The sequence below is a fragment of the Ancylomarina sp. 16SWW S1-10-2 genome (assembly GCF_009669305.1).
GTDB lineage: Bacteria > Bacteroidota > Bacteroidia > Bacteroidales > Marinifilaceae > Ancylomarina.
On record NZ_SADB01000001.1, the window covers coordinates 173,014 to 403,699 of the forward strand.

A 230,686-nucleotide genomic window follows, 5' to 3' on the forward strand; every position below is an offset into this window, starting at 1 on the left:
GTTTTAATTTACGTACAGCCATTTTCTAATTAAATATTGCTATAAAAATCTATGTTATCTCCTTCAACTAAAGTTATAATCGCTTTCTTAAAAGAAACAGTTCTTCCTTCAATTGCACCAGCTTTAGTAAAACGGCTTTTAGTCTTACCTTGATAATTCATGGTATTGACTGCCGCAACTTTAACATTGTACATTTTCTCAACTGCTTTTCTAATATCGATCTTTGTCGCTCTGCGATCAACAACGAAACCTACGCGATTTAATTTTTCGCTTAGGTCAGTCATTTTCTCGGTAACGAGGGGCTTTAATAAAATTTCCATTTTTTTAAACTTAGTTTAGTTTAAACATTTCATCGAGCCCTTTAACCGAACTCTCAACGAATAACAAAGTTGAAGCTTTCATAATATCATAAGTTGCTAAGTCAGAAACTCGCACAACTTTAATATTCTTCAAATTACGAGACGACAAATATATGTTTTTATTCTCTTCGTTTAAAACCAAAAGCACTTTTTTATCAGATACTTTTAGATTATTTTGAAGATCAACAAACAATTTTGTCTTTACTGCTTCAAAATTGAAATCTTCAACAACAACTAATCCGTTGTTTTTAGCTTTAACTGACAAGGCAGATTTACGAGCTAATTGTTTAAGTTTTTTGTTCAATTTGAAACTGTAGTTTCTTGGACGTGGTCCGAAACAACGTCCACCACCACGAAATAAAGGAGACTTAATACTACCCGCACGAGCCGTACCAGTACCTTTTTGCTTTTTAATCTTTGCAGTTGATCCAGAAATGTCAGCTCTCTCTTTTGACTTGTGAGTTCCTTGACGTTGGTTTGCTAAAAATTGTTTTACATCTAAGTAAATAGCGTGCTCGTTTGGTTCGATGCCGAAAACTGAATCATTCAATTCAACTTTTCTGCCTGTATCTTCTCCAGCTGTGTTTAAAATAGTTAATTCCATTACTTTTCAATAATTACGTATGAACCTTTAGACCCTGGAAGAGATCCTTTAACTAATAATAAGTTGTTCTCAGGAATTACCTTAAGAACCTGAAGGTTTTGAACCTTCACAGTATCCCCACCAGTACGTCCGGCCATTCTCATGCCCTTAAATACGCGAGCTGGGTAAGATGCAGCACCAATAGAACCCGGTGCGCGTAAACGGTTATGTTGACCGTGAGTTGCGCAACCTACACCACTAAATCCATGACGTTTCACAACACCTTGGAAACCTTTACCTTTTGATACACCTGCTACGTCTACATAAACAGTATCAGCAAAAATATCAACAGTTACAGCCTCACCTAAAGCATACTCTTTGTCAAAATCCGAAAATTCAACAAGTTTCTTCTTAGGAGTTGTGTTTGCCTTTTTAAAGTGCCCATCTAGCGCCTTAGTTGTTCGCTTTTCTTTCTTTTCATCAAAAGCCAACTGAAGTGCTGCGTAACCGTCAGACTCTACAGTCTTAACTTGTGTTACGACACATGGACCTGCCTCAATGACAGTGCATGGAATACATTTTCCCTCGGCACTGTAAACGGAAGTCATTCCGATTTTTTTTCCAATTAATCCTGGCATTTCTCTTTTTGTTTTAAAATAAAACTAACAATACTGTTTATCAAACCTTAATTTCAACTTCTACGCCACTTGGCAACTCAAGTTTCATCAAAGCATCAATTGTATTTGCAGTTGAACTGTAAATGTCAATTAAACGCTTAAATGAAGAAAGCTGAAATTGTTCTCTTGATTTCTTGTTCACAAAAGTTGAACGAAGAACAGTAAATATTCTCTTGTGAGTAGGAAGTGGAATTGGTCCACTTACTATCGCACCTGTAGCCTTAACTGTTTTTACAATCTTATCAGCTGACTTGTCAACCAAGTTGTGATCGTAAGATTTCAGTTTAATTCTTATTTTCTGGCTCATATTATTAAATCTATTACGATATTAATTACAATAATTCTACTTTACCCTTAGCGGCTTCTACTACAGTCTTAGCAATTCCCTTAGGTACCTCTTCAAAATGTGAAAATTCCATAGTAGAATTTGCACGACCAGAAGATAGAGTTCTCAATACAGTTACATAACCAAACTGTTCAGACAATGGCACTTTAGCAACTACTACGCGAGCACCATGCTTAGATTCCATTCCTTCAACTTGACCACGACGTTTATTCAAATCACCAATGATATCACCCATATATTCTTCTGGAGTAACCACTTCAACTTTCATGATAGGCTCAAGAATAACTGGTCCTGCTTTACCACAAGCTTCTTTGAAACCTTGTTTCGCTGCCAATTCAAATGATAATTGATCCGAGTCAACTGGGTGAAAAGAACCATCAAACAATACAACTTTTAATGAATCAACAGTATAACCTGCTAATACACCATTAACCATTGCATCTTTGAAACCTTTTTGTACTGAAGGAATAAATTCCTTAGGAATACGTCCACCTTTAATTTGATCAACAAATTGTAATCCTTCTCCTTCGAAATCTGCATCAACTGGAGATAAACGGAATGAGATGTCACCAAATTTACCACGTCCACCAGACTGCTTTTTGAATACCTGACGGTGCTCAACTTCGCGAGTAATAGCTTCCTTATATGCAACCTGAGGTGCACCTTGATTACACTCAACCTTGAATTCACGTCTCAAACGGTCAACAATGATATCTAGGTGAAGTTCACCCATACCAGAGATAACTGTTTGTCCTGAGTCTTCGTCAGTTTTAACAACGAAAGTTGGATCTTCTTCAGCTAATTTAGCTAGAGCCATACCCATCTTATCCATGTCTTTCTGAGTCAATGGTTCAACAGCAATACCAATTACTGGTGCTGGGAAATCCATAGATTCTAATTCGATCTGTGTTTCTTTTTGACAAAGTGTATCACCAGTACGAATATCTTTAAAACCTACACAAGCACAAATATCACCTGCCTCAACAGTATCGATAGCATTTTGCTTGTTTGAATGCATTTGATACAAACGTGAGATACGCTCTTTGTTACCTGTTCTTACGTTATAAACATATGAACCTGCATCAATAGAACCTGAATATACACGTGTAAATGCTAAACGACCAACAAATGGATCAGTAGCAATTTTAAATGCAAGTGCTGCTAAAGGCTCATCAATAGATGGTTGTCTAGAAACAACTTCGTCAGTTCCAGGAACTTTACCTTCAATAGCATCAATATCAAGAGGAGATGGCAAGTAAATAACCATAGCATCTAATAACCTCTGAACACCTTTATTTTTAAATGCAGATCCACATAACATAGGCACAATATCCATCTTAATGGTAGCCTTACGAATCACTGCATACATTTCATCTTCTGTAATAGAATCTGGATCTTCAAAGAAACGCTCCATCAAGGCCTCGTCTTGTTCAGCTACTGCCTCTACAAGATTAGCTCTCCACTCGTTAGCTTCTTCTACTAAATCAGCAGGAATTTCTTCCATTCTATAGTTTGTTCCATTCTCATCATCAAACCAGATACAAGCTTGCATTTTAATCAAATCGACTACACCACAAAACTTTTCTTCTGTTCCAATTGGAATTTGAAGAGGTACAGGATTAGCACCAAGCTTTTCCTTAACCTCACGTACAGCTTTGAAAAAGTCAGCACCAGAACGGTCCATCTTGTTCACAAAACCCATACGAGGAACTTTATATTTATTAGCTTGTCTCCAAACTGTCTCAGACTGAGCCTCAACTCCACCTACTGCACAAAAACATGCAACAGCACCATCAAGAACACGTAAAGAACGCTCTACCTCAACAGTAAAATCAACGTGACCTGGGGTATCAATAATATTGATATGGAATTTCTCATTATTATAATCCCAATAACAAGTTGTAGCAGCAGAAGTAATGGTAATACCACGCTCTTGCTCTTGCTCCATCCAGTCCATGGTAGCAGCACCATCATGCACCTCACCAATTTTGTGAGAAACACCAGTATAATACAAAATACGTTCTGTAGTTGTAGTTTTACCAGCATCAATGTGAGCCATAATACCAACATTTCTGGTATATCTTAAATCTCTTTTTGCCATGATCTTAGTTATTAAAATCTGAAATGTGCAAATGCACGGTTGGCTTCAGCCATTCTATGAGTATCTTCTTTCTTCTTGTAAGCTCCACCTTCTTCGTTGAATCCAGCGATAATCTCAGCTGACAACTTATCGGCCATAGACTTACCTGATCTCTTACGAGCGAAAAGAATCATATTCTTAATCGAAATAGCAACTTTTCTTTCTGGACGAATTTCCATTGGAACCTGAAAAGTAGCACCACCTACACGGCGAGACTTCACTTCGACTCCTGGAGTTATATTTTCCAATGATTTCTTCCAAACTTCTAAAGGAGATTTTCCTGTTTTTTCAGTTTTTTCCTTAACAATTTCTAGAGCAGCATAAAAAATCTTGTATGAAAGATTTTTCTTACCGTCAACCATTAAGTCATTTACGAATCGTGTTACCAACACATCATTAAATTTTGGATCCGGTAACAAGATTCTCTTTTTTGGTCTTGACTTTCTCATTTTTCTTAGTTTACGAGTTATTCGTTGTAGCTGCCTTTTTCAGTCTTCAAAAATCTCACGATCATTTACTCAACCTAATAGAAAACAACACATAAACATTAACTCACAGTTTTAAAAACTAGAATTAATTACTTTTTTGCTTTTGGTCTCTTAGTACCATACTTAGAACGACGCTGCATACGACCTTCTACACCTGAAGCATCAAGAGCTCCACGAACAAGGTGATATCTTACACCTGGAAGATCTTTTACACGACCACCACGAATCAATACGATTGAATGTTCTTGTAAGTTGTGTCCTTCTCCTGGAATGTAAGCATTCACTTCTTTTCCGTTTGTCAATCTAACACGAGCTACTTTACGCATAGCCGAGTTAGGTTTCTTTGGTGTAGTAGTGTAAACACGAACACAAACACCTCTTCTTTGAGGGCAAGAATCTAAGGCAGGAGCCTTACTTTTCTCTACAAGTTTGGTGCGTCCTTTTCTAACTAACTGTTGAATTGTAGGCATATTAACAATTACTTTGTGATTAAATATATTTTAACAAATTGCTTGCAAAGGTATTAATTATTTTCAAATAACAATAAGTACTTCAAGTTACTTTCAACAAAACACCCTTTAAATCAGCGAACAAAGATAGTAAATTGTTTTCACATATCCTCATTTCACCCACAGTAAAGAACACTTAGATCAAATCTTGAGAAAACAATCATAAATACATGAAATACAATTTCCAAGAATCCTCTCTCACAATTAAACTTGAATCCGGTTTAATATTTGAAAAAACACAACAAAATAGACGTATCAACTATAAATTTTAAAACAATATTGAATATTCAACTTAATAAATGTGAAAAATAGAATACGCTATCCATTGACTTGGCAATTCGCTTATAACTATCACTCTAAATTAAACTGACAACAATTCCCCTACTACTAAAATAAAATAGAATAAAAACAAATAAGCGTTTCAACATTAGACTGACATCAATAATTTCAAGATAAAAAGAATACTACTCCGTTTTGCTTTCAAAACACAAACTAATCATCTCACCATCAGCACTTGGAATTAAAAGAAAAGTTCGCTAAATTAGAACACCCAATAGTTCAGAAAAGCAGATTTACCCTAGTTTGCTGATCGAAATATATTTTAACCCAAATAAAAATTTCGAGTATGAAAGTTTATCAATCTAATGAAATTAAGAACATCGCTCTGATTGGCAGTGCCGGCTCGGGCAAAACGACCTTAGCTGAAGCAATGCTATTTGAAGGCGGTGTTATTAGTCGACGCGGAAACGTGGAAGACAATAACACCGTTTCTGATTATAATCCGGTAGAGCATGAATATGGTAACTCCGTTTTCTCAACCGTTTTACATACAGAATGGTTAGGAAAAAAAATCAATTTTATTGACACGCCTGGAGCCGATGATTTTGCGGGTGGTGTCATTTCTGCTTTAAATGTTGTTGATACTGGTTTGTTGCTAATAAATGCACATCAGGGTATTGAGGTTGGAACAGAGATTCTTGGCCGTAGAGCCACTAAAAGGAATAAACCCATGATCTTTGTTGTGAACCAGCTTGATCACGAGAAAGCAAATTTCGAACAATGTATCGAATCTGCTAAAGTGAGTTTTGGAAACAAAGTCACTATCGTACAATACCCTATAAATGCAGGATTAAATTTCGATGCTGTTGTAGATGTATTGAAAATGAAAATGTATAAATGGGGTCCTGATGGAGGAGAACCACAAATACTTGATATCCCAAATTCGGAAACTGATAAAGCCAATGAGTTACATAACAAACTTGTTGAAGCTGCAGCAGAAAATGATGAAGCTTTAATGGAACTTTATTTTGACAAGGGAACTCTATCGGAAGATGAAATGAGAGATGGCATAAAAAAAGGAATGATTGCCTGCGATCTTTATCCTATCTTCTGTGTTTCAGCTAAAAAAGACATGGGTACAAGACGATTAATGGAATTTATTGGCAACATTGTACCTTTCGTTACTGAGATGCCTGCTATTCCGACCATAAGTGGTCGTGAAGCAAAATGTGATGCCGATGCTCCTACTTCTTTATTTGTATTTAAAACATCTATTGAACCTCATATTGGTGAAGTGAATTACTTTAAGGTAATTTCTGGCAAAATTAAAGAAGGAGATGATTTAATAAATATTAATAATGGCACTAAAGAGCGCCTTTCACAACTTTATGTTGTTGCAGGCCGTAATCGTGAGAAAGTTTCAGAACTTGTTGCTGGTGATATTGGTGCTACTGTAAAACTAAAAAACACAAAAAATAATCACACTTTAAATTGTAAGGATTGTGATTTTATATACAAGGAGATTGATTTTCCTGAACCAAAATACAGAACTGCCGTTAATGCACTTAACGAATCAGATGATGAACATTTAGGTGAACTTCTTCATCGTATACACGAAGAGGATCCAACAATATTAATTGAATACTCGAAAGAACTTAAACAAATACTCCTTCACAGTCAAGGTGAGTTCCATTTAAACATTCTTAAGTGGAGATTAAAACATAATGATAAAATGGAAATTGAGTTTAAATCTCCTAAAATTCAATACCGCGAAACAATTACAAAACAGGCTGCTGCCGACTACCGTCATAAAAAACAATCAGGTGGTTCAGGTCAGTTTGGTGAAGTATATCTAATTATAGAACCCTATTACGATGGCATGCCAGATCCAACTTCATTCAAAGTTAATGGCAAGGAATTTAAGGTTAACCTTAGAGGAACAGAAACAGTCGATCTTGAATGGGGTGGAAAATTGGTTTTCTGTAATTGTATTGTAGGTGGCGTTATCGACGCTCGTTTTCTTCCTGCCATTATGAAAGGAGTTATGGAAAAAATGGATGAAGGCCCACTCACAGGATCTTACGCTCGCGACATTCGAGTAACAGTTTACGATGGTAAGATGCACGCCGTTGATTCAAATGAAATTTCATTTAGACTTGCAGGTCGCCATGCTTTTAGTGAAGCTTTTAAGAATGCGGCTCCTAAAATACTAGAACCCATCTATGATATTGAAATCTTAGTTCCCGAGGATAGAATGGGTGATGTGATGAGTGATCTTCAAACTCGCCGTGCAATGATTATGGGTATGGAAGCTGAAAAAGGATTTCAAAAAATCCTAGCAAAAGTACCTCTTAAGGAAATGGATCGTTATTCAACATCACTAAGTTCTCTTACAGGTGGACGAGCTCAATTCTCAATGAAGTTTGCTGAGTACGATAAGGTACCAAACGAAATTCAAAAGGAATTACTAGCTTCTTACGAGGGAGAAATGGTAGAAGCATAGGTAAACATCTTAACGAAGAAAAGCCGATAAATTCGAATGAGTCTATCGGCTTTCTTTATATTATAGCGAGTCTATTATTTATTATGCAACAAGGTTAACGATCCTCTTTCAGTATAATGTTTACCTTCTTCTTCTCGACCTTCCGCTTCTATCACATAAAAATAAGTTCCTGGAGAAGCAAGTTTCCCATTTATCTTTCCATTCCAACTTTTAGAACTTTTTGTACCATCAACTTCATTACCTGGAGATACATCTGATTCATGAAATTCAGAAACTAAACGTCCCCAACGGTTAAAAATCTTAACCGAATATGATTTTACAGAATATAACTTTACATGAAATTCATCATTAACACCATCTCCATTTGGTGTAAATACATTGGGAACTTCAAAAAGAGACTCCCCTACTTTAATTTCAGTGGAGGTGAAAATATCAACACAATTCATAGAATCGTCATTGTTTATAGCTATCAATTTTACAAAATAACTTCCTGGATGGAGATAAGTATAAATCTCGTTCTCACCTGTCATAACATCAGCAAGTAGACTATCCCTTGTTGATATAGGATCATCAAGTCTATCTTTATCTTGATAAAAAAACCATTGGAAACTTGTAGCATTAGGATCGTCAGTATCAAACGTCACTTCTAAAGGTGCTTCTCCCGAAGAAGGATCAAAAGTAAAAGTGGCATCAACGACGTATGTATTAGAAATAACTTGATTTGAAGTATATTCAAAACCACATTCATCAATTACTGTTATTTCATACTCAGAATCTCCTTCGAATGAATCATCATCTATAAAACTCTTTTCAGAACCATCGTAATCAGGAACAGTAACATATTGCAACTCTACTCCACCTCGTTTAAATGAGAATATAGCAGTTGTTATAAGATCGAGTAGATCTGAAGATGGATAATTATTGTATTGGTAAGTTGTAGCAATATAAGACGACGTAAAATGTACCCCCACGCAATCCATTAAAGTTTTAGTCAAACTTGGCTGAATCATACTTTTTAGGTGATTAATAACCCAAGCTTGATAAACTTGAGATGTCTCTCCTCCTTTTTCAAGAATTACCCTATAAAAGCCATCAGATAAATCACTTAAAATTGACTCTTGACCATTATTAATAGGAAAAGTTCCACCATAAGTATTAGTTCCACTATCCCATTTCGTCCACGTAAAGTCCCAACCAGAAGTTCCATCTGGAGAAACAGCTTTTAATTCACCTGCACCAACACCAGCTTCATCACAAAAAACAAAAATATCATCTTGCTTCCCCACGGAGTAGGCAGTTGTTGAACTATAACTCGATAAAGGAGCAGTTATTTGAGCTTGAAGCGTTGATTGGCATAAAATTAAGGCTAGTAAAATTCCAGAAAATAATCGAAATTTATTTGAAATAGCTAAAACCATTAGTCTCATATGTTTCTATTTTTAGAATACTTGATTTACAATATTAAATAAATAATGTCGTATTTATGATATCTAAACACAGATTTATGAAATTACGAATGATATTTACAAAAATATGTATGAGACTAAGTGTGCATTTTTATACTTTTGGGCTAGTATTTTGAAATTGAAAAAACAGAGAATAAGCATATGGATTATTTAAACGACCTAAACCCGGTACAACGCGAAGCTGTAGAAAAAACAGAAGGCCCATCTCTAATAATTGCTGGAGCTGGATCGGGGAAAACCCGTGTTTTGACCTATCGTATTGCTCACTTATTAAATAAAGGCGTACGTCCATATACCATATTGGCTCTTACATTTACCAATAAGGCAGCTCGCGAAATGAAAGAACGTATCAGTCGTATTGTTGGTTCGGAACAAGCTCAATCTCTTTGGATGGGAACATTCCATTCTACTTTTGCGAAAATTTTACGTTACGAAGCAGAACATTTAGGTTTCGATTCCAATTTTACGATTTATGATACTCAAGATTCAAGGAACTTACTTCGTAGTATTATAAAAGAAATGAAGTTGGATGATAAGGTCTATAAAGCCAAAGATGTACTTAATCGGATTTCGTCTGCCAAAAATAATCTCGTAACAGCAAATGCTTATTCTCAAAACTCTGCTGCACAAGAAATTGATGCATCGAACCGAAGACCATTAACTTCAGAAATTTACAAGCGCTATAACCATCGTTGTCGTCAAGCCAATGCCATGGATTTTGATGATTTACTTTTACAAACTAATATCCTTTTCAAGAACTCACCCGAAATTTTAACAAAATACCAAAACAAGTTTAAATATATATTGGTCGATGAGTACCAAGATACAAACTATTCGCAATATTTAATCGTTAAGAAACTAGCCGAACAGCATAAAAATGTTAGTGTTGTAGGTGACGATGCACAAAGTATATATTCTTTTCGTGGAGCTAAAATTGAGAACATCCTCAACTTTAGAAACGATTACCCAAACTACCAACTATTCAAACTTGAACAAAATTACCGTTCTACACAGATTATTGTAAATGCTGCTAACTCTGTTATTAAGAATAATAAGGGACAGATAAAAAAAGAATCCTTTTCGAATAAAGAAGGTGGCGAAAATATAAAAGTCATTAAAGCAATGACTGATCATGAAGAAGGCTATATTATAGCTAACGATATTTTTGAAACAAAGATGCGAAAACGTCTAAAGTTTGAAGATTTCGCAATTCTTTACAGGACCAATGCACAATCACGAATTTTTGAAGAATCTCTAAGAAAACTAAACTTACCTTATAAAATATATGGCGGTCTGTCTTTTTATCAACGTAAAGAAGTAAAAGACTTGCTTTCTTATTTTAGGATGGCAGTTAACCCAAACGACGAAGAGGCTATAAAACGTACCATTAATTATCCAAAAAGAGGTATTGGTGCAACTACAATTAATAAACTACAAGATGCAGCTACAAGCACAGGACAAAGTATGTGGAATATTATCTGTGGCTTAAATGAACGTCCATATGGCTTAAATACGGGAACAATAACTAAGGTTTTAAAATTTGCTACATTGGTAAACGGATTTGCCATGAAAATTGAACACGAATCAGCTTTTGATTTGGCAAGTCGAGTTTCAAAAGAGACAGGTATTATCAAAGAACTTTATAACGATAGATCACCAGAAGGCGTTTCTCGTCATGAAAATATTCAAGAACTTTTAACCGCTATTCAAGATTTCACACAAATTGCACTTGAAGAAGGACGAGAAAACAAACTGGCAAACTACTTAGAAGATGTCGCTTTATTAACTGATCATGATAATGAGAAAGACGAAGACAGAGATAAAGTGTCTATGATGACTATACATTCATCTAAGGGTCTTGAATTTCCATATCTCTATGTGGTAGGTATGGAGGAAGATTTATTTCCATCAAAATTATCAATAGCATCACCTCAAGAATTAGAAGAAGAACGTCGATTATTTTATGTTGCAATAACCAGAGCTCAAGAGAAAGTTAGCTTATCTTTTGCAAAATCACGATACAAATGGGGCGACATAAGCTATCCTCGACCTAGTCGTTTTTTAAAAGAAATGGATCCTAAATATATCGATTTCACTTATGAACAAGAACCTGAATTTGGTAACTTGGGATCGAGAACAACTGAAAGTGATAGTAGTCATGAACAAATAATGTCTAACTCACGTTTCCAACAAAAGAAAAAACCAAGTTTACGTCCCAAACTATCACAAACAAACACTAGGTTAAAAGCAATAAATAATCAGGAAGCAAACAAAAATTTTGAAGCTTCAGATGCTAGCAAAATACAAGCAGGAATGCAAATTGAACATCAACGATTTGGGAAAGGTAAAGTTTTGCATTTAGAAGGAGAAGCACCCAATATTAAGGCGACTGTATTTTTCCAAAACGTAGGGCAAAAGCAATTGTTATTAAAATTTGCCAAGTTAAAAATCGTATAAATTCAATTAAACAAAACCTAATTATAAAAGCTAATTGAGTATCCATTTGCATTAAAAGAAGAAATACTGTACATTTGCCTTGAGTTATAGATCATTCTGTGAATAAACTCGACAAATTAGATACACTTTTATTATCGACAATAACTTCAATTTAAGATAATAAAAAGCTCAAGTATCAACTGATTTATCTTCGTTTTTTTTAGTATTATTGTATTCTTCAAAACACGTCTTAAAAATCAATACTATTTAAGGGCAAATAAAAAATTAAAAACTTATTTAAGTTACATCGATAAGTTTTCCCACAAAATAAGTGATAACTGTAAACAACACATTTCAGTTAAAACACAACAAAAAATAAATGGATTACAATTCAAATAGGGTGAAATTATTACTCCCTGAATATGGCAGAAACGTTCAAATGATGGTGGATTTTGCCATGAAAATAGAGGACAGAGACGAAAGAAATAAAGCTGCCAAAACTATTATTTCTATCATGGGTAATATGTACCCTCACCTTAGAGACGTTAGTGATTTTAGACATAAACTTTGGGATCATTTAGCTATCATGACAGATTTTCATTTCGATATTGATTCTCCATATGAATTACCTACGAAAGAAAAATTAGCTGAAAAACCTGAAGTTCTTCCATACAACTCTCATAGAATTAGATTTCGCCACTATGGTAAAATTATTGAATCTATGGTTCAAAAAGCAATTGAGCTTGAGGATGAAAAAGAACAATCAGCTTTGATTTCGATGATTGCCAATCATATGAAAAAATCATATTCCAATTGGAATAAAGATGGTGTTGCTGATCAAAAAATATTCAAGGATATTGTAGACATATCTGGAGGAAAATTAACTATTCCTCAAAATTTGAGACTTAGAGAAATTCACAACAAAGACTTTCAGCCAAAAAATAAGAAAAAGACATTTCATAAAAGTGAGAATAGAAAATTCGTTAAGAAGAAATAATCTTATTGATTTTCTCAACATATTTAAACCGGATAATTTCCGGTTTTTTTTGTGCCTAATTGAGATACACATATTTTCTAAATTTACTCTTTATCAACTTTAGTTTTAAAGGTCCTTTTCATTATCTTTAAGCTAAAATTTAAGATAATTACAGTCGAGTAAGTGGTTTTTATAGCTATAAACTGATTATCAAACATTACACTAAGCATTCTATCATAACACACCTAATGATCAAATAAATGAGCACATTCGAAATAACTGGTGGCACAAGACTAAAAGGTGAATTACATCCTCAAGGAGCAAAAAATGAAGCTTTACAAGTTTTATGTGCAACTCTCCTAACTAGCGAAAAAGTTAGAATTCATAATATTCCAAACATCCTTGATGTTAATCGTTTGATAGAATTACTAACATCATTAGGCGTAAATGTAACTCAAGAAACAAAAAACACATACTGTTTCGAAGCTAAAGAAATAGATCTAGAGTATCTAAACTCTGATGAGTTTGCAAAAAAAGGCTCATCGCTCCGCGGCTCAATAATGATTATTGGTCCTTTGCTAGCTCGTTTCGGAAAAGCTTATATTCCCAAACCAGGCGGTGATAAGATTGGACGTAGAAGATTAGACACTCACTTTATTGGTCTTCAAAAATTAGGCGCAGATTTAAAATACAAGCAAGGAGACAAATTTTACAAATTGGAAACACCTCGTCTTAAAGGCACCTATATGTTGCTTGATGAAGCATCGGTTACAGGTACAGCTAACATTATAATGGCGTCTGTACTTGCAGAGGGTAAAACAACAATTTATAATGCTGCTTGCGAACCCTACATTCAACAACTATGTAGAATGTTAAATTCGATGGGAGCCAAAATAACAGGAATAGGCTCTAATTTAATCTACGTAGAAGGTGTTAAAGCTCTTTCGGGTTGCGAGCATCGAGTTCTGCCTGACATGATTGAAATCGGTAGTTTTATTGGATTGGCAGCAATGACAAAATCTGAGATCACAATTAAGAATGTAGCTTACAAAGAATTAGGTGTTATTCCTGATACATTCAAAAAACTAGGTATTAAACTCGAGATTATTGGCGACGATATTTATATTCCCCAGCAAGAGAATTATGCGATTGAAAATTTCATGGATGGTTCAATATTAACCATTGCTGATGCGCCATGGCCTGGATTAACCCCAGATCTTTTAAGCATTATCCTTGTGGTTGCAACCCAAGCCAAAGGAAGTGTTCTTATACATCAAAAGATGTTTGAATCTCGTTTATTCTTTACCGACAAATTGATTGACATGGGTGCACAAATTATATTATGTGATCCACATAGAGCAACAGTTATTGGTCTTAATCAGGAAACACAACTTAGAGCTACTAAAATGGTTTCACCAGACATTAGAGCAGGTGTTTCACTTTTAATTGCAGCACTTTCAGCAGAAGGAACTAGTACTATTCAAAATATTGATCAAATTGACAGAGGTTATGAAAATGTAGACCTTCGCTTAAATGCAATTGGCGCAAAAATCAGAAGAATTGACAATTAACTATTTATTAACAGTCTAAATAATAGCAAAGAACTAGTTTTACTCTCGTAATAAACTAGACAATTATACTGTTCATAAAATTAAAAAAATCAGCATTATGAAAAAATTAAATCTTAGTATACTAATTACACTTCTTGTTTTATCTTTTTCAGCTTTTGCTGGAGAAAAAGGGACGAATGTAAAAGAAGGTTTAAATATTGGAAATAAAATTCCAGGCATCTCAGCTAAAACTCCAAATGATAAGACAATTAATCTGAGTGATCTCAAGGGCAAGCTAGTTCTAGTCGATTTTTGGGCATCATGGTGTGGACCATGTCGTAATGAAAACCCTTTTGTCGTTTCAGTTTACAACAAATTTAAAGATCAAAATTTCAAAAATGGTAAGGGTTTTACAGTTTTTAGCTTTTCTTTAGACAACAAAGAAAATAATTGGAAAAATGCCATCAAAAAAGATGAATTAATTTGGGAAAATCACGCCAGTGAATTAAAAGGATGGTACTCTCCTACTGCCATTAAATTTGGCATTAATTCAATTCCTTCAAACTTCTTAATAGATGAGAATGGAATTATTTTAGCTAAAAATTTAAGAGGTCAAAAATTAGAATTGATATTACAGCAGTATTTAAAGAAATAGTTTTTATACTCAATTAAATATTTCAAGAGTTGTTTTTTTTAAAACAACTCTTTTTTTGTTCTCAGATTTCACTAATCGTTGAAAACAATCTAATTGTACAAATCGTGTCATGAAAAATTGCCATTATATTCTTCAAAAATCTGTAAACTTAACAGACAAATTTTACCTTTGTGCCAATTTGTCGGGAAACAGAGTATTGGCAAACAATTTGTGAGTAGCAAGCCTGTATTTTTAAAGCAAGAAAAATTCTTTTTGCTGACAAAACAATAAGTAAAATAAGTCCAAAGCAAATTGGCATTTTATTAGAAAAATCGCAAAATGACAAAAAATAAAACCAAGTTAGACAAGGAAGATTTAGAAGTAAAGGATACGACTATACCGACACCTGAAACTGAAGAAAAAGTCACTGAAAAGGAAGAGAAGACTGAAACCCAAGAGTCTGAAGAAGAAAAAGAAGTTAACGAGATTGACGAACTTACAACTAAGCTTCAAGAAGTTACAGACAAGTACATGAGACTATCTGCAGAGTTCGATAACTATCGTAAACGTACTTTGAAAGAAAAAATGGAGCTAATAAAATCGGCAGGCGAAAAGATTTTAGTTAATGTTCTACCTGTAATGGATAACTTCGAACGTGCTTTAAAATCGGTTGATGAATCTACTGATATTGATGGTGTAAAAGAAGGTATTCACCTAATACATACAAACTTCAAAGATTTTATGGCTCAACAAGGCGTGAAAGAAATTGAAGCTATAAATCTTGATTTTAATACAGATTTACACGAAGCTATTACCAAAATTCCAGCACCTAGCAAAAAGATGAAAGGAAAAGTAGTTGATTGCGTTGAGAAAGGATATTTCCTAAATGATAAAGTAATTCGATTTTCGAAAGTAGTCGTTGGAGAATAATATTAAACAAACAAATCTGAAATAAGATGTCGAAAAGAGATTACTACGAAGTACTTGGCGTATCGAAAAATGCTACAGGACCAGAACTAAAAAAAGCATATCGTAAAAAAGCAATACAATTCCACCCAGATAAAAACCCTGATAATAAAGAAGCTGAAGAGAAATTTAAAGAAGCAGCTGAAGCCTATGAAGTGTTAAGTAATGATCAAAAACGTCAACGTTACGATCAATACGGACATGCTGGAATGAGTGGTGCAGCTGGCGGCGGAGGATACGGCGGTGGCGGTATGAACATGGACGATATTTTCTCTCACTTTGGTGATATTTTTGGCGGCGGAGGCGGCGGTGGTTCTTTCTTTGGCGGTTTCGGCGGAGGCGGTGGACGTAGTTCACAACGCGTAAATCGAGGAAGCAACCTTAGAGTTAAGGTCAAATTGACGCTTAAGGAAATTGCAAATGGTGTAGAAAAGAAAATTAAAGTTAAGAAATACGTTGAGTGTAATGACTGTAAAGGTTCAGGTGCTGAAAACGGATCTTCTCACGAGACATGTACACAATGTCATGGTACAGGTCAGGTGACTCGTATTCAGAACACCATTCTAGGTCAAATGCAAACTAGTGCCGTTTGTCCTTCATGTAATGGAGAAGGAAAAATCATTACTAACAAATGTAAATCATGTGCAGGTGAAGGTATTGTGAAAGATGAAGAAGTCATCACAATAAATATACCTGCAGGTGTTGCTGAAGGTATGCAACTATCTGTAAGCGGACGTGGTAACGCAGCTCGCCGTGGTGGTGTAAATGGTGATTTATTAATCCTAGTTCAAGAAGAAGAACATCCAGATCTTGTTCGTGACGAGAACGATTTATTATATAACTTATTTATTAGCATACCAGATTCTGTTCTAGGAACTGCTGTTGAGATTCCAACTATCGAAAATAAGGTAAAAGTAAAAATCGACGGAGGTACTCAACCTGGAAAAATTCTTCGTCTTCGCGGAAAAGGTTTACCTGATGTTAATGGGTATGGACGTGGAGACCTATTAGTTAAGATCAACATATGGGTTCCAAATAAAGTAAGCAAGGATGAACAGAAAATACTTGAAAAACTTCAAGCATCTGAGTCTTTCAAACCAAATCCAAGTTCACAAGAAAAAAGCTTTTTCAAAAAAGTAAGAAACTTCTTTGACTAGTTCAAATATTATAATTCAAATCCCTTAGATTAATCTAAGGGATTTTTTTTGTCCTTATTTTTTATGACATCATCGCACTATTTCACATTTTTATCGATTTTATATTAAACATCTGTAACTTTTAAGTATTTTGTAGACTAATAAATAAATTCAAGATTCTAAGTAAGTTATCTCAAAATATAAAACCCCTCTAATAATATTTAAATATGGCGTTTTTCGAAGCTAAGAACATAGTAAAACAGTATGCTGGACACACGGCGTTAAAGGATGTGAGCATATCTGTTCCTGAAGGAAGTATATTTGGATTACTTGGCCCTAATGGTGCTGGTAAAACGACTCTAATACGTATTATTAACCAAATTACAGGTCCTGATTCAGGAGAAATTTTCTTTAATGGAGAGCCATTAAAACCAGAACACGTTCACCAAATTGGTTACCTACCTGAAGAGCGTGGTCTTTATAAAAAAATGAAGGTTGGAGAACAATCTATCTACTTGGCTCAACTAAAAGGGATGAGCAAAAAAGACGCCACAGCCAAACTTCAAATGTGGTTCAAGAAATTTGAAATTCTAGAATGGTGGGACAAGAAAGTTGAAGAACTTTCGAAAGGAATGGCCCAAAAAATACAGTTTGTTACAACCATCCTTCACGAACCTAAGCTTTTAATTTTCGATGAGCCTTTTAGTGGCTTTGACCCAATTAATGCCAATCTATTAAAAAGTGAAATTCTGAAACTTCGTGATAACGGTTCCACTATTATTTTCTCAACTCACAATATGGGTTCTGTAGAAGAAATTTGCGATCATATTGCTCTAATCCACAAATCAGAAAAAATACTTGATGGCTCTTTTGAAGATATCAAAAAAGAATATCGTACTAATACTTATAATATTTCATTTACAGGTGAATTAGAAAAAATCAAAGCAAATTTACCTAAGGATGTTGAAATACTAGAACACAAATCGGGTAAAGAGTTTGAATCCTTAAAATTGAAATTAAACAACGGAATAAGTTCAAATCAATTATTAAGTCAACTCTTACCTCATGTCGAGATTATTGCATTCAACGAAATTATTCCTAGCATGAATGATATTTTTATTCGTGTCGTTAATGAAAAAAATCTCAGTATTGATATGGAATAAGAACATTTCCATCACAGTAAAAAAATTAAATTTCATTCCGGAATTTTCGGACTTATAGATAAATAAAATGAACAAAATATTAATCATTATTCAACGAGAATATTTATCACGAGTTAAAAAGAAATCTTTCTTACTACTTACTTTTCTAACTCCAATCCTAATCGCAGGTGTTTATGCTTTTATGATTTGGATGATGATGAAAGATGATACTGAAAAAAGAACCATCGGTGTTATCAATGAATCTGAACTCGTAACCCCAGTACAATCCAAAGATTTTACGACATTTGAATACCTTGAAAACACGAGTTTTGAGGACGCGAAAAAGATGCTCGACAACAAATACTATGCACTCTTAAAAATTCCTAAGGATGTTTTAGAATCACAATCGGCAGAGCTGTTTTCGTTAAAACAAGTGACCATAGAAGTTAAATCAGAAGTCGGATCACAAATTCGCGATTACATAGAAACAATTAAGCGTTCGAAGATTATTGCGGAAGCAAATATGCCAGATCTTGAACAAAAACTAGCTGCTACAAAAACACCAATTTCTGTAAAAACCATTAAGTTTGGAGATGATGGTGAGATAAAACAAAGCTCCACTGAAATTGCAATGGGGCTTGGATTTGCTATGGGCTTCATTATCTATATGTTTATTTTGATGTATGGCGTACAAGTCATGCGTGGAGTAATCGAAGAAAAAAGTAATCGAATAATAGAGGTAATCATCTCATCGGTAAAACCTTTCCAATTAATGATGGGTAAAATAGTTGGTGTTGCTATGGTTGGCTTAACTCAATTCTTAATGTGGATTATTCTATCAGGAGCAATTATCATGATTGGTAGTGCTATTTTCTTACCAGGACTTGATGCTTCAAGCATACAACAAGCTTCATCAATAAGTCAGTTGCCAAGTGCAGGACAATCAATGGATCAGGCTCAATTAAATATGATGCAAGAAGTATTGGGGACTTTTGACTTAAATTATATATTAAGTATTCTTGGTGGATTTATCTTCTTTTTCTTAGCTGGTTATTTATTGTATTCAGCTCTATTTGCAGCAGTAGGTTCTGCTGTAGATAACGAAACTGAGACACAACAATTTATGATACCCATCACGATACCTCTCATGATTGCTTTGTATATGGCTATGGCAGTTATAAAAAATCCTGAAGGCAGTTTGGCATTTTGGGGATCAATTATACCATTCACATCACCTATTATCATGTTAGTGAGAATTCCATTTGGAGTACCACTTTGGGAGTTATTATTATCAATGGGATTACTAGTTGGATCATTCATATTTATGACTTGGATAGCTGCTAAAATATACCGAACTGGTATTTTAATGTATGGTAAAAAGGTTTCTTACAAAGAAATATGGAAATGGTTACGCTATAATAGATAAGTTTAAAAGATCAAATTGAATATAATAAATGCCTCGTTTTAACGAGGCATTTTTTTATTCTAGCTAGTGATAAAGATAATTCAATGAGAATAATGATAAGGTCTGCTAATTTATTTAAAGTTATTACTTTTGTTGTATGATTAATTACGACGAACCCTTATTTCGCCCTCCTAGCGAGGCTTACTCTCTAATACTACAAGTTAGTTTAGGCTGTGCTTGGAACAAGTGTGCTTTTTGTGAAATGTACAGTGGTAAACAATTTAGAATTCGCCCTGAAGAAACGGTCTTTGAAGAAATTGATAGCATGTCACGTCATTCAGATCAAATTAAAAAAGTCTTTTTAGCTGATGGTAATGCTATGGTACTTCCCTTCGATAAGCTTACTAAAATCCTGGATAAGCTGAACACCACTTTCCCTAAATTAAACAGAATTTCAGCCTATGCCCTACCAAGAAACATCGAAGCTAAAAGTGATGAAGAACTTCGGAGTCTTGCTAATAAAGGTTTGAAATTGTTATATGTAGGTATTGAATCTGGTGATGATGAATTACTGGAACGAATCAATAAAGGAGAAACTTACAAAAGTACGAGTATCGCTTTACAGAGAGCTAGAAAGGCTGGAATTAAACTTTCGGTGATGATTATAAATGGTTTGGGAGGACAACATTATTCTCAGCAGCATGCACTAAATTCAGCTAAAGTTGTAAATGAAATTCAACCCGAATTTTTATCTACTTTAGTTTTAAGCTACCCGCTTGGTGAGGATCATTTTAAACAAAAATTTAATGGTGAATTTCTTCCATTAAACACTATTGAACTTATAGCTGAGATGAAAATATTTATCGAAACGCTAGAACTTGAAAACACAGTCTTTCGTAGCGATCATGCCTCTAATTATTTAATTTTAAAAGGTAATCTCTGTCGAGATAAAGATAAGCTCTTAAATCGCATTAATGCTGTTTTAGACGATCCTATCAATGCGAGACTTAGACCTGAATGGATGCGAGGACTTTGATATGAGAAAACAAGACAAAAAAAGCGATCAACTTAAGAGTTGATCGCTTTTTCTATATCTAATTCGTAAATTCAATATTATTTACTGAATTCCTTTACAATTTCTAAAAATACATACACCACTGGTGATACAATAAAAATAGCATCAAATCGATCAAGTATTCCGCCATGTCCTGGTAACATAGAACCCGAATCTTTCACTTTAATACTGCGTTTAAATAGAGATTCAACTAAGTCACCTAAACCACCAACTACGGCAACAATAAGACCTACAGAAATCCATAAAATCAAACTTAATTCTTGACTAAAATAGGCACAACCCCAAGCAGTTAATAGCGTTGCAATACCTCCACCAATACTTCCTTCCCAAGATTTTTTAGGAGAAATACGTTCGAATAATCTATGTTTACCAAAATTAACACCTACCAAGTAAGCACCGGTATCATTTACCCAAATTAAAATGAAAATACCCATCACAATATCTGGACTAAAATGGTTAATTCCATTTAGAAATACCAAATAAATCAGTAAAGCAAAAGGCAAAGCCACATAAACAACGCCCATTATCGTATATGCAATATTGGCAAATGGATTATCCTTTTTACGATATAGTTCGATAATAAATGTTAAGAAAACAAGAAGTAATAAGAGTTGATATAGAATGATTTTACCACAATAACAGTGCAATATAGCAGCTGCAAATAATACGACAACGGCAATCATACCCGTTACAAACTGAGGTGAAGCATTTGCCTTTTTAATTAAGCCATAAAATTCATAGGTCGCCAAAAGAGCTATACCCAAAAAAGTAGCTATGAAACCTATTGGGTGTAAATTAATACCCGCTAATAAAATAATAACAAATAATACTGCTGTAAGTGCTCTTTTAATAAAATCGCTCACTATAAATTCAATTAGTATAACTTAAAAAAAACAATCCGTAAAATTAAACAAAAATAGCTAAGTTATCTATTTTCATTGACAACTTAGCTTTAATAAATATCTAACTTTAAGAACTAAACAAGCTCCGCGTTACTTTCTTCTTCCGTTTTATCGTCATTAGGAGCTTCAACAGAGAGAGTCTTAACGTTTTCAAATTTGTCTACAACAAAATTTCTCTTTCCTAAAATAACTTCCAAATCTTCACTAAAGATCACTTCACGCTCCAATAACAATTGGCTTACTTTTTCATGACCTTCCTTATTATCAGTAAGAATTTTCTTTGCTCTTGCATAGGCTTCATCAATCAATACTTTAACCTCTTGATCAATAAGCTCTGCAGTTTTCTCACTGTAAGGCTTAGAAAAACCATAATCCGATTGTCCTGATGAATCGTAATAACTTACGTTTCCAACTTTTTCGCTCATTCCAAAAATAGAAACCATAGCCATTGCCTGCTTAGTTACTTTCTCTAGGTCGTTTTGAGCTCCAGTCGAAATTTTACCAAAAACCAATTCCTCCGCAGCACGTCCACCAAGAGCTGAACACATTTCGTCGAGTAATTGTTCTTTAGTGGTAATACTTCTCTCCTCAGGTAAATACCAAGCCGCACCAAGCGCTTTTCCACGAGGAACTATAGTAACCTTCACCAATGGATGAGCATATTCTAACAACCAAGATATAGTTGCATGACCTGCTTCGTGATAAGCAATCGTCTTTTTCTCATTTACAGAGATAATCTTATTTTTTTTCTCCAAACCACCAATAATACGATCAACTGCATCAAGAAAATCTTGTTTCTGAACAACATTTTTCTTTTTACGAGCAGCGATTAAAGCTGATTCGTTACAAACATTAGCAATATCAGCTCCAGAAAAACCTGGCGTTTGCTTAGCTAAGTAGTCGCTTTTTACAGAATCATCGAGTTTTAAAGGACGAAGATGTACATTAAAAATTTCTTCACGCTCATTTAAGTCTGGTAACTCAACATGAATCTGACGATCGAAACGTCCCGCACGCATTAATGCTCTATCTAAAATATCAGCACGGTTAGTTGCTGCAAGGATAATAACTCCCGAGTTTGTATCGAACCCATCCATCTCAGTTAATAACTGATTCAAAGTATTCTCTCGCTCATCGTTAGATCCCATATTAGGATTCTTACCTCTAGCACGACCGATAGCATCAATCTCATCAATAAAGATGATACATGGTGATTTTTCTTTGGCTTGCTTAAATAAGTCACGAACACGACTTGCTCCAACACCAACAAACATCTCAACAAAATCAGATCCTGACATGCTAAAGAAAGGCACTTGAGCTTCTCCAGCCACAGCTTTTGCCAAAAGAGTTTTACCTGTTCCCGGAGGGCCTACAAGCAGAGCACCTTTCGGTATTTTTCCACCTAATTGTGTATATTTATCAGGGTGCTTAAGAAATTCTACAATTTCTTCGACCTCTTGTTTCGCTTCAGACAAACCAGCAACATCCTTAAAGTTTGTTTTAATATCTGATTCTTTATCGAAAACCTTCGCTTTGGATTTACCAACATTGAAAATGTTTCCACCACCGGCACCACCACCAGATCCTTTGCTCATTCGCTTAAATACGAAAAACCATATTGCAAGAATAATTAGGATAGGAAAAAGAAAGCCAATAATGTCACCAAAGTAATCCTTATGATCGACATACTTCACTGCTACTCGATCTGCCTCAGGTAAAGTTTCCTGAGCCTTCTCTAAATTTTTCTCAAAATTTTCAATTGAACCAATTGTAAAGAAATAGTGAGGTCCCGCTTTAGATGGCGAATCGAATGAATTAGAAAATAAATCTGGATATTTATCCAAACTAGCATCCTTGATAAAAACATTTACATTACCAAGATTACGTACTATTTCAATTTTGTCAACATCATGGTTACGCAACATCTCAACTTTTACCTTATGCCAACTAGTCTCTTTAGGATTTTGTTGATAAGTAAAGTATTGTATGGCTAAAAAGGATACAGCTATGATACCATAAATCCAATAAGCATTGAATTTTGGCACTTTCATCATATTAGAAGGCCCTTTTCCTTTCTTATCGTTAGGAGGTGTATTAGGCATTTTTTTTTCTGTCATTATATAATTTTTGTATTATTCTATTTGTACTAGTTAAAGAGCATCTGGAATACGAGTAATTTTGGCATCTGCCCATAGTTGTTCTAATTGATAAAAATCACGATATTCTTTTTGAAAAATATGAACAACCACATCTGCATAATCTAACAGAAGCCATTGCGCATTCTGATGGCCTTCCTTATGCCACACTTTTTCATTTAATTTTTCAAATGTTTCATTTTGAACATTATCAGCTAAAGCAGATACATGAGTACTCGAAGTTCCGTTACAGATAACGAAATATTTACATACAGCACCACTTACTTCTTTTAAATCAACGCTCACAATATCTATTGCTTTTAAATCTTTCAAAGCTTGAATAATTGTATCAACTAATTTTTCAGGTAAATGTTCTATTTTTTTTGTCATATATACAGTTTAGTCTTACAAAGATAATTTTTTTTTAAATCTATAATAATAAAGCAATCTTTAGATTTGAGTCAAATGAATAAAAAAAGGAGTTTCAAGTCTTAAAAATTAAAATCTTAGGCTTAATTTTGCTTCTATATCCAATTTAAATCCGATTATGCCAATTATATTTCATCCCAATCGAGTTATTCGAGTCAATCAACTTAATTCTACCAATTCGTACGCATTACAATTACTAAAAGACAACAATCCGTCAGGTGGAACTGTCATTATGGCGTTAAATCAGACAGAAGGCCGAGGACAGCAAGCAAATACTTGGGAAAGTAAAGGAGGCAAAAACCTTACCATTAGTCTTATCCTTCGTCCCGATTTTATTTTAGCTCAAGATCAATTTCAAATCTCCATGCTTATTTCTCTTGGTGTTTCTGATTATCTTAGAACTCATACTAAGAATATTAGCATAAAATGGCCTAATGATATCTATGTTGGGGCTAATAAAATTGCAGGTATTTTAATTGAACAAGCTATAATGGGAGATCGCGTGTCGCACTCGGTATGTGGTATTGGTTTAAATATTAATCAGGATAAATTTATTTCTAATGCTCCAAATCCCATTTCATTAAATAATATAACAAATGAAATTTACGATTTAGAAGAAGAACTAACCAAACTTTTAGCTTCTATAGAAAATCGTTATCTCCAAGTTAAAAATGGTAAATCACAACAATTAGAAAAAGATTATTTAAAGTCTCTGTATTGGATGAATGAAGAACGTACCTTCTTAGATGAAGATGGTGAGTTTACCGGTAAAATAATAGGTATATCCGAATTTGGTCAATTACAAATTGAGGATGAAGATAAACATATTAAAACCTTTAATTTTAAAGAGGTGAGCTTTATTCGCTAGCTCACCTCTTTCCTCCTATTATATCTATTTTACGATCGTAATTAGTTAAAATTAAGACCGTTTACAAATCATCTGGTAAGCGTTAAATTTTAAGGGTAAATTTCACATTAAAATTCCTTCCTGGATTGTAAAAACCAAGCATTTTCAAGCTTGATAAATGATCAACATATTTCTCATTAAAAAGATTATCAACACTAAGTAATAAATTGGATTCAAGTTTGGCAATTTTAAAATTACTACCAGCCTGAATAGCGACTAAATCGTAAGCTGCAGTTTTAGTTTCAAATTGCGAAGGATGCTTTTGTTCGAAAGCATGTTTCCAACTTAAGTTAACAAAAGGAGACTTGAAAAATCGATTCCCTTTTGCTGAAAAGCGAATTGAATTCTTGAACTTATGTTGTGGAATATAGGGTAAACGTCCTCCTTGGTCTTTCTTTCCAATTACCATGGCATAATTTGCTTGATACTTAATAAAAGAGTTTAGAGCTAAATCCAAAGCCAACTCTCCACCATACAATTTCGCATCTTGCTGACTGTACCTGTAAATAAAACCACTATCATCAGGAGCAATTTCATTGGTTGGAGATAAGTATATATAATCATAAACTCTGTTATAAAAAAGAGAAAAATCGAGAGTATGAATATTACTATGATAATGAACCCCTAAGTCGGACTCTAAACTTCTTTGAGGATCGAGATTTGTATCTCCCACTTCGTAGCGATCTCCGTGTAATCCATTTTGCGATAATTCTGCTAAATTTGGAGCTCGAAAACCAGTCGCTATATTGCTTCGAAAAAGTAATTTATCGTTAAGGTGATATGTGATTCCCAAGGAAGCATTCATATTGTCGAAATTCCGATTAATATGAATTGTTTCTTCTTCATGATCCTCATCTTCCTCATGTTCTTCCTCTTCAGCTTCTGCATGAGAATGTCCACCCGCTTCCTGTTCTGGTACATACAAAGATCTATGATCGTAACGTAAACCCAACTGAAGACCAATACGATTTATATCTTTCTTAAAAAGACTAAAAACAGAAAAATCGTCGATTTTTGCATCTGGAATAATTCTATTGGGTGCTTCGTGATTGGTATTTGACTGATGCATTCCTTGAATCCCCACAAGAAATTCGTTCGTGTCAGAACTTGGAAAATACAATTTACTGTCATAAGTAAAGGTATTCAAATCCATATCTACCAATCTAAAATTGTCCGAATCAGGATCTCCATTCAGTCTTCTTTGATTAGCTTGATAAGCAGCATTCAATTCTAGCTTGTAGTTACCTAAAAACAAGCGATTTCTGGAGGACAATATATGTTGTGTTAAATCCTGATACCAATAATTATTTGTTCTCTTATCGGTGTCTACTAAGCTAACAGACTCTCCGGTGGTCATACCCAATTTTGGACGCAAATAATCGTAATAAATTTTAAAACTACCGATGTTTTTTACTAAACCGAAGCCTAATTGTAGTCCCTTGGAATTAAAACGACTATTGGGTACATAATCTCTACCCCCATCTTTGTAATCTTTGTGAGATTGTTGGTTTGCTCTTAGCATCCAAAACCAGTTTTTACGCGATTCTTTCACCCCAACATTAGATACGATTCCCTGACTAGCACTATAGAAATGACTAGAAATATCAGCCTCGAGCGTATTGCTTGGAGCCGGTTTTTCGTGAAGAATATTAATAACTCCACCCATGGCATCCGAACCATAAAGAAGAGATGCTGGACCTTTAATTACCTCGATGTGATCGGCTCCCTGATCGTTTACTAAAAAAGGATGATCTGTTGAAAATTGAAAGTTCTCCATACGAACACCATTATTCAGAAAAAGAATATTATTTAAAGATAAACCTCTAATAACAGGTGTACTAACACCCGGACTTCTTGAGATTACATCGACTCCAGGTATATTTGCTAATTTCTCACCTAAAGATGTATTTGATAACAATTTTAACTCTTCATTGGAAAGTACCGATATCTTAACGGTATTTTCGTGTTGTGCTGAAGGAAACCCTCCAGAAACAACAACATCTTGCGTCGTTACGGAAGTGAACGGCAAACTAATGTCCAATTTGGTATTTTCCTTTACAATAGAAATAGTATTAATAGAACTTTCATAACCAATAAATGAAAACTGAACAGTGATTTTACTATTAGGTAAATTCGCAAGTTGGTAAGAACCATTAGCATCACTAACAGTTCCTTTTTGAAGTTCTGGAATAAATATACTAACTCCAGGAAGTCCCACTCCATCAGCAGAATCGGTTACTCTACCAGTAAGAGTATTGTTTTTTATTTCGCCTATGGCATAGGAGAATTGGGGCAATAGTAATAATATTGCCAAGATATATCGTATCATGAAATATCGGGTTATATGAATTTATATAAGAAAGTTTAAAACACATAGGAAAAGTTGATAAGTATTTTTAAACTCATCAACATTATTCTTTATCTGATATTTATCAATCAGCTTATTTATTTAACTTACTTATATATGGAGGAGCTCTTAAGCTATAGGAGAATTTTAATTCTTCACGCGATTTTTGAATTGATTCGATAATTGGAATTTCGAATTTAAAAACCGATATGGGTGGAATACACGTTATACTTGCTGGTGTAAAAAAGAAATAATCAAATTCCTGAATCTCACAAATATTCTCTAAATCAGCAGTATCATGAGAACATAAGTATCCATGATGTACGTGATTGGGTGACATCAGATGTTCTGCTTTGACTAAAATAGGCAGAATAAAGGCTATCGATAATAGCCAAGCAAGAATTCTATGTTTCTTATTTAGAATCATTAAACGCAAAGCTATCTAAAAAAGATTAATCCACAAAAAAAGCTATTGAATATATCAACAGCTTTATAGTTTTTTATCATTTAGTTATTCAATATTTTGTAGATTTTGATAAGGAATCTGAGTCATACCTTCAGCAAGCTGATTAATACCTTTTTCTAATTTCTTTTTCAACATCATCTTCATCATGGCATTCAATTCTGCATGCACAGTCAGTCGAACTTTAGTTTCATAAGGTCCTGCTTCAATCAACTGAATCCAAAAATAAAATTCGAAAGGACTACGACCATATCCTGTTAACTTTAATGATTTATTTTCTTCTTTATCAACAAATTGTAAACCAGCCTCTCCAAATCCTTTTATAACAAAAGAACAATTATCTTCAGTAGCTTCCCAATGCTCAATTTTATCCTTAAAATTCATCTTTTTATTCGTTTGCTCCTCGATTTTAGCTTGTACTTCAGGATTTTCCGAAGCCAATTCAAAAACTTTAGCAATTTTTCTAAAATCAGATAAAAAGGAATAAATACTATTCACATAACTTGGAATAATTTTGATATCACTTACAATCTTTGTTGTCGACATATTCTTCACTTTTTTTAGAATACAAAAGAGGATGCCTAAACTTAAGACACTCTCTTTATATATTTTTATTGGCTATTTCTAGCTTCTATTACTTTCTCCAGTTTGCTGGATCTTTTCTCCACTCTTTCAACTGAGCAACATCTTCTTCTTTCACGTAACCAATTTCCTGTGCACAGTCAATCATCGTGTTATAGTCACTCAATGTTTCTAATTCACATTTGGCATCAGTAAAATTATCTTCTGCCTTTTGAAAACCATAAGTAAAAATTGCAAACATACCCATTACGTCACAATCTGCTTCGCGAAGAGCTTGAACAGCTTTTAAACTAGATCCACCTGTTGAAATTAAATCTTCGATGACAACAACTTTCTGTCCAGCTTTTAAGTCACCTTCTATCAAATTAGTCATTCCGTGAGCTTTCGCAGAAGAACGAATATAGACCATTGGCAAATTTAATTCATCAGCAACCAAGGCACCTAAAGCAATAGCTCCAGTTGCAACACCTGCTATAACTTCAACATCAGGATATTTAGCTAAAACAGCCTTTGCAAAAGCTTTTTTAATATCAATTCTAACTTTTGGATACGATAAAGTTTTACGGTTATCACAGTAAATTGGTGATTTCCATCCCGAAGCCCAAGTAAATGGGTTTGTTGGTTCTAGCTTAATTGCTTTAATTTGCAAAAGGTATTCAGCGATTTGTTTTGCAGTACTTTGCATAGGATTATTGGATTTAATGGTTCAATAAATATGAATTGATTAACAAAACGAGCGTAACACTCAAGCTTATACCACAGTAGCACAAACTTTTACACTACAAATTCCTTAATCTGAAATCATTCGCAAATGTATAAAGTATTTTTTAAAAATCGCACAATTTTCTTAGGTGATAAATCTGAAAGTATGAATTGTAAATGCTTGGTTTATCTATGGTCTAAGGGAGAAAATTTAGAGGCTATCGTTTCTGATTTTGATCAGGATGAAAATAAAGATGCATTATTTTTTGCCGCTGAAGATGTCGAAGCGCTTTTCTCAGAGTTTAAAAAACAATTTAAATATATCGAAGCAGCTGGTGGATTAGTTTTTAACGAGAAAGACGAGATCTTAGCTATTCACCGTTTAGGGAAATGGGATTTGCCTAAAGGAAAAGTTGAGAAAGATGAAACCGTAGATGAAGCCGCTCTACGTGAAGTTGAAGAAGAATGTGGTGTGAGCAATCTACAGTTATCTGATGAACTAAAATCGACTTACCACACCTATTGGATGAATAACAAATGGATACTAAAACGCGGCTATTGGTTTAAAATGTACTATTCAGGAAATGAGCAATTAGTCCCTCAAACCGAAGAAGATATTGAAAAAGTTTGTTGGATTCCAAGTAAGCAACTTGAAACATTTAAAGCAAACACCTATGCTTCAATACTCGAGGTAATTAAAGCGATAGATTAAACCATCTCGTAAATAGTATTTCTATTTTTTATGAGAATAGTGCTTGCGAAGTAAATCTCTTTTAATCTTAATGAATAATTTCTCGACCCCATCATGAGGCCCTCTAGCTGGATACTGATATACCTTACCTTCTGGATTGATAATAATATAAGTTGGAAATACTTTAATCCTATAATCCTTTAAAATAGAATTATCTTTATCAAGCAAAACAACAGGCCAGTTCGTTTCAGATTGTTTCATGTTGTTCTTAAAACGAACAGGATCGACATCACTGGCGAAACTCAAAAATTCAATCTCCTTTCCAAAGTTCTCATTCAATTTTTCAAGTGATTTAAGATCATTTTTCCAAACAGAGTTCGATGTATTGCAGAAATTCAGATACAAGTATTTCCCCTTATAATTATCCAATACAAAATCTCCAACTTTAAAATCAGGAGCCTTAGTATTCTTAAGTAAATGAGAAAGTTTTGATATGTAATTACTCGTTAGTCTGACAACCTTATATTCTTGGGAATTCTGATTAATTTGTTTAATAATAGCTATTGCTTTTCTTCTTGTTAGGGACGCATTTTCGGCTCCATCAAAAACAGATTTTGCTAATAATATATCTCTAAATGTCTTATCCTGATAAGCAGTATAAGTTTTCATTACCTTATTTAGTTCCTGATAAACATCTTTAGATTCAAGAGCCTTAATAAATTTAGACTTCTCTCTGTGATTAAAACCAGAAGCTAGGGCATTATTATAAACTTTAGTGACCAAAGTGGTATAAGCCGTATTATTCAGCTCTAAAGTTTGATTAGAAAAATATTTTTCTTCCAAGGATAAATATGCTTCAGGTCTTGATAAATAATCGAGGAAACCCAAACGATATTTTAAATAAACCTTAAAATATGCATTCTTCACTTGTGCATATTCGGTCGTCATTTGCTTAGTAAAACTAACGCCTACCGATGATGAGCGTAAGTTATAAATTTGTTCAAAATTTTGATTGATAAAGTTATCAAACTGATTATCGAATTGACGAATTAAACTATTTAAGCCATTCTTATCCGTATTTCTAAATCCTAATAAAATGTCTTGAGGTTCAAAAAAAGGATCCATTTTTTGAGCTGGTAAAAGATCTCTTTTAGGAGGTAAACTCAGCTGATATGCTTTATTAGCCTCTACATAAAAGTAGCCTCTAAACACACCTAATGGTAAAAATACCATCTGCGTTTCATCAATATCAAATTCCACAGAAAATCGACCTTCATTATCAAGCTGTATAATCGCAAGTTGCTTTTCTGTTTTAGAGAAAGCATCATCATAACACAAAACTTGTATTTGCGTATTCGCATAAGCTGCATGTTGACCAAACAACTTTACTTTTTCTGCAAATGATGTTTGCACTCCAAAAGTCAATATCAATAAAATAAATAATGATCGCATATTCTTATTCTCTGATTCGAAAAATAAAGGCTATTCAAATCAGAATATCTGATAAAAATAGCCATTTTATTAATTACAACTTATAAGCATCAGGATCTTGAACCGCTGGAACAAACTGAGATGCATCTCCACCATGGCGCATAATATCACGAACAATAGTCGATGTAATCATAGTATGCTCTGGGGTCGTTAATAGAAAAATTGATTCTATATCGTACACCATTTTCTTATTTGTTTGTGCAATAGCACGTTCAAACTCGAAATCAGCAGCCGTACGTAAGCCCCTTAAGATAAACAGGGCATTTTTCGTTTTACAATACTCAACCGTCAAACCGCCATAAACATCAACCTCAATTCGTGGATCGTTGTTAAAACATTCTTTTATCCACTGAATACGTTTTTCAACAGGAAAGAATTGTTTCTTCTCTGAATTATAACCTATGGCAATAATGATTTTATCGAACAAAGGTAAAGCTCTCTCAACAATTGACTGATGTCCTACTGTAAAAGGATCAAACGATCCAGGAAATACGGCTATTCTTTCCATCTTCTTTTTTATAATTATTTGAAACCCCATTCTTATGTGGATTTCTTTTAAAATTTAAACTTCGCCTAAATTACAAAATAATATGACTTACTTGATTTTAATTTTCTTGTAAGAACTTACAAATAGAATATTCCCCATATCGTCGAATCCCGTAAACATATCCAATTTATCTCTATCAATATCTTCTCTATTAAATCCGAGAATTGTTAAGTCTGCATCCATCGATTTATTCATAATTTCCTTTTTCTTATCCGTATGATCAATTCCAATTAATTCGATATTACTAGACGAAATTGGCAACTGTCCCGAACGAATAAGGCTTAATAATTTATCCTGTTCCTCCTCTAAATCTTTTTCAGGATACATCGCAAAGATCTTAATCAAACCCTTCTTCCAATCGGGATGCCCTTGAATGATATAAGCCAAAAGAATCATCAAATTTGCATTTTCATAATCTGATGAACCTATCCAAATATGAATTTCTTTGTGATAACCAAAACCTTTGTATGACGTATTTAGAATACAAACATCGAATTGAGTAGATTCAATTAAATTGTAATTATCTATCACATAATTCAATTGATCAGGTTCAATACGTGAATATTCAAAAAGAATTGAATTATATCCGTGTCCTGATATCCCCGAAAGCTGCATTACCTGTGCGATTGCAGAAGTCATCGATGGACTTATAATCGTATCTAAGAACACTCTATTCCGACTCCCTGAGGCCAAATTAATCAGGCGTTTCATGACACTTTTAGACTCTTCGTTAGTTTTTTCATTTAAAAACCCTTCCAAGTAATGTATGTAAGTTCCAAAACCATATTTGTAAGAAATCCATCGTAATAAATCGAAAGCAGAACGACGCTTAAAAGTATCTTTAGATATACAAATTGCAAAAGGTCTCCAACTCACTTCACGATCAACTTTTTCGGCACGTTGAGCAAAAATTTGCAAGTATCTACTCAATTGGAAAACAACACCACGAAACAATTTAGCTAATCCTCTATTCTCCTTGTTACTCACATTTATTCCGTAATAAATCATGCCCATTATCAATAAGGATACAATTGCATACGCCATATTCATTTGAAACATGATCCAGAATGAAAGTAAGGCTCCCATGAGAGATAAATACCAACGAGAACGAAAGGTTGGGCGATAAGATGGATCTGCAGCAAAATGTTCAAGGAATGAAATCAGACAAATGGCACCATAGGTTACCATAAAAAACATGGAAATAATTTGAGCAACAAAATTAACATCACCTATCATGATAAACACAAAAGCAATAAGAATAGATATGACTGAAGCATTAAGCGGTTCTGTCGTTTTTCTATTCTCCTTTTTCAACCATTTATTAAAACCTCGCTGAGGAAAAACATCATCCATACCAATGGCTTGCAAAGTACGTGGCGCAACCATTATTGAACCCAATGCTGATGATAAAGAAGCTGCCGCCAAACCAATTGGAATAATTGGACCCCAAATTGCAATATTACTCATAATAAGTTGGTTGCTATCTAAATCTTCGGGACTAGCCGAAACGGTAAATTTATAAGCAGCCAAAAGGTAAACAACCAAACCAGCAACCGTTGCCCAAATGGTTCCTCTTGGAATCGATCGTTTGGGATTTTTCAGTTCTCCCGATAAGCCTAAACCAGCTGCAAGGCCCGTAAAAGCAGGAAATATAATAGTGAAAACGTAGAAAAAACTTTTGGGATTTTCAACCGTAGCATCCAAAACAATATCTTGTGGTGCATCTGCGGGGGAACCAATAAAAAACATGAAAAGTGAAACAGCTAAAGTTCCAACAACTATATATAGGATCTTCATTCCCATATTTGCACCTCTCCATAAAAATAAACCAGACAAAATGCACATTGCTGGAATTGTAATAGCACGTTTATCGTAGATTAACCAACCAAAATCATTAGCTACCCACTGAATTACAGGATCGAATGCTTCGGCAAATGCAATAATATAAAAGGCAACTGAAATAGCTTGAGAGAGATAAAGAGTGATCCCAATTGCCGCACCAATATTCAAGCCGAAAGATCGAGATATTATATAATATGCTCCACCTCCAAGTACCTTTTGGTTAGTCGCAATCTCTGCAACAGCCATAGCAGTTGGTATGGTAATCATATGTCCTAGAATAATAATTCCGATAACACCTATAAAACCTACATTACCAACAGCCCAACCAAAACGAAGGAATAAAATTGCACCTAGAATAGTAGAAATTGCAGTCATAAAAACTGGCAATGTTCCAAAAGTTGCAGTTGATTTAGTGAATTTATTGGGCATATAATAAATAATTAAATTTGAGATAGTAAATATAAAATTAAATCAGCTATCAGTTCTTATAACCACACGAACCTCTTACATTTTAAATGGTTCAATAGCTCTATTATATATTCCCTGTACAAAAGCAATGGCTAAACCATAATTACTAACAGGAATTCCAGCTTCGATAGCTGGTAATAGTCGATTATGAATTTGCTTCTTTGTAATCATACAACCACCACATTGAATCACCATAGCATAATCATGTATAGGACGTTGAATCGCATCGAGCCCTGAAACAACATCGAAATCTAATTCACAATTGCAATATTTTTTTAACCAAGCAGGTAATTTAAATCGTCCAATATCTTCGCAAGAAACGTGATGAGAGCATGATTCTAGAATTAGAATACGATCTCCACTTTTTAAATCATCAATTTTTGGTGTTCCTTTTAAGTAATTTTCGAAATCGCCTTTTTGTCGAGCCAAAACAGTACTAAAACTTGTAAGGGGAATGTCTTTTGGAACGAGCTGACCTGCTAAATCGAATATCTGACTGTCGGTAATGGCAAGTTTAGGTTTTACATTCGTTGTTCTAAAAAACTCAGTTACCTGATCTTCCTGAAGAACAATATTCACACAATGATTATCCAACACATCACGAATTAACTGCACTTGAGGTAAAATCATACGACCAGATGGAGCTTCCGAATCAATCGGACAAATTAACATCACTACATCATTGGGTTGAATTAAATCACCAATAATAGTTTTAAATACTTTAGAAGATTCTGGTGCCGTTTTCTTAATTAAATCAATAATCTCATCGAAATTATCGGTTTTTACAGTTGAAAAATTAACAACTGAAGTTTTATGCGTTTTCTCTAATTTTGATTTAAGAGCCTTATCTATTCTCGTCTCATCCGCTTTATTGTGGATAATGAAGAAAGGTGTTTTATAATAATTGAATTTCTCTATTAAATCTTCTTCAAAAGTTCCAAAGACATTATCAGCAATCACCAAAATAGCTAAATCGATGGTCGAAATAGAATGTAATGTTTTTTGGATTCTCTTTTTCCCCAAATCACCAGTATCATCAATACCTGCAGTATCAATTAGAATAACAGGTGCATAATCTAAAATTTCAAAGGATTTTTTAACAGGATCGGTTGTTGTTCCTGCAATATCCGATACGATTGCAATTTGCTGATCAGCCAACGTATTTATGATGGAAGATTTACCGCAATTTCTACGCCCATAAATTCCTATATGCGTTTTATGATCTTTTGTTTTCATATTTACTTTTTATTGGCACCAGCATACAGCACAATATCTTTCTTGGTAATTTCTTTAGCACCCAAAATAATTAATCGCTCAATTATATTCCTAAGCTCCCGGATATTTCCCGTATAATCCAGTTTTAAAAGTTCAGCAATAGCATCATCAGCAATTGTTTTTGGAGGTAAGCCCATATCTGAACAAATCATCTTGATAAAATGCTGTACCAATAAAGGAATATCTTCAATTCTATCGTTCAAAGCGGGAACCTTAATCAAAATAACGCTTAATCGATGATATAAATCTTCACGAAACTTATTCAATGCAATCTCATCCGAAAGATTTTTATTCGTCGCAGCAATTACCCTTACATCAACAGTTATCTCTTTATCACCACCAACACGAGTAATCGTATTTTCTTGCAAAGCACGCAAAACTTTGGCTTGAGCAGATAGACTCATGTCACCAATTTCATCTAAAAATAGAGTTCCACCATCAGACAATTCGAACTTCCCTTTTCGCTGCTTATACGCCGAAGTAAAAGAACCTTTCTCGTGCCCAAACAATTCACTTTCTATAAGTTCCGAAGGAATAGCCGCACAGTTAACCTCTATAAATGGTTTTTTAGCTCTATTACTTTTTTCGTGAATTCGATGTGCAACAAGCTCTTTACCCGTTCCGTTAGAGCCCGTAATCAAAACACGAGCATCAGTTGGAGCAACTTTTTCAATCATATCGTTTAACTCCATAATGGCTTTCGATTCACCAATCATGTCGTACTTCTTACTCACCTTTCGTTTCAGAACTTTCGTTTCAGTTATAAGAACAGCCTTTTCAAGAGCATTTTTAATGGTGATTAGAATTCGATTTAAATCAAGCGGTTTTTCAATAAAATCGAAAGCTCCTTTTTTAATAGCTTCAACGGCAGTATCAATATTACCGTGTCCCGAAATGATGATAACAGGTACATCAAAAGCTATTTCCTGTAGCTTCTCAAGAACCTCGATTCCATCCATTTCTGGCATTTTTATATCACAAAGAATCACATCAAACTCATTGGCTTCAACCATTTTAATAGCTTCCATTCCATTCTCGGCAAGACTCACTTGATATTTTTCGTACGAAAGGATATCTTTCAAAGTATTGCGAATACTTTTTTCGTCATCGACGATTAAAATTTTTGACATGCTATAATATTAAGATAATGACTTAAATATATTTAACTAAATTCTACGATATCAACTTCTCTGATTCATCTAAAACTTTAAGATAATCGAAAAGAGCACCTTCTTTTAAGGCATAAGCAGACTGAAACAAAACAGACAACTCACTTTCTTTAACTAGAAAGTTAATAAAAACACTGGCGACAACCATAAGATGTACACGAGTAGCATCCATACCTTCCATCTGCATTCTTTCCTCAAGTGTCGACTCTAAGAAACGTTTATGCAAGGTATTAAAATCCTCTAGTTTTATATTGAAATAGGTTTGATCAGTGTACAATTCATTTTCCTCTTCAGCCATAATAACCTGACGTAAAGTAGAAAACGAACCAGATGAACCTATTAATGTTTTTACAGAATAGGTCTTCAATACTTCAATTAAATCACTCAATTTATCTTTCAGGAAAGCTTCAATTGCCTTAATCTCATCCAATTTAATTGGATCAGAAGGATGAAAATGTTCCAACAAACGAATCATACCTATCGGATATGATTTCTTCCAAAAAATCTTGTCCGCATTAGCAATGATTATCTCATTACTACCTCCACCAATATCAAGAATTGCAACGATCTCATCATTCAAGCCAACCGCTTCTCGCGTTCCATAATAAATTAATTCAGCCTCTCTATTTCCAGAAATAACTTCGATTTCGATATCAAAATCTTGATGTATTTGCTTCACAAAATCCTGTCCATTCTCAGCTGTTCTAATAGCAGAGGTCGCAAAACCAATAGTCTTGACAGTTTGGTAAGAATTAATAATTTGCTTCATCTCAACAAATGCTAAATGAGCACGTTTTTGAGCCTCATCAGTAATATAGTTTTGATTTATTCCTCCCTCTCCTAACTTAACTGGATATTTGGAACGATGTAGTATATTAATTTGCTTACTAGCCGTAATTTCAGCCACAAGCAAATTGAATGTATTGGTACCCAAATCGATAATTGAGATACGCATAAGTAGATTAAATTTTAGTTTTAAAATAGCCTTTACAAGATACCTAAAATAGTGAATTTTAAATGTACAACAAGCTAAAATACCGAAGAAATGTTGACATCTTTAATCTTAACACAGAATAAAAAGAGGCATCAGAAAAAATTAAAAATTTATGTTTTAATAATTTATTCAAAGGCGTAAGAGAGCGAAAATACGTTTGAATACAAAGAAATGGATTGATCACCAATATCGGTAAGAGCATAATCGAGACGAAAATTTTTATAATGAATACCTAAGCCCATGTTAGGTTGAAAAACCAGTGATTCCTCTTGTTTAAAATCTGTTTCTCTTTGGATATTCCCCACGCCCATCCTTAAATAGATTAGGTTCTGATATTGAAATTCCAAACCCATATGTGGATCTATACTAACAGGATCTCCTTCGATTAAGGTATGACGCTCACCATCGAAAGTAAAATCAGCATCTAGCTCTGCCAAAACAGAAACCTTATCGGTTAATCTGATATCTCTACTCACTCCTAAAATTAATCGAGGCAATGTAATTTCGGTAGAATTTTCAGGAATCTCATTTCCAGTATCTTTAAAGACTTGCTCTAAATCATCCGTTTTAAAAACCCAAGCATTAAACGTTGAGCTAGCATCGCGCAATAAAGCTCCCATCTGCCAATTACCTGTTTTATATTTTAAGGCCGCATCGATTCCAAATCCATAAGCCGATGCAAAATCACCAGTATGACGATAAATCAACTTTACATTTCCACCAATAGATAAACCTTTAATTTTTGTTTTTTTGGCATAAGAAATCAACAAAGCATAATCTGCAGCTGAGAATGTCGTTACTAAATCGTATCGAATATTTCCATCCTTATCAATCAGTTCTAACGTATTGGGAATATCATCCACACCATATCGAATAACACTAAAAGCCAAAGCACTTTTTTCGTCCAACTTTATACCAAAACCAACATAATCGTATGCAGCCATACCTGCAAAATATTCAGCATGCATAGCTGACAAGTCATACTTTCTACTTAAATCGGCCAAACTAGCAGGATTCCAATAGGCAGATTCAACTCCCTCTTGAGAAGCCACAGCCACATTACCCATTGCAAAAGCTCTTGCTCCTATACCAACAGATAAAAACTCGTTGCTGTATTTAGGTGCTGAAGTTTGCCCTAAAAGACTATAGCTTGAAATAATAAAAAATAGAAAGATTAGGTATTTTTGCATCATATAGATTTTGGACGAAGCGTAAAAATACAATGCTTTTTTTAGTTCAATGACATTCTCTATGAAACTTTTCAAAGCTTTCCGATTTTTAAACTAATTTTGCAAGGTTCACTTTAAAGAACAAATTTTATTGATCAAAAAAATAATACACAAAATGACAATCACAAAACACATTCCCAACACCATAACTTGTCTAAATATATTATCAGGCTGTATTGCCAGTTTATTAGCTATTGAAGGTTATTTATTTGGAGCTTCCTTAGTCATACTTCTTGCTGCAGTATTCGATTTTATGGATGGCATGTTTGCTCGTTTATTGGGAGCTTATTCTGAAATGGGGAAAGAGTTAGATTCATTAGCCGACATGCTTAGTTTTGGATTTGCACCAGCTTGCATTGCTTTCTCTTACATGAAACTAGCAGTATTAGGAGATACTGCTTTCACACCAGAAACATTGTCATATTCACAATTAGCAATAGTACTATCTGCCTTTCTTATTTCAATTTTCTCAGGACTTCGATTAGCTAAATTCAATGTAGATACACGCCAAACCACATCATTTATGGGTATTCCTACTCCTGCAAATGCAATGTTTTGGGCATCACTACCTATAGTACTTCATTTTGGTGACTATCCAATGATAGAAAATCTTCTTGCTAACCAGTGGCTTATTTTAGGAGCAATAATTATAACCTCACTACTTTTGGTTTCTGAAATTCCTATGTTTGCTCTAAAAGTTAAGAATCTTAAATGGCAAGAAAATAAAATCCGATATTTATTTCTAATCACTTTAGCCATATTAGCAATTCTTCTTAAATGGTTGGTTATTCCACTAATTCTATTTGTATATATTTTCTTCTCATTAATAAATAATATGACAAAAAAAGAATCTAAATAAAATATTTCATAGCTCTCATTTTAATTAATGAGAGCTTTTTTATGTTCTAATTTTTGTAAAGCATAAGCACACCAACATACATCTCTTTAATGTAAGAGACATTCATCTTCCAAAAACAATATTGAGTGAAAGCCTAAGACTCCTTGCTTCAATAAAATTTAAAATCATCTTGACTTTCAAATCTTTAATGAAGTTCCAAATATCTATTTACCTCTTATTTCAACGAACTACTCACTAATAACTGAGGTTTTAAACAAATCGTGATCTTTTCTAATTTTCTTTATGGATAAAACTTTAATCGTTTCTTCTCCTGTTAGCAAGTTAATCTTACGAACGGCACGCTTACTCGATTTAAGATGCTTAGGATAGTGACAACTTTTATACTTTTTACCACTATTACAATAACACTTCTCGTTTCTCTCGATTTTAACGTAGTAAAAATCTTCTTTATCAAAACTGAAAATTTTTAGGATTGGATCTAATAAGTTCATAAGCAAGATTTAGTGAATTAAACTCCCCTTTAAATTAACATTAATATTTAAGAAATCAAATAAGAAAAAAAAGGAATCTATATAGCATTAAACAGAACCTAACACCACTCATTTATTTATTCTGGAGCACATTTAACGCCTAATTCATCTAAATACTAATTTCCCAAATCATGTTTTATAAAAGAATAATAGAATGAGTTAATTTAGAATTTTCTTTAAAGAATTAAAAGTGTAATTTTGCAGACGTATTTTCAGCCTAAGAAAACATTTAAATCCAGCCGAAATTAAGACTATGAACGAATTAAATAATTTAATGCCCATTAATGAGTGGTTTAAAAGATTAGACAGCCGCCCAATAATAATTAGTGGGTCGTCGAGTTCTGAATCAGAAGAACAAGTCTTAAATACAGCTCGTCAATTAAAAGAGATTGACCAGGTCAAGATTTTTAGATCTAGTATTTGGAAGCCACGTACCAATGTAAATAGTTTTGACGGTCGTGGGGATGATACGCTTCACTGGTTAAATCAGGTTAAGTTAGAGACTAATCTACTAACCATGGTTGAGGTTGCTTCTCCTAAGCACGTAGAAATGTGCCTTCGTCATAACGTTGATATTCTTTGGATAGGATCTGAAACAACATCAAACCCATTTTCTATACAAGAACTGGCAAGTGCATTACAAGGTATGAATATACCTGTAATGATAAAAAACCCTCTTAATCCTGATATTAACCTTTGGATTGGAGCATTGGAACAAATCAATAAAGCGGGTATTTCTAAATTAGCTGCTATTCACTGCGGATTCTTTCCTTTTGAACAAACAAGCTTACGGAACATACCTAAATGGGAAATTGCAATTGAATTAAAATCAAGATTTCACAATCTACCTATGATTTGTAATCCATCTCATATTGCTGGAGACAAAGAGCATATTCAACAAATGTCTCAAAAAGCTCTAGACTTAAATATGGACGGTTTGATGATAGAAAGCAATTCCATTCCGAATGCAGACTTAAGTCAAACTGAACAACAAATTAGTCCTTCAGAATTAAACACGATATTAAACAACTTAGTTTGTCGATTAAGTATTAAAAATAATGAAGACTACAACCCGCTAGGTCAATTTCGAAATCAACTTGATTCGATAGATGCTCAGTTTATTGAACTTTTAGCACAGCGAATGAATGTAGTAAGCGAAATTGGAGAGTATAAATCGAAACAAAATTTGAATATTCTTCAGCTTAAACGATGGGAGAAAGTGCGAGAGCAAGGAACTGAATTAGGAAAATCATTAGGCTTGTCTGAAAAATTCCTTACTCAATTACTTAGAATGATTCACAAAGAATCTATCCTTATTCAAAACGACGTTATGAATAACAAAAAATAAATTCTCAAATAATGAGAATTTAAAAAGCCAGTAGATGAAAATCTACTGGCTTTTTCTTTACTAAATATTTTATAGAGACTAACTCTTTTGCTTAATCTTCAATTTTTGACCTACTCTTAAACTATGAGAATTTTTTATATTATTAATTCTCATGATATCGTAGTTCGAAACCCCTGGGTATTTTTTAGCAATAGTCCAGAAATTATCATTCTTTCTAACCGTGTAATAAACATACTCTCCACTATCTTCTGATGTTGATTGCTTAACATCACTAGTAGTCGTCTTAGCAACATATGACTTACCAAGAGTCGCTTGTTTTTGTCTCTTAGACATACTATTAAAAGACTTATAGTACGAATACTTCGACTTAGGAACGTATATGGCTAAATTCTGACCAACACGAATCATATTACGGTGAATATTATTCCAGTAACGTAAATTTGAAGTTCTAACATGAAACCAAGAAGCAATTAGACCAACCGCATCACCAGACTTCACTTTATAATAAACCTTAGATTGTCCTTTGGGAACAACATGTGCGTATTTTTGGTATCTATCACGTGGATTAACAACCTTATCTTTCAGGTTAAAATAATAGTCTTTCTTGTATGATATAATTGAATCCTGATTATCAATAAAAGCCAATGCAGATTCAAAAGGAATTTTCAAAGCATATGGTTTATTATAAGCGGGAATAATATCAGCACGAAACTGAGGATTCAACTCACGCAATTTTTCTTTAGAAACATTGGCAAATTTTGCAATCTGATCGAAATGTAACTGCTCCTTTACCATTATAGTATCACAAACCTCTGGAAATTGATTTGGACGTGGATACAAGCCGTGTTCTGCATGAAAGTTAAATGAATATAGTGCTGCAATAAAAGCTGGCACATAACCTCTAGTTTCCTTTGGTAATCGGTAATAAATATCCCAATAATTTTTCTTGCCTCCACTTCGGCGAATAGCCTTATTTACATTTCCAGGACCACAATTATATGCAGCAATAACCAATGGCCAATTACCATACATTTTATATAAGTCCTTAAGAAATTTTGCCGCAGCATAACTCGATTTTATAGGATCACGACGATCATCTACAAAGGAGTTTACCTCCAACTTATACATTTTTCCTGTAGAATACATAAACTGCCACAAACCGGAAGCACCAGCTCTCGACAATGCTTTAGGATTAAGTGCCGATTCAATAATAGGAAGGTACTTTAACTCTTGAGGCAAACCTTCTTTATCGAGAATTTCCTCAAAAATCGGAAAATAATATTCCGACATCCCCAGCATAATCTCTACTTGGTCTCTTCTACGCTGTGTATAAAGTTCGATGTAATTCTTTACAATTTTATTATACGATAAATCGAACATAGATGGTATCGACTGTAAACGCTTAATATAAACTGAATCTGCTATATTCTCCTTTACGTACTTCGTCTCTGGACCAACATATTCTGTTGTTTTAATCGAATTTTCAGCATACCATGCATTAACCAATTTATCCAAATCACTTTTGAATTCTGGTTGAATACTATCATTCAAATCCCAACGAACATCAACTGGATTAATCTTAAGAAAAGCTAAGGAATCTTTCTCAACTGCAGGAATCATTTCTTCTTCCTCAATAATAGGATTATCAACTTCACTAGACAGCGCGAATTCCTCTTGCGATTTATCTACTACATTCGAAATATCAGTAGCTTTTTTACTCGTAGAACAAGCCATGCTAGTAATAAGAGCTAGGGAATAAAGGGAATATTTAAATTTCATATTTGTTTCATTTCTTCATTTCTATCTCTTCATGAAATAGAATTCATATTAATACTAGTGCAACTTGCACTCTCCACTTTTGATTATACGCATTCAAGCAAATTTTATTGCTCCACAAATCTTAAAAAATGTATAATCACCAACTACTTTAAGATATCAAATAACATTTCTGTCAACCAACTCTTACTATTCACTTTGATATAATTTTCCTTTTCTACGCCAACTAATCCACGTTCCTCAGCTTCTTGATTCAAGCTAAAAAAAATACCAGCCTCTTTAGCAATTTGTTGTTTTTGTACAAGCGTTAAGAATTCAGATTGAAACTTGGGATAACTTGCTGTATTTTTAAAATCAAGATTCAAGGAATCCTTCTTATCTACTAAAAATTTAAAGTATCCCACAAGCTTATCAACGTGATTGGCATTCTCAACAAGATCTTCTTTTTTAATGTCAACAATTTTCAAGCCTGAAGATGAATTGATATGTATCGTGTATTTTTCATCATCAAAATGAATTGTTGCAAAGGTAAAACTTTGATCTAGAATATCAGAAAACAATAGGAACTCTTGCTGCTCTTGCTTATCTATTGTATCACCAACAATATGATGCAAAACAATTAACTTATCCTGAGAAAAAACCGATAAGTTAAAGAATACAATAAGAATTAGACTGATAAATGATTTCATGACAAAATCCTTTCGTTAAATTTCTAAAACATTAAAAGTTTAATCGACAAGAGAGTCCAAGCATATTACCCGATACTGGATTATAATTCATCTTGGGTTGAATAGTCATCGTTAAATCATCATTAATATTGAAATTAGTTAAATGAGCATCAACCGTTGCATCAATAATATTAATGACATAAACTCCAAATAGAATAATATAACTTAAATCTCTATCATGCCTATAGGAATCTTTCTTATTTTTAAATGTCGTTTTAAACCAATCATCATAATCCGAAGTCGTTGTAGAAAAATCTGTGTCTGGACTAAGTTTCTGAAAACGTTTAGATGTCGGCTCTTCAATACCATCACCTTCAGCTTGGTTTTTGAATTCTAAATATTTTGTAAAATCAAAATAAGCATTCTTATAGTCATTATATTGACCTGTATTCCAACTAATAGCATAAACAGAAGCACCAATACCTGCATACAAGATAGGTACCTTCCAATATTTCTTATTATAAATTTGCCCCAATCCTGGAAGTAAAGCAGAATAAAGAGTAGCCTTATGAGGAGAATGTTCTTCTACTTCTATAGCTTTATAAGTAGTATCTGATTCAATTTTCTGCGCCTGTACATTTTGTCCAGAAATTATCACAACAAAGCACACTATTACAAGAAAAAGAAGTGTTTTTGACTTATTCAAAACGTATTTTTTTTGAGGTTTTATGATTTCATCTGATCAAGAACAGCTAGAATACGTTCTAAATCATCATCGGATTTAAAAGGAATAATAATCTTTCCTTTTCCTTTATCGTTACGTTTCAAATCAATCTTAGAATCAAAATATTTTGATAAATGATCTTTCAAACTCTCATATTCTTCAGCCAAACGACCAGTACTAGTCTTTTCTTTAATAGGTTTTCCACTATTAGCTTCGCGAACCATTTCTTCAATCTTTCTTACAGAAAGATCTTGAGTCGCAGCCATTTTAAAGATAGACAATTGATACTCTCTATTATTTACATTCACCAACGCACGAGCATGTCCCATAAGGATTTGCTTTTCACGAATTCCCTTCTGAATTTCAGCTGGCAGTTTAAGTAAACGTAGATAATTTGAAATAGTTGATCGTTTCTTTCCAACACGATCGCTCAAACTTTCCTGAGTTAAATCACATTCGTCAATTAATCGTTGATATGAAATAGCAACTTCCATGGAATCAAGATCTTCACGCTGAACATTTTCAACCAAAGCCATCTCGAGCATTTTGTCATCTTCAGCAAGACGAACATATGCAGGTATTTTTGTTAAACCAGCAATTTTAGCCGCTCTTAAACGACGTTCTCCTGCAATAAGTTGAAATGAATTGTTATTCAATTTGCGAACAGTGATAGGCTGAACGATACCAATTTCTTTAATCGATTGAGCTAATTCATTTAAAGACTCTTCGTTAAATTTAGTTCGAGGTTGAAAAGGATTAACCTCAATCTTCGATAGCTCAATTTCGTTACTTAATTCATTATCCTTGTGAGAAGGACGAGTCTGAAATTCATCTCGATCGTCAATCAAAGCTCCTAAACCTCTACCTAATGCACTCTTTTTTGCCATAACATATCATTATAAAATATGAATTCCAATAGTTTATTATGCTAATCGAATTGCATTTCCTTATTTCTCAATTTCATTATCTTGATGCTCTTCTTCCGCTTCTGTATTATTAACAACTAGCTCTCGAGCTAAGTTTAAATAATTAACAGCTCCTTTAGATTCTGCATCATATAAAATAGCAGGCTTTCCGTAACTTGGTGCCTCTCCTAGTTTTGTATTTCGCTGGATAATCGTTTCGAAAACCATATCCTGAAAATGTTTTTTCACTTCGCTAACCACTTGATTAGATAAGCGTAAACGGCTATCATACATGGTTAATAAGAAACCTTCAATTTCCAAATCAGGATTTAATCTACTTTGAATAATCTTAATTGTATTTAAAAGCTTACCTAAACCTTCTAGTGCAAAATATTCACACTGCACCGGTATTAAAATAGAATCTGCTGCGGTTAAAGCATTAACTGTAATCAATCCTAAAGAAGGTGAACAATCAATTAAGATATAATCATAATCATCGCGAACAGCGTTCAAAACATTCAGAAGAATCTTTTCACGATTAGCTAAATTCAGCATTTCAATTTCTGCACCTACCAAATCAATATGTGAAGGAAGAAGATCTAAACCTTCCATTTCAGTTTTAAGAATTGCATCTTTAGGATCAATGCCATCAACGATACATTCGTACAAACTATTTTCAATTACACGAACATCAAAACCATAGCCTGATGTTGCATTAGCTTGAGGATCGGCATCTACAATAAGAACACGATGTTCTAACACAGCAAGACTAGAAGCTAGATTGATGGCTGTTGTTGTTTTTCCAACACCACCTTTTTGATTTGCAAGAGCGATTATTTTAGCCATAAACAATTTCTATTTTAATCGGATAAAACGAATAAAACCCGTTCCCCTTTTGTAGATACAACACTTACCTTAGATAGACGAAAAACAATAACTTGACCAATCATAATCTCTTATAATCTAGTTCTATTTAGTCATGTTTTCGTTAGTTTCAAAGATAGCATTTTAAACGACATTTAAAATTTAGACAGCCTCAGACTTATTAATAATAAGTGCAAAGTTATAAACAATTTTAAATAGAATTAAGCTTCTGCATAAAGTTTAAGACTCTCAGCGAGTAACTGCTCCTTGTCAATAGGAACTACAACGGGTATTTCACAAACAATACCACCTGCAAGGTTCGATATGGCAGCAATATCTGCTGAATTCATTCCTGCTGTTAAACAAAGTGTTGCTACAGAAATAACCGTATCTCCAGCTCCTGATACATCAGCAATTTTTCTAACGACTGCAGGAATATGCTCAAAAGCAGTCTCGTTACTGATAAATACACCTAATTCCGAAAGCGTAATCATCAACTTATCAACACCCATCTCTCTCTGAAATTGTTTTGCAGCTCGAAACAAACCATCAATATCTCCTTTTTCAAGAGTCAAGTTGGAACCTTCAACAAATTCTTTAAAATTTGGTTTGAACAAAGTAACATTTTTATAGTCTGAATAATGACGCTTTTTAGGGTCAACTAAAATAGGAATATTCATTTGTTTAGCCTTATCCGTAACAGTCTCAATCAATTCCCTTGTGATTAATCCTTTATCGTAATCTTCAAAAACAATGGCATGAATATCTTGGTTATCCATTAAATTGACAACATGTTTAATAAAAGAAATTTCAGTTTCATCAGCTAACTCATGCGTATCTTCTTCATCGATACGAATAACGTGCTGATTATTACTAATAAATCTGGTTTTAACAGTTGTTCTTCTATTAGAACAAGTGACAATACCCGACTGATCTTGCTGAATTTCAGACAGAAGTTTGATAAAATCCTTACCTCTATCATCGTCACCAATTACAGAACACAATATGGGATTTGCACCTAAAGACTTAATATTCAAAGCCACATTGGCAGCACCACCCAATCTATTTTCACGACTTGAACATGAAAAAATTGGCACTGGAGCCTCTGGAGATATACGATCGACCTTACCCCATGCGTAAGCATCAACCATAACGTCACCTATAATAAGAATGTTGTAATCGGAGAAGGACTCGAAAATACGATTCAATTCAGATTTATTCACAAGCAATATTTTTATTTGTTTTTCCCAACAAAGATAAACAAATTCAAATCTTTAAAAATAGATGAGTGCAGCTTTAAATATTTTTAATAGATCAGAAAAGTTACAGATCTAAAATTAACAGCTATTCAATTTCTTTCTTCGAATTAGCATTCACAAACAAAATATGACCAAGATTATCGTAACCTTTAAATGTTTCGGCACCTTCATGCTTAATTATATCACCTCTAAAACCGATCAAAGTTAGCCCTGCATTCTCCGATTTTTCATTAATCATATCCTTAGGTGCAACATTTTCTTGCTCAATCAAAACTTGAACATTAGTTCTTCTAATTGGCATTCGACCAGAGGCAATCATTTCATCAAGACTTGCTCTAACCTCCTCTGCTTGGAAAGCCTTGCAGATATTAAAAATTTTAATATCTGATTTTTTCCAATCGGGATGTCCAGCAATAATAAAGCTTAATAAAATCATCAAATTGGCATTATCGGCATCGCTTGGTTTAATCCAAATATGAATATCAAAATTTGTATTAAAACGACGATTTGATGAAGCTAAAACACAGAAATCAAAATCACCAGCATTAGCGAGGGCATAATTTTCGAGAATTTCGTCCAGGGTTTCAATTCTATCTTTATCAAACTCGAATATGACCATATTATTCTCCATGCCAGCAACCCCAGGCAATTGAATAGCCTGCGCAATAGCCGAAGTGTACGAAGGAGATATGATTGTATCAACAAAAACATGATTTTCTAGATTTTCTGACCGTCTTACCAATAGGTCAAGTTCCTGCTTAGCTTGTTCGTGCGTAGCTTTAGAATAGTAACCTTCGATACGATGTAAATATGTTCCAAAACCATACTTATAGGCAATCCAATTCAATAATTTAAAAGCCGTATCCCGCTCAAAAGAATCTTTAGAGATACAAATGGCACTGGGTCTCCATTCTTGCACACGCTTTTTCCCTGCTTTTTGCAAAAAAACCTGTACGTTTCGATTTAACTGATACAATGAGTTCAAAAATATGGACGCCAAACCATGTCTATCCTTATGATATGAATTGATGTATAAATAAGTTAAAATCATTAAAGCAATAGCCAATAAAGCATATGGAGTACTAATCTTAAACATGACTATAACGGAAACTATAAATCCTAAAATAGACAAATACCATTTCGATTTAAATGATGGTCTATAACTTGGCGATGATCCAAAATGATTCAGAAAAGAAATTAAACAAAGTGCCCCATAAGTCACCATAAAAAACATAGATATAATACCAGCTACAGCATTAATATCACCCAGGAAAACAAAGAACATGGCAATGATGCATGTTACCAAGGAAGCATTTATAGGTTCGCCATCTTTTTCGCGTCCTTTAGCTAACCACCTATTTAGTGCTAATGATGGTAAGGACTTATCAACCGAAAGAGCCTGCAATGTTCTTGGTGCAACCATAACCGACCCAAGTGCTGATGAAATGGTTGAAGCTGCTAAACCTAAGGGAATAAAAATAGCACCTCCAAGTGCAATTTGGCTCATGATTAGCTGATGGTCTAATAAATCTTGCACACTGGCGTATTGAGCCAGTTTGTAGATAACCAAAACATAAATAATCATACCAATAAAAGTGGCTGCTGTAGTTCCCCAAGGAATAGATTTAGCGGGATTTTTAAGATCACCCGAAAGTCCAACCCCTGCGGTTATTCCAGTAAATGCAGGAAAAACAATGGCAAAAACCACAAAAAATTGATCTGTATTTCGAAACTCAGCATTAAACAAAGAAAAATTGGAAACTGAAGCATGCGCCGTATCGCCAAGGAAAAATAGAACAAGAGAAACAAAAAGAATAGCTACAACAAAGTAAAGCACCTTAACACCAAGATTAGCTCCTTTTTTTAAAATCAGAAAAGATAAAATCAACATAGCTGGAACAGAAATAACCTGTCTAGGCAAGGTCAAATCGTAAGTTGACAACACCCAATTAAAAACGGGCTCAAAAGCTTCGGTGAAAGCAATAACATAAAAAGCAACGGAAATAGCCTGAGAAAAGAATAAAGCCATACCAATAGTCGCTCCAATATTTAAACCAAATGAGCGCGATATAATAAAATATTCTCCACCACCTTCTACCCGTTTGTTAGTTGCTAGTTCGGAAATAGCAAAAGCTGTAGGGATAGTCACTAAATGTCCTAGTATAATAATTAGAATAACACCCCAAAAACCTAAACTCCCAACAGCATAACCAAATCTCAGGAATAAAACAGCTCCTAAAATAGTAGATATGGCTGTAAAAAAAACAGGTGCTGTTCCAAATTTCCGTTTTGTTACGCCTTCTTGCATAGAACCTTAGTATTGATTTTGAACTTCAGACTTAATAAATTTAAACTTAATAATTTAGTCAACCGAATCTTTCAAGATAAATTTTCATGATCAAAACTTATATTTTATATGATTAAAGACTCAATCTGTTCACTAATTTTGAGTGTTAATACAGGAAATTATTACTATTTTCGGCTTTAATTACTATATCAAGATTTTTAACAATATAGCCTTATTAGATATGAATGGCAGATATAGATTAATCGACATTAACCTGTTAACTAACAAATAAACTATCTTTAAAAGACGTAAAAACTAAAAACAATGAAGAAACTACTGTTCGTACTTCCACTTTTACTTTTGTTTGCATGTAATCAAGAACCTACTGTTAAAATTAAAGGACGCATCCAAAAAGGTGATGGCATTACACTTTACCTTGACAAACTTCATACTGCGAGTGCAGAGACAATTGATTCGGTTAAGCTTGACAAGGATGGTGATTTTCGTTTTAAAACAAAATCAACAGAACCAGGTTTCTACCTTTTACGTTTATCGAACGGTAAATTAATTACACTTCTTGCAAATCCGGATGAAAAAATTGAAGTCAACTCGATTTCGACACATATGAGTCGTGCTTACACCGTATCGGGTTCAACAGGTTCGGCATTAGTCAAAGATCTTAACGATAAGCTTAAGGAAACAAAAGATAGTATTGCAGTTATCAGAAAACAATTGGAAGAAAAAAAATCGGACATAAATTACTCTAGCATATCTCAAAACTTAATAGCTAAATATGTTGAGCTGATACAAGATCAAAGAGAATTCTCGACAAACTTCATTATGAAAAATGCCACTTCACTTTCAAGTTACTTGGCTCTTTATCAAAAAATCGATAAGAACACGTACGCTTTAAATGAGAACAGTGACATTAAGTTTGCAAAAGTTGTTGCTTCATCAATGAGAGCGCTTTACCCCGAGCATGAGTACACTAAAGCGGTATTAGCCAACCTTAAGGAGATGGAACAAAATCTAACAAATTTTAAACTTCAGAAATTAATTAAAGAACAAGGATCTAACTACCCTAACTTAAACCTAAAAAACACTGAAGGGAAGGAAGTTAACCTAAACTCATTTAATGGGAAAGTTATCATCTTAAGTTTTTGGGCTTCACAAAATCCAGCTTCAAGAAAACTAAACAGGACCTTGAAAAAAATCTATGCAAAATACAAAAATAAGGGTTTAGTTATTTATCACGTTTCTGTTGATACAAATGAAAAACTTTGGAAACAAGCTATTAAGCAAGATGACTTGAACTGGACTAACGTTTGTGAGCCTACAAATGGAAGCTCTATTGCTTTAAGCACCTATAATGTAAAACAAATTCCTGCAAATTATATTATTAGCAAAGAAGGAAAATTCGTTGGAAAAAACCTTTATGGATTAGCTCTTGAAGAAAAAGTTGCTGATTACATCAAATAAAAATATTATTTAGAGTCTAGATATTACAATAATCTAGACTCTAAACTTAATCTAAAAACACATATGACAACTAGAAAAAAAATATATTTTGCATCTGACGTTCACTTAGGAGCTCCAGCTTTAAACAACAACCTTCAGCGCGAAAAGTTGTTTGTAAAATGGCTCGATCAAGTGAAGGATGATGCCAAGGCCATTTATTTAATGGGGGATATTTTCGATTTCTGGTTCGAATATAAAAGAGTTGTACCGCGAGGTTTCACCAGATTTTTTGGAAAACTTGCTGAGATATGTGATTCAGGAATTGAGGTTCATTTCTTTACTGGTAATCACGACATTTGGGTTTTCGATTACCTCCCAAAAGAACTTGGTGTTATCGTTCATCACGACCTAGTAAAAACAGAAATAGAAGGTAAAAAATTCTTTTTAGCTCATGGTGATGGTCTTGGGCCTTACGACAAGGGCTATAAGATGCTGAAAAAGATATTTACCAATAAGTTTTTGCAGTGGTGCTTTGCCCGATTACACCCTAACTTTGCAATTGGGATAGCCTATAAATGGTCTTCGCACAGTCGTTTGAGCGATGGAAAAGTTGAAGCTGATCAATTTAGGGGAACCGATAAAGAATGGCTAGTTCTTTTTGCCAATGATGTACTTAAAGAGGAATATTTCGACTACTTTATTTTTGGACATCGCCATTGGCCTTCGAATATAGAGCTTGACAAAGGTGCTCGTTACATTAATACCGGTGATTGGATTTCTCATTTCACCTATGCGGTTTTTGATGGTGAAAAAATGGAACTCTTGAACTTTGAAAAACCAGAAGCTTAATGTTATTTCATCATCACTCCTCGCTTCAATTTCTATAAAAAATACGCTTTTATGGTCTATTTATATATTGCAATCGGATTTCTACTTGGAATGCTCATTGCTTGGCTCATTTTAAGAAAAAAATTAAATACAGTCGCAGCATCGCATCGCGAAGAACTTTTAAAAAAAGAGAATGCTTTTATTCTCGAAAAGGGTGAGCTGAATCAAACTAAAATGAGATTTGAAGAAAGAGCTAACAACCTTCAATCTGAAAAGCATGAACTCCAAACGGAGCTAGCAACAGAAAGAGACAAAAATGAAAAACTGAACCGTTCAGTTTCCATTTCGACAACGGAGCGTATAAATTTGGAAGAGAAACTGAATACTCAGAAAAAAGAACTTGAAGAACTACAAAAACGATTTACCACTGATTTTGAAAACATTGCCAATAAAATTCTGAAGGAAAATTCAAAAGAATTCACATCTTCGAACCAGAAGAATATGGATGCCATTTTAAGCCCCATAAAGGAGAAATTGATTTCATTTGAGAAGAAGGTTGAAGAAACTTACGATAAAGAATTACGAGATAAGATTAGTTTGCGCGAAGAAGTGAGAAAACTTTACGACCTAAATACAAAGATATCTGACGAAGCCAATAACCTAACCAAGGCCCTTAAAGGTGATGTTAAAAAACAAGGCAATTGGGGCGAAGTGGTTCTTGAGAGAATCCTTGAAAGATCGGGTTTAACCAAAGGGCAGGAATACGATAGAGAAGTTGCCATGAAGAATGACGACGGACAAGCGATTCGTCCTGATGTAATTATTCGTCTACCCGAAGAAAAACATATTATTGTAGATTCTAAGGTTTCATTGGTTGCCTACGAAAGATTTGTAAATGCCAACAATGACAAAGAACGAGAAATCTTCCAAAAAGAGCATATCGCCTCATTCAAAGCACATATAAAAGGCTTAGCCGATAAGCATTATCAAAGTTCAGCATCGTTAAATACACCTGATTTTGTATTGATGTTTGTACCTATTGAATCATCATTTGCACTTGCGGTACAAGCCGATCAGGAACTTTTCGGATACGCTTGGGATAACAAAATTGTGGTTGTGAGTCCTTCTACTCTATTGGCTACACTTCGGACTATTTCATCTATTTGGAAACAAGAAAATCAGAACAAAAATGTAATGGAAATTGCTCGCCAAGGTGGTGCGCTTTACGATAAGTTTGTTGGTTTTGTAGAAGATTTAATCGATTTAGGAAAACAAATGGACAAGTCTAATGAAACTTATCAAAAGTCGATGAAAAAACTAACTTCAGGCTCTGGAAATCTTGTTGGTCGTGCTGAAAAAATTAGAACACTTGGTGCTAAAGTAAAAAAGAAACTACCACAAGCTTTACTCGATAGAAATAGCGATGAGAAAGCTGTAGAATAAAATCTACTTCTCGCAATATATGTATTTGGCTCATTATAAAACTATAATGGGCCATTTTACATCTAACTAGGCATTAACACATATTAATTGATCGACAAAGCCCTTTTTCGAGGCTTCAACACATGTTAATGAGCCTCTTTTTGCTTAGGGAAGCAATTAACAAACATTAATTGCTCGACTAAACTCTTTTTGGAGGCTTCAACACATGTTATTTACTCCACCAAGCCATTAGTGAAGCCTTTAACGGATGTTAACGACCTTCCTTATTTTGAGCCCTTTTCATCAAAATAGCTATAAACAATGACTTATAGAGGTCTTTACACAAAATTATTGTTAACAAGTTGAATTAAATAGAAAAGGTTGTTTCGATTGAAACAGCCTTTGTTATATGTGTCCTTTTATGAACTCTAACTTTTGTTAGCCCGTTCATAATTTTTTCTTTGTAAGAGAATGCCTATATAATTCAAAATTGCAACTATTGATGAAGGTATAATGATGAGATATAGGTTTATATCAAATTTAATCAAGAATAATTTATCAAGAATTAGTATTAACAATAAGGCAACTATCGAAATAATAAAATACCAAAAATTTAATTTCGCATTCATTCTGTTGTTATTAATCGTTTAGAATATAAATTCAAAATCTATATTTTTAAAAGTTATCTATCAAACAACTCATTACTACACATGAAAATTTAGATTTACAAACCATATACTTTAACCCCATTCAGTTTTATCATTTGAGTATTTTCTTTCCAATTTAGATTCCAATTTTTCGGATGGCTATCAAAATTAACCTCAGAACTTGAATATTTTTCTGGTATCAAGCTCAGCAGATTATCTTCTACCAAAACATTGTAAATAAAGGCTTGATCACACCACAAAAATTCATCAACAAAATCGGGTTTAATTCCAAAATTCACAAATTGAGAATTACTCGCTACACTGGGATAAATTAAACATTTAGTATCTTCAGAACTCAATAATATTTTACTAAATGCAATACATGTTTTATAAAAACATTCGTCACCCAAAGACACTTTTTTTTCAAAGAATGATGCAATCCATTCTTCAAATTCCATATCTTTTACACTTCTATATTTATGATTCGACAGAATTCTCTCAAAAGTTTCTGCCTTTTTAATCTTTTCAATACCTGCAAATTGCGATGGAATAATAACATTAGAGTTATTTGGCTTAAAAATACCTATCAACAGACGATCTCCATCTACAAGATTCATTTCTCTTACTGTTGCTTCTATAGAATTTGATGCATAAAAGAAATTTTCTCCCTTGTTAGAACAACGATTATATGTGTAATGTTCTGGTTTGATTTCAGACCAATCGGGATACCAAATAGATTTAGTCTTTTCTAATTCGTCATCTTTAACACCATTAATTTTCCTTGCCCTAAAAAAAGCTTTCGATGAAAAATCTCTAAATAATGGTCTTGTATGTCCAAGTATGCTTTGACTAAATATCTCTATCAAATCCTCTATGTCTATATTCTTATAATCTATCTCAAGTAATGGTTTCATTATATTGGTTACAACTAAATTTAAATATCAAAACTTATATCTTCTCCGTCAACTTCTTAACAAAGCGATATTTATTGAAAAATTCTTTGGCAATAACACGGAAAATGGTGTAAGCTGGTATCGCTAGCATCATACCTAAAATACCCGCCATAGAACCTGCTAATAGAATAACCAAGAAGATTTCAAGTGGGTGTGCGTTCACACTATTTGAGTAAATAAGTGGTTGAAAAAGGATATTATCAATCATCTGAACGATTAAGAACACAAGAGCTGTATAACCTAATAAAGGAACAACTTCGACATAAAAATCAGCACCTAGGTTTGTTGCAATACCAATAATTAAACCAAATAGGGTTCCAATAATTGGTCCGATATAAGGAATTACATTAATTAAGCCTGCAAATAAACCGATGACAACGGCATGACTGAATCCCATACCTACAATCGTTAAACCTACAGTTACCATTGTACCCACAAGAATTACTTCGAAGAAGAGGCCTACAAAGTAACGCATCAATAAATTCTTTATTGAATCGAGAACATGACGAACACCTTCTTCACTCTTTGTAGGAACAAATAAAACCAATGAATCAACAAAAAGACTACTATCCTTTAGAAAGAAAAATGTAATAAAAGAGATTGAAAATAGGCCAATAAATAAGCCTCCCAGAGTTCCTGCAAGAGAACCAAAGATGGATGAAATATCAGAAAATTGAAGAATAGAAGAAAGGTTATTGGTAATTAAAGCCTGGACTTTAAAATCATCGCCCTCAGCAGAATATTTCGATACGAAAGCTTCAATAGCTCTAATAGGCTCGTCTAAACTTCGTACGGCAGATTGCACGTCGATATCCGACAATTGCTTTGCTTCCTCTGCAACCATTGGAATAAAAGTTCGAAAAAACACAACCATTATAAACCAAAGTAAAGCCAAAGTTAAACCAGCCGAAGCACCTGAAGGAATTTTACGACCCTTAATCTTCATTTTATTAAGAAACCCAACCACTGGACGTCCTATAAAAGAAAGGACAACAGCAATTCCGATATAAGCAAAAATGGCACTGAAATACCAAAATAATATAGCTAAAAGAAGTAAACTCGCAGCAGCTAAATAATATTTTCCTTTCTCGTTCATAAGTCGGACATTCATTTTACAGTAATAATCATTGTATATAAATACAAAGAAGCGAATTTTTACACGTTTTATTTGATTAAAATTAACAAAAATATTTGGCAATCGATTATCTAGAACAAATTAGGGGCTATCAATTTTCATCGATAGCCCCTAAAGAAACTCATTACAATTCAATTTATTCTTTAAGTCAGAATATTGAATTTATATTTTTATAAAATCCTTAACCTTTTGCTTCATCAAAGCAATATCAAGAACATCCATCACATCTTCTACATAATGGAATTTTAAACCTTTCAAATAAATTGGCTTAATCTCATCAATATCTCTTTCGTTCTCGTGACAAAGAATAATTTCTTTAATTCCAGCTCGTTTAGCAGCCAAAATTTTCTCACGCACGCCACCTACAGGCAATACTTTACCACGTAAGGTAATTTCACCCGTCATAGCTAAGTTTTTCCTCACTTTACGTTGCGTAAAAGCTGAAGCAATAGACGTAATCATAGTCACACCTGCCGATGGGCCATCCTTTGGAATAGCACCTTCTGGAACATGAACATGAAGATTCCACTTATCGAAAGCCTCTTGATCGATATCTAACTTCGCAGCATGAGCTCTAAGATATTCTTGAGCCAATAGAGCTGATTCTTTCATCACATCACCAAGATTACCAGTAAGGGTTAATTTACCTTTACCTGGACTTAAACTCGACTCTACATAAAGAATCTCACCACCTACCGATGTCCAAGCTAAACCAGTTACAACACCTGCAAACTCGTTACCCTGATATTTATCGCGATTGAAAAGTTCTGCACCTAAATATTCTTTTAAATCTTCAACTTTTATTGCTTTTTCGTAAGTATCTTCCATAGCTACTTTCTTAGCAACACCACGCATTAGCTTGGCAAGTTTCTGATCTAAACCACGAACACCCGATTCACGTGTATAGTTCTCAATAATATGAACAATCACATCATTCGAAATAGTCACATCCTTCTTAGTCAATCCATGATTTTTTAATTGCTTAGGGATTAAGTGACGTTTTCCAATCTCAGTTTTCTCCTCAGTAATATAACCACTCACATCGATCATCTCCATACGGTCGCGAAGAGGCGCTTCAATGGCACCCACGTTATTCGCTGTGGCGATAAACATGACTTTAGACAAATCGAAATCTACATCAAGGTAATTATCGTGGAAAGAACTATTTTGCTCTGGATCTAAAACCTCTAATAAAGCAGATGATGGATCGCCTCTATGATCAGAACCAACCTTATCAATCTCATCCAAAATAAAAACTGGATTCGACGATTTAGCTTTCTTTATTCCCTGAATAATTCGACCTGGCATTGCACCAATATATGTTTTTCTATGTCCGCGAATTTCTGCTTCATCGTGCAAACCACCCAACGACATTCTTATGTATTTTCTATCAAGAGCTTTTGCTATTGACTTACCCAACGATGTTTTACCAACCCCTGGAGGGCCGTATAAACACAAGATTGGCGATTTTAAATCACCTTTTAGCTTCAATACAGCTAAGTGCTCAATAATACGATCTTTCACTTTTTCCAAACCAAAATGATCAGAATCTAAAACGGATTGAGCATTCTTCAAATCGAAATTATCCTTGGTAAATTCATTCCAAGGCAAATCAGTCATCTCCTGTAAATAATTCAGTTGAACTGAATATTCAGCAGCTTGAGGATTTAATCGCTGTAATTTTTTCAATTCTTTTTCGAAAACTTCAGCAACATCATCACTCCAAAGTTTTTCAAGAGCCTTACCTTCTAGCTCCATCACATCCTCTTCACCCGGATTTCCTCCTAGTTCATCTTGAATGGTTTTCATTTGCTGATGCAACAAATATTCACGTTGTTGCTGATCCATATCAGTCTTCACCTTAGATTGAATATCATCCTTCAATTCTAAGATTTGTACTTCTGCCGATAAAACTTTTAAAAGTTTCATAGCTCTACCTTGCAAAGTATCTATCTCAAGAAGTCCCTGTTTCTTACTCAATTTCATTTCTGAATTACTAGAAATAAAGTTGATTAAGAATGATGAACCCTCAATATTTTTAATGGCAAATGTTGCTTCATTAGGAAGCTGAGGAGTCAATTTAATCACCTTAATAGCGATATCTTTAATTGATCCAACAAGCGCTTTAAATTCATTATCCTCTTTTTCAGGACGAATATCTTTAAGGGTTTTTATTTTTGCAACATGATAAGGTTCTGTAGAGATCATTTCTTCAATCTCAAAACGCTTTTTACCTTGCAAAATAACCGTAGTGGTTCCGTCAGGCATTTCCAAAATCTTAATGATTTGGGCAACCGTACCAATTTTGTTCATATCATCAACTTCAGGCTCTTCAACCTCATAGTCGATTTGTGAAACAGCTCCTAAAAGACCTTTATTCGCATAAACTTCACGTACAAGTTTCAATGATTTTTCTCGTCCAACAGTGATTGGAATAACCACACCTGGGAAAAGCACTGTATTTCGAAGAGGTAAAATTGGCAAACTGTCAGGCACTACGAACTCATCGATGGCACTTTCATCTTCATCCGCTATAATTGGAATAAAATCAGAGTCCTCATCCATCGCATTCGTTAAACCCATGCTTCCTATATTGATTTCTATCTTACTACTCATATTAATCTTATTTCTGTCAATTAATGTAAGAACACCATCCCATTACTCAAATTATGACATAATGACGCAATCTTACTTTATTTATATACTTCACAATTAGTAGGCAATACCTATGCCAAGAAATAAATGACTAGAAAGATTTACGGTATTTTGCAGTTAGCTCAAAAACATGATCTATAATATTCTGCTCTACCTCATCGAATTCTAAGCCTCTACGTTGCATAACAAGTTGAGCCACTTCGTGCACAGCCTTAAGTCGATATTCGACAAAACCATGATTACCTCCCATTGAAAAAGATGGAATAAAATTACGTGGAAACCCAGCTCCATATACATTGGCGCTAACACCAATTACAGTTCCGGTATTCAACATGGTGTTAATACCACATTTAGAATGATCGCCCATAATTGTACCACAAAACTGAAGCCCAGTCTTGGCAAATCGATTTGATTTATAATCCCAAAGTTTCACCTCAGAATAGTTGTTTTTAAGGTTTGAATTATTGGTATCGGCACCAATATTACACCATTCTCCAATCACTGCATTCCCCAAAAATCCATCGTGAGCTTTATTGGCAAAACCAAAGAAAACAACATTACTCAACTCGCCACCAGACTTACAATGAGGACCTAGAGTTGTTGCGCCATATACTTTTGCTCCCAACTTAAGTACCGAATGCTCACACATAGCCAATGGGCCACGAACTAAAGCACCTTCCATAATTTCGGCATCTTTACCAATATAAATTGGACCTTCATTCGCATTTAAAGTTGCAAACTCAACTTTTGCTCCCTCTTCAAGAAAAATATTTTCCTCTCCAAGAACATTTACTGTTTTACTAATTGGCTGTGATTTTCGTCCTGCTGTTAGCAATTCAAAATCACCGCGAAGCGCCTTATCGTTTAATTGAAAAATATCATAGCTCTTTTCGATTCGTAACAAATCCCCTTCAAAAACGATTTTCTCAGAATAATCTGGCAAAGAAACATCAAAGCCATCTAACTTATCTTGATTAACAAATGCTGCTATTAAAATACCATCGTGAACTAAAATTTGCCCTACCGATAATGAGTTTATTGCTTCAACAAGCCCTTTATTTGGAAGAACACAACTATTTATTAAGATATTATCGGAAGCAACCTTCTTCAAATATTTTGTTGAAAGGTAATCTTGGGTCATATAGGAAATATCCTGATTTAGATACTTATTCCACTTCTCCGAAATCTTCAAAATTCCCAATCTTATTTCAGAAATAGGTCTTGTAAAAGTTAATGGCAAAAAATTCTGCCAGCTCTCATTATCAAAAAGAATATAGTTCATAGCTTGTTTTATTTTCATTTAGATCATCAAAAATAAAAAAAGCTCCGATAAATCGGAGCTTTTTGTATTCTAAAAGACACTTTAAGATTATTTCTTAAGGTGATTTTTGTATTTATTCTTAAACTTATCGATACGTCCTGCAGTATCAATTAGAGTCATTTTACCAGTATAGAAAGGGTGAGATGTGTTAGAGATCTCAAGTTTCAATAGTGGATACTCTACGTTTTCAATCTCAATAGTCTCCTTTGTTTTAGCAGTTGACTTAGTGATAAAAACAGTATCATTCGACATGTCTTTAAAAGCTACCAAACGGTAGTTTTCCGGATGTATTCCTTGTTTCATCTTATTCTCTTTAAAATTTCTTATAATCTTCTTCCAATGAGCTGCAAAGGTAAATATTGTAATTTATTTTGCAAAGAAATCACCAAAGAATATAACTTTTATTGCATTTATTCTTTAGATCTCTTAGTTCCTCTGTTTTCCAGAGGGATAATAGGTGTTCTTTTAAAGGGTGCATTCCTATCAAAAAGATATCTATAAGTATAATGCGTTTTCTCTCGAACCCCACCAGCAGACTCATAAATAGATATCATTTTAGGGTTAAAGTCACCTACCCAAGACAATTCTACTTCGGTATATTGTTTCTTCGCTTTAATTGCTTTATCCATCTTCAAGAAAATAGCTGATTCAATTCCGAATCGCTGATATCTTGGCAAAACACCCATAACAGTAATACGAGTTCGAGTAATCGTTTTACGCTTAAGCAGATATAAGAACTTCAACTTATTCCAAAAATCAAGTTTTCCATTCATCTTTCTTAAAATCTGATTGATATCGGGCATTGCCACAAAGAAACCAATAGGTTTTCCATCATGATATGCAAACCAAATAAAATCTTCCTCAAGAATACCTTTACCTTCTCGAACCATTTTACGGATATCTTCAATATCAATGGGAGTAAAATTGTCATGAAACCTCCATGCCTCATTATACACCTCAATAATATCACTAATATATTTCTCGGATTTGGAGAATTTAAAATGTTCAAATTCAAAACCAGGTTTCTTTGAAATCCAATCTGCAATTTTTTGAAATCGTTCAGGAAAAGGTTTTGTTCTATCTACGTGATAACTATACTGCTCAAAGAAAACTTTAAAACCATAGGACTCAAAAAAGGCTTGATAATAAGCTTTATTGTATGGCATACCATATCCTTGAGGTTTAAAACCATCGACTAATAAACCCCAAAAATTATCATTTTCTCCAAAATTGATAGGGCCATCCATCGCTTCCATTCCTCTTTCTTTCAACCACGCTTTAGTCGTATCAAAAAGCAGAAAGGCGGCCTCTTTATTATCTATACATTCAAAGAAGCCACATCCACCAGTCGGCTGATCAAAACTATAAGCCTTACTGGTATTTATAAAAGCTGCAATACGTCCAATCACTTGACCTGAATCGTCGGTTAAAATCCAACGAATAGCCTCACCGTGCTTGAAAAATGAATTCTCCTTAGGATCAAAAATCCCATTAATCTCACCATCCAAAGGACAAGCAAAATTAGGATCGTTCTTATATAGCCTGCGAGCAAAATCTAAAAATAATTGCTTTTGACTGTTACTTACAACTTCTATTATATTCATTTGATAATTTAATCGTTACGCTTTATAAAATGATAATATGAATATCTTTTAGTTACGACTAGAGATCTTAGACAAAAGTCTAAGAATTTCAAGATATAACCAAATTAAAGTCACCATAATACCAAAAGCACCATACCATTCCATATATTTTGGAGCACCTTTCTGAGCGCCTTTTTCTATGAAATCGAAATCTAATACTAAGTTTAAAGATGCAATAGCAACAACAAATAAACTAATACCAATACTAAGTAAGCTATTTCCAAAGGCAAATCCCATATTCATACCAAACATGCCTAAAATCCATGTTGCAACATAAAATATACAAATTCCACCAGTAGCAGCAATAATTCCAGTTCTAAACTTCTTAGTCACTTTTATCATTCCTGATTTATAGAGAAATAGCATCATAAATAAAATGGCGAATGTTAGACCAACAGCTTGCATTACAATTCCAGGATAAATGGCATTAAAACTTGCTGACAAACCACCTAGAAATAAACCTTCACAAACGGCATAAATAGGAGCTGTGAATGGAGACCAAACAGGTTTAAAAATGGTAACTAAGGCTAAAACAAAACCTGCAATACCACCACCAATCATCCAAGGCATAATTGCAGCAGATAAACCTGCAGTTTGTCCTGATTCAAAATACATGCCCCATGTGTAGCTCGCTGATGCAACTACCAATAGCAACATCATTGCAATCTTGTTTACGGTTCCACTTACGGTCATCACATCCTGATAGGTGCCATAACTAGCTTTTGCGAAAATTTTATCTGTAAACGCCGGGTTTGAACTCTTTGTTAAACTCATAATATCTAATTTTATCTTTACCTAGCACAAATTATTTAAATTTCGCGCTACTGATTACACAATTTGATTAGTCGAAAAATTGACCTTTTAAAGGTTAATAACTCTCTATTTATTGAAAATCAAATTTAAGGATTATTTCACAATTCGTTTATCAGAATTAGATATTTAATATTAATTCACATCTGGAAATTCAGCATGCAATTCTTCAAAAACCTCAAGCCACTTATCATCAGTTCTTTTCAGTTCTGCTACGTTTGAGAAAACAAGATCTTTCAAACTGCTTTTTCTACGAGCTATCTTACCCAAAACTCTTGGCATCTGTTTAATTAAATAAAAATGAGTTAGATGAGAAGGCATGCTATTCAAGAAGTTTTCAAAACTAACATCTCCTCTCTCCTTATCGATTAAAGCCAATCGACCAATTACCATTGTTGCACAAAGCTGCTCCTTTGCTTCTTCTGATTTAATCCAAGAAATCAATGTCGTATCAAGTTCTGGCAAGGCAACAAATAAATTCATACACATCTGTTCAAGCAATTCATTACTTTCAGCTTCCTCAATCCATCTCTTCACTTGTTGTTTACTTGTGTCCTCAGGTTTTTCCAACAAACTGGCAACAATTCGACTTTCACGAAATCCTTTTGCCCATAACTTTTGAGCAAGCAAATGGTTTTTCTCATATTGTTTTGCGATCTCCTTCAAATTAACAATTGAAACGCCCAGTGCATTTTTATAATTCAATCCATATTTATTCATTTCAGAATACGCTTCCCCATTTCTTATATTGAGAATTTTTTTAAATAATTTCTGAAATTGTTTTTCTATATTCTCGTTGTCAATAAAAAACTCCATAATTGTCTATTTAGTCTAAATTTTCAGCAAAAAGAACCTTTTTCTTTGCACTACAAAGGAAAACAAATATTTATCTGAAAAAAAAAATAAGCCTAACTAATTGCAAGGCAACAACAACAAGACATAGCTAAAATATTTTATTATCTTTTTTACAATTTGGTTTGGAAGTTAACTTTAGTTTTTCATATCTTTGCATCGCAAAAGAGAACAAATGGTGGTTGTAGCTCAGTTGGTTAGAGCGCTGGTTTGTGGTTCCAGAGGTCGTCGGTTCGAAACCGATCATCCACCCCAATGTAAAACGCAGAACTTTTATAAAGTTTCTGCGTTTTTTTTATGTCTTTATTTCAAAGCAATACGTCTAGTTTTAAATAATTGAACTATCGTAAACTATAAAAATAATCCCCGTAAAAGAACTTACGAGGATTTAGGGTGCGTCACAATAGAACTAAAACAATAAGATTAGTTCTTCCATTATATTTTCAAAGCTCCAGCTATCTTTTTTTCAATATATTTTGAATTCATTATTCGAATGATGCCCATATAATCTAACTTAAACTCGATTAAGTCTCCAACTTTATATTTCTTTTTGTTTTCATCAAGGTCAACAACTATCATATCTGAACTTGCGCCGATGATTTTTAAACTTTTATCAACAAATTCAAGATGATCAGTTTCTACGTCAAGCAAACCTAAATCAATTATTGCTCGGTATGACGTTTCACCGATGTCTGTTTCGTTAAATTCGAAACACTCTCCCTCTACATTTGTTCCCATCTCACCCATTGGAACAACAGATTTTTCAATTAATTCTATTATTTCAGAATACAAACTAAATACATTAGAGTGCATCTTCTTAAATTTTGTGTTGTTATAAACATCTGTACCAAGAAATAAGGTTTCGCCTACTCGAAAATGATTAATTCCTTTGGGTAATAGATTTTGAAATATCAAAGGTATCGTTACTGAAGATCCTCCAGAAACGTAAGGAATATGTTTGTCAAATTTAGCTTCAATTAACTGTTCATATAAACTTAACTGAATGAGTTTATCATGATTAGGAAGCACACCATACAAGCAAGAAAGGTTTGTGCCAATACCTACAACTTTAATATTTCCCAATTTAAAAACGCTTTCATAAAAAGCAATAAAGTCCTCACCTAGAATACCTTCTCGAAGTTCACCAAGCTCAATCATTATTATGATTTTATGCGTTTTATTTTGCTTTTCAGCTTCTTTCGATAACAGTTTAATCGTTTCGAACTCGGTATTCATACTAATATCTGCATATTTAACAATACTTGTTATTGAACGTTTCGCAGGTGGTTTAATATAAATGGTTTCAATTTTGGGATTAATTGATTTAATTTCCTTCAAATTGGACACGCGAGAGTCACAGACTTGCTTGAAATCAAATTTTAGCAATTCAGTTAAAAATATTTTATTGCCACTCAGCATTTTTGAGACAATAGACCATTCAATATTATTCTTTTTAAAGAGCTTATCAAGGTAATCAAAGTTGGATTTTAGTTTCTTAATATCTAATGTTACAAATGCCATGTTTATATTTTTTTAATCGTAGTTCGTTTAATTAATTCAGATAAATGAGCTAACACTTCATAGTTCAGTTCATCACTTATATCGCTAAAAGCACTTACTTTTATTTCTAAACTGTCTTGTTTCCCTATTATCACAACCTCATCACCAAGTTTTACATTGGGTATATGCGTAACATCAGCAATAAGCATATTCATATTTACCACCCCAATAACACAGCAAAGATGTCCTCCTATAAGTACTCTACCTTTATTACTTAACGAGCGGCTGTAGCCTGATGAATAGCCAATTGGAATAAGAGCAGTTTTCATATCTGTTTGTGCCAAATATGAAATTCCATAACCAATAAATTGACCCGTTTTAACTTCTTTAATCGACATGATGCGACTCTCCCAACCCAAAATTCGATTCAGGGGATTAATTTTATTTTTTCGGTTATTTATATACTGAATAAAAACTTCGCTACTAGACCAAAAACCATAAAGCATAATACCTATTCTAACCATATCCATTCGTGCTTTTGGGTAAATAAATGAGGCTGCAGAATTTGCGACATGTCTAATTTTAGGACTTAAACCATTTGTTTCCATAACAGTTGACATCCTTTGGTAACTCTTTAATTGTTTTAATATTCGTGAATGATTTGATATACTTTCCGCACCTGCCAAGTGAGTACAAAATCCAACTAAATTTAGATATTGCTCATTTTCTTTAATTATCGCAATGGCCTTAATTAGATCCTCTTCGGTGAGACCAGAACGGTTCATTCCCGTTTCTGCTTCGATGTGAATATTTACTTTTTTGTTTAGTTGTTTAGCGCACTCAATTGCTAAAACTAATCGTTCTATATTAAAAATATATAATTCAATTCCTTTATCAATCGCATCAGTTATGTCCGTATCCGAAATCCACCCCATTATCATTATGGTTCTCCTTTCAGAAAGACAATTATAAACCCTAACAGCCTCATGATAACTAAAAACCGAATAATGATTTATTCCATACTTTTCAAAAAGAGGGACAATATGTTCTATACCATGTCCATAAGCATTTGCTTTAACTACGGCAGATATTATGACATTATTGCCCATTTTCTTTTTCAGAAAAGTCACGTTATTTTTTACAGATTCTTCGTTTAAAGTTACTAGAGAACTTTCAGTCATATAATTTATTCGTTTTTTTATAAATACTATAAAACATATTTATTCCACTTTCAATTATTTCATCAGGGAAATCGTATTTAGAATTGTGAAGTGGCGGTTGTGATGTGCCTGAGCCTAATCCAAATAAACATGTTTTGTATTGTTGAGAATAATACCCAAAATCTTCGGACCATTTGAATGGGTGCTCAATGGTTTCTATTTCCAAATTATTTTGTTTTGCCGACTCTTCAACATAGCCCAAACATTCATCGTCATTTACACTTGCAGGAAATTCTTCGGAATAAGAAATTCTGCAATCTAGATTTTCATCTTTCGAAATTTCATTGATTATTTTCTCGGAATGAGCAGTTAACACCTCCATATCTTCGTTTTCGAAGGAGCGCAAAGTGATTCTTATTTCGGCATAACCTGGTGATGTACCAAAAGATATTTCACCCAATTGAATATGAATGATGGTTAATAATGCCAAATCTTTAAATAGACGTTTGTTTTCTTTTAATTGATGGAGCTGGTTAATAATCTTAGAAATAGCATTTGCCGGACTGATTCCATTTTCAGGTTCGGCCGCATGAGCTATTTTACCCAAAAGCCTAATGGTCATTCCTTTTGAAGCTGCAGCAAAACTCCCGCTCTTTATAACGATACTATGTTTTTTTATACCAGGAATATTATGAAGTGCAAAAATATAATCTGGCTTCATATTTTTAAATGCAGAATCGTTCACAACGTCTAAAGCACCTTGTTCAACTTCTTCAGCTGGTTGAAATAGAAAGACTATTTTACCGTATTTGGTCGTTTCACTTGCTAATTTTTGAGCGAAACCTGCTAAAATGGCCATATGACCATCGTGACCACAAACATGCGATACATTTTTATTGATAGAAGCATAGGAAAGTGAAGATTCCTCCAATATAGGCAAAGCATCCAATTCTGCTCTAAAGACTATCGTTTTTCCAGGTTCTGTGCCTTTAAAAATAAAGGCTTTGCCTGTTTTACCCAGATTTATAATTTCATCTGGGTACAGGGACTTCATAAAGTTTTCAATTCTCTCTGAGGTTTTATATTCATCATTTGAAACTTCAGGATGTTGATGAATTTCATGCCTCAACGCAATAATTTTTGTTATCATTTAGCTACTTTTTTAGATATTAAAGTTATTAACCTATATACTTAATACTTTGAGCTAATGGGGTCTTAATTACTTGTGGGCTTTACTAAACGCATTTCAATGTACTTACTACTAAATCCTACTTTTTCATATAAAAATCTAGCCGGATTTTCAGGTTCTACATGCAATGCAACATTACCTTCCGCCAATTCAATAGCCTTTTGCATTAAGACTTTTCCTATTCCTTTACCTCTATGATCTTTATGTGTGGCAATGTAAACAAGAATGTTTTCAGGAATATAATCTTTCATTCCTGTTTGGTTAACGACTACCACACCTGATATTTCATTCTCCAAATATGACACCAAAACAAAGCCTCCAAAAGAAGGTGTTTCTTTTAATGCGTAACTAATGGCTTTTTCAATATCAGACTTTGGGTCTCCATATTCTTGTAAATTATCAAATAAAAAGCCAACTAGATTTTCTTTTTCTCTTAAATTCGGTTTGTTTGTTGTACTAAACACTTTGGTTTGAATCATAAAATTATTATACGTTAATAAATATTACTATAGTCTACCTCAATATTTTTCGAGATATCTAAGTATTTTGTTAGCTGTATTGTTTATTCTTGGTTCGGTACTATCCTAAAACCATTTCTTCCTTTTGAAATAGATTAATGGGAGGATAAAACTTAAAATTACAAACAAAATAATAGCTGGATAGCCTAAAACCCAATTTAGTTCTGGCATATATTTAAAATTCATCCCATAAATTCCAACAATTAAAGTAGGTAACGAAATACAAACTGTTATGATGGTAAGAATTTTAAAAATATTATTTTGTTCCAATTCTATCTTGCTATTGATATTTCCACTCAAATCATCTAATCTATTGAAATTATATTGTAAATAATCTGCAATTACTGTTAGGTCGTCTATTTCCTCGTTAATTTTATTGAATGAATTGTCGTTATAGTTATCGCTCTTTTTTAACAACAGAAGAATTCTTTGGAACTCTGAAAGTGATTCCCGAATTAGGAGATTATTAAATTTTAACTCTGTTATGTAATCCAGATCACTCTCACTAAACTGTTTGGATTTGAGCGTCTTTTGAAAAAGATCTTTTATTTTTTTTGAAATTAACTCAACAATATCGGCGTAATAATCTGATATGACTCCAATTTGAAAAAGAAATAATTGATGATAAGTTTCAATATTAGTATTCTTAAAATTATAAATAATTTGTGTTAATTGATTTAAATTCTCTTCTAGATCGGGTGAAAGAAATGTAAATACGATATCGTTTTTAATCAGAATATAGATATCCTTTTCTTCAAAATCATTATCAGAAGAAAAGCTTGGAATTGTAAAATTCAAAGATAGTTGGCTATATGATTCAATATAATGTGAACTTATTTCTATATCCTCTTTTTTGCTAAAGGAAGTTAAGTCAAGATCAAATTTCTTGGCAATTAGGTCCAAATCGGTATTAATGAAACCCATAAACCGAATACTAAAAATCTGATTGGGTAGATATTCAATCTCATCAATAGATTTATATTTTTTTACTTCATTATTTTTATAATAGATTTCAATCATAGTAGCTTATTTACAGTCAAGAATTGACAGTATAAATAGTTTCTAATTACAGGATATTTTTCTGTTCAAATAGGCTAAACAAATTTGGATTACAAACCCTAAATTTATTTTCACACATCACTAAGATTAAGGTTTACATTCTTTTTTAACCGCATTAAATAAGTTGTAAGATGTCTTAGAATCATTAAAATTAAATTCTTCATAATTTGATCTTCCCAATTCCTCATTCCGGGAATTACAACTTGACGAACAAGTTTTAAATAAGGTGAGTTTTTAAAAACATCTATTATTTATGAAAACATTGCCGTAATATCACGTACTACTATAAAACTAATAGCAAGAAAATTGGCAATGAAAATTTTGCAATTTATTTGAATTATTCTCTCTTCTCAAAGCTATAAGAAATTCAAAACAGAAAATTACATTTAAAAGAAGTCCTTATCTCGACAAGTGGATAAACAAAAGATTGAGTAAAGAAACTATGTATTTCTAATCAGGAATTCAAAACCATATAGGCCGATATATAAAACCTACAATGGAACGACTATAAAGAGTTCTTATGCGCATTTATTTTATTCTTACAAATCACATTATTCTACTTAAATAACCTAATGGATAACAAGATAAATCTATTTTAATGGAAATACCAATTTTTAGCAAGAAGATAAACCTTTACTGAGAATAAAAACCCAGTTACTATTTTCTGATACTCCCTTGCGAGTTTTGTAAAAATAACAACACATAGCACTTGTACCTAATTTTCTTGTATATCGACTTGCAGTCTTAAATTTACACCATCAATAATTTATTCCCTTACATAAAAAAATATAGTACCAACGATTTACAACCAATAAACCACACTATTGCAGAACCCTGATATTTTTTATCGAATCTATACGTTTTTGGTTCCTTATTTCAAGCAAATCATTCCAAGCTTTTAATTACATTTACCACTCTAAAATTCACTCATCAAAAATGAATAAAAAATCATTACTAATATACGGCAGTATTATACTTGCCATGTTGTTCTGGAGCTTCTCTTTTGTATGGACCAAAGTAGTCTATCTGGTCTACAACCCAATCACCACAGTATTCTTACGACTTCTTATTTCATCAATTCTTTTATTCGTAATTGGGAAAGGATTCAAAAAAATAGGGAGAATTAGAAAAGAAGATCGATTAAGTTTAATGGCTTTAGCATTTTTTGAACCCTTTCTGTATTTTTTAGGTGAGAGTTTTGGCTTAAAATATGTGTCATCAACCATTGGAGCCGTTATTGTCTCAACCATACCTTTATTTGCTCCTATTGCCGCCTACTATTTTCATAAAGAGCAGTTAAGCAAAATGAATATTTTAGGCATTATAATCTCAATTATTGGCGTATCTATCATTATTTTTAATAAAAGTTTCTCACTCATTGTTTCTCCTATTGGCTTAGCATGCATGTTTACGGCTGTAGCTTCGGCAGTTGGTTATTCTGTTGTTTTAAAAAAACTGACTTCAAAATATAGCCCAATTACTCTAATAACTTATCAAAATAGCTTGGGACTACTCTACTTCCTACCCCTGTTTTTAATTTTTGATTGGCAGCAGTTTATACATGCAGTTCCAACGCAAGAAGTAATCAATTCATTGATCTTATTAGCTGTGTTTGCATCAACACTAGCTTTTATACTATTTACCTATGGCTTAAGCTACTTGGGCATCACAAAAAGTAATATTTTCATTAATGCTATCCCTGTATTCACGGCAATATTCGCCTATTTTGTTATTGATGAAGTTATAACAATCCAAAAGATTGTGGGTATGCTAATCGTAATCAGTGGAATTTTCTTTTCGCAGATAAAACGGAAGGGAAAAGTAGCTTAATAAAGTCTCTCATAATAATGAAGTATTCGAAAAACAAACTGTACAATTCATTCCTGGAATTCTATACAAATTAGACTCTATTTTCGTCACTTCAATTCAAGACATCTAGCTCATTCTTAAAATAAACAAGACCAAACCCCTCATTGCAATCGTTTACAGAAAGCAACAAAGAGGCTAAGCATCAATTTTGCCTTTACATACTCGTCTTTTCAGGTATTTTCTTTATACTTTTGTTGCAGATATCACAAAATATATCGACAACAAAATACAATGAACACGACACAACGCAAACTGATTATAGCCATTGATGGGCATTCTTCTTGTGGGAAAAGCACCATGGCAAAAGATTTAGCAAAAAAGATTAATTACACTTACATCGACTCTGGAGCAATGTATCGTGTGATCACCCTTTTTGCCATGCGTCATAATTTAATAAAAGATGATAAACTTGATGAAAGCAAGCTAGCTCATCTAATTGACGGCATCAACATAACATTCTCATATAACGACGAATTAGAACGCCACGAAACCTTTATGAATGGTGAATTGGTTGAAGATGAAATAAGAAGTCTAGATGTCTCAAATAATGTGAGCTTGATAGCAACAATTAAGTTTGTTCGTGAAAAAATGGTAGCCCTTCAGCGTAAGCTTAGCGAAGCAGGTGCTGTGATTATGGATGGACGCGATATAGGAACAGTTGTATTTCCTAATGCTGATCTTAAAATTTTTATGACAGCCGATGTTGAAGTTAGAGCTGCTAGAAGATTTAAAGAGTTGAAGGAAAAAGGCGATGATGTCTCTTTAGATGCTATTCGCGAAAATGTACAGAAAAGGGATTTTATCGATGAAAATCGCGATGAAAGTCCTTTACAAAAAGCTGATGATGCCATTGTTTTAAATAATAGCTATCTAACAAAAGAAGAACAGCTAGAATGGATTGTTACTAAAATGGCAGAAATACAATAAACATTATATCTCACAATCAATTGATACGTACAATGATTATTGAAATTGACCAAAATTCAGGCTTCTGTTTCGGAGTTGTTAACGCTATTAAAAAAGCTGAAGAAGCTCTTACAGAAAATAAAACGCTTTATTGCATTGGCGATATTGTACACAATAACATTGAGGTTGATCGTCTAAAAAATCTAGGATTAAAGACCATAAACCATAATGAGTTTGAAAAACTTTCGAATACAAAAGTTTTATTCAGAGCACATGGAGAACCGCCTTTGAGCTATGAAAAAGCAAAAGAAAATAACCTTGAAATTATTGACACATCTTGTCCTGTGGTTTTAAACCTTCAAAAAAGGATAAAAAAAACCTTCCTAGAATTTAAGGGAACAGAAGGTCAAATTTTAATTTATGGCAAATTTGGTCATGCTGAAGTAAACGGTTTAGTTGGACAAACTGAAGGTGAAGCCTACGTAATAGAAAGTGTTGAAGATCTTAAAAAAGTTGATTTTGAAAAACCTGTGTCTCTATTCTCACAGACAACCAAAACCATTTCAGGATTTAAAGAAATTACTGATGTTCTAAAATTAAAATGTCAGAATGATTTAAAAATAAACGATACAATTTGCCGTCAAGTAGCGAACAGAATGCCTAATATTCGTGAGTTTGCAAAGAAATACGATGTTATCGTTTTTGTAAGTGGGAGAAAAAGCTCAAACGGTAAACTCTTGTTTGATGTATGCAAACAAGAGAATGAACAAAGTTATTTTGTTTCTCAACCCGATGAAGTTAAAATGACTTGGTTTTCTGAAGCCAAATCGATAGGTATTAGTGGAGCAACCTCTACGCCAAGTTGGCTTATGAAACAAATAGAAACAAATATTAAATCAGAAATTAAATAAATAATTAGCATGTCGAGAATAAAAAAAATAGGTGTACTTACATCTGGAGGAGATGCGCCAGGAATGAACGCAGCTATCCGTGCCGTTGTAAGAACAGCCATTTACAACAAATTAGAAGTTGTAGGTGTAAAACAAGGTTACGAAGGTTTAATTCATGGTGATTTCCAAAATATGGAATCTCATGATGTAAGTAATATTATCCAAAGAGGAGGAACAATTCTTTGTTCTGCAAGAAGTGAAGAATTTAGAGGTGCTGAAGGAAGAAAAAAAGCCCACGACCAAATGGTTGCTGCCAAAATTGATGCTCTTATTGTAATTGGTGGAGATGGTACATTCTCTGGAGCTCGTATTTTTACTCAAGAGTACGATATTCCTGTAGTAGGGATTCCTGGAACCATTGACAACGATCTATACGGAACAGATTACACGATTGGTTATGATACCGCTTTAAATACTGTTATTGAAGCTGTAGATAAAATTCGTGACACAGCAAGTGCACACAACCGTTTATTCTTTATTGAAGTAATGGGCCGTGATGCTGGATTTTTAGCATTAAGAAGTGGTATTGCTGCGGGTGCTGAAGCGATTCTTATTCCTGAACGTCAAACCCATTTAAAAGATCTTGAGAGATATTTAGCAAAAGGATACACGGCTCATAAAACCTCGGGTATTGTTATTGTTGCCGAAGGTGACAAATCTGGTGGAGCTTACACTATTGCAAGCGAAATTGGGAAGAAACATCCTGAATATGATATTAGAGTATCAGTATTAGGACACATGCAACGTGGTGGTTCACCATCAGCATTTGACCGTGTAACAGCGAGTACTTTAGGTGTAGCTGCTGTTGATGCTTTACTTGACGACCAAAAAAGTATTATGGTTGGAATAGTTAACGGAGAAGTTTCTCAGGTATCTTTCAACAAAACCATTAAGAATAGAAAGAAGGTAAAAGAATCATTGCTTACAATCAACGATATTCTATCTATCTAATTGATATTTAAATTCTGCAAAAGGCCACTGCGTTCACCATTCATTTTTTTTGAAAAAATTCCCCCTCAAATCTTGAGATATTCATCACAAGACATAACTTTGAGAAAAATGAATAAATTATGAACGCAGGATCCCTTTTTGCAGATCTAATTTTACCTCTTCCATTAGCAGGCTTATTCACCTATTCAATTCCATGGGAATTGCAAGATGAAGTTGCCATTGGAAAAAGAGTCGTTGTTTCTTTCGGAAGCAAAAAGATTTACTCGGGCATTGTAAAAAATATTCACAAGAATTCTCCCAAGGATTACGAAGTGAAAGATATTATTGTCTGTTTAGATGAATTTCCTATTATTAACAGTTTTCAATTCCTATTCTGGGATTGGATTTCAGAATACTATCAGAGCAGTCTTGGAGATGTTTACAAGGCAGCTGTTCCTGCAGGTTTAAAACTTGAAAGCCAAACTAAAATTTCATATCGCGAAGATTTTGTAGCTAGCAAGCAACTCTCAAAAACTGAAGAAATTATTCTTGATGTTTTAAAGAAATCGAAAGATGTCAGCATACAAACCCTTAATCAGGCAAGTGGTTTAAAAAATGTACTCCCTCAAGTGAAGAAACTTCTTGAGAAAAATGCCATTGAAATTGAAGAAAGAGTTATAAGTTCCTACAAGGAAAAGCAAATTAAATATGTTCGTCTCCAAAAATCTATAACTGAGGATCAAATTGGAGAGATTCTCAATAAACTTAAGCGAGCTAAGAAACAACAGGAACTTCTTTTTGCCTATTTGAATCTTTCAAAACAAGGCATTGCTGAAACTCCAGAAAAAGTTAATTCAGCACAATTATTATTAAGCTGTAATTTAAGTACCTCAATACTAAAAGCCTTAGTAGATAAAAACATTCTAGAAATCTATTATGAAACAGCAGATCGATTAGATTTCTCTGATGCTGAGATAACACCTTTAAAAGAACTAAACGAACATCAAGATCAAGCAATAAAAGAAATACGAGAAAGCTTTAAGTCTAAAAATACGACTTTACTTCATGGCGTAACCTCAAGTGGAAAAACAGAGATATACATACACCTTATTCAAGAACAAATTAAGCTGGGAAAACAAGTTCTTTATCTGTTACCAGAGATTGCTTTAACAACTCAGATTATAAGCAGATTAAAACGTGTATTTGGCAATAAAGTAGGTGTTTATCATTCTAAGTTTAACAATGCAGAACGTGTCGAGGTTTACAACAATATCCAACAAGACAATACAGATAAATCTTATCAAGTCATTTTAGGCGTACGTTCATCAATTTTCCTTCCTTTTAGTAATTTAGGCTTAATTATTATTGATGAAGAACACGAAAATACTTACAAACAATTCGACCCTGCTCCTCGTTATCACGCCCGCGATGCAGCCATATTCTTAGCCCATTTACACCAGGCTAAAACTCTTTTGGGAACAGCAACTCCAGCGATAGAAACCTATGCAAACTGTAAGCAGAACAAATATGCTTTAGTTGAATTAACGCATCGTTTTCAGGATATGAAAATGCCCGAAATTGAGCTTGCTAATTTGAAAGAAGCCAAGCGTAAAAAAAGAATGAAATCAATTTTCACGCCTGAGTTATTTGATGGAATAACACAGACACTTGAAAATAAAGAACAGGTGATTCTTTTTCAGAACAGACGAGGCTACGCACCTTTTTTAGAATGTAAATCATGCGGATGGGTTCCTCATTGCGAAAACTGTTCAGTAAGCTTAACTTATCATCAGTATAATAATCAACTAACCTGCCATTATTGTGGGCATAGCGAACAAGTTCCTCAAAGCTGTAAACAATGTGGATCGACCGATATGGTTGATAAAGGCTTTGGTACTGAAAAAATTGAGGATGAATTACGAGCTTTTTTCCCTCAAGCTCGAATAGCTCGAATGGATTTGGACACCACTCGTAGCAAAACAGCATACGAAAAACTCATTTATAAATTCGAAAATCAAGAACTAGATATTTTAGTAGGAACACAAATGGTATCGAAGGGCTTAGATTTCGATCACGTTTCTTTGGTAGGTATTTTAAATGCCGACTCGATACTCAATTTTCCAGATTTTAGAGCTCACGAGCGTAGTTATCAGCTCATGGCTCAAGTTGCAGGTCGTGCAGGACGTAAAAACAAACAAGGAAAGGTTATCATTCAAACTCACGAGCCAGAACATCCTATTATTCAAGCCGTTTTAAGAAATGATTATTTAAGTATGTACCAAACACAAATGACAGAAAGGGAAGAGTTTATCTATCCTCCTTTTTATCGTTTAATCAACATCACACTTAAACACAAAAACAACGGTTTATTGACTCAAGCTGCAAACACATTAGCTAGATCGTTAAGAAAGACCTTTGGTATTCGTATTTTTGGTCCTCAAGCTCCAGTTATCAATCGAATTCAGAACTATTTCATTGTGAATATTCTATTGAAAATTGAAAAGAAAAGCTCGCCAGCCAGAGCCAAGTGGATTCTTAATCGCGAGGCTAATAACCTAAAAGCTATTGATCGATTTAAAATGGTATTGGTTCAATTTGATGTAGATCCAATGTAAATTCTTAATCAATACATAAAACTAACTTAGCACCTCTATATGAGGTTGAAACAAGACATTATTGGCAATAAAATTTAATTAATATGTTATTAGACGAACTAAACAATACTTACGGCATAGATAATCAACTTACTTTTTCGAAAGAAAAACATATGATTATTGCGAATATTGAATCAGAATATGCAAGTGCAAAGCTCTCACTATATGGAGCCCAAGTTTTAAGCTTTACACCTAAAGAAGAACGCAATTTAATTTTTCTAAGCAAAGAAGCCTTCTATCAAAACGGGAAAGCAATAAGAGGTGGTATTCCTATTTGCTGGCCATGGTTTGGTGCTCATCCAGAGAATAAAGACTTACCATCACATGGCTTTGCCAGATTATCAAATTGGGAGGTCATTCAAACCTCATCAAGTAAAGGTGAAATACAGATTAAATTACAACTAAAAAACTCAAAAGCCACAGAAGTTCTTTGGCCTTATAAATTTGAAACACAAGTAAGCCTGACGATTGGTAAAAGCCTAAAAATAAAGCTGACTACCGTTAATAAGGATGATAAAGCGTTTACAATAACAGGTGCACTTCACTCATACTTGAATATAAGTGATAGTGAAAAAGTGAAAGTTGAAGGATTAGAAAACATACAATATCGAGATGATGTTCTTCATGTTAAAAGCCTCCAAAAAGAATCTCTACTTTCTATAAAAGGGCAAGTCGATCGTCAATATTTCGACACTTCCAAAACATGTATTGTTCACGATCCTGATTATAAGCGTAAAATTCAAATTGATAAAGAAGGAAGTCAAATAACTGTAATTTGGAATCCAGGTGATGAACTTGCTGCTAAGATGACGGATTTAGGAAATAAAGAATATCAAAACATGTTGTGTGTTGAAGCAGCCAACAATATGAATGATGCTATCACTATTAAACCCAATGAAAGCCATTCTTTGGCTACACAAATAAGCATGATATTAGACTAAACATCCTAGATATACTAATTTTTATTTCATAAAAAAGAGCCATACTTCAGTGAAGCATGGCTCTTTTTACATATATCTTAATACAGTTACATACTAGATAACTGCAAGTGTGTTTTAAAGTTCTTAAGCTCTTCGTCAAAACTAAGTTCTGGACTTGTGTACAGAGCTAATAAGTCGTCATCAGTCTTTGCTACCTGACTTGGTAACTCCAAATGATTATTGGTGAATACCATTTCCATATCTGGATTTAATGTCTTCAACGAATCAATCAAATCTAATACAGATTTCTTCTCATCAACTAGATTATAAATACCACCTGCCAAATCATTATCTAATAAGTTCGACAGAATCTCGCTTACTTTATGAAGAGATATAAAAGACTGCTCTTGCTTCCCATTACCCTGTACAGAGATACGACCCACAAATTGTGAATCGAACATATAACTATTCAATAAACCATCCATATTTAGACTTGCTCCATATCCATAAACCTCTCCAAGTCGCAGAATATAAGTTTTAATTTTAGTTCCTAGTCTCTCTATATGTTGCTCACCTCTTCGTTTCGAACTACCAAAAGACGTATTAGGTTCTACAATCGATTTTGAATTATTCTCCTCCTTAGCCTGACCATAAACAGCAATTGAACTCAAATAAATAACTTGTTTTACATTACTTTCTTCAATAGCATAAGTTAGCTCTGCAGTTCCCCAATTATTAATCTGCTCGTGTAAATGATGTAATTTTTCATCATTCGTATTCTCTGCAGCTAAATGATAAACCACATCAACATCCTTAAGTACTTTATCTAAACTTATAGAATCAAGCAATTCAGCCTTAACAAACTTAATTTTGCCTGGCTTTATCTGAGAATGTAAAAATAAATTGTAATTTCCTCTACTAAGGTTATCCAAAACAATAATTTCTTTAACCTTTGGATTTTTATCTAATGTGACACAAAGTTCTGTACCAATATATCCTGCACCACCTGTAATTAATACTTTCATAAGATTACAATTTTATATTATTGCGATCCCGATAGGCATCGGGAAAAACGTGCCAATACAAATGGCTCATTTCGTATCTTGAATTTTGAGAATTCTAATTTATTTCTTTTTCACTACTAAGTCAGTATTCAACCCACATTCGGTTTTTTTCATACCAAACCAGCGGCTACCTCTATCATCTCCCATCGTCATTTTTCGAGTACAAGGTTCGCAGCCAATACTGTCATAGCCTTGCGCTTCGAGCGGATGATGTGGTAAATTCCATTCCTTCAAATACTGATAGATATCTTTTTTACTCCAATCTAACATGGGGTGAAATCGAATAACACCGTGAGGCGCTGGTTGTTCTATTTCCATAGCTTTACGCACAGCAGATTGATCGGCTCTTACACCATTAATCCACACATCATTATCAGCCAATACACTATCTAAAGGTTGAACCTTGTTTATATGACAACAATAATCGGGATCTGAGGTAAAAAGGAAATTTCCGTTCGCATCCTTTTGCAAAGACTTAGGAACATCAGATTTAGTATTAATAATATTTAAACCAAATTCGTTCGCTAATTGATCTTTATAAGCTATTGTTTCAGGAAATAAAAACCCTGTATTGATAAAATAAATAGGTATATCCTTATCAATACGACTTATAATGTGAAGTAAAACAATACTATGCGTTTGAAATGAAGAACTCGCAAACATACGTTTACCTTCACTTTTATATTGTTCAAGTTTTTGTTTAATTTTTTCGAAATCCATTCTCTATATTTTTCTTCTTCTGAGAGGTAAAGATACTACAATTTGGTTAAATTTATTTATTGTAAAAATCACAACAAAACTTAATTAATTACAAGAAACCGATAGAAGAAAGCTACTTCACAACTCCTGGCCTCATCAATCGACTTCGCTTACGACTTCTTTGTCGAAATTGAACTATACCAAGTAAAACAACGAGTAGTAGAGGAAATAAAAAATTGAAATATTTTATAAATAGAATTCTAGAATCTGATAATTCATTTAATGGACGAGATTGTACACCTTTAGTTCTTAAACTCATTAGTCCCGAATCATCACTCAACCAATCTACAGCATTTGCAATAAAGTTGATATTATCTGGCTGAATAGTAATTCTCTGTTTTCCTACTCCATTCACAATAAAATTACCATCTCCAATAACACAAAGACGTGCTTCTTGATCGCTAACAATAGGACCACGAAGGGGTGCGGCAACAGTTTCTCTCGGATATAAAAAATCAGATGGTCGCCAAACTTGACCAATATTAAAACTGACTGGAGCCTTAACTTTTCCAGACATTTTAGATGTCCATGCTAACTCTGTATAAACTAAAGTTGAATCTCCAACATAAGTTATTGGACTTGCAAATTGCAAAATCATGGCTTCAATACCATCTGTAATACTATGATCTGAAAAATCAGTAATCAATGGTAAGTAAGGAAAATTAACTTGCTGTGGATACGAAAAATAACCTTTCTCTTGAACAGTTACAGTACTACACTTTCTATCAACAATAAAGGCATCTTCAACTAAAATACCTTTTTTCTCTAACCACGTTTCAAGATTTGTATTTACTCCAACACCAATTCCATGATTTAGAATACCATTAACTCTATCGATACCTACAAAAATACCACCTCCTGCTCCTAAATAATTATCTAAACGCTTAAATTCTCGTGACGATATTTCCTCAAATGGAGACAGAATAATAATCGCCTTATAATCACTAAGATCCACATTCTTATTTAGGTTAATACGGTCTATATCATACAATACTGAAAGTTCCTTAGTCATTTGATCTAAAGTGGCCAACACAGGTTCTCCATGACCAACAATATAACCGATCTTAGATTTATCCCTAATGGTTAAGCGCTTAATCATGGTAGATAAATTATATTCCATCGCAATTCCAGGATGAATTAAAGGAATGGTTTCCGATTTATCACCAACTTGAATAACAAGTCCTAGAAAGACCTTCTGTACCTTTACTTGGTCTTTTTCTCTAACTTCTAATGGCACCGGATGAATGCCTACTTCTATGGCCTTCATTTCTAATTCTTCATTAGAATTAGGGTTAACTTCTTCGATCTCTATACGCTTGCTACTATGCTTATTATATTCCGTAAGTAAATGCTTAAAATCACTAATCGTTCGACTGATATCAGGAGGTAAATCTTCGGAAATATATAATGTTATAATGATAGGATCTTTGACTTCCCTCAGAATTTTTTTTGTCTCTTTATCAAGTGTATATCGCTTATCTGCAGTAAAATCTACACGAAAGAAGATATACGACGACACAATGTTTAATAAAATTAAACATGAAAGAACGACAACTAAATGAACTATAATATTATTTTTAAATCTCATCTATAAATTCTTTTAAGCATTCAAATTACGAGATACCAAAATTTCTTTTGAAGCATACAAACCAAAAAATATCATCGAAAAGAAAAATATAAAATCCTGAAGATCAAAAATTCCTCTTGATATCGATTCAAAATGCGTAAACATACTTAAAGAACTAAAAAAACTGCCCATTACACCTAAGCTTGAACTTGCAATAGTTTCGAAAATCTGGTGAAAGAAAATACCAATAAACAAAGTACTTAGTAAGGCAATGATAGGACTATCGCTTAAACTAGAACAAAATATCCCTAAAGAGATATAACTCATACTCATCATAAGTAAACCAATATAACCAAGTATAATTGCTGGATGATCAACAGAACCAATAGACCACAAACTGATATAATAAATAACGCTTGGAGCCAAAGCCATAGATATAAGAATAATAGTAGAGGTAAATTTCCCTAGAATAAGTTGCCAATAAGTTATGGGTTTTGTCAACAGCAACTCCAAAGTTCCACCTCTTATCTCCCCCGTTAGCGATCGCATGGTGAGAGCAGGTATAAAAAAGAAAAGTGACCAATAAGCAACTTTAAAAAAGATATTTAGATTTGCTTCTCCTATAAAAAAAATATCATCACCATATATCCATGTGAAAAAACCACTAAAACCCAGGAACATAATGATTAAAACATAGCCCATTAAAGAGGCAAAAAAACCTACCAACTCACGCCTAGCTATTTGTAAAATTTGATTCATATGAAAAGTTGAATTAGAATTTAAGATTAATACTAATTATATTCTAGATCTCTACTGAGTTGTTAATTCTCTAAAAATGTCTTCAAGCTTTGTTTCAACAGGAGTTAACTCTGTTATATAATAATTATTTGCAACACAAATATCGAATATAGCTTTCACCGATGACATATTGGGATACGATTGAACTTCCAGAATTTGACATTCAAAATCTAAAAAATCTACAGTCTCAACACTTTCTATTTCCATCAACTTTTCAAAGATATCATTGATTTCGCCTCCTGCGATACCAACTTTTAGAATTTCACTTCCTTGTGCCTGCTTTCTCATCTCTTTTGCAGTACCATCTACCACAACTCGACCATTATTTATAATCAAAATACGATCGCATGTAGCCTCTACCTCAGCAAGAATATGTGAACTTAGTATAACCGTCTTTTCCTTTCCAATTCTTTTAATTAATTCGCGAATCTCCACAATCTGATTGGGATCTAAACCAGTTGTTGGCTCATCGAGAATTAAAATATCTGGATCGTGGATTAAAGCTTGTGCTAAACCAACTCTCTGTTGATAGCCCTTCGATAATTCTCTAATAAGCTTATGTTTCTCTCCTTCCAAACCACACACCTTAACCATATCGAGCAATCGCTCTTCAATAAGATGCTTGGGAATATCATGTATTCTAGCAATAAACTCAAGAAAATCTATGATGTTCATATCCTGATACAAGGGATTGTTCTCAGGTAAATAACCTATGTGTTTCTTAATTTTTTCAGGATGTTCATGAATGGAGTAACCCCCTATCTTCACATCGCCTTCTTCTGGCAATAGAAAACAAGAAAGAATTTTCATTGTCGTTGTTTTACCAGCGCCGTTAGGTCCCAAAAAGCCAAGGACTTCTCCAGCCTTTACTGTAAAAGAAATATCATCAACTGCCTTTTGTGGGCCGTAACGTTTAGTAAGATGTTCAACTACAATATCCATAGAAAATAATGATGGTTTAAACAAAATTAAAAAATTACCTTCCGCTTAAACATAAACGGCCTATGTTTTAACATAGATTAACGATGTAACTTTTCCTTTCGTTAAATAAAGATAATAGAATTCCTATCAAGAGCATGCAATATAATCAAATCGTAAGCACATCGGCTCATGTCAAGAATATTGTTGCTACTTTTGCATTCAATTAGAATCAACACAAATAGAATGATTAAAGCTGTAATTTTTGATATGGATGGGTTATTAATTGACTCAGAACCATTTTGGCGTCTAAGTCAGAAGAATACATTCTCTAAACGAGGCATAAACTTATGCATAGATGATTTCGAAAGTTTCATGGGAAAACGAATTGACGAAGTATTAGATATTATATTTTCAAGATTTCCTAATCAGGTTGAGACGCAAGCAGAAACTGCTGAACAAATTATTGATGGAGTTATTGATCTTGTTATGGAAAAAGGTCTTGCTTTACCAGGTGTTGAAAAAACTCTAAAAGAATTAAAGTCTAAAAATTATAAGATTGCCTTGGCTTCGTCATCACATCTAAGAATAATTAAAGCCGTTCTAAAAAAACTAGATCTTGAATCGTATTTTGAAGTTGTTCATTCAGCTCAATTTGAAGAATATGGCAAACCTCATCCTCAAACTTTTATATCTACAGCAAAAATGCTTGATGTTTCGCCATCAGAATGTTTAGTTTTAGAAGATTCATTTCATGGTGTAATAGCAGCTTTGGCAGCGAATATGAAATGTGTTGCGATTCCTGATACAAATGCAAGTAATCTCAAACAATTTGTTGTTGCCGACCAAGTATTGGAAAGTATGGAAGATTTTTCAATTGAAAAGCTAATCGACTAAATGAAGTTTGATATATAAAAAAGAGCACCTAACTTATTAAGTAGGTGCTCTCTCATTTTTTTGTGAGTGTGAATCAGACAAAAAATATCTTTATTAAAACTGCTTCAATAGGTTAGCCATTTCAATTGCAGATACTGCAGCTTCAAAACCTTTATTCCCAGCTTTTGTTCCCGCACGTTCAATTGCTTGTTCAATGCTATTAGTAGTTAAAACACCAAATATTACGGGTACTTCTTGATCCAATGATACAGCAGCTACTCCTTTAGTTACTTCACCAGAAACATACTCGAAATGTGGTGTAGATCCTTTGATTACAGCTCCTAAACAGATAACTGCATCATATTTTCCAGATTTAGCCATTTTTTTAGCAATCAATGGAATTTCAAATGCACCTGGAACCCAAGCAACATCAACATCATCTTCCGAAGCACCATGACGCTTAATAGCATCAATTGCACCTTCGAGAAGTTTACCTCCAATAAATTCATTGAATCGTCCAGCAACAATACCAAACTTTAAACCTTCAGCAACTAACTTTCCTTCAATTATATTCATTTCCTTGAGATTTTGGATTAGAGATCTATAATTGGAATCCCCCAACCTAGTATCTGAAATTTTATATTATTTTTATTTATTTACTTGATTCCATTTTGCATCCTGATGTAAAAGGTGTCCCATTTTTTCCATCTTAGTATGCAAGTAAAATTCATTCTTTTCCTGGCAAGTCATTTCAATTTCTTCACGACCTACAACTTCAAGATTATAACCTTTTAATCCTGATATTTTCAAAGGATTATTAGTCATTAGCCTTAATTTTCTAACGCCTAGATCAGATAAAATAGCCGCACCAATACCATAATCACGAAGATCAGCTTTGAAACCTAGAGCTATATTTGCTTCTACAGTATCCATTCCTTCATCTTGTAATTTGTAGGCCTTAAGCTTATTTATTAAACCTATTCCTCGTCCCTCTTGACGCATATATAATAAAATACCTTTTCCTTCTGCTTCGATACGACGCATGGCTTCTTGCAACTGATCACCACAATCGCAACGTAATGAACCAAAAGCATCACCTGTTAAACATTCAGAATGCACACGAACTAACACCTCATCGTCAATATTTATTTCTCCTTTTACAAGTGCAATATGATGCTCTCCTGTAATTTTATTAATATAACCATGAGCTTTAAAATTACCATATTTAGTAGGCATTTCTGTTTCGGTAATCTTCTCAATCATCGACTCAGTCTGACGACGATATTCAATCAAATCAGCAATAGTGACCATTTTCAAACTATGCTTTTTGATATACTCACTCAGTTGAGGTACACGAGCCATAGTACCATCATCGTTCATAATTTCACAGATAACACCTGCTGGATACAAACCTGCCATACGAGCTAAATCAACAGCAGCTTCGGTGTGACCAGCACGAACCAAAACCCCATTTTTACGAGCTACCAATGGGAAAACATGCCCTGGACGTGTAAAATCTTCAGGTTTTGCATTTTTATCAAAAATCTGCTTAATAGTATGTGCTCTTTCATGAGCTGAAATACCTGTTTTACAATCGGCAGCATCAATACTTACAGTAAAAGCAGTTTGCTTTGCATCTGTATTTTTTTGCACCATCATGTCAATATTCAATTCATCTAAACGCTCTTGAATAATTGGCATACAGATTAAACCTCCAGCCTGACGAGCCATAAAATTAATTGCCTCTGGTGTCACCATTTCAGCTGCCATTAACAAATCACCTTCATTCTCACGATCTTCATCATCAACCACCACAATCATTTTTCCGGCTTTGATATCTTCAATCGCTTCTTCAATGGTATTAAATTTCATCTTGTATAGAATTATATTGTTGTATTGTATTTTGATTATATCTGAAACTGACTTTACGCCAGTTCTTTATCTTTTATTTAGAAAAAACCATTCTCTTTCAAAAAATCCATACTGATATGGCTTTCCTCTTTTTCGTCATCCTTATGAAACATGAACTTCTCAATATATTTAGCCGTCATGTCGCATTCAAGATTTACAGTACTTCCAATTTTCTTAGAAACTAGTGTTGTATCATCCTGTGTTAATGGAATAATTGATACTTTAAATTGCTTATCGTCAACATAAGCAACAGTCAAGCTGATTCCATCGATAGCAATTGAACCTTTCTCAATGATATACTTAAGCATATTCTTTGGGGCTGAAATACTCACCCAAATGGCATTATCATCCTTAGTTTGAGAGATTATTTCACCCACACCATCGATATGACCACTCACCATATGACCACCCATTCTATCTCCTACACGAAGCGCTCTTTCCAAATTTACTGGAGAACCTTCTTTTTGTAAGTGAAAATTTGAGCGATTCATCGTTTCGGGCATCACATCGGCTGAAAAACTATTGGAATCTAAATCAACAACCGTCAAGCAAATACCATTAGTTGCAATACTATCTCCCAGTTTCACATCATCCATAATTTTATTAGCAGCAACAGTCAAACGAATTGAGTTACTACCCTTTTTCATGGCTTTTATATGTCCTATTTCCTCTATAAGTCCTGTAAACATTATCTTTTTGTATTTACTTTTATCCTTAATAGACTACATCACCAATAACTAATAAGTCATCAGCTATATTTTCAAAACGAATATTCTGCAAGTTCACTGCATCATTCATCTTTTCAATTCCTTTACCACCAACTGCCGTTTTCGCTTCGCTACCACCAATTATTTTTGGAGCAATATAAGCATGCACCTCATCAACTATTTTAGATTCAAGAGCAGCATAATTCAATGTCGCTCCGCCCTCCAAAAGAATACCATCAATTCCTTTTTCTCCCAAAATTGATACGAGTTGATTTAGATCTACTCTTCCAGCTTTATCGCCTACAACCAGCACTTCATTACCTAAACCTTCAATCTGATCAATTTTTGATTGATCTGCAGCAGCTGTAACTGCGACAATAGTTTTGGCTTCGGTAGTCGTATTTAATATTTTTGATTCCAATGGAATTCTAGCTTTACTGTCGACTACAATTCGAATTGGGTTTCTTCCTTTTTTATTTTCCTCCAAACGAGTCGTTAAAATTGGATCATCAGCAATCACCGTATTCACACCCACCATAATAGACATCAACTCATTTCTTAACTCGTGAACTCTTGCTCTCGATTGTTCATTCGAAACCCAACGTGAATCACCTGTTCTAGATGCAATTTTACCATCCAAAGTCATAGCCGTTTTCATAACGACATAAGGCTTCTTATTTTGAATAAACTTCAGAAAAACACGATTGAGTTGAGTCAATTCCGCACTTAAAAAATCAGATTCGACTTCAATACCATGTTCTTTTAAAAGCTTCGCTCCTCGACCAGACACCAACGGATTCGGATCTAATATTCCAATGACAACTCGAGCAATTTTATTATCAACTATTGCTTGAGCACAAGGCGGTGTTTTACCATAATGAGAACAAGGTTCTAATGTTACATACATGGTAGCACCTTCAACAGATTCCTTTGCTGAACGAAAAGCATTTACCTCGGCATGTGGACCACCAAAAATCTCATGATACCCTTCACCAATTATTATATCGTCCTTCACAATAACTGCACCTACCAAAGGATTGGGGTTTACGCCACCACATCCTTTTTTAGCTAGATTGTAGGCTAAGTGCATGTATTTATAATCTTGATCTGTTCTCAAAATAAAATCGGTTTTAAACAAAAAACAAAAAAGCCCTGAATAGCATAACTATTCAGGGCTTAATAATATTATCGACCAAAGGGAATACCCCAATGGAAACATCAATCAAATTGAATGCTTGTTTTCTTCTACCATCCAGACTCTACTGTCGGTACTGGAATCACACCAGTTCAATCTTTCGATTCGCGGACTATCACCGCCGGTCGGGAATTACACCCTGCCCTGAAGAAACAATAAATATGTTGAAGCTGGTTTAACACCAATCTTCGATGCAAATGTATATTTAATTACTTAGATTTCACAGTAGATCAATAAAATTGATTTTAATCTTTAAAACATGTATCCTTTTTTTAAGATATCTATTTATCACTTTTTAACGTAAGCATAAGGCAGCATATCATTCAGAAATACTATATTCGTAGTGAAAATAAATTCTCAACTTTAAATTCTTTATTTGTGACTGATCGCATTGTTATTATTCCAACATACAACGAGAAAGAAAACATCGAAGCTATAATTAGGAAAGTAGTCTCTCTTAGTATTGATTTCGATATCTTAATTGTAGAAGATAATTCTCCTGATGGAACAGCTGATATCGTAAAGAATTTGCAGAAAGAATTCTCACAACTTCACATCCTAGAACGAAAAGGTAAATTAGGATTAGGAACAGCATACATTGATGGTTTCAAATGGTGCTTAGCCCGAGACTACAACTACATTTTCGAAATGGATGCCGATTTTTCTCATAATCCTGAAGATTTAATTCATTTACACGATGCTTGCGCCAATAAAGGTGGCGATTTAGCAATTGGTTCACGTTATGTATCTGGTGTAAATGTTGTCAACTGGCCAATGGGACGTGTATTAATGTCTTACTTCGCATCTAAATATGTGCGATTTGTAACCGGAATGAATGTACACGATGCCACTGCTGGTTTTATCTGTTATACCAGAAAAGTTCTAGAAACCATTGAACTAGATAAAATTCGATTCATAGGTTATGCTTTCCAAATAGAGATGAAATTTACAACTTGGAAATTTGGTTTCAATATTATTGAGGTACCAATCATATTTACAGATAGAACAGAAGGAACATCTAAAATGAGTGGTGGTATTTTTAATGAAGCCTTTTGGGGTGTTATCAAAATGAAACTTCGTAGTTACTTCATAAAATATAAAAGAGCCTAATTCCTTTTATCATTCTACTACATAAACACTTCTTCGTTTCAATTTATTAAATGAAGAAGTTTTTGGTGTATCCGCATTTTTTTTTACAGATCAAATACTTATTAAGACCAACAAATGATGATTTCCATTTCTAAATTCTTAATTTGCATATTGAAATTTTGAAACTATTAAACAACCACAATGACTACTCTACTGATTAAAAATGCCAAAATTATTAATGAAGGCAAACAATTTAAAGGAAGCGTTTTAATTAAAGATGATCTTATTGAAGAAATTTACTCAGGTGAACCTACTATAATAGAGGCTGATTGGAAAGTCATTGATGCTTCAGGCAAATTGTTAATACCAGGAGTTATTGACGATCAGGTTCATTTCCGTGATCCGGGAATGCCTCAAAAAGGTGATTTGTTTACAGAATCGAGAGCTGCTGTAGCTGGAGGAACAACTTCGTTTATGGATATGCCTAATGTAAAGCCTCAAACACTTACCCAGGAATTACTTGCTGAGCGTTATGAGTTGGGTGCTAAAAAATCATTAGCAAACTACTCATTTTATATGGGAGCCTCAAATACCAATTTGGAAGAAGTCATAAAAACGAATCCGAAAAATGTATGTGGAATTAAAATATTTATGGGTTCATCAACCGGTAATATGCTAGTTGATGATATAGAGACTCTTTCTCAAATTTTTGAAAAAGCACCTCTTTTAATCGCAACACATTGCGAAAATTCACCAATGATTGATGCTAATCTTGAAACATATCGTAAGAAATATGGCGACGATATTTCTATGGAACACCATGGTAAAATTCGATCGGCAGAAGCTTGTTATAAATCTTCATCAAAAGCAATTGAGTTAGCTAAAAAATACAACACGCGTCTTCATATCCTTCATCTTTCAAGCGGAATAGAAATGGATCTTTTTGACAATAAAATTCCCTCAAAGGATAAAAAAATTACTGCAGAAGTTTGTGTACATCATCTTAGATTCAACGATTCGGACTATGCGAGTAGAAAAGCTAGAATCAAATGGAATCCGGCTATTAAAACCGCTAATGACCAAAACAAATTGTGGGAAGCACTACTTGACGACCGCTTAGATGTAGTTGCCACAGATCATGCGCCTCATACTGTTGAAGAAAAGGATGGAAATTATATGCAAGCTGCAGGTGGTGGACCATTGGTTCAACATTCACTTGTTACCATGCTTGAATTTGCTCATCAAGGTAAATTAAGCTTTGAAAAAGTAATTGAAAAAATGTGCCATGCTCCTGCTGATATATTCCAAGTTGAAAAAAGAGGATATATTCGTAAAGGTTATTTCGCCGATCTTGTTCTTTTATCAGAAAATGAATGGACAGTAAATAAGGAAAACATCCTATATAAATGTGCTTGGTCGCCTTTCGAGGGTGATAGTTTTCATTACAAAGTAGAGCAAACTTTTGTTAATGGAAAACTAGTTTATAATCAAGGGAAAATTGACAATAATAGTCGTGGTAAACGATTAACTTTTACTAGATAAAACCGACTCAAAAATAAGGGTAATGATAATTCAATAGGATTATCATTACCTGATATTAATATAACTACCCCAAAATATTTATCATGAAAAAAGCAAACGCACTTCTATTACTAGCTCTGTTTGCTTCGCTTGCATTTCCATCTTGTGAGTCTCCAAACAGCAAAAAAAACAACCTAACTCCTCTTAACAAGGGAGTTACTATTACAAATCCAATAACTTATGAAGTTCTTATAAAGAATCCTGACATTGATGATGAATGGCAATCTAAATGTTTAGAGAACACCGATGTGAAATTGATGTCGAGAGATATTATAGGGGCTGTAATTAATGGCAAATTAAAAGCCTTTGATTATTACGACAATCATCAACTCTCAAAATCAGAGATAGAAGCTATTCTTAAAAAAAATGGTGACGAAAATCATATTGGCAATATTCAATTCAAAGAAGAATGGTATTGGGATAAATCAAGCTTTCAACTTCAAAAAAAGGTTAAATCTATCATGTTTGGCTATGAAATTCGTGAGGAAAACAATAAAGTTAGAGGATATAGAGCTAGTTTTGTAGTGAATTTAGGAAATGAGTAAGATGACCAAACCTCTCATCCTAAACATGACAAGAACTTAAGCAAAAATGAACAAAGATCAATTAAGAGTTTTATTTATAGATTCTACACACTCACGCTTACTTGAAATGCTGGAGAAAGCAGGTTTCAACTGCCAATACACACCAGAATTGAGTAAGGACGAAATGCTTGACATATTCGATCAATTCGATGGTTTTATTATTCGCAGCAAATTTACCCTAAGCAAAGCAGAACTTGACAAAGCTACCCGTCTGAAATTTATTGGTCGAGTTGGAGCTGGTCTTGAAAACATAGACGTTCCCTATGCCGAAAGTAAGGGAATTACTTGCTTTAATGCGCCAGAAGGAAATCGTGATGCAGTTGGTGAACACGCCTTGGGTATGCTTCTATGTTTGTTCAATAATCTTTGCCGATGCAATGCTGAGGTGAGCAATGGTATGTGGCGACGAGAAGAAAATCGGGGCTTAGAAATTAAAGGTAAAACCGTTGGTATTATTGGCTATGGCAACATGGGTAATGCTTTTGCACAACGCCTAAAAGGTTTCGGATGTAAAGTAATTGCTTACGATAAATACAAATTTGGTTATTCTGATGAGTTCTGTGAAGAAAAACAACTTCAAGATCTCTTCGACAATTGTGATATTCTAAGTTTACATACCCCTCAAACAGAAGAAACCATGTTTATGGTAAATGATGATTTCTTAGGCAAATTTAAGAAACCATTCTTCCTTATTAACACAGCTCGAGGCAAAATTGTAAAGATTTCTGATTTGGTTAAACACCTTAAAACAGGTCATGTTCGTGGTGCATGTCTTGATGTATTGGAATATGAAAAAGCCTCTTTCGAAGATTTACATGCCAATGAACTTCCCGAAGACTTCAAATATTTAATTGATGCCGAAAATGTTCTATTAAGTCCTCACGTTGGAGGCTGGACTCAGGAATCGAATATCAAACTATCAGAAGTAACAGCACAGAAGATTATTGATAAATTTGCTTAAATAGAGTCCCACTGATTATACGGATCTCCGCAAATGATATCCAATTGTGAAATCTCTTAAATACAAAAAAAGCTGTAGATAAACCTACAGCTTTTCAGTATTTCTGAAATCATTGCAACATAAAGGGCTTCCTATTGCAAGATTCCCTTTCCTAAAAGTTCCGCAAATTAGATCATTCCCCATAAAGTAGCAATTCTATCATCGGTTACGTCAACCCACCGTATGTTAGTGATCTTACTCACTCTGGTCGTGAGCTCACTGTTCTTCGAAACATGTTGGGCAGTTCCTGCCACACGAACGCTTAGTTGTTAGACACAGCTTTATTATTGTTTTATACTTTATAACCAAAACTATGAGGAATCATCACATCTTTAAATTCTTTATTAAAAAAATCATCGGTCATACCTGCAATATAATCACACACAATTTTAGGATTAGAATAATTTTTCAAATAGTCTTCATTCATATTTGGTAAATAAAACTTAGAAATTGAAGATATCCCTATCCCTGATTCCAAATCATTTAAGTAGATTTTAAAAAGTACATCAAACATATTCTTAATTTTCTCGTCTTGATGTGACTTTTTAGGATTTTGATAAATATTTTTAGTACTAAATTCATAAAACTCTTTTATCGCTTCAAACTTTTCATCAGATAACTTTATAAAGTCCTTACCGTAGCTATTGTTTATTATATCTAATGCAAAATTATTTATTATTGAAGCATTCGTGTTTCCAATTATGTCCGTAATAGATTTAGGAATATCAACTCTTTTAATAAGTCCTAGAGTTATGGCATCCTCTAAATCTCTTCCTATGTAGGCAATAACATCTGATATTCTCATGACACATCCTTCAAGTGTCATTGAAATAATTGATTTGCTTGCCCCTTTTACAGACCAACAGTTATTATATTCTTGGAAGAACCTTTCTTTTGTCTTAGAATAATCTGGTTTATATTCTTTCAACATTAGTTCACCATTATGGCAAAGAATTCCATCTAAAACTTGCAATGAAAGATTTAAACCTTCCCCTTTGTTTTCAAGCATCTGAAGTGCACGAACACTTTGTGCATTATGACAAAAGTGCTCCCCAGTCTGTTTATTAAGCAGTTCATCTAGTTTTCTTTCTCCATCATGACCATAAGGAACATGCCCAAGGTCATGACCTAATGCAATTGCATCAATTAAATCTTCATTAAGTGATAAAGCTCGTCCAATTACCCTTGCTATTTTGGACACTAATTGTACATGAAGTACTCTATGAGTTATGTGGTCATTTTCAAATAAATAAAAAACCTGAGTTTTATCAATATACCTTGTATAAGCTAGAGAATGGATAATCCTATCAGTGTCATGAAAAAATGCAGGTCTTATATTAGTTTTATCTGGCACTTTTCCTTCTTTAAACCTTTCTGCCTGATTACTGTAGCATGCATATTTAGAAAAAGTTTCATACTCACATCTGAGATTATTTTCTATTATCTCTTTGGCTATGTTCTCTTCTAAAACTGTGTTATTCATAATGGTAATTTGTGTCTAACTTATGACTAAAGAGCAATACACTTAGCCTGCTTATTTGTTATAAGTTGTTGTTATCCATCAGAATTACATCTAATGGACTTTTAATTTTTGCAAGAGTCTGATTCTTAGGATTTCTAAATTTACGAATTAAGACTAAACATCAAGTATAAATACTGTAAAACATATTATAAGTTTGTTATAAATACCCGCAAGAGCAATGTGTGGACATTTATGCAAAAAAAACATTCAACTCCACCTCATCATCGCTTTAACTGCACGTCTACCCCTAATCCCCTAAAGGGAACTAAAAAAAACAAAAAAACACATTTTATAAGTCTCATTTCATTTGCCACTTTTACGGTTCTAAAAACTCTCGGAATGGAGTCAAAAAACAACAAAAACCACTCGCATTTCTACCTCTCTTGCAATGTCATATTCTTTTTGCTCTGGAGATTGATGTATTCCGCCATCAGCCTCAACAATGAATTTTAATGAATGAAAATACGATCTCAATTTCCACCTAAATGTATTAAAAAAGACTAACAGAAGCCCCTTTAGGGGTTTGGGGTCAGTACTACAAAAATAAAAGCCACTCGCAATTCTGCAAGTGGCTTCAATTTATTTCTATTTCGCAGAGAACGAGCTATAAGCTGGCACTAACGGAGTATTCTTGTTTATATCAAGAGACTAAAAAATCACCTTAGCAATATCTCTAACGCAATTACTCGCCATAAAAGAGTAATAGTGCAATGATGGTACACCATGTTTAATCAATTCTTTAGATTGCTGAATGCCCCATTCGGTACCAACAACTTTCACTTGATCGTTGGTTTTACATTTTCGAAGTTCAGCAGCTAATTCTTCTGGAATATCGACATTAAAAACCTGAGGCAATAAATTTAACTGACTAAGTGCAGATATTGGTTTTAAGCCTGGAATTAGAGGAACAGTAATCCCCGCAGCACGAATCTTCTTTTCAAACTCAAAAAACTTCTGGTTATCGAAGAACATTTGTGTTACAATATATTTTGCTCCAGCATCAACTTTTTTCTTTAGGTGAAAAATATCTGAATCTAAATTTGGAGCCTCTGAGTGCTTCTCTGGATATCCTGCTATTCCATAAGAAAAAGGCGTTTCGAAAGCTTCGGTATGTGTTCCATCCGAGTAATTTCCACTATTAACCTGATTAACTTGTTCAATAAGATCAATCGCATATTTATGACCAGAATCCTTAGCAGCAAAATCATGACGTTTAGAAGAATCGCCTCTAAGCAAAAGGAGATCTTGAATGTCTAGAAAATTTAAATCAATTAATGCATTTTCGGTTTCCTCGGGTGTAAACCCCTGACAGATAACATGCGGTACAACTGTGATTTTATATTTATTCTTAATTGCAGCAGCTACAGCAACCGTACCAGGACGTTTATTGGTTATTCTTTTTTGAAAACTACCATTGGCTGATTCTGCAAAAATCACCTCATCGCAATGTGAAGTAATATTAATGTACTTAGGATCGAACTCCTTAAGCTTATCAATCGTATCGAAAACTTTATAAATACTATTCCCCTTACGAGGAGGAAGCAGCTCAAAAGAAAAATGTGTGGTTTTATTTTCTATGGCTTGATTGATGTGGTCAATTACTTTCATCTCTTGGTATAAAATATCAAGGTGGTAATTTTTAAATATGGTTATACCACCCTGACTGGTTAATAGTTAAGATTGTGAAATCTTATATTGTTTTTAAATATTCTTGAGCCTGTTCTTCACTCATATTTCTTCTTTTTGCATAATCCTTAATCTGATCATCTTGAATTTTTCCTGTACTAAAATACAAGGCATCAGGATGAGCGAAGTACAGACCACTTACCGTTGCTGTTGGATACATGGCAAAATTCTCGGTAAGTGTAGCTCCAATATTTTCCTCAACATTCAAGAAATCCCAAAGCACCTGTTTTTCTGAATGCTCTGGTAAAGATGGGTAACCAAACGCTGGACGAATTCCCTGATACTTTTCACGAAGTTTCTCTTCAATCGTTAGATCTTCGTTCGGTGCATATCCCCAATCTTGTCTTCGAACTCTATCGTGAAGCAACTCCGTATAAGCCTCGGCCAATCTATCGGCAAGCACCTTTATCATGATACTCTTATAGTCATCGAAATCTTCAGCATATTTGGCTAAACTTTCTTCAATACCCAAGCCAGCAGTTGCTACAAAAGCACCTACATAATCAATACGCTCAGATTCTATAGGTGCTACAAAATCTGACAAACAAAGATTACTAAGCCCCTTAGGAAACTTTTCTTGCTGACGTATATTGGTAAATCGGGTTAACTCAGATGATCTTTGTTCATCGGAATAAATGACAATATCATCTCCCAAAGAATTAGCAGGGAATATACCAAAAACAGCAGCTGCTTCAATCAAGTTTTTCTCCTCAATCTCATCCAACATTAAATTGGCATCATCAAAAAGCTTTTTAGCCTCATCCTTAAAATGAACATCATCCATAATTTCGGGATACATGCACTTTAGCTCCCAAGCCACAAAGAAGAAAGTCCAATCGATATATTTACGAATTTCACTTACTGGAAAATGACGCTCAACCTGTAAGCCTAACTTATTGGCTTTATAAATTGGCGAAGTTCTCCAATCAATTTTTTCCTTATTAGCACGAGCTTGTTCAATGGTGAAATATTCCGCTGATTTTTCCTTAGCATAAGCCTCACGAACCGCATCATATTGAGCATGAATATCTTTTAAATAGGCGCCACGCTTCTCTTTATTGCATAGATTTTTGAATACATTAACCGATTTTGAAGCATCGGCAACATACACAACTCCATTTGAGTAATTTGGCTCAATTTTAACAGCAGTATGTAATTCTGATGTTGTAGCTCCACCAACAACCAAAGGAATATCTAATCCCAACCGTTCCATTTCTTTGGCAACAAAGGACATTTCCTCAAGCGAAGGCGTAATTAAACCACTTAAACCAATGGCATCAACTTTTTGTTCAAGAGCGACTTCTAAAATTTTAGCACAAGGAACCATAACACCAAGGTCAATCACCTCAAAATTGTTACAGCCTAAGACAACACCAACAATATTTTTACCAATATCGTGAACATCTCCCTTAACCGTTGCCATCAGAATTTTACCCGCATTACTTGCAGCTAACCCCTTTTTCTCGTCTTCGATAAAAGGTTGAAGATGTGCCACGGCCTTTTTCATTACTCTGGCCGATTTCACAACCTGAGGTAAGAACATTTTTCCCGATCCAAAAAGATCACCAACAATATTCATCCCATCCATTAATGGCCCTTCGATTACTTCGAGAGCTCTAGGATAGAGTTGACGAGCTTCCTCGGCATCTTCATCGATATAATCAGTAATTCCCTTAACCAATGAATAAGACAAGCGTTCTTTAACTGGTTTCTCTCTCCACACATCGGTTTTCACTTGAGCTTTTCCTTTCGACTTCACGCTTTCTGCAAACTCAATCAATTGCTCTGTTGCCTCTGGATGACGATTTAGAACAACATCTTCAACTTTTTTCAGAAGTTCGGGTTCTATCTCATCGTAAATTTGCAACATGCCTGGATTAACGATTCCCATATCCAAACCTTCCTTTATAGCATAATAAAGAAAGACCGAATGCATCGCTTCTCTCACCATATTATTACCACGGAAAGAAAAAGATAAATTACTAATACCACCACTAATTTTAGCATTAGGTAAATTCGCCTTAATCCACTTTACCGTTTTTATATAATCAACAGCGTAGTTATTATGCTCTTCAATTCCAGTCGCAATTGCCAACACATTAGGATCAAAAATAATATCCTCAGAAGGAAACTTAACCACCTCGGTTAATAGTTTGTAAGCTCTACCACAAATTTCAATACGACGTTCATAGGTATCGGCTTGACCTTTTTCGTCGAAAGCCATTATAACAGCCGCCGCACCATATCTTTTTATCTTACGTGCATGATCGATAAACTCAGCTTCACCCTCTTTCATTGAAATAGAGTTCACAACACATTTACCTTGCACACACTTTAAACCTTCTTCTATAACTGACCATTTTGATGAATCAATCATGATTGGCACACGAGAAATCTCTGGTTCCGATACCAAGAGCTTCAAGAAAGTAACCATTTCAAGTTCTGCATCCAACATGGCATCATCCATGTTTACATCAATAATCTGAGCTCCATTATCAACCTGATTACGAGCAATTGATAAAGCCTCTTCATATTTTTTCTCACCAATTAATCGCGCAAATTTTCGAGAACCAGCCACATTGGTTCGTTCTCCAATATTTACAAAATTAGATAGCGAATTAATTCTTAGAAGCTCAAGTCCACTCAAACAAGTTTCGGGCTTTATAACTGGTAATTGACGTGGCTTTTCGCCTTTTACAGCCTCAGCCAGTGCTCGAATATGCTCAGGACGAGTTCCACAACATCCTCCTACTATATTTATCTTCTCCCCTTTTAATAAGGTTTGAAGATCAGAGGCCATTTCTTCAGCAGTCTCGTCGTATTCTCCGAGTTCGTTTGGTAATCCTGCATTTGGATATACACTCATATAAACTGGAATTAACTTATCAAGCTGTTCGATATAAGGAACCAAATCTTTAGCTCCAAAAGCACAATTCAAACCTAAACTTAAAAGACGATCAGTTTTCATCGAAGTCACAAAAGCCTCCAAAGTTTGACCAGAAAGAGTTCTTCCACTATTATCGGTAATTGTACCCGAAATCATGATTGGCATATCAAGATCTCTTTCGCTTAGGATTTCATCAGCAGCAAAAACCGCAGCTTTGGCATTAAGCGTATCAAATATTGTTTCAATCAAAAGGACATCAACACCTCCATCAATCAAACCCTTAATTTGCTCAGTGTAAATTCGTACCATATCGTCGAAAGAAACATCACGATAACCAGGATCTTCGACCTTAGGCGACATGGATGCTGTTTTATTGGTAGGACCAATAGCACCAGCTACCCAACGAGGAATTGAAGCATCTATTTTTTGAATTTCGGCAATCACTTCACGAGCGTTCTTCGCGGCCTCAAAGTTTAATTCGTAAGACAAATCTTCCAAACCATAATCAACAAGCGAAATAGCATTGGAATTAAACGTATTGGTTTCAATAATATGAGCTCCTGCTTTCAAAAAGTCTTTATGAATCGACTTAATAATATCAGGCTGAGTTAAAGTTAATAAATCGTTATGGCCTTTCTGATCAAAAGAAAAATTAGCAAAACGCTCACCACGAAAATCAGCTTCTGACAATTCAAAGGATTGGATCATGGTACCCATAGCTCCATCCAACACCAAAATTTGTTTCTTTAATATCTCTTTTATCGATGTCATATTATTGTCTTTTTTTTTGTACACAACATGCGTCGTCTACGTATATATTTTGGCTGCCTTGACTTAAAAATATGGCAGTATCTTTATTCTTTTGTTCTATTAAAATACGATATCCTTCGGTAATTTCGGCAATTGTAGATGGTGTATAATGACGTACAGTAATTAATTCTAAGCCGTCTTCTCGTTCAACATCATACATCGCTTTTAAATCAGCAATAAGTTCATCGATAAATCGAAATGAATGACTCACACAAAAGACAAAACTCACAGCCGTGTTCTGCGTAAAATTCAACCTTACACCATACTTATTGATTAAAGAAAATACGAAAAATAAATCGTTCTCACCAATAAAAGAAAAATTATGAGGTTTGATACTAATCAACACTTGCTTCTTCTTTACTATAAAGTTAGGCAATAATGGTTGAGGTAGCTCTCCCTTTGTGATGAGAATTTGCATCTCACATCTCGTAATTCATAATTTGAAATTCCTAATTCACTTACTCATCACCCAAATAAGCCAAGAAAATATCCTTATCAACCAACTGCTTTTTAATCTTTATTAAATCTGAAAGATTAATATTACCAATCACATAATTGAAATCTTTACCAGTTAAGGATTCAGATACTTCAGAAAACTTAAACAAGTCTAAATCTTCTTTTTTCGTATATCTTAAATAAATTTGAACTGACATATCGTTGGTATATTCTAGACCACCATAATATTTCAACTTCTTATATTCATACTTATAGTTATACGCTAAAGCTGTAATATCAGAAAGAACTGCCGATCCTGTTGGATGAGATCCTGCTCCTTTACCAAACATGAATTGATTATCGTAGAAATTACCTTGAATCAACACGCCATTGTATTGATCTTCGACTGTATAAGCGTGCTCCGTTGGTTTTACAAACTTAGGAGCAACTAATAAGTTCACATGATTACCATTTACCTTTGTTACTTTACCAACTAAGCGAATTTTATAACCTTTCTGAGAAGCTAGCTGAATATCGTGAGCAGACAATCTTGATATGCCAATATTGAAAACCTGATCGGGATGAACAAACAAACCAAAACCATGAACTGTTAGAATAATCAGTTTATAAAGTGTATCAAATCCTTCAACATCGGAAGTTGGGTCACTTTCAGCAAATCCCAAATCTTGAGCTTGCTTTAAGGCTACCTGGTAATCAAGCCCCTCATTAAATATCTTAGTCAGAATATAATTAGATGAACCATTTAAAACACCACTAACTGACTGAAGTAGATCATTATCGTAATATTCCTCTAAATTTCGAATAATTGGAATACTACCACAAGCAGAAGCTTCGTAAAGGAATGAAACCTTATGTTTCCATTGCAATTGAATCAATTCTTCAATATGGTAAGCCAACATCTTTTTGTTTGCAGAAACAACATGTTTCCCATTCTGGAGTGCTGTTTTTACAATTCTATAAGCCTCATCGGCATCATCAATCAATTCGGCAACAACATTAATTTCAGGATCATTCAAAATATCATCTGGATTCAGAGTTAAAACCTCTGGAGCTAAATCGCGTTCCTTTGTAGAATCTTTAACACAAACCTTAACAATTGAGGCATCGAGCCCCTTAGAATTTTTCAAAACATGAGCCAAACCAGAACCTACAACTCCAAAACCGAATACACCGATATTTAACTTCTTACTCATTACAGTATTTTATTTATAAAATGATTGTATAACCTTTATTAACTGACTCTGTTCCAACAAAAAACCATCGTGTCCATATAAAGAATTAATTTCAGTAAACTGTGCTCCTGGAATATTTTGAGAAACAAACTTTTGTTCTGCCACGGGGAATAACAAATCAGACTCTACGCCTATAACCAATGTTTTTACTTTTATCTGACTTAAAGCTTTTTTTGTAGAAATTCGACCTCGTCCAATATTATGTCCATCCATAATTTTAGATAATTCCCAATACGAATAAGCATTAAAACGATTAGCTAACTTCAGTCCCTGATAATTTTGATATGAACTTGCCTTAAAATCATCCAATTTATCAACATCTGTTTCACTTTGCGTATCCTGATAAGTCTGATAATTTCTATAACTCAACAATGCAATGGAACGAGCCGTTTTCATTCCTTCTAATCCAGCTGAATCATTTGATTCTTTCCAAGTTGAATCAACAGCAATAGCCATTCTTTGCGATTCGTTAAAAGCAATCCCCCAAGGTGAGTGCTGAGCATTACTAGCCAATAAAATCAAATGCTCAAGATGTTCATTTAAATTATAAGCCCATTCTAAGGCTTGCATACCTCCCAATGAACTGCCAATCAAAGTGTGTATTTTTTCAATACCTAGTTCTATTCTTAAAAGTTCATGAGCAGCAGCCAAATCACGAACTGATAGTTGAGGGAAATCGTGATAGAATGGTTTTCCTGTCTTTGAATCTTCGCTTAAAGGACCTGTACTACCATAGCATGAACCCAATATATTAGCACAAACAATAAAGTGCTCCTTTGGGTTGAAGAAATCTTCTTCGCCAAACAAACCTGCCCACCAATCAAAAACATCAGAATTAGCAGTCAATGCATGACAAACCCATATCACATTATTCTTCTCAGGATTATACTCCCCATAAGTGTGATAGGCAATGGTAATGTCTTCGAGCTGCTGTCCGGACTCTAAGATTAAACCTGCTTTATGTTTGAAATATTTTGGATTCACGCTATACAGTATTTATTATTTCAAGCTTTATTCTAAATATGAAGAAGTAATCCAACTAGGCTCAGACTAAAAAGACAAAACCTAAATGGGATTATACCCTTCATAACTATTGTATTATTTCGCTATCGCCTTCTTTACAGATTGCTCAATATCAGCCTTAATATCTTCGATATGCTCAATACCCACTGATATTCTTAACAGTCCTGGCTCTACACCAGATTCTTTCTGCTCTGCCAAGCTTAACTGCTCATGGGTTGTTGAACTTGGGTGAATAATTAGTGTTTTAGCATCGCCCAAATTGGCAACATGAGAAAGTAATTCAACGCCATCAACCAATTTATCAGCCACTTCTTTGCCACCCTTCACTTTGAATGTTAACACAGAACCAGCACCTTTTTTGAAGTATTTTTTTGCTTTCTCATAATATGGACTAGATGGTAAACCTGGATAATTAACTTTTTCTACCCAATCTTGTTCTTCGAGCCATTTTGCCAGAATATTAGTATTTTCAACATGACGATCTAATCGAAGAGATAATGTTTCTAAACCTTGAAGCAATAAAAATGAATTGAAAGGAGTCTGTACACAACCGTAATCTCTTAAACCTTCAACTCGGGCACGAATGGCAAAGGCAATGTTTCCAAATGGACCATCTGTTCCAAAAGTATCCCAAAATACTAAACCATGATATCCCTCTGAAGGCTCTGAAAATTGAGGGAATTTTCCGTTACCCCAATTGTAATTTCCTCCATCAATAATAACACCACCAACAGCAGTTCCATGACCGCAAATCCATTTTGTTGCAGATTCAACAACCACATTGGCACCATGATCAATTGGACGGAATAAATAACCACCAGCACCAAGTGTATTATCTACGATCAATGGCAGATCGTATTTTTTAGCAATAGCAGAGACCTTCTCAAAATCAGGAATAGAGAACTTTGGATTGGGTAAAGCTTCCACATAAATCGCTTTCGTATTCTCATCAATCAATGGCACAATTGTTTCTGGCTCATCGATATCAACAAAACGACATTCTATTCCCAAACGCTTAAGTTGAACTTTAAACTGATTGTAAGTTCCACCATATATTTGAGCTGCACTTATAAAATTATCGCCACACTCAAGAATATTTGTCAGTGCTAAGAATTGTGCAGCCTGACCAGAACCTGTTGCTACGGCAGCAACACCGCCTTCTAGTGCAGCAATTCTTTTCTCAAAGACATCATTAGTTGGGTTTTGCAAACGTGTATAAATATTCCCGAATTGCTTCAAACCAAATAAGTCTGCAGCATGCTTAGAATCATTGAATGTATAGGCTGTTGTTTGATATATAGGTACTGCTCTTGAATTAGTTGTTGCATCAACTTCTTGACCTGCGTGTATTTGTAATGTTTCGAATCTTAGATTTTCAGACATAACGATCTTATTTTTTTGATAGAATATTTCTCTATACGAAATACCCTTTCTTGTTATTTTTATATGGAATTAAATAATTAAAGTGAGTGTAGATATACTGACTCACAAAGGCACAAAGCTTAACAAATTGAACTACACCAAGATTAAGCCCATAAGGCTTAATTAAAAAAGATTGTATAATTCTAAATCCTAATTAATTAAATTAGAAAGTATTATTCACAAGATGTAAAAGATTTGAGTTCCCGCATCGGAGTTGTTTTATACGCACCGGCATCTAAAAAAGGGGAAATTTTATAGACAGAATGCGTTAAATCATACGCATCATCATTCGCATTCGCATCATTTGAGTAAATGAGCTATCTAATTGCAAATTTAGCTTCTGTGAAGCTACCTGATGGATGTAATGATTTTCTGTCTTCATAACTTTCTAATTTATATTCACCAATTAATTGGTCAGGATTTGACACCTTTCGGTTTGGAACCGCGGTTGTCAGAAGTTCATCGAGCCTGTTCTCTCACTTCTTCTGTATAAATTATGACCTCTAAAATAGAGGCTTATTCGCTTATAACTATGAGCAAATGTAAAGATGTTTTTTATAAATCCAAATTCAAAACGTACTTATCTGTCTAAACAACAACTCAACACTACTACTTAAGCACTGAAAAACAACATCATATAACAGTTTCTTATTTTTAAAACTATTTTTAATCGAAATTATTGAATTTGAAATATTGACTTCAATATTCAGATATAAATATATCCAGTTTTACATTGTATCTCTTCTTTCGTATATTTATCACAATTCTGAACCAAAAGTATTAAACGATGAATATTCAAATCCGTCCCGAGCACAAAAACGATATATCAACAATTTCGATGATTAATGACATGGCTTTTGGGCAAGAAGACGAAGGAAATTTAATTGTTAAATTACGAAAGAAGAAAAATTTCATCAAAGAATTATCCTTAGTTGCTTGCTTTGGAAATGAAATTATTGGACACATCCTTTTTTCTAAAATCACAATCAAAAATGATATCGAAGAATTTGAGTCGCTTGCTCTTGCTCCCATGTCAGTTATTCCTGAATTTCAAGGACTAGGTATTGGTTCAGAATTGATTAAAAAAGGTCTGCAAAAAGCCACAAAATTAGGTTACGATTCAGTTATTGTACTGGGACACGAAAACTATTATCCAAAATTTAAATTCACACCTGCAAGTTTATTTCAAATCACTTGTCCATTTGAAGTTACAGATCTTAACTTTATGGCTCTTGAGCTAAAAAAAGGAAGTTTAGATATGGTTTCAGGCTGTGTCATTTACCCAAAATAATTTAACGATTTATAGCAAACAATAATATACATTTGTTGTAAACTAAGTAAATAACAAAACATTATGAATTATTTATAATTAAAACGGAAGCAAGCAGATACTTTAAAGAGTTCGAAACCGTACACTCTTTGTTCGCACACGAACAATACTTTCTGGCAAAAAAAACACTTATATACTGAAAGTGTGCATCATACAAACCTTGGCATCATTTATGATAATAAATGGAGACTGCATTTATCTTCATTAATAATGAATGCCATTAAACTCGATTACTAATTAATAAACTGAGATATGATTAAAAAGTTATTTTTCATTACAACTTTCTTAGTTGCACTTGCAAAGAGCCTACTAGGAGCAGAAGCGCCAACATGGCTTCGATATCCTGCAATTTCACCCAATGGTACAACTTTAGTATTTCAATACAAAGGTGATATTTTTAAAGTAGATGCTAATGGAGGTATGGCGACTGCACTAACATCCAATGCTGCATACGACACACAACCAGTTTGGTCTCCAGATAATAAGACAATTGCATTTTCATCAGATCGATTTGGAAATTTCGATATCTTCACAATTTCTATTGAAGGTGGAAGCCCAAAAAGAATAACTAATAATTCGGGTAACGAAAAGCCAAGTAGCTTTACGCCAGACGGGAAATCTATATTATTCTCAGGAATTATTAGTGATACTCCAGAAAATGCTATGTTTCCATCGGGAGCTGTTCCAGAGCTATATAGTATATCGGTAAATGGTGGTAGAGAAAATCAAATTCTAACCTCACCTGCACTTTTTTCACATTACAACTCCGATAAAAGTTTATTAGTATATCAAGATGTAAAAGGATACGAAAGCCAATGGAGAAAACATCATACCTCATCAGTAACTCGGGATATTTGGATTTATGATACTGCAAACAAAACACACACAAAATTCTCATCATTTATAGGCGAAGACTTAAACCCAATTTTTAGCCCTGACGATAAAGAGATTTATTATCTTTCAGAAAAGACAGGAAGTTTAAACATATGGAAAGCTCCAGTTAACGATGCTTCCAACCTAACTCAAGTAACTAAATTTGACAAGAACCCTGTTCGTTTTATTAGTATTGCAGATAACAACACACTTGCATACTCTTACAATGGAGATATTTATACACAAAGCTCTAATGGAATAGCAAAAAAAGTAGATATTAGTATAAATGCTGATATCAAAGAAAATCCGATTGCTTTTAAACAAATGAGAAGTGGCGCAAGTGAAATGTCAGTTTCTCCAAATGGAAAAGAAGTTGCTTTCATCGTTCGTGGCGAAGTATTCGTTACCTCTGTTGATTATGGTACAACAAAAAGAATTACTAACACGCCAGAACAGGAACGTAGTGTAAGTTTCAGTCCTGATGGTAAAGCCTTACTATATTCATCAGAAAGAAATGGTAGTTGGAATTTATACCAGACTAAAATAGTTCGTGACTTAGAAACAAACTTTGCCAACTCTACTCTTTTGGAAGAAGAGCCTATACTTGAAACAGCTCCTGAAACTTTTCAAGCTAAATTCTCTCCTGATGGAAAAGAAGTTGCTTTTCTCGAAGAACGAACAACACTTAAAGTTATAAACTTAAAGAGCAAGAAGGTTCGTACTATTCTTGATCCCAAATGGAATTATTCGTACACCGATGGTGACCAGTATTACGATTGGTCTCCTGATGGGAAATGGTTCTTAGTTAACTTCTATCCTCACACCTTATTTATGTCTGATGTTGCTTTAGTTGACGCTCAAGGTAATAAAACCATAAAAAACTTAACCGAAAGTGGTTACGCAGACAATTCGGCAAAATGGTCGATGAAAGGTAAAGCTATGATTTGGTTTACAGACAAACGTGGCTATAGAAGTCATGGTAGCTGGGGTTCTCAAAATGATGTTTATGCTCAATTTTTCACACAAGAGGCTTACGACGATTTTAAACTTTCAAAAGAAGAACGCGAAGTAAAAGAACAAGTTGAGAAAGAAGCTAAACGACTTAAAGAAAAGGAAGAAACTAAAGACAAAGATTCTGATAAAAAGAAAGATAAAAAAGATAAGAAGAAATCGGATAAAAAGAATAAAGAGGTAAAAGATCTAAAATTCGATTATAAAAATCTTGCCGATCGTCAAATATGCTTAACAATTAACCCTTCGAATTTATCAGATGCAATTTTAACACCTGACGGAAAAAAACTTTTCTACTTAAGTAAATTTGAAGGTGGTTACGATTTATGGGTTAACGATTTAGTTGAAAATTCAACTAAAAAAGTATTAGACTTAAGAGGTGGCGGAGGTGCTATGCAATTTGACAAAGATGCAAAAAATCTATTTTTAATGTCTGGCAACAGTATTATAAAAGTTGATGTTGCAAGCAATAAGCGTACAAACATCAGCTATAATGCAGAAATGTATCTTAACAAAGCAGCTGAACGTGAATACATGTTTGAGCACGTATGGCGTCAGATGATGAAGAAATTCTATGATCCAAAACTGCATGGTGTGGATTGGGAATTCTACAAAAAAGAATACAAGCGATTTTTACCTCATATCACAAATAACTACGACTATGCTGAAATGTTAAGTGAGTTATTAGGTGAAATGAATGCTTCACACACAGGAGCGAGATATAGATCTGGATCACAAAGCGGTGATAGAACTGCTAAGTTAGGTGCTTTTTATGATTGGAGCTACAAAGGTGATGGTCTAAAAATCGCTGAAATCATTGAAAAAGGACCACTAGATAAGGCTGATTCTAAAATCAAAGTTGGAACTATTATTGAAAAAATTGATGGTGCTAGTCTAAATAAAAATACGAGTTATTATCCTCTTCTAAATCACAAAGCAGGTAAACAAGTATTATTGAGCCTTTATAATCCAACAACTAAAAAACATTGGGATGAGATAGTAAAACCTATTTCTTACACAGGTGATTTATTATATGAACGTTGGGTTAAAAACCGCCAAAAGGAGTGTGATAGCTTATCAAACGGACGAATTGGATATGTTCACGTAAAAGGTATGGATTCTGAAAGTTTCCGTAAAGTTTATTCTGAACTACTTGGTAAATATAATGATCGTGAAGCTATAATCGTAGACACTCGTTTTAATGGTGGAGGATGGTTACACGATGACCTTATTACCTTATTGAGTGGTAAAGAGTATGCTAAATTTAGCCCTCGCGATCAGTTAATGGGATCAGACCCCATGTCGAAATGGAAGAAACCTTCAGCAGTACTTATTAATGAAGGAAATTACTCTGATGCTTCTGGTTTTCCTTACGCTTATCAGTATCTTAAAATTGGAAAACTAGTCGGAATGCCTGTTCCTGGAACAATGACTGCCGTATGGTGGGAAAGACTTCAAGACAAGAGTATTACATTCGGTATTCCTCAAGTTGGTATTAAAGATATGAAAGGTAATTACATTGAGAATCGCCAAATTGAACCAGATATTAAAGTCGAAAATAAGTTTGAAAAAGTTACTAAAGGTGAAGATCAGCAACTAGAAAAAGCTGTTGAATCTTTACTAGAAACATTATAATCTATTAGTTTGTTTAAAACCGTAATCTCTCTTTAAAGAAAGATCATGGTTGATTTTTAAAACGGAAAAACGGTAAATACGAAAAATGGCTAGTCTTGTAAGACTAGCCATTTTTATATTTAATCATTAAACTATCACTTAAAAATTTGCTTAAGATCCTTTAGTTTTAAACCGTCAACATTGCATTTAAATTCTGCCAATCGATAATATGGCAATCTACTCTTTAAATGATTGGCAATATAAGACTCTAATTCACTTTCGGGAACTGATTTTACGATTGGACGCTCATCATCCGACTTCAAAATATTTTGCTTTAAAACAAGTGGACTAGCTTCCAAAAACAAGGTTTGCCCCATTGTATTCATCAATCTCATATTATCATGAAAACAAGGCGCTCCTCCTCCTGTTGAAATAATAGTAGAATTCGTCAACGCTTTAGTCGACAATAAAGCTTTCTGTTCTCTTTCTCGAAATGAAGTCTCTCCAAATTGGCTAAAAATATCAGGTATTGTCATACCTTCCCTTTCTACTATCAAATCATCAAGATCGACAAAATCGAAGCTTAAAGAGTCTGCAAGACGTTTTCCCCAATAGGATTTTCCGCAGCCCATATAACCAACTAGATAAATAAGTTTCGCTTCCATTATCTTTAATCTTCTAAAGCATTCTTATCTTCTGCTACAGAATTCGCTTCATCAACAATTTCAGCATCCTCAATATCTTCTTCGCGAACTAAAGGTTCAATTTCCTTTATTTTTCCAACTTCATGAGTTGTTAAACGCTTTCCTCTTGCCTTAAATGATTTTACTGAAATAAAGTCTTCGCCATCAATTTTTTCAACTGGTCTATCAGCATCAGCGCCTTTAAATTTAATCTCAAATTGAGGATACATCTGATCTGATAAACAAATTAATTTACTCGCTTTATTTTCTCCAATGAATCCCTGCATTTTAGCATTACCATCCATTGTAAAACGTTTCAAGTAATAATATTCCTGATCAGCATCGAAAAAGACAGCTGTCCAAACCTTATTCACATCGAATTTTTCAATAATACGTATCTGATCAGAATAATGATTACTTAAATCAAAATTGCTTAAATAGAATGTATTATTTTGGAGAACAACTAGAATTTGATCATCTCCAACAAACTCCCCAATAAAATCGCCTCGTTTTTCAGTATTCAAACGAAGAACATCTGGATCGAACCAAATTTTTCTTCCCCCCAAAGTTGATACACCTTCATGTTTCAGAGTAATTCTCTGCACTGGAGTTTTACTTAAAATATTCCCCATTGAAGCACGTCCCTTAATCAAAAGATCAGCAAAGTCGTATTCAAAATTCAATTTTTTAATTCGTCCTTGAGGCTTAAGGAGTACTCTAATAATTTCTGCTTCTCCATTAGGATTAGCACTAAAATAAGTAATTCTTGAACCTGGTGTTTCCTTCGTTAAATTGTATTCTTTATCTCTAGTTAAACCTGTTACATTAAAACGTTTTGCATACGAAAAACCTGCCTTACCATCACGATAAACCACATTATATATCGTTCGTTTATCGTTTTTACGGAATACAGCAATATGAATAATATTCTGACCTATAAATAATTTATCAGTAACCTTAGTTATAAAATAAGTACCATCCTTTCTAAAGATAATAACATCATCAATATCAGAACAATCGCATAAATACTCATCCTTTTTAAGACTTGTACCTAAAAAGCCTTCATCATAATTTACGTAAAGTTTCTCATTAGCAACAACAACTTTACTAGCTACAATGCTATCAAAACTTCTTATCTCTGTTTTACGCTCTTTACCTTTACCATATTTCTTACCTATAGACTGGAAATAACGAATTGTAAAAGGTATAATATTAGCTATATGAACTTTTATTTCCTCAATTTCATCTACAATAGATTGGATATAATCTGTCGCTTTATTGATATCAAATTTAGAAATACGCTTAATCTTAATTTCAGTCAATCGAACAATATCCTCCTCATTAACAGCACGCATGAGATGCTTAACATGTGGTTTTAGACCTTTATCAATCGTTTTGATTACAGATTCCCAAGTCTCACATTCTTCAATATCTCGATAGATTCTATTCTCAATAAATATTCGCTCCAATGATGCGTAATGCCAAGCTTCTTCAAGTTCTGATTTACGAATTTCGAGTTCAAGTTTTAATAATTCAACCGTTTTATCAGCCGAATGTTTCAGAATTTCTTGAACACCTATAAATTTCGGAACATCATCCTCAACAACACAAGCATTGGGTGAAATTGAATATTCACAATCAGTAAAAGCGTACAGAGCATCAATCGTTTTATCCGAAGAAATACCACTAGCCAACTGAATCAAAATTTCAACATCAGCAGCAGTATTGTCATCAATTTTCTTAATCTTAATTTTACCCTTATCATTCGCTTTAATTATTGATTCAATCAAAGTCGATGTTGTTTTTCCAAAGGGAATTTCAACAATTTTAAGGGTTTTATTATCAATCTTCTTAATACGCGCCCTCACCTTAACAGCACCACCACGTAAGCCATCATTGTATCGACTTACATCAACCATGCCCGCTGTTGGGAAGTCTGGGTAAATTTCAAACTCTTCTCCCTTTAAATAAGAGATACAAGCTTCTATTAGTTCATTAAAATTATGAGGTAATATCTTAGAAGCCAATCCAACAGCAATACCTTCAACTCCCTGTGCTAAAAGCAATGGGAACTTAACCGGTAAAGTTATTGGTTCTTTGTTTCTACCATCGTAAGATTGTTTCCAATTGGTCGTTTTAGGATTAAACAAAACCTCAAGAGCGAACTTAGATAAACGGGCTTCGATATAACGAGGTGCAGCAGCAGAATCACCAGTTAGAATATTCCCCCAGTTACCCTGCATATCTATCAACAATTCTTTCTGTCCCAACTGAACTAAAGCGTCACCAATAGATGCGTCACCGTGAGGGTGAAACTGCATCGTGTTACCAATGATATTAGCTACCTTATTGTATCTACCATCATCAAGTTTTTTCATTGAATGCAGAATTCTACGTTGTACAGGCTTTAAGCCATCATTCACATAAGGAACGGCACGTTCGAGAATTACATATGAAGCGTAATCTAGAAACCAATTCTGATACATTCCCGACAAATAGGTCACATTTCGTAAGGCTTCAGAGCCTTGCTCTCCGTTTTGATCGTCTCTTTCCTCAGGGGTTTCTAAATCGTTAGTTTCGTCGGTACTCATTGATATTCAATTTTATTTCTGCTAGTCTATAACTAGTTTGTATTTTAACTATCTTATTTATTAACAATATTGCATTAAAACTATGATTCATTTATTTCGTCACGTTCAACATGCAAATTATCAATAATAAATTTTTGTCTATCAGGTGTATTCTTACCCATATAATAAGAAAGCATATCAGGAACAGATTCTTCCTTTTTCATTAAAACAGGATCTAATCGAATATCTTTCCCAATAAAATATTTAAACTCGTCAGGAGAGATCTCACCCAAACCTTTAAATCGGGTAATTTCAGGATTCGCTCCCAAACGCTTCATTGCTCTTTCTTTTTCGTCGTCAGAATAACAATATTTTGTTGCTTTCTTATTCCGAACTCTGAATAATGGTGTTTGTAATATATACAAATGACCACTTCTCACGACATCAGGAAAGAACTGAAGAAAGAAAGTAATTAACAACAATCGAATGTGCATCCCATCGACATCGGCATCCGTTGCGATAATCACATTGTTGTATCGTAAACCTTCTAGACCATCCTCAATATTCAAGGCTGCTTGTAGAAGATTAAACTCTTCATTTTCGTATACAATCTTTTTAGTTAGACCATAGGTATTCAAAGGCTTACCCTTTAAACTAAACACAGCTTGAGTATTTACCGATCGTGATTTTGTAATCGATCCACTTGCAGAATCACCCTCGGTAATAAAAATACTAGTTTCTGATTTATCCTCGTGAGTCGAATTAAAATGAACACGACAATCACGAAGTTTTTTATTGTGTAAGTTTGATTTTTTAGCTCGCTCTTTCGCTATTTTCTTAATCCCTGAAATAGCTTTACGCTCTTTCTCCGACTCTATAATTTTTCGATGAAGAGCATCTGCTACTTCTGGGTTCTTATGTAAATAGTTATCTAAGTTGGTCGTCACAAAATCCATAATAAAATTTCGAACCGATGGACCATCAGGACCAATATCTTTCGATCCTAATTTAGTTTTTGTTTGAGATTCGAATACAGGCTCTTGAACCTTGATACTAATTGCCGCAATTATGGAAGTTCTGATATCAGAAATATCAAAATCCTTTTTATAAAAATCACGCACTGCTTTTACAACAGCTTCGCGAAATACGACTAAATGTGTACCACCTTGAGTTGTATGTTGTCCATTAACAAATGAATAATATTCTTCGCCATATTGCTGTCCATGAGTCATAGCCAATTCGATATCTTCACCCTTAAGGTGAATAACTTCGTATAGACTTTTACTATTCATATTCTCGTGCAACAAATCAAGAAGTCCATTCTTTGATAAGAATTTCTTACCATTAAAATATATGGAAAGACCTGCATTAAGATAAACGTAATTCTTAAGCATAGTCTCAATATACTCGCTTATAAAGCGATAATTGGAAAACATTTCCGGATCAGGATTAAAGGTTATTCTAACCCCATTCTTTTCTTCGCATGGTAGAATGTCATCTTCACTTTTTAATTCACCTCTGCAAAATACAACCTTTTTAACTTCTCCTTCACGAAATGATTCTATAACAAATTCGCTTGAAAGTGCATTTACAGCCTTAATTCCGACTCCATTCAGACCCACCGATTTTTTAAACACGACAGAATCATACTTGGCTCCCGTATTCATTTTCGATGTTACGTCAACAACTTTCCCTAAAGGAATACCACGTCCGTAATCTCGAATGCAAACTTTACGATCAGTAATATCAACATAAATTGATTTCCCTACACCCATCGCAAATTCATCGATAGAGTTATCGATAACCTCTTTAATAAGGATATAAATACCATCGTCATGAGAAGAACCATCACCCAACTTACCAATATACATACCGGGACGTTTACGAATGTGTTCTTTCCAATCAAGTGTTCTAATAGAATCTTCTGAATATTTAGCTGCCATTTATTGAAATGATCAAAATGTTAACAAAAAAAGGTAGGTTTTAAAAGTGAATCAGCTTAATAACAACCCACACTCCCAATAAACCGATTAAATATGAATTATCACCTCTTCGAGAGATTTTTGGAGATCAAAATAATTCAGGAAAATCAGCCACCCACAAATATAACTAAAAGAATGGCTTTTCCGAAAGGAGTTTATCAACAGTCTAATAATTAGAAACTGTATAAAGAAGTAATCAAGATGTTGATAAAAGAAATCCCATTATAAAAGTTGTTAAAAACAATATATTTATTCAAAATCATTCAACAATAGGATCAATAAAGCAGATTTCATTTCCATCAAATACATTATGAATATAGGTGAATTATATACATAGCCAATCTTTATGACATCAACAATCTAGAAAAACAATCATAAAAGCCTACACATCAATACAAACCATTGCATAAAAAAAAAACACAATTACTCTCATCTATAACAATACGATATTCATTAATTTACATACATTTGCAGGCTAAATTTAGAGCTTTATGAATTTTAAATTTGTCCTAAATATACTTGGACGCATGCTTCTTATATTATCTATTTTTATGACGACAATAATCCCTTGGATTATTTACTTTCATGAATACAGCATTCTATTGGCGATTGAAGAATCGATAGCAATTCCATTGATTATAGGATTAAGCTTACTTTTTTTCACAAAAGGGTATAGCAAAAACATAGGATCTAAAGAAGCCTATATACTAACCTCTGCAATTTGGATTATTATGGGGGTTACAGGCAGCTTACCCTTCTGGTTTAGTCACACAACACATAGTTTTATTGATGCCCTTTTTGAGTCAATATCTGGTTTTACAACAACTGGTTCGTCTATTTTAACCGATATAGAAGCAGCACCTAAGGCCATTTTATATTGGCGAAGCCTAACACACTGGATAGGCGGAATGGGTATTATCGTATTAACAGTTGCCATTTTCCCTTCTTTACAAATTGCATCATATCGACTTTTTTCAAGTGAATCTTCAGGCATTGATTCAAGTAAGTTAATGCCAAAAACCTCATCTATGGCTAAACGCTTATGGGGTATTTACATTGGTTTAACCGTAGCAATGACAATTATTTTAATGCTCGGAGGGGTTAATTTTTACGAAAGTTTATGCCACGCTTTTGCAAGTATTGCAACTGGAGGTTTTTCCACTAAAAATGCAAGTGCAGGTTTCTATTCCCCTTTTGTTCAATATGTCATGATGTTTTTCATGCTAATATCAGGAATCAATTTTGCGCTGCATTATGGCCTTTTGAAAGGACAGTTTAAAAGCTTAATAAACAACATCGAATTAAGAACCTATCTTGCCATTATTTTCTTGGTTGGTAGTTTCATCAGCTTAGTACTCTATTTCGAGGACGGATTACCTTTTGAACAAGCTTTTCGTGATTCTTTTTTCCAAGTTATTTCAATTATCACTGCAACAGGATTTGCTTCGGCAGACTATTTACAATGGCATCAATCGTGCTGGCTACTTATCTTTTTACTGATGTTCGTAGGAGCTTGTATTGGTTCTACAGGTGGTGGTATAAAAGTTATAAGACATGTTGTGGCTGTAAAAACAATATCAAGGTTATTCAACCAACAAATACATCCAAATCAAGTTAAATCAATTAAAATAAATAAAAAAGTAATTGCTGAAGATAAGGTACATGCTATAATAACATTTATTTTTATCTACCTCTTTATATTTTTTATTGGTGGTTTATGCTTACTCGCTACTGGGCTCGATGTGGCTTCAGCTTTTAGTGCATCTATTACGTCCATGGGAGGTATTGGTCCTGGATTAGGAAGTGTAGGACCTGCATCTAATTTTGCTCATCTTTCTGATATCGCTAAAATAATTCTGCCTATTCTTATGATTATTGGACGCCTTGAAGTATTAAGTTTTTTAGTTATATTCACTCCTGGTTTTTGGAAACATAAATAATAAACGAATACACTTTAAGATGATTAAGAAAGTGCTTCCCATTTGTCTTTTCATCCTACTATTTGGAAAAATAGTATATACCTTAATCACAGATTTCGACAATTTAAATGGTATTCAAGTTTTTGGAATGATACTTGGCCTTTTTATTTGTTCTTACTTTCCATTTATGATTGCTAGTGAAAAATATATTGATTTTTTACATGGCTTTAAAATCAAGCAAATTAAAAAAGAGGAATAGATTTATATCCTGAAATTGATATGCCTAAAAGAATCCCAACTTCAATAATTTAAGGATCACAAAAGTTATTGTCACCATCTCTAAAACGACTACTGCAATTAAAACACCTGCATCAGAATTTCCCAACACTTGTTTAAAACGTGCAAATTGCTTTTGTGGATACATGCGTGATACCCACCAACGCGTAATTCTGTAAAAGAAAAACCCAACTCCCAAACCTAAAGCCATTCCACCCAAAATATCACATGGATAATGAAGACCTAAATACAAACGCGTATAGACAATAATTAAAGACCATATTGTAATAAATATAGCGTAAATATTATTTCTAAAAAGTCGTGATGTATAAATTGCAAGGGTAAAAAACAGTAGCAACATGAGAAGAAACGAATAATAAATTCACATATCACGTAACTTACTATTCTTATTTAATCTAATCAAAAATACCTACAATACGGTATTGTGAGGAATGCGTGATTCCATAATTTTGTCACCTGTAATCAATAAACGCATTAAGACACATCTGTCTTATTTACCCTAATACAACTAAATTTCACATCATGAAAAATGTTTACTTACTAATAATACTTGTATTATTTAGTACACTCTCTTACGGACAAGGTTTATTAAAAGGAACTATTACCGATGAAAATAATTTGGCATTACCAGGAACAAGTGTTTGGTTTGCCAATTTAAAAACAGGTACGTCAACCGACCTTGAAGGCGCTTATGTAATTAAAGAAATACCAGCAGGAACTTGGACTGTAAAAATAAGCATGGTAGGTTACTACACCATTTCAAAAGAAGTAACAATTATCAACAATCAAACAAGCCAATTAAATTTACAATTACAGCCTAATAACGAACTACTTAATGAGATCGTTATTTCAGCAAGTAGAAATCCAGAGAAACTATCAGAGATTCCAGCTTCTATAAGCATTGTGAATTCAAAAGCACTAGAAAGCTATGCGCAAACAACAACGAATATTAATGAAATTCTTGAGTTTACCGTACCCGGTTTAGCTCCAAGTACGGGAACTTCGTCGAATTGGGGACAAACAATGCGAGGTAGAAACCTCTTAGTTATGGTTGATGGTATACCGCAAACAACCACTTTACGAAACGGAAAAGTAGGCATGAAATCTATTAATCCTAACGATATTGAGCGTATTGAGGTAATTAAAGGTGCAACTTCTATCTATGGTAATGGCGGAGATGGTGGTTTTATCAACTACATCACAAAAAAAAATCATTCTAAAAATATCATTGAAGGAAACACTCAGGTTTGGGGAACTTCAAACTTATCGAAAACTAAGGATGCACAAGGTTTTGGAATTTATCAATCTTTAAAAGGTAGATTGAACGATTTATCGTACTATGCAAGCGGAAGCTACGAGGAAACAGGCAATAAATATGATGCAGACGGTCAGGCTTTATTACCAACTTATGGCTTAGACAATACTGAAACAGTAAGCATATTGGGTAAAATTGAGTACCGCTTTTCTGAAACTCAAGACTTAAGTTTTGTTGTAAATCATTACCGATCACGTCAGGACTCTCCTTTTTCGCCTGTAGATGCCAACATCGAGGTTCTGAATGAAGAAGGAGACTATATTCTAAATCATGGGTATGGTGAAATTTCTGATACCCCTAATTTAAATAAGCCTAATGGACCAACAAATACGAACCTACGCTTAAGCTATCAGGCAAAGGATTTGTTCAAGGAAAGTACCACTTTTAGTACCGATGTTTATTTTCAGAAATCTAAAAATATTTTTTTCTATTCTGATAGATTCGTAGGTGGTGGTCAATCAGTAATTAATGCCGAGAAATATGGCTTACGCCCAAATTTTAGAACAAGTCTTAAGATTTCTGAAGAAATAAAAACGGATCTAACATATGGCTTAGATATCTTAAAAGACAAAACCAATCAAGGACTTTTGGATGGCAGATTATGGGTACCGAACATGAACATGATTAGTTTCGCGCCCTATTTTCAGGCAAATATTAAGATTAAAGATGTATGGAGCATTAAAACAGGTGTAAGATATGATAAGATGAATCTTAAGATTAAAGATTTCACTTCTCTACCATACGATTCTAAGTCTGATGGTAATTTTACTGATCCGGTTAATGTAACTGGAGACGATTTAAAATTCAACAACACGTCATTCAATTTTGGTATCCGATATATCGAAAACGACAAATTTATTCCTTACGTCAACTATTCTCAAGGTTTTTCTTTACCAGATTTAGGCAGAACACTTCGTGATGCTTTAGCTTCTAATGTTAATGATATTAACCTTAAGTCCATTTTAACAAATAATTACGAATTTGGTTTTCTCTCAATATTTGATCACGTAAGAGCAGAAGCCGTTGGTTATTACTCGACTTCGAATTTAGGAACAGGTCTGAATTTTAATAACGAAACTAATAGATTTGAACTGTCACCAGATCCACAGAAAATATTTGGGGCAGAATTTTCTCTTGACTTTAAATATTTAAATGGAGACATACTTTTTGGAGGTTCGTACACTTATGTAGAAGGACTAAAACATCCAAAGGATGACAAAAATGATTTAAGTTATATTGGTGGAGATTTGATTGCTCCCTCTAAATTAACAGCTTACATTACAGTTAAGCCATACGAAAAATTGACGACCACTCTTCGCATGATTCGCGTTGGCGATCGTAACCGCTTTAATACTGTATCAGACGGCAATGGTGGTTGGAACTATAACTATCGTGAAGTGCCAGTAAATGGCTATACGCTTCTTAATTTTTCAAGTTCTTACCAAGTGAGAAAAGATCTTTCAGTTTCGTTGGCTGTAAATAATTTATTAAACAAATTTTATTTACCTACACGCGCACAGTGGGCGGCTCCACTAAAAAATCAAAGTCCAGCTGGCGAAGGTGCCAACACAAAATTAAGTCTGTCATATACATTTTAAACACACTTTAGTTCAAACATTAAGTTTAAGGAATTGTATTCTCGATAAAGAATGCAATTCCTTTTGCTTGTAAAAAAAAAAGACCCTGATATGCTAAAATACATCGCTCATAAAATTCATCTTATAATTGGCTTAACAACTGGACTTGTTATATTTATCATCTGCATTACGGGGAGTATCTATACGTTTAAAAAAGAGATTCAGGATGCCATGCCCTATGTTTCAGTTAAGGCTGCAAACAAATCGAAATTGGAACTTTCTACTCTTGTGGCAAAGTTTAATACTTATTCCGACTTTCCTATTATACGAATTTACGACTATCAATCTCCCAATAAATCAGTTCGTATTATGAGCTCAAAACAGGGTGAAAAACAAATAACATATATAGATCCTTATACAGGCAAAATAATTAAGGATTACAAAGATAAATCTAATTTCTGGAGTATTATTTTAGGACTTCATCGCCATCTCTTACTTCCTAAACCATTAGGCAAATTGATTATTGGCTATTCAGTTATTCTCTTTACTATCTCCTTACTTACAGGTTTCATTTTGTGGTTTCCAAAAAAAATAAGGATGCTTAAGGAAAAGGCTTTTCGAAACATCAAATTTTCACTAAAGGGCAAAGCTCAAACATTCAGATTGCACAGTAATATGGGGTTATATGTGATTATTCCACTCCTTATTAGTTGCACTACCGGTCTTGTCTGGACATTTCCTAAATACGAGAAAGCTGTTTATCGCCTTATAAGTCCTGACTATAAAAAAAACAAACAAAAGCCTAGTGAATATATTGGGAACTTTCAGCTTTGCAGTTTAGATAAACTAAAAAAAAGTATCGACTCTCAAAACCCTAAAGAACTAGGTTTAAACATATTTTTTATTCCTCAAAAATCAAATTCACCAATCCGAGTATTGTCTTGTATTGATGATGACAAGTTTGGATTTACAAATAATTATTTAGCAGATCCTTCAACTGGTGAAATTCTATATACAATTTTAGACTCAGATAAAAACAGAGCCGAAAAACTAAAGTCCTTAAACTACGATATCCATACTGGAAGTATAGGTGGAATATATGGTAAATTAGTTGTCTTTATCTTGGGGCTATTGGGTGCATCATTACCCGTTTCAGGTTACCTCCTTTTTTTCAAAAAAAGATATTCTCAAATTAAGTAATATCACAAAATTATTCTTCTCTCATTAAAAGAAGCCCAATTTCAATAATTTAAGAATTACAAAAGTTATCGTCATCATCTCTAGAACAACTACTGCAATTAACACACCAGCATCAGAATTAGATAGCACCTGCTTAAAACGAGCAAATTGCTTTTGTGGATACAAGCGTGATACCCACCAACGCGTAATTCTGTAAAAGAAAAACCCTACTCCCAAACCTAAAGCCATTCCACCCAAAATATCACATGGATAATGAAGACCTAAATACAAACGCGTATAGACAATGATTAAAGACCATATTGTAATAAATATGGCGTAAATATTATTTCTAAAAAGTCGTGATGTGTAAATTGCAAAAGCAAATACAGCGGTTGCATGAGAAGACACAAAACCAAATTTGTCGCCAGCATAAGCTTTAACCAAATGAACGATACCAGATAAAGCAGGCTCGTGACTTGGACGTAAACGCTGCAATATATTTTTGAAAAGATAAGTTGATATTAAGTCTCCAAATAGAATGAGTAATGATAATCCAATTAGCCACCACCAAGCCTCTTTTCCTTTGTATTTAAATATATGATAAGCAACCAGAATAAAGAAAGGTATCCAAAACTCAATTCGAGTAAAAAACATCATTATAACATCCCAGAATGGGCTATGAGAAGAATTGAACCAAATTAAAAGTTCTTTATCGAGTTGAAGTAAGGTTTCCATAATAAGCTTATGTGTATAAATAGGACAATATGACAACGTAAGACTACTCCAAATTATTGCATCTATTTTAAAGAGCAAGAATGCCAGAGATTTAAGCAAAAAATAGGCTTGGTCATTCCCAAGCCTAAATCAGAAAACAAGTTTCTTATCTATTTACTAAGCTTAATCGGCTATAGCATTATCTTCATTAATTGCAGTCCAAAGCATATCTTTTAACTCAACAAGACCTTGCTGAGCCACAGATGAAATAAAAGTGCATGGAATATTTGGTAAATCTAGACGAATCTCATCTTTCAATTCCTCATCTAGCATATCCGATTTAGTAATAGCTAACAAACGCTTTTTGTCCAACAATTCAGGATTGAACTCTTTCAGCTCATTCAAAAGAATTTTATATTCTTCATGAATATCCTTACTATCAGCTGCAACCATAAACAGAAGCACTGAGTTTCGTTCGATATGACGCAAGAAACGTAAACCTAAACCACGACCTTCATGAGCTCCCTCAATAATTCCAGGGATATCAGCCATTACAAATGATTTATTATCGCGATACCCAACAATACCTAGGTTTGGAACTAAAGTTGTAAATGGATAATCAGCAATTTTTGGCTTAGCAGCAGAAACGACAGAAAGTAAAGTCGATTTTCCAACACTAGGAAAGCCTACCAAACCAACATCAGCTAAACATTTAAGCTCAAGAATCACTACACGTTCAACACGCTCTTCACCTTGCTGTGCATAGCGTGGTGTTTGATTTGTTGACGATCGGAAATTCCAGTTACCTAAACCACCACGTCCACCTTTTACTAAAATTTTAGTTTCGCCATCCTCAGTTACATCAAAAATAACTTCACCGGTTTCAGCATCACGAGCAACAGTTCCCAACGGTACTTCAATAATCTCATCAGCACCCTCGAAACCAGAACTTCTACTTTGTCCACCAGAACCACCATCTTTACCGAATATATGTCGGCTAAAACGTAAGTGAATCAAAGTCCAAAGTTGTTTATTAGCTCTAATAATGATATGGCCTCCACGACCACCATCACCACCATCAGGTCCACCTTTCATTGTTAACTTATCACGATGAAGGTGAGCCGATCCTGGGCCACCAGCTCCGGAACGACAAAATATTTTAACGTAATCTACGAAATTAGATCCAGCCATTTTGTGTTATTTTTAGCCTCAATTAGAACAAATTATAGGCTATAAGTGAAATACAACACATGCAAAAAAAAGGCAGGCGTCATATCTTTAAATATATCGTTCTTTATACGATATTAAGTTCTTCGTTTAAACAAACTTTCTCAACGAGAACTGCTATTCTTTCAAAAACTTCAGAGAGTGATCCTATTCCATTAATAGTAAAATAGAGATCTTGTTTTTTATAATAATCGGCAATAGGAGCTGTTACATCATCGTATATTCTCAAACGCTTTACTATAACTTCTCTTCCACTATCATCCAGTCGCCCCGATGATTCGCCTCTTTTTAATAATCGCTGAATCAGAATTTCTTCATCAACTTTTAATTCGATTACCAAATTTACTTTACCTTGTCTGCTAGCTAACATTTCGTCGAAATGTTCTGTTTGACCAATATGTCGAGGAATGCCATCATAAACAATACCTCTAGCTTTAGAATTTTGATCTAAAAACTTTTCTACAATTCTATATGCTAACTTATCTGGGAAAAAATTCCCTCCATCAATCAACCTTTTGGCCTCTAAACCTTCGGGTGTAGCAAATTTGATTTCTTCTCGACACACATCTCCAGTAGATAAATGAATCAAATTAAATCTTTCTTGCAATAATTTAGACTGAGTTCCTTTTCCAGAACCTGGAGGTCCAAACATGATGACATTCACCATAGAATTTATCTAAAAAAATCAATTATAAATATAAGTGCATATCAGTATTAACTAATTTCTTAGTCAACTAAATTTCACACCTTTTAATACGACTAGTCAATAACTGTATAGATATCAGGAAGATTTCTACCAATACCATCATAATCTAAACCACGACCTACAATAAAATCATTAGGAATATCGATACCTACGTAGTCAATTTTCACATCACGTTTCAAAGCGTCAGGCTTAAACAACATTGTTGCAACAACAACTTCTTTTGGTTTATATTCATCGATTTGTATCAATGTGTTTTCCATTGTAATTCCTGTGTCAATTATATCTTCAAGAATAACAACTGTTCGATCTTTAAGATCTTCAGTAAAACCCATTAATTTTTTGACCTTACCTGTTGTTCCCATACCTTCGTATGAGGTCAAACGCATAAAAGTAATTTCAGCATTTTCAACAGTTATTAGTTTCATCAAATCTGATGCAAACATGAATGATCCATTAAGAATACAAATAAACATTGGATTCTTACCAGCTAAATCCTTATTCATCTTCTCAGCTATTTCTGCAATAGCATTATCAATCTTCTCAGCCGGGATAGATACCCTAAATTCTCTGTCAAGAAGTTTTACAGTTTTCATCTGTCTATATTTTTATTTGCCTTCCCAAATTTTTCGGAAAGAGTTCGCCTCTTTAAATTCCAAATGGAACTCAACTAATATTCCCTTTGCAACTATTCATTTTTGATTTCATTTTAGGTAAACAACAAAATTTACTTAAATAAGATCAAGGTTCTATATCCTCATTTCAATTAACAACTTTTTACTGTCAAAACAAATAGACAATTATAATGTCGTCAATATAAGGCATATAAAAGATAAAAAAAAAGTTTTAAAACCATACTGCAACATCCATATATTTTTTCCAATTTTGCTTTAAACAAAAGCAACCATATGTCTGTTGATCATATAGAACTAAAACAATTCTTACTTGGCGACAAAAGTACAATTTTTTGTTATTAATTTTATAAATCCACCAATATAAAACACGATGAAAGCGAAAGTTAGTATTATCATGGGAAGTACTTCGGATCTTCCAGTTATGGAAAAGGCCGCCCAAATTTTGAACGATTTTAAGATTCCATTCGAAATTAATGCCTTATCAGCACACCGAACACCTGAAGAAGTTGAGGTTTTTGCAAAAGGTGCAATGGACAATGGAATAAAGGTAATTATTGCTGGCGCAGGTATGGCAGCTCACCTTCCAGGTGTTATTGCAGCTATGACTCCACTTCCTGTGATTGGTGTACCTATTAAAGCTAGCCTCGATGGAATGGACGCTTTACTAGCAATTGCACAAATGCCTCCAGGAATTCCTGTTGCAACTGTTGCCATTAATGGAGCTATGAATGCGGGTATTTTAGCTGCCCAAATTATTGCTTCTGGCGACGAAGCTCTTCAGGTTGAAGTCATCAAATTTAAAGAAAGTCTTAAGCAAAAAATAGTTAAGGCAAACGAAGAACTTGCTACAGTAAAATATGATTATCGTGTTTGAGAATAAGTTTCTCAACTACAATATAGATACATTCTAAAAAAATCCGTAATGTGAAAATATCACTTTACGGATTTTTTTATTTTAAGTTGGATTTAATTAAAACCAATCGTCAACATTACACGTCTGACCATTAACTTGATTTTCACCACACGCCACGCCAATAGCCTGCATTAATTTGATTAATAGGTTTTAGATGCAGTTTCATCTTATCATCATGCTCTTTCACTTTAAAATTCCATTCTCTAAGCTCATCAACCTTCAATTTAGATTTTATCTTATTCCTTAGAATTATTGCTTGCTCATTGCATTTAGAATTCGTACTAATCTAACCTACCCAATAAGCACCAACAAGTTCTTTTAAGCCACAAAAGACCATTAATTACAGAACTAACTCAATTACTCAAACAAAAGCACCTATCATCATATTTTATTAATAATCAAACACATCTATTGACATATTAATAATTACAAGTTAACTTTATAAAAATAAAGAACAAAAAATGAAGTCAACCAATATAATTATAGGACTATTGTTTATATCAAATTTAGGTTTTGCATCCTTAGATAATTTTGGAGGTGGAGCACGTTCAAATGCAATGGGAAAAGCATCAGTAGGCAATATTGATATATGGAGTAATTACAACAACCAGGCTGCATTGGCTAAACTAAAAAAGATAGAATTCGGCGTTTCTTACGAAAACCAATTTCAACTTGAAGATTTAAGCACAAAAGCCCTAGCTTTTTACTACCCTACAAAGCTTGGAGGATTTAACCTTAATTATACACAGTTTGGTTTTGACTTATACAAAGAAAGTAAAATTGGCTTAGGCTACTCAAAAGCTTTAGGCAAACACTTATGGGCAGGTATTCAAATCAATCAAATGCGAATCAAGATAAATCAAATCGAAGGAGAACAGAGTAAGTATAACTTCGAAATTGGTTTATTGGCCGAGATATTTCATGATTTCTATTTAGGGTTTCATATTTCAAACCCAAGTCAAGAAAAATTTGAAACGTTATATTTTGATGAAGCTATTCCAACCATTGCTCGTTTGGGAGTTTCTTGGCATTTATCCAAAGAAACAATGCTCAATTCTGAAGTCGAAAAAGATTTCGACAACGACGCTCGTGTAAAAGTTGGTATAGAACACCAAATTGTCAAAGATCTCTACATTCGCTTAGGTGTTTCGAGTAAACCTAACCAAATCAGTTTTGGTTTAGGCTATCAATACAAAATAGTAAAAATGAATTTGGCTTATTCTAAACATCAAAACCTAGGATACACACCATCTTTCGATCTCAACATCTCATTCTAATATTTAGCTATGTTTCGATTTAAAGCATTCATTATACTTCTAATCATTACACTTTTTTCGAGTGCTAATCTTTTGGGACAAAATACGGCTAGTAAAAATGATATTATTGAAAGAATAATAGAAAACATTGCTGAAAACAGTGATGAAGAATTGGACTACACAGATTTGGTAGAAAAGTTTAATGAATTGTTTGACAACCCTATCAACTTAAACAAAGCAAGTAAAGAAGACTTAGAAGAATTGCATCTCTTATCTGACTATCAGATTCAAAATTTAATTGAATACCGAAAAGAAAGTGGACTCATTTATAGTTTATATGAATTAAGATTCTTAGATGGTTTTAGCTACTCAATACTTCAAGAAATTAGTCCCTTTGTGAATATTCAAATTGATTCGCAAAAAATAAAACCTTCACAAAAAAGTAGAGCAAAACATTTTATACTTATCAGAAGCCAAAGAACGTTGGAAAACGAAGAAGGATATAAATCCTATAACTTTGAGGATGAAAGTCCAACAAGTTCTGAAGATCCAGCCCAATATATGGGAAAGGAATGGAAATATTATACGCGCTACAAATATAGCTCCCCAAAAAAGGATATTGAATTTGGTTTTACTGCCGAAAACGATGCTGGCGAACCCTTCTTTAAGGATGTAAATTCAGAAGGATTTGATTTCTACTCAGCATTTGCCGAATATACCGGTAAGGGTAAAATACGACAAATTAACATTGGAGATTACCATTTAAAATTTGGACAAGGCTTAAGTCTTTGGTCTGGTTTAGCTTCAAGAAAATCAACATTCACTACTCAAAATGCAAAACGGCAACAAGGTATCAAATCCTATCACTCAACGGATGAAAACTTATTCTTCAGAGGAGCTGCAATAAGAATCGACCCTATTAAAAACATCAGCTTAACTGCTTTTTCTTCTTTTAAAAAACGAGACGCAAATATTGAAAATAATTTAACCCAAAGCATCAATAACTCAGGACTCCATCGTACAGAAAATGAGATACAAAAAAAAGACAAACTCGATGAGAAAGCATGGGGAGGAACCTTACTTTTTAAACTTGATCAAATAGAATTCGGAACATCCTTTATTAAATCTCATTTTTCTCCAGAGTTGATAAGTAAAACGGATGATATCACTAAAATTTATGACTTCTCGGGAGACGGAAATTACAATTTAAGCGCATATTACGAAACCCGTTACAACAAAATCCATTTATATGGCGAAATCGCTAAAAGCCAATCTGGAGGAAAAGCTATTCTGCAAGGTTTAAACTTACAGCCACATCCGCAATTGTCTTTAGAAGTTATCTACCGTAAATACGATAAAAATTATCAAGCTTTATATGGAAATGCTTTTGGTGAACAATCAGGAACACAGAATGAAGAAGGCTTTTATTTTGGAGCAGAATTTCATCCATACCCTAAATGGACAATACTAGCTTATTACGATTTATATGAATTCCCTTGGCTAAAATACAGAGTAAGCTCCCCCACAACAGGTCGAGATTACCTTTGTCAAATTGAATATAATCCAACAAAAGAAGTTTCAATTTACTTTAGATATAAAGATGAAAAGAAACCAGAAAATTCAAATGATGAAATAATAAAAACACCCATTGATGTTTCAAAAAAGCAATATCGTTTACACTTATCGGCTAAACTTAATGAGAATTGGGAAATTAGAAATCGTTTAGAACTATCTGAGTACAATAAAACCGCTAAAGAGAGTGGATATCTGGTTTATCAAGACATTATATACAAGCACAGCCGTCTCCCATTTACAACAAGCATTCGTTATGCTCTTTTCGATACAGATTCTTATAATACTCGAATTTATGCCTATGAAAATGACATTCTATATGCTTTTTCGATACCACCTTATTTTAACAAAGGTTCGCGATTCTACCTAAACTTCAGATACAAATTCAACAGGTCTGCTAGTCTATATCTAAGATATGCACGCACCCAATATGCCAATTCAAAAATAATTGGTTCGGGGAATGCAGAAATATCAGGAGATACAAAATCAGAAATTAAGCTTCAATTAAAACTAAGCTTCTAAACAATACTTCAAAAGTTGGAGATCATATTCTGTACGTACAGTAAAACAGAAAACCACTACATTTTATAACTATATCAACAGGGTCTTTCACAAGAAATATTAAATTTGTTAATTATATTTTAAAATCAAAACTTCAGCTCAATGAGAAAGATAATAAACCCATATATAGATGATAACAATGGCAAATGTTTTGGTTGCTCACCACATAACAGCATGGGATTAAGAATGAATTTTGTTGAAGATGGTGAATATATTATCGCAGAATGGGAACCACAAGCACATCTTTCGGGTTTTAAAAATGTTTTACACGGAGGAATTCAAGCAACCATAATGGATGAAATAGCAAGTTGGGTTGTATTTGTGAAGTGTCAAACCAGTGGACTTACAACTGAATTAAATGCAAAATACAGAAGACCCGTTTTAACAGATCAAGGTAAAATTACAGTACGAGCAAAATTGATTTCTAAAGAAAGAAAATTTGCAAAAATACATACCGAAATATTCGACCATAATGGAAAACTTGGTTCACAAGCAGACGTTACTTATATGATTTTCCCTCAAGATATAGCAAAAGAAAAATTCAATTATCCTGGAATAGAAGCGTTCTTTGAATCTAAATAGCAATTCACCATCAACATATAAACCTATAATTAAGCCTCTTACAATTAATATTGAATCAAAATACGTTTACAATTTGGATTTAAAATAAAAAAAACGCTACTTTTGCAGCTTAGTTTTAAAAATACATCATCTGGGAAACTGGTAACTCCGAATTTCTAATTCGGCCAAAAAACGAAAGGATGAATACCATTATTAGTAAACACAGCACTACTGTGCTTTATATATCTATAAAAAGATACTTCTCTTCCACAAAAAGAGCGTTTACATCCTACCTACATTTTAATTTTTCCCAAAAACTAAATTTTCCATATCATTCATGTTCTAAACAGGAGCAGGTAGAATTTTTATTTTCTAACCTCTTAAACAGAAATACGAATGCATAGATACAAAGCCATTATCTGGGACTATAACGGAACACTACTCAACGATATTGAAATTGGAATTGAGAGTATCAATTTCATGTTGAGAAAACGCAATTTACCTTTGTTGACTAGTGAGAGTTATCGTGAAGTATTCACATTTCCGGTAAAGGATTATTACGAAAAAATTGGTTTCGATTTCAAAAAAGAAGATTGGGCTATAACTGCTCAAGAATTCATTACAAACTATACAAAACGTTTACCCCAATCAGATATTTTTCCTGAAGCACGAATTTTGCTGGATTTATTTAAACAACAAGGCAAAAAACAATTTATTCTTTCTGCTATGGAAATGAATATGCTTAATGATTCAACTCACGAATTAAATATTCAAGGGTTTTTCAACGAAATATCTGGCATTAATAATATTTATGCCAGCTCAAAAGTTGAAAATGGAAAAAACCTATTTCATAAACATCAATTAAATGCTGAGGATGTCTGCTTATTTGGAGACACAACTCATGATTATGAAGTAGCACAAAGCTTAGGCTGTCACTGCTACCTAATAGCTTCAGGACATCAATCTCTAGAAAAATTAAAAGCTACGGGTTGTCCCAATATTATTAAAAGCTTAAACGATATTATTACAGAATAAACAACCATTTATTATATAATCATTTTACCAAACAATCATTTTATTTAACCGATGAAAAAACTATTTACAATTTTTGCAATTCTTTCAGCATTTGCTGTAAATGCTCAGAACTTTCAATTGCACCGCGATTTTGAGCGAGGACATTACACATCAACTTTCGAAATGTTTAAAGTAGACAAGTGGGGTAACACATTCACCTTTGTCGATTTTGATTACGATTCTAAAAATGGAATTAACCAAGGTTATTTCGAGATTGCTCGTGTTTTAAAAACTGAAAAAATGCCAATTGGTCTACACATTGAATATAATGGTGGTGTTGGTAATGCTGAAGTAACCAATGTTGGAAGTTTTGGTTATACCATTAACGATGCATGGATCTTCGGTTTAAACTACTCTAAAGGAAATGCTAAATGGGGATACTCAACATACGCAGGTTACAAAGCTATTAAAGATGCTGGTAAAGCAAACTTCCAAGTAACTGGAACTTGGTATGTAAACATGTTTGATAATAAATTAACATGCTCTGGTTTTGCAGATCTTTGGTCTGAAAATGGAGACGATGAAGCAATTGCAGCAGGAAGTGTTGCTGACGAACTTGTTTTTATAACAGAGCCACAACTTTGGTATAATGTAAACGAGCGCTTCTCTTTTGGTGGAGAAGTTGAAATTTCTAACAACTTTGCTGGTGACGATTTTAAAGTTCGTCCTACTTTAGCTCTTAAGTGGAATTTCTTATAAACGCCATTATTACAATATAATTGAAAAGTAGTTGGCTTATTATGCCAGCTACATTTCACAATTCTAAACAACCATGTTAGATAAATATTTCAATATTACAGGTAGCGGATCTACTCTCAAAACTGAGATTATAGCTGGTATTACCACCTTCATGACAATGGCTTATATCCTTGCCGTGAATCCCGATATTTTAAGTGCTACAGGAATGGACAAAGGTGCTGTATTTACAGCAACTGCTCTTTCTGCAATTGTAGCAACATTATTTATGGCTCTTGTAGCTAAATTACCATTTGCATTGGCTCCAGGTATGGGATTAAATGCTTTCTTCGCCTTTACAGTCGTATTAGGTATGGGCTATAGCTGGCAATTTGCATTAACAGCTGTTTTTCTTGAAGGTATTATTTTCTTAATCCTTACAGCATTCAATATTCGGGAACTTATCGTTAACTCAATTCCTTTGAATTTGAAACATGCCGTTTCTGCAGGTATCGGACTATTTATTGCTTTTATCGGACTAAAAAACGCAGGTATTGTTGTTGACAATCCAGCTACATTAGTTTCATTAGGAAGTATGAAAGATCCTGCAGTTATAGTAGGTCTTGTAGGTATCATTATTACTGGTGTATTATTGGCTCGTAAAATGAAAGGTGCTCTACTTATTGGTATTCTTGTTTCTACGGTTCTAGCAGTAATACTAGGTGTTACTCATCTTCCTGAAGGTTATAAATTTATTAGTGTACCTCCTTCAATCGAACCTGTTTTCTTCAAATTCGACTTCTCAAATGTTCTTAGTTTAGACATGGTCGTTGTTCTTTTCACATTCTTATTTGTGGATATGTTCGATACTGTCGGAACACTTGTAGGTGTAGCTTCTAAAGCTGACATGTTAGACAAAGAAGGTCGTGTACCACGTGTTAAGCAAGCTCTTTTTGCTGATGCGATTGGAACATTCTTTGGTGCTATATTTGGTACATCAACTGTTACAACATATGTTGAGAGTGCTGCCGGTGTAGCTGAAGGTGGTAAAACAGGGATGACAGCTTTATCTACTGCTGCTATGTTTGCTATTGCGTTATTATTTGCTCCTGTTTTCATTATGATTCCAGGTGCTGCAACAGCTCCAGCTCTTGTTATTGTTGGTTTGTTTATGTTGTCCCCAATCTTCAAAATTGATTTAGAAGACTTTACTGAAGCAATACCTGCATTTTTAACAATCATCATGATGCCATTAACATCGAGTATTGCAGAAGGTATCGCATTTGGTATGCTATCTTACGTAATTCTTAAGTTATTAACTGGTCGTTACAAAGAAGTAAAACCAATCATGATTGTGATTGCTATCCTTTTCTTGATCAAATTTTATATGTAATAGAAAATGAGTTTTCTATATTAACCTAAACAGATTAATTTGAATTCTGAGCTCTAGCTCAGGTAGATATTTTCTCAAAATCTGATCTAAACCCAAGCTCCACGCCCCCAAGCGTGGAGCTTTTTTTATTCTTACTTCATAATTTCTATAACGGCATTTATACACGCATCTTTCTCCTCAATAAAACTCATATGCCCAGAATTTTCAAAAATCACTGGTTTCATTCCATTATCATAAGCCCATTCCATCCCTTTTTCAAAAGGAATAAAATTATCTTCCCTACCTACAAAACTATGTTTAGGAATCTGTAAAGCCTTAAGAATTTTATTCCTATCAGGACGATTCATCATTGCATTAAGAGCATTTATTATTCCCTCTTCCTTTGTGTTTGATGCAATTTCTATCAAAACATCAATTTCACCCAAAAAGGATTCTTGATTACGCTTAGAGAACGTGTTAGGAATAGCCGTATTACAAATTAGATCTTTCTTACCTCTGCTTAGAAGGTCAATTTCTCGTTTACGATTTTCTTTCTTTTCTTCAGTGTCCGGATTTGCTGAAGAATGCAATAAACTAAAACTTGCTAATTTATCTGCATATTTATCTGCAAAAGCTAAAGCAACATAACCACCCATAGAATGCCCCATTAAATGGACTTTACCTAGATTTAACTCAACAACCAAAGCACAAACAGCTTCTGCCATATCTTCAACATTAACATGCTTCAACTTAAGTGTTGATTGACCATGTCCAGGCAAATCGACACAAATAACTCTCACTTTTGTTGCAAGGTCTTTAGCAAAAGCATCAAAAGTTTCAATAGCTTCCAAATAACCATGCAGAAGAACAAGTACTTCACCTTCTCCTTGATCAAAATATCTTAAATTTGATATTCTAGTATCCAAATAATGTATCATATCGTAATTAATTTTAACTGTAAAACTCAAATTTAGAATCAAAATCTTATTTTGAAAAAAAATAAGATAAAATAAAAACGGCTCTACTTTAAGTTTAATATAACGGATTTAGATTAAAAATCAATTAAAGTCTAAGCAACATCAAAAAAATGATGGTTTAAATATTCGAAAACGTAATAATTCATCAAAATTCTAAATTAGCACTATTAGTGCCCAACTTGTTTTATAACATATAAAAAAAGAAACATCTCATCAACGTTTTCTAGAAACCCTTTGAAAACGCTCAGTAATAGGTTTAGAATTAACCATATACATTTTTAGTAATGAATAACACTTTACATATTAAAAATAGACTATTAATAGAATCAATCTAAATAGATTATATGTGTTAAGTAATATTGTTTCCTCAAACATGAGCATCTACATTTGCAATTGAATTAGTTAATCCTATTAGAATAAAAACAATCTAATTAATTTTTAGTCCTATGAGCAGTTTTTTAAGTTCATCAATTGGAAAGAAGCTGATAATGAGTTTATCAGGTATTTTTCTTGTTGTTTTTGTGTTGGTTCACTTAATATTAAACTCATTTTTGTTGTTTGATAGCACTGGTGAATTGTTCAACGCAGGAGCTCACTTTATGTCATTACCAGTTATCCGTTTTGGATTACAACCGGTATTATTTGGTGGCTTCATTATCCACATCATTTATGCTATTACTTTAACACTTCAAAACATGAAGGCTCGCCCTCAGAAGTATGCAGTGCAAAATTTAAGTAACAGTAGTACTTGGTCGTCTCGTAACATGTTTGTTTTAGGTGGACTTGTATTGGTTTTCTTAGCAATGCACTTGATGCATTTCTTTATTAAGATGCAAATTACAGGTGAAGTACCTACTACAATGCTTAACGGTGAAGAAGTTCATAATGGAGCAAAACTAGTAAAAGACCTATTTACAACTGGGACTTTAGGACTAGTTTACACTTGTCTTTATGTATTAGGGGCTATCCTTTTAGGATTACACCTTTCTCACGGATTTTGGTCAGCTTTCCAATCAATTGGATTTAGCAATAATATCTGGAGAAAACGTCTAGAAAAGGTATCTTACTTCTATGCATTTTTCATTGCTGCAGGATTTACAATCATTCCTTTGTATTTACACTTTTTTGCTAAATAATAAAAAACGGTTATGACAGTATTAAATTCAAAAATTCCAGCCGGACCATTAGCTGAAAAGTGGTCAAAACACAAAGCTGCTATTAAAGTAGTTAGTCCTTCTAATAAAAGAAAACTAGATATTATCGTTGTAGGAACTGGCCTTGCTGGTGGATCTGCCGCTGCTTCTTTAGCAGAGATGGGATACAACGTAAAATCATTTTGCTACCAAGATTCAGGTCGTAGAGCTCACTCTATTGCTGCTCAAGGTGGTATTAATGCTTCAAAGAATTATCAAAACGATAACGATTCAGTTTTTCGTTTATTCTATGATACAATTAAAGGTGGTGACTATCGTTCTCGCGAAAGTAACGTTCATCGTTTAGCTGAAGTAAGTGGCGATATCATCGACCAATGTGTTGCTCAAGGTGTACCTTTTGCACGTGAGTATGGCGGAACTTTATCTAACCGTTCATTCGGTGGTGTATTAGTAAGTCGTACTTTCTATGCTCGTGGTCAAACCGGACAACAATTATTGTTAGGTTGTTACGCTTCTATGAACCGTATGATCGGACAAGGACAAATTGAAATGCACGAACGTTGCGAAATGCTAGACATCGTAACAGTTGATGGAAAAGCTCGTGGTATTATCACTCGTAACTTAGTTACAGGTGAAATCGAACGTCATGGTGCTCACGCTGTAGTAATTGCATCAGGTGGATATAGTAATGTATTCTTCCTATCGACAAATGCTATGGGATGTAATGCTGGAGCCGCTTGGCAAGCTTACAAGAATGGTGCTTATTTTGCAAATCCTTGTTACGTACAAATTCACCCAACATGTATTCCAATTCATGGCGAACAACAATCGAAACTGACATTAATGTCGGAATCATTGCGTAATGATGGTCGTGTTTGGACTCCTTTGAAAAAAGAAGATGCAATTAAATTGCAAAAAGGTGAAATTACAGCAAATGATATTGCTGAAGAAGATCGCGATTTCTACTTGGAAAGAAGATACCCTTCTTATGGTAACTTGGTACCTCGTGACGTTGCATCTCGTGCAGCTAAAGAAAGATGTGATGCTGGTTTCGGTGTAAATGGAACTGGTAAAGCCGTTTTTCTTGACTTTAAATATTCAATTGATCGTTTAGGACGTGATGTAATCGAAGCTCGTTATGGAAACTTATTCCAAATGTACGAGAAAATTACTGATCAAAATCCTTACGAATTGCCAATGCAAATTTATCCTGCTATTCACTATACAATGGGTGGTCTTTGGGTTGATTATAACCTAATGACTAACGTTCCTGGTTTATATGCAATTGGTGAAGCTAACTTCTCAGATCACGGAGCTAACCGTTTAGGTGCTTCTGCTTTGATGCAAGGTTTGGCTGATGGTTATTTCGTTTTACCATACACTATTGGAGATTATCTTGCTGATGAGATTCAAGTTCCACGTATCGATTTAAATAATCCAGAGTTTGTTAAGAAAGAAAAGGCTGTTACTGATCGTATGACTCGTTTATACAATATCAAAGGAAACAAGTCTGTAGATTCTTTCCACAAGCGTTTGGGTAATGTAATGTGGGAAAATGTAGGAATGGCTCGTAACGAAGCTGGATTGAAATTAGCAATCAAAGAAATTGAAGAAATCCGTAAAGATTTCTACAAAGATCTTCGTATCACTGGAGATTTCGATGCTATGAATATCGAATTGGAAAAAGCTGGACGTGTTGCCGACTTCTTTGAATTAGGTGATTTGATGGCACATGATGCTTTGGATCGAAAAGAATCTTGTGGTGGTCATTACCGTGAAGAATCAGTTACTGAAGATGGTGAAGCTAAACGTGATGATGAGAACTTTGCTTATGTTTCAGCTTGGGAATACCAAGGTGAAGGTAAAGCTCCTAAATTGACCAAGGAAGAATTAGTATTCGAAAATGTGGAATTAACACAACGTTCATACAAGTAAGCTATGGCAGATAAAATTTTAAAGGAACTAACGTTAAAGATTTGGCGCCAAAAAGATGCTCAATCTAAAGGGAAATTCGAGTCCTATCAAATCAACAACATTTCTGGTGGAACTTCATTTCTTGAAATGCTCGACATCTTAAATGAAGAGCTAATAAGCAAAGGAACAGAACCTGTCGCTTTTGATCACGATTGTCGTGAAGGTATCTGTGGAATGTGTAGTATGTTCATTGATGGACGTGCTCATGGACCAGATGATGATATTACAACATGTCAATTACACATGCGTAAATTCGAAGATGGAGCAACCATTACTATTGAACCTTGGAGAGCTGGAGCATTTCCAGTAATCAAAGACTTAATGGTAGATCGTACTGCATTCGAAAAAATTCTTCAAGCAGGAGGTTATATTTCAGTAAACACTGGTGGTGTACCTGATGGTAACGCTATTCCAATTTCTCAGGATGATGCTGAAGAAGCAATGGATGCTGCAGCTTGTATTGGTTGTGGTGCTTGTGTTGCAACTTGTAAAAACTCATCGGCAATGTTGTTCGTTTCTGCTAAGGTATCTCACCTTGCAAAACTTCCTCAAGGTCGTGTTGAAGCTACTCGTCGTGCTAAAAGCATGGTAGCTAAAATGGATGAATTAGGTTTTGGTAACTGTACTAATACAGGTGCTTGCCAGGTAGAATGTCCTAAGGGAATTTCTATTGCAAACATTGCTCGTTTGAACCGTGAATTCTTAAGTGCTACTATTAAGGAGTAATTAGATTAAAATCTAGATATGAAGAGCGTTGCCTTAGGGGAACGCTCTTTCTCTTTATAAAAACACCAAAAGGATAAATCATTAATTCTCTCTTTTCAACAATTCTAATTTCCACATTAAAAACCCCCTTATCAAGGTCACCTATAGCTTCTGCTCCCGCTTTAGACAAATCAATAACTCTTCCTTTAACATACGGTCCACGATCATTTATTCTAAGGTATACCGATTTCATATTATCTATATTAGTTACTTGAACCCAAGTATCAAAAGGCAAAGTTCTATGCGCTGCTGTGTAGTCTTCTTGAGAGAAAAACTCGCCATTAGACGTTATTCTCCCATCAAACCAATCAGCATAGAAAGAGGCCTTCCCTTTTATTACAGGTGGTAAGGAATTTTGACCGAACAAACTACTACTCCAAAGAAAAAACAAGACTAATGACACAAGTATCTTCATATTCTAAATATAAGTAAAGCTTTAAAACCTATTACAAATCCTTGAATAAAAAAAGCCTGACTTAAAAGTCAGACTTTGTATTTTGAATTAAATCTTTTTAATCTTCACTATCAACGCTAGAATTAGTATTATATACTTCAAGAGCAACTTTATCAACAATATGTTTTACAAATTTAATATCGTACATTGAAGTAAATATTTCATCCATTAAATCTAGGGTATCATCAGAAATAAAATCAGATAATTGTATAATATCACCATTTGCAAAGGTTATTTTCACATCAATTGCTTTTCTGCAGAATCCATAGTCCCCTTCATCAGAATTTTGATCAAGCTGAACAATTTGTATTAAAGTACCTTCTTCTAATTCACCATTTCGATAAACCCTATAAGTTTCCAATTCTGAGTTTAAAACAATCTTAATATTCCCTAAGGTAATAGCATATTCCAATTCACCTTCATCATCTTCAGAACTGGTCAAATCAACTTCCTCTTTGTATATAATTTCGTCACCTTTTTTTAGACTAAATTCGTAAGAAGCCGTTTTTCCTATTCCAAATTCAGCACTCACGGAATAACCATTAGCAAAAACAAATTCAGATTTATAATCGATAGGCATATCTAGTAAAATAGACCATGCTATATACAGTTCACCTACATATTCAGTATCAACATCAATTTTCGAATCCAATACATAATTAAATCCGACACCTGAATACGAATAATTATAATCAGAAGTTGTAATCACAAAATCATTCTTATACTCAGCATCCTCATTTTCATAAAGTTTAGATGGATGCATTGCTATTTCCTTTGGCAACTGTAAAATAAAATTTTCAGAATCACCAACTTTATTAAACCATTTATGAGAATTTGATTTAATTGATGATTGTTCATCATTCACAGCATGTACATAGTCATAAATGCCTTTAATATCATCAAGAGTAATGCTCATTTCAATTTTTGAGTCATTACTGCTTTTTAGCGTTTCACTATCATCAACAGTGATAATCTTAAAACCTTCCGATTCGGAGATATCAAGAACTGCATCAGATAGAGCATTTGCTTTAACCTCCATTAATTGAACTAAAGTTAGATCCTCTTCTAAATTATTATCTGAACTATCAGAGCAACTCCATAATATTGCTGAGAACAACAATATTATTCCAAAACTAAAAACACTTTTTTTCATATTCATAGGGTAATTTATTACAACCTATAAGTATTATCTTACTACACCCACAGATTAAGGTTAATACTATTTTTCATCGCCATTCCAAAGAAGCGATATGAAACAACAACAAAGTGCATACCAGTATTTAACAATACTTTTGAATTATTGTATCAAACACTCAATAAGAGCTTTAATCCCAAGCATTCGACTCTATAAGTTACAAAAAAAAGATATCTTAACCTCTAAAATTTATAAAATTGTATGTGTAGAATTGGGCATACCGTGTAGAATTATTCCCCAAATTCAAAAACTCAAATATCTTAATAAGCTCTTGAAAATTGTTTTAGAAAATTAAAATTTCAGAAAAACGAGTAAACAAGTCGGATAAAAGAAATTAATAATCAGAAGGTCAGGTTGAAATACAAGGATGTTATAAATAACACAAAAGTTACATTTAAAACTTAAATTCAGGTTACTAAAAAAACCACCTTAACTGTCATTAAGGTGGTTTCCCAATATGGTAAAATCAAATTGATTAATAATTCTGTGCTAATCGTACTTTGGCAATATGTTTAGCAAGACGCATAACTTGTCGTGAATAACCATATTCATTATCATACCAAACATATAATACAATATTATGACCATCGGCTGAAGCTAAAGTTGCTTTACTATCAACAATAGCAGGACTTGATTTACCAATAATATCGCTAGAGACTAATTCGCTTGAATAAGAATATTCTATTTCATCAACTAAATCACCTCTCAAACAAGCTTCTTCGAGCGTTTTATTAATGGTTTCAACATCTACTTTCGTTTTTAATGTTAACATTAAAATAGCTAATGATGCATTAGGCGTTGGTATACGAACAGCATTGGCAGTCAATTTCCCCTTTAAACTAGGAATAACTTTAGCTGCAGCTTTACTTGCACCAGTTTCTGTTAATACCATATTAATAGGAGCAGAACGTCCACGTCTTGTTTTACGGTGAAAATTATCTAATAGATTTTGGTCGTTTGTATAAGAGTGAATGGTTTCTAAATGCCCTTTTTCAATCTCGAAATTATTTTCAATAACATAAAGAGGAGGAACAATAGCATTAGTAGTACACGAAGCAGCAGAGAATATCTTATGCGTATCTACGTCAAACTCATTTTGATTCACACCAAAAACGATATTTGGTATATTACCTTTCCCAGGAGCTGTAAGTAAAACTTTATCGATACCATTGGCTTCGAGGTGCTGAGATAAACCTGCTTCATCTCTCCAAACACCCGTATTATCAATAAGTAATGCATTATCGATACCGTATTTCGTATAATCAATATCAGAAGGTGAATTCGATGCAATCATATGAACTTCTTGTCCATTTATAGAAATGCTCTTTTTATCTAGATTTGCAATAATTACGCTGTCAAAAACACCATGAACAGAATCTGTTTCTAATAAGGAAATCCGTTTCAGAATTTCTAAATCAGAATTTCCTCTAGTAACAATAGCCTTTAACTTTAATTGCTCACCTCTACCAGATTGTCTAATAAGTTCGCGAGCAACAATTCGTCCAATACGCCCAAAGCCATATAAAACAACATCTTTCGAATCGAAGGAGTTGTGATCTTCACCCATAAATGATGCTAGCTGTTCTTGCAAAAACTCAGTAATACTTGTGTAATTATTACGATTATCGCACCATTCTTTAGTCAGTTTTCCAATATCAATTCTTGACCTTACAATATTAAGTTTCAAGATTGCTTTGGCAACTTCAAGAGTATTCTCAATATCAACAGTCGTTCCAATGATATTTTTACCATAATCATGAAAAGATAAGATTTTTGTAGGGCTCTGGTTAACAAGCTTCTTTCTAAATAAAAGCAAGTCAACAGAATTATTAAACCATAAGTGCCCTGCTGTTGAGGCTAATTCATAAGCCAATTTTTCATCCTTAATCCAGTGCTGTAAATTCATTTGATATTTTTTTTTAAAAATATACACAAACTTATAACATAAATATCTTTCTGCAAACGATTGCGAATTAAATTCAATTAGTAAATGAAAATTTATATTTCACTTTAAGGAATCTTAAACTTATCGAAGTAGATACCTAGATAACGCCCCTCACAAATAAAACTCTAAACGGCTGCAAGAGCTAAGAAAACGACTTTTTATTCAATGCTCGATCTCGATAAGCACATAAGAAGATTCTAATATTACAGATCTTATTTTAGATTTATTGGGCAAGTAAGACGAATTAATAAAAGAAGTCCACAAGTTTAGAATCTAAGATTATATTATTATTTCATTAAGGATGATCTTATAGTTGATATTTACATGGACAGTGAGTTCAGCTGAAATTAGTCAAGTATTTATATCTTAAAAAATGGGAAAAGAAGGATGAAAATTTAGCAGTAATTTAAATTGAAAACTGTTACGTTATCCACTCAATAGCCAACATAAGACAGCTTCCTCTTAAATTGGATATATCCAAAAAACATTTATTGCATGATGAATATTAACCTGCCCTTTCAAAACGCACAGAAGTGAGGCCATAGCAAATATCGAAGCCTTACCTTCGGACTAATTAACATGGATTTTATACACGCAAAATTTATTTTTTGAATCAGCTAAAGCTTTTTCTCTATTTAAACTTTCCTCCTAAAACACAAGTCTTTTTGTACACTTTAGTGTCACCATCAGGATTAAATAACTCAAAATAAACAATGTATATTCCAAATGGAGCACGTTCTTTATTAGCTAATAAACCATCCCAAAACAATTCATCTTTGGTTGATAAAGTTAGATTACTGGCTATTCGTTTTATTTCTATCCCTCTACTATTGTAAACTTGAATATTCGCGACATAACCGCTTTTCGCCAAATTAAAATTAATAACCAATCTATCATCAATGCCATCATTATCTGGCGAAAATATTTTTGATTTAAAACCAATCTCATTCACCTCTATTTGATCAATATCATAAGAAGAATTTTGCATTCCAGGCGTCCCAAAATATGAAGTTTGAGATGCAGAAATCCAGTTTGATCTAGAATTCGTTTCTTTTTCAGGATTAATACGTTCTAATGAAACACCCTCGTCAGAAACTAATTGACTAAAATGCATTGATTCATCGTAAGCAAAATCATCTATTTGTTCATCATTACTATTAAGAAGGACAACTCGCCCCTCATCATCACTATAAGATGGCATGTTTTCTATTTCTAAAAATGCCATTTCATCTCTGTCGCTATAATTCATTTTAACATTAGCTGTATCAGTTGTAATTAGCAAATAGGCTCCAGCTTCTAGCAAATACGACTTGTCACTTATCTGATAAGATTGATCTATTTGAAAATTATCATCTCGATTTGCAATAAACAGATCTTTAACATCAATTATTCGATCTGATATATTTAAGAGTTCTACGTAATCGGCACCGTTTGGGTAAGGATTAAAAAGCACTTCATTAATAACTAAATCTCCTTCCCTAGGTAAATCTGCCAATAGAAATTTAAATTCACGATCTACAAATAAGTTTCCCGCTAAATCACTTAATTGATCTGATAAAGTAAACAAATAGTGCGTATTGCTTTCAAAATCCGAAGAGAAAGTTAAACGCAAAGCAAATCGATCATCATCAATCTCGACTATAGAATTCGGATAACCAATACCATTATCGATGCTATAATTTTCTAACAAAAAGACTTGCGATGATTTTAAAGTTTCACTAAAATAAAGAAGAATAGAATTTGGCTGATCGATATCAAAACTCAATAAAATAGGAGCCGTTTCATCCTTATTATCATCGACTACCGAATTAATTTGTCCAGGAGTTCCTCCTTTTGCATCAATAGAAGCTCGCCAATTATCTACTTGCCAAGAATGATTAGTCGCATCAATACGCTCTAAACTCCAGCCACCATCTTTTTTTTCATCATCTCCATACCAATCGGATGAGTAAGTAATCTCATCTATTAGCATTCCCGATGATGATTCAAGAGATATATTTGTTCCGGAGTTCGTTAAGCTAGGAAAACTGCTTACTCCTAAAACATGACCATACGCTTCGTAAAATTCAACTGCTGCATTGGAACAGAGAATTAAATACGCCTTCGATGGAATCTCGAAATCAGAAAGTATTTTCTCAGCATTACCAACCTTCAGTTTGTAATCTTTTATATTAATAGGATAATCACTCGTATTATAAATCTCAATAAATTCATATTCTGGTAATCCTACAACAGGTGATTCATCAGCTAATATTTCATTAATAACGAGATCGTATTCTTTAGTTTCTTCATAATAATCAAATTGAATAGTATCTGTTTTTGAAATGGCTCCGTCCAAATCTTCAATGGAATTAAGTTTCAATTTATAATTTCCTGTTACAAGCGAATTTTCAAATAAAAGAATGAGTTGATTATTTATGTTAGTAGACTTAATCTCTTTTATTTGCAACGGTTCACCACCCAAACTAAGTTCAAAATTGTCCAGTTTAGATGATTCCAAAATATTTAAATTTTCTGAGAAATTTAGAACTAATGAATCTGATGAAAATTCATAATTCCTTAAATAGGGTGACGTATTGTATGTCTCTATTTTAAGATTATCAAACCATAATTCTCCAGCTCGTGATGCAGTTCCAAAATTAAACGCTAATCCCGAATACCAATTTTCAATATCAGTATTCGCTTCTGAGCTTGCAGTTCCAGCATCGAGCCAATGGCTATTATTTCCCAATCTATTATAAGACAATATCCATTCTCCTTGCGAATTATACTCAACTTTAACAGCTACTGTTTCTTCCTTATTCCAATCAAAATCAGACTTTATTAATCGTTCTGTATTCTCATCTTTACTTGCCCATAAACTTAAACAATCATCTGATCCAGATAAATTTATCCCCACAGAATAAAAGTTCTCTGCTAGTTCAGGATTATTAGCATCCATTAATAAGTGGAAAACAAAATTGTTTGATGAAGTTGGATCCCAATCTGAATTATGGAGAATAAACTCCCAAAAAATTGACTCAGAACCTACTTGAATATTATTTAAAGGACAAATAATATAGCTATTCCCTGTAGCATTTGTCAAATTGTGCTTTAAACTAAAGGAACCATTAATAGGTTTATAGGAAGATGCAGTCCATGCATCGGTATGCTCCCATAAACTTAAATCGTTAGATTCGAAATCATCAGAAAATATGATGTTTTTTTCTTGAACAAATAGCTCTTTAGTAAAAAACTCCAAATCGCTACTGGCTGTTAATTTTAAAATCTGTTCACCAGAAAAACTCAAATCATCAATTTCCAACACACCATCTGCTAAATTACCTACAACACCAAATCTTGATAAGACACCACTTTCAGAACTTAGACTAATACTAGATGAATGATCAATATCGATGTTCTGGAATTCATCAACAGCTGCAATCCTAAGCTTAAAATTTTCCGAATCCTCAATTTCCTTTGGATAAGATATAAAACTTAGTCGATCAGCAATGACATCAATTTCATGTATAGGAGACTGTATGCTTTCCAATAATTGATCTATCAATGATGAACCTGTGGAAGATGTTTTCCATTCATGATCCTTCCTTATTTCCACTTGAAATTTAGCATGATCAGGTATCAAACTCTTTTTAAAATAAATTCCTAATTCAAATTCCTTTTGTTCTCCATTCTCTATCTCTATATCTGCAGACGAGAATGAAATATATTCATTTTCTATTTTAGTCGTATTTGCAACAATCTCACCATTACTTTTTAATATAGCTCCAGCCAAATGTTTTTTCCAATCCAAACCTGAACCTATGAGTGTATTATAAAACGTCATGGAACTCACTCGTGTGGGTAAATTATCTTTGCTAGCTTCATCTTTAATTACAAAGTTTAAAACAGCTTCAGCATTTTCAATATCAATAGATAATGGATTTAAAACTTGCTGCAAAAGTGGTGTTTCTGCAGCAATCAAACTCGAATTAGCATCTAAACTCGATATATTATCAGTCAAGATCGACTCTAAGCCATCAACTTCTATAAGCAAAGTGAAATTCTCTGCCTTATCATATCGTAAATCTGTCCATACATATTTCCCATTAATTAGATTGACACTTAAACCCAAGTCAGAAGTCAAATTTCCTGTTCCAGAAGCCAAAGAAACTCGAGCATCTTTTATCGAATTCAGATCTTGATTCCCAAACTTATCAACCAATTTAAGTTCCATACCAAAATCTGTATTTGGAATTAAGTCTTTAGATGGTTTTTCAGTGAAACTCAATTCAGTTCCTTCAACATCAACAACAAAGCTATCACCTTCAAAATCACCTGTAAATTCGGGTAATAATTGAGTTCCATCAAGCTCCCATTGAGAATGACTATTCTCTATAGCTGCTTGAAAAATTTGTCCATCACTACTCTTTTCATCTAGGTATACATATAAGGACAAATCAACGGCTTGACCATCGGGAATATTTGCCAATTCATCATTTTCGGCGAAGTTAATAAGCAAAGAAGATGCACTTGGTATAAAATCAACATCAGCAATTTCATCATTTATTTTCAAACGAAAACCACCAATATTATCTTCCCAGTCCATAGTATTTTTAGTACCAGAAATTAGTCGTATCGATTTCAAAACACTTGAAACTTGATCATCACCACTATCTATAATTTGGAATCGAAAAACTTCCTTAAAATCATCTTCGGAAACAGACAATGATGAAATTTTAAGATTATCGGGCATCCAATTTACAACTTGAGCTGTTGATGAATTGGATGGTAATATGTGAATCGCTTCTGACTCATCACTTTCTAACCCATCTCCCGAAATAACTAGATTAATCGACTCAGAATAATTGTAGGACAGATCATCAAAACTTACAATTCCAGAACTTAAATTTTTAGTCAAGGTTCCAGATAAATCTCCATTCCCTTCGACTAGAGCTAAACTTACTTCTTGATTTGCATTCACATCAAGATTGTTATTTCTATCAGATAAATTAACTGAAACCATAAAATTTGATGCAAATTCCACATCTTCTTCAGGAATCGAAGTAAAATTCAACTGAGTTCCAATCACATCAATTTTAAATTCAGGTCCATTAAAATCGCCAACAAAATTAGGCACAAAACCGCTTCCACTCGTCAACCAACTTGAATGCGAATTTTCTATATTCATTTGTAGAATATCACCATCATTTATCTCTGTTTTTAAATAAACAAAAATTGAGAATGCCTTACTATTCCCATCAGGAACTTCCCTCAACAGTTCACTACTAGGAATCGTAATATCTATAGCCGAGTTACTCAACACATAAGTTGATTCAAGAATATCATCACCAACTTTCACAACTAATCCTGCCATCACATTCTCCCAAACCACATTGTTATTATCTCCAGGTATTAGTCGAATTGAATTCAGAAAAGTAGATTCAGAATCATCCCCTATATCATTTATTGAAAAACGATAAACTTCAACGGCATCTTCTATCGTATTTGAAATTGATGAGATATTTAATGAAGATGGTGTCCAATTGCTGATAGTCAAATCGGTAGATTGTGAACTAATAATTGATATAGGATCCGAAATAGCAGGATCCAAGTCTAGTGCTGATGCTTGTATCGATATATTCTCAGCCATATTATAAGTTAGATCTGCAAAAACAGCCTCTCCATTCAAGAGTGTTTTAGAAAGAACGCCTGATAATATGCCTGTTCCCGTTTGAATACTTAAATCAACAGTCTGGTTGGCATCAATATCAATATCTATATTCCCATTAACATCACTCGCATTTAAAGACACTGAAAAACTGATATTTTTTATCAGACTAGTACTTGGAATAGAAGTAAAATTTAACTGAGTAGCAATTACCGATATTTGATGTTCAGGTGAGTTTATAGTGACACTACCTACCGTATCGAAACCTGATCCAGAAGCATAAGTTGTGATATCAGAAGCTGACAATTCCATCGCAACAATATTACCATCTAAAATTCCCGATGATTTTAAGAAACCTTTTAATTCATATTCCTGAGAACCATTATCTAGTAAACTAAAAACACCCTCGGCAAAATTAAGCGTCACGTCATCAGCACCTATACTTATTGAGCTTGATACTATAAAATTAGTCCCATCATAAATCGAAAAACCGCCAAATTGAGTCAATAAGTCAGCCTGATTTGTAATGGCTATATTCTTAAACTTAATGGACGCAATTTTTGTATCCAAATTATCCGAACTAGCTGATTCTGATAAGGCAAATTTCAATAAAGTTTGTGACGAGCTCTCATCATTAATAACAGAGCTAATAGTTTGACTTGGAATTTGACTCACTGGACTTAAAACTTGCGTGAGAGCATCTTTTGATACAGCGTTTAAGATTCCTTTAACAGAAATGTCATCGATATAAATTTTATCCGACGAATAAGTCGTTTTCATTCGAGCAACAAGCTGTAAAGTATTTCCATTTAAATTATTGATAGTTGCTGTAAAATTTCCCCAGTCAACAGCACTCTCAAAAAATGAAACTTCACTTCCTCCATCTAGTATATAATAAAGCTTTACATACTTATTATCTGCATTAGATCCAGATCCTGTTTCAGCTGTATAAATGGATATATCTAAATTCGAATAATTGGATATATCAATAATTGGACTCATCCAAACAGCTTCTCCGTCACAATCTATAGCTTCAAGTCGATCATCGCCAGTATCAACAACTTTCACATAATCTCCCGTTTCAAAATTACACGCATCTGTATTTAAAGTCCAATCTACTGCAGATAGATTTACAGTTCCACCATCATTCCCTTGCCCAACATCGTCATTAAAATTTTCTGAATAAACAATATCTTGAGCTTGTAAAAAACCTGAACTCAATAAAAAAAGAAATAATACTTTAAAAAATGAAGCGACTTTCATATCTAAAAACTTTATCTTCGTTTATTAAATTGATTATAGTATGGTGTATTGGGATTTTATGTGCCAACACACCTTCTTATTTTCGGATAAGGAGCGAATTAGTATAATCAATTCATTTTATTAAAAAATTGCAATCTTAGATCTTAACCACACAATAACTATATCTAAGTAAGTAATTTACAACTATTAATCAAATAAATAGAATTTTTATTATGAGAATTGCGGTAGTAGGCGCCACAGGTTTAGTGGGACAAAAGATGCTTGAGGTATTAACCGAAAGAAATTTTCCTGTAGATGAATTGTATCCCGTTGCAAGTGAAAAATCAATAGGGAAAAAAATCTTATTTAGAGGTAAAGAATATAAAGTAATTGGCATAAAAGAGGCAATTGAATTAAAACCTCAAATTGCAATCTTCTCGGCAGGAGGAGAAACTTCTTTAAAATGGGCTCCTGAATTTGAAAAAGCAGGAACTTTCGTCGTAGATAACTCTTCGGCATGGAGAATGAACCCTGAAAAAAAACTTATTGTACCCGAAATTAATGCTTCAGAAATTACTTTTAACGATAAGATTATCGCTAACCCTAACTGTTCAACCATTCAAATGGTCGTTGCATTAGCTCCTCTACATAAAAAATATAAGATTAAACGTTTAATCGTCTCAACTTACCAATCGATTAGTGGAACTGGCGTTAAAGCTGTTAAACAGCTTGAAAATGAAAGAGCTGGTATTGATGGAGAAATGGCTTATCCATATCCTATCGATAAAAACTGTTTGCCTCATTGTGATGTGTTCGAAGACAACGCATATACTAAAGAGGAAATGAAATTGATCAACGAAACACGAAAAATTCTTTGTGACGATTCTATCAGAATTACCGCTACTGCTGTACGTGTTCCTGTTGTGGGTGGTCACTCCGAATCGCTTAATATTGAATTCGAAAAGGATTTTGATTTGGACGAATTAAGAGATATAATTGCTAACTCAGAAGGAATTGTTCTTCAAGATGATCCAAAAAATAACATCTATCCGATGTGTCGTTTTGCTCATGAAAAAGACGATGTATTTGTAGGTAGAATTCGCCGTGACTTCTCAAATCCTAATAGTGTGAATATGTGGGTTGTTTCTGATAATCTTCGTAAAGGAGCTGCTACTAATGCAGTACAGATTGCCGAATATTTAGTGAAAAATGGAATCGTTAAGTAACAGATTCCTATACTAATATACAAGAAGCGAGACTCCAAATTAAATTTTGAAGCCTCGCTTTTTTTATCTATTATATTTAATTTAGTTTTCTTTACTAAGATTACTATAATCTTGATATAAGAAATTATTATAGGGAAAACGAGCCGAATGTAAATCACGAATTACATTATATACTTTCTCTTTAAATTCCTCAACATTATCTTTTTCTTTAGCTGATATAAACAAACATGGCGTATCACCTTTAGCCACCCACATTTTTTTCAACTCATCAAGACTATAATTTTCACGTAGCTTAGGCGTTAAATCATCTTCATCTTTTTTCACATAACTAAAGGCATCGATTTTATTAAAAACCAAGAAACGAGGTTTTTCCTTCTTATCGATTTCAGCCATTGTTTCATTTACAATATTGATTTGATCCTCGAAATTTGGATGAGAAATATCAACAACATGAAGAATAACATCTGCCTCACGCACCTCGTCTAATGTCGATTTGAAAGATTCGACCAAGTTATGAGGAAGTTTTCGAATAAAACCAACTGTATCAGCTAACAAGAATGGCACGTTTTGAATCACAACTTTTCTCACCGTTGTATCCAATGTCGCAAAAAGTTTGTTCTCTGCAAACACATCAGACTTACTCAAAAGATTCATCAGTGTAGATTTTCCAACATTGGTATATCCAACTAAAGCAACACGAATCATTTTATCACGATTCTTACGTTGTACCGTTTTTTGCTTGTCAATCTTCTTAAGATCCTCTTTCAACTTCGCAATCTTATCAAGAATAATACGACGGTCAGTTTCTATTTGAGTTTCACCAGGCCCACGCATACCAATACCACCACGCTGACGCTCAAGGTGAGTCCATAGTCGTGTTAGTCTAGGTAATAGATATTGATATTGGGCAAGTTCTACTTGAGTCTTCGCATTTGCAGTTTTGGCACGACTAGCGAAAATATCAAGAATCAAATTTGTTCTATCAAGAATCTTGCATTTTAACTCACGCTCAATATTTCTTAATTGTGATGGAGTTAATTCATCATCAAAAATAACCAAACCTATTTCAGGATTAGCATTAATATATTGTGCAATTTCTTCAAGCTTACCCGTTCCAACAAAAGTTTTTGGATTCGATCGTTGTAGTTTCTGAGTAAAACGTTTCACCGTTTCTGCACCGGCAGTTAAAGCAAGAAAATCTAATTCATCAAGATATTCTTTCACCATAACCTCAGTTATACCTCTAGATTGATCTACAATACCAACTAAAATTGCTTTCTCCGAGTCTATTTTATTATTAAGGAAATCTCCCATGTATTTTTGAATATATGATTTATGTCCTTAGCTCACTAAAAGATAAGAACATTCACTCTTTATAAAGTATTGACAAAAGTAAGCAATATTCATATATAAAGTAATTTAGCTTATAACAAAAAGAGGCTCTGATAAATCAGAGCCTCATATATTGAATACATTATATGTATTAGCTTATTGTAACTGGAAATTGATAGGTACAGTATAGGATACCTTTACAGCTTTACCACGTTGTTTTCCTGGCTTCCACTTTGGCATCTTGTTAATCACACGAAGAGCTTCCTTGTCAAGTGATGGGTCAACACCCCTCATAATCTTAACATTCTCAACTTGTCCGACTTTGTTAACAACAAAACCAACGTAAACACGTCCTGTAATACCATTTTCTTGTGCAATTACAGGGTACTTTACAGATGAGTTAATCCATTTTTGTAATTCAATATCCCCACCTGGAAATTCAGGCATATCTTCTACAATTACAAACACCTGTTGTTCGTCTTCCTCTTCAGCTTCTTCAACGATCTGGATTTCAACTTCTTCATCCATATCAGCTTCAGAATCTTCAATTTCTAGCTCGTCATCAATTTCTTCATCGTTATCCACAATGTTCAAAACATCAGCGACTTTAGGAGCTGGTGGTGGTGGTGGTGGTGGCTTAATAGGCTCTTGACGAGTAATTGGAATAATTTCCTCTTCAGCCTGAACCTCTTGCTCAGCTACCAATACACCAGCCTCACTTGTATCAACTCGCCACTCAAAGGCTAGAAATACAAGGGCAAGAGTAAGAGCCAGACCAATCTCTAGAAAAAGACCTCTCTTATTCTCCAGATCTGCTTTTTGTGACTTCTTAACTTCCATAGTTTTCTTTTTATATTCTAGTAAATTCAGCGCCTAAAAATACAGATTCAAATTGTATTATCAAAATCTAACTTTAGATATGCTTAATTATTCGGGGGTTAAAGATAGAAAAATTCACGTTAAACACGTTTATTCATCCAAATATTACTCTTATTAATATGCAATTAATTTTCAAAAGATAGAAATGAAAGTAATAGAAATACATTTCTCTTTATCTGAATCTAAATGAAAATTATAAATTAATCCCTATTTCTCAATAATAGATAATTCAAAATTAGTTAAAATCAAGTAATACAACAATCAGATTAACAAAAAAATACATCATCAATAACAAAACACAAACGTTATCATAAAATGATAAAACAATCATAATATATAATAAGGGAAAGAAATTTTCTTTTCAAAACCTTTCATATTATTTATAATCAAGATTAATTACAACTCTATCACAAAATAATGGATGATACTTTTATATCATCCATTATTCCACACTTCTAAATTTTTAAGAAAAACGAGTAGAAAATTAACAAAGCCCGAACTCATCCTACCTATACACACTATTTCTCTACTGCAATCAATCGTTTACCTTGGCAAACAATTATGGTTCATCATTAACTTTCCACTCAACTCTTTCTACGTACACTTCTGAAAAAGGTTATACCTTAGCACATTTATTTTATCAAATAACTCATCTCTTATCAAAATTCACATATATTTGTCATCAAATAAGGGGGATTAGCTCAGTTGGCTAGAGCGTTTGACTGGCAGTCAAGAGGTCATCGGTTCGATTCCGATATTCTCCACACACTACATCAGGCAGTTACCGCATTTTAAGGTAACTGCTTTTTTATTTGTTCGCAAACATTTCAAGTTTCAAATTATTGATATTTGTATTACTACAAGTAATATAAATATCAATAATATTCTTTATACTCCTAAATTCAGAGTTCTCTTCTAGCTTATCAGCCTTAGAAATCTCAGTCCTATCATATTTTAATTAAAAGTAACCAGACATTCATAAAAACCAGCCTGATCAATTTGCATAAAAAGATTAAAAAAACTAACATATTGTAAACAGTGAAGTTTTTTGAGTTTTATTATACCTTTTAATATTCCAATCAATTGTTAATGCACTCTCAGATTGCTTTAAACTATATACAACGCTTTTGTTTAAGGTTTCTCTAATGCTATTATGCTACTTGAGTTGATTGTATCCTGCGGTCTTTAAACAACTAAAAAACACGCAATAGAACTGGCTAACCAAAAAATCCTGTAGTATTCTACTAATGTGATTCCAATAACTAGAATAAAAAAAGGATCGGCTTGAGCCAATCCTTTACATTATTTATTATCTTAAACCAATAAGCCCCACTAACTTATCTAATATAAGCGATGGTAAATATCAAATTAACATCGAAAAAGGCTAATAAAACATTTCTTTTTAGCTCTAGCATTAGTTAAAAGATACATTGCAACCTAAACGGTGACAATAAAAAAAATCATTTATTAGCTATTTAATTTGTTATAATCAGCCAAAAACGTTTCCAAACCACTATCGGTTAAAGGATGTTTTAATAATCCGGTAATAGCATTTAATGGACAAGTTGCAACATCTGCACCAGCTTCAATACATTGTAAAATATGCATTGTATGACGAACAGAAGCAGCTAATACTTCAGTTTCAAAACCGTAACGACTGAACATACCTGCAATTTGTTCAATTAAGCCGATTCCATCAGTTCCTATATCATCTAAACGACCAATAAAAGGAGAAACATAAGTTGCACCTGCTTTAGCAGCAAGTAGCGCTTGACCTGCAGAAAAGATAAGTGTGCAATTTGTTCTAATATTTTTACCAGTTAAATACTTTATAGCTTTAATACCTGCTTTGATACATGGTATTTTTACAACAATTTGTGGGTGTAAGGCAGCTAATTCTTCGCCTTCCTTAATCATACCTTCAAAATCGGTTGCAATTACTTCTGCACTAACATCACCATCAACTATTTCGCAGATGTTCACATAATGCTGTTTAATATTATTTACACCTTTAATCCCCTCCTTTGCCATTAAAGATGGATTTGTTGTAACTCCGTCTAAAATACCCAAGTCCTGAGCCTCTTTAATTTGATCAAGATTAGCTGTGTCGATAAAAAATTTCATTTTATTATGTTTTAATTATTATTAAACTATACAAATACACTTTGCATTCATTTAAAGCAGAACATTCTTTATTGACCCTGAAAACAATTCGAAACTTCCTTAAAAAAAAAGAATCCGATCTGCCTCAACCCAACATACAAATGCTTAATGCCTGTTTATTTGAGAACTTCACTCAAGGAGAACAAATAAACACGAAAAAAAATGCCGTTTAATTCTAAAATTTTACAAGATATTTTGACTAAGATCCAAATTGAGAATAACTTATCATCTTAGTATTTCTTCGCAGTAATAAATTATTAAGTGGAATTTCTAACTAATTATCTAATAAAATGAGGATCGATCCGTAACCAATCCTCATTTTTTCCATTATTGTAAATGAATAAAATCAAAGCAGATTAAAAAAATTAATTAATACAATAATGAGAAATTAGATAACTTCTATTTTTTCCATAATTTTTGCATGTCTTCCAAAGTTCTTCCTTTAGTTTCTGGAACAAGTTTCCAAACAAATACAGCAGACAGAATTCCCATCACACCATAAATCCAATAGGTAAAACCATGATTGAACTGAGCTGTTAACCATGAATTATCATTCATCATTGGGAATGTCCAAGATACCACCATGTTTGCCATCCACTGAGCAGCAACTGCTAAAGACATGGCACTACGAATTGAATTCGGGAATATTTCCGAAAGCAATACCCAGGTAACAGGTCCCCATGACATGGCAAAAAAGGCAACGTATCCTAACATCGCAATCAATGCAAATAAACCCATCTGGTTTAAATAAAATGCTGCACCTAATGAGAACATACAGATTCCCATTCCTACACCACCAATAATCATCAATGGTTTACGACCAAATTTGTCTACTGTAAAAATGGCTAGTACAGTAAATATTAAGTTTATGGCTCCAACAATTATGGTTTGGTACAAAGCAACTTCGGTACTACTACCTAAATTTCTGAAAATTTCAGCAGCATAATACAACACAACATTAATACCAACAAATTGCTGAAATACAGACAATAAAACACCTATTACTATAATTAATCCTCCAAATGTTAACCATGGAGCATTATTCTCTTTCAATGACTCCTTAATATCAGCCAATAACTTCGGAGCTTGAACTGTTCCTACAATTTTATTCAATACACCTTCGGCTTCCTTTTCACGCGACTTCATGATAAGATATCGTGGCGATTCAGGAACAAAATATAACATCACTAAAAAGAATACTGCAGGGATTGTTTCGGATGCAAACATGTATCTCCATCCAATTTCATTCAACCAATTAGCATCTCCGTTTAGTGCTATCGAATAATTCACAAAATAGACAACCAACATTCCAAATACGATTGCAAACTGATTACCAGAAACCAATCTTCCACGATATTTTGCAGGTGCAATTTCGGCGATATACATTGGCGAAAGCATAGATGCTATTCCGACTCCAATACCTCCTATAATACGATAAAAGATAAATGCACTAATAGTACTTGCTCCGAAAAAATTCATCATTTCGGGCATTGCTGAACCAATTGCAGAAATAGTAAATAGAAATGCAGCTAAAATCAAGCCTCTTTTTCTTCCTAATTTCTGACTAACAGAACCACATATAGAACCACCAATAATACAACCAATTATAGCACTTGAAATTGTGAAACCATTAATAGAGTTTAAGGTGTTTTCGGTAAGTTCGTTTACGGATACCCAAAATTGAGTATACCAAATTACAACGCCTATTAGAACTACAATTGCACTGTAAATAATTCCCTTTTGTTTTCCATACATGCGAAACATGAAACTAGAAACTAGCAAGGAAACAACAATAAAACAAAGAGAAATAATAAGCTTGTATTCTCCTAAAACTTGTAATGCGAGTACACTATCAGATTCTAATGGAGTTACAAAAAATACTTTTAGAGCTTCAGTTGCTCCACTAATTACGGCAGTATCGTAACCAAACAACAATCCCCCTAGTGTGGCCACTAAAGTGATTCCTATTATAAACATCGTACTCCCTTTTGTTTGGGCTTGAGTCATGGGGTAGAATTAAAAGTAAACTCCCGCAATCTAACAAACGGGAGTTTTTGATAATTTATTAAATATACCAGTTAATTAATTGTTCTAACTTTTCTTGTTTTCCGCTTGTTTGAGCTGGTTCTCCAACTTCTTTAGCAATCTTTCTCAAGTCTTCAAGACTTAAATCACCATTAGCAAATGCTTTTCCGTTTCCAGATGCAAAAGATGAATAACGATCTTTTTTAAGCTGCAATAATGGAGATTCAGTTCTCACTTTATCAGCAATCACCAAAGCACGAGCAAATACATCCATACCACCAATGTGTGCTATAAAGTTATCTTCTAGGTCTGTAGAATTACGTCTTAATTTTGCATCAAAGTTAATTCCACCGTCAGTAAATCCACCATTCTCAAGAATTGGCAACATTGCCTGAACAGTTTCGTAAATACTAGTTGGAAACTCATCAGTATCCCATCCATTTTGGTAATCACCTTTGTTAGCATCGATACTACCTAACATGTTGTTATCAACAGCAGTTTGTAATTCGTGCTCGAAAGTATGACCTGCAAGAGTCGCGTGGTTTACTTCAATATTAACTTTAAAATCATCAGCCAAACCATATTTATTCAAAAATCCCATTACGGTAGCTGTATCGAAATCGTACTGATGTTTCGATGGCTCCATTGGCTTAGGTTCGATAAGGAAAGTTCCTTTAAATCCATTTTTACGACCGTAATCGCGAGCCATAGTTAGGAATTGTGCCATATGATCCAATTCTTGTTTCATGTTGGTATTCAACAAAGACATATAACCTTCACGACCTCCCCAGAATACATAACCTGTACCACCCAAAGCGATAGTAGCATCCAATGCATTTTTCACTTGAGTACCGGCATTAGCAATCACATTAAAATCAGGATTGGTAGAAGCACCGTTCATGTAACGTGGATTGGAGAATACATTTGCAGTACCCCACAATAACTTAACGCCTGAATCTGCTTGCTTTTGCTTTGCATAGTCAACCATAACAGACAATCTCTTTTCAATTTCGAAAACAGAAGCATCTCCTACAACATCAGTATCGTGAAAACAATAAAGAGGCGCACCTAATTTTGTAATAAATTCGAAAGCAGCATCCATTTTCGACTTCGCAGCGCTAATTGGATCAGCTTGATTTCCCCAAGGAAATTGTTTAGTACCTGGTCCGAATGGATCTCCACCATCTCCACAGAAAGTATGCCAGTAAGCCACTGCAAAACGCAAATGATCTTTCATGGTTTTGCCTGCAACAACACGATTCTCATCGTACCATTTGTAAGCTAATGGATTTTTTGATTCTGGTCCTTCGTAAGCAATCTTACCGATTCCAGGAAAATACTCTTTGTCCCCTTTTACAATAGTCATGATGTTCTTTATTATTAAGTTACTAATTGTATATTATCTATCTTCTTTATAAATTCTTCTGTAATTCCTTATTCCAACGAGCATATGCGACCAACATTTCTTCTCGAATGCTCTGATCAGGCTTGATGGTAGTTATTTTTTCCAGTCCAGCAAATGCTTCTTCTAATGAAGAATAAACTCCTGCTCCATATCCTGCTCCGCGAGCCGCTCCTAAAGATCCATCGGTATCGTACAACTCAATGGTTGCTCCAGATACTGTCGATAAGGTTTCTCTAAACAATGGACTCAGAAACATATTAGCATGTCCGGCACGAATTACATTGGTTTTCACACCAATTTCCTTCATTACTTCCATTCCGTAAAAAAATGAAAATGCGATTCCTTCTTGTGCCGCTCTATAAATATGAGCATCGGTATGGCGATTCAGGTTCAAATTCAAAATTTGAGCTCCTATTTCGCGATTCTTTAAAACTCGCTCTGCTCCGTTTCCGAATGGTAAAATTGTAATTCCATCAGATCCTACAGGAATTTCCATTGCCTTTTCGTTCATTTCGGCATAGCTAAGTCCTTTTGCGACATTATGGTTCAACCATGAATTCATAATTCCGGTGCCATTAATGCAAAGCAATATCCCTAATCGATTATTTTCTTTGGTATGATTCACGTGAGCAAAGGAATTCACTCTTGAATATGGATCAAATTTAATCTCATCACTGAGCCCGTAAACAACTCCTGAAGTACCTGCTGTAGTAGCGACTTCTCCTGGTTTCAACACATTTAAAGACAATGCATTGTTTGGCTGATCTCCTGCACGGTATGAAACTACAGCACTGCTCGAGAATCCTAATTCATCTGCAATTTCAGGAAGCACCTGTCCTTGGTTCGAAAAAGTATCAACTATTTCAGGAAGCATTTCTTTTGAAATACCATATGTATTCAGAATATCTTCTGATATTGAATTCGTTTTAAAATCCCAGAAAATACCTTCCGACAATCCAGAGACTGTAGTACAAGTTTTTCCTGTTAATTGCATAGCAACAAAATCACCAGGCAACATTATCTTATAAATCTTTGCGAAAGTTTCAGGCTCATTCTCTTTAACCCAAGCCAATTTACTGGCTGTGAAATTTCCTGGCGAATTCAACAAATGCGACAAACATTTATCTTTTCCAATACTCTCAAAAGCTTTATCTCCTATTTCAACAGCTCTACTGTCGCACCAGATAATTGAAGAACGAACTGGCTTTAAATCTTTATCAACACAAACCAAACCATGCATCTGATAGGAAATACCAATGGCTTTCACCATTTCTTTATCCACATTGGCGGTTTGCATCACACTTTTAATGGCTTGCCTTAAATTACTCCACCACATTTCAGGATCTTGCTCTGCCCAACCTATTTCGTGCGCAGTTATCTGCATTTCCTTTTTTGGGAAAAAATCGGTAGCCAAACATTTGCTACTCTCGGCATCTAATAACGATGCTTTTACTGATGAACTCCCTAAATCTAATCCTAATAAATACATTTATAAGCTTTTTGTCCGTTCTGCTCTGTTCTGTTCTGATGCAAATATATAAATGTTTTTGAAAAGAACAAAGATTCTTTCAAAAAACTAAAGTGATTTTCTTAAAATAAGCTGAGTTGGAACACAAAAAGAAGCTCTTTTTGAGTTGTTTACGAAATTAGCAACCTTTTTACCCATCAGATTAAAATCTGTCGATATAACCGTTATGCCTTTATCTATATACTTTTTCATTGGTGTCTCATTATAAGAAACAAGTCCTACATCTACACCAAACTCCAAGTTTTGTTCTCTTGCTTTATCCAAGATCTTAGCCATTGCTCGATCGCTCACCGAAAAATAGGCAGAACCCTTCTTAACCTCAATAGATTCCGTATCGGTATAAATGGAATGTTTTATCTTATTTTGCTTACAAAAGCGAAGGAAAAATTCTACCGTTTCGTATGGATGAAAAGTGTAATCTGGATAAATCATACAAAACTCCTTGTATTTTTTAATCTCCTTTAAACCAGACTGAAGAGAAGTATAAACTGATTCACCAAAATCCTGATAAACCTGTGAATGCTGATCATTCACATTAATATTCCAGTCAATAATTAATACCTTTTTAGGATCAATTTGTTTCAATATTTCAGCAACTTCAGGATGATCAAAATTCATGATCACATATTTACTATACTTTCCTACACTCTCTTGTATTTGATTCTTAAAAACATCAATATTATAATGATGAAAATGTAAGTCTACTGCAACATTATCAGGCAAACTTTTTCTAAAACTATCGTATAGAACTTCTTTGTAAGCCTTAAATGTATCGAGAAACAAAAAAACTCTGGTAATCTCTCCTGCTACAAAATAGCCCTTGTTTGGGACAGATTCTATTACATTTCTCTTTTTAAGTTCGGCATAAGCTTTAAACACAGTATCTCTCGACAACGAACACTCCCTACACATCTCATTCACTGACGGTAACACATCTCCAGGCTGGAATGTTTTTTGACTGATTGCATCCTGAAATGCTTGAATTAATTGCTGGAATTTAGGTGTTGGAGAATTACTATCTGGTGTAAATTGGAAAGCCTTCATAAGTGATATTTAATACAAGTGTCCTGTTCTGTTATGCTCAAAAGTATAAATAATAGTTAAAATTACAGTATTTTTCTCTTTATTTGTAAGATTAAAGGAAACCACATAAGCCAAGTGATGACAAATAAGAATATAAAAACCTTACTTATATATATATTCTTGATTACAGGAATAAGCTCGGTAGATGCTCAACAGTTTAGGCACCTAAATGTAGAACAAGGATTAAGTAGTCGCCAAACAGTTAGCATTATACAAGACAAAAAGGAATTCATTTGGATATCGACTAAAACAGGCGTGGACCGTTTCGATGGTAAAAAAATAAAAAACTACACACTCCCTTCCACTCCTCGAGGTAATGCTCCAGAAAACTTTTATCTAAAATTAGATAGAGATTCTTTACTTTGGGCCTATAGCGACGTTGGACAAATTTACCGTTTCAGTTACCAAAATGACCAATTCGAAGTATTTTTCAATTTTCACCGCAATCAGTTTCATTCTTCACTATGGATTATCACAGCTTGTTTTGACACCAATAATACATTATGGTTGGGTACAGATAATGGCCTTTACTATATTCAAAACAAGCAATTAAAACAATTCTCAAGCTATCCATTAAAACAAACTTTCATTACTTCGGTAATTTCAATCGATAAAGACAGAATGCTATTTTCTTCTTTCGATAAGATCTACCTCTATAAATCAAAACAGCAAGATCTAAAAGAATTAGAAATCAATTTAGGTGATAATCAAAGAATAAACACCTTATACTACAACCCAAAAACAAGCACAATTTGGATTGGCACCTTTTCGGAAGGTGTCTATTGCTACAATTTGAAAGATAAATCGCTAATCGATTTAAAAGCCATTAATGCTGATTTTCCAACTGTTCCCATTCGTAAATTTGAGTTGTTTAACGACAACGAAATGCTGGTTGGTTCCGATGGAATGGGCGTATGGATTATTGATCAAAGCAATTACAAAGTGAAAAAAGTTTTTCAGGAAGATGAAGACATTAAGTTCTCTTTAAACGGCAATGGCGTTTACGATATATATAAAGACAAGCAGGATCGTATTTGGATTGGCACTTACACTGGAGGCGTAAACATACTAGACCCTTCCTCTCTTAATTTTAAGATTATAAACCATCAAACAAACATCGATCAATCACTTGGCAATAGTATTGTAAATAGTGTAATAGAAGACAAAAAAGGAAATTTATGGTTCGGGACAAACAATGGTGTAAGCGTTTTAGAAAAACGGAATCAACATTGGCGACACTTTTATAAGAGTTCGAGTAACGAAACCAACGTATTCCTTGACTTATGTGAAGATAGCGATGGAAATATTTGGGCTGGTTCCTATTCAAAAGGAGCTTATGTGTTCAGTCCCGATTTTAAACTAATCCATCATTACCAGAACAATCCTTCAGACCAAAAATCAATTGGAACGAATTACATCTTCGTAATAACTTTAGATTCCGATAAAAACCTTTGGATTGGAGGACGAGATGGAAGCCTTTGTCAATTCAATTTCAAATCGAAATCTTTCTTACGATACAACGAACTAAACATCAATTCAATTCAAGAAATCGATAAAAATCAATTGTGTATTGGTGGTATTCCAGGGGTTTACCTGTTCGATAAAACTACAGGCCTGCTACATTTAATCTCCCGAAGATATTTCACCTATTGCGTCTATCCAGATCATAAAGAATCAATTTATTATGGAACTCGAGGATCTGGATTTTTCTGTTACAACACCACAACAAAGGAAACCAAAGCTTATACTATTGAAAATGGTCTTCCCTCAAACCATATTTATGCCATTGTTCCTGATGACGAATTCTTGTGGCTGAGTACCGAAAATGGAATTTCCCGATTTAATACTATAGATAATAGTTTTCAAAACTTCTCTATCGAGGATGGAATTTCAGATAAAACATTTACACAATCTGCCTTTTTTAAAAGCAAATCTGGCGATATTTTATTTGGATCTTATCATGGAGTAACTAAGTTTAATCCGGCAGATATTCAGCCTAAAAATAAAAAGGCAACTATTTATTTGGAGGAATTTGGCTTGTTCAATAAAGTAGTTTATCCAAACCAAAAAGGATCTCCTCTTCTAAAATCAATTAACAACACAAAAAAGATAGAACTCAAACACTTTCAACATTCCTTTTCTATAGCTTATACTTCCATCAGTTTTTTTAATTCTGATGAAATAAAATACACTTGGAAATTGGATGGTTTGGATGAAAACTGGAGTAAGCCTTCTTTCGCGAAATCAATCAATTATACGAACTTATCTTCTGGTGATTATACGCTCCATTTAAAAGCTTTGGATTATTCTACGGATACTATTTTAGATAATAGAAATATTGAAATCACCGTTCTTCCGCCTTTTTACAATACTATTTGGGCTAAATTAATCTACATTCTTTTAGCAATAAGCCTTATTAGATGGGTGTTTGTTTACTTACAAATTAAAATAAAGAAAAAAAATTCAGAAGAAAAAATTAATTTCTTCACCAATACAGCTCACGATATTCGAACACCGCTAACCCTTGTTAGTGCTCCTCTTAACGAGTTAAAAAGAGAAGATGGATTGTCTGAAAAAGGAAAATATTACTTGAACTTGTCGGTAAATAATCTCGACAAACTAAATGCCTTGGTTTGTCAGTTGCTCGATTTTCAAAAATCAGACTTGGATAAAAGCCAATTGGTTGTCAGCAAGGTTGAAATGGTTGATTTAATTCAACGAAAAGTATTGAACTTTAAAACTTTAGCCGAACGCAAAAGTATTGTTCTTGATTTCTCGTCCAATGTCAAAGAATTAGAAGAATATATCGATATGGCTAAAATGGATAAAGTAATTGAAAACTTATTTTCCAATGCCATAAAATATACCCCAAATAATGGAACGGTACATGTTTCGCTTCTCGCAGATAAAAAAACATGGTCGATAGTAGTGAAAGATTCCGGCATTGGGATTTCGAAAAAAGCACAAGAAAATTTATTTAAACAATTTTACCGTGGCGAAAATGCAATTAATTCTAAGGTACCAGGAAGTGGAATTGGATTGTTGCTCGTGAAAAACTATGTAGCTCTTCACAAGGGGAAAATTCAATTCGAAAGTGAAGAAGACAAAGGTTCTGAATTTAAAATTGTATTGAAACATGGGAAAGCTCAATTTGGGAAAGAAGTTACTTTCATAGAATCTAAAGCCCATAAAGAAATAAAAGTTGAGCACATGGATATTAATTCTGATTCGGTTCAAAAAATAGATTCTGCGCCACAAAAACTATCGAAAATTCTAATCGCTGAAGACAACGACGAACTAAGAAATTATCTATTTACCAGTTTAAGTGAATACTATAATGTTTCGATCGCCGAAAATGGAAAAGTTGCTTTAGATGATATCACAAAAGTGAAACCTGAAATTCTTATTTCTGATGTAAAAATGCCTGAAATGGACGGAATTACATTGAGTAATAAAGTGAGGAAAAATTTTGAAACTTCACATATCCCAATCATCCTACTATCGGCTTTAAACGAAAAAGAAGACATAATGAAAGGCTTGCAAGCCGGCGTAGATGATTATATCACCAAACCTTTTGATATCACGATTCTGCGAACCAAAATCGACAATCTGATTCGCAATCGGATGCGTGCAAAAGAACGCTTTCTAAATACAGTGGAGCCAATTACAAAAGATACAACCTACGCCAACGCGCAAGACAAAGTCTTTATTGAAAAGGCGGTTGAATTGGTCGAAAACCAAATGGACAATCCAAAATTTGCGGTTAACAATTTTGCTCAAGAGATGGGTGTAAGCAAGAGTTTACTTTACGAAAAGCTAAAAGCTTTAATTGGTCAAACACCGAACGATTTTGTAAAAGTAATTCGCTTAAAACACGCAGTAACATTACTACAAAAAGGGAAATACAGCATTAACGAAGTAGCTACTTTATCTGGATTTGACGACCCCAAATATTTTAGTACTTGTTTTAAGAAGTTGTATGGGAAAACACCTAGTAAATATTTCGATTAACAGTGAGCAGTTATCAGTAATAAATAATACAATACATATTACGGTGCGCTGCACCTTTCAATCAAGGTTTCACTATAATTCAACAAATATATTGGTGCTCTGCACTTCTTGTTTCCTAAATGTAAATGTTCTTCTGATAATCCCTATGTTTTATACTCCGCAACTTTTGTTAATCTGACATCTATTATACTGCAGACACTGTACTGTGTGTAGCTTTAATTTATTGCAATAAACCTAACAAAATGGTGCAGAGCACCGTGACATTGTTTTTTTTATGATCTCTCTTCAAAAATATTTTTTTGCTACGGTGCGCTGCACTTTTTAAATTTCCATTCTCAATACTCTACAAATACTTCTCAACTCTGTTGCTTTAATTTACAGCACTTTCTTTGGAGAATAGTGCAGAGCACCGTAATATTTTCAATTCAAAATGATGTGTTGAATTGAAAAATTAAAATGCCCTGTCAGAGATTTCAACCACTGACGGGCAAAATTTTATTTCCACTCGCTTAAAATTTTAAAAAATGCTTTTTTACGTGGTGAATTGATTCCCCAATCGACAGGAGGATTCTGATATCCACATTCAAAAGCCTCTCCTTTTCGGCGATAATCAAAATATCCCCAAGATACTTTCTGACTTGTGGCAGTAACAAAATTATTCTTTGGCTGATCAAAACCTTCATGATCATCTTCGTTGTACACAATGGGTTGTCCTTTGTACGATTTTAAAGCCTTGATTTTATTTACTTGCTCCACAATTCCTTGCCATTTCTTGATACCATTGCCATGAATTAAAATAAAATCGGAAACCGCAGCAACCGTATCTGTTGGAATGTGATTACCCAGAAAACTGGTTCCTACCAACAAACTTTTCCCTTGCACTTGGCGTGATTTTGCCAAATTAATCAACTCATGCACTCGCTCTTCTTGAAGTATTGAGTGAGAATATAGAAATGAACTTTCGTTACAAACCTCAAGCAATACATTCTGAAAATTATTTTCTAAAATCCAATCAACAGTATTTACAAGGCCATTTTTTATTGACTCTTCGCTTTCCATTCTTCTCTCCTGTCCAAAATAATATACACCAACAATAGCAACCATTCCCAAACGATCGGCTTCGGTCAATATTTGCTTTAAACGATTCATATAATCCAAACGCAATTCGCCTTTTTCAGAAATTGCCGAGTTGTGCCAAGGCTGCGTTTCCGAATAGCCTTCGGGACTCCCACCTTGCAAATTAATGGTGAAGGCTAACAAACCATTCTCCTTCCACAAAGGCATTGCTTCTATAAACTCTTTGGTATTTCTATTGGCATCCCAAGTTTTAGTATCAGGATATGCCCATCTATCAACAGTTTCAGGATTTAAATCATCGTAAATTCCTTGCACCATTCTCACATTGGGCAACAAACCTTGAATTGAATAATCTCGCCAAGTCTTGCCTTCTAAAGTCGGTTTTCCATTAATATAAAATTCATCAGCTTTAATGCTGACTATCGTTTTATCTCCAGTATTTTCACACGAAGAAAAAACTAGAAGAGTAAGAGTGAATAGTAATAAATGATTTTTCATTTTTTTATAATTAGTTATTGAATGAAATAGGTAAATAAGATAAATATTTATTCGAATTATACATCCGTCTCCGCACAAATTCCGAGTCCCTAAATCCCTGCCGAATCATCGGAATAAAGATTTTAAAAGCACCGTAAAGATAAAAAAATGCTGACGGACTAAGCTCTTAATTAATGATTAGCTGATGCATACATTCCAATATAAGCTCCAACAAAACCGCCTGCGATTTTCGTACTCAGCAGACTTGCATCAATATTTTCGGCAAATAATATCCAATTTTCAGTATCAAGCGAATAGTAAAAATTGTAATATTTGCCTTTGCCTTCTATTTTAAGTGAGACTTTCGAATTACCAATCAATTTCAATTGATTGATAACCAACTCTCCTGGAGTTTCACCTCCAGAAATAGCCTTTTCTAAATGAAGATACGTTTTGCCCTTTTCCTGTACTTTTCCAAAGAAAAAATGATGCGATTCGTTCTGAAAACATACTAAACCAGCTACTTCCTTATCTTTTTGGGGTTCAAAATCCATTTTAACCTCTACTTCAAAATTAGCATGTTGCTGTCGTCGACCAATAAAAGCAGTATTCCCTTTTTCATAAATGTTGATTTCGATCAAATCGATTTCTAAAAATTTTTCCTGGGGATTGATACGATACCATTTCGTGTGTGGTGTACGAATAAAATTCCACTCCAAACTAAGGGTATCTGAATCGAAATAATCTGTTTTTGTAAAATTTCCATTGGGAACAAGATCTGATTCCTCAATTGTTGAAAGCAGTCCGTTTTTTTCTTGTATCAGGCCAACGGCTTTATCTGATTCTAAAAATACCGGCCATCCATCTTTCCAACTAACAGGCAATAAAAAAGTCTCTCGTCCAGTATTAAAATAATTTTCGCCGTAAGGCCTACAGCCTAAAAACACGCCCCACCAATCGCCATTTTTATCTTGAATAATATCAGCATGACCGGTACAAGTAACCGGATATTCTCTATCGGAACTCAACTGTCTTTGCGATAAAATCGGATTGTTTTCGTAGGAAATGTAGGGTCCTTCCACTTCTTTACTTCTAAAAATAACCTCGGAATGATCTTCAGCGGTTCCGCCTTGGGCACACATTAAATAGTAGTAATCTTTTATTTTATAAAGGTGCGGTCCTTCAATCCAAATTGGTTTTTTAAGGATATCGGTACCACCAGTTACAATTACTTTACCTTCCCCAATTACCTTATCGGTAACTAAATCGTATTCCCACATGCGAATGGCTCTGTGTCCATCGTAAAGGGCCTCTCCATCGGGTTCGGAGTTGTGAACAATATAAGCCTTTCCATCCTCATCAATAAACAGGGAAGGATCAATTCCCTCTATTTTAGGAAGCCAAATTGGCTCACTCCATTCCCCAGCAGGATCTTTCGCTTTCACAATAAAATTGTTTTTTCCACCAACCACTGTGCCAATCAAATAAAAAGTATCATTCAATTTATTATAGGTAATTGCAGGAGCAAAAACTCCCTGAGAAATACCCAAAGAATCTAAATTCAGTTGACTAGGTCGATCCAACACATGCCCCAACTGCTCCCAATCTGTCAAATTAGTGCTATGAAAAACGGGGATACCAGGAAAAAATGAAAAACTAGAATTCACCAAATAAAAATCATCACCCTTTTTACAGATGGATGGATCGGGGTAAAAACCAGGTAAAATAGGATTGTAAAATTCATTTGAATCCAATTGATTATCCGTGTAAAAGGAATCTTTTCCCTGATAAGAAAAAGAATAAAATCGAACTTTATTTTGAATATCTACATTAGGTGTGCATGCAAAAAGCACAAAAACTAAAAAAAGCAGAGTAGATATATTAACTAGATTTCGTAACATTTATTTTTTGTTTTGATAGTAAGTATTGATATAATCCCATGCTAAACTCACACTATACAAAGGTGGAAAATTATAGTCCTCCACTTCTGCAAGAATATATTTAAGTGCTATTTTATTTTGATATTCAAATATTTCGTCAAAATTGATCTTCCCACTTTCTCCTAATTCCTTATCATCTTTCACATGCCAACTTATAAATCGGTTGGGATATTTCTTAAAGTAATCTACTGGATTTGCACCTCCTCTATTCATCCAGTAAAAATCTGTTTGAAAGAAAACTAGATCAGGATCTGTATGTTGCAGGAAATAATCGTAAACACGAACTCCATCTACAAATAAAAACTCATCAGCATGGTTATGAAATACGAATTGCAACCCATTATCCGCACAAAGTTTGCCAATGGCATTGTAATAATCGCAGAAATTTTGCAAATCAGCAATCGTTTTTATTCCCTTAATTTGATTGTTGGAAGTGGATAGGTATGCAACTCCCGCTTTTTTATGATCACTTATGCATTTTCCCCACCATTTCAATGACTCATTCCACTTTCCTTTTAGGGGAAGGTTATGAAAGGTCATCGACCCAAGGAACTTCATTCCAGCCTTTTCTACTTCTTCTTTAAACAGAGTCGGACTCATGCCATAAAACAAACCATTATCGTATACAAAAGTCTCTACAAAAGCGTATCCCATTCTTCCCAAAAGTTTCAAAGTACCAATCGGATCTTTCTGCATTTCATCGTGCACTGAGACCAACTGAATGCCAATATTCTTCGCTTTTGAATTGGCTTTAACATATCTAGTTTTCCATAAGCTCTTATTGGCATTATCAAAACCTTCAACCATTACTTCGGTGCAATTCAGAAAATCGAATGTAACACTCATGGTTTTCTTTCCATTCAAATCTGAATCCTGCATAAACCATTTATTTTCAGATGAAAATGCGCCTGTACCGGTAAAAAACTCTCCACTTTCGTTATGCCCAGCAGCAAAAATCTTGTCTGTTTTATGATCGTAACCAATTAATTCAACAAGTATCGGATAATATTTCCCATTTCGATATTGCTGCACCTCTACCTGTAATGATTGTTTCCCAAGCTTAGGGGTATTAATCATTCTCAAATTTGGATGTTTTGCTATGCTATCGGTATCTGCATTTATAGAACTCACCCAAGTTCCGGCATACTGGTACAAACGATCTTGTTGTTCCGAAATAGAATACGAATTTTGTGCAATCGCATTCACAGATTGAATCGTTAATAGAATCAGACAAACAACGACCTGTTTCCATTTATCCATTATTTTCTTTTTCATGTTCTTGTATCTCATTTTTATTAGGTACAACAAGAGATTTCTCTCGTGGCACCAAACTTCTAAAATAGGTAAGGTGCATTGAAGAACTCCCCAATACACCTTTACTAACTAATCTATGAAAAAATAAAGATCATTAAGCCATTCCATCTAGTGGTTTAATGGTACCATCTTCGTTGTATTCCAATTCAACAAATTTCACGCTTCGTAACCAAGTTTTTCCTTCTGATGGTTTACAGTCATGATAAAAAAGATACCATTTACCCTTAAACTCACATATGGAATGATGAGTAGTCCAGCCAACTACTGGTGATAAAATCTCTCCCATATATTTAAATGGTCCGTATGGGTTATCTCCAATGGCATAACACAATAAATGCGTGTTACCAGTAGAGTAAGAGAAGTAATATTTTCCGTTGTACTTATGCATTTTTGCTGCCTCGAAGAAACGACGATCATGATCGCCTGCTTTAAGAGGTTTTCCATCCTCATCTAAAATCACAACATCTTTGGGTTCTTCGGCATATTCTAACATGTCGTCAGCCATACGAGCAACTTTCGCGCACAAAGCAGGCTCCTCATCAGCAGGTTCTGCACCTACCTCAATGGCCTTGTTATCGCGGTAGCGTTGCAATTGTCCGCCCCAAATTCCACCATAATACATGTAATGCTCGCCATCTTCGTCCTCAAACATGGCAGGATCGATACTGTAAGAGCCCAAAATTGGGTGCTTTTCAGCAATAAAAGGTCCTTCTGGAACATTGCTTACCGCGGCTCCAATTCTAAAAATGTCATTTTTATCTTTTAAAGGAAAGTAGAAATAGTATTTTCCATCTTTACATGCAGCTGCAGGAGCCCACATTTGCCTTCCCGACCAAGGCACATCATCTACATCCAGAATGACACCATGATCAGTTACTTTTCCATCGATCTCCTCCATAGAATAAACATGATAATCTCTCATCGCAAAATGATCGCCATTATCATTCTCTGGCATTCCAGTTTCGATATCGTGAGATGGATAGAGATACAATTTCCCATTAAAAACATGAGCCGCTGGATCGGCAGTATATAAATCGTCTACTAAGTATTTTGGTGTTTTCATATTGATAATTTTATATTCTCTTAAAAAAAGAGTTTTTGGAAAACCAATCACGACTTAAGCCAGCCAAACTATGTAGTACGCAATTGGCATCCAAACTCAAATTTATAATCTCGATTAAGTAAATTATACTATAATTCTTTTCTTAAATTAATGATTGCCTGAACTGCGCCCTTTGCCTTGTTATTTCTATCAAAAAGCAAAGGATAATCAGTTCTTCCAGCTACAGGCCAATAGTTACGCCAAGTCTGTGAATCGTTAACTCCCCAAACAGTAACCCGACCAATTTTATCCTGATGTTTGTTGAATAATTTAAAAAACTCAACATATCTATTATTTAACTGTACAGAAATTGAATCAGGAAGTTCCGTTGGGTATGGATTCAATTCTGGTTTAAACTCATAACTCTTTGCAACATCTGCTCCAACATTCAAATCTGGGAAAGGCAATACCGAAATATCCAATTCTGTAATCATTACCTTCACGCCTAAACTAGCAAATTCTACGATACTTTTTTCAAACTCATTCATATCAGGAGTGGTAATTGAGCTATGTGCCTGCATTCCAATTCCATCGATTCTAACTCCAGCTTCCTGCAGGCTTTTTACCATACGAATAACACCATCGCGTTTTGCAGGAATAGACATGGAATAATCATTATAATACAATTCGGCTTCTGGATCAGCATCATGTGCAAATTGGAAAGCCAATTTTACGAAATCTTCACCAATAATCTGAACCAACTTACTATCGCGGAAAGTTCCATCTTCCATAATGGTTTCGTTCACAACATCCCAGCCTTTTACACGACCTTTGTAACGACCAACTACTGTTGAAATGTGTGTTCTCAAGCGCTCAATCATCACGTCGCGACTAACATCATTCCCTAAGCTATCGACAAAGAACCAAGCTGGAGTTTGCGAATGCCAAACTAAGGTATGACCAGTGACGAACATATTGTTCTTTTCGCCGAATTCAACAAATTTATCCGATAAGGTAAAATCAAACTTTCCTTCTTCAGGTTGTATTACCTCGCTTTTCATGCAATTTTCGGCAACAACAGTATTAAAATGCTTTGTTACCACTTGAAGCGATAAACTATCTTCACCCAAAATTTGAGGCGTATTTAATGCCGTTCCAATTAGGTAAGATCCTTTAAGAGCATCTTTCATCCCCTCTTCGGATGCGCATTTATTTTCTGAACAAGCACTCATGATTGCGACTGTAGCACCAATCAATAAGAGGCCTTTGGTATAACTTCTAATTTTCATAATTTGTTTATTTAAAGGGTTATGCATTTTGTCTGCGTAGTGTTAATTCTTTTTCAATAAGTATCTCCTTTTTCTTATCGATATCGTAAAAGAAAAGACAGGCCACACTCACACAAAAGGTAAGGGTTGGTAAGACACTCATCGCTAATTTTATTCCGCCTATTGTTTCCGGTGATTGTGTCAATAATTGTTCGTTATAGCCGTACATAGCCAAAATTCCAGCTACCAAAGCTCCGCCAATACTCAATCCGGCTTTTAAACCAAAAATCATTGCTGAAAAGATAATTGCAGTAGCTCGTCGGTTGTTTTTCCACTCCGAATAATCGGCAACATCGGCAATCATTGCCCAAAGTAGTGGCGTTGATACGCCATAAAATAAACCATGCACCATTTGAGTTATGAATACCAATGCGATGGATTGTGGTGAATAAAAATAAAAGGCTAACAAGCATAATGCAGATATAAATAAACTGGTTCCAAATGCATCTCTTTTACCATATCGATCTGCGAAGAACTTAGAGAATCCAATTCCAATAATCATACATATAATACCTGAAGCATTAAATAAACTAAAACCAGAAGTAGAAATATCGTCGGGCCAATGAAAACCAACTAAGCCCATATTGGTTAAAAGGTTATTTAAACCATCAATAAAATTATTAAAGCCAATATCATTTAAAAAAGTACCTAATGCCTGCTCATCTAGATAATTTTCAAAATAGTAAACATACATTCCACCTTTTAGAGATAGCGTAATGAAAATAAAAACCGTTAAAACCAACATGGCAATCCAAGGTTTGTTTTTAAACAAATCGGCAAAGTCTTGCTTAACACTTGTATGTTGATCTTCGTTAGGCTTAATTCTCTCTTTGGTAGTTAAAAAAGTGATTAGCAGAAATACGACTCCTACTACCGCAAAAATTCCAATTGTATTTTCAAAACCAACTGTTTTATCGCCATCGCCAAGAATTAAAACCAATGGTAAAAGCAAGGCCTGTACAATAAATTGGGCAATCATTACTGCAACAAAACGATAAGATGAAATACTATTCCTCTCTTTCATATCGCCTGTAATTACGCCACTTAAAGCCGAATAAGGTAAGTTACTAGCAGAATAAACTAAGACCAATAAAATGTAGGTTCCCAAAGCATAAACAACTTTACCTGATGGTCCAAAATCAGGTGTGCTAAAAGCTAGCATAGCCAATCCACCAAAAGGTACGGCAGTCCATAAAATCCAAGGTCGGAACTTCCCCCATCTTGTTTTGGTTCTATCGGCAATCACCCCCATAATTGGGTTAAAGAATGCACCAATCATTCCCCCTGCAAATATGATAGCAGAGGCTTTCGCTGGCGGAATTTTATACACATCGGTATAAAAGAATGCCAAAAAAGTCATTAAGGTTTGAAAAATTAGGTTGGCAGCTAGGTCTCCCAAACTGTAACCAATCTTTTCTTTTATCGAAATTTTTGTGGACTCGCTCATATTGTATTTTTATAAATCTATTTTGTCACTGTACTTTTCTATTCAAAACTCTCTATATCATCGCTAACAACTCTTTACTACACTTTAAAAAAAGGACATAAAATTGGCTAAAACACTCAATTTATGAAGCTTGAATGCTATTGTTTATATACTCAGGAATAGATCTTTATTTATTTGTCCATTACACAGGCAGAACCTTCAACAAGTATGGTTTTTGTTAGTACTTTTCTTTCTTGAATTCGTTTCGGAGTAGGTTGTGCTCCCCCAATCGAAATCTCTAATTCTCCTGACAAAACAACTTCTCTGAATTGATCATCAACAACAGTTAATTGATCTGCATCGATACTGAAATTAATGGTTTTTCTTTCTCCAGCCTTTAGCATTACTCTTTGAAATTCGACTAGTGATTTAATCGGATTTACGCCTCCAGCTTGTGGATTTGCTGCATAACACTGAATCACCTCTTCACCATCAATCTTACTATTATTAGTTACATCTACCGATATTTCAACACAATCGCCAGGAGAAATATGATCTGCTGTTTTTAGATTTGAATAGGTAAAATCAGAATAACTCAAGCCAAAACCGAAATCGTATAAAGCATCTCCTTTAAAATAACGATAGGTTTTCCCTCTCATATCGTAATTGTTGAATGCTGGAATATCGTCTACACTTTTGTAAAAAGTTAATGGCAAACGACCCGCTGGATTATAATCACCAAACAATACATCGGCAATTGCGGTTCCTCCTGCTTGTCCAGGATACCACGCCTCAACAATTGCAGGTATATTTTCGTTTTCCCAATTAATAGCCAAAGCACTTCCGTTTAACAAAACCAAAACCATTGGTTTACCCAACTTCTTAATTTCTTTCATTAAAGCAGTTTGTGTTCTAGGCAATTTAATATCCAAACGGTCACCATGAGCAAAACCTTCTACCTTAACTTTCATTTCTTCGCCTTCGAGCAAAGGGCTAATTCCCATACAAAAAATAACAACTTCAGCTTCTTTTGCAATTGCAATAGCCTCTTCAGTCAAGTTTTGATTTGGTTTTTCCCACAACAAACGCATCATGGCATGTTCGGTGTTATCTTGAATGTATTCCAATTTAATAGAATATGGCTTATTTGCTTCTAAATGCACATATTCATATTCTTTATGAGGATGATGAACTTCACTTCTAGAAATCAATAATGAATCTTGAAAGAATATTTTAATTCCTAAAAATCCTTCGCCTCCCAATGCATAATCACCTGACTCTTGAACCTTAATCTCACCCGTCCAACGAGCTGAAAATTTATCGTAAGCTAAATCTTCAAAAGGTGGTGTCGTTCCCCAAACAAAATCAACATTTGAATCGATTCTTGAATGAATAGGCTCACCGTTTAATTCTTTATTATTATAATATTCAGCAGATAAACCATTTTTAGTACAAGTTTTATCGGTAAATAAAACTGAAGAAGGAATGGCTTCAAAAATTGGCAATCCTTCGGCCAATTTACAACCTACAGCATACTTCACTTCTGCATTAGGCAACTTCTTTCTTATTCCTTCCAAAGGCGTAACAGGTGCAGATGGATAACCATTGTAGTTTCCCAACAGCACTTCCAAATCGTTTGCATTAGAACCGATTACAGCTACTTTCTTTATTGACTTATCAAGCGGCAATAATTTATTTTCATTTTTTAGAAGCACCATAGACTTTCTAGCAGTTTGCAAAGCCAATAGACGATGCATTTCAGAATCGACTACATCGTAAGAAATCTTCTCATATTTTACGGCTCCTTTGGGTGCAAACAAACCCAATTTTAAACGAGCAAGCAATAATCTCTTCACCGAAACTTCCAATTCGGCCTCAGTAATTAATCCATTTCTCACTGCCTCAACCAAAGAGGGGTATGAATTGCCACAATTTAGATCAGTACCAGCTTTAACTGCCATGGCTGCAGCTTCCTGTTGCGAAGAAGTAACTGCATGTGCTTCTGGCATATAAAAATCATTAATAGCCCAACAATCTGAAACAATATACCCTTTAAATCCCCATTTTTCTCGCAAAAGATTGCTTAAAGATTTGTTTCCACAACATGGTAAGCCATTATAACTATTGTAAGCACACATTACCGAATACACACCACCTTCTTGAATCACTTTTTTAAACTGAGGACTGTAAGTATTCAACATGTCGTATTGACTTGGCGTTGCATTAAAACTATGTCTTTCTGCTTCTGGACCACTATGCACAACAAAATGTTTTGCTGTTGCAATTACTTTATAATAATTTTCATCGTCGCCCTGTAAACCTTTTATGAATTGAACGCCAAGCTCACCTGTTAGATATGGATCTTCACCATAAGTTTCCATTCCTCTGCCCCATCGTGGATCTCTAAAAATGTTCACATTGGGTGTCCAAAAAGTTAATCCCTGATAAATTCCACGTTTCCCTTTTGCTACAAACTTGTGATGTTTTGCTCTAGCCTCATCAGAAATAGCATTTGCCACCTCGAACATTTGCTCACGATCCCACATGGCAGCCATTCCAATTGCTTGAGGAAAAACTGTTGCCACTCCAGCACGTGCTACTCCATGAAGACATTCATTCCACCAATTTTGGGCAGGAATATTTAGTCTATCAATGGCAGGCGATTCGTAACTCATCTGAGAAACTTTTTCGGCCAATGTCATCTGTGAAACCAAAGAATCAGCTTTTTCCTCGAATGAAAAGTTAGTATCTACATTCTTTTGCTGATTTTGCGAACACGAAAGCAAACCAAGTAAAAGAAATATCGGTAATAATTTATTTAATGTCATAGTAGTCAGTAATAATTTAATTTTATTGCAAGCCTTCTAAAAATCCGAAGTAAGCATCCTTTTTGTTACAATTTCCATCGAATAATAATGGCCAATCTTGTTGTCCATAAAAATCGATCAACCATGATTCAGAATCTTTCAATCCCCAAACTGTTAAGGCATATTTATTTACACTCGGAATACTATTATACACTTCAAAAACTTCTTTTACTTTGGCTTTTTGTGACATATATCTATCTGATGTTGATGAAGTTATACCCTTACTGGGGTTTACCCTCACATCTAATTCTGAAAAGGGAACTTTTAAGTTTCGTTCTATAATTCTATCTGTAGCTGTCTGAATATCAGCTTTAGCAGGATAATCATGAGAGATGAGCATTTGAAATCCAACACCATCAATTAGTATATCTCGAGCAATAAAATCATCAACCATTGTGAAAACAGCATTTTGTTTTGTTTGGTTGGTAATCATATTATAATCATTATAGATAATCAAAACATCAGGATCGGCAGCATAAACAAACTGATAACATTTAGCAATGTAATCATCGCCCATTTTTTGTCGATATACTGAATTCCTTAAATTCCCTGTTTCATCTTCAAATGCCTCAGTTACGACATCCCAAGAAGTTATTTTTCCCTTATAACGAGTTACAACTTTTGTGATATAATCCTCTATCATATCTTCAAATTTCTGGTCGGTACCTGCAAAATTCTTCACCCAATCAGGAGTTGAATTCTGCCAAATTAGGGCGTGTCCATGTACATTCATATCATTTGCAACAGCAAAATCTACAATTGCATCTGCAGCACTAAAATTATAACTACCTTCAGAAGGATACATAACATTCATATTAATTGAGTATGTTTTTAAAAGAATTTCATCTAAAAAAATTCACTTACATACCCATAACTTTCTGTATTTTTTTAGGTAAATCGGTATTATCAAAGAAACGAGAAAACTCTTCCTGTCCGGCACCTAGTACCCTAACTGGGACGGGCATCCCTGAATGATCGTTTGAACCCCAGCCTATTCCTGCTTTTTTATTCAGTATATAAGCGGCTGTTTCTCCTATTGATTTAATCTCTTCTGAAACTAAATAATCTGCATCCGGATTGACCTCGTTTCCCCCTTCAAACTGGTTTCCATATGCTCTTTTTAATAACGCTTTTTCGTTATCATCTAGACCCAAACCAATTGCACTATTCCCTAAACCAAAATCAGATTGAATGGTATCTAAAATCTGAAGAAATGAAACCATATTATTTTCATTATTCTCCTTAATATCATTCATTTTACGTTTAAATTCCTGAACAGAAATCACTTGGTATTGCAACAATTCTGGATGCATAGCATAATTAATACCAGTATACATTGATCCCGTTTCATGATCAGCGGTAACTATAATTAATGTTTCATCGGGGTGTTCTAGGTAAAACGCATAGGCTTCTTTAATAGCATCATTAAATGCAAGTACTTCATGAATCATGGTGACTCCATCGTTACCATGACATGCCCAATCAATTTTACCACCTTCAATCATCATAAAAAAGCCTTTATCATTATCCAGTATCTCAATACCTTTTTGTGTAAAATCAGCAAGAGAAAGCGCACCCTCTCTTTTATCAATTACCCAATAGAATTCACCTAATGGGTATCTCTCTGGATTAATTGCAATTACCTTTTCATCTCCATTCTTTAATTTATTAAATTCATCATGTGAATCTGCAATGGTATACCCATATTTAATTGCATTTTCATAAGAATCAGGCTGATCACCGTTCTTTCCTTTACGATAATGGAAACCTCCACCTCCAAAATAGTCAATATCATAAGTGGGTAGTTCCATACTAATATCATAGTACATATTACGCGAATCCTGATGAGCATAAAACGATGCAGGTGTTGCATGATCGATCATTACACTAGAAAGTATTCCTACTTTAAAACCAGCGCGTTTTAGTTTTACCGATATGCTCTCATAAACTATTGATTTATCGGGTGATTTTCCTAAAATTCCATTGTCGGTTTTAAAACCCGTTGACATTGCTGTTCCTGCTGCTGCCGATCCTGTAACAAAAGTATTAGCAGAATAAGTTGTCATATTAGACGATACCGGAAAATCAGTCATTAAAAGCCGGTCTACTTTAATTTCACCAGGTTTTGCATCTACATACATCTCCGTAGCATAAATTTGATTTACACCCATTCCATCACCGATAAAAAGAAAAACGTACTTTGCATTTGTTCCAGTTTGGCTATATCCAACAGCACAATAAAAAGCCATTGAAATTACCATAATATATTTTATCATATCCTATTTATTTTTTTCTTAAACAAATGTTTTTGTAGTTAGGTAGTGTTAATTGTTTGTTTTGTTTTTTTGAATAAATATTTTGAAGTAAACATATCATAAGTTGAATTTTTTTGATAAAACTAAATAGGCATATTTATAAAAAACATGTTGCATTGGTTAATATAAATAGGTTCAAAAAGTTTGTTAAAAATCTATTTATTAAATATCCAATATATTGCACCCCTGAATTCAATTTTTTTTATCTTTATATGATTCAGATTTATGACCTAAAACAGTGTAAAATGATCTTCCTCCTTCATATTCTTGATACCAGTAAATAGGATGTCTCTCTCCCATGCCTTTTAACGGAATGTCATCATAACCAGCAGTAAAATCATAAGAAGCTTCATCAACAGTCAATAGAACATGACGGCTACTCCAATTGTACAACCACATCATCATCGTTTGAACAAGACCAAAAAGAAATGATCAAACACAATAAGCTTATAATTTTATTGTTCTCATAATGTATTTTCTATTAAAAATAATTACAAAGTATGTTTAGATTTATTTTTAACTAATGACGAGTTTTAACACCTCGCCATTAATTTAAAAAGAACTCAATTATTAACTACTTTTATTAATATCCTGGATTTTAATCTTCAGTACCAACACTTGCATTAGAACTAATTTCAGCATCTGGTATTGGCCATAATTCATTTTTTCCTACTTGAAAACTTGTTTCTGCTAATTCAGTAGCTGCAATTCCCCATCTAAGCATACTATAGTAAATGTCTTTTTCATTAAAGATCATATCGCTAGGACTTGACGACTATCCCCCCGCACAGCGTACTTTGTTACCGTGCATGGCATACCCGGATAAGAGATTGTCCCTAATGAGACAATCCCTTTTAAAAGTATTATTTCTGACCACTAATTACTCCAGCCTGAGTAAAGACCCTCACCATTTCTGTATCCTTCCACCTGCTCCAAAAGCCCCTTGGATAGGTCGATCTGAGACTGAGGAATAGGGAAGAAACCTTTGGTTTCGTCATAGCGAGCACTGTAGCCTTTAGGATTCAAACCATTAAAAACAGCAGGCTTGCCAAAGTTTAGAACCGGTGTTCCAACCTGAGTCTCCAAAGCCGCTTTAGTATAGGTAGCCCCCCAGCGACGCATATCATTATAACGCAGACCTTCAAAGGCCAACTCATGACGACGCTCTTTCTGAAGATTCTCAAGAGAATAAGTCACCGGTGGCAAATCTGCACGGTCACGCACCTCGTTCATATACTGAGCATCCCCAGTTAGTTCAGACAACATAAGCAGCACATCGGCGAAACGGATAAAAACCAAATCATCGCCATGTGATAATTGATTGTTGTTCTGATTGCCATACATTAATACACTGTAATCATGCACAGCCTCGCCGGTTTCAGGGTTTTTAGCAGAAATACCATTATATTTCTTGCCCCAGTAATTACTTTCCAACACAAAATCCCATTGACCTACAGCATAATTGGGAAGTTCTGCTGCAATATCCATAACCGAAGCACCAATACGTGGATCATTTGGCTCATCTACCATCCACTGGTCAACCCATTGCTTTGGTATGGAGTTTGCCTGTCCCCATCCTCCTGCAAAGGGGAAGGTTTTATCAACTGATTGTAAACCACGCAAGGCAAAGTACAACTGATAAGTATTAGAATAGCCCCTGCGGATATCCCAGTTGGCAAAATTATTAAATTGAAGGGCAAACATAGTTTCTGGGTTTCGTGCTCCGTTGTCACTGGCATAAACTAGTTTTTTACCGGTGTCAGCCATATAATCTTGAATATAATCATAATCACCAATGGTCAGCGAGTTTGTGTAAGGCCAAAGCTCATGAAAATCGCCGACCAGCTTATGACCACTATGTCCAACACAATCAGTCAGGTAGTCAATAACATTTTGCTTACTCACACTGCCACCTTCTACCAAGGGTAGATCAGTATTCTGATAAAAACCCGTATAGAACAACCAAACGCGAGCCATCATGGCCTGGGCTGCCCAACGAGTAGCGTGTCCCTGTTCAATGTCTGTATAGGGGGTTTCCGGCATAATTTCAATAGCCATCTTCAAATCCGAGGCAATTTGTGCAAATATTTCCTCCGCAGAGGCGCCTGGCAAATCAACAACTTCAGTGGTTATTTTAAGCGGAACACTTCCATAAAGTGTAGCCAAACGGTGGTAAAAGAAGGCTCTCAAAAAATAAGCTTCACCCAAATACTGATTTCTCATTGCAGCAGTAAGTACAGCCTCATCCATTTCTGGCAAATTCTCGATTGCATAATTAGCTCGATGAATACCCTCATAAGTAGTTTCCCAGTTGTGTCCCAACATATCCAAATCTGAATACATAAAGGCTTCGAAAGCTTGTGGTTTTATGTCGTTTACTCCACCGCCGCCCAAAATCTCGTCACTGGCAACTATATTAGCGAAAAGGTAGCTTCCATCTGCGACTTGATGCTCATTATTCATGGTGGTGTAAATTCCCGCTATCATTTGCTTTGCTTCTTCCGCATTTGCAGGATAGTTTGCCGAAGTTTTCTGAGTTAGCGGATCAAAGCTTAAAAAGTCTTCACAGCCACTTACCAGCAAAGCAGCAAGTATTATATATATATATGCTATTCGTTTCATAGTTATCAAAATTTAAGGATTTTAGAATTTCAAATTAATTCCCATCAAGTAAGTACGTGGAGCTGGGTAAAAACCTAGGTCAATACCTGACGCATAAGATTGTTCGCTGCCATACCCCACTTCAGGATCCATACCTGAATAATCGGTAAAGGTTATCAGGTTACGTCCACATACATAGAAACGGGCTTGTCCAAAGGGCATTTTAGGAAACAGTTTTTTAAAATCATACCCTAAAGTTATATCTTGAATTTTAACAAAGTCACCATCCTCAATATAAAGGTCGGAAATATTCAACCTATTGGTGCTGTTTCCGGCAGTCATACGTGGAATTTTATTAGAAGTACCTTCACCCGTCCAACGACCTAATATTTCAGTGGTATAGTTGTCGAATTCCCTATCACCAAATGAACGATAAGATTTAAGAATCTGGTGTCCGAATGAACCTTTACCGCTTACTGAAAAATCAAAACCCTTGTAGGCAAAATTAAGACCAAATCCAATGCTCACATCAGGATGTGGATTACCAATCATGACCTTATCTTCTGGTGAGACATCTCCATCTCCATTAGTATCTGAGAAAATTAAATCACCAGGTGCGGGTGCATCCTGCAAAAAGCCATGTGTCCAGTTATCAATCTGAGTTTGGTTCTGGAATACCCCTGCGGTTTTATAACCGTAAAAATACCCAATTGGATGACCAACTTCTACTCGGTATACAGGATCCGTTCCCTGAGAAATAATATTATAGTCACTTTCTATGAAACCAGTATTATCACCCATTTTGATAACTTCATTTTTATTACTAGAAACGTTAAAATGAGCACCATATTTGAAATCACCGAAATTATCCTTCCAGCGCAGCCCCAATTCAAAACCTTTGTTTTCAATATCTCCGGCATTTACAAATGGAGGATTAGGTCCCATAATATCCGCAATCGGTGCCTGAACTAGCCAGTCCCTCGTGGTTTTGATATAGTAATCAAAGGCTAACTGCAGTTTCGAACTCATAATATAAGCATCCACACCAAGATTCAGCTGCTCAGACGTCTCCCAACTCACATCAGGGTTTGGAAGAACAGAAGGAAAGCCTCCCAACTGCATCTTATTCCGGTCACTTCCAAAACGGTAATTGTTTTCAACATTAAAACCAATCAAACTTAGGTATTGATAAGGATCAATATCAGCATTACCATTCTGGCCCCAACTGGCCCTCAACTTAAGGAAATCTAAAATATTGTTATCCTTCAAAAAACTTTCTTCTGTCATCACCCATCCGGCAGAAACCGATGGAAAGTAACCCCATTGCTTACCTGAAGCAAAGTTAGAGGAGGCATCGGCTCTCATCACAAAACTCATTAGGTACTTTTCGCTAAAGTCATAGTTCACCCTTCCGAAGAAAGAGGCCAAAGATCCTTGGTTATTCGGCCCGCCTGAAATACTGGTTACACCAGATGTTAATCCGTCCGTATTGTCAAGATAAGCATAATCAAATCCCTCAAAAGTTGGATTGGCATTGGTGACGTCCATACGTGAGCCAAAGCCCCATTTTTCAACCGATTGTCCCACTAATACGTCAAACGAATGTTGATCCAAATCAAATTTATAATTTACAGTGTTTTCTAGTGTCCAGCTGTATCCGCTACCACCATTTTGATTAATACTCCCTGTAGAAAGACCGGCATCTCCAGCTAGGTTATAGGCAGGCTGGTAGTTGCGATAGGCATCGGCAGACATTCGATATCCAAAACTACTTTTAAATATCAAATCGCGAACTGGCTGAACCTGAAGATAAGCATTGCTATTGATATTGTAGTTTTGCGTTTCATTCATCCCTCTATTATATTCCATTAAAGCCTGAGGATTATAAAGTCTGGTAGAAATCGCTTCCAACCCTGATGCCTGCAAATCTGCTCTTTCATAATAGTTGCCTTCAGCATTACGACTAGGCACCAAAGGGTTTCCTGTCAACATGTTATGTATGTCATTATAATACTTATTGCCAATGGCTACACCAGATTTCTCACGGAAACTGTAGTTAAAAGTTTGACCGACCTTAATAACATCAAGATCTCCGTTTTCATAGATAATATGATCACTGTTCATACGAACAGTATATTTCTCATTCGTGGGTTCAACCGGTGCCCCTAAAATACCTTCCTGCGAAGAATAAGAGAAGCCTAGGGCGAAAACTGACTGATCAGAGCCTCCAGAAATGTTAATAGCATGATTTTGAATGGGTGCATTTTTGTTTTCAATTTCTTTCATCCAGTTTGTGCCATTCCATTGACCACTATTAATTTGCGAATATAAATCTGGAATTACAGAAGCAAAATCAATAGCTTCTTTTCCAGAAACCACACGTTCTTCATTGTAGATTTCCATAAACTGCTTAGCATTCAGCAAATCAGGCATTTTAGCCACATTCTGAACACCATAAAACGCATCGTAGCTTACAACTATACGTCCTTTTCGACCACCTTTAGTTGTTACCATAATTACACCATTGGCTGCACGTGAACCATAAATCGCTGCAGAAGCCGCATCTTTCAACACATCGATGGATTCAATATCGGCAGGGTTGAGGTTGTTGATATCACCCCCGGCCACTCCATCAATAACGTACAGAGGAGCGGAATTACCAGCGGTACCCAAACCCCTTATATTAACTTTAAAGCCTTCACCGGGCATCCCCGAAGATTGGGTAATATTTACACCAGGTGAAAAAGACTGAATAGCCTCTAAAGCTTGAGTGCTATTCTGCCCCTGCATTTCATCAGCACCAATTGAGAGATTGGCACCGGTAACCAGCTTTTTCTTCATAACACCGTAACCAACTGCTACTACTTCATTCAAACCGATTGAAGATTCAGCAAGATCAATATTGATTACAGATAGCCCTTTAACTTCCTGTGCTAAAGTCGTAAAACCAATAAAGGAATAAAGTAAAATGGCATTTTCGTTAACCGAAATGGTATAATTACCATTTATGTCCGTAGAAGTTCCATTGGTAGTACCCTTCTCAACAACAGCAACACCTGGTAGAGACTCCCCGGATTCTTTGACTACTACTTTACCCGATACTACTTTCTGCTGTGAATAAGCAGTAACGCTCAAAATAAGCATCAAGAGTAATAAATTAAGTTTTCTTTTCATCTTTTAATAATTAGGTTAGAATAAAATGAAGGCAGAAGAAATACCTTGTTACTTAGATTTGTATTATCGATCTGGTCAAAATAAAATTTAAAACCTTTGCGCAATAAGAATTTCAAACCTTTGCGTAATATCGATTTTTCTCCTTTTGCAAGTTTAACTCTAACCCATAAACTGAAAGTTTAAATTCTTCCAAAGAAGGTTTAAATTCTTCCAAACAACTATACTACTGATACATAAAAGACACATAATTCATTAATCAGCTACTAAAATCAGAGTAAATAAACCGAAATAATATCCAATTCGATAAAAAAATCACTTAATTCTTCCCCCTAATCAATTATAGTTATCACAAAATTGTTAGATAGATGCACTATATACATAATAATCTCAGTATTCCTCTTAAGATTGATCTGATATTTTAAGATTGAGGACCTTGAATTATAACAATCGGTACGCCTTTGCGATCTTTAGCTACTTTATTAGTAGTTATCGTATAAAGCTCTCCAATGGTTAGGGTTGTTTCATCAACACTTAGTTTAAAACCAATATTTTCAAGGAAAAACATCGATAATGATGGTTTATGGAACACCACAGGTAGTTGTCTAATAATAGAAATCGCACACACAATTTGGGAAAGATGGTGGTTTAGAAAACAATTTGCTATCGCAGAAATCAAAAGAAATTAAATTACAGCACGACGAATTATGGAAGTAAATCTGGTAAAAGATAAATTGTTTTCGATAATCGCACATGATCTTAGATCACTTACCTTGATTGGAACCATTACCTTGTACATATTGATTCATCTTTTTTACCCATACTGCCAACTCATACTGAAAAAATAAATCCAGATAAAACAAATTGTTTCATCTGGATTTCATTTAAATCATATACCACACAGGTATGTCAAACCAATTAATTGACACATCACGGTTTCATGGTGAAAATTTCGATTGAGTTCATATTACTACCACCTTGTTTATAACTACCAGCAGCAAAATAGATTTTGTTATTGTAGTAAATTGCATTGCTTCCATGTCTGCCTATTTGTAAAGGAGCTAATAATTGCCACTCTCCGGTTTCCAAATCAAGACATTGCGTTTCGGCATATGCTTTTTTGCTCATTCCTTCGCCTCCCATATAAATGATTTTATTGTCTACGGTAACAATTCCACCTGCTGCGGTGGGCACAGGAAGCGTATTTTTATGCGTAAACCATTTACCCGATTCAAAATCATATTCATCGACAAAAGGAATAGTCGCAGAAAAGAATGCGCCAAAATTATCTTTATAATGCACACTGGTATTTCTTCCGCCAATGCAATACAATTTATCATTTACCACAATGGCTGAAAAATGATCACGAACATGTGGGGCTTTGGTTAAACTTTCCCATTTATTAGTTTCTAAATCGTAGGTATCAAAAAGGTTTGTTGTGCCACTGGTATGTCCGTATTCAATTCCACATACCCTATAAATTTTATGATCGCGAATAAAGACACCACCTCCACCTCTTCTCATTTCAAGAGGTATTTCAGCACCTTTTTCCCATTTGTCTTGCTTCGGATAATAAATCCAAATGTATTTACAAGGAATCTCCTTTGGGTAAGGCCCAGTCATAGCACCAGCCAAGTAAATTGCATCTTTGTACACCACAGCCTGAAAATGGTGCAGTTCTATTGGTGTTTTGCCTTTCGTTTCCCAAGTATTCGTTACCGGATCGAACACATTCACAGGATTAATTCCTCTGCCCCCAATCAAATAAAACTGATCATTAAATTCAACAAAAGCATTCTCGTGACGTCCTACCACATCACCACTGGTTTCTAGAATTTCCCAACTATAATCCATTAAATTCTGTGCATTTATTGTTACGGCAATTGTAAACAATACAAATGCGAGGTATATTTTTTTCATCTTTTTCTAACTATTAAGAATGAGCTATTTTTATCTGATTAACTTATTTCGGTTAATCTTTGGACTTGTAAACTGGCGAAATTAAATTCTCTTTGGCTTGATATTTACTTTCGGCAGCCCAAGCAAATCCTCGTTTTAGCATCGTCCATACCGATGGATTATCAAAATCTTTAGGCTCATGACCAATCGTTAAATTGTAAACCCGTCCTTTTCCATAATACTTTTTCCAAACAACTGGAATTACGGCTCCATCAATCCACGAACTGTTCTCCCCAGTAAAAGTTGTTGTTGCCAGCACCTTCGAATTGGGATCTACCAACATGTAATACTGTTCGGTATCCTCCACTTTAAAATCACTCAATCCTTCTGTAATTGGATCTTCAACATCACAAATAGTTACTTCGTAATTAATTTTACCGCCAGGATGCGCAGCCCATTGTCCACCTACCATGAATAAATACTCCGCTTTTTCGCGAAAAGAATCACCAATACCACCATGACAGCCTGCCAAACCTGTTCCATTTCGAACCGCTTTTAACAATCCGTTTACTTGTTCCTCGCTAATCTTTCCCATGGTCCACGACTGAATTACCAAATCGGTTTCTGACATCAATTTTTCATCGGTATAAGAATCTAAACTTGCAGAGATTGTCAACTCAGCGCCTTCTTTTTGTAGCCAAGGCGTAATTTTATCGACAAAAGCTTTTGGCTTGTGTCCAGGCCAACCACCATATACAATCAGTATTTTTTTGCCTTTTAAATTGGGCGCTTCATTCGTTGGATTATTCTGTGCAAAACCAGATAAAATAGTCATAAGACAACATGTAATTAATAGGGGAAATCGATTTATTTTTAACATTACTTTCATTCACTTTGGTTAATACAATTTGGCTGATGAACTACATAATTATAATATGTAAAAAGATATTTAGTATTACTTAATTTAAAGTTTCACCTCTTGATTTTACAAGCTTACTTTTCTTTTGAACTTTTCAGAAAATCCGTTTACCTATTTAATCTTAACATTTTAAAGTAAGGTTCTGCGCCTTCTCGATTCACTTATCTGGTCAAAATAAAAAAAATTAAAACCTTTGCGTAAAACGGAATTTTCTTCTCTTGCAAGTATAACTCTAACCTATAAGCTAAAAGTTTAAATTCTTCCAAAGAAGGTTTAAATTTATCCATAATACTCATACACAAACAACTACACACTTAATAAAATCAAGCCTTTTAAGTTATGAGAATTTATATCTGTTAAAAATAGGTTACATATAAAAGTATTCCGTAGATATTTACACAAAAAAGTAAAATCAATACAAACAATATATTAAGGACTATTTCTATTTTTTTTATTAGTTTTGAAGTCATACAATAATAGGGGGTAAAAACAACCAATCATTATTTTATATTGAAAGGAATCATTACTATCCTTTCTCACTACTTAACAACCAAAAATCCTAAATCAAGAGCATATCTACACGCCTGCAGATAGTAGCTAAACACCGTTTAAAGCATTAAATTTGAACTAAACACATTAACTTCTAATTATACTTAACTCACTATGGGAATCAAAGGTCGATTGACACTATTTAACTTCCTTCAGTTTTTTATCTGGGGAGCATGGTTAATAACCATTGCTAATTATTGGTTTGGAAATAAGGGCTGGTCACCACAAGAATTTGGGGCCGTTTTCTCAACTATGGGAATCTCATCCTTGTTTATGCCAACACTTACTGGAATTATAGCTGACAGATGGATGAATGCTGAAAAATTATATGGTATTCTTCACCTATTAGGCGGCGCAGCATTACTTTATCTTCCTCAGGTAGATGATCCAACTTTATTTATCACGGTCATTTTATTGGCTATGATTTGTTATATGCCAACCATCGCTTTAATGAATTCCATTTCGTACACAATTCTAAAAAATCATAAATACGATGTCATTAAAGTATTCCCTCCCATAAGAGTTTGGGGAACTATTGGTTTTATTGCAGCCATGTGGGTAACTAATTTAACAGGATCAAAAGCGACAGAAAATCAATTTTATATTGGTGCCATTGCTTCTTTCATTCTGGCAGCATACTCATTTACCATGCCAGCATGTAAACCACAAAATAATGGTCAAAAAAACACCTCACTTGTAGAAACCTTGGGTTTGAACGCATTTAAGTTGTTCAAAAATCGCAAAATGGCTTTATTCTTCGTATTCTCAATGTTTTTAGGAGCAGCTTTACAACTAACAAATATGTATGGAGATACATTTCTGTCTGATTTTGGAAAAATTCCTGAGTATGCAGATTCTTTTGTTATAAGATATTCGACTATTATCATGTCTATTTCTCAAATATCTGAAACCCTATTCATTCTTGCTATTCCTTTCTTCCTAAAGAAATTTGGGATTAAGAAAGTGATGCTTATAAGTATGGTTGCTTGGGTTTTAAGATTCGGACTATTTGCTTATGGCGATCCATCAGGAGGACTTTGGATGATTATTCTATCATGTATTATTTATGGAATGGCTTTCGATTTCTTCAATATTTCAGGTTCTCTTTTTGTTGAGACACAATGTGACCCAAGCATACGATCAAGTGCTCAGGGTTTATTCATGATGATGACTAATGGATTCGGTGCAATTGTCGGTTCTTGGGTAAGTGGTATCATTATAGGCGAATTTTTCACTTCCAACGAAGGTAATTTTATATGGATGGATATTTGGAATACATTCGCTATTTATTCTCTAATAATAGCAGTACTCTTTGCAATATTCTTTAAGCATAAACACAATCCTGAAGTAATTGATAAAATCAATCAGTAAATAAGACAATCATTATAATAATCTTTACCGATTAAATTATAAAACCTGAAAGATAGAACCTAATCGGTTCATATTCTTTCAGGTTTTTTTTCTGAATAGAGATATCGTATTAACTTATCTCTTATTTAATTCATCACGTATTTGTGACGCTTTTTCGTAATCTTCATTTCCAATTGCAGTATCGAGCAATTCTTGGAGCTGAGACTTAGAATAAGCTTCAAATGGATCGGGCTTTCGAGGCGCCGATGTTGTTTTAACTTCTTTTTCAGGAGCAACTTTCGAATCATCAGACTCTCCTTCAATTTTTAAAGAGATTCCTGCCTTTTCAATAATTTCTTCACTTGTGAAAATTGGACATTTAAATCGGAGAGCAATTGCAACAGCATCTGAAGTTCTAGAATCAATTCGAACTCTATTGTTACCACTTTCGCAAATCAATTCGGAATAGAAAATACCTTCGTGTAATCGATAAATATTAACTTCTACAATATTAATTGAAAAGGCAACAGCAAAACTTTTAAATAAATCGTGAGTTAAAGGACGAGGCGGTTCCAGTTCTTCCAATTGGATAGCTATTGCTTGAGCTTCTACCCCTCCTATAATAATTGGGATTCTTCTCTCCCCATCTTCCTCAGCTAAAACCAATGCATATGCACCCGTTTGAGTTTGGCTATATGATAATCCTAGTATATTTAATCTGATTTTTCCCATGAGTAATTCCTAATTTCAACACCTATTCAATCAACAAGTCGACATATCATAAAAATAAACAAAAGAACTAAACGAATCCTATAAAATTCATTAAAATTATTATTCAACTAATTATATTAACAAATATATAAATTGTTTTCTGACTTCTGTTTCTGGAACGCATCCAAATTATATACTCATCCCGAGAACATTAACAATTAAACTTGTATCTTAAAAGCTCAATTAGCACAATATAGACGTAGCAATTTACTAAATATAAACTTAAACTCAAGTCGCAATCCTTTATACCTCAAGACAACATTATAAAACATATCATTTTCATATAAAAACACAAATAAAGATAAACATCTGAATCATTTTATTTTAAGTATGGCTCAAAACACAATGTTTTCACTTTAAAACTTTGTATATCAATTATTGTTTTCTATTTTTGCAGTCCGAAAACATTTCCATTGGAGGTTCGAAAAGAGGATGTTTTGAATGTATTAAAACACCCACCTTCAGGAATAAACCGAAAATTGTAGAATAATGTACGCAATTGTAGAAATCGCTGGTCAGCAATTCAAAGTTGAAAAAGACCAAAAGATTTTTGTTCACAGACTTCAAACTGAAGAAGGTGGACAAGTAGAATTCGCCAAAGTTCTTTTGTTAGACAAAGATGGTGAAATAGTAGTTGGAGCTCCAGCTATTGAAGGTGCTAAAGTTAGCGCTAAAGTAATCTCACATATGAGAGCTGATAAGATTAAAGTATTCAAAAAGAAAAGAAGAAAAGGATACAGAAAACTGAACGGTCACCGTCAGAATCTTACTCATATTCAGATTGAAGAAATCTTTGCTTAATCCTTAAAAATATCTAAAAATGGCACATAAAAAAGGAGCCGGTAGTTCACGAAACGGTAGAGAATCCGAAAGTAAGCGATTAGGCGTAAAAATTTACGGTGGACAAGCTGCCAAAGCTGGTAGTATTATTGTTCGTCAAAGAGGAACAGTTCATAACCCAGGTGAATTCGTAGGTTGTGGAAAAGATCACACATTATTTGCTTTAACAGCAGGTACAGTGGTTTTCAAAAAGAAAAGAGACAACAGATCATATGTTTCTATTGAGCCTATTGCTGAATAATTTATTTAGCATTAAAATATTTAAATCTCCTCTCTTTATTTCATGTAAAGACAGGAGATTTTTTTATTTTTACCAATTGTTAGTAAAAAGTCTCGAGGTACTCAATACAAGTTCCATTTAATTCGAGAATAATCATATTCAATAGATATCACATGCTAAGTCTAAAATACTTACAAGAGAATAAAGAAGAAGCCATTAAGGCTTTAAGCATAAAAAATTTCGATGCTACTCAAATTATCAATCAAGTTATTGAGTTGGATGAAGTAAGAAAAACCACTCAAGCTAAACTAGATAGCACTCAAGCTGAAATGAATAGCCTTTCAAAAGAAATTGGTATGCTATTTAAATCAGGAAAAGCTGATGAAGCAAATACTGCTAAAGCTAAAACTGGAGAGTTGAAAGAATCCATTTCAACATTAAATACAGAAATGAATTCTACAGTAGCTGAACTACATGATTTACTTCTTAAAATTCCTAACATTCCTCATCCATCAGTACCAGCTGGTAAAGGTGAAGAGGATAATGTGATTGAAAGAACCGAAGGTGAAATGCCAAATTTATATGAAGGTGCTATACCTCATTGGGAATTGGCAAAGAAATATAATATCATCGATTTTGAATTAGGAAATAAAATTACAGGAGCTGGTTTTCCTCTTTACCGAGGTAAAGGAGCTATCCTACAAAGAGCCTTAATCAACTTTTTTCTTGACGAAAACCGCAAAGCTGGATACGAAGAAGTTATTCCTCCATTGATGGTAAATGAAGCTTCGGCTTATGGCACAGGTCAACTTCCTGATAAAGATGGACAGATGTATCATGCCACTGAAGACAACTTATATTTGATTCCTACAGCAGAAGTTCCTGTTACAAACATCTACCGTGATGTGATCTTAAAAGCTGAAGACTTCCCTATTAAAAACACAGCTTACTCGGCTTGTTTCCGTCGTGAAGCAGGTTCTTACGGTAAAGATGTTCGTGGATTAAATCGTCTTCATCAGTTTGACAAAGTTGAGATTGTTCAACTTCAACATCCTGATAAATCGTATGAGACTTTAGAAGTAATGGTTGCTCATGTTGAAAGTCTTATTAAGAAATTAGGATTACCATACCGTTTATTACGCTTATGTGGTGGCGATACAAGTTTTACTTCTGCCCTAACGTTCGATTTCGAAGTTTACTCTGCAGCTCAAGACAAATGGTTAGAAGTTAGTTCTGTTTCTAATTTTGAATCGTATCAAGCAAACCGTTTGAAACTACGCTTTAAAGAAAAGAATGAGAAAAAAACGAAACTAGCTCATACATTAAATGGTAGCGCATTAGCTTTACCTAGAATATTAGCTGCTCTTTTAGAAAATAATCAGTGTGCTGAAGGGATTAGAATTCCTAAAGCTTTAATTCCTTTTACAGGATTCGATATGATTGACTAAGTTTTAATCAAGCAATTGATTTTAATATACCTATTTAAAACTCGAGGGATTTCTCTCGGGTTTTTATATTTTTGATTAAGTTCGTATTAGAAATAATTAACCTCACTTAATTCTATCTCTTGAAGAAGTATATATTATATCTGTTAGTTATATGCTTAATTATTCCTTCCCTGTCATTTGCACAAGAAAGAAATAGCCAGTTGGCATATCGATACTTCAGAGATAAAGAATTCGAGGCTGCTTCTAGCATTTTTAATGAACTCTATCAAACAACCCAATCAAGAACTTATTACACCTATTATATAACTTGTTTATTAAAACTTGAAAATTATTCAGAAGCCGAAAAATCTGTAAAAAAAGAAATTCGTAAACATCCCGATGATAGGCTCTTTCAGATAGAGTTAGGGTATATTTACAAGGAATCGGGTGATGCAGATAAAGCCAACAAGCAGTACAATAAAACCATTTATAATATTATTCCAAACAAACGAGAATATATTAGTGTTGCCAATGCTTTAAGGGCTAAACGCGAATTCGAACTAGCCATAAAAACCTACAAAAAAGGACGATTGGCTTTAAAAGAAAACCACTTATTCCATTTTGAAATTGCGAATATCTACTTATATCAACGCAATTTTAAATTAATGGTTGATGAATATATGATGGCTTTATCGGTTTCGCCAGAGAAACTTCAACAAATACAGAGTCAATTACAATCTACTCTTTCTCAGGATATAAACTCAGATTTAGATCAAATACTAAAGACCAACTTAATTTCACAAGTTCAATCAAACAAAAATAATCTAGTTTACAAAGAATTACTACTGTGGTATTATACTCAAAAAAAACAATTTGAACTTGCCTTTTCTCTTGCTCAATCAATAGACCTTCTCAAAAATAATGGTGGCGAAAAACTAATACAACTTGCTAAAACTTCTAGCAACAACAAAGATTACATCACAGCTCAAAAATGCTACGAAGTAGTTATTCAAGGAAATAATTTAAAGCTATACGGTATCGCTCAAATTGGAAATCTAGAAAACAAACATCTATATCTCGAAGCAAAACCTGATACTCAACTTAAAGACTGGGAAACTCTTTATCAAGATTACGCAACCTATTTTGATAACTTAAAAAACATAAATCAATCGATTTACACATTAATTAGATTTACACATTTAAGCGCTTTTAAACTAAACAAAATTGATAAAGCCAAAGCACAACTTAAAACAGCTTTGGAAAATCGAAACATCAGATCTGGTGATAAGGCTAATATTAAATTAGAACTAGCTAATATCAATTTACTTGAAAATAAGAAATGGGATGCCATCTTACTTTATTCTCAAATTGAAACGGGAAATAAAAATAACCCAATTGGTTATGAGGCTAAATTACAAAAAGCCAAGGTATCCTATTATTTGGGAGAATTCGATTGGGCAAAAGCACAATTAGATGTTTTAAAGGGAAGTACATCAAAACTTATTGCTAACGACGCACTAGACTTATCTCAACTTATTGCAGACAACACAACACTTGATTCTACTTATTCGGCAATGAAATATTTTGCTAAAGCTGATTTTTTAATTTTCCAGAATAAAACTGATTCTGCTAAAATCATGCTAAATGATTTTTTCGAAGCTTTCCCTGGACACAGCTTAAGCGACGAAGTGCATTATAGGCTCTATGAAATAGACAATTCAAAACATCTTTATACAGAGGCTATAAAAGAATTAGGAATCATTATAAAAGAACATCCTTACGAAAACTTAGCCGCCAAATCTCTTTTTAAACAAGCCTTACTACTCGAACTTCAGAATAGAATTAAAGAGAGTGATGCCAACTATAAAAAAATAATTATAGATTATCCTGAAAGCATATATTCTGTTAAGGCACGTGAAAAGTACGCACGCATTAGGAATAAAATCACCAATTAATATCAGATTATAAATTTACTTACAATGATTATTTACAACACAAGTTACATTCTACATAGTTCAATTGAAGGGGAATTTTGTGAATGGATAAAAGAAAAATTTATTCCATTAATTAAGGAAACGGGAACATTTACAAATAATTATTTTTGTAAAGTTATGGTGCAGCAAGAAGATGGTAGCCAAACCTATTCTTTACAATTATTCTTCAAAAACGAAGCCCAGCTTAATAAATATCGCCAAGATTTTGAACCAAGATGTAAAGCTATTTTTGTGGCTAAGTACCAAACAAATATCCTTACTTTTTCAACTACAATGTTTGAACACGGCATAAGACATTAATTTCAAATATTTAATTGTATTTTAATTCAGTTCTGAAGTTTTGAAGAAACAAAGCCAAGCCTATATTTTTGCATTAACTGCAACTTTATTATGGTCAACCGTTGCTACAGCATTTAAAATTGCCCTTAATGGAATGGACTACCTTCATCTATTAGGTATTTCATCTGCTACCGCTACGATCCTATTTACGACAATACTCATTTTTAATGGCGAACTAAAAGCAATATGGAGTACACCCAAATCTGCTGTACTTCAGTCTGCACTATTAGGCTTTCTCAATCCGTTTCTCTATTACCTTATACTATTTAAGGCCTACTCTTTATTATCGGCACAATTAGCGCTTAGCTTAAATTACATTTGGCCCATAACTCTCGTTCTTCTTTCTATTCCAATTCTTAAACAAAAAATTGGACTAAAAAGCATAGCTTGTATTCTACTCAGCTTTATTGGAGTTATCATCATTGCAAACAAAGGTTCATTCACGAGCATTCAATCTCCCAACACATGGGGAATTATTTTAGCTTTGGGAAGCTCTATAGTTTGGTCTCTATTCTGGATTTTTAATACAAAAGATGAACGCAAGGCTACTCACAAACTTTTTTTGAACTTTGTTTTCGGCCTTATTTTTAGCCTAATTACTTTGGCTTTCTTCGGTAAAATAACCCTACCCGATTCTAATAGTATAACTGCGGCAATATACATTGGACTGATAGAATGTGGTATAGCTTATATTTTTTGGTTAAAAGCAATGAAACTTACAAGTAGTATGGATAAAATTGGGAATCTAGTTTTTCTCAGCCCTTTTATTTCCCTTTTCCTACTTCATTTAATTATCGGGGAATCTATATACCTTAGCACTTGGATAGGTCTTGCGATTATTATAATTGGCATACTTCTTCAAAAAATTACATCTAAAAAACAATAAATTTGAACAAGGATAGAATCATAATGGGTATTGACCCAGGAACAAACTGTATGGGTTACGCTCTACTTAAAGTCATAGGGAAAAAGCCAGTCATACTAGTTTCGGGTATTTTAGATTTAAAAAAATTGGGCGATCCTTATCTAAAACTACAGCGTATATTCAGACGAACTCTTCAAGTCATTGATGAGTACAAACCAGATGAACTAGCTATTGAATCTCAGTTTTTTGGCAAGAATGTACAATCAATGTTGAAACTAGGACGAGCTCAGGGAGTCTGTATTGCAGCAGCTCTTCAACGTGACATTCCAATTACAGAATATGCTCCTCGTAAAATTAAATTAGCGGTTACAGGTACTGGTACAGCATCGAAAGAACAAATGGCAACCATTATGGATCACTATTTTAACCTACCGAACTTCCCAACTAACTCTGATGAAACCGATGCCATAGCCATTGCACTTTGTCATTTCTTTCAAGCAAATCCTCTTCTAGGCTCAAAAAAAGCAAGTTCTTGGTCCGATTTTGTAAAACAAAACCCAGGTCGAGTTAAATAATAAATTTCAAGAAAAAACGTCACACAAAAGGTAGACATACCAAACCTCTCATTTTGAAAACCAAAAGTGAGATTATAATGTTACTTCTTAGTTCGACAATTACGATGAATACACTAAATATCTACATATTAGGACGAAACATTTATATAAAAAAAGCCGTTAAAAGGAAATTGAATCTCCTTTTAACGGCTTTTTATATTTTTAAGGCTTTTTCAGTACGTACCAATAGCGTCTACTAGTATCTATAAAAGCCATTTAAGTTGACTTGATCGGAGTTCTTACGGATTGTCTCAGCCATTTCAGATAATTCCTCTTGTGAAGGATTTAATTTTGGATTAGAGAAATCTAAATCACCAAGTGCATTCATAGGCACTAAATGAATATGCGTATGAGGCACTTCAAGTCCAATAACAGCAACACCAATTCGTTTACATTCAACCGATTTTTCTATAGCCTTAGCCACGCGCTTGGCAAATAAAGTCAATCCTACATAAACATCATCTTCCAAATCAAAAATATAACTCACTTCTGCCTTTGGAATCACTAACGTGTGTCCCATAGCTAATGGGTTTATATCTAAAAAAGCAAGATAGTTATCGTCTTCAGCAATTTTATGGCAAGGAATCTCACCATTTACAATCTTTGTGAATATTGTTGACATCCTTTTATTTTTTATTTAAGCTTTGTATAGAGTACAAATTATATTGAAATATCGATAATTTCAAATGGAATTACACCATTAGGAACCGTAATTTCTACAACATCACCAACAACTTTACCAATTAAGCCCTTAGCAATAGGTGTATTAATCGACAGCTTACCTTTCTTAAAATCAGCTTCAGTTTCAGACACCAAAGTATAAGTCATAACAGCACCATTCTTAGTGTTCTTAATCGTTACTTTATTCAACATCTGAACTTTAGATGTATCAATTTTACTCTCATCAATAATACGACTATTTATCAAAATTCCTTTCAATCGTGAAATTTTAGCCTCAAGTAATCCTTGTGCCTCTTTTGCCGCATCGTACTCAGCATTCTCTGATAAATCACCCTTATCAATAGCCTCTCCAATTTGTCTTGAAATCTCAGGACGCTCAACGGTTTGCAATTTATCCAATTCTGCTTTTAATTTCTTAAAACCGTCTTCGGTTATATATGAATATTTAGACATAAATCCTCGTATTATTTTCTATCGTTTATTTTATTCTTTTGTTATACCAAATAATCTATTCATTGCTCACTCGATATAAAAACAAAAAGAATCCCAACACTGCGGAACTCTTTCAGGTGCAAATATATACAATTAAACTTAATGCACCTATAATTTAACTCTGACGTTAATATAAAAGTACTGAAATTTTTAATTAGATATACTTTCTATCTAATATTTCCCTATAAATTATAGCCTGTTTCCAGTCAATCTCATCATCATCTTCAAACTCATCATCTTCCACCTCCTTTATTGCTGGAGATCTGTATTTTATAGGTTCTCTTTTTATTTTATCTATTGGTATTTCTTCAATTTTATCCTCTACAATTTCATCTTGCATCACCCCATAAGGATGTTCTTGCTCAGCTTCGAAAACATTTCCTCCCAATAAAGAATCAAAAATATGCTCTACGCTAGTAGATAACTTACCCTCTGGTTGAAGATCGTCATCGGCTTGTGGTATATTTACAGGCTTTTTCTTTTTAAGAGCACCGAAAATAACAAACACAATCATTAATACGATATAAAGTATATTTCCCCAATCACCTTTCATAATTGTAATATTTATTCCTAATTTTATATCCACTCCATAAAATCAATATTTATGAAACTGAGACAGTCAAATTTACATTTTTTTTTCCTATTTCTATTTATATTGATAGACCTTTCTTCGTGTAGTAAGGGTACTGATATTGATGAAATAGTTCCATATACACTTGTAGATTTCACCTACCATGATAATGAAAATAAACTTGGTGCTGAAAATAATTGTATTTACCTAGATGAAGAAACTATTGGAATTTCAAAAGTTGGTTATAAAAATCATGGTATTATTCTCGTTCACTTAAATGATGGTATCGTTGCATTCGATGCAACCTGTACTAATGACGTGGAATCAGATAACCATTTAGAACTTGATGGCAACTTTGCTGTCTGCCCAGATTGCGATAGCAAATTCAACATATTACAAGTTGGAGAGCCTTTTTCTGGATCAGTAGCTCGATACTCTCTAAAAACATACAAAACGTCGACTTATTCTTTAGGCAACCACGCAACAATAAGAGTTCGAAATTAAAAAAACTCTAATTCAAATAAATTCTAAATCTCAATATTCAAAATAGTTTAGAGAGACGTTTATTTTAAAATGTTCAGCAAAAACCTAAGCCTCACATACTAAAGACATAAAAACCAAGGCACTCAACAATTTCTAAATTTTTCAACTTCCTCAATTTTAATAAAATCGTCTGGTTCAGTTTAATAATAATGCATATTTTCAGTTACTAATCAACAAAAAACTAACTGAATAAACTATGAAAAAAGCATTTATACTACCCATATTTGGCCCACTTCTGGCACCGAGGCTGATATTGAGGACTCTAAAAATATGGTGAAAATTTGTACGCAATATGCCCAAACAGATATGTAGAATATTTTCGCTGTTATCTTGAGTTTAGCTTTTGCATTCTTCAGTCCTAACTTCTTTGTTTGTCGTTCGTTTTATGGAATGAGAATTAAAACGACATTTGAAAAAGATTATACAAATAATTTTCTGAATCAATAAACCAAAAGGAAGCCGCTAGATATTAGTTATCTAGCGGCTTTAATATTTTCAAATTTCGAAATAATTCTATTTAAGTAATTCCGAAACGGTGTCTCTGTCTTTTGCTAATTGAACCTTTAAGGCATCAATTCCATCAAACATTTGCTCGCTTCGAATACGCTTATAAAAATAAACACTAATGCTTTTGTAATAGATATTCTGATCGAAATTAAAAATATTGACTTCAATAGAACGATTATCCATTTGATGATTAACAGTTGGACTAAACCCAATATTTAGCATACCATTGTACATCACGTCATCAACCTCAACCTTAACAGCGTAAACACCATCTTTAGGAACGAGCTTATAACTCTCTTGAGGATCAACATTTGCTGTTGGAAAACCAATCTTATGCCCTAGTTTTCTGCCATCAACAACAAGACCTTTTATAAAATAACGATGACCTAAATACTTATTCGTTGTTTCAATATCACCATCAGCTATAGCTTGTCTTATTTTAGTAGAACTAACTTCTATCGTATCTATATTTAAAACCTTCAATTGCTCAATCTTAAAATCAAATTTATCTGCATAAACCTTAAGATCTTCATAGGTGCCCTTACGATTGTGTCCAAATTTATGGTCATAACCAACAACCAAGTATTTCATTCCAATTTGGTCCACTAAAATTTTCTCAACAAAATCGGTATACGAAAGCTTAGAAAACTCCTTTGTAAATGGATAAATCACCAAGTGATCAACACCAGCAGCCTCTAACAATATTTTTTTCTCTTCAAGCGTATTAATCAACCGCAACTCATCGTTATTTATATTTAATACTAAACGAGGGTGTGGATAAAAAGTAAAAATAACAGTCTCACCATTAACATCCTTTGCTAATTTCTTAAGACGTTCAATCACCTTCTTGTGTCCAAGGTGCACTCCATCAAACGTACCAATAGTAACAACAGGATTTAAGGCTGAAAAATTTTTTAAGTCAGTGTGAACTATCATTGGTTAATTTAAAATTTAAATTCCAATTTATATTGGATACAAATATACGATTTTACTCACGAAAAATTCCGAGTAACAAAAGTAGAAAAATTTATATAAAAACAGACTACTTAGTATGATTAACAAAGCAAGAATCAACAGTACACTAACCATAAATCAGTTATATCATCACAACAATAGGCCTCATAAAAGTGATTTTATAAAGACCTATAAGATAAAATCTTAATACTAAGTAAAATTTATATTTGGGAATCTTATCGTCCTTACTATCTTTGCCAAGTTTGTATTACAATTAAAACCATTTTATGATTTCATCAAAAAATTCGAATGTGGACTACCAAAGTCCCACAAAGAAAATTGTACTAGGGGTACAATTCTTATTTGTTGCTTTTGGAGCAACAGTACTTGTTCCCCTTCTTGTCGGTATCGATCCGGCAGTAGCACTATTCACAGCAGGAGTCGGCACCCTTATCTTTCATTTGATAACAAAGGGTATGGTTCCTGTTTTTTTAGGCAGTAGTTTTGCATTTATTGCACCTATTGTTGCCGCAACGGAACTTTATGGTTTCGCAGGAACTCTATCAGGTCTTATTGCAGTTGGTGTGGTTTACGGTATTGTATCAGGTATTATTAAAGTTTGGGGACTTCGAGTAATTGAGAAAATTTTTCCCGCTGTTGTTGTCGGACCTGTTATCATGATTATAGGTCTTTCACTCGCTCCTGTTGCTGTAAACATGGCTAAAACCAATTGGGTAATTGCTTCAGTAGTTCTACTTACTGCTATATTAATTGTTATATACGCAAAGGGAATGATGAAACTGATTCCTATTTTCTGTGGAATTATTGTTGGGTATATTCTTTCTATAATCCTAGGTGCTGTCGATTTCACACCTATTCAAGAAGCTTCATGGATTGCTTTACCCGAATTTGTAAGACCAGAATTTTCTTGGGGAGCTATTCTATATATGCTACCAGTTGCTGTTGCTCCAGTTATTGAGCACGTTGGCGATATGTACGCAATTGGCGGTGTTGCCAATAAAGAATTTGTTAAGAACCCCGGCTTACATCGTACTATTTTAGGTGATGGTATTGCTACTGCTTTCGCAGGATTCTTTGGTGGACCACCAAACACAACGTATTCAGAAGTTACAGGTGCAATTGCATTAACTAAAATTACAAACCCAACTATTTTAAGAATATCAGCTATAACAGCTATTTGCTTTTCTGTTATAGGAAAAGTAAGTGCTTTCTTAAAAACGATACCCGAAGCCGTTTTAGGTGGTATTATGCTTCTTTTATTTGGTATGATTGCTAGTATTGGTATCAGAACACTTATTGATGCTAAAGCTGACTTTGGTAAAACTAGAAATCAAGTTATCATCTCAATAATATTAACAGTTGGTATCGGTGGTGCACAAATTACATATGGAACTTTCTCTCTTGCAGGTATTGGTTTAGCATCAGTTGTAGGTGTTATCTTAAACCTTATTTTGCCAGATAAATCTAAAGGTATTAAAGGAAGTGAAGTCAAGTAATTTCACAAAAAAATTAAATAATAAAAGGGAGTGCAAATGCGCTCCCTTTTTGATGTTTAAACTTTACCCTAACTAAAGTTTTTCCCCTTTAGTTTCTGTTCTTTTATAAATTGATCTATAATATGAGATACTTTTGGGTATCCTATTTCCTCTAAATCGTAATAAACGCGCGTATAGGGTTTATTAATTTTTATGATTCGAGTCAAATCAATTGGTGTTCCAATAATCACAGAATCACAATCACATGCATTTATGGTTGCTTCCAAGTCTTTCAATTGCTGATCGGAATACCCCATTGCAGGTAAAATACTTCCAATATTTGGATAAGTCTCATACGTTTCCTTAAGCTTACCTACTAAATAAGGACGAGCATCTACCTCCTCCGAAGCTCCAAATTTACGAGCAGCAACAGTTCCTGCACCTATCTTCATTCCACCATGTGTTAGCGTAGGACCATCTTCAACTATCAAAACACGCTTCCCTTTTATGATATCAGGATTATTAACTAATATTGGTGAAGCAGCATCTATCACAATAGCATTAGCATTGACCATAGCTATGTTTTCTCGTACCGTTTGAATACCTTCTGGCGATGCAGAATCCATTTTATTAATAACAACAACATCAGCTAAACGTAAATTCACTTCACCTGGATAATAAGACAACTCAGTACCTGGTCGGTGTGGATCAACTACGGTAATTGTCAAATCTGGTTTATAGAAAGAGAAATCATTATTTCCTCCATCCCAAACAATAACATCACAACCCGCAGGATCTTTCTCTGCAGCTCTAACAATAGCTTCATAATCAACACCTGCATATATGATATTACCACGACTTACATGTGGTTCATATTCCTCCATTTCTTCAATTGTACACTTATGTTTTTTTAGATCGTCAATAGTTGCAAAACGTTGTACTTTTTGAGCAAATAAATCGCCATAAGGCATAGGATGACGAATAGCAACAACTCGTAAACCCTTACTCATTAACTCTTCAATAACCGTACGAGAGGTCTGTGATTTACCACACCCAGTACGACTTGCCACCACTGCAATTACAGGCTTACAACTCTTAATCATGGTATCATTTGGACCTAATAACTTAAAATTAGCTCCAGCAGCATTAACAATAGCACTCATAGTCATCACCTTCTGATACGAGACATCAGAATAAGAAAAAACACAATCATCAATTTCATGCCTTTTAATCAGCTGCGTTAATTCCGCTTCCGCAAAAATTGGAATCCCTTCAGGATAAAGTTCCCCAGCAAGTTCTTTAGGATACTTACGTCCATCAATATCAGGAATTTGAGCTGCAGTAAACGCAACGACATTATAATGAGAATTATTTCTGAAATAAGTGTTGAAATTATGAAAATCACGACCTGCAGCACCAATAATAATTACCTTCTTAATTGCCATGTTATACCTCCATTTGTTTAATTAATACTCATTCATAAAAATTATCAATAGAATAATAAGCTTTATTATTATAAATTTATCACTTTAATTAAAGATGACGAAATTTAAAACACTCATATCAAGAATGTTGCTAAACAAGCTGATAAAACTTGACTTTTAATTTCAAATTCAATATTTTATGTATCCCTAAAAAATCAGAAGTTTTTTGAATGATTAAAAAAGCTTAAGTTTTGTCATATTTTAATTTGAAACCCTATCTTCATATGGTATTTAAAATGACACAATGAATTTCTTAGCACATCTTTTCCTCTCTGGTGAATCTGAAAAAATAATGGTCGGCAACTTTATGGGCGACTATGTAAAAGGAAAAAAACATGAAAATTATAAGCCAGAAATTCAAAAAGGCATACTTCTTCATCGATCTATCGATTTTTATACCGATACACATCCAATAGTTCGACAAAGTGGACAATATTTTAGAGAAGATTACAGAAAATATGCGGCAGTGATTACAGATTTAATCTACGATCATTTTTTAGCTAAGAATTGGGAAATGTATCACAAACAAACACTACCTAAATTTGTATCTCATTGCCACGAAGTGCTGATTAAAAACTATTTAATTCTTCCAAAGAAGGTAAAAATGTTTCTACCCTTTCTTATTAAAAGCCGAAGATTAGAAACCTATGCTGAAATTGAAGGATTAAGAACAGCTCTAAACATTATGGTTCGACATACCAGTCTACCAGATAAAACAAATTTTGCGATACATATTCTATTGGATAATTATGAGGCACTCGAAACCGAATTCCACGCTTTCATGCATGATATTATTCCTTATATTGAGAAAAAAAAAGAGATAGAATTAAAAAATCTCGTTGAAAAGTTTTAGGATAGTTTCAAATCCCTAATCATTATTTGAGTTTCGACCTTACCCATATATTCATTTTCTTGCAATGAATAACAAATATTAAAAGGCGTACCATTCGAAATTTTAGGATACATATCACCCATATGAAATCCGATACCACTCATAACAATAGTATCTCGAATATCATCTACAACAGATAACTTTAGATGCTCTTTCTTTTTACCAACTTGTCTTGAACGTCCATAATCTACGACTTCTTCGCTAACAAAAACGGGTGTCATATTTTTCGGACCAAAAGGTTCAAATTGTTTAAGTAAACGGAAAAATTTAGGTGTAATGTCCGATAGTTTTATTCTAGCATCAATCTTAATTTGAGGAACTAGCATATCATCAGAAATATTATTTTGAACGTAATCCTCAAATCGCTTCGCAAATTCACCAACATTTGCAAGCTTCATGGTTAATCCGGCAGCATACATGTGTCCACCAAAATTTTCCAACAAATCACTACACGACGAAATGGCTTGATACAAATCAAAACCATCTACCGATCGAGCAGATCCTGTTGCCATTCCATTCGACTCAGTTAAAATAACAGTAGGACGATAATAGTTCTCAATCATTCGAGAAGCTACAATACCTATAACGCCTTTATGCCAATTTCTATCGAATAAAACAGTACTCTTTTTTGATCCTGTTTTCTCAGCTTTACGTAGTAATTCAAGAGCCTCATCGGTAATCGAATGATCTAATTCTTTACGATCTTCATTCATTGTATTAATCGTATCACCGATCAATACCGCAGCATCTTTTTCTTCAACAATAAGAAGCTGAACTGCATGTCGTCCAGATTGCATTCGTCCGGCAGCATTAATTCGTGGCCCTACTTTAAAAACAATATCATTAACCGATAAGTCTGTTTTAACGCCAGACAAATTCATTATTGTTTTAAGACCTAAGCGCGGATGTTGATTTAATTGAATAAGACCAAAATGAGCAAGTATTCGATTCTCACCAACGATTGGAACAATATCTGAAGCGACGCTTACAGCAACTAAATCAAGCAAACTTTTTAAATCATCAAATGGCCACCCTTGTTGCTGACTCAAACCTTGCATTAGCTTAAAACCAACACCACAACCAGAAAGACAATCGCAAGGATATTCACAATCGACACGTTTTGGGTCAAGTACTGCCGCAGCTTTAGGCAATACTTCATCAGGAGTATGATGATCGCAGATAATAAAATCAACGCCCTTTTCATTAGCATAAGCTATCTTATCCATGGCTTTAATACCACAGTCCAATGCAATAACCAACGTCACATTACTTTCGGCAGCAAAATCGATCCCTTTTAATGAAATACCATAGCCTTCCGAATAACGATCAGGAATATAATAATCGATATAATCGAAATGTTTTTTTAAAAAAGAATAAACCAAAGCGACTGATGTTGTACCATCAACATCATAATCACCATATATCATAACACGTTCTTGATTGTTTAAGGCTGTAACTAATCTAGTCACAGCCTTATCCATATCTTTCATTAAAAATGGGTCATGTAGATCTTTGAGATTTGGTCGGAAAAATGCCTTTGCTTCGTCAAAAGTTTCAATTCCTCTTTGCACGAGCAAATCAGCAATAACCTTATCAACTCCCAATGATTTAGAAAGCAAAGCAATCGTCTCCTCATCTCCTGGCTCATTGATTACCCATCTTTTATCCATAGTTCAATCTTTAGATTGGAAAATTACTCATTTTTAAACGTCATATCAAACAAGTTAGCAATATGATTTTTCAAATTATGTTTTACTTCCTCGATATCAAGCTCTTTACCTAACTCTTTTTTCAAAGAAGTAACTCCTTTATCCTGAAATCCACATGGATTTATATATCCAAAATAATCTAAATCTGTGTTCACATTAAAAGCAAAACCATGCATACTTACCCACCGACTTACACGAACACCTATCGCACAAATCTTTCTAACAGTAGGTTTATCAATATCTAGCCAAACTCCTGTAGCTCCCTTCAGGCGATGACCTTCTAAACCATAATCAGCAATACAATTAATAACGGCTTGCTCAAGATTATCGATATATTTTTTTATTCCCATATCGTAAGTCTCCAAATTTAGAATAGGATAACCCACAATTTGTCCAGGTCCGTGATAAGTTATATCACCACCTCTATTTATTTTATGAAAAGTAGCATGTTTAGCTTGTAACTGAATCATATTTAACAACATATTCTGTTCCTTACCACTTTTGCCAATTGTATACACATGTGGATGTTCACAAAATAAGAGATAATTATTACTTAATTTCTTTTCTTCTAGAGGCAAATCAGCATTAGCTTGTTTCGATTTTAAAACTTCATCAAATAACTCTTCCTGATAATCCCAAGCTTCCATATAATCTATTAAAGACAAATCACGAAATACAGTTACTTTACTCATCTTAAAAAATGTTTTTATTATTTATACTAAGTAAAAATCAAAACTTATTTATTACCTAAATCCTTTAAATCTAGAGCTCGTACATGTTTTTCTGCATGATATGAAGACCTCACTAAAGGCGAACTCTCACAAAATGAAAATCCCTTTTCCAGTCCAACAGTTTCATATTTTTTAAAGACTTCTGGAGTTATATATTCCTCAAGCGCTAAATGCTGACGAGTTGGTTGTAGATATTGTCCAATGGTCATTACCTTAACGCCCACGGCCAACAAATCATCCATAACCTGGTAAATTTCCTCTTCGGTTTCACCAATTCCAAGCATAATACCAGACTTAGCAACAATACCACTATCAGAAATTTGCTTTAAAACCTGTAAACTCAAATCATATTTAGCACGACTACGAACCTCAGGGCTTAATCGTCGCACAGTCTCTAGATTATGAGAAATGACCTCTGGTTTTTCGTCTATTACTCGCTGAATATCTTCTTTCTTCCCATTAAAATCAGGAATAAGAACTTCTAGAGTTGTATTGGGATTATTCTTTTTAATTTCCTTAATCGTTTCAGCCCAAATGCCAGATCCACCATCATCAAGATCATCACGATCTACTGAAGTAACAACAGCATGTTTGAGCTTCATCAGCTTAATAGATTTTGCTAAACGACGAGGTTCTTTCCAATCAGCAGCAAGCGGCTTACCCGTTTTTACATTACAAAATTTACAAGCTCTAGTACAAATATCTCCTAAAATCATAAAAGTTGCCGTACCATTTCCCCAACACTCTCCTACATTTGGACATTTTCCACTAGAACATATAGTATGCAAACCATGATCGCGAACAATTCCATTTACATATGCGTAATCGTCGCCCTTAGGCAATTGAATTTTTAACCAATCTGGTTTTCTCTTCATCTTCATGTTTTCAATATTTACATTTATCCCCTTTAGGAATAAATCATTAATCTATTCAAGAATAACTTAAGTTTAATTCGATATAAATAGAATCTTAAGACAAACAACTATTTATTGTTTCAAAACTCAATTTCAACAACTTAGTCTGTATTTTAGGCTAAGTACAAATTTATATTTTTGAGACAAAATAATAGCTGAAATTGAATAAAAATATTAGCTGTCTTCTAACAGATAAAAAAAACTTTATTTTTAAAGATTCTAAATACTATTTGATTTTCGACAATTATAAGAAATAAATCGCTGATTTCCTCTTAACTAAAGCAGTTGCTTCTAATATTTTGCACATATTATTATATCTTTGCATCAAAATTAATATTATTAGATTAGAGATGAATACGTTAGAACTAAGTGAACAAGAAATCATTAGAAGAAATTCCCTAAAAGAACTTCAAAAACTTGGAATAAATCCATTTCCTGCTGCCGAATATAAGGTAAACGCATATAGCGATGAGATTCTGAAGAATTACAATGCTGAAGAGAATAATTACCAGGAAGTAGTTATTGCAGGTCGAATTATGAGCCGCCGTATTATGGGTAAGGCTTCTTTTATGGAACTTCAAGATGCAAATGGTCGAATTCAAGTTTATATTAGCCGCGACGATATTTGCCCAGGCGAAGACAAAACACTTTACAACACTGTATTCAAAAAGCTTTTGGATATCGGTGACTTTGTAGGAATTAAAGGCTATGTATTTATAACAAAAGTGGGCGAAATTTCGGTTCACACTTCTGAAATAACAGTTCTATCAAAATCATTACGTCCACTTCCTATTGTAAAGGAAAAAGACGGCAAAAAATACGATGCTTTTACCGATCCTGAATTACGTTACCGTCAACGTTACGTTGATTTGGTTGTTAATCCAAAGGTAAAAGATACATTTATCAAGCGTGCTCAAATTATCAACTCAATGCGTGAGCTATTTAATAGCAAAGGTTACCTTGAGGTTGAAACACCAATTTTACAAGCGATTCCTGGTGGAGCTTCTGCTCGTCCATTCGAAACACATCACAATGCATTGGATATTCCATTGTATATGCGTATTGCCAATGAACTTTACCTTAAACGTTTAATCGTAGGTGGTTTCGATGGTGTATATGAGTTTGCAAAAGACTTCCGTAACGAAGGTATGGACCGTACTCATAATCCAGAATTTACCGTAATGGAAATTTATATAGCCTACAAAGACTATAACTGGATGATGGATTTTACCGAAGAAATGATTGAGAAAGTTGCTCTTGACCTTCACGGTAAAACTAAATTAGCATTAGGCGACAAAGAAGTTGATTTCAAACGTCCATTCAAGCGTATTTCAATGACTGATTCTATCAAACACTTCACAGGATTTGATATAACAGGAAAATCAACTGAAGAACTTTTAGCATTCTGTACTGAAATTGGTATTGAAGTAGACGAAAGTTTTGGTAAAGGAAAATTGATTGACGAAATTTTTGGTGAAAAATGTGAAGGAAACTACATTCAACCAACTTTCGTTACTGATTATCCAGTTGAAATGTCACCGCTATGTAAAAAACACCGCGATAATCCAGAATTAACTGAACGTTTCGAACTAATGGTTAATGGTAAGGAAGTTTGTAATGCATATTCTGAACTTAACGACCCAATCGACCAATTAGAGCGTTTCCAAGAGCAACTAAAATTAGGTGCTAATGGTGATGACGAAGCGATGTTTATTGATATGGACTTTGTTCGTGCTCTAGAATATGGTATGCCTCCTACATCAGGTATGGGAATCGGTATCGACCGTTTAACTATGTTGATGACAAACTCTCATTCTATTCAAGATGTTTTATTCTTCCCTCAAATGCGACCTGAAAAACAAGCCGTTGTTGATGGAGATGAAAAATTCATAGAGTTAGGCATTTCACCAGAATGGGTTGAAGTTATTCGTAAAGCAGGTTACACGACTGTTGCCGGTATCAAAGATGTTAAATCAACCAAATTTCACCAAGAAATTTGTGGAATCAATAAGAAAAATAAGATGGGATTAACTAACCCTAGCCAAGACGAAGTAGCTGGCTGGTTAGCTTAATTTTATTTTTTACATAGAATTAAAACTTTGAAGCTTGAATATTATTCAGGCTTCACTGCTTTAACCTTACTTTTACATTAATTTGTTCTATAAATAAAGGACAATTTCTATTTCTTCAAGCTTATTCTTTGTAAATTTAGGGTCTTAAATAACTGAGAACTCAAATTGCTTTCCGTTGAATTTTATCATCAACAAAGCTCTTTTGAGAACCAAAACCTATTACATGAACGCATCTACTAAAATAGCCATTATTGGTGGAGGAAGTTGGGCTACTGCAATTGCAAAAATCCTTAGGGAAAATAATGTAGAACTCAATTGGTATATGAGAAATGTCGATACAAGTTCTCAATTTAAGAAACTAGGTCACAACCCTCGATACCTTACTGATGTTGATTTTGATATAAGTAAAATCAAATTTTACAACAACATCAACCAAATTGTTGAAGATTCTGATCTTATTATATTTGCTATCCCTTCGGCTTTTTTAAAAAATGCCCTATTAAAATTAACCGTTTCGCTAAAGGATAAATTTATCGTTTCAGCGATAAAGGGTATTGTCCCTGACGAAAATATGATTATCGGAGATTTCTTTCATCATATTTATAAAGTGCCAACTGATAGCATTGGGGTTATTTCGGGTCCTTGTCATGCAGAAGAGGTTGCGATGGAGCGATTATCTTACCTAACCATATCTTGTTTAGACAGTATAAAAGCTAAATTTCTTGCTGATAAATTAGAATGTCCTTATATCATGACAACGACGTCAGACGATATATATGGAACTGAATATGCCGCGGTTTTAAAAAATGTTTTTGCAATAGCAGCAGGAATTTGTCATGGTTTACGATATGGTGATAATTTTCAATCCGTATTAATATCAAATTCCATTCAAGAGATAAAACGCTTTGTTGATACGGTTCATCCTATCACACGAGACATTAAAAGTTCGGCTTACTTAGGTGACCTTTTAGTTACTTGCTATTCACAATTTAGCCGCAACAGAACCTTTGGAACTATGATTGGCAAAGGCTATTCAGTAAAAACTGCACAATTAGAAATGCATATGATTGCTGAAGGATATTATGCTGTAAAATGTATTAAAGAAATTAACGAAAAATATAAGGTACACATGCCAATCACTGAGGCTGTTTACAATATTTTATATGAACGTATATCTCCTACAATGGAAATAACTTTATTGACAGAAGAATTACGATAAAAAATCAAATCAATTACTATAAATCTACGCTTCCTGGTGGAATTTTGAGGGGGATGAAACTTGAGGTAGAGTAGAAATTTAATTTCAAGAAAATGGAACACATTAAATTAAGTGTAGACAAAACTTTTAGCTTTGTAAAACAAGAGGAAATATTCAAATACAAAGACGAAAGTAAAAAGCATTTAACTGCCCTTCATAAAGGAACAGGTAGAGGCAATGAGTACACCGGATGGGTAGAACTACCATCAAAAATTACAACTGCAGAATTAAAAGATCTTCAAGAAACAGCTGACAACCTAAAAGGACGTGTAGAAGTTCTTGTTGTAATTGGAATTGGCGGTTCATATTTGGGAGCAAAAGCTGTAAACGATGCTTTAGCTAACAACTTCGACATGTTACAGGCAGATAACGAAAATCCAATTGTACTTTACGCAGGTCAAAACATTAGCGAAGATTACCTATATGAGCTAATGCAAATTCTTGAGAATGTTGAATTCGGAATTTGTGTAATCTCTAAATCAGGTACAACAACAGAACCTGCTCTAGCATTCAGATTGTTAAAAGAACTACTTGAAAAAGGTGTAGGCAAAGAAGAAGCAAAAGAAAGAATCGTTGCTATTACTGACGAATCAAAAGGAGCTCTTCGTACACTAGCTGATCAAGAAGGTTACAAAACTTTTGTTATTCCTGACAATGTTGGTGGTCGCTTCTCGGTTCTTACGCCAGTTGGTTTACTTCCAATTGCTGTAGCAGGTCACGATATCACAAAATTGGTTGAGGGAGCAAAATCAATGCAAGACTATACTGTAGCTACAGAATTTGAAGAAAATCCTGCTCTACTTTATGCTGCAACACGAAATGCCCTTTATTCTAAAGGAAAAGGTATTGAGATTTTAGCTAACTACAACCCAAAACTTCACAATATTGGCGAATGGTGGAAACAACTATATGGCGAAAGTGAAGGAAAAGAAAACAAAGGTATTTTCCCTGCAAGTGTTGATTTAACAAGTGATTTACACTCAATGGGTCAGTACATTCAAGAAGGACAGCGTAATATTTTCGAAACTGTTATTTCTATTGCTAAAACAAAACACAAAGTTGTTATTCCTAAAGACAAAAACAACCTAGACAAACTTAATTTCCTTGCAGGAAAAAGAGTTGACGAAGTAAATAAAATGGCTGAACTAGGAACACAACTAGCACACGTTGATGGTGGTGTACCAAACATTAGAGTTGAGCTTCCTGAGCTAAATGAATTTTATATTGGTGAATTGCTATATTTCTTCGAAGTTGCTTGTGGTGTTAGTGGTTATACGCTTAATGTAAACCCATTTGACCAACCAGGTGTTGAAGCATACAAAAGCAATATGTTTGCCCTATTAGAAAAACCAGGTTTCGAAGAAGAAACTAAAAAAATTAAGGAAAGATTATAAATCTACCTCAATACATTAAAAAATGGCTACCTCTTTCGAAGTAGCCATTTTTTTGTGACTTTATTTTAAGACCTAACTATTGGACTTTGATATCATTCTTTCTCATTTTGTAAATTCGGATTCTCTTTCCACAATATTGTCCCATAAAAAAAGCAAACACAATAAATGGATAGGTGTACATTTCATATCCTAAATCGAAACAATATCGAAACAAAACAACAAATGGAATAGGTATATGAATGGTTGCAAACCATTTTACTGAAAACTTCTTAACCCCATGACGAATATACCCAAAAGGAACATTCACCAAATAGGTAGCTAGCATTGCACACAATAAATTTATCTCCATAAGCTTGCAAGTTAGCAATAGAAATCAAAAACAAAAAATTCAAAAATCAATCAGCTAAGCATTTTATAAAAGGACATTAAAATTCAGTCTTTTAAAAGGGCCTAATTATTTCACAAAACACATCCCATATTTATTAAAACTTAAATACATTTGCACTTAATTATAAACTCAATAATGAAATTATCACAGCAACTAAAAGGATCTTTAATAGCCCTTTTAGCAACCATTACATTTTCGAATGTTTACATTTTTAGCAAACTGGCAATGAAAGACGTCAGTTTAGCAAGTTTCGGAATTTTATGGTTTGGACTTGCACTAATTTGGAATCTATTATACAATTGGTATAAAATAAATAAGAATCATTTTAAAGATCTGACTAAATCATCAAAAAGAACGCTTCTTTTAATTGCCTGTTCTGAATTAATCGCATCATCAGCATTTTTTTTAGCAATTCACCTAACGCCAAACCCAACCATTGTATCATTTTTAGCTAATACAAGCCCTATTTTCGTTATTCTTTTAGGATTTACCTTCCTTAAAGAAAGGTTCTCTATAGCCGAGATTATTGGTATTATATTAATTTTACTTGGTGTTGGCTTAATCAACATCACAGAGTCAGGAATACAACTAAAGCAACTGACTAGTCCTGCAAGTTTAGCAACTTTTACATTTGCCTTATTTTATGGAATTAGTCTTGTTTTAGCAAAAACTAAAGTTGGTATTCTACCTTCATCTATGATTACATTTTACCGTAATATAGCTTTATTTTTAGGCTTTATTCTTTATAATTTCTGCCTTTTCAAAGTACCATCATACACTGAAGAATCGCTGTTTTATATTTTTATTGGCTCTTTATTAGGTCCATTTCTAGGTACTATCCTTACTTTTTCAGCTTTAAAATACATCGAAGCCTCCAAGGTAACTCTCATTATAACGAGCAGAAGTTTCTTTATCATATTGGGAGCTTTTATTTTCATAGGCATTCTGCCTAGTCAAAATCAATTTATAGGAGGCGTTATGACAATTGTAGGAATTGCAATAATTTCAATTGCGGGAATTTATAAAAATAAAAGAATAACAAAATAACTAAGCAATAGCGGTTATCAAATTCATTTCTTCTTTAGCTATTTCGCTTAGATCTACCTAATCTCATTTTTCGTGAATAGAATGAGAGCTTCAGTTTTTTAACCTATTTTATCTAGTTAGAAACCTCAACAATTAAATAATCTTTAAGATTTAAATCACGAACTAAATGCTTTGCCTGACCAATCTTAGTGAATGGACCTAAACGGTATTTATATAAATTTTTATCTTTTATCTGATGCAGATATACCATGTTTTCAGGCAAATCAGAAAAAAGTTGCGTTTTAAATATACCAACCTGAATGTAATAACGATAGTTCGATGAAATGGCTAACACCCTTTCTTTCCCATCAAGGCTATCCATATTGATATGTGTTTTTGGCAAGTGCAACGTTTTAATTTCTTCCTGAAAAGAAAACGCTTTCTCCTTATTTATAAAACGAGCCAAAGGATATTGATTCAAACTATCAAAAGCCAATTGATAAATTTTCAGAAATTGAGGCTTATCATTTGCCTTCTTTACCATATCACCATCATTACGTTTTACTTGAATAGGCTTAGGTTTTACCTCATCTATATGTGTGTAAAAAAAACTACACGTTACAACTGACAAAAGTATAAGTACAGCAATAATAACCCGAATAAAGGTCTTCTTTTTCCTGACTTCAAGTTGTAGCCTATCCAACTCTTTTAAAAGAGCCTTAATTCTAACTTTTGAATTTTCCAGATTACCCATAAACTTAATAAATCCTATACATTGAATTACTCATCACGAAAAAAGTAATTCGAAATTAATAATTATACGACACTCAGGTTACAAGTTGTATCACCAGAACCTAATCTCATTAGCTAAAAGTAATAAAATTTATCTGTTTATGATAAAAAAAAAGAGCTCATCGAAGAATCGAGAGCTCTTTTTTTATAATTTTTTTTGTCTTAAACATGCTTAAGCACATCTTCAAGATTCTCAAACCTTGCTTTGTAGTCATTCAATGATCTAACGATAACTTCTTTTGCTTCGTCAACACCATATACATGAGTAATCTCAGTCTCTTTTTCCACGCCTGGCATATCCTTATAAGTTAAGAAATAATGCTTAAGTCGTGTTATAATAACCTCAGGGCAATCCGAAATATCATTATAAACACCGTATGTTGCATCGTTTTTTAAGACAGCGATAATCTTATCATCAGCCTCATTACCATCAATCATACGAAAACCACCAATAGGTCGTACTTCTGCAATAATATCGCCGTGAGCAATCGCTCTTTCAGTCAATACACAAATATCAAGTGGATCGGCATCACCTTTAATACCTTTTTTACCTGATTTCTCGGCGCAAAATTCGCCTACCAATTTACCACAATAAGACTGAGGTAAAAATCCATAAAGGGCTGGTACAACATTTGAATATTTTTGTGGTCGGTCAATTTTCAAAAAACCACTTGTCTTATCAACTTCATACTTTACGGTATCAGTTGGTACCATCTCGATAAATGCCATCACCGAATTCGGTGCATCATCACCAACATCAATCCCATGCCAAGGATGCGACTTATAACGTAAGCCCATCAAACGGCCAATAGGATCATTTAATTTATTTCCCATCAGATAAAATTTTCAATATCAATACAAAAACAGTTTCCTGTTTGTAAACTTGTATAACAAAAGTAAGAAAACGATGGAAAAAACCTAAAGTCAAGGATTTTAATATCAATCTAGGTTTCTATAACATATAAGAAAGCATTTTAGAAAGAAACAGTCCAAATAGTGTTGGGCCTTTTTCTGATGATATCCCAATCGGATTTTACGATTATTGAAGCAAGATTAGAATAAGATAAAAGTCAAATATTTATCGGTATCAGGATCTCATCATAATGATAGATCCTGAAACAAGTTCAGAATGACGAATACTTAAAATCACTCCAACAATTTAAAAAGCTTTTGGATACGTTCCCCAACTATAAGTAGTTGGTGTGTTAGAGTGTTGTTTATTCATCTTTGAAAAGTTTCCTTGAATTATTTTCTACATTATCTAACAAAAGCTTTCGCAGATAGTTACCGTTACTTGTAAATCCAAATGTAACATTTTCATAATCACGCTCAAGAACCTCGATAACACCTGTAAGAACTAATTGATCATAAGACTCATCATCCTGTAAAGGGAGTTTCTTTAATATAGAAATTGTCACCTTATTAAAGAGTTCAATTAATTCATTATTTTGTAATAAAGTTTTAATTCTATCTTTATTAACACTCTCAAATGGATCAGATTTTACGGATGACACAGGATAATCATTAGGATTGAAATGACCTTCAGGTTTTGAAAGAGCATCTACGATATTTTTACTTACTAGATCTTCTTTCTCATTTGTTTTTTCTTTTTCTATGCTATCTTCAAGTTCTTTAATTTTTAGAATTTCTGCCTGATAACGAATCTCTAACTGTTTATATTCTGTTTGTAAAGCAAGTCTTAATTTTTGTTCTTCTTCATAACGTTTCTGTGCCATTCCTCCCAAATGAACAACTTCTTCAAAATCTTCGATAGATTTAATTTTTTTAGAATAAATATATTTATACACCCAAAGAGACAACCGTTTATCAAATAATGTAACAATTGCCCTTGAGATAATTAATAACGAATATGTTATAATTAACACGACCAACGCTACCCAAATACAAGTGAATAAATTATCTAAAAACACTCCAGATTCTAAATACTTATCTACTAGTTTTAACCTAGTTTCTAATTTTGTATTAGAATCAAAAGTGAAGACAGAATAAACGAATTTATAATTATGAATTATCCAAACTCCTATTAGAGTTCCAAAATATGGGTTAGTTATTTTATTCTTGAGTCCTTCTAAAAACGAGGTTATTGGTTTTATAGACATAAATTGCAATGTTTGATTTTACAGTAACAAATATAACAATAATATCATATTGATTATCATATATAACTCATCAGAAATCGCAAAACGGAAGCACCCAAACCAATAAAGAATATGCTTAGGCTATGAATATCTGATATAAACACTGAGAGCCTCACAAAAAAAGTGAGACCCTCAGGCAAATAAAAACAATTCATTCCCAACAATCATCGAAATCATAATTCTAAACTCATCATTTATAATTAGAATTCATCCTCCCCAGCCATCACGATCGAGGCTACGATACTGAATAGCTTCGGATAAATGGTCGGTTTCGATATTTTCGGAGCCAGCTAAATCGGCAATTGTTCGTGATACTTTTAGAATTCTATCATAGGCTCTAGCCGAAAGGCCAACCTTTTCCATGGCAACTTTAAGCAGTTTCATACCTTCTGCATTAGGCCTACAATATTTTCTTAACAAACGAGAACTCATCATCGCATTTGAGTGAATACCTTCTTCGTCGGCAAAACGTGCAGACTGAATCTCACGAGCAGCCTCAACTCTTTTTCTAATGTCTTCCGATTTTTCCGAAAGGCGTTCTTCTGATATCTTGTCGAATGAAACAGGCGTTACTTCGATATGAATATCAATACGATCTAAAAGTGGACCCGAAATTCGACTCAAATATTTTTGAACCATACCAGGAGCGCATAAACAGTCCTTATCAGGATGATTATAATAACCACAAGGGCAAGGATTCATAGATGCAATTAACATCATATTTGCTGGATAATCGACCGTGAACTTAGCCCGCGAAATTGTAATTGTTCTATCCTCCAAGGGTTGTCGCAAAACCTCAAGCACGGTTCGTTTAAATTCTGGCAACTCATCTAAAAAGAGTACACCATTATGCGCCAATGATATTTCACCCGGTTTTGGGATGGTTCCACCCCCAACGAGCGCCACGTCTGAAAAGGTAGGATATTAGGAGGCATATTTATATATTTGTACAAATACTTTAAATATGAAAGCAGTTGTTTACACAAGGGTTTCTACCGAGAAACAAACTTTAGAACGCCAAGACACAGATATAAAAGCGTATGCTGTGTATAAAAATATAGAGATTGTAAAAACTTTTTCTGAGAAAATGAGTGGTTCTACCAAAACAAAAAAGAGGCCTCAATTCTCTGAAATGCTACAATTCATCAAACTTCATAACATCAAACACCTAATTGTTTCAGAAATTTCCCGAATTGGTAGAAATATGGCGGATGCATCTGGAACAATTCAAAATTTCACTGACAAAGGTATTTGCATTCATTCACTAAAAGAGACATTACAAACACTTGATGAAAAAGGAAATACAACGCCAGGTGCTGCAATGCTTATCGCTATATACTCTGGTGTTGCACAAACCGAACTAGAAACACTCCAGTACCGCATAAAATCAGGTCTCAAAACAAGTAAATATAATCATGGAGGGCAAGCAGGCCACGGGGCTTACGGCTTCAAGAATGTGAATAAAAAACTAGCAATTAATCATGAGGAATCCGAAGTTGTAAAAAAGATTTACGATTTGTATCTTATTGGTAATGGGACCACTCGAATTGCAAGAAAATTAAATAATGAAGGAATTCAATCTAAACTTGGAGGAACATGGTCTGATAAATGTGTACATGAAATTTTAAAAAACTCCATTTACACAGGCTTACGTAAACATAACGATGAATTAATTCGACTACCTGACGAGTTAACTATTATAGAACGAGAAAAGTACGATACTGTCCAAAAGATTCTAAAAGAAAAATATAATAAGAAAGACGTAAATCGCAAGTACATCAATATTGCATCTAAACTTTTAGTATGTGGTGTTTGTGGGAAAGGTATGTACATGCACAAAAGACCTAATAATAAAGACAACGCTTACAAATGTTTATCAAAGAGATATTTCTACAAGGGAGTCAGTTGTTCAAATAGAAGTGTGAATATAGATTTACTAAATTCTCTGTTAGCATATCATGTTAAGCATACTCCAGCAAAAAAGATCTATAAAAGCAAACTCTCTGAGATTAAACTTAAACTAGATCGATTGAATATCAGAATGAATAAAGATCTTAAAAAAGTAGAAAGAGCAAAACAATTGTTTATTAATGGCGACCTTAAACTCAATGAATTTGAGGATGTAAAAAACGAGGTTAATCAATTTATATACAAACTGGCAGAAGAGGAAGAACTTTTAGATGATGAATACCAATTAGCAGTTGCTCAAGATATGACGTTCCGGTTTTTCGGGCAAGATTCAGTCCCAAATGGGCCACTTGAAGCTGAGAGACTAAAATCATCTGTTAATAAAGTAGTTAAGGAAATTAGAGTCATTAATGCTCCAATGAGCAAATACCCTCAATTCGTAAGGAATGGACTAGATTTTGTTAATGAAATCGAGATATTAAATCAAGATGGTTCAAGCAAAAAATATCTTACTATTTCTAGATCAAAACTCATTATTTGTAATAACAAAATCATATTAGAAAAACCTAAACCTATCTTTATTTAATTTAACCAATATACACTCAATAGTGCAACAATATCTCACTCCAATTGCAATCAGTACTTATGATGGATTTGCATCAAAAATGTTAAAAAAAAATAGATGTTGTATTCTGTGTGAGGAGAAGAAAAGAGGTGGGGGTGTTTTTTCTAAGGATTTGTAATGTTTATAGTGATATACCCTAGCCGTGCGTATAACACAAATCTTAAATTATAACAGTACCTCTTCATTTCAAGAATCTTATTCCCTTATCTTCGCAGCATGTATGTCTTGGTCAATTGCAATATGGATTTGCTCAACAGGTACACAACCAACTTAAGTGACATCATTAAGATCAAGTGCAATGACTAAGAAAACAAAACTTACAATTTATAAGATTTCAACTGACGAACAAACCAAAATACCTTTAGTTGGATCAAGTGTACGTGCAGGTTTCCCAAGTCCAGCAGATGATTTTATTGAGTTGGATATTAGTCTTGACAGTGAACTTATTCATAACAAAGAGGCAACCTTTTATGCTAGGGTCGAGGGTGATAGTATGCAGGATGCCAATATACACGATGGTGATCTGTTGATTATAGATAAAAGCTTAGAACCTCAAAACAATAAGGTGGCTGTCTGTTTTATAGATGGTGACTTTACAGTTAAACGCTTGCAAATTGAGGCAGATCATATTCTACTCATGCCTGAAAACAAAAAGTTCTCACCCATTAAAGTCACTGAGGAAAATGATTTTATTATTTGGGGCATCGTAACCTACGTTATTAAAGCTTTATAACATCCCCAGTTTGGCATTGTTTTAATTCTCAACTTGATAGAAGTTAACGTTCCGTATTTTATCTCTCTATTCTTGTATTCACTAAATAGAATCTTTCTATTTTATATGAACTTATGTATATTCTTATGCTAAGGGTATTTTTTATATACTACTTTTCATAACTTAGATGGATCGTTATGAATCACTTCATAATGAGAAGGTTGTGTGTCAACCTTCAGATTTGTCGGAAATGGACTCACATAAAAAATGACTAAGCAGAGCTGCTTTGAATATTTTTGTTCTCAGTATCATTTTAATAAAAGGTGCTCATGAAACATTTAAACAAAAAAATGCCCCGAATTGAAAGACGAGGCGGCTTAAATGTTTTCACAACGGAATAATCCTTATTGTGATTTGCTTACTGAATGTGATTCAAAATTAATAACAAAATATATAATATACAAGTGTTATGAAAAAGATTTTAGGACTTGATTTGGGAACTAATTCTATTGGTTGGGCTTTAGTTAAAAATGATTTTGATAAAAAAGAAGGACAAATATTAGGTATAGGTTCCCGTATTATTCCAATGTCACAGGATATAATGGATAAGTTTGGTTCTGGACAATCGATATCTCAAACTGCTGATAGAACAAGATACAGAGGCGTAAGACGGTTGGTGGAGAGAAGTTTGTTAAGAAGAGAACGTTTGCATCGAGTTTTAAATAAATTAAATTTTTTACCCAAACATTATTCAGATTCTATTGATTTTGATTTGCGCAAAGGTCAGTTTAAAGATGGAATAGAAGTGAAACTAAACTACTATCCAGTTGCTGTTGAAGGAAAGGACAAGCCTGAATACAAATTTCTATTTACAGATTCGTTCTTGGAAATGGTTGGTGAATTTAAGGCAGTACATCCTGAATTATTTTATAAGAAAACAAAAGGAGAGGAAACTAAAATACCTTACGATTGGACAATTTATTATTTAAGGAAGAAAGCTTTAACGGAGAAAATTACGAAGGAAGAGCTTTCTTGGATTCTTTTAAATTTTAATCAAAAGCGTGGTTATTATCAATTAAGAGGTGAAGAGGAAGAGAAAACTGATGATAAAACTAAAGAATTTGTTTCATTAAAAGTTAAAGAAGTTGTTGATTCAGGTGAAGTAATAAAGAAGACAGGAGATAAACTTTACGATGTGTATTTTGATAACGCTTGGCAATATGATAGACAAATAACCAAAACCGAGAATTGGATAGGAAAGACAAAAGAGTTTATTGTAACAACATCGACTACTAAAAGGGGAGATTTAAAATACACGTTTAAAGCTGTTGATTCAGAAAAAGATTGGATTGCTATTAAAACTAAAACAGAGCAAGATATTTTAAAATCAGAGAAAACAGTTGGTGAATTTCTTTTTGATACACTTTTAGAGAATCCGTCGCAAAAACTTAGAGGGAAGCTTATAAAAACAATTGAACGGAAGTTTTATAAGGAAGAATTAAAAGCTATAGTTGCTAAACAAACTGAATTCCATGCTGAGTTACAAGATAGAGCTCTATATCTAGCATGTACCAAAGAGCTATATTCAATTAACGAATCGCATAGTAATAGTATTAAAGATAAGAATTTTGAGTATTTATTAGTGGAGGATATTTTGTTTTATCAGAGACCTCTTAAAAGTAAAAAGTCGAGCATTGCTAATTGTCCTTACGAGAAAAAGGTTTTCATGAAAGAGGGGATTAGGCAAGAAATAGCTCTGAAATGTATTCCAAAATCAAATCCTTTATTTCAAGAGTTCCGTTTATGGCAGTTTCTTAAAAACCTAAAGATATATCAACGAGAAATTATTGGAGATAATAAGATAGATGTTGATGTAACGCATCAGTTTATTAAAAATGAAGAAGATTGGGTGGATTTGTTTGAATTCATGAATAACAGGAAAGAAGTTGATCAGAAAGCGTTTTTAAAGAAATACAAACTCAACGAGAAAGAATATAGATGGAACAATGTAGAAGATAGAAAATACCCATGTAATGAAACAAGAGCTCAATTTTTATCTCGATTGAAGAAAGTGAATGACATAGAAAGTGTCGTATTTCTGAGCACAGAGATTGAGTATGAGTTGTGGCATTTAATCTACTCTGTTAAAGATAAACTTGAATTTGAGAAAGCATTGGGAACATTTGCAAATAAAAAGGGGCTCGATGAGTTTTCTTTTGTGGCAAGCTTTCTTAAGTTTCCTCCCTTTGATAGCGACTACGGAGCTTATTCTGAGAAAGCTATAAAGAAGTTGTTGCCATTGATGCGTAAAGGCAAATATTGGAGTGAGAATGCCATAAACGACGAAGTGAAGGATCGTATATCGAATATTCAAGAACGACTAGAGAGTATTGATTACGATGAGGAGGTATTTAAAGAAGACAAACACAACAGACTACAAACTATTGTTGATGATGATATCCCAAAGCAATTATTAAAAAGTTTTTTGGCTTATGGCAAAAATTCACAATTAAAGGGATTGAATACCTACCAGGCTTGTTATGCAATTTATCAACGACATTCAGAGGTGGGAGATATTCTGCTTTGGAAGAGTCCTGTCGATATTGATTTGTATTTGCACAAATTTAAACAGCACAGTTTGCGTAATCCAATAGTTGAACAAGTGGTTACAGAAACTTTACGTGTGGTTAGGGATATTTGGCAATATCATGGTGGTGGTAAAAGCCAATTTTTCGATGAAATACATGTAGAATTGGGTAGAGACATGAAGAACTCGAGTGATAAACGAAAATCAATCGCAGCCAATCAAAGTGAAAATGAAAATACAAACCAACGAATTAAAGCTTTATTACAGGAACTTAAGGATGATAGTCAGATAAAAGGTGATATTCGACCTTATTCACCTTCGCATCAGGAAATATTGAAAATTTATGAGGAGGGTGTTTTTAATCAAAACGATGTAGATGATGATATTTTAAAAATAAGAAAGAACGCTTCACCAAGTAAAAACGAAATTCAACGATATAAAATTTGGTTGGAACAAGGTTATATCTCGCCCTACACAGGTAAACCAATTCCTTTAAGTGGTCTTTTTTCAGAAAATTATCAAATTGAACACATTATTCCACAATCGCGTTACTTTGATAATTCATTAAGCAATAAAGTAATTTGTGAAAGTGAGGTTAATGAAGATAAAAGTAATAAAACTGCTTACGAATACATTAAGGCAAATGAGGGTAAAATATTAACAGGTTCAATTAAGTTGTTCAGTTTAAAAGCTTATGAGGAACATTGTAAACGTAGTTTTAAAAAATCGAGAACCAAGCTAAAAAATCTTTTAAGTGAAGATATTCCTGAAGGATTTCTAAACCGCCAATTGACTGATAGCCGTTATATCAGTAAAATAGTGAAAGCTTTGTTGAGTAATATTGTGAGAGAAGAAGGAGAGAAAGAAGCTACCGCAAAACGTTTGATACCAGTTACGGGTGCTATTACTTCTAAAATGAAGCAAGATTGGGGATTAAACGATAAATGGAACGAATTAATTACGCCAAGGTTTAAGCGTTTAAATGAGTTAACTAAGTCCAATGATTTTGGTTATTGGGATAAGGATAAGAACATGTTTAGAACCATGGTGCCTGATGAATTATCAAAAGGATTTAGTAAAAAACGTATTGATCATCGTCATCACGCCTTGGATGCTTTAATAATTGCTTGTGTAACAAAAGATCATACTAACTATATCACATCATTAAATACCGCAAGAAAGAATCATAGCCTTGTTGCAAAACTCAGGAATATTGAGAAAAAACAAATTAAGGATAAACTTACAGCTAAACTAAAAACAATTACTGTGGCTAAGTCTTATTTGCAACCTTGGCAAGGTTTTACAATAGATGCAAAAGAAAGTTTAGAGAAAATTGTAGTGAGTTTTAAAAAGAATACTAGAGTTATAAATAAAACAAATAATAAGTATTTATCCTACAAAGATGAGAATGGTAATATGCATTTGGGTAAAGATGGAAAACCTAAAAAAGAACTTACCAAACAGGTGAAGGGTGACAATTGGGCCATTAGAAAATCGTTACATAAAGATACCGTTTCTGGTGCTGTTACCATTAAAAGAAAGAAAAAAGGATTGTCGAATATAACTGCTTACTTGGAACAATGGCAACTGATTGTTGATAAACAGATACGTAAAAAAGTATGTAATTTGAACGATTTGTTTAATGGTGATGTAAAAGCGATTAAGAAACATCTTAAATCGCATCCTATAACTATTGATAAAGAGGAAATACTGAAAGTTGAGGTTTACGAAAAAGTTGAAGCGACTGCAACTCGAGGTATAAGTACGGCTTTAACTGAGAAATTTACTCGTAAACAATTAGAATCAGTAAGTGACTCGGGAATTCAGCTAATTTTCGAAAATCACATTAAGAATTATCAAGAAGAGAACGGCAAAGAACGATTTGATTTAGCTTTTAATTCCGTAGGATTAGATGATTTGAATAAGAATATAGTTTGTTTAAATAATGGTAAATTTCATCAACCCATTTATAAAGTACGCTTGTACGAAGTAGGTAATCGTTTTGCTGTTGGGGAAACAGCTAACAAGAAAGATAAGTTTGTAGAAGCCGCAAAAGGCACAAACCTCTTTTTTGCTATTTACTGGGACGAAGAAAAGAAAAAAAGAGTATACGATACCGTTCCTTTAAATGAAGTGATAGCACATCAAAAACAAACTGCTCATATAAAAGCAAAAGATAATACCCCTATTGCTTTAAAAGCTGAAAAAGGACAGTTTTTGTTTACCTTATCGCCCAACGATTTGGTTTATGTGCCAACTGATGAGGAAATGGGAAATCCGAATATGGTTGATATTAAAAGTTTAAGCAGGGATCAACTAGAGCGAATATATAAAATGGTTAGTACTACACAAAAAGAATGTCATTTTGTTCCAAATACTGTTGCTAAAGAAATTAGAAAGAATGAAAATGGAACAAATAGTAAAAGCGAACGAGTTCAAATACTAAATGGCATTTCATTGTTAGATGATAAACAAAAACCCGTTATGATTAAAGAAAGGTGTTGGAAATTAAAGCTTGATCGTTTGGGAAATGTGCTTGAAGTGAAAAAGCATGTTTCTCCAATATTACAGGAAGTATAAATCAAAACTAATATCATGATTAAACGCACACTGTATTTTGGTAATCCAGCCTATTTGCGCAGGCAAGATGGGCAACTAAAGGTTTTTAAGCCAAAGGAGAAAACAGAACAGGCTAGCCTTCCTATTGAGGATATTGGGGTAATGGTTTTAGATCATCCTCAGGTAACCTTGAGTCAGGCACTTTTGTCTTATTTGATATCGAGCAATGTGGCCTTAATATCATGTGATGAAAAGCATCACCCTGTTGGTTTGTTTTTACCTTTGGATGGTAACTCGGTACAGTCGGAGCGTTTTAAGGTACAGTTAGAAGCTAGCGAACCCTTAAAAAAGCAACTATGGGCGCAAACAGTTGCCTCTAAAATTGAGAATCAAGCTCGACTTTTGGAACGATTTGATATGGATGCTAAACGCTTGCATGTGTTGGTTCCTCAAATAAAATCGGGCGATAGTGAGAATGTGGAAGCTCGTGGGGCTAAGATTTATTGGGGAACCTTGTTCGAGAATCATGATTTTGTGCGTGAACGATTTGGCGATGTGCCCAATCCGCAGCTTAACTATGCTTATGCCATAATGCGAGCTTGTGTGGCTCGTGCTTTGGTCAGTTCAGGCATGTTGCCAACTTTAGGTATTTTTCATCGAAACAAGTACAATGCTTATTGTCTTGCCGATGATATTATGGAACCCTATCGCCCATATTGCGACCAGGTAGTGATGCAAATGTTTTATGATGGTGAGCTTGAGGATGAAAAATTAACGAAGGAACAAAAAGCTAAAATTTTATCCATATTAACGACCGATGTGATATTTGCAGGTAAAAAGAGTCCTCTAATGGTGGGTATTAGCCGAACCACAAGTTCGCTTTACGAATGCTTTGCAGGCGAAAGACGTAAAATAATTTATCCCGAGTTTTATGACACAGTATGCACTCAGTCAATATCGTAATATGTGGGTTCTGGTCTTTTTCGATTTACCCACCGAAACCAAGAAAGAACGGAAGGAAGCTTCGCGATTTCGGAAAGAGCTGATGAAAGATGGTTTTACCATGTTTCAGTTCTCTATATACATGCGTACTTGCCCAAGTAGAGAAAATGCCGAGGTGCATACCAAACGCGTAAAATATTTATTACCCGAACATGGACATGTGGGGATACTTAAAATAACCGATAAGCAGTTTGCCATGATGGAACTTTTCTACAGTCAGGAAATTGCTGATAAACCCGCTGTGGTTCAACAATTGCAACTATTTTAATTATCCATTTCATTACGAGGAGATTCGACGAAGCAATCTGTCTAAATAACATGGTGAGTAGAATAAATAAAACGAATATAAAAAGAAAACCGAAGCCTTTGAGCTTCGGTTTTTTTATTTCTGATGCTTCGTACAAGTTATTGACTAATAGAGTGTAATAACCGACACCTTGTGATTCTACACATCAAAGATACATTCTGTAAGCAAATCACAACCATCTGATACGTTAGTAGATACTACTGCACCTTGTGATTCTACACATCAAAGATACATTCTGTAAGCAAATCACAACGGGGTAAGGGGGACTTGTGTTCAGACCAACCTTGTGATTCTACACATCAAAGATACATTCTGTAAGCAAATCACAACTATGAAGATGTATCAGTAATTAGGTTAAAACTTGTGATTCTACACATCAAAGATACATTCTGTAAGCAAATCACAACGAAGCAATGGCATTTCCTAACTGTTAGGATCTTGTGATTCTACACATCAAAGATACATTCTGTAAGCAAATCACAACTCTTATCTGGATAAGTAAATACAAACCTCCCTTGTGATTCTACACATCAAAGATACATTCTGTAAGCAAATCACAACGAACGGCTGCGGCAATAGCACAAACGGCAACTTGTGATTCTACACATCAAAGATACATTCTGTAAGCAAATCACAACAAGATCAACAAGCTTTGCAAGGTCCTCAGCCTTGTGATTCTACACATCAAAGATACATTCTGTAAGCAAATCACAACGTCGGGGTCTTATGATACAATAGCAGGTAACTTGTGATTCTACACATCAAAGATACATTCTGTAAGCAAATCACAACTAGTGCCGAGGTCATCGCTAGCTTATCGAACTTGTGATTCTACACATCAAAGATACATTCTGTAAGCAAATCACAACTTGCTCTTGTAGGAATGTAATTAATAGTTCCTTGTGATTCTACACATCAAAGATACATTCTGTAAGCAAATCACAACTCCTGTACAATGGTAACTCGTTGTATTCCTCTTGTGATTCTACACATCAAAGATACATTCTGTAAGCAAATCACAACATCTTCCATTCCTAAAGCTACTGCCTTATCCTTGTGATTCTACACATCAAAGATACATTCTGTAAGCAAATCACAACGTAGTTGGTGCAACATTTAAAGGCTCATAACTTGTGATTCTACACATCAAAGATACATTCTGTAAGCAAATCACAACACTATGACAATATCAATATCAAAACAGCCTCTTGTGATTCTACACATCAAAGATACATTCTGTAAGCAAATCACAACTTAACGGATCAGTATTCATTAACAATTCACCTTGTGATTCTACACATCAAAGATACATTCTGTAAGCAAATCACAACTGCTGGCGCGAACGGTGACAAAATAAATGTCTTGTGATTCTACACATCAAAGATACATTCTGTAAGCAAATCACAACATCAACTAATGCTCCAGTAGCTTGAAAAAACTTGTGATTCTACACATCAAAGATACATTCTGTAAGCAAATCACAACGTGTACTGTCATGATTAGCTAAATAGTCTGCTTGTGATTCTACACATCAAAGATACATTCTTATAGTTAATAAAGAAGGCGATCTCGCAATCATTAGCCTGAAAGGGAATAAACCAGAGGTCAATCTATATTTATCAATTAGAAACAACGTTAAGAGAGGTCGTTGATACAGGCCTAAGGGCAATATGTTGATTGGTTAATGATAAGTGGTATTAAGCTAAAAAGAAGATTTTGAATCCCATTATGTCATGTTTATCTAAGCATCTCTAAGCTGATGTTAACACCTCTATAGTTTTACTGTCAGGCTTCATAAGCAAAGGTTGATTGAATGCTGTTCAAATTATCCTTTATCATTGCTACGATCAATAACCTGCTTGTAAATGGCACTAATGATAGAGCTGTGCTGCCCAGGGCATCTTTCAACGAAAAGCATCATCAGGGCATCTTTGGACTATTCCCTGCCCCTGTAAAAATCACTCGCATCGTCTCAATTATTAATGAGGTGAATGGGAATATTGTGGCTAAAGGTGAGAAAAAGTGTGATTACTAAGTATTAATTATCAACATCAAATTCTATAATATCAACTTTGAGTGAATATTACTTTAGGAAAAACAGCCTTGAGCTAGGAAGGTGTGAAAATTGAAAGAAGCGTAGGTACGAAGCTGATTTCGATTGAAACGAAGGGAACGTAGTGCGAGCCGCCTGCGAGTGGAGTAGCGGTTGGTGTAAATAACGGTTTGAAGAATGAAGACCATTTACATCTACTGTTTACAGCAAGGTTATGGCAATGTTTTTGAATAGGATTGGATAGTGTGTAAGGTCAAAAACTATGACAAAACCGTAGACCGCTGCGACTAGCAGGCGAGCCTAATATGGGTAGCGGTTGGACTTGTAAGTACTGACTGAAGGTACGAAAGGAAGTTTTTACAAGAACAAAAAGAGCTGCCGTGAGAAAGATGGAGGAACACAAAAAACATGACAAGCTGAAGCGAAGCGGAACCTTTTGGTATTACTACTCTTTATTTAATCCTCTAAAATAAAGCAAATAAAGTGTAGTGATAGATTGGCGTGAGTTTTGTTGACAACTGATGACGAACACCTATTTTCCTTTTGAACACCATCCTCTCACAAAGACAAACTCATTAATCTATTTGCAACTTGAATTCAGGAAAGAATTGTTGTGTGTTTTAGTAACAAACAATATGTTGTTATTAGTATTATTGATTGTATATCTAACTAATATTTGATAATGTTGTGTCGTGTGATAGAATTATCGTAACATTTCAACAGCTAATAATCTGATCAAAATCGCAGTTACATTATCAATTGAGGAGTTATTAATATGCCTTGTGTAAACTAGGTATTAATAGGCCTCGTGAGCAACATGCTTGTGCACAGAACACATATAATTTTTATCGTTATATATGACTCGAGACTATAGGTCTCTAGACCCTGTTTTATAATATTTCTGGTTATACTGTTACGTATGTATATTGATAGAGAGGGGTTTGACGTATAATATTTTTTGTGATAGAAATTTATTTTAAAAATCGATATTGTATTATGTGAGAAAAAAAAAGGGGTGGGTATTTTCCTTTAGGTTTGGATACTGTTTTAGTAATATAGTCTGCTCGTGCGTATAATATGAATCATTTTTTTTCCTAATAGATTTAATTGAAAATAAACAAAACGATTACAAGTTCTAGTTTTAGGAATTGAGATATTTTCGGTATATTATATTAAAACAATATAACTATGAGTAATAATAGTAATGACAAGGGAAAGACTCCTGATCATATTGATATTCAATATAAAGATATCAATCTTTATAGACAAAAAGATGAATCTTATACTGCATACTGGCAATGTCATGATTCTATAAAAACATATTGGCAATCAAAATATGTGTATTCTGATTGTGAAATGAGAGAAAAGATTGTGGATGATTTATGTGCTAGGTATAAACAATCTAGAAATGATGTTTTAGAAATGATCTGCATATCTTTAGCAGAATATATCTTAATTTGCTAATGCTTTTTATGGTATTCTCTCCCGAAGACTAAGATAATATTACGCACCATTCGCTTCACTAGGAGGTAGATATTTAAGATGTATATAGGTTCCAAGCAAAGTAAAAATAATATAAGTTTGATGGTGGTAATGAAACAATTTAAAGAAATTGAATTTTAGTAGGACGTAAAACTTTCGGCAATTATATCGTAAAAATACCTCTAGTAATATGATTTGTAATTGATAAATCTATAGTTTGTTACGGTCAAGATGATACAATAGATCGTTTCCCGAAAGATTGTACCTATAATTGTTAATAATTACGATACTAGAGTGTCTTGTCAATTACTTACGCTTGAAGAATGGATTAAGGTCTTTAATGTTCTGAAAGAGGCAATTTATTATAAAAATCGATGTTGCATTATGTGACGAGGGAAAAAGGGTAAGGGTGTTTTCTCTCAAGATTTGGAACTTTGTATAGTAATATACCCTGCTCGTGCTTGTAACACACAAAAAAAAACAATAATTCAAGAAATACTGGTTTTCATAGTTTTCCCATATCAAGATTGGAATGCCCTCAAATATTAGGCTTTCCAATTAATTTCACCTTAGATTTTAATTATAGGAAATAGTTTCTTTACTTTGTAATCTGCGACATAGAAGTTTTCTCGTTGCACTCTTTGCGCATTCCAGCGCACGAATTTTCAAATATATCTATAAAGAGGGTTAACCCTCACTAATTGAATTTAAAGCAAAGGAACATAGGGTAATGACCTTGTGTTACTTCGTATTAACGTAATATTATTTGAAGATGAAGAATAAACATTATTACCTACTACCAGGTGGTAAAAGGGCTGAAAACATGAAACAGGCCAGAATATTCATGGAGATTGGAAAACATGCATTCAGAAATGCGGTTAAATGTGGCGAAGTTATTAAGGTATTGTTTAACCCTCAAACGCTTCAGAGTGATGAACAATCAAACAACGTACAATAGGTCCACAAATGATGGTAAGGAGAATCTCTATTCCAAAATTGATAATAGGATGATACATGACGAACGACTCTCACTAAATCAAATTGGATTGATGACATTTATACTTTCACAGAGTAATAAGTATGTTATTAACTCCACCTACATTCAAAAACAGACAAGTCTTGGTAAGGATAAATTTTTTAAAGAATGGAAGAAACTTCAGGAGTTGGGTTATATAAAACGTAAAGATATACGCGAGAAAGGTCAAGTAAAAGGTACTCATTGGATTGTTAACGAAAACCCCTTAAATATGGGGCGTTTGCCTAAATCCGAAAAACAGGAATCTGGTAACTCTGAATCTGATAACCCTGACAGTAATAATAATCAAGAAAATAATAATCAATTATATAAGAAAACAGTAACAGGTGAGCATGCATCAACTGCGTTGTCACCGAGTATAAAGAAAGAGATTAACACAATGTTTGATGAAGCAAAAGAAGTTTATGACCATATCTGTAGTGTTGCTGCTAACTACGGGTGCAAGACATATGGTTGGGACATGACGGATGAGGACAAATTGCTTATTTTAGGAGCACTCAGTAAATATGATAAGTACAAGAATAGGACCTCAGTAAGAATGTTAAATGATAAGATAGATGAGCTTGCTTCACAAGCTGGTAGTGATGTTAACTATATGGGGACTCGTTTTTTCTGCAAAAAAATTGCAGGTAATGAAATTAAAAATAATCAATTTCTAATTAATAAAGCAAAGGAGAGGATTCGTAAGAGGAGTTTAGAATCGCCAGGAAGTCTAGTTAACTGGAATCCTAGTGATAAGATCCCCGTAGGTTCAGTCTCACCATCACAACTTCCCCCATTACCTTATCCTCTTCAAAAACATTCATGAAATGCTTTTGAAAATACTACAATATTAACAATGAATTGTATTAGTGAATTAAGGGAGTATTTAAAGTTTACACAATTTACTTTTAATGAAGCAAAAAGCCCAATCTTTAAGGTTGGGCTTAAAAAGTAATTGTCTCGTCCTGATATGAACATTTCGTATCAAGCAAATTAGAAAAAAAGGTTAATTCTATTCGTCTCTATCAAAACGTTCAACGATTCCTAAAATATTTTTCAATAAAATATTCGACCTCCAATGCGATGGGTACTCAAATAACCTTTTCGTCACATCGAGTCTAAAGATTATTTTTACATTAAAGTAGACCATTGTTTCTTGGGGACATACAAATTGTGTAATCGACATACCATTTGTGTAATTACGCATACAGTTTGTGCAATCCACACCTCTCAACAAGCTATTCTACAGCCACATATCCTCCATGAGAGTATCTAAGAAGATGTAGAAAGAGAACTATTACGTATTATTAACTATTCCTTTTTAAAAATAGAGGTAATCTAAAAACAGTTTAGACATTTCACTTATCTTACTATGTATCAAATATCTTTACGAATATTAGTATACACATAAATCATATTTAGTCATTACACAAATAGTATGCCTTACCCTTAATTCATAATTACGTGGTATAAGTTTTGGAATATGCTTAACTAACATCGTCTTCCCAAAATCCTTTTAAATAACTCTTTCTATAATAGTTTCTTAACTTTCACAACGGTTGTTTTGCTCACTCCTAGCGTATCGGCTGATTTCTTCAATGACATTCCAGATTCAAGGCAGTTGACGATATTCTTGTGCTTAGTCAAGAATTTATCGGTGCTTTCTTTTGTCCCCTCTTTGCGACCTATATATACTCCTCTTTCCTTTGCTAACTGAATTCCTTCGGCAGTTTTTTCCTTAATCTCCTCTCGTTGCTGTTCTGCTATCTGAGAATACATTGCCGCCATCATTTTAAAAGTGAAACTCTCTTTACCATTATCAAATAGATGCATATTACCCATTGATGTAATTGTTAACTGGCATTTATATTCCTTAAATACTTTGATTATATCCTGAATATCATCTGCATCACGCCCTAAACGATCAATTCTATTCACATAAACATGTTTCACCTTACCAGTAATGATATCACCCATCAAACGGCTTCCTTGTGGTCGTTCTGCAAATGGTGTAGTTCCTTGGATCTTATCGATATACTGTTGTCCAATTGCTTTATTCACCTGAGAAATGACGTTCTGCTTAGCTGTAGATACTCTAATATATGTTGCTTCCATAGTTCATTCACGGTATTGATTGCAGTCACAATATAGGTACAATATTAGACTCTATAATATTGTACTCATGAAATCCTTGAATTTGTAGCTAATATATAATCATTAAAGGTTCATGATATAGGTATAGTCTAATTATATACCACACGGTTTAATTAATTCCAAAAATGGAACTTTAAGGTGTACTCTATAATTTTAGATAAGTACAAACGATAGAATCACAAGAAATAAGAGTATTAAGAAGTCTGAACTATGCTGTATAGCTAAATAATTATCTTAAAAATTATACAATCGTAGGACACTTTAAAAATAGTATACTTAATTTTGATTCTTAACACCATAAAGATCACTGTTCCATGAAAAACCTGTTTCTATTAGTCCTATCACTTCTGTTTATTAATCTTGGTTATTCTCAAGACAATTTATACTTGCCGATAGCAAATGGTGAGGTAATAAGTCATTCAAACTACACATTCTCTTATATAGAAACTTATGAACAAGCAGAATGGGTCGCATATGAATTGACAACAGAAGAAACGGTAAAACTTGTGAGAAGGTCAAATAGATTTAAATCAGATCCATATGTATTAACTGGTTCAGCAACATTGAAAGACTATAAAAGTTCTGGATATGACAGAGGACATTTAGCCCCTGCCGCTGATATGGGATTTTCCTCTATTGCTATGAATGAAAGTTTCTATATGTCCAATATGTCACCACAAGCGCCATCATTTAACAGGGGTGCCTGGAAGAAGTTAGAAAGCCTTGTAAGATCATACGCAAAACAGTATGGGAAAATATATGTGGTTACTGGTCCTATTTTAACGAAAGGTCTTCCTACAATTGGTAATAATCATGTAGCAATACCACAATACTATTACAAGATCATACTAATAGGTGAAGGAGATAACCAACAAATGATCGCATTCTTATTGAGGAATGAAAAAAGTTCAGATTCACTATCTAAGTTTGTCGTCAATACTGATTGCATAGAAACACTTACAGGAATTGACTTTTTCCCACAGTTACCAGACGATTTAGAAGAGAAACTAGAATCTGGAATAGATAAGTCTAATTGGTATTTCAAAGTTAACTAAGCACCTTTAAAACAACATACAATCTCCTCTAACTCTACAGCAATACAATGTAAAGAGATTCTTAAATCAACAAGAGTAAAATGTAGAAACAAAAAGCAGTAATAATTCTTAGTATGTTGGGAACATTAATAATAACCTCTCACCTATATATGTTCTATACTAAATCAAACCACCACATTATATCCGATAATTTCATCAGAAATTGTGTGATGGGGATTTCTAAAGGGTCTCTTGGTCATTAAACCACTAGCTTTTTCGAGAGTTCCAGCAACTGAATGAATCTTTGTTGTTTCGAGAGCTTCTTGCAAAGTTAATGGAGGTAAAATACCTGGTATTCGTTTTGCTAGCATCGTTTTTCCAGAACCTGGAGGACCTATCATGATTATATTATGCCCACCTGCGGCTGCAATTTCAAGTGCTCTTTTCACATTCTCTTGCCCTTTTACATCGGCAAAATCATATTCAAAATGATTCAAGTGAGAATAAAATTCGGCTCTTGTATCCACCTCGGTAATTACCAACTCGGCATCTCCATTAAAAAAATCAATTAATTCCTTAATATTTTCAATCCCATATACTTTTAAATTATTGACAACAGCAGCTTCTTTTGCATTCTCTTTGGGTAAAATTAAACCCTCAAAACCTTCTTCTCTCGCCTTAATTGCC

Annotated in this window: 182 protein-coding genes, 2 tRNA genes, 1 CRISPR repeat array and 2 riboswitches (2 of these 187 running past the window's edge); of the genes, 72 read left to right on the forward strand and 112 right to left on the reverse strand. The window is 34.0% G+C overall.

Annotated elements, in window-relative coordinates; genetic code table 11:
- The 8 genes from rplB to rpsL all read right to left on the reverse strand — a co-directional run.
- A protein-coding gene (rplB, locus tag EMN46_RS00820) for a 50S ribosomal protein L2 (protein ID WP_154198775.1) crosses the window boundary here: on the reverse strand, nucleotides 1–22 show its 5' end (the start). It extends 803 nt beyond the left edge of the window; the window shows 22 of its 825 coding nt (coding positions 1–22); its start codon is at nucleotides 20–22; its stop codon lies off the left edge, out of view.
- A 7-nt stretch (nucleotides 23–29) separates the two neighbouring features.
- A complete protein-coding gene (gene rplW / locus EMN46_RS00825; RefSeq protein ID WP_154198776.1) occupies nucleotides 30–320 on the reverse strand; it encodes a 50S ribosomal protein L23 in 291 nt (96 codons plus the stop codon).
- Nucleotides 321–330: 10 nt separating this feature from the next.
- Nucleotides 331–963 carry a 50S ribosomal protein L4 gene (gene rplD, locus EMN46_RS00830; protein ID WP_154198777.1) on the reverse strand — a complete coding sequence of 211 codons (633 nt, stop codon included), beginning with the start codon at nucleotides 961–963 and terminating at the stop codon, nucleotides 331–333.
- Nucleotides 963–1,580, reverse strand: a complete 618-nt coding sequence (gene rplC, locus EMN46_RS00835; protein WP_154198778.1) for a 50S ribosomal protein L3 — start codon at nucleotides 1,578–1,580, stop codon at nucleotides 963–965. The genes rplD and rplC overlap by 1 nt, the downstream gene beginning before the upstream one ends.
- Nucleotides 1,581–1,620: 40 nt before the next feature.
- A complete protein-coding gene (gene rpsJ, locus EMN46_RS00840; protein WP_154198779.1) occupies nucleotides 1,621–1,926 on the reverse strand; it encodes a 30S ribosomal protein S10 in 306 nt (101 codons plus the stop codon).
- 25 nt (nucleotides 1,927–1,951) lie between these two features.
- Complete coding sequence (gene fusA / locus EMN46_RS00845; RefSeq protein ID WP_154198780.1) at nucleotides 1,952–4,066, reverse strand: elongation factor G; 2,115 nt, start codon at nucleotides 4,064–4,066, stop codon at nucleotides 1,952–1,954.
- A gap of 11 nt (nucleotides 4,067–4,077) precedes the next feature.
- Nucleotides 4,078–4,554 (reverse strand): 30S ribosomal protein S7, encoded by a 477-nt coding sequence (gene rpsG / locus EMN46_RS00850; protein ID WP_154198781.1) that lies wholly within the window; start codon nucleotides 4,552–4,554, stop codon nucleotides 4,078–4,080.
- Nucleotides 4,555–4,682: 128 nt separating this feature from the next.
- Complete coding sequence (rpsL, locus tag EMN46_RS00855; RefSeq protein ID WP_129252875.1) at nucleotides 4,683–5,063, reverse strand: 30S ribosomal protein S12; 381 nt, start codon at nucleotides 5,061–5,063, stop codon at nucleotides 4,683–4,685.
- 664 nt (nucleotides 5,064–5,727) lie between these two features.
- On the opposite strand from rpsL, the gene EMN46_RS00860 reads away from it, so the two are divergent.
- Nucleotides 5,728–7,884: a translation factor GTPase family protein gene (locus tag EMN46_RS00860; RefSeq protein ID WP_154198782.1), complete on the forward strand. Its 2,157-nt coding sequence runs from the start codon at nucleotides 5,728–5,730 to the stop codon at nucleotides 7,882–7,884.
- Nucleotides 7,885–7,958: 74 nt separating this feature from the next.
- Here the strand turns inward: EMN46_RS00860 and EMN46_RS00865 are convergent, their stop codons facing one another.
- Complete coding sequence (locus EMN46_RS00865; protein WP_154198783.1) at nucleotides 7,959–9,311, reverse strand: gliding motility-associated C-terminal domain-containing protein; 1,353 nt, start codon at nucleotides 9,309–9,311, stop codon at nucleotides 7,959–7,961.
- Between the two features lie 180 nt (nucleotides 9,312–9,491).
- On the opposite strand from EMN46_RS00865, the gene EMN46_RS00870 reads away from it, so the two are divergent.
- The 9 genes from EMN46_RS00870 to EMN46_RS00910 all read left to right on the forward strand — a co-directional run bounded on the left by EMN46_RS00870 (nucleotide 9,492) and on the right by EMN46_RS00910 (nucleotide 20,631).
- The gene (locus EMN46_RS00870) at nucleotides 9,492–11,807 is read left to right on the forward strand and encodes an ATP-dependent helicase (RefSeq protein ID WP_154198784.1); all 2,316 of its coding nucleotides are present in this window, start codon (nucleotides 9,492–9,494) and stop codon (nucleotides 11,805–11,807) included.
- 358 nt (nucleotides 11,808–12,165) lie between these two features.
- The gene (locus EMN46_RS00875) at nucleotides 12,166–12,783 is read left to right on the forward strand and encodes a DUF4290 domain-containing protein (protein WP_154198785.1); all 618 of its coding nucleotides are present in this window, start codon (nucleotides 12,166–12,168) and stop codon (nucleotides 12,781–12,783) included.
- A gap of 239 nt (nucleotides 12,784–13,022) precedes the next feature.
- Nucleotides 13,023–14,333, forward strand: a complete 1,311-nt coding sequence (gene murA, locus EMN46_RS00880) for a UDP-N-acetylglucosamine 1-carboxyvinyltransferase (protein ID WP_154198786.1) — start codon at nucleotides 13,023–13,025, stop codon at nucleotides 14,331–14,333.
- Between the two features lie 97 nt (nucleotides 14,334–14,430).
- A complete protein-coding gene (locus EMN46_RS00885) occupies nucleotides 14,431–14,967 on the forward strand; it encodes a thioredoxin-like domain-containing protein (RefSeq protein WP_154198787.1) in 537 nt (178 codons plus the stop codon).
- Nucleotides 14,968–15,285: 318 nt separating this feature from the next.
- Nucleotides 15,286–15,876 (forward strand): nucleotide exchange factor GrpE, encoded by a 591-nt coding sequence (locus tag EMN46_RS00890; RefSeq protein WP_154198788.1) that lies wholly within the window; start codon nucleotides 15,286–15,288, stop codon nucleotides 15,874–15,876.
- Between the two features lie 26 nt (nucleotides 15,877–15,902).
- On the forward strand, nucleotides 15,903–17,069 hold the full coding sequence (dnaJ, locus tag EMN46_RS00895) for a molecular chaperone DnaJ (protein WP_154198789.1): 1,167 nt from the start codon (nucleotides 15,903–15,905) through the stop codon (nucleotides 17,067–17,069).
- A 206-nt stretch (nucleotides 17,070–17,275) separates the two neighbouring features.
- Nucleotides 17,276–18,211 (forward strand): ABC transporter ATP-binding protein, encoded by a 936-nt coding sequence (locus tag EMN46_RS00900; RefSeq protein ID WP_154198790.1) that lies wholly within the window; start codon nucleotides 17,276–17,278, stop codon nucleotides 18,209–18,211.
- A gap of 67 nt (nucleotides 18,212–18,278) precedes the next feature.
- Nucleotides 18,279–19,616, forward strand: coding sequence for an ABC transporter permease (locus EMN46_RS00905; RefSeq protein ID WP_154198791.1), 1,338 nt, complete (start codon nucleotides 18,279–18,281; stop codon nucleotides 19,614–19,616).
- A gap of 136 nt (nucleotides 19,617–19,752) precedes the next feature.
- Entirely contained in the window at nucleotides 19,753–20,631 is an 879-nt protein-coding gene (locus EMN46_RS00910) for a radical SAM protein (protein ID WP_154198792.1), read from the forward strand.
- A gap of 77 nt (nucleotides 20,632–20,708) precedes the next feature.
- Here EMN46_RS00910 and EMN46_RS00915 read toward each other — a convergent pair whose 3' ends face one another.
- From EMN46_RS00915 to rsfS, 3 genes are all read right to left on the reverse strand, one after another.
- Nucleotides 20,709–21,533: a phosphatidate cytidylyltransferase gene (locus EMN46_RS00915; RefSeq protein WP_154198793.1), complete on the reverse strand. Its 825-nt coding sequence runs from the start codon at nucleotides 21,531–21,533 to the stop codon at nucleotides 20,709–20,711.
- 113 nt (nucleotides 21,534–21,646) lie between these two features.
- Nucleotides 21,647–23,689: an ATP-dependent zinc metalloprotease FtsH gene (gene ftsH / locus EMN46_RS00920; protein WP_229130230.1), complete on the reverse strand. Its 2,043-nt coding sequence runs from the start codon at nucleotides 23,687–23,689 to the stop codon at nucleotides 21,647–21,649.
- Nucleotides 23,690–23,722: 33 nt separating this feature from the next.
- Nucleotides 23,723–24,097, reverse strand: a complete 375-nt coding sequence (gene rsfS, locus EMN46_RS00925) for a ribosome silencing factor (RefSeq protein WP_154198794.1) — start codon at nucleotides 24,095–24,097, stop codon at nucleotides 23,723–23,725.
- A 157-nt stretch (nucleotides 24,098–24,254) separates the two neighbouring features.
- Between rsfS and EMN46_RS00930 the strand changes: the two genes are divergently transcribed.
- Entirely contained in the window at nucleotides 24,255–25,004 is a 750-nt protein-coding gene (locus EMN46_RS00930) for a biotin--[acetyl-CoA-carboxylase] ligase (protein WP_154198795.1), read from the forward strand.
- An 82-nt stretch (nucleotides 25,005–25,086) separates the two neighbouring features.
- On the opposite strand, the gene EMN46_RS00935 is transcribed toward EMN46_RS00930, so the two are convergent.
- From EMN46_RS00935 to pyrE, 4 genes are all read right to left on the reverse strand, one after another.
- Entirely contained in the window at nucleotides 25,087–27,372 is a 2,286-nt protein-coding gene (locus tag EMN46_RS00935) for a TonB-dependent receptor (RefSeq protein WP_154198796.1), read from the reverse strand.
- Between the two features lie 112 nt (nucleotides 27,373–27,484).
- Nucleotides 27,485–27,817 (reverse strand): hypothetical protein, encoded by a 333-nt coding sequence (locus tag EMN46_RS00940; protein WP_154198797.1) that lies wholly within the window; start codon nucleotides 27,815–27,817, stop codon nucleotides 27,485–27,487.
- Between the two features lie 84 nt (nucleotides 27,818–27,901).
- A complete protein-coding gene (locus tag EMN46_RS00945) occupies nucleotides 27,902–28,399 on the reverse strand; it encodes a hypothetical protein (RefSeq protein WP_154198798.1) in 498 nt (165 codons plus the stop codon).
- Between the two features lie 88 nt (nucleotides 28,400–28,487).
- Complete coding sequence (pyrE, locus tag EMN46_RS00950) at nucleotides 28,488–29,120, reverse strand: orotate phosphoribosyltransferase (RefSeq protein WP_154198799.1); 633 nt, start codon at nucleotides 29,118–29,120, stop codon at nucleotides 28,488–28,490.
- Between the two features lie 183 nt (nucleotides 29,121–29,303).
- Between pyrE and EMN46_RS00955 the strand changes: the two genes are divergently transcribed.
- Nucleotides 29,304–29,849, forward strand: coding sequence for an NUDIX hydrolase (locus tag EMN46_RS00955; protein WP_195715151.1), 546 nt, complete (start codon nucleotides 29,304–29,306; stop codon nucleotides 29,847–29,849).
- A gap of 21 nt (nucleotides 29,850–29,870) precedes the next feature.
- Here EMN46_RS00955 and EMN46_RS00960 read toward each other — a convergent pair whose 3' ends face one another.
- The 7 genes from EMN46_RS00960 to EMN46_RS00990 all read right to left on the reverse strand — a co-directional run bounded on the left by EMN46_RS00960 (nucleotide 29,871) and on the right by EMN46_RS00990 (nucleotide 38,804).
- Nucleotides 29,871–31,280 carry a redoxin domain-containing protein gene (locus EMN46_RS00960; protein ID WP_154198801.1) on the reverse strand — a complete coding sequence of 470 codons (1,410 nt, stop codon included), beginning with the start codon at nucleotides 31,278–31,280 and terminating at the stop codon, nucleotides 29,871–29,873.
- Nucleotides 31,281–31,353: 73 nt separating this feature from the next.
- Complete coding sequence (coaD, locus tag EMN46_RS00965) at nucleotides 31,354–31,827, reverse strand: pantetheine-phosphate adenylyltransferase (RefSeq protein ID WP_154198802.1); 474 nt, start codon at nucleotides 31,825–31,827, stop codon at nucleotides 31,354–31,356.
- Between the two features lie 87 nt (nucleotides 31,828–31,914).
- Nucleotides 31,915–34,137 (reverse strand): amino acid permease, encoded by a 2,223-nt coding sequence (locus EMN46_RS00970; RefSeq protein ID WP_154198803.1) that lies wholly within the window; start codon nucleotides 34,135–34,137, stop codon nucleotides 31,915–31,917.
- Between the two features lie 75 nt (nucleotides 34,138–34,212).
- The gene (hydF, locus tag EMN46_RS00975) at nucleotides 34,213–35,412 is read right to left on the reverse strand and encodes a [FeFe] hydrogenase H-cluster maturation GTPase HydF (protein ID WP_154198804.1); all 1,200 of its coding nucleotides are present in this window, start codon (nucleotides 35,410–35,412) and stop codon (nucleotides 34,213–34,215) included.
- 2 nt (nucleotides 35,413–35,414) lie between these two features.
- The gene (locus tag EMN46_RS00980; RefSeq protein ID WP_154198805.1) at nucleotides 35,415–36,581 is read right to left on the reverse strand and encodes a sigma-54 dependent transcriptional regulator; all 1,167 of its coding nucleotides are present in this window, start codon (nucleotides 36,579–36,581) and stop codon (nucleotides 35,415–35,417) included.
- A gap of 43 nt (nucleotides 36,582–36,624) precedes the next feature.
- Nucleotides 36,625–37,575 (reverse strand): phosphatase, encoded by a 951-nt coding sequence (locus EMN46_RS00985; protein ID WP_154198806.1) that lies wholly within the window; start codon nucleotides 37,573–37,575, stop codon nucleotides 36,625–36,627.
- 164 nt (nucleotides 37,576–37,739) lie between these two features.
- Nucleotides 37,740–38,804, reverse strand: coding sequence for a PorV/PorQ family protein (locus EMN46_RS00990; protein WP_154199017.1), 1,065 nt, complete (start codon nucleotides 38,802–38,804; stop codon nucleotides 37,740–37,742).
- 154 nt (nucleotides 38,805–38,958) lie between these two features.
- On the opposite strand from EMN46_RS00990, the gene EMN46_RS00995 reads away from it, so the two are divergent.
- Nucleotides 38,959–39,702: a phosphatidylcholine/phosphatidylserine synthase gene (locus tag EMN46_RS00995; protein WP_154198807.1), complete on the forward strand. Its 744-nt coding sequence runs from the start codon at nucleotides 38,959–38,961 to the stop codon at nucleotides 39,700–39,702.
- Between the two features lie 227 nt (nucleotides 39,703–39,929).
- Here the strand turns inward: EMN46_RS00995 and EMN46_RS01000 are convergent, their stop codons facing one another.
- Complete coding sequence (locus EMN46_RS01000; RefSeq protein ID WP_154198808.1) at nucleotides 39,930–40,193, reverse strand: SEC-C metal-binding domain-containing protein; 264 nt, start codon at nucleotides 40,191–40,193, stop codon at nucleotides 39,930–39,932.
- A gap of 292 nt (nucleotides 40,194–40,485) precedes the next feature.
- Between EMN46_RS01000 and EMN46_RS01005 the strand changes: the two genes are divergently transcribed.
- Complete coding sequence (locus tag EMN46_RS01005; RefSeq protein ID WP_229130231.1) at nucleotides 40,486–41,580, forward strand: chorismate mutase; 1,095 nt, start codon at nucleotides 40,486–40,488, stop codon at nucleotides 41,578–41,580.
- Nucleotides 41,581–41,658: 78 nt separating this feature from the next.
- Here EMN46_RS01005 and EMN46_RS01010 read toward each other — a convergent pair whose 3' ends face one another.
- From EMN46_RS01010 to EMN46_RS01040, 7 genes are all read right to left on the reverse strand, one after another.
- The gene (locus EMN46_RS01010) at nucleotides 41,659–43,359 is read right to left on the reverse strand and encodes a lytic transglycosylase domain-containing protein (RefSeq protein WP_229130232.1); all 1,701 of its coding nucleotides are present in this window, start codon (nucleotides 43,357–43,359) and stop codon (nucleotides 41,659–41,661) included.
- Between the two features lie 143 nt (nucleotides 43,360–43,502).
- A complete protein-coding gene (locus EMN46_RS01015; RefSeq protein ID WP_154198809.1) occupies nucleotides 43,503–44,045 on the reverse strand; it encodes a hypothetical protein in 543 nt (180 codons plus the stop codon).
- A gap of 31 nt (nucleotides 44,046–44,076) precedes the next feature.
- Nucleotides 44,077–44,730 (reverse strand): DUF5683 domain-containing protein, encoded by a 654-nt coding sequence (locus EMN46_RS01020; protein ID WP_154198810.1) that lies wholly within the window; start codon nucleotides 44,728–44,730, stop codon nucleotides 44,077–44,079.
- 20 nt (nucleotides 44,731–44,750) lie between these two features.
- Entirely contained in the window at nucleotides 44,751–45,635 is an 885-nt protein-coding gene (locus EMN46_RS01025; RefSeq protein ID WP_154198811.1) for a ParB/RepB/Spo0J family partition protein, read from the reverse strand.
- 60 nt (nucleotides 45,636–45,695) lie between these two features.
- Nucleotides 45,696–46,499, reverse strand: a complete 804-nt coding sequence (locus EMN46_RS01030) for a ParA family protein (protein WP_154198812.1) — start codon at nucleotides 46,497–46,499, stop codon at nucleotides 45,696–45,698.
- A 239-nt stretch (nucleotides 46,500–46,738) separates the two neighbouring features.
- On the reverse strand, nucleotides 46,739–47,740 hold the full coding sequence (locus tag EMN46_RS01035; RefSeq protein WP_368667476.1) for a bifunctional heptose 7-phosphate kinase/heptose 1-phosphate adenyltransferase: 1,002 nt from the start codon (nucleotides 47,738–47,740) through the stop codon (nucleotides 46,739–46,741).
- Between the two features lie 121 nt (nucleotides 47,741–47,861).
- Nucleotides 47,862–50,084: an amino acid permease gene (locus tag EMN46_RS01040; protein WP_154198813.1), complete on the reverse strand. Its 2,223-nt coding sequence runs from the start codon at nucleotides 50,082–50,084 to the stop codon at nucleotides 47,862–47,864.
- 303 nt (nucleotides 50,085–50,387) lie between these two features.
- On the opposite strand from EMN46_RS01040, the gene EMN46_RS01045 reads away from it, so the two are divergent.
- The 3 genes from EMN46_RS01045 (at nucleotide 50,388) to rmuC (ending at nucleotide 53,792) form a co-directional block, all read left to right on the forward strand.
- Complete coding sequence (locus EMN46_RS01045) at nucleotides 50,388–51,542, forward strand: TlpA disulfide reductase family protein (protein WP_154198814.1); 1,155 nt, start codon at nucleotides 50,388–50,390, stop codon at nucleotides 51,540–51,542.
- A 63-nt stretch (nucleotides 51,543–51,605) separates the two neighbouring features.
- On the forward strand, nucleotides 51,606–52,370 hold the full coding sequence (locus EMN46_RS01050; protein WP_154198815.1) for a UDP-2,3-diacylglucosamine diphosphatase: 765 nt from the start codon (nucleotides 51,606–51,608) through the stop codon (nucleotides 52,368–52,370).
- A 51-nt stretch (nucleotides 52,371–52,421) separates the two neighbouring features.
- A complete protein-coding gene (gene rmuC, locus EMN46_RS01055) occupies nucleotides 52,422–53,792 on the forward strand; it encodes a DNA recombination protein RmuC (protein WP_154198816.1) in 1,371 nt (456 codons plus the stop codon).
- Between the two features lie 703 nt (nucleotides 53,793–54,495).
- On the opposite strand, the gene EMN46_RS01060 is transcribed toward rmuC, so the two are convergent.
- The 8 genes from EMN46_RS01060 to EMN46_RS01095 all read right to left on the reverse strand — a co-directional run bounded on the left by EMN46_RS01060 (nucleotide 54,496) and on the right by EMN46_RS01095 (nucleotide 63,751).
- The gene (locus tag EMN46_RS01060; protein WP_154198817.1) at nucleotides 54,496–55,332 is read right to left on the reverse strand and encodes a hypothetical protein; all 837 of its coding nucleotides are present in this window, start codon (nucleotides 55,330–55,332) and stop codon (nucleotides 54,496–54,498) included.
- A gap of 34 nt (nucleotides 55,333–55,366) precedes the next feature.
- On the reverse strand, nucleotides 55,367–56,467 hold the full coding sequence (locus EMN46_RS01065) for an AI-2E family transporter (protein ID WP_154198818.1): 1,101 nt from the start codon (nucleotides 56,465–56,467) through the stop codon (nucleotides 55,367–55,369).
- Nucleotides 56,468–56,668: 201 nt separating this feature from the next.
- The gene (lon, locus tag EMN46_RS01070) at nucleotides 56,669–59,122 is read right to left on the reverse strand and encodes an endopeptidase La (RefSeq protein WP_154198819.1); all 2,454 of its coding nucleotides are present in this window, start codon (nucleotides 59,120–59,122) and stop codon (nucleotides 56,669–56,671) included.
- A gap of 130 nt (nucleotides 59,123–59,252) precedes the next feature.
- Nucleotides 59,253–60,443, reverse strand: coding sequence for a GlmU family protein (locus EMN46_RS01075; RefSeq protein WP_154198820.1), 1,191 nt, complete (start codon nucleotides 60,441–60,443; stop codon nucleotides 59,253–59,255).
- 87 nt (nucleotides 60,444–60,530) lie between these two features.
- The gene (locus EMN46_RS01080) at nucleotides 60,531–60,785 is read right to left on the reverse strand and encodes a type B 50S ribosomal protein L31 (protein ID WP_154198821.1); all 255 of its coding nucleotides are present in this window, start codon (nucleotides 60,783–60,785) and stop codon (nucleotides 60,531–60,533) included.
- A gap of 107 nt (nucleotides 60,786–60,892) precedes the next feature.
- A complete protein-coding gene (locus EMN46_RS01085; RefSeq protein WP_195715152.1) occupies nucleotides 60,893–62,086 on the reverse strand; it encodes a GNAT family N-acetyltransferase in 1,194 nt (397 codons plus the stop codon).
- A gap of 48 nt (nucleotides 62,087–62,134) precedes the next feature.
- Entirely contained in the window at nucleotides 62,135–62,899 is a 765-nt protein-coding gene (locus EMN46_RS01090) for a Bax inhibitor-1/YccA family protein (RefSeq protein ID WP_154198822.1), read from the reverse strand.
- A 171-nt stretch (nucleotides 62,900–63,070) separates the two neighbouring features.
- Entirely contained in the window at nucleotides 63,071–63,751 is a 681-nt protein-coding gene (locus tag EMN46_RS01095; RefSeq protein ID WP_154198823.1) for a DNA alkylation repair protein, read from the reverse strand.
- Between the two features lie 214 nt (nucleotides 63,752–63,965).
- Here EMN46_RS01095 and EMN46_RS01100 point away from each other — a divergent pair.
- Nucleotides 63,966–64,042: transfer RNA gene (locus tag EMN46_RS01100), tRNA-His, on the forward strand.
- A gap of 180 nt (nucleotides 64,043–64,222) precedes the next feature.
- Here EMN46_RS01100 and EMN46_RS01105 read toward each other — a convergent pair.
- The 5 genes from EMN46_RS01105 to EMN46_RS01125 form a co-directional block, all read right to left on the reverse strand.
- Complete coding sequence (locus EMN46_RS01105) at nucleotides 64,223–65,308, reverse strand: alanine racemase (RefSeq protein ID WP_154198824.1); 1,086 nt, start codon at nucleotides 65,306–65,308, stop codon at nucleotides 64,223–64,225.
- 2 nt (nucleotides 65,309–65,310) lie between these two features.
- Complete coding sequence (gene alr / locus EMN46_RS01110; RefSeq protein ID WP_154198825.1) at nucleotides 65,311–66,468, reverse strand: alanine racemase; 1,158 nt, start codon at nucleotides 66,466–66,468, stop codon at nucleotides 65,311–65,313.
- Nucleotides 66,461–67,597 carry an amidohydrolase gene (locus EMN46_RS01115; RefSeq protein ID WP_154198826.1) on the reverse strand — a complete coding sequence of 379 codons (1,137 nt, stop codon included), beginning with the start codon at nucleotides 67,595–67,597 and terminating at the stop codon, nucleotides 66,461–66,463. Before EMN46_RS01115 ends, alr begins: the two co-directional genes overlap by 8 nt.
- 65 nt (nucleotides 67,598–67,662) lie before the next feature.
- Nucleotides 67,663–68,115 (reverse strand): GNAT family N-acetyltransferase, encoded by a 453-nt coding sequence (locus EMN46_RS01120; protein ID WP_154198827.1) that lies wholly within the window; start codon nucleotides 68,113–68,115, stop codon nucleotides 67,663–67,665.
- 105 nt (nucleotides 68,116–68,220) lie between these two features.
- Nucleotides 68,221–69,174, reverse strand: a complete 954-nt coding sequence (locus EMN46_RS01125) for a CorA family divalent cation transporter (protein WP_154198828.1) — start codon at nucleotides 69,172–69,174, stop codon at nucleotides 68,221–68,223.
- Between the two features lie 975 nt (nucleotides 69,175–70,149).
- On the opposite strand from EMN46_RS01125, the gene EMN46_RS01130 reads away from it, so the two are divergent.
- The 6 genes from EMN46_RS01130 to EMN46_RS01155 all read left to right on the forward strand — a co-directional run bounded on the left by EMN46_RS01130 (nucleotide 70,150) and on the right by EMN46_RS01155 (nucleotide 77,463).
- Entirely contained in the window at nucleotides 70,150–71,043 is an 894-nt protein-coding gene (locus EMN46_RS01130) for a DMT family transporter (protein WP_154198829.1), read from the forward strand.
- A gap of 270 nt (nucleotides 71,044–71,313) precedes the next feature.
- Complete coding sequence (gene cmk / locus EMN46_RS01135; protein ID WP_154198830.1) at nucleotides 71,314–72,009, forward strand: (d)CMP kinase; 696 nt, start codon at nucleotides 71,314–71,316, stop codon at nucleotides 72,007–72,009.
- A 32-nt stretch (nucleotides 72,010–72,041) separates the two neighbouring features.
- Complete coding sequence (locus tag EMN46_RS01140) at nucleotides 72,042–72,899, forward strand: 4-hydroxy-3-methylbut-2-enyl diphosphate reductase (protein WP_154198831.1); 858 nt, start codon at nucleotides 72,042–72,044, stop codon at nucleotides 72,897–72,899.
- 9 nt (nucleotides 72,900–72,908) lie between these two features.
- Nucleotides 72,909–73,889: a 6-phosphofructokinase gene (pfkA, locus tag EMN46_RS01145; protein ID WP_154198832.1), complete on the forward strand. Its 981-nt coding sequence runs from the start codon at nucleotides 72,909–72,911 to the stop codon at nucleotides 73,887–73,889.
- 119 nt (nucleotides 73,890–74,008) lie between these two features.
- The gene (gene priA / locus EMN46_RS01150; RefSeq protein ID WP_154198833.1) at nucleotides 74,009–76,483 is read left to right on the forward strand and encodes a primosomal protein N'; all 2,475 of its coding nucleotides are present in this window, start codon (nucleotides 74,009–74,011) and stop codon (nucleotides 76,481–76,483) included.
- 83 nt (nucleotides 76,484–76,566) lie between these two features.
- Complete coding sequence (locus EMN46_RS01155; protein WP_154198834.1) at nucleotides 76,567–77,463, forward strand: D-hexose-6-phosphate mutarotase; 897 nt, start codon at nucleotides 76,567–76,569, stop codon at nucleotides 77,461–77,463.
- Between the two features lie 86 nt (nucleotides 77,464–77,549).
- On the opposite strand, the gene EMN46_RS01160 is transcribed toward EMN46_RS01155, so the two are convergent.
- The 5 genes from EMN46_RS01160 to EMN46_RS01180 form a co-directional block, all read right to left on the reverse strand.
- Entirely contained in the window at nucleotides 77,550–78,467 is a 918-nt protein-coding gene (locus EMN46_RS01160) for an NAD(P)-dependent oxidoreductase (protein ID WP_154198835.1), read from the reverse strand.
- 99 nt (nucleotides 78,468–78,566) lie between these two features.
- On the reverse strand, nucleotides 78,567–79,226 hold the full coding sequence (locus EMN46_RS01165) for a phosphoadenylyl-sulfate reductase (RefSeq protein ID WP_154198836.1): 660 nt from the start codon (nucleotides 79,224–79,226) through the stop codon (nucleotides 78,567–78,569).
- Nucleotides 79,227–79,338: 112 nt separating this feature from the next.
- On the reverse strand, nucleotides 79,339–80,853 hold the full coding sequence (locus EMN46_RS01170) for a Gldg family protein (protein WP_154198837.1): 1,515 nt from the start codon (nucleotides 80,851–80,853) through the stop codon (nucleotides 79,339–79,341).
- 12 nt (nucleotides 80,854–80,865) lie between these two features.
- Nucleotides 80,866–81,591 carry an ABC transporter permease subunit gene (locus EMN46_RS01175; RefSeq protein WP_154198838.1) on the reverse strand — a complete coding sequence of 242 codons (726 nt, stop codon included), beginning with the start codon at nucleotides 81,589–81,591 and terminating at the stop codon, nucleotides 80,866–80,868.
- Between the two features lie 51 nt (nucleotides 81,592–81,642).
- Nucleotides 81,643–82,572, reverse strand: coding sequence for an ABC transporter ATP-binding protein (locus EMN46_RS01180; protein WP_154198839.1), 930 nt, complete (start codon nucleotides 82,570–82,572; stop codon nucleotides 81,643–81,645).
- A gap of 222 nt (nucleotides 82,573–82,794) precedes the next feature.
- Between EMN46_RS01180 and hxpB the strand changes: the two genes are divergently transcribed.
- The gene (hxpB, locus tag EMN46_RS01185; RefSeq protein ID WP_195715153.1) at nucleotides 82,795–83,445 is read left to right on the forward strand and encodes a hexitol phosphatase HxpB; all 651 of its coding nucleotides are present in this window, start codon (nucleotides 82,795–82,797) and stop codon (nucleotides 83,443–83,445) included.
- Between the two features lie 93 nt (nucleotides 83,446–83,538).
- Here the strand turns inward: hxpB and ribE are convergent, their stop codons facing one another.
- From ribE to ribD, 4 genes are all read right to left on the reverse strand, one after another.
- Nucleotides 83,539–84,000 carry a 6,7-dimethyl-8-ribityllumazine synthase gene (gene ribE, locus EMN46_RS01190; RefSeq protein WP_154198841.1) on the reverse strand — a complete coding sequence of 154 codons (462 nt, stop codon included), beginning with the start codon at nucleotides 83,998–84,000 and terminating at the stop codon, nucleotides 83,539–83,541.
- 72 nt (nucleotides 84,001–84,072) lie between these two features.
- Nucleotides 84,073–85,296 (reverse strand): bifunctional 3,4-dihydroxy-2-butanone-4-phosphate synthase/GTP cyclohydrolase II, encoded by a 1,224-nt coding sequence (locus EMN46_RS01195; protein WP_154198842.1) that lies wholly within the window; start codon nucleotides 85,294–85,296, stop codon nucleotides 84,073–84,075.
- A gap of 77 nt (nucleotides 85,297–85,373) precedes the next feature.
- The gene (locus tag EMN46_RS01200; protein ID WP_154198843.1) at nucleotides 85,374–86,024 is read right to left on the reverse strand and encodes a riboflavin synthase; all 651 of its coding nucleotides are present in this window, start codon (nucleotides 86,022–86,024) and stop codon (nucleotides 85,374–85,376) included.
- 25 nt (nucleotides 86,025–86,049) lie between these two features.
- Nucleotides 86,050–87,159, reverse strand: coding sequence for a bifunctional diaminohydroxyphosphoribosylaminopyrimidine deaminase/5-amino-6-(5-phosphoribosylamino)uracil reductase RibD (ribD, locus tag EMN46_RS01205; protein ID WP_229130233.1), 1,110 nt, complete (start codon nucleotides 87,157–87,159; stop codon nucleotides 86,050–86,052).
- Nucleotides 87,160–87,278: 119 nt separating this feature from the next.
- A riboswitch (FMN riboswitch) is annotated at nucleotides 87,279–87,393 on the reverse strand.
- A 222-nt stretch (nucleotides 87,394–87,615) separates the two neighbouring features.
- Here ribD and EMN46_RS01210 point away from each other — a divergent pair.
- The 4 genes from EMN46_RS01210 to EMN46_RS01225 all read left to right on the forward strand — a co-directional run bounded on the left by EMN46_RS01210 (nucleotide 87,616) and on the right by EMN46_RS01225 (nucleotide 91,452).
- A complete protein-coding gene (locus EMN46_RS01210; RefSeq protein ID WP_368667477.1) occupies nucleotides 87,616–88,347 on the forward strand; it encodes a polyprenol monophosphomannose synthase in 732 nt (243 codons plus the stop codon).
- Between the two features lie 180 nt (nucleotides 88,348–88,527).
- Nucleotides 88,528–89,868: a dihydroorotase gene (locus EMN46_RS01215; protein WP_154198844.1), complete on the forward strand. Its 1,341-nt coding sequence runs from the start codon at nucleotides 88,528–88,530 to the stop codon at nucleotides 89,866–89,868.
- 83 nt (nucleotides 89,869–89,951) lie between these two features.
- Nucleotides 89,952–90,452 carry a hypothetical protein gene (locus EMN46_RS01220; RefSeq protein ID WP_154198845.1) on the forward strand — a complete coding sequence of 167 codons (501 nt, stop codon included), beginning with the start codon at nucleotides 89,952–89,954 and terminating at the stop codon, nucleotides 90,450–90,452.
- Nucleotides 90,453–90,498: 46 nt separating this feature from the next.
- A complete protein-coding gene (locus EMN46_RS01225; RefSeq protein WP_154198846.1) occupies nucleotides 90,499–91,452 on the forward strand; it encodes an NAD(P)-dependent oxidoreductase in 954 nt (317 codons plus the stop codon).
- Nucleotides 91,453–91,783: 331 nt separating this feature from the next.
- Here EMN46_RS01225 and EMN46_RS01230 read toward each other — a convergent pair whose 3' ends face one another.
- The 7 genes from EMN46_RS01230 to EMN46_RS01260 all read right to left on the reverse strand — a co-directional run bounded on the left by EMN46_RS01230 (nucleotide 91,784) and on the right by EMN46_RS01260 (nucleotide 102,490).
- Entirely contained in the window at nucleotides 91,784–92,974 is a 1,191-nt protein-coding gene (locus EMN46_RS01230; protein ID WP_154198847.1) for a deoxyguanosinetriphosphate triphosphohydrolase family protein, read from the reverse strand.
- Between the two features lie 687 nt (nucleotides 92,975–93,661).
- On the reverse strand, nucleotides 93,662–94,621 hold the full coding sequence (locus tag EMN46_RS01235) for a methylenetetrahydrofolate reductase (protein ID WP_154198848.1): 960 nt from the start codon (nucleotides 94,619–94,621) through the stop codon (nucleotides 93,662–93,664).
- Between the two features lie 82 nt (nucleotides 94,622–94,703).
- Nucleotides 94,704–98,357 carry a methionine synthase gene (gene metH / locus EMN46_RS01240; protein ID WP_154198849.1) on the reverse strand — a complete coding sequence of 1,218 codons (3,654 nt, stop codon included), beginning with the start codon at nucleotides 98,355–98,357 and terminating at the stop codon, nucleotides 94,704–94,706.
- A gap of 1 nt (nucleotide 98,358) precedes the next feature.
- Nucleotides 98,359–98,814 carry a hypothetical protein gene (locus EMN46_RS01245; RefSeq protein ID WP_154198850.1) on the reverse strand — a complete coding sequence of 152 codons (456 nt, stop codon included), beginning with the start codon at nucleotides 98,812–98,814 and terminating at the stop codon, nucleotides 98,359–98,361.
- A 40-nt stretch (nucleotides 98,815–98,854) separates the two neighbouring features.
- A complete protein-coding gene (locus EMN46_RS01250; RefSeq protein WP_154198851.1) occupies nucleotides 98,855–100,045 on the reverse strand; it encodes a homoserine dehydrogenase in 1,191 nt (396 codons plus the stop codon).
- Nucleotides 100,046–100,054: 9 nt separating this feature from the next.
- Nucleotides 100,055–101,068: a homoserine O-acetyltransferase gene (metX, locus tag EMN46_RS01255; RefSeq protein ID WP_368667478.1), complete on the reverse strand. Its 1,014-nt coding sequence runs from the start codon at nucleotides 101,066–101,068 to the stop codon at nucleotides 100,055–100,057.
- Between the two features lie 114 nt (nucleotides 101,069–101,182).
- Entirely contained in the window at nucleotides 101,183–102,490 is a 1,308-nt protein-coding gene (locus tag EMN46_RS01260) for an O-acetylhomoserine aminocarboxypropyltransferase/cysteine synthase family protein (RefSeq protein ID WP_154198853.1), read from the reverse strand.
- Nucleotides 102,491–102,919: 429 nt separating this feature from the next.
- A riboswitch (SAM riboswitch) is annotated at nucleotides 102,920–103,025 on the reverse strand.
- 291 nt (nucleotides 103,026–103,316) lie between these two features.
- Here EMN46_RS01260 and EMN46_RS01265 point away from each other — a divergent pair.
- A complete protein-coding gene (locus tag EMN46_RS01265; RefSeq protein ID WP_154198854.1) occupies nucleotides 103,317–103,820 on the forward strand; it encodes a GNAT family N-acetyltransferase in 504 nt (167 codons plus the stop codon).
- A gap of 291 nt (nucleotides 103,821–104,111) precedes the next feature.
- Nucleotides 104,112–107,378, forward strand: coding sequence for a S41 family peptidase (locus EMN46_RS01270; RefSeq protein ID WP_154198855.1), 3,267 nt, complete (start codon nucleotides 104,112–104,114; stop codon nucleotides 107,376–107,378).
- Nucleotides 107,379–107,512: 134 nt separating this feature from the next.
- On the opposite strand, the gene EMN46_RS01275 is transcribed toward EMN46_RS01270, so the two are convergent.
- From EMN46_RS01275 to EMN46_RS01285, 3 genes are all read right to left on the reverse strand, one after another.
- On the reverse strand, nucleotides 107,513–108,022 hold the full coding sequence (locus tag EMN46_RS01275) for a shikimate kinase (RefSeq protein WP_154198856.1): 510 nt from the start codon (nucleotides 108,020–108,022) through the stop codon (nucleotides 107,513–107,515).
- A gap of 5 nt (nucleotides 108,023–108,027) precedes the next feature.
- Entirely contained in the window at nucleotides 108,028–110,631 is a 2,604-nt protein-coding gene (locus EMN46_RS01280; RefSeq protein WP_154198857.1) for a DNA gyrase/topoisomerase IV subunit A, read from the reverse strand.
- A gap of 80 nt (nucleotides 110,632–110,711) precedes the next feature.
- Entirely contained in the window at nucleotides 110,712–112,553 is a 1,842-nt protein-coding gene (locus EMN46_RS01285; RefSeq protein ID WP_154198858.1) for a DNA topoisomerase IV subunit B, read from the reverse strand.
- Nucleotides 112,554–113,083: 530 nt separating this feature from the next.
- Between EMN46_RS01285 and EMN46_RS01290 the strand changes: the two genes are divergently transcribed.
- The gene (locus EMN46_RS01290) at nucleotides 113,084–114,532 is read left to right on the forward strand and encodes a TrkH family potassium uptake protein (protein ID WP_154198859.1); all 1,449 of its coding nucleotides are present in this window, start codon (nucleotides 113,084–113,086) and stop codon (nucleotides 114,530–114,532) included.
- Nucleotides 114,533–114,551: 19 nt separating this feature from the next.
- Nucleotides 114,552–114,770, forward strand: coding sequence for a hypothetical protein (locus tag EMN46_RS01295; protein ID WP_154198860.1), 219 nt, complete (start codon nucleotides 114,552–114,554; stop codon nucleotides 114,768–114,770).
- A 24-nt stretch (nucleotides 114,771–114,794) separates the two neighbouring features.
- On the opposite strand, the gene EMN46_RS01300 is transcribed toward EMN46_RS01295, so the two are convergent.
- Nucleotides 114,795–115,148 carry a phosphatase PAP2 family protein gene (locus EMN46_RS01300; RefSeq protein ID WP_154198861.1) on the reverse strand — a complete coding sequence of 118 codons (354 nt, stop codon included), beginning with the start codon at nucleotides 115,146–115,148 and terminating at the stop codon, nucleotides 114,795–114,797.
- A 182-nt stretch (nucleotides 115,149–115,330) separates the two neighbouring features.
- On the opposite strand from EMN46_RS01300, the gene EMN46_RS01305 reads away from it, so the two are divergent.
- Both EMN46_RS01305 and EMN46_RS01310 read left to right on the forward strand, forming a co-directional pair.
- Nucleotides 115,331–117,721: a TonB-dependent receptor gene (locus EMN46_RS01305; RefSeq protein ID WP_154198862.1), complete on the forward strand. Its 2,391-nt coding sequence runs from the start codon at nucleotides 115,331–115,333 to the stop codon at nucleotides 117,719–117,721.
- 90 nt (nucleotides 117,722–117,811) lie between these two features.
- Nucleotides 117,812–118,900 carry a PepSY domain-containing protein gene (locus EMN46_RS01310; protein ID WP_195715154.1) on the forward strand — a complete coding sequence of 363 codons (1,089 nt, stop codon included), beginning with the start codon at nucleotides 117,812–117,814 and terminating at the stop codon, nucleotides 118,898–118,900.
- 24 nt (nucleotides 118,901–118,924) lie between these two features.
- Here EMN46_RS01310 and EMN46_RS01315 read toward each other — a convergent pair whose 3' ends face one another.
- The 4 genes from EMN46_RS01315 to hpt form a co-directional block, all read right to left on the reverse strand.
- Entirely contained in the window at nucleotides 118,925–119,614 is a 690-nt protein-coding gene (locus tag EMN46_RS01315) for a phosphatase PAP2 family protein (protein ID WP_154198864.1), read from the reverse strand.
- A gap of 162 nt (nucleotides 119,615–119,776) precedes the next feature.
- The gene (gene obgE / locus EMN46_RS01320; protein ID WP_154198865.1) at nucleotides 119,777–120,784 is read right to left on the reverse strand and encodes a GTPase ObgE; all 1,008 of its coding nucleotides are present in this window, start codon (nucleotides 120,782–120,784) and stop codon (nucleotides 119,777–119,779) included.
- Nucleotides 120,785–120,887: 103 nt separating this feature from the next.
- Nucleotides 120,888–121,487, reverse strand: a complete 600-nt coding sequence (locus EMN46_RS01325) for an adenylate kinase (protein WP_154198866.1) — start codon at nucleotides 121,485–121,487, stop codon at nucleotides 120,888–120,890.
- 92 nt (nucleotides 121,488–121,579) lie between these two features.
- Nucleotides 121,580–122,119: a hypoxanthine phosphoribosyltransferase gene (hpt, locus tag EMN46_RS01330; RefSeq protein WP_154198867.1), complete on the reverse strand. Its 540-nt coding sequence runs from the start codon at nucleotides 122,117–122,119 to the stop codon at nucleotides 121,580–121,582.
- A 409-nt stretch (nucleotides 122,120–122,528) separates the two neighbouring features.
- Here hpt and purE point away from each other — a divergent pair, with 409 nt between their 5' ends.
- The 7 genes from purE (at nucleotide 122,529) to EMN46_RS01365 (ending at nucleotide 130,163) form a co-directional block, all read left to right on the forward strand.
- Complete coding sequence (gene purE / locus EMN46_RS01335) at nucleotides 122,529–123,032, forward strand: 5-(carboxyamino)imidazole ribonucleotide mutase (RefSeq protein ID WP_154198868.1); 504 nt, start codon at nucleotides 122,529–122,531, stop codon at nucleotides 123,030–123,032.
- Between the two features lie 500 nt (nucleotides 123,033–123,532).
- Nucleotides 123,533–124,348 carry a hypothetical protein gene (locus EMN46_RS01340; RefSeq protein WP_154198869.1) on the forward strand — a complete coding sequence of 272 codons (816 nt, stop codon included), beginning with the start codon at nucleotides 123,533–123,535 and terminating at the stop codon, nucleotides 124,346–124,348.
- Nucleotides 124,349–124,357: 9 nt separating this feature from the next.
- Nucleotides 124,358–126,421 (forward strand): helix-hairpin-helix domain-containing protein, encoded by a 2,064-nt coding sequence (locus tag EMN46_RS01345; RefSeq protein ID WP_154198870.1) that lies wholly within the window; start codon nucleotides 124,358–124,360, stop codon nucleotides 126,419–126,421.
- Nucleotides 126,422–126,562: 141 nt separating this feature from the next.
- Complete coding sequence (locus tag EMN46_RS01350) at nucleotides 126,563–127,042, forward strand: PaaI family thioesterase (protein ID WP_154198871.1); 480 nt, start codon at nucleotides 126,563–126,565, stop codon at nucleotides 127,040–127,042.
- Between the two features lie 375 nt (nucleotides 127,043–127,417).
- A complete protein-coding gene (locus EMN46_RS01355; RefSeq protein WP_154198872.1) occupies nucleotides 127,418–128,056 on the forward strand; it encodes an HAD family hydrolase in 639 nt (212 codons plus the stop codon).
- A gap of 51 nt (nucleotides 128,057–128,107) precedes the next feature.
- Entirely contained in the window at nucleotides 128,108–128,794 is a 687-nt protein-coding gene (locus tag EMN46_RS01360; protein ID WP_154198873.1) for a DUF5020 family protein, read from the forward strand.
- A gap of 73 nt (nucleotides 128,795–128,867) precedes the next feature.
- Nucleotides 128,868–130,163: an NCS2 family permease gene (locus EMN46_RS01365; RefSeq protein WP_154198874.1), complete on the forward strand. Its 1,296-nt coding sequence runs from the start codon at nucleotides 128,868–128,870 to the stop codon at nucleotides 130,161–130,163.
- A 131-nt stretch (nucleotides 130,164–130,294) separates the two neighbouring features.
- On the opposite strand, the gene EMN46_RS01370 is transcribed toward EMN46_RS01365, so the two are convergent.
- Nucleotides 130,295–131,080, reverse strand: a complete 786-nt coding sequence (locus tag EMN46_RS01370) for an alpha/beta fold hydrolase (protein ID WP_154198875.1) — start codon at nucleotides 131,078–131,080, stop codon at nucleotides 130,295–130,297.
- A 485-nt stretch (nucleotides 131,081–131,565) separates the two neighbouring features.
- Here EMN46_RS01370 and EMN46_RS01375 point away from each other — a divergent pair, with 485 nt between their 5' ends.
- Genes EMN46_RS01375 through EMN46_RS01385 form a run of 3 tightly spaced genes read left to right on the forward strand, consistent with a single transcriptional unit; the run spans nucleotide 131,566 to nucleotide 134,973 of the window.
- Nucleotides 131,566–132,255 (forward strand): succinate dehydrogenase cytochrome b subunit, encoded by a 690-nt coding sequence (locus EMN46_RS01375; protein WP_154198876.1) that lies wholly within the window; start codon nucleotides 131,566–131,568, stop codon nucleotides 132,253–132,255.
- Between the two features lie 12 nt (nucleotides 132,256–132,267).
- Nucleotides 132,268–134,208 (forward strand): fumarate reductase/succinate dehydrogenase flavoprotein subunit, encoded by a 1,941-nt coding sequence (locus EMN46_RS01380; RefSeq protein WP_154198877.1) that lies wholly within the window; start codon nucleotides 132,268–132,270, stop codon nucleotides 134,206–134,208.
- Nucleotides 134,209–134,211: 3 nt separating this feature from the next.
- Nucleotides 134,212–134,973 carry a succinate dehydrogenase/fumarate reductase iron-sulfur subunit gene (locus EMN46_RS01385; RefSeq protein ID WP_154198878.1) on the forward strand — a complete coding sequence of 254 codons (762 nt, stop codon included), beginning with the start codon at nucleotides 134,212–134,214 and terminating at the stop codon, nucleotides 134,971–134,973.
- On the opposite strand, the gene EMN46_RS01390 is transcribed toward EMN46_RS01385, so the two are convergent.
- From EMN46_RS01390 to EMN46_RS01405, 4 genes are all read right to left on the reverse strand, one after another.
- On the reverse strand, nucleotides 134,963–135,427 hold the full coding sequence (locus tag EMN46_RS01390; protein ID WP_154198879.1) for a septal ring lytic transglycosylase RlpA family protein: 465 nt from the start codon (nucleotides 135,425–135,427) through the stop codon (nucleotides 134,963–134,965). The genes EMN46_RS01385 and EMN46_RS01390 overlap by 11 nt on opposite strands.
- Nucleotides 135,428–135,524: 97 nt before the next feature.
- Nucleotides 135,525–136,625 carry a hypothetical protein gene (locus tag EMN46_RS01395; RefSeq protein ID WP_154198880.1) on the reverse strand — a complete coding sequence of 367 codons (1,101 nt, stop codon included), beginning with the start codon at nucleotides 136,623–136,625 and terminating at the stop codon, nucleotides 135,525–135,527.
- 511 nt (nucleotides 136,626–137,136) lie between these two features.
- A complete protein-coding gene (locus EMN46_RS01400; RefSeq protein ID WP_368667479.1) occupies nucleotides 137,137–138,594 on the reverse strand; it encodes a glyceraldehyde-3-phosphate dehydrogenase in 1,458 nt (485 codons plus the stop codon).
- Nucleotides 138,595–139,237: 643 nt separating this feature from the next.
- Nucleotides 139,238–145,519 (reverse strand): lamin tail domain-containing protein, encoded by a 6,282-nt coding sequence (locus EMN46_RS01405; RefSeq protein ID WP_154198882.1) that lies wholly within the window; start codon nucleotides 145,517–145,519, stop codon nucleotides 139,238–139,240.
- A 212-nt stretch (nucleotides 145,520–145,731) separates the two neighbouring features.
- Between EMN46_RS01405 and EMN46_RS01410 the strand changes: the two genes are divergently transcribed.
- Entirely contained in the window at nucleotides 145,732–146,724 is a 993-nt protein-coding gene (locus tag EMN46_RS01410; protein ID WP_154198883.1) for an aspartate-semialdehyde dehydrogenase, read from the forward strand.
- Nucleotides 146,725–146,805: 81 nt separating this feature from the next.
- On the opposite strand, the gene hflX is transcribed toward EMN46_RS01410, so the two are convergent.
- Together hflX and EMN46_RS01420 are read right to left on the reverse strand one after the other, a co-directional pair.
- A complete protein-coding gene (gene hflX, locus EMN46_RS01415) occupies nucleotides 146,806–148,038 on the reverse strand; it encodes a GTPase HflX (RefSeq protein WP_154198884.1) in 1,233 nt (410 codons plus the stop codon).
- A 174-nt stretch (nucleotides 148,039–148,212) separates the two neighbouring features.
- On the reverse strand, nucleotides 148,213–148,896 hold the full coding sequence (locus EMN46_RS01420; protein WP_154198885.1) for an energy transducer TonB: 684 nt from the start codon (nucleotides 148,894–148,896) through the stop codon (nucleotides 148,213–148,215).
- 729 nt (nucleotides 148,897–149,625) lie between these two features.
- Here EMN46_RS01420 and EMN46_RS01425 point away from each other — a divergent pair.
- Nucleotides 149,626–149,699: transfer RNA gene (locus EMN46_RS01425), tRNA-Ala, on the forward strand.
- Between the two features lie 703 nt (nucleotides 149,700–150,402).
- Here EMN46_RS01425 and fsa read toward each other — a convergent pair.
- The 5 genes from fsa to EMN46_RS01450 form a co-directional block, all read right to left on the reverse strand.
- Nucleotides 150,403–151,059 carry a fructose-6-phosphate aldolase gene (gene fsa / locus EMN46_RS01430; protein ID WP_154198886.1) on the reverse strand — a complete coding sequence of 219 codons (657 nt, stop codon included), beginning with the start codon at nucleotides 151,057–151,059 and terminating at the stop codon, nucleotides 150,403–150,405.
- Between the two features lie 438 nt (nucleotides 151,060–151,497).
- Entirely contained in the window at nucleotides 151,498–153,075 is a 1,578-nt protein-coding gene (xylE, locus tag EMN46_RS01435) for a D-xylose transporter XylE (RefSeq protein WP_154199022.1), read from the reverse strand.
- Nucleotides 153,076–153,163: 88 nt separating this feature from the next.
- The gene (gene xylA / locus EMN46_RS01440) at nucleotides 153,164–154,489 is read right to left on the reverse strand and encodes a xylose isomerase (protein ID WP_154198887.1); all 1,326 of its coding nucleotides are present in this window, start codon (nucleotides 154,487–154,489) and stop codon (nucleotides 153,164–153,166) included.
- Nucleotides 154,490–154,535: 46 nt separating this feature from the next.
- Nucleotides 154,536–156,017, reverse strand: a complete 1,482-nt coding sequence (locus EMN46_RS01445) for a xylulokinase (protein WP_154198888.1) — start codon at nucleotides 156,015–156,017, stop codon at nucleotides 154,536–154,538.
- A gap of 87 nt (nucleotides 156,018–156,104) precedes the next feature.
- Nucleotides 156,105–157,100 carry a GntR family transcriptional regulator gene (locus EMN46_RS01450; protein ID WP_154198889.1) on the reverse strand — a complete coding sequence of 332 codons (996 nt, stop codon included), beginning with the start codon at nucleotides 157,098–157,100 and terminating at the stop codon, nucleotides 156,105–156,107.
- Between the two features lie 117 nt (nucleotides 157,101–157,217).
- Here EMN46_RS01450 and EMN46_RS01455 point away from each other — a divergent pair, with 117 nt between their 5' ends.
- On the forward strand, nucleotides 157,218–161,150 hold the full coding sequence (locus EMN46_RS01455; protein WP_154198890.1) for a hybrid sensor histidine kinase/response regulator transcription factor: 3,933 nt from the start codon (nucleotides 157,218–157,220) through the stop codon (nucleotides 161,148–161,150).
- A 495-nt stretch (nucleotides 161,151–161,645) separates the two neighbouring features.
- On the opposite strand, the gene EMN46_RS01460 is transcribed toward EMN46_RS01455, so the two are convergent.
- The 16 genes from EMN46_RS01460 to EMN46_RS01535 all read right to left on the reverse strand — a co-directional run bounded on the left by EMN46_RS01460 (nucleotide 161,646) and on the right by EMN46_RS01535 (nucleotide 183,442).
- Entirely contained in the window at nucleotides 161,646–162,725 is a 1,080-nt protein-coding gene (locus EMN46_RS01460) for a hypothetical protein (RefSeq protein WP_154198891.1), read from the reverse strand.
- A gap of 170 nt (nucleotides 162,726–162,895) precedes the next feature.
- A complete protein-coding gene (locus EMN46_RS01465; RefSeq protein ID WP_154198892.1) occupies nucleotides 162,896–164,605 on the reverse strand; it encodes a glycoside hydrolase family 43 protein in 1,710 nt (569 codons plus the stop codon).
- Nucleotides 164,606–165,919, reverse strand: a complete 1,314-nt coding sequence (locus EMN46_RS01470) for a sugar phosphate isomerase/epimerase (RefSeq protein WP_195715155.1) — start codon at nucleotides 165,917–165,919, stop codon at nucleotides 164,606–164,608.
- A 133-nt stretch (nucleotides 165,920–166,052) separates the two neighbouring features.
- The gene (locus EMN46_RS01475; RefSeq protein ID WP_154198894.1) at nucleotides 166,053–167,021 is read right to left on the reverse strand and encodes a glycoside hydrolase family 43 protein; all 969 of its coding nucleotides are present in this window, start codon (nucleotides 167,019–167,021) and stop codon (nucleotides 166,053–166,055) included.
- A 128-nt stretch (nucleotides 167,022–167,149) separates the two neighbouring features.
- Entirely contained in the window at nucleotides 167,150–168,289 is a 1,140-nt protein-coding gene (locus EMN46_RS01480) for an endo-1,4-beta-xylanase (RefSeq protein ID WP_154198895.1), read from the reverse strand.
- 19 nt (nucleotides 168,290–168,308) lie between these two features.
- On the reverse strand, nucleotides 168,309–169,775 hold the full coding sequence (locus EMN46_RS01485; protein WP_154198896.1) for an MFS transporter: 1,467 nt from the start codon (nucleotides 169,773–169,775) through the stop codon (nucleotides 168,309–168,311).
- A gap of 170 nt (nucleotides 169,776–169,945) precedes the next feature.
- Complete coding sequence (locus EMN46_RS01490) at nucleotides 169,946–172,582, reverse strand: glycoside hydrolase family 3 C-terminal domain-containing protein (protein WP_154198897.1); 2,637 nt, start codon at nucleotides 172,580–172,582, stop codon at nucleotides 169,946–169,948.
- Nucleotides 172,583–172,604: 22 nt separating this feature from the next.
- Nucleotides 172,605–173,435, reverse strand: a complete 831-nt coding sequence (locus tag EMN46_RS01495) for an endo-1,4-beta-xylanase (RefSeq protein ID WP_154198898.1) — start codon at nucleotides 173,433–173,435, stop codon at nucleotides 172,605–172,607.
- A 46-nt stretch (nucleotides 173,436–173,481) separates the two neighbouring features.
- A complete protein-coding gene (locus EMN46_RS01500) occupies nucleotides 173,482–174,897 on the reverse strand; it encodes an alkaline phosphatase (protein WP_154198899.1) in 1,416 nt (471 codons plus the stop codon).
- A 231-nt stretch (nucleotides 174,898–175,128) separates the two neighbouring features.
- Nucleotides 175,129–175,341 (reverse strand): ThuA domain-containing protein, encoded by a 213-nt coding sequence (locus tag EMN46_RS01505; RefSeq protein WP_229130234.1) that lies wholly within the window; start codon nucleotides 175,339–175,341, stop codon nucleotides 175,129–175,131.
- 193 nt (nucleotides 175,342–175,534) lie between these two features.
- The gene (locus EMN46_RS01510) at nucleotides 175,535–175,693 is read right to left on the reverse strand and encodes a hypothetical protein (protein WP_154198900.1); all 159 of its coding nucleotides are present in this window, start codon (nucleotides 175,691–175,693) and stop codon (nucleotides 175,535–175,537) included.
- Between the two features lie 119 nt (nucleotides 175,694–175,812).
- Nucleotides 175,813–177,558, reverse strand: coding sequence for a RagB/SusD family nutrient uptake outer membrane protein (locus EMN46_RS01515; protein WP_154198901.1), 1,746 nt, complete (start codon nucleotides 177,556–177,558; stop codon nucleotides 175,813–175,815).
- Nucleotides 177,559–177,579: 21 nt separating this feature from the next.
- Entirely contained in the window at nucleotides 177,580–180,711 is a 3,132-nt protein-coding gene (locus EMN46_RS01520; protein ID WP_154198902.1) for a TonB-dependent receptor, read from the reverse strand.
- 418 nt (nucleotides 180,712–181,129) lie between these two features.
- Entirely contained in the window at nucleotides 181,130–181,303 is a 174-nt protein-coding gene (locus EMN46_RS19610; RefSeq protein ID WP_195715157.1) for a hypothetical protein, read from the reverse strand.
- Between the two features lie 335 nt (nucleotides 181,304–181,638).
- Nucleotides 181,639–182,628, reverse strand: a complete 990-nt coding sequence (locus EMN46_RS01530) for a galactose oxidase (protein WP_154198903.1) — start codon at nucleotides 182,626–182,628, stop codon at nucleotides 181,639–181,641.
- 52 nt (nucleotides 182,629–182,680) lie between these two features.
- A complete protein-coding gene (locus tag EMN46_RS01535; RefSeq protein WP_154198904.1) occupies nucleotides 182,681–183,442 on the reverse strand; it encodes a ThuA domain-containing protein in 762 nt (253 codons plus the stop codon).
- Nucleotides 183,443–184,189: 747 nt separating this feature from the next.
- Between EMN46_RS01535 and EMN46_RS01540 the strand changes: the two genes are divergently transcribed.
- On the forward strand, nucleotides 184,190–185,446 hold the full coding sequence (locus EMN46_RS01540) for a nucleoside permease (protein WP_154198905.1): 1,257 nt from the start codon (nucleotides 184,190–184,192) through the stop codon (nucleotides 185,444–185,446).
- Between the two features lie 114 nt (nucleotides 185,447–185,560).
- On the opposite strand, the gene EMN46_RS01545 is transcribed toward EMN46_RS01540, so the two are convergent.
- Nucleotides 185,561–186,157 (reverse strand): bifunctional nuclease family protein, encoded by a 597-nt coding sequence (locus tag EMN46_RS01545; protein WP_154198906.1) that lies wholly within the window; start codon nucleotides 186,155–186,157, stop codon nucleotides 185,561–185,563.
- A gap of 528 nt (nucleotides 186,158–186,685) precedes the next feature.
- On the opposite strand from EMN46_RS01545, the gene rplU reads away from it, so the two are divergent.
- From rplU to ruvC, 7 genes are all read left to right on the forward strand, one after another.
- Nucleotides 186,686–186,997, forward strand: a complete 312-nt coding sequence (gene rplU, locus EMN46_RS01550) for a 50S ribosomal protein L21 (RefSeq protein WP_154198907.1) — start codon at nucleotides 186,686–186,688, stop codon at nucleotides 186,995–186,997.
- A 19-nt stretch (nucleotides 186,998–187,016) separates the two neighbouring features.
- On the forward strand, nucleotides 187,017–187,277 hold the full coding sequence (gene rpmA, locus EMN46_RS01555; RefSeq protein ID WP_154198908.1) for a 50S ribosomal protein L27: 261 nt from the start codon (nucleotides 187,017–187,019) through the stop codon (nucleotides 187,275–187,277).
- Nucleotides 187,278–187,429: 152 nt separating this feature from the next.
- A complete protein-coding gene (gene serS / locus EMN46_RS01560; protein WP_154198909.1) occupies nucleotides 187,430–188,704 on the forward strand; it encodes a serine--tRNA ligase in 1,275 nt (424 codons plus the stop codon).
- 119 nt (nucleotides 188,705–188,823) lie between these two features.
- Nucleotides 188,824–190,638, forward strand: a complete 1,815-nt coding sequence (locus tag EMN46_RS01565; RefSeq protein ID WP_154198910.1) for a hypothetical protein — start codon at nucleotides 188,824–188,826, stop codon at nucleotides 190,636–190,638.
- A 24-nt stretch (nucleotides 190,639–190,662) separates the two neighbouring features.
- The gene (locus tag EMN46_RS01570) at nucleotides 190,663–190,977 is read left to right on the forward strand and encodes a DUF4286 family protein (protein WP_154198911.1); all 315 of its coding nucleotides are present in this window, start codon (nucleotides 190,663–190,665) and stop codon (nucleotides 190,975–190,977) included.
- 40 nt (nucleotides 190,978–191,017) lie between these two features.
- Nucleotides 191,018–191,902 (forward strand): DMT family transporter, encoded by an 885-nt coding sequence (locus tag EMN46_RS01575; protein ID WP_154198912.1) that lies wholly within the window; start codon nucleotides 191,018–191,020, stop codon nucleotides 191,900–191,902.
- A 2-nt stretch (nucleotides 191,903–191,904) separates the two neighbouring features.
- Complete coding sequence (gene ruvC / locus EMN46_RS01580) at nucleotides 191,905–192,456, forward strand: crossover junction endodeoxyribonuclease RuvC (RefSeq protein WP_229130235.1); 552 nt, start codon at nucleotides 191,905–191,907, stop codon at nucleotides 192,454–192,456.
- 235 nt (nucleotides 192,457–192,691) lie between these two features.
- Here ruvC and EMN46_RS01585 read toward each other — a convergent pair whose 3' ends face one another.
- The 3 genes from EMN46_RS01585 to EMN46_RS01595 all read right to left on the reverse strand — a co-directional run bounded on the left by EMN46_RS01585 (nucleotide 192,692) and on the right by EMN46_RS01595 (nucleotide 194,254).
- Complete coding sequence (locus EMN46_RS01585; RefSeq protein ID WP_154198913.1) at nucleotides 192,692–193,117, reverse strand: HIT family protein; 426 nt, start codon at nucleotides 193,115–193,117, stop codon at nucleotides 192,692–192,694.
- A gap of 38 nt (nucleotides 193,118–193,155) precedes the next feature.
- Entirely contained in the window at nucleotides 193,156–193,629 is a 474-nt protein-coding gene (gene greA / locus EMN46_RS01590) for a transcription elongation factor GreA (RefSeq protein ID WP_154198914.1), read from the reverse strand.
- Nucleotides 193,630–193,822: 193 nt separating this feature from the next.
- Nucleotides 193,823–194,254 carry a hypothetical protein gene (locus EMN46_RS01595; protein WP_154198915.1) on the reverse strand — a complete coding sequence of 144 codons (432 nt, stop codon included), beginning with the start codon at nucleotides 194,252–194,254 and terminating at the stop codon, nucleotides 193,823–193,825.
- Nucleotides 194,255–194,272: 18 nt separating this feature from the next.
- Between EMN46_RS01595 and EMN46_RS01600 the strand changes: the two genes are divergently transcribed.
- Nucleotides 194,273–194,743, forward strand: a complete 471-nt coding sequence (locus tag EMN46_RS01600; RefSeq protein WP_154198916.1) for a hypothetical protein — start codon at nucleotides 194,273–194,275, stop codon at nucleotides 194,741–194,743.
- A 552-nt stretch (nucleotides 194,744–195,295) separates the two neighbouring features.
- Here EMN46_RS01600 and EMN46_RS01605 read toward each other — a convergent pair.
- Nucleotides 195,296–196,225: a bifunctional riboflavin kinase/FAD synthetase gene (locus tag EMN46_RS01605; RefSeq protein WP_154198917.1), complete on the reverse strand. Its 930-nt coding sequence runs from the start codon at nucleotides 196,223–196,225 to the stop codon at nucleotides 195,296–195,298.
- A gap of 305 nt (nucleotides 196,226–196,530) precedes the next feature.
- On the opposite strand from EMN46_RS01605, the gene EMN46_RS01610 reads away from it, so the two are divergent.
- On the forward strand, nucleotides 196,531–197,760 hold the full coding sequence (locus EMN46_RS01610; protein ID WP_154198918.1) for a uracil-xanthine permease family protein: 1,230 nt from the start codon (nucleotides 196,531–196,533) through the stop codon (nucleotides 197,758–197,760).
- 68 nt (nucleotides 197,761–197,828) lie between these two features.
- On the opposite strand, the gene EMN46_RS01615 is transcribed toward EMN46_RS01610, so the two are convergent.
- Complete coding sequence (locus EMN46_RS01615; protein ID WP_154198919.1) at nucleotides 197,829–199,184, reverse strand: cyclic 2,3-diphosphoglycerate synthase; 1,356 nt, start codon at nucleotides 199,182–199,184, stop codon at nucleotides 197,829–197,831.
- Between the two features lie 283 nt (nucleotides 199,185–199,467).
- Between EMN46_RS01615 and EMN46_RS01620 the strand changes: the two genes are divergently transcribed.
- Nucleotides 199,468–200,076 (forward strand): ACP phosphodiesterase, encoded by a 609-nt coding sequence (locus EMN46_RS01620; protein ID WP_154198920.1) that lies wholly within the window; start codon nucleotides 199,468–199,470, stop codon nucleotides 200,074–200,076.
- On the opposite strand, the gene recJ is transcribed toward EMN46_RS01620, so the two are convergent.
- From recJ to lipA, 3 genes are read right to left on the reverse strand one after another with little or no spacing between them, the layout of a single operon-like run.
- Entirely contained in the window at nucleotides 200,073–201,785 is a 1,713-nt protein-coding gene (recJ, locus tag EMN46_RS01625) for a single-stranded-DNA-specific exonuclease RecJ (RefSeq protein WP_154198921.1), read from the reverse strand. The genes EMN46_RS01620 and recJ overlap by 4 nt on opposite strands.
- Nucleotides 201,786–201,808: 23 nt before the next feature.
- Nucleotides 201,809–202,516 (reverse strand): lipoyl(octanoyl) transferase LipB, encoded by a 708-nt coding sequence (gene lipB / locus EMN46_RS01630; RefSeq protein ID WP_154198922.1) that lies wholly within the window; start codon nucleotides 202,514–202,516, stop codon nucleotides 201,809–201,811.
- A 44-nt stretch (nucleotides 202,517–202,560) separates the two neighbouring features.
- On the reverse strand, nucleotides 202,561–203,457 hold the full coding sequence (gene lipA, locus EMN46_RS01635; RefSeq protein WP_368667484.1) for a lipoyl synthase: 897 nt from the start codon (nucleotides 203,455–203,457) through the stop codon (nucleotides 202,561–202,563).
- A gap of 362 nt (nucleotides 203,458–203,819) precedes the next feature.
- Between lipA and lysS the strand changes: the two genes are divergently transcribed.
- The 3 genes from lysS (at nucleotide 203,820) to EMN46_RS01650 (ending at nucleotide 208,193) form a co-directional block, all read left to right on the forward strand.
- Nucleotides 203,820–205,541: a lysine--tRNA ligase gene (gene lysS, locus EMN46_RS01640; protein WP_154198924.1), complete on the forward strand. Its 1,722-nt coding sequence runs from the start codon at nucleotides 203,820–203,822 to the stop codon at nucleotides 205,539–205,541.
- A 223-nt stretch (nucleotides 205,542–205,764) separates the two neighbouring features.
- Nucleotides 205,765–206,760: an NAD(P)H-dependent glycerol-3-phosphate dehydrogenase gene (locus EMN46_RS01645; protein WP_154198925.1), complete on the forward strand. Its 996-nt coding sequence runs from the start codon at nucleotides 205,765–205,767 to the stop codon at nucleotides 206,758–206,760.
- 92 nt (nucleotides 206,761–206,852) lie between these two features.
- A complete protein-coding gene (locus EMN46_RS01650) occupies nucleotides 206,853–208,193 on the forward strand; it encodes a glucose-6-phosphate isomerase (RefSeq protein WP_154198926.1) in 1,341 nt (446 codons plus the stop codon).
- Nucleotides 208,194–208,269: 76 nt separating this feature from the next.
- Here EMN46_RS01650 and EMN46_RS01655 read toward each other — a convergent pair whose 3' ends face one another.
- Nucleotides 208,270–208,542: a hypothetical protein gene (locus EMN46_RS01655; RefSeq protein ID WP_229130236.1), complete on the reverse strand. Its 273-nt coding sequence runs from the start codon at nucleotides 208,540–208,542 to the stop codon at nucleotides 208,270–208,272.
- 174 nt (nucleotides 208,543–208,716) lie between these two features.
- On the opposite strand from EMN46_RS01655, the gene EMN46_RS01660 reads away from it, so the two are divergent.
- On the forward strand, nucleotides 208,717–209,628 hold the full coding sequence (locus tag EMN46_RS01660) for a DMT family transporter (protein WP_154198927.1): 912 nt from the start codon (nucleotides 208,717–208,719) through the stop codon (nucleotides 209,626–209,628).
- A 112-nt stretch (nucleotides 209,629–209,740) separates the two neighbouring features.
- On the opposite strand, the gene EMN46_RS01665 is transcribed toward EMN46_RS01660, so the two are convergent.
- The 4 genes from EMN46_RS01665 to EMN46_RS01680 all read right to left on the reverse strand — a co-directional run bounded on the left by EMN46_RS01665 (nucleotide 209,741) and on the right by EMN46_RS01680 (nucleotide 213,464).
- Nucleotides 209,741–210,361: an SPOR domain-containing protein gene (locus EMN46_RS01665; protein WP_154198928.1), complete on the reverse strand. Its 621-nt coding sequence runs from the start codon at nucleotides 210,359–210,361 to the stop codon at nucleotides 209,741–209,743.
- 200 nt (nucleotides 210,362–210,561) lie between these two features.
- Nucleotides 210,562–211,233: an inorganic pyrophosphatase gene (locus EMN46_RS01670; protein ID WP_154198929.1), complete on the reverse strand. Its 672-nt coding sequence runs from the start codon at nucleotides 211,231–211,233 to the stop codon at nucleotides 210,562–210,564.
- A 383-nt stretch (nucleotides 211,234–211,616) separates the two neighbouring features.
- The gene (locus EMN46_RS01675) at nucleotides 211,617–212,519 is read right to left on the reverse strand and encodes a hypothetical protein (RefSeq protein WP_154198930.1); all 903 of its coding nucleotides are present in this window, start codon (nucleotides 212,517–212,519) and stop codon (nucleotides 211,617–211,619) included.
- 246 nt (nucleotides 212,520–212,765) lie between these two features.
- Nucleotides 212,766–213,464 carry a YifB family Mg chelatase-like AAA ATPase gene (locus EMN46_RS01680; RefSeq protein WP_368667480.1) on the reverse strand — a complete coding sequence of 233 codons (699 nt, stop codon included), beginning with the start codon at nucleotides 213,462–213,464 and terminating at the stop codon, nucleotides 212,766–212,768.
- Nucleotides 213,465–213,522: 58 nt separating this feature from the next.
- On the opposite strand from EMN46_RS01680, the gene EMN46_RS01685 reads away from it, so the two are divergent.
- From EMN46_RS01685 to EMN46_RS01720, 8 genes are all read left to right on the forward strand, one after another.
- Nucleotides 213,523–215,052 (forward strand): recombinase family protein, encoded by a 1,530-nt coding sequence (locus tag EMN46_RS01685; RefSeq protein WP_154198931.1) that lies wholly within the window; start codon nucleotides 213,523–213,525, stop codon nucleotides 215,050–215,052.
- A 337-nt stretch (nucleotides 215,053–215,389) separates the two neighbouring features.
- Nucleotides 215,390–215,824 carry a LexA family transcriptional regulator gene (locus EMN46_RS01690; RefSeq protein ID WP_154198932.1) on the forward strand — a complete coding sequence of 145 codons (435 nt, stop codon included), beginning with the start codon at nucleotides 215,390–215,392 and terminating at the stop codon, nucleotides 215,822–215,824.
- A gap of 448 nt (nucleotides 215,825–216,272) precedes the next feature.
- The gene (gene cas9, locus EMN46_RS01695) at nucleotides 216,273–220,970 is read left to right on the forward strand and encodes a type II CRISPR RNA-guided endonuclease Cas9 (protein ID WP_154198933.1); all 4,698 of its coding nucleotides are present in this window, start codon (nucleotides 216,273–216,275) and stop codon (nucleotides 220,968–220,970) included.
- 15 nt (nucleotides 220,971–220,985) lie between these two features.
- Nucleotides 220,986–221,912 carry a type II CRISPR-associated endonuclease Cas1 gene (cas1, locus tag EMN46_RS01700; protein WP_154198934.1) on the forward strand — a complete coding sequence of 309 codons (927 nt, stop codon included), beginning with the start codon at nucleotides 220,986–220,988 and terminating at the stop codon, nucleotides 221,910–221,912.
- On the forward strand, nucleotides 221,881–222,219 hold the full coding sequence (gene cas2 / locus EMN46_RS01705; protein ID WP_154198935.1) for a CRISPR-associated endonuclease Cas2: 339 nt from the start codon (nucleotides 221,881–221,883) through the stop codon (nucleotides 222,217–222,219). The genes cas1 and cas2 overlap by 32 nt, the downstream gene beginning before the upstream one ends.
- 168 nt (nucleotides 222,220–222,387) lie before the next feature.
- Nucleotides 222,388–223,804: direct repeats of the CRISPR family, unit length 31 nt; unit sequence CTTGTGATTCTACACATCAAAGATACATTCT.
- 1,695 nt (nucleotides 223,805–225,499) lie between these two features.
- Nucleotides 225,500–225,775 carry a hypothetical protein gene (locus EMN46_RS01710; RefSeq protein ID WP_154198936.1) on the forward strand — a complete coding sequence of 92 codons (276 nt, stop codon included), beginning with the start codon at nucleotides 225,500–225,502 and terminating at the stop codon, nucleotides 225,773–225,775.
- Nucleotides 225,776–226,565: 790 nt separating this feature from the next.
- On the forward strand, nucleotides 226,566–226,751 hold the full coding sequence (locus EMN46_RS01715; protein ID WP_154198937.1) for a hypothetical protein: 186 nt from the start codon (nucleotides 226,566–226,568) through the stop codon (nucleotides 226,749–226,751).
- Between the two features lie 49 nt (nucleotides 226,752–226,800).
- Nucleotides 226,801–227,637 (forward strand): hypothetical protein, encoded by an 837-nt coding sequence (locus tag EMN46_RS01720; RefSeq protein ID WP_154198938.1) that lies wholly within the window; start codon nucleotides 226,801–226,803, stop codon nucleotides 227,635–227,637.
- A 704-nt stretch (nucleotides 227,638–228,341) separates the two neighbouring features.
- Here EMN46_RS01720 and EMN46_RS01725 read toward each other — a convergent pair.
- Nucleotides 228,342–228,926 carry a recombinase family protein gene (locus EMN46_RS01725; RefSeq protein ID WP_154198939.1) on the reverse strand — a complete coding sequence of 195 codons (585 nt, stop codon included), beginning with the start codon at nucleotides 228,924–228,926 and terminating at the stop codon, nucleotides 228,342–228,344.
- Nucleotides 228,927–229,279: 353 nt separating this feature from the next.
- Here EMN46_RS01725 and EMN46_RS01730 point away from each other — a divergent pair, with 353 nt between their 5' ends.
- Complete coding sequence (locus EMN46_RS01730) at nucleotides 229,280–230,020, forward strand: DNA/RNA non-specific endonuclease (RefSeq protein ID WP_154198940.1); 741 nt, start codon at nucleotides 229,280–229,282, stop codon at nucleotides 230,018–230,020.
- A gap of 164 nt (nucleotides 230,021–230,184) precedes the next feature.
- Here EMN46_RS01730 and EMN46_RS01735 read toward each other — a convergent pair whose 3' ends face one another.
- Nucleotides 230,185–230,686, reverse strand: partial view of a YifB family Mg chelatase-like AAA ATPase gene (locus EMN46_RS01735; protein WP_154198941.1) — the 3' portion only. The gene runs 368 nt beyond the window's last position; only the last 502 of its 870 coding nucleotides appear in the window; its start codon lies beyond the right edge, outside the window — the gene reads right to left on this strand; the stop codon is at nucleotides 230,185–230,187.

What these genes read in the sequence shown, in the direction of transcription:
- rplW (WP_154198776.1), bottom strand. Translation starts at nt 320, where the DNA reads ATGGAAATTTTATTAAAGCCCCTCGTTACCGAGAAAATGACTGACCTA.
- rplD (WP_154198777.1), bottom strand. Translation starts at nt 963, where the DNA reads ATGGAATTAACTATTTTAAACACAGCTGGAGAAGATACAGGCAGAAAA.
- rplC (WP_154198778.1), bottom strand. Translation starts at nt 1,580, where the DNA reads ATGCCAGGATTAATTGGAAAAAAAATCGGAATGACTTCCGTTTACAGT.
- rpsJ (WP_154198779.1), bottom strand. Translation starts at nt 1,926, where the DNA reads ATGAGCCAGAAAATAAGAATTAAACTGAAATCTTACGATCACAACTTG.
- fusA (WP_154198780.1), bottom strand. Translation starts at nt 4,066, where the DNA reads ATGGCAAAAAGAGATTTAAGATATACCAGAAATGTTGGTATTATGGCT.
- rpsG (WP_154198781.1), bottom strand. Translation starts at nt 4,554, where the DNA reads ATGAGAAAGTCAAGACCAAAAAAGAGAATCTTGTTACCGGATCCAAAA.
- rpsL (WP_129252875.1), bottom strand. Translation starts at nt 5,063, where the DNA reads ATGCCTACAATTCAACAGTTAGTTAGAAAAGGACGCACCAAACTTGTA.
- EMN46_RS00860 (WP_154198782.1), top strand. Translation starts at nt 5,728, where the DNA reads ATGAAAGTTTATCAATCTAATGAAATTAAGAACATCGCTCTGATTGGC.
- EMN46_RS00865 (WP_154198783.1), bottom strand. Translation starts at nt 9,311, where the DNA reads ATGAGACTAATGGTTTTAGCTATTTCAAATAAATTTCGATTATTTTCT.
- EMN46_RS00870 (WP_154198784.1), top strand. Translation starts at nt 9,492, where the DNA reads ATGGATTATTTAAACGACCTAAACCCGGTACAACGCGAAGCTGTAGAA.
- EMN46_RS00875 (WP_154198785.1), top strand. Translation starts at nt 12,166, where the DNA reads ATGGATTACAATTCAAATAGGGTGAAATTATTACTCCCTGAATATGGC.
- murA (WP_154198786.1), top strand. Translation starts at nt 13,023, where the DNA reads ATGAGCACATTCGAAATAACTGGTGGCACAAGACTAAAAGGTGAATTA.
- EMN46_RS00885 (WP_154198787.1), top strand. Translation starts at nt 14,431, where the DNA reads ATGAAAAAATTAAATCTTAGTATACTAATTACACTTCTTGTTTTATCT.
- EMN46_RS00890 (WP_154198788.1), top strand. Translation starts at nt 15,286, where the DNA reads ATGACAAAAAATAAAACCAAGTTAGACAAGGAAGATTTAGAAGTAAAG.
- dnaJ (WP_154198789.1), top strand. Translation starts at nt 15,903, where the DNA reads ATGTCGAAAAGAGATTACTACGAAGTACTTGGCGTATCGAAAAATGCT.
- EMN46_RS00900 (WP_154198790.1), top strand. Translation starts at nt 17,276, where the DNA reads ATGGCGTTTTTCGAAGCTAAGAACATAGTAAAACAGTATGCTGGACAC.
- EMN46_RS00905 (WP_154198791.1), top strand. Translation starts at nt 18,279, where the DNA reads ATGAACAAAATATTAATCATTATTCAACGAGAATATTTATCACGAGTT.
- EMN46_RS00910 (WP_154198792.1), top strand. Translation starts at nt 19,753, where the DNA reads ATGATTAATTACGACGAACCCTTATTTCGCCCTCCTAGCGAGGCTTAC.
- ftsH (WP_229130230.1), bottom strand. Translation starts at nt 23,689, where the DNA reads ATGACAGAAAAAAAAATGCCTAATACACCTCCTAACGATAAGAAAGGA.
- rsfS (WP_154198794.1), bottom strand. Translation starts at nt 24,097, where the DNA reads ATGACAAAAAAAATAGAACATTTACCTGAAAAATTAGTTGATACAATT.
- EMN46_RS00930 (WP_154198795.1), top strand. Translation starts at nt 24,255, where the DNA reads ATGCCAATTATATTTCATCCCAATCGAGTTATTCGAGTCAATCAACTT.
- EMN46_RS00935 (WP_154198796.1), bottom strand. Translation starts at nt 27,372, where the DNA reads ATGATACGATATATCTTGGCAATATTATTACTATTGCCCCAATTCTCC.
- EMN46_RS00940 (WP_154198797.1), bottom strand. Translation starts at nt 27,817, where the DNA reads ATGATTCTAAATAAGAAACATAGAATTCTTGCTTGGCTATTATCGATA.
- EMN46_RS00945 (WP_154198798.1), bottom strand. Translation starts at nt 28,399, where the DNA reads ATGTCGACAACAAAGATTGTAAGTGATATCAAAATTATTCCAAGTTAT.
- pyrE (WP_154198799.1), bottom strand. Translation starts at nt 29,120, where the DNA reads ATGCAAAGTACTGCAAAACAAATCGCTGAATACCTTTTGCAAATTAAA.
- EMN46_RS00955 (WP_195715151.1), top strand. Translation starts at nt 29,304, where the DNA reads ATGAATTGTAAATGCTTGGTTTATCTATGGTCTAAGGGAGAAAATTTA.
- EMN46_RS00960 (WP_154198801.1), bottom strand. Translation starts at nt 31,280, where the DNA reads ATGCGATCATTATTTATTTTATTGATATTGACTTTTGGAGTGCAAACA.
- coaD (WP_154198802.1), bottom strand. Translation starts at nt 31,827, where the DNA reads ATGGAAAGAATAGCCGTATTTCCTGGATCGTTTGATCCTTTTACAGTA.
- EMN46_RS00970 (WP_154198803.1), bottom strand. Translation starts at nt 34,137, where the DNA reads ATGCCCAATAAATTCACTAAATCAACTGCAACTTTTGGAACATTGCCA.
- hydF (WP_154198804.1), bottom strand. Translation starts at nt 35,412, where the DNA reads ATGAAAACAAAAGATCATAAAACGCATATAGGAATTTATGGGCGTAGA.
- EMN46_RS00980 (WP_154198805.1), bottom strand. Translation starts at nt 36,581, where the DNA reads ATGTCAAAAATTTTAATCGTCGATGACGAAAAAAGTATTCGCAATACT.
- EMN46_RS00985 (WP_154198806.1), bottom strand. Translation starts at nt 37,575, where the DNA reads ATGCGTATCTCAATTATCGATTTGGGTACCAATACATTCAATTTGCTT.
- EMN46_RS00990 (WP_154199017.1), bottom strand. Translation starts at nt 38,804, where the DNA reads ATGCAAAAATACCTAATCTTTCTATTTTTTATTATTTCAAGCTATAGT.
- EMN46_RS00995 (WP_154198807.1), top strand. Translation starts at nt 38,959, where the DNA reads ATGACAATCACAAAACACATTCCCAACACCATAACTTGTCTAAATATA.
- EMN46_RS01000 (WP_154198808.1), bottom strand. Translation starts at nt 40,193, where the DNA reads ATGAACTTATTAGATCCAATCCTAAAAATTTTCAGTTTTGATAAAGAA.
- EMN46_RS01005 (WP_229130231.1), top strand. Translation starts at nt 40,486, where the DNA reads ATGAACGAATTAAATAATTTAATGCCCATTAATGAGTGGTTTAAAAGA.
- EMN46_RS01010 (WP_229130232.1), bottom strand. Translation starts at nt 43,359, where the DNA reads ATGAAATTTAAATATTCCCTTTATTCCCTAGCTCTTATTACTAGCATG.
- EMN46_RS01015 (WP_154198809.1), bottom strand. Translation starts at nt 44,045, where the DNA reads ATGAAATCATTTATCAGTCTAATTCTTATTGTATTCTTTAACTTATCG.
- EMN46_RS01025 (WP_154198811.1), bottom strand. Translation starts at nt 45,635, where the DNA reads ATGGCAAAAAAGAGTGCATTAGGTAGAGGTTTAGGAGCTTTGATTGAC.
- EMN46_RS01030 (WP_154198812.1), bottom strand. Translation starts at nt 46,499, where the DNA reads ATGGCTAAAATAATCGCTCTTGCAAATCAAAAAGGTGGTGTTGGAAAA.
- EMN46_RS01040 (WP_154198813.1), bottom strand. Translation starts at nt 50,084, where the DNA reads ATGCAAGAAGGCGTAACAAAACGGAAATTTGGAACAGCACCTGTTTTT.
- EMN46_RS01045 (WP_154198814.1), top strand. Translation starts at nt 50,388, where the DNA reads ATGAAGAAACTACTGTTCGTACTTCCACTTTTACTTTTGTTTGCATGT.
- EMN46_RS01050 (WP_154198815.1), top strand. Translation starts at nt 51,606, where the DNA reads ATGACAACTAGAAAAAAAATATATTTTGCATCTGACGTTCACTTAGGA.
- rmuC (WP_154198816.1), top strand. Translation starts at nt 52,422, where the DNA reads ATGGTCTATTTATATATTGCAATCGGATTTCTACTTGGAATGCTCATT.
- EMN46_RS01060 (WP_154198817.1), bottom strand. Translation starts at nt 55,332, where the DNA reads ATGAAACCATTACTTGAGATAGATTATAAGAATATAGACATAGAGGAT.
- EMN46_RS01065 (WP_154198818.1), bottom strand. Translation starts at nt 56,467, where the DNA reads ATGAACGAGAAAGGAAAATATTATTTAGCTGCTGCGAGTTTACTTCTT.
- lon (WP_154198819.1), bottom strand. Translation starts at nt 59,122, where the DNA reads ATGAGTAGTAAGATAGAAATCAATATAGGAAGCATGGGTTTAACGAAT.
- EMN46_RS01075 (WP_154198820.1), bottom strand. Translation starts at nt 60,443, where the DNA reads ATGAACTATATTCTTTTTGATAATGAGAGCTGGCAGAATTTTTTGCCA.
- EMN46_RS01080 (WP_154198821.1), bottom strand. Translation starts at nt 60,785, where the DNA reads ATGAAACAAGGAATACATCCGGAAAACTACCGTTTGGTAGCTTTTAAA.
- EMN46_RS01085 (WP_195715152.1), bottom strand. Translation starts at nt 62,086, where the DNA reads ATGAATATAATAGAAGTTGTAAGTAACAGTCAAAAGCAATTATTTTTA.
- EMN46_RS01090 (WP_154198822.1), bottom strand. Translation starts at nt 62,899, where the DNA reads ATGAGTTTAACAAAGAGTTCAAACCCGGCGTTTACAGATAAAATTTTC.
- EMN46_RS01095 (WP_154198823.1), bottom strand. Translation starts at nt 63,751, where the DNA reads ATGGAGTTTTTTATTGACAACGAGAATATAGAAAAACAATTTCAGAAA.
- EMN46_RS01105 (WP_154198824.1), bottom strand. Translation starts at nt 65,308, where the DNA reads ATGGCATTTGTAACATTAGATATTAAGAAACTAAAATCCAACTTTGAT.
- alr (WP_154198825.1), bottom strand. Translation starts at nt 66,468, where the DNA reads ATGACTGAAAGTTCTCTAGTAACTTTAAACGAAGAATCTGTAAAAAAT.
- EMN46_RS01115 (WP_154198826.1), bottom strand. Translation starts at nt 67,597, where the DNA reads ATGATAACAAAAATTATTGCGTTGAGGCATGAAATTCATCAACATCCT.
- EMN46_RS01120 (WP_154198827.1), bottom strand. Translation starts at nt 68,115, where the DNA reads ATGATTCAAACCAAAGTGTTTAGTACAACAAACAAACCGAATTTAAGA.
- EMN46_RS01125 (WP_154198828.1), bottom strand. Translation starts at nt 69,174, where the DNA reads ATGATTGAAATCTATTATAAAAATAATGAAGTAAAAAAATATAAATCT.
- EMN46_RS01130 (WP_154198829.1), top strand. Translation starts at nt 70,150, where the DNA reads ATGAATAAAAAATCATTACTAATATACGGCAGTATTATACTTGCCATG.
- cmk (WP_154198830.1), top strand. Translation starts at nt 71,314, where the DNA reads ATGAACACGACACAACGCAAACTGATTATAGCCATTGATGGGCATTCT.
- EMN46_RS01140 (WP_154198831.1), top strand. Translation starts at nt 72,042, where the DNA reads ATGATTATTGAAATTGACCAAAATTCAGGCTTCTGTTTCGGAGTTGTT.
- pfkA (WP_154198832.1), top strand. Translation starts at nt 72,909, where the DNA reads ATGTCGAGAATAAAAAAAATAGGTGTACTTACATCTGGAGGAGATGCG.
- priA (WP_154198833.1), top strand. Translation starts at nt 74,009, where the DNA reads ATGAACGCAGGATCCCTTTTTGCAGATCTAATTTTACCTCTTCCATTA.
- EMN46_RS01155 (WP_154198834.1), top strand. Translation starts at nt 76,567, where the DNA reads ATGTTATTAGACGAACTAAACAATACTTACGGCATAGATAATCAACTT.
- EMN46_RS01160 (WP_154198835.1), bottom strand. Translation starts at nt 78,467, where the DNA reads ATGAAAGTATTAATTACAGGTGGTGCAGGATATATTGGTACAGAACTT.
- EMN46_RS01165 (WP_154198836.1), bottom strand. Translation starts at nt 79,226, where the DNA reads ATGGATTTCGAAAAAATTAAACAAAAACTTGAACAATATAAAAGTGAA.
- EMN46_RS01170 (WP_154198837.1), bottom strand. Translation starts at nt 80,853, where the DNA reads ATGAGATTTAAAAATAATATTATAGTTCATTTAGTTGTCGTTCTTTCA.
- EMN46_RS01175 (WP_154198838.1), bottom strand. Translation starts at nt 81,591, where the DNA reads ATGAATCAAATTTTACAAATAGCTAGGCGTGAGTTGGTAGGTTTTTTT.
- EMN46_RS01180 (WP_154198839.1), bottom strand. Translation starts at nt 82,572, where the DNA reads ATGGATATTGTAGTTGAACATCTTACTAAACGTTACGGCCCACAAAAG.
- hxpB (WP_195715153.1), top strand. Translation starts at nt 82,795, where the DNA reads ATGATTAAAGCTGTAATTTTTGATATGGATGGGTTATTAATTGACTCA.
- ribE (WP_154198841.1), bottom strand. Translation starts at nt 84,000, where the DNA reads ATGAATATAATTGAAGGAAAGTTAGTTGCTGAAGGTTTAAAGTTTGGT.
- EMN46_RS01195 (WP_154198842.1), bottom strand. Translation starts at nt 85,296, where the DNA reads ATGAAATTTAATACCATTGAAGAAGCGATTGAAGATATCAAAGCCGGA.
- EMN46_RS01200 (WP_154198843.1), bottom strand. Translation starts at nt 86,024, where the DNA reads ATGTTTACAGGACTTATAGAGGAAATAGGACATATAAAAGCCATGAAA.
- EMN46_RS01215 (WP_154198844.1), top strand. Translation starts at nt 88,528, where the DNA reads ATGACTACTCTACTGATTAAAAATGCCAAAATTATTAATGAAGGCAAA.
- EMN46_RS01220 (WP_154198845.1), top strand. Translation starts at nt 89,952, where the DNA reads ATGAAAAAAGCAAACGCACTTCTATTACTAGCTCTGTTTGCTTCGCTT.
- EMN46_RS01225 (WP_154198846.1), top strand. Translation starts at nt 90,499, where the DNA reads ATGAACAAAGATCAATTAAGAGTTTTATTTATAGATTCTACACACTCA.
- EMN46_RS01230 (WP_154198847.1), bottom strand. Translation starts at nt 92,974, where the DNA reads ATGAATAACACAGTTTTAGAAGAGAACATAGCCAAAGAGATAATAGAA.
- EMN46_RS01235 (WP_154198848.1), bottom strand. Translation starts at nt 94,621, where the DNA reads ATGAAAGTAATTGACCACATCAATCAAGCCATAGAAAATAAAACCACA.
- metH (WP_154198849.1), bottom strand. Translation starts at nt 98,357, where the DNA reads ATGACATCGATAAAAGAGATATTAAAGAAACAAATTTTGGTGTTGGAT.
- EMN46_RS01245 (WP_154198850.1), bottom strand. Translation starts at nt 98,814, where the DNA reads ATGCAAATTCTCATCACAAAGGGAGAGCTACCTCAACCATTATTGCCT.
- EMN46_RS01250 (WP_154198851.1), bottom strand. Translation starts at nt 100,045, where the DNA reads ATGAGTAAGAAGTTAAATATCGGTGTATTCGGTTTTGGAGTTGTAGGT.
- EMN46_RS01260 (WP_154198853.1), bottom strand. Translation starts at nt 102,490, where the DNA reads ATGTCTGAAAATCTAAGATTCGAAACATTACAAATACACGCAGGTCAA.
- EMN46_RS01265 (WP_154198854.1), top strand. Translation starts at nt 103,317, where the DNA reads ATGAATATTCAAATCCGTCCCGAGCACAAAAACGATATATCAACAATT.
- EMN46_RS01270 (WP_154198855.1), top strand. Translation starts at nt 104,112, where the DNA reads ATGATTAAAAAGTTATTTTTCATTACAACTTTCTTAGTTGCACTTGCA.
- EMN46_RS01275 (WP_154198856.1), bottom strand. Translation starts at nt 108,022, where the DNA reads ATGGAAGCGAAACTTATTTATCTAGTTGGTTATATGGGCTGCGGAAAA.
- EMN46_RS01280 (WP_154198857.1), bottom strand. Translation starts at nt 110,631, where the DNA reads ATGAGTACCGACGAAACTAACGATTTAGAAACCCCTGAGGAAAGAGAC.
- EMN46_RS01285 (WP_154198858.1), bottom strand. Translation starts at nt 112,553, where the DNA reads ATGGCAGCTAAATATTCAGAAGATTCTATTAGAACACTTGATTGGAAA.
- EMN46_RS01290 (WP_154198859.1), top strand. Translation starts at nt 113,084, where the DNA reads ATGAATTTTAAATTTGTCCTAAATATACTTGGACGCATGCTTCTTATA.
- EMN46_RS01295 (WP_154198860.1), top strand. Translation starts at nt 114,552, where the DNA reads ATGATTAAGAAAGTGCTTCCCATTTGTCTTTTCATCCTACTATTTGGA.
- EMN46_RS01300 (WP_154198861.1), bottom strand. Translation starts at nt 115,148, where the DNA reads ATGTTGCTACTGTTTTTTACCCTTGCAATTTATACATCACGACTTTTT.
- EMN46_RS01305 (WP_154198862.1), top strand. Translation starts at nt 115,331, where the DNA reads ATGAAAAATGTTTACTTACTAATAATACTTGTATTATTTAGTACACTC.
- EMN46_RS01310 (WP_195715154.1), top strand. Translation starts at nt 117,812, where the DNA reads ATGCTAAAATACATCGCTCATAAAATTCATCTTATAATTGGCTTAACA.
- EMN46_RS01315 (WP_154198864.1), bottom strand. Translation starts at nt 119,614, where the DNA reads ATGGAAACCTTACTTCAACTCGATAAAGAACTTTTAATTTGGTTCAAT.
- obgE (WP_154198865.1), bottom strand. Translation starts at nt 120,784, where the DNA reads ATGGCTGGATCTAATTTCGTAGATTACGTTAAAATATTTTGTCGTTCC.
- EMN46_RS01325 (WP_154198866.1), bottom strand. Translation starts at nt 121,487, where the DNA reads ATGGTGAATGTCATCATGTTTGGACCTCCAGGTTCTGGAAAAGGAACT.
- hpt (WP_154198867.1), bottom strand. Translation starts at nt 122,119, where the DNA reads ATGAAAACTGTAAAACTTCTTGACAGAGAATTTAGGGTATCTATCCCG.
- purE (WP_154198868.1), top strand. Translation starts at nt 122,529, where the DNA reads ATGAAAGCGAAAGTTAGTATTATCATGGGAAGTACTTCGGATCTTCCA.
- EMN46_RS01340 (WP_154198869.1), top strand. Translation starts at nt 123,533, where the DNA reads ATGAAGTCAACCAATATAATTATAGGACTATTGTTTATATCAAATTTA.
- EMN46_RS01345 (WP_154198870.1), top strand. Translation starts at nt 124,358, where the DNA reads ATGTTTCGATTTAAAGCATTCATTATACTTCTAATCATTACACTTTTT.
- EMN46_RS01350 (WP_154198871.1), top strand. Translation starts at nt 126,563, where the DNA reads ATGAGAAAGATAATAAACCCATATATAGATGATAACAATGGCAAATGT.
- EMN46_RS01355 (WP_154198872.1), top strand. Translation starts at nt 127,418, where the DNA reads ATGCATAGATACAAAGCCATTATCTGGGACTATAACGGAACACTACTC.
- EMN46_RS01360 (WP_154198873.1), top strand. Translation starts at nt 128,108, where the DNA reads ATGAAAAAACTATTTACAATTTTTGCAATTCTTTCAGCATTTGCTGTA.
- EMN46_RS01365 (WP_154198874.1), top strand. Translation starts at nt 128,868, where the DNA reads ATGTTAGATAAATATTTCAATATTACAGGTAGCGGATCTACTCTCAAA.
- EMN46_RS01370 (WP_154198875.1), bottom strand. Translation starts at nt 131,080, where the DNA reads ATGATACATTATTTGGATACTAGAATATCAAATTTAAGATATTTTGAT.
- EMN46_RS01375 (WP_154198876.1), top strand. Translation starts at nt 131,566, where the DNA reads ATGAGCAGTTTTTTAAGTTCATCAATTGGAAAGAAGCTGATAATGAGT.
- EMN46_RS01380 (WP_154198877.1), top strand. Translation starts at nt 132,268, where the DNA reads ATGACAGTATTAAATTCAAAAATTCCAGCCGGACCATTAGCTGAAAAG.
- EMN46_RS01385 (WP_154198878.1), top strand. Translation starts at nt 134,212, where the DNA reads ATGGCAGATAAAATTTTAAAGGAACTAACGTTAAAGATTTGGCGCCAA.
- EMN46_RS01390 (WP_154198879.1), bottom strand. Translation starts at nt 135,427, where the DNA reads ATGAAGATACTTGTGTCATTAGTCTTGTTTTTTCTTTGGAGTAGTAGT.
- EMN46_RS01395 (WP_154198880.1), bottom strand. Translation starts at nt 136,625, where the DNA reads ATGAATATGAAAAAAAGTGTTTTTAGTTTTGGAATAATATTGTTGTTC.
- EMN46_RS01405 (WP_154198882.1), bottom strand. Translation starts at nt 145,519, where the DNA reads ATGAAAGTCGCTTCATTTTTTAAAGTATTATTTCTTTTTTTATTGAGT.
- EMN46_RS01410 (WP_154198883.1), top strand. Translation starts at nt 145,732, where the DNA reads ATGAGAATTGCGGTAGTAGGCGCCACAGGTTTAGTGGGACAAAAGATG.
- hflX (WP_154198884.1), bottom strand. Translation starts at nt 148,038, where the DNA reads ATGGGAGATTTCCTTAATAATAAAATAGACTCGGAGAAAGCAATTTTA.
- EMN46_RS01420 (WP_154198885.1), bottom strand. Translation starts at nt 148,896, where the DNA reads ATGGAAGTTAAGAAGTCACAAAAAGCAGATCTGGAGAATAAGAGAGGT.
- fsa (WP_154198886.1), bottom strand. Translation starts at nt 151,059, where the DNA reads ATGAAATTTTTTATCGACACAGCTAATCTTGATCAAATTAAAGAGGCT.
- xylE (WP_154199022.1), bottom strand. Translation starts at nt 153,075, where the DNA reads ATGTTTATAATAGGAATCACTTTAGTGGCCACACTAGGGGGATTGTTG.
- xylA (WP_154198887.1), bottom strand. Translation starts at nt 154,489, where the DNA reads ATGACTATTGTAAAAGGGGACAAAGAGTATTTTCCTGGAATCGGTAAG.
- EMN46_RS01445 (WP_154198888.1), bottom strand. Translation starts at nt 156,017, where the DNA reads ATGTATTTATTAGGATTAGATTTAGGGAGTTCATCAGTAAAAGCATCG.
- EMN46_RS01450 (WP_154198889.1), bottom strand. Translation starts at nt 157,100, where the DNA reads ATGAAGGCTTTCCAATTTACACCAGATAGTAATTCTCCAACACCTAAA.
- EMN46_RS01455 (WP_154198890.1), top strand. Translation starts at nt 157,218, where the DNA reads ATGACAAATAAGAATATAAAAACCTTACTTATATATATATTCTTGATT.
- EMN46_RS01460 (WP_154198891.1), bottom strand. Translation starts at nt 162,725, where the DNA reads ATGAAAAATCATTTATTACTATTCACTCTTACTCTTCTAGTTTTTTCT.
- EMN46_RS01465 (WP_154198892.1), bottom strand. Translation starts at nt 164,605, where the DNA reads ATGTTACGAAATCTAGTTAATATATCTACTCTGCTTTTTTTAGTTTTT.
- EMN46_RS01470 (WP_195715155.1), bottom strand. Translation starts at nt 165,919, where the DNA reads ATGAAAAAGAAAATAATGGATAAATGGAAACAGGTCGTTGTTTGTCTG.
- EMN46_RS01475 (WP_154198894.1), bottom strand. Translation starts at nt 167,021, where the DNA reads ATGAAAACACCAAAATACTTAGTAGACGATTTATATACTGCCGATCCA.
- EMN46_RS01480 (WP_154198895.1), bottom strand. Translation starts at nt 168,289, where the DNA reads ATGAAAATTAGAAGTTATACCAAAGGCCTCTTATTGATTGGTGCTACA.
- EMN46_RS01485 (WP_154198896.1), bottom strand. Translation starts at nt 169,775, where the DNA reads ATGAGCGAGTCCACAAAAATTTCGATAAAAGAAAAGATTGGTTACAGT.
- EMN46_RS01490 (WP_154198897.1), bottom strand. Translation starts at nt 172,582, where the DNA reads ATGACATTAAATAAATTATTACCGATATTTCTTTTACTTGGTTTGCTT.
- EMN46_RS01495 (WP_154198898.1), bottom strand. Translation starts at nt 173,435, where the DNA reads ATGAATGTTATGTATCCTTCTGAAGGTAGTTATAATTTTAGTGCTGCA.
- EMN46_RS01500 (WP_154198899.1), bottom strand. Translation starts at nt 174,897, where the DNA reads ATGATAAAATATATTATGGTAATTTCAATGGCTTTTTATTGTGCTGTT.
- EMN46_RS01505 (WP_229130234.1), bottom strand. Translation starts at nt 175,341, where the DNA reads ATGATGATGTGGTTGTACAATTGGAGTAGCCGTCATGTTCTATTGACT.
- EMN46_RS01510 (WP_154198900.1), bottom strand. Translation starts at nt 175,693, where the DNA reads ATGATCTTTAATGAAAAAGACATTTACTATAGTATGCTTAGATGGGGA.
- EMN46_RS01515 (WP_154198901.1), bottom strand. Translation starts at nt 177,558, where the DNA reads ATGAAACGAATAGCATATATATATATAATACTTGCTGCTTTGCTGGTA.
- EMN46_RS01520 (WP_154198902.1), bottom strand. Translation starts at nt 180,711, where the DNA reads ATGAAAAGAAAACTTAATTTATTACTCTTGATGCTTATTTTGAGCGTT.
- EMN46_RS01530 (WP_154198903.1), bottom strand. Translation starts at nt 182,628, where the DNA reads ATGAAAAAAATATACCTCGCATTTGTATTGTTTACAATTGCCGTAACA.
- EMN46_RS01535 (WP_154198904.1), bottom strand. Translation starts at nt 183,442, where the DNA reads ATGACTATTTTATCTGGTTTTGCACAGAATAATCCAACGAATGAAGCG.
- EMN46_RS01540 (WP_154198905.1), top strand. Translation starts at nt 184,190, where the DNA reads ATGGGAATCAAAGGTCGATTGACACTATTTAACTTCCTTCAGTTTTTT.
- EMN46_RS01545 (WP_154198906.1), bottom strand. Translation starts at nt 186,157, where the DNA reads ATGGGAAAAATCAGATTAAATATACTAGGATTATCATATAGCCAAACT.
- rplU (WP_154198907.1), top strand. Translation starts at nt 186,686, where the DNA reads ATGTACGCAATTGTAGAAATCGCTGGTCAGCAATTCAAAGTTGAAAAA.
- rpmA (WP_154198908.1), top strand. Translation starts at nt 187,017, where the DNA reads ATGGCACATAAAAAAGGAGCCGGTAGTTCACGAAACGGTAGAGAATCC.
- serS (WP_154198909.1), top strand. Translation starts at nt 187,430, where the DNA reads ATGCTAAGTCTAAAATACTTACAAGAGAATAAAGAAGAAGCCATTAAG.
- EMN46_RS01570 (WP_154198911.1), top strand. Translation starts at nt 190,663, where the DNA reads ATGATTATTTACAACACAAGTTACATTCTACATAGTTCAATTGAAGGG.
- EMN46_RS01585 (WP_154198913.1), bottom strand. Translation starts at nt 193,117, where the DNA reads ATGTCAACAATATTCACAAAGATTGTAAATGGTGAGATTCCTTGCCAT.
- greA (WP_154198914.1), bottom strand. Translation starts at nt 193,629, where the DNA reads ATGTCTAAATATTCATATATAACCGAAGACGGTTTTAAGAAATTAAAA.
- EMN46_RS01600 (WP_154198916.1), top strand. Translation starts at nt 194,273, where the DNA reads ATGAAACTGAGACAGTCAAATTTACATTTTTTTTTCCTATTTCTATTT.
- EMN46_RS01605 (WP_154198917.1), bottom strand. Translation starts at nt 196,225, where the DNA reads ATGATAGTTCACACTGACTTAAAAAATTTTTCAGCCTTAAATCCTGTT.
- EMN46_RS01610 (WP_154198918.1), top strand. Translation starts at nt 196,531, where the DNA reads ATGATTTCATCAAAAAATTCGAATGTGGACTACCAAAGTCCCACAAAG.
- EMN46_RS01615 (WP_154198919.1), bottom strand. Translation starts at nt 199,184, where the DNA reads ATGGCAATTAAGAAGGTAATTATTATTGGTGCTGCAGGTCGTGATTTT.
- EMN46_RS01620 (WP_154198920.1), top strand. Translation starts at nt 199,468, where the DNA reads ATGAATTTCTTAGCACATCTTTTCCTCTCTGGTGAATCTGAAAAAATA.
- recJ (WP_154198921.1), bottom strand. Translation starts at nt 201,785, where the DNA reads ATGGATAAAAGATGGGTAATCAATGAGCCAGGAGATGAGGAGACGATT.
- lipB (WP_154198922.1), bottom strand. Translation starts at nt 202,516, where the DNA reads ATGAGTAAAGTAACTGTATTTCGTGATTTGTCTTTAATAGATTATATG.
- lysS (WP_154198924.1), top strand. Translation starts at nt 203,820, where the DNA reads ATGAATACGTTAGAACTAAGTGAACAAGAAATCATTAGAAGAAATTCC.
- EMN46_RS01645 (WP_154198925.1), top strand. Translation starts at nt 205,765, where the DNA reads ATGAACGCATCTACTAAAATAGCCATTATTGGTGGAGGAAGTTGGGCT.
- EMN46_RS01650 (WP_154198926.1), top strand. Translation starts at nt 206,853, where the DNA reads ATGGAACACATTAAATTAAGTGTAGACAAAACTTTTAGCTTTGTAAAA.
- EMN46_RS01655 (WP_229130236.1), bottom strand. Translation starts at nt 208,542, where the DNA reads ATGGAGATAAATTTATTGTGTGCAATGCTAGCTACCTATTTGGTGAAT.
- EMN46_RS01660 (WP_154198927.1), top strand. Translation starts at nt 208,717, where the DNA reads ATGAAATTATCACAGCAACTAAAAGGATCTTTAATAGCCCTTTTAGCA.
- EMN46_RS01665 (WP_154198928.1), bottom strand. Translation starts at nt 210,361, where the DNA reads ATGGGTAATCTGGAAAATTCAAAAGTTAGAATTAAGGCTCTTTTAAAA.
- EMN46_RS01670 (WP_154198929.1), bottom strand. Translation starts at nt 211,233, where the DNA reads ATGGGAAATAAATTAAATGATCCTATTGGCCGTTTGATGGGCTTACGT.
- EMN46_RS01675 (WP_154198930.1), bottom strand. Translation starts at nt 212,519, where the DNA reads ATGTCTATAAAACCAATAACCTCGTTTTTAGAAGGACTCAAGAATAAA.
- EMN46_RS01685 (WP_154198931.1), top strand. Translation starts at nt 213,523, where the DNA reads ATGAAAGCAGTTGTTTACACAAGGGTTTCTACCGAGAAACAAACTTTA.
- EMN46_RS01690 (WP_154198932.1), top strand. Translation starts at nt 215,390, where the DNA reads ATGACTAAGAAAACAAAACTTACAATTTATAAGATTTCAACTGACGAA.
- cas9 (WP_154198933.1), top strand. Translation starts at nt 216,273, where the DNA reads ATGAAAAAGATTTTAGGACTTGATTTGGGAACTAATTCTATTGGTTGG.
- cas1 (WP_154198934.1), top strand. Translation starts at nt 220,986, where the DNA reads ATGATTAAACGCACACTGTATTTTGGTAATCCAGCCTATTTGCGCAGG.
- cas2 (WP_154198935.1), top strand. Translation starts at nt 221,881, where the DNA reads ATGACACAGTATGCACTCAGTCAATATCGTAATATGTGGGTTCTGGTC.
- EMN46_RS01710 (WP_154198936.1), top strand. Translation starts at nt 225,500, where the DNA reads ATGAGTAATAATAGTAATGACAAGGGAAAGACTCCTGATCATATTGAT.
- EMN46_RS01715 (WP_154198937.1), top strand. Translation starts at nt 226,566, where the DNA reads ATGAAGAATAAACATTATTACCTACTACCAGGTGGTAAAAGGGCTGAA.
- EMN46_RS01720 (WP_154198938.1), top strand. Translation starts at nt 226,801, where the DNA reads ATGATACATGACGAACGACTCTCACTAAATCAAATTGGATTGATGACA.
- EMN46_RS01725 (WP_154198939.1), bottom strand. Translation starts at nt 228,926, where the DNA reads ATGGAAGCAACATATATTAGAGTATCTACAGCTAAGCAGAACGTCATT.
- EMN46_RS01730 (WP_154198940.1), top strand. Translation starts at nt 229,280, where the DNA reads ATGAAAAACCTGTTTCTATTAGTCCTATCACTTCTGTTTATTAATCTT.